This window comes from Micromonospora sp. CNZ295, from assembly GCF_004217535.1.
Genome location: NZ_SHKZ01000001.1, coordinates 2,685,988 through 2,914,134 on the forward strand (window position 1 = coordinate 2,685,988; position 228,147 = coordinate 2,914,134).

A 228,147-nucleotide genomic window follows, 5' to 3' on the forward strand; every position below is an offset into this window, starting at 1 on the left:
TCACCGACGACGTGATCGCCGCGATGGCCGAGACGCCGAACGTCTGCCACTCGCTGCACATGCCGTTGCAGTCCGGTTCGGACGACGTGCTGCGGGCGATGCGCCGCTCGTACCGGTCGGAGAAGTACCTGGGGATCATCGAGAAGGTCCGCGCGGCGATGCCGGACGCCGCGATCACCACGGACATCATCGTCGGCTTCCCCGGCGAGACCGAGGCCGACTTCGAGCGCACCCTGGACGTGGTCCGGGAGGCGCGGTTCGCGTCGGCCTTCACCTTCCAGTACTCGAAGCGGCCCGGCACCCCCGCCGCCACGATGGACGGGCAGCTGCCCAAGCAGGTCGTGCAGGAGCGCTACGACCGGCTGATCGCCTGCGTCGAGGAGATCACCTGGGCGGAGAACCGCAAGCTGGTGGGCGAGACCGTCGAGGTGCTGGTCGCCGTCGGCGAGGGGCGCAAGGACGAGCGCACCGGCCGGATGTCCGGCCGGGCCCGCGACGGCCGCCTGGTTCACTTCGCGACGGGCGCGGCCGGAGCGGACGGCCAGCCGGGCGACGCGGGGAACCTCGCCGGGCAGATCCGCCCCGGGGACATCGTGCACACCGTCGTGACGTACGCCGCCCCGCACCATCTCAACGCCGACGGCGTGCCGCTGGCCCACCGGCGTACCCGGGCCGGGGACGCGGCCGAGGCGGGGCGCGCACCGCGTACCCCCGGGGTGCTGCTCGGCCTGCCCACGGTCGGCGCGCCGGCCGCGGCGCCCGCGCCGGCGACCGGCTGCGCCGCCCACTGACCGGGGCCGGGGCCCGCCGGGTGCGGCGGACCCCGACCGGCGCGGTCAGACCGAGATCCGGCCGGCGCCCGCGCCGCCCGTCACGATCGACTTGACGCTGCTCGCGCTGTCCAGGCTGTACGGGTACGGGATGCCGGCGACGCTGCCGCCGGCCTGCCCGCTGCCGGAGTTCACGAAGTGGTTGTTGCGGGCCACGATGGCGCCCGGCCCGGAGCTGCCCTCGCCGAGGTGGTACGGGTCGTCGACGTTCTCGAAGTAGTTGCCCTCCAGGAGCACGCCGGCGTTCATCGTGGACGCCACGCCGTAGCCGCCGACGTTCGCGTAGAAGTTGTTGTAGACGTGCACCGGGTTGCCGAAGCGGACCCGGGGGTTGCGCTGGTTGCTGCCGTCGAACCAGTTGTGGTGGTAGGTCACCCGCAGGTGGCCGACGTCCTGGCCGGCGTTGTCGTCGCTGTGCCCGAGCAGCATCGTCTTGTCGTGGTTGTGGACGCGGTTCCACGACACGGTGACGAAGTCCGAGCCGCGCTTGATGTCGACCGCGCCGTCGTAGCCGTCGGTGAAGGTGTTGTGGTCGATCCAGATGTTGGTGGCCGACTCCTGCACGTTGATCGCGTCGTCGTCCCAGCCCCGGAAGGTCAGGTTGCGGATGATGACGTTGCGGTCGCCGCTGACGTTGAAGCCGCAGCCGGAGATCGTCGCGCCCGCGTTGCCGAGGATGGTCTTGTTGGACCGGACGCGCAGCATGCCGGAGCAGCTGATGGTGCCGGAGACCCGGATCACCGCCGCGCCGCTGGAGCCGAGCGCGCTGCTCAGCGCCGACGCGCTGGTCACCGTGGTCGTCGCGGCGCTGCCACCGCCGGTGGTGCCGCCGTTCTGGGTGGCCCAGCCGACCAGGCCGCCGGTCGGGGGCGGCGGGGGTGGCGGCGTGGTGCCGCCGCCGTCGACCCGGGCCAGCTGCCACTGCTGGTTGTAACCGTCCAGGTCGGCGTACTGCGAGACCATCCCGCCGTCGGCCGTGGACCACGCCCACAGGTCCAGCGCCTTCTTGCTGTGCCGGTTGAGGAACCGGACGTAGCCGCCGGCGGAGTCCTTCAGGCTGAAGTGCTGCTTGGTGTCGCTGCTCGCGGTGACCTGGGTGACCTGCACGCCGTCGTTCGAGTTGGGCACGGTGACGACCTTGCCCGAGTGCCGGTTGCGGAGCTGGTAGTAGCCGCTGCCCACATCGACGAACTGGAACTGCTGGTTGGTCGCGTTCGTGCGGGTGTACTGCCGGATCTCACCGCCGTCGGTGGTGGACCAGCCCCACAGGTCCATCGCCTTGCCGCTGTGCCGGTTCACGAAGACGTACCAGGCGCCGGTGTCGACGGTCGCCGCCCCGGCCGGGGTGCTGGTCACCGCGACGGCCGCCGCGGGCACCGCGAGGACCGTCACGGCCAGCACCGCCAGCCGCCGTAGGAGTCTTGCGCGCACGGGTTTCTCCCCTCGAATCGTGGACTGGACGGGATGGCGCGGCGGCACGTCGTGGACCGGTTGTCGGCACCGGCCCGGAGTCGTCCGCGACGCGGGCGGCCGCGGCGGTGACTCGTGCTGAGCTGCCGCCGTGCACGCCTGGCTGCGTCATCCGGGTGGCCGGCAGGGTCCGCCTCGGCATCGGAGGCTGCCGTGCCCAGCGGCAGCGGTGCGGTGGCGGTCGCGGGCGTGCGCCCTGCCGTCGAACTGGTCGGCTCCCGAGCGGTCGCCCGAGTGGGGGCAAGCGCTTTCCTCAGCAAAGCACAGATGGTCGTCGATGTAAATGTCGCGGTGGGCCGTCAGCCCCGCGGAAAACGGAAGGCCCCCGGTCCCGCGAGGGGAACCGGGGGCCTCCGCAACGATCGGCTCAGCCGGCCTGTTCGGCGAGCTGGAGGAACTGGCGCTTCGAGGCGAGCGCCTGCTCGGCCTCCTTGATCCGCCGGGCGTCGCCGGCCGCCCGGGCCCGGGCCAGCCGGTCCTCGGCCTCCGCGACCTGCGCCCGCATCTGGGCCAGCAGCGGGTTGTCCTGCGGGCTGGTGCGCCGCCACGCCGAGTCCATCGCCTCGCGGACCTTCTCGTCAACGGCGCGCAGCCGCCGCTCGAGGCCCGCCGCCGCCTCCCGGGGCACCCGCCCGGCCTCGTGCCACTGCGCCTGGATCTCGCGGAGCTTCGTCTGGGCGCCCTTGGGGTCGCCGTCGACGTCCAGCGCCTCGGCCTCGGCCAGCAGCGCCTGCTTGCGCTCCAGGTTGGCGCGCTGCTCGTTGTCCCGCGCCGAGAAGACCTCGCTGCGGCGGGTGAAGAAGGCGTCCTGAGCCGCCCGGAACCTCTCCCAGAGCCGCTGCTCGGCCTCCTTCGAGGCACGCGGCGCGGCGCGCCACTGGTTCATCAGTTCCTTGAGCTGGCTCGCGGTGGCCGCCCACTCGGTGGAGTCCTTGAGCTTCTCGGCCTCGGCGACCAGCTCCTCCTTGACGGCCTGCGCCTGCTTGCGCTGGGCGTCGAGAGAGGCGAAGTGGGCGCCCCGCCGACGGGTGAAGCCGTCCCGGGCCGCCGCGAACCGCTTCCACAGCTCGCCGTCGGTCTTCTTGTCGACCCCGCGGATGGTCTTCCACTCCTCGAGGATCTCCTTGAGCCGGTCCCCGGCCGTCTTCCAGCCGGTCGACTCCGCGGCCAGCTTCTCGGCCTCCTCGACCAGCGCGGTCTTGCGGGCGAGGGCCTCGCTGCGGGCGGCGTCGCGGGCCGCCCGGGCCTCGCCGGCCTTCTCCTCGGCGACGATGGCGAGCCGGTCCAGGCGCGTGGCCAACCCGTCGATGTCGCCGACCACGTGCGCCTCGGCCAGCGAGGCGCGCAGCCGGCGGATCGTGCTGAGCGAGTGGCTCGCGTCCGCCGCGCCCGAGTTGAGCCGAGCCTCGGTCAGGTCCACCTCGGTGACCAGATCGGCGAAGCGACGGGCGAAGTGGGCCAGTCCTTCCTCCGGTGCACCCGCCTGCCAGGAACCGACCACCCGCTCACCCTCGGCGGTCTTCACGTACACGGTGCCGTCCGCGTCCACCCGTCCGAAGGCAGTCCAGTCGCTCATGTGCCCATCCTCGTTCTCCCGGTGTCGCGGGTCAGTCCCCGCGAGCACCGCCACGGCGCAGCCAAGTTTCTCCACGGCATTGTCACAGGTACGCCCCCGCTCCCGTCGAGCGCCTATCGCCGACCGTGACCATACGGTGTCCTAGCGCCCGAGCGCCCCCGTCAGAGGGGGAGTGTCGGAATCCTCCGTACGGCGTACCAACCGGTAGCCGAGTGGCGGCGAGGTGCTCGGCGGCACGTCCGGCCCGGCCGATACCGTGATCTCGTGTCCCTGGTCGCCGCCGCCGTCTGCCCGCACCCGCCGTTGCTCGTCCCCGAGGTGGCCGGTGCCGCCGCGCCGGAACTGGCCGACCTCCGCGCCGCCTGCGACGCCGCCGTCGCCCGGCTCCTCGCCGCCGGGCCGGACTGCGTCGTGGTGCTGGGCTCCGGGCCGACGACGGAGTGGATCAACCCGCCGGCCGTCGGCACCCTCCGCCCGTTCGGCGTCGACCGGGCCGTTCCGCTGGCGCCGGGGCTGCCCGGGGAGGGGGCGGTGCTGCCGTTGAGCCTGACGGTCGGCGCGTGGCTGCTCGGTCGGCACGGTGGTGCGGCAGCCGTGGTCGGCCTCCAGGTGGCCCCGGACGCGCCGGCCGACGACGTCACCCGGCTCGGCCGCGAGGTCGACGGGTACCGGCCCCGGGTCGCGCTGCTCGTGATGGGCGACGGGTCGGCCTGCCGGGGCGAGAAGGCGCCCGGCCACGACGACCCGCGCGCCGAGCCGTACGACCGGGGGGTGGCCCGGGCCCTGGCCACCGCGGACGCCGCCGCCCTCCTCGACCTGGACCCGGCGGTGTCGGCGGAGCTGAGGGTCGCCGGGCGCGCGCCCTGGCAGGTGCTCGCCGGCGCGGTCCGCGCGGCCGGCGGCCAGTGGCGGGGCGAGCTGACCTACGACGCCGCGCCCTACGGCGTGACCTACCTCGTCGCCTCCTGGGAGCCGGCGTGAGCAGCCCGGCCGGGGGAGAGCCGGGCCGACCGGGCGGTGCCGGCCGGCCACCGGTCGGCGCCGTGGTCGCGGTGGTCGGGCCGACCGCGGCCGGCAAGTCGGCGTTGAGCATCGCCCTCGCGCACGCGTTGGACGGTGAGGTGGTCAACGCCGACTCGATGCAGCTCTACCGCGGCATGGACATCGGCACCGCGAAGCTCACCGTCGCCGAACGCGACGGGGTGCCGCACCATCTGCTGGACATCTGGGAGGTGACCGAGCCGGCGAGCGTCGCGGAGTACCAGCGGCTCGCCCGCGCGGCGGTCGACGACATCCTGGCCCGCCGGCGGGTGCCACTGCTGGTCGGCGGGTCCGGGCTCTACGTGCGGGCGGTGCTGGAGCGGTTCGAGTTCCCCGGCACCGACCCGGCCGTCCGGGAGCGGCTCGAGGCGGAACTGGCGCAGGTCGGGCCCGCCCCCCTGTACGCGCGGCTGCGCGCGGCCGACCCGGCGGCGGCGGCGAGCATCCTGCCGAACAACGGCCGGCGGATCGTCCGCGCGCTGGAGGTCATCGAGCTGACCGGCGCCCCGTTCACCGCCGCGCTCCCCGGACCCACCCCGTACTACCCGTCCGTGCAGGTCGGCGTCGACCTGGACACCGCGCCGCTCGACGAGCGGATCGCGCTGCGGGTGGACCGGATGTGGGCCGACGGCCTGGTCGCCGAGACCCGCGAGCTGGTCGGCCGGGGCCTGGCGGAGGGGCGTACGGCCAGCCGGGCGCTCGGCTACCAGCAGGTCCTGCGGTACCTGGCCGGCGAGCTGACCGAGACCGAGGCGTACGAGGAGACCATCCGCGCCACCCGCCGCTTCGTCCGCCGGCAGCGGTCCTGGTTCCGCCGCGACCCCCGGATCCAGTGGCTGGACGCGGCGTCGCCGGGGCTGGTGGCGGATGCGCTGCGGGTGGTCGGGGACGCTGCGCGATGATGAGGGCGTGGAGTTCACCAAGGGGCACGGCACCGGCAACGACTTCGTGATCCTGCCCGACCCGGACGGCGCGCTCGACCTCACGCCCGGGCTGGTCGCGGCGCTCTGCGACCGGCGGCGCGGGATCGGCGGGGACGGTGTGCTCCGGGTCGTCCGCGCCGCCAAGCACCCGGACGGCGCCGCGCTGGCCGGTGAGGCCGAGTGGTTCATGGACTACTGGAACTCCGACGGCTCCTTCGCCGAGATGTGCGGCAACGGCGCCCGCGTGTTCGTCCGCTACCTGCTGGACGCCGGGCTGGCCACGCCGTCCGGCGCGGCCCTGCCGGTGGCGACCCGGGCCGGCCTCGTGCGCGCCCGGGTCGAGGGTGCGGAGGTCGCCGTCGAGATGCGCCGCCCCCGCCTGCACGACACCTCCACCGCGACCGTCTTCCCCGGGCTGACCCTGCCCGGCACGGCCGTCGACGTCGGCAACCCGCACCTGGTCTGCCCGGTGCCGGCCGGCCTGGACCTGGCCGCGCTCGACCTGACCCGGGCGCCGGAGGTCGACGCGGCGGTCTTCCCGACCGGCGTCAACGTCGAGTTCACCGCCCCGGGCGACCCGGTCGACGGCACCGACGGTCACGTCCGGATGCGGGTCTACGAGCGGGGCAGCGCGGAGACCCTCTCCTGCGGCACCGGCGCCTGCGCGGTGGCCGCGGTGGCCCTGCGCGACCTGGGCCGGGACACCGGCGTGGTCGCGGTGGACGTCCCCGGCGGCCGCCTGACGGTCACCGTCACCGAGGAGACCTGCTGGCTGGCCGGCCCCGCCGTCCTGGTCGCGACCGGCGCGCTGACCCCCACCCTGTCCCCGAACCCCTGACCCACCCTTCCCCTCGCCCTTCCCCCCGCCCGCGTCGATCTTGCACTTCCTGCCCCGACATAACGGGCAAGAGCCGCAAACCAAGGGCCGAAACTGCAAGATCGACGCGGGCGGGGGCGCGAGAGGGGGGCGGGCGAGGGGCGTGCGTTACGGGGTGGCGCTGGCGGTGGCGGCGATCTCCGGGAGGTCGGCCGGGCCCGGGTCCGCGGCGGGGGGCAGGGTCACCGACGGGTTCTGGGCGGCGGCCCGGACCGCGGCCGCCACCGCGGGCGCGACGCGGGAGTCGAAGACGCTGGGGACGATGACCGTAGGGTTGATCTTGTCCTCGCCGACGACGTCCGCGATGGCCTGAGCGGCGGCGATCGCCATCTCCTCGGTGAACTCCTCGGCGTGCGCGTCGAGCATGCCCCGGAACACGCCCGGGAAGGCCAGCACGTTGTTGATCTGGTTCGGCTGGTCGGAGCGGCCGGTGGCGACCACGGCGGCGTGCTTGCGCGCCTCCCGCGGGTCGACCTCCGGGTCCGGGTTGGCCAGCGCGAACACGATCGAGTCCTTGGCCATGGTGGCGATGTCGTCACCGGTGAGCAGGTTGGGCGCGCTCACACCGATGAAGACGTCCGCGTCGCGGACCGCCCCGCGCAGGTCCCCGGAGTAGTTCTCCCGGTTCGTGTGCTCGGCCAGCCACTGCCAGGCCGGGTTGAGCCCGGGCATCCCACGGTGCAGGGCGCCATCCCGGTCGTACGCGATGATGTCGCCCACGCCCTGGCGCAGCAGCAGCTTCATGATCGCGGTGCCGGCGGCGCCCGCGCCGGAGACCACGACGCGCACGTCCGCGAGGTCCTTGCCGACGACGCGCAGGGCGTTGGTCAGCGCGGCCAGCACGCAGATCGCCGTGCCGTGCTGGTCGTCGTGGAAGACCGGGATGTCCAGCGCCTCGCGGAGCCGCGCCTCGATCTCGAAGCAGCGCGGCGCGGCGATGTCCTCCAGGTTGATCCCGCCGTACGCGGGCGCGATCGCCTTGACGATCGCCACGATCTCGTCGGCGTCCTGCGTGTCGAGCACCACCGGCCACGCGTCCACCCCGCCGAAGCGCTTGAACAGCGCCGCCTTGCCCTCCATCACCGGCAGCGACGCCGCCGGCCCGAGGTTGCCGAGGCCGAGCACCGCGGAGCCGTCGCTGACCACGGCGACGGTGTTGCGCTTTATGGTCAGCCGGCGCGCGTCCGCCGGGTTCTCCGCGATGGCCTGGCAGACCCGGGCGACCCCCGGGGTGTACGCGCGGGACAGCTCGTCGCGGGTGCGCAGGGCGACCTTCGAGCTGACCTCGATCTTGCCGCCGAGGTGCAGCAGGAACGTGCGGTCGGAGACCTTGCGCACGTCCACGCCGTCCAGCGCGGTGAGCGCGTCGACCACCTGGTCGGCGTGGCTCGCGTCGGCGGTGTCGCAGGTCAGGTCGACGAGCACGTGGGTGGGGTCGGAGTCGACCACGTCGAGCGCGGTGACGATCGCCCCGGCCTCGCCGACCGACGTGGTCAGCCGCCCGATGGAGGAGGCGTCGGCGGGCACCGCGATCCGGATCGTGATCGAGAATCCGGCACTCGGCAGTCGGGTGATGGCCACGTAGATCCCTCCGTCGGCGCTGAACGGCTCGCCCGCATTTCTACTCGCCCGCGCAGGTCGGCGCGCATCCGGCCCCGCTACTCGCCGGTACGCCGACGGGCATATAGCGGGTGCGTACGGCGTTGGCACATGTCAGGATTGCTCGTACGCGCCGGAAACCCGTCGGCCGCGGACAAAACAGACAGGAGACGCAGTTTGCGAGAGCAGGAGACCGTCCTTCCCTACGAGGACGACGAGCTCGACGCCACCACCGGTGAGTTCGAGCTGTCGGAGCGGCAGGCGCTGCGGCGGGTCCCCGGCCTCTCCACCGAGCTGACCGACATCACCGAGGTCGAGTACCGCCAGCTGCGGCTGGAGCGTGTCGTCCTCGTCGGCGTCTGGACCGAGGGCACGCAGCAGGACGCGGAGAACTCCCTCACCGAGCTGGCGGCGCTGGCCGAGACGGCCGGCTCGCAGGTGCTCGAAGGGCTGATCCAGCGCCGCAACCGGCCGGACCCGGCCACCTACGTCGGCCGGGGCAAGGTCGACGACCTCGGCGCGGTCGTGTTGTCCACCGGCGCCGACACGGTGATCTGCGACGGTGAGCTGTCCCCGTCCCAGCTGCGCAACCTCGAGCAGCGCACCAAGGTCAAGGTGGTCGACCGCACCGCCCTGATCCTGGACATCTTCGCCCAGCACGCGAAGAGCAAGGAGGGCAAGGCGCAGGTCGAGCTGGCCCAGCTGGAGTACCTGCTGCCCCGGCTGCGGGGTTGGGGTGAGACCCTCTCCCGCCAGACCGGTGGCTCCGGACGTGGCGGCGGCGCCGGCGGCGGTGTGGGTCTGCGTGGTCCCGGTGAGACCAAGCTGGAGACCGACCGGCGTCGGATCCGGCATCGCATCGCGCGGCTGCGCCGGGAGATCAAGGGCATGCGCACGGTACGCCAGACCAAGCGCGCCCGCCGCTCCCGCAACGCCGTGCCGGCCGTGGCGATCGCCGGCTACACCAACGCCGGCAAGTCCAGCCTGCTCAACCGGCTGACCGGTGCCGGCGTGCTGGTGGAGAACGCGCTTTTCGCCACCCTGGACCCGACGACCCGCAAGGCCACCACCAGCGACGGCCGCCTCTACACCCTCTCCGACACGGTCGGCTTCGTCCGGCACCTGCCGCACCAGATCGTCGAGGCGTTCCGCTCGACGCTGGAGGAGGTGGCGGAGGCCGACCTGGTGGTGCACGTCGTCGACGGCACCCACCCGGACCCGGAGGAGCAGGTCCGCGCGGTCCGCGAGGTGCTCGCCGAGGTGGGCGCCGACCGGCTGCCGGAGCTGCTGGCGGTGAACAAGATCGATGCTGCCGACGAGGAGACGCTGCTGCGGCTCAAGCGGCTGTGGCCGGAGGCGATCTTCGTCTCCGCACACTCCGGCCGGGGCATCGGTGACCTGCGCGCCGCGATCGAGGCCCGGCTGCCGCGGCCGGCCGTCGAGGTCCGCGCGGTCCTGCCGTACGACCGGGGTGACCTGGTGGCCCGGGTGCACCGGCAGGGCGAGGTGCTCAGCACCTCCCACCTGCCCGAGGGCACCCTGGTGCACGTGCGGGTCGGTGCGGCGCTCGCCGCCGAGCTGGAGCCCTTCCGGGCGGCGGAGGCACAGGCCGTCGGGTCGCGTTCCTAGCCGGTCCGGCCGCACGGTGACGGGCCGGGGGCGTGCGACACTATGAGGATGCGCCGCGTTCTCACCTCGGTCACGGGTGCCCTCAGCCTGCTGGCGGCGACCGTGGCAGCCACCGGTGTCGCTCTGGTCACCGTGCCGTCGCCGGCCTCGGCGGCGGGCCAGAAGCGCTGCACCGTGACCGACGAACGGCTCCGTGAGCTGTCCGGGCTGGTCGCCACGAAGACCGGCTACATCGTGATCAACGACGGCACCGACCTCGACAGTCGGAAGCGGGTCTTCTTCCTCGACACCAAGTGCAAGATCGCCAAGGACCCGGTCCGGTACTCCGGCGGCGGTCCCGCCGACACCGAGGACCTGGCGCTCTCGCCGGACGGCCGGACCCTCTGGATCGCCGACACCGGTGACAACGTGACCAGCAAGAACCGCCGGGAGCGGGTGGCGGTGTGGAGCATGCCGGTCGGCGGCGGGAAGCAGCCGGTGCTGCACCGCCTGAAGTATCCGGACGGCAAGCCGCGGGACGCCGAGGCGATGGTCATCGGCGACGACAACGCGCCGCTGATCATCACGAAGGTCACCTCCGGCAAGGCGGAGATCTTCACGGTCGACGGCGAGTTGCCCAGCGGCGACACCGAGCCCGCGCCGATGAAGAAGGTCGGCGAGATCGCCCTGCCGAAGACCGACACCGACAACCGGCTCGGTGCGCTGGGACGGACGGCGATCACCGGCGCCGCGCGGTCCCCGGACGGTTCCCGGGTGGTGCTGCGCACGTACGCGGACGCCTTCGAGTACGACGTCACCGACGGGGACGTGGTGAAGGCGCTCACCACGGGGGAGCCGCGGGTGACCCCGCTCGCCGACCCGTTCGGTGAGGCGATCGCGTACAGCCCGGACGGCAAGGTCTTCCTCACCGTCTCCGACGGCGGCCAGCTCGACGAGGGCGAGCCGATCGACATCCTCGCGTACACACCTTCGACCGAGGGCGCGAAGCCGGTTTCGGAGGCGGCGGCCGGCCCGAAGAAGCAGGCCGAGGCGTCCTGGTTCGACAGCCTGTCACTGCAGGACATCATGTACCTGGTCGGCGCCGTGGGCCTGCTCGGCGTGGTGCTGGTGGGTGCGGGCGTGTTCGGCATCCTGCGGTCCCGGCGCAAGCCGGCCGGTGACCCGGATGACGAGGATCATGCGGGCGGTTTCGCCCCGGACGACCGCCCCCGTGGCTCCGTGTACGGCGGCGCACCCGCCGGCGGGGTCTACGGCGGGCCCCGCGAGCCGGGTCGGCCCGCTGCCGCCCCGGCCGGCAGCGGGGTGTACGGCGGGGGTCGTCCCGCCGGTGGCGGGGTCTACGGCGGCCGGCCCTCAGGCGGGGGTGTCTACGGTGGGGGTGCCCGGCCCGGGGGCGACGGCGGCCCTCCGGTCAACGGCGGCCCTCCGGTAAACGGCGGTCGGTCCGGCCCCGGTGGTCGCGGCGGGGTCTACGGCGGCGGCCCGCCCGGCGGTGGGATGTACGGCGGCGGCCGTGGTGAGCCACCGCGGGGCGGCGAGCCGGATCCGCGAGCGGGTCGGCGCCGGGAGAACGGCCACGGCGAGGGCCGCGGCGGCCAGTACGGGCAGGTGCCCGGGCGCGGCCACTACGGCGACCGGTACTGATCCCGCACGCGGCCCCAGGGCGCCCGTGCTGACCCGCACGGCCGGGCCTCAGGGGCGGCGCGAGGTCAGATGCGGCGCAGCACGGCGACGACTCGACCCATGATCGTGGCGTCGTCACCCGGGATCGGGTCGAAGGCCGGGTTCTGCGGCATCAGCCAGACGTGGCCGTCCCGCCGGCGGTAGGTCTTCACCGTCGCCTCGCCGTCGAGCATGGCGGCCACGATGTCGCCGGAGTCGGCCGTGGGCTGCTGCCGGACGACCACCCAGTCGCCGTCGCAGATCGCCGCGTCGAGCATCGAGTCGCCCTTGACCTGGAGCATGAAGACCTCGCCCTCGCCCACCAGCTCGCGGGGGAGCGGGAAGATGTCCTCGACGGCCTGCTCGGCGAGGATCGGGCCACCGGCGGCGATCCGGCCCAGCATCGGCACGTACGCCGGGGTGGGCCGCTGGGAGCGGGTCAGCTCGTCGTCGATCGCCTCGCTGGGCGCCCGGACGTCGACCGCGCGCGGCCGGTTGGGGTCGCGCCGCAGGAAGCCCTTCTTCTCCAGCTCCTTCAGCTGGTAGGCGACGCTGGACGGGGAGACCAGGCCCACCGCCTCGCCGATCTCGCGCACGCTCGGCGGGTAGCCGTGCCGCTCGACCCAGGTGCGGATGAACTCCAGGATCCGCCGCTGCCGGGCGGTCAGGTCGACCGTCGCCGGGTCGGGAAAGGCGCTCACCACGGGGGTGACCGGGCGCACGGCGGGCGTGCCGGTGCGACCGCGCGCGGCGCCTCGGCGACGCGTGGTCGCCGCGCCCGCCTCGGTGATCTGCTGCGGGCTCTTCGGCCGGCTGGCCCGGTCCTCGGTCACGTCCGTCCTCCCTGGTCGGCGCTGTGGTGCCTCGTCGGCTCGTGGTGCGTGCGGTGGTGCGGTGACGCACCGACGGAGAAGATCCGTCGTGCGCCTGTCGTTCATGACCGTATAGGTGAGATCGGTCATTTTCAAACATCTGTACGACGTTGCTCGGCGTGTCGGGGTGAAAAGCCGTGCGGGTCGTACCCGTGTTCTGGTAAATGGTACGTCGCGTCGAACGGCTGTTCTAATCTGCCGGATCGTGCGGCACGCCGAGCCGCCCGACCGATAACCGGACCGGAGGCGGCGGGGTTGGGTTTCGGGGCGACGGGGAAGAGGGGAGCGGTCCGGACGCGGGTGACGCGCCGGACACGCCGGCCAACTTGACCTCGGATCCTCGGCGGCATACCGTCAACCCCTAGATGTAGTAGTCACACGGGCGTAAGTTGCCTATAGGTTGGGTTCAACTACCGACCGCCACTCCGCACAGCCGGCACGGCGAAGACCGTCGAAGGATGGCTCGCCGTGATGCCGCGTGCCCGGAGTGCGGCCGGTGTGGGCCCGCGGTCGCGGAAAGGAGGTCGGGCTCATGCGGTGTCCGTACTGCCGGCATCCCGACTCCCGGGTCGTCGACTCGCGGGAGGCCGACGACGGCCAGTTGATCCGCCGACGGCGTTCGTGCCCGGAGTGCGGCAAGCGGTTCACCACGGTCGAGGAGGCCGTCCTCGCGGTGGTCAAGCGCAGTGGGGTGACCGAGCCGTTCAGCCGTACGAAGATCATCGGCGGGGTGCGCAAGGCGTGCCAGGGCCGGCCGGTCGACGACGACTCCATCGCGCTGCTGGCGCAGAAGGTGGAGGAGACCGTCCGGGCGAAGGGGGCCGCCGAGATCCCCAGTCACGAGGTCGGGCTGGCCATCCTGGGCCCGCTGCGCGACCTGGACGAGGTGGCCTACCTGAGGTTCGCCAGCGTCTACCGGTCGTTCGAGTCGCTCGCCGACTTCGAGCGGGAGATCGAGACGCTGCGGGCCGCGGCACAGGCCCGCGAGGGGGCCGAGGCGGCTGGGACCGCCGGCCGCACGAGTTGACTTGTGCATTTTCGGAAAAATCGGGACACGCGGTTGGGTGACCGCGCAGACGAGGGGGCGACGGGTGACGACGAGCAGGTCACGGAACAAGGCGGGGGCCGGTCTGAAGGTCGAGCGGGTCTGGACCACCGAGGGGGTCCACCCGTACGACGAGGTGACCTGGGAGCGCCGGGACGTCGTGATGACGAACTGGCGGGACGGCTCGATCAACTTCGAGCAGCGCGGCGTGGAGTTCCCGGAGTCGTGGAGCGTCAACGCGGCCAACATCGTGACCACCAAGTACTTCCGGGGCGCGGTGGGCACCCCGGAGCGGGAGTGGTCGCTCCGGCAGCTGATCGACCGGGTGGTGACCACCTACCGCACCGCCGGTGAGGAGTACGGCTACTTCGCCACCCCGGCCGACGCCGAGGTGTTCGCCCACGAGCTGACCTGGATGCTGCTGCACCAGGTGTTCAGCTTCAACTCGCCGGTCTGGTTCAACGTGGGCACGCCCTCGCCGGCACAGGTCAGTGCCTGCTTCATCCTATCTGTGGATGATTCGATGGATTCCATCCTCAACTGGTACAAAGAGGAGGGGCTGATCTTCAAGGGCGGCTCCGGCTCCGGCGTCAACCTGTCCCGGATCCGCTCCTCCAAGGAGCTGCTCTCCTCCGGCGGCACCGCCTCCGGCCCGGTCAGCTTCATGCGCGGCGCCGACGCCTCCGCCGGCACCATCAAGTCCGGCGGTGCCACCCGGCGCGCCGCCAAGATGGTGATCCTCGACGTCGACCACCCGGACATCGAGGAGTTCGTGGTCACCAAGGCGCGCGAGGAGGACAAGATCCGCGCGCTGCGGGACGCCGGCTTCGACATGGACCTGGGCGGCGCCGACATCGTCAGCGTGCAGTACCAGAACGCCAACAACTCGGTCCGGGTCTCCGACGAGTTCATGACCGCGGTGGAGCAGGGCGGCACGTTCGACCTGCGCGGCCGCCTCGACGGGCAGCCCATCGAGACCATCGACGCCAAGAAGCTGTTCCGCACGATCGCCCAGGCCGCGTGGGAGTGCGCCGACCCGGGCCTGCAGTACGACGACACCATCAATGACTGGCACACCTGCCCGGAGACCGGCCGGATCACCGCAAGTAATCCTTGCAGTGAGTACCTGCATTTGGACAATTCGTCGTGCAACCTGGCCTCGCTCAACCTGATGAAGTTCCTCCGCGCCGACGGTGGCTTCGAGGTGGAGAAGTTCGTCAAGAGCGTCGAGTTCGTCATCACCGCGATGGATATCTCGATCTGCTTCGCCGACTTCCCGACCGAGAAGATCGGCGAGACCACCCGCGCGTACCGGCAGCTCGGCATCGGGTACGCGAACCTCGGGGCGCTGCTGATGGCCTCCGGCCTGCCGTACGACTCGGAGCAGGGCCGCTCCGTCGCTGCGGCGATCACCTCGCTGATGACCGGCACGGCGTACCGCCGCTCGGCCGAGCTGGCCGGCGTCGTCGGTGCGTACGACGGCTACGCCCGCAATGCCGAGCCGCACAAGCGGGTCATGCGCAAGCACGCCGCCGCCAACGACGAGATCAAGCCGGCCGGCACCGTGGCCACCGCCATTCAGCGGGAGGCCACCAAGCAGTGGACCCTCGGCAACAAGATCGGCGACAAGAACGGCTGGCGCAACTCGCAGGCCAGCGTTCTCGCGCCCACCGGCACCATCGGCCTGATGATGGACTGCGACACCACCGGCGTCGAGCCGGACCTGGCGCTGGTCAAGTTCAAGAAGCTGGTCGGCGGCGGCTCGATGCAGATCGTCAACCAGACCGTGCCGCGTGCCCTGCGCAGCCTCGGCTACCCCGAGGAGCAGGTCGAGGCGATCGTCGAGCACATCGCCGACCACGGCCACGTGGTGGACGCCCCCGGCCTCAAGCCGGAGCACTACCCGGTCTTCGACTGCGCCATGGGTGAGCGCTCGATCGCCCCGATGGGTCACGTGCGGATGATGGCGGCCGTCCAGCCGTTCATCTCCGGCGCGATCTCCAAGACGGTCAACATGCCGGAGCAGGCCTCCGTCGAGGACGTCGAGAAGATCTACTTCGAGGGCTGGAAGCTCGGCCTCAAGGCCCTGGCCATCTACCGGGACAACTGCAAGGTCGGCCAGCCGCTGTCGGCGGCGAAGAAGACCGCGGCCGTCGCCGAGGCTCCGGCCGAGGTGGAGAAGGTCGTCGAGTACCGTCCGGTGCGCAAGCGGCTGCCCAAGAAGCGCCCGTCGCAGACCATCTCCTTCTCGGTCGGCGGCGCCGAGGGCTACCTCACCGCGTCCTCCTACCCGGACGACGGCCTCGGCGAGGTCTTCCTCAAGATGTCGAAGCAGGGCTCGACCCTGGCCGGCGTGATGGACGCCTTCTCGGTGGCCATCTCCATCGGTCTCCAGTACGGGGTTCCACTGGAGACGTTCGTCAGCAAGTTCACCAACATGCGCTTCGAGCCGGCCGGCATGACCGACGACCCGGACGTGCGGATGGCGGCGTCGGTGATGGACTACATCTTCCGTCGCCTGGCCCTGGACTTCCTGCCGTACGAGCGTCGCGCGGAGCTGGGCATTTTCACCGCCAAGGAGCGGGCCGCCCAGCTCGCGGCCGAGGCGGAGGCGGAGGCGAACGGTGCGGACCTCACCGCGATGGCCGCCTCCGCCCCGGTCGAGACCCGGCCGGAGGAGCCGAAGGCCGGGCCGATCGCCCAGCCGGCGCAGGAGGTTGCGGACGTCGCCGCCGCCAAGCCGGCGCCGTCGGTCGGCTCCAGCACCGAGCTGCTCGAGGCCGTCATCGGCAAGGCCGCCGATGCGCCGCTCTGCTTCACCTGCGGTACGAAGATGCGCCCCGCCGGCAGCTGCTACGTCTGCGAGGGCTGCGGCAGCACCAGCGGCTGCAGCTGACACAAGCAACGAGCCCCGGGCGCTCCAACGCCCGGGGCTCGTGAGCCGGGAGAGTCCCCGACCAATCTGTTGCAGACGGATAGTCGCTTCTCCCGGCTCGGTCACGCAAGTTGATCGAGTACGGAGAGGAGGTGTTTTTCATCATGGCGAAGAAGGGGACTGGTACGTATCGCAGCGCGGTCACCGGTCGTTACGTGACCGCGAAGTACGGCAAGTCGCACCCGAAGACGACCGTCAAGGAGTCCAAGGGCAAGTGACCGAGGAGGCGGCAGCGCCTGACGTTGGACGCGCCACCTCAAATCCATGAGCCGATCTCGGTTCAACAAGCGAGGCTCTGTCGGCAAGTGCTGGCAGAGCCTCGTCCTTGTTTTGAGAAGTCAGCGGTCGTCGTCGCCGTCGGTTGGGCGCGGTGGGCGGTTGTGCCGGGCCCACTCGTCGACCTCGTCCGCGTCCCAGATTGTCGTCCCGATCAGGCGGGCGACGGGCGCTGGGAAGCCGGGGCGACGGGTGATCTGCAGCACCCGCTGACGTGACACGCCGAAGAGGGCGGCCAGTTCGCCGGGCCCGTACAAGCGCGGTCGCTTCATATTCCAGCGCCTCAAGTGCCCGAGTGCTGCCTACCGCTTCACGTGATTGAGGAAGGCGCACCATGCCCGGCCGTCGAAACGAAGGATCGGACCCGAGGAGTTCTTGCTGTCGCGAACCTCGACTGTGTCATCCGTGTACCGGGCCTCGACGCAGGCACCGTTGCTGCCGCTGCGGGTGCTCTTGCGCCACTGCGAGTCCACGGTTCGCCTCCTACTCTTTACGCCTCGCGTCTCGGATCTCCTCGATCATCGCGGCCGAGTCTGTGGGCGACAAGGCCGCGGCACGCAGGCTGTTGAAGACAACCGTACAGCGCCTCACATCCTCGCCTTCCGCGTAGAGGTCGCCCGTGAGGCCCTCGATGTAGACCACGCCTGGACCCTCAGCGAAGTTCAGGATGTGGAAGCTGGACAGCATGGACGCGTAGGCGCCTTCGCGGAACGGGATTACCTGGACCGATACGTTCCAGCGCTTGCCGGCGTCGAGCAGGGCCGTGAGTTGGTCGGCCATGATCGCCGCTCCGCCGATCTGGCGGTGTAGCACCGCCTCGTCGAGAACCGCCACGAGTCGCAGCTTCCCTGATGCGATCAACTCCTGACGCTGCATGCGGACGGCAACCCGACGCTCAACCGCTTCGGGCGATGGCTCGAATGCATCCTCGCTGGTCATTGCCCGGGCGTAGTCCGCTGTCTGGAGCAAGCCCGGCACGACCAGGGTCTCGAAGTTCTGTACCTCCTCGGCGGCGGACTCCAAGCCGATGTACTGCCGGTACGACGACGGTAGATCGCCGTACTTGGCCCACCAGCCGCGCTGTTTCCCACTCTTCGCCATCGACAGCAGTGTGTCCCGCAGCTCGGCGTCGGTCACACCGTAGCGATCCAACAACGCGTTGAGCGCGGGTCCCTTGATGCCGACCCGCCCCGCCTCGATACGCCGCAGCGTACTCGCCGAGACCTCGATCACCTCGGCGGCCTGCTCGGCCGTCACGTTGGCCTCCTCGCGGACCCGCCGAAGCTGCGCGCCGAGCTGGAAGCGAACGAAGGTCGGACTCTCCATGCCGGCCATTGTGCCGGTTGGCCTGTCCTCCCACACGCTCCGATCGTCTTGGCGTGTTGAGGTTGACCACCAACGAATGCGCGCGCAAAAATAGGTGGGCAGGCCAATGATGGGTTCCGGCTGGAGGGGCGATGCCGCCGCGCGTGTCGTACGACGGGTACCTGCTGGCGGCGGCGCTGACCCTGGCTCGGCGGCACCGGCCGGCCTGGTCGTGGCGGCTGTGCCGGCGGGTCTGCCGATGCGGCATGGAACTGCCCTGCCGCGCCCGCCACCGCATCCCGATCCGTCGTGGCCACTGGCCAGGGGAGGAGCAGGCGTGATCGAGCAGCAGGCCAGCCGAATCCTGGCGGTACACCTGCCCGATGCGGACGGGCTCTGTACCGGTTGCCGACGGTGGTGGACGCGGCTGGCTCCGTACCCCTGCTATCAGGCGGAATGGGCGTGCCGCTGGCATGCTCGCGCGACCACCTGGCGCTTTCTGGGCGGCGGCTCGTGACCACCCACGGGCCGGTCCTTCCGCTGTGGACCTGCGGTGGGTGTAACGGGCCGTGGCCCTGTGCGACCCGGCGCAAGGAGCTGTCGGCTGAGTACGAGGGTGCGCCGGTCTCGCTGGCGCTCTACATGGGGTCCTACCTGGTCTCGGCCGCCGAGGACCTGACCTGGGTGCCGGCGGGGTTGCTGCACCGGCGCTTCCTGGGCTGGATCCGGTGAGCGTGATCCGGTCGGGTGACGAGCGCTTCCACTACAGCGATGGGTCGCACAAGTGGATCCCGCCCGACCCGGACTACGACCAGGAGGTGTGGGACGAGATGGTCCGGCAGCACAAGCAGCAGCACCTCGACGAGATCCGCCGGCGGCGGAGGCCGCACTCATCGGGCGACAAACCGTCGCCCGGGCGATACCCGAAGCCTGACCGGTCCTCGTGATGCTGCGTTCATGATCGGATACGCCCTGGCGGCACCCCGCCCGGCGGGTCGTGCCGCTCCGGCGTATCCGATCATTCCCGTCAATGGTGCCGGCGGGCGTGGTGCCTGCCGTGCCCGGGTTGGGCACGGCAGCCCCACCGTCAACGGCCCTGCTTCTCCTGGCACGGCACGCAGAAGCGGGCGTGCGGCAGGATCTCCAGGCGCTCGCGCGGGATCGGGCCGGAGCACCGCTCGCAGGTGCCGTAGCGCCCGTCGGCGATGCGCTGCAACGCCGCCTTGATCTGGTCGAGGCTCTGCCGGGTGGTGGCGATCAGGGCGCCCTGGGTGTGGGCCTCGCCCGGGTCACCGGTGTCGGCGGTCAACTGCGTCAGGCGCGTCGTCTGCACCTCGAAGTCGTGGGTCAGGGTTGCGCGCAGCTCGTCGAGCCAGTTCCGCTCATCGGGTTGGACGTCTGTCGTCATGGGTGTCCTCCGGAAAAAGAAAAAGGGCCGAAGCGTTGTCGCTTCGCCCTTGGCGGCCGGTATACGAAATTCCGTACCGGTACCGGAGGGCCGCGGCCGCTCGGGCTCGGCAGCGCGGCGGCGGCCGAACCGGCAGGGGACGGCGCGACCGCCGTACGCACCGCCCGGGTCGTGTGCTGGAACGGCCGGTGGGCAGCATCGTGCGCCGTCGTCATCACGACGACGGTGACCCCCTGCTGGCCGGACCGATGCATCCGGCAACCATAGGCCGCCCCGACGAGAAAGCCAACGGCCTTCCCGAACACCACCCGTACGTGATCGACTCCATGCTGCGGCCGTCGGCCGTCGGCCGTCGGCCATCCCGCTGGCCCGGACGCTCGATGCCGGCGCATGGAGTGGATCACGAGGGGTCGGCAGGGAGTGGATCACCCCCGCGGGGCGTTCCTAGACTTGCGCGGGTGAGCGGAGAGCGACGGCCCCTGGCGCCGCGGCCCCTGACGGAGCCGCACCCGTCCCGGCTGGCGCCCCACCACCCCGACCGGGCGCGGATCCTCGCCGCACACGAGGTCGCCCTGGCCGCCGAGGAGGCCGGCTACCCGGACCCGGGTACCGGCCTGTTCGTCCTGACCGCGGGCTTCCTGGCCCGCCGCGGCACCTGCTGCGGCCGCGGCTGCCGCCACTGCCCCTACGTCGACGACTGACACGCCGCGCCACACTCGCGTGCCGATCTTGCACTTCCGGCCCTCGGTATGTGGGCATATGGCCCCATTGTCGGGGCGCAAAGTGCAAGATCGACGCGGAGTGGGGGCGGCGGGGCGGGGGCCGGGGGGCGGGGGCGGGGCGGGGGCGGGGGCGGGGTAGGGCGGGTCAGGCGGTGGCTACGAAGACTCGGGAGGCCACCTCGCGGGGAAGGCGGACCCGGTCGCCGGAGCGGTTGATCGACACTCCGTCGCGCTCCTGGGCCACGGTCACCGTGGCTCCCGGGTCGACCCCGGCGGCGTGCAGCTGGCGCAGCACGTCCGCGTTGGTCTGCACGCTCTCGCAGATCCGGCGGACCACCACCTGGCCGGACAGGCCGGGGAACGCCAGGTTGCGCTCACTCTCCGTCGACTCGATGTCGGACGGGCCGGGGGAGCCCAGCTCCTCCAATCCCGGGATCGGGTTGCCGTACGGGGAGCGGGTCGGGCGGTTCAGCAGGTCGTAGACCCGCTTCTCGACCGCGTCGCTCATCACGTGCTCCCACCGGCAGGCCTCGTCGTGGGCCTCCTCGTAGGGCATCCCGATCACGTTGACCAGCAGCAGCTCGGCCAGCCGGTGCTTGCGCATCACGGAGATCGCCGCGCTGCGGCCGGCGTGGGTGAGCGACAGGTGCCGGTCGCCCTCGACGGTGAGCAGTCCGTCGCGCTCCATCCGGGCGACGGTCTGGCTGACGGTGGGGCCACTCTGCCGGAGCCGCTCGGCGATCCGAGCGCGCAGCGGCGGCACCCCCTCCTCCTCGAGTTCGAGGATCGTACGCAGGTACATCTCGGTCGTGTCGACCAAATCATGCTTCACGTCAGGCCCTCCAATGATCGATGCTACCCCGCGCGACGGAGAACGGCCGCCGCCGAACCGCCTGGTGGCTACCGGCATGGTGTTGACTGGACGCCATGCCCGGTACCGAGGATCTGCTGGTCGAGGCCGACCGGCTCGCCGCCGAACTCGACGGCGGTGACCCGCCCACCCTGCTCGACGTCCGCTGGCGCCTGACCGGCCCGCCCGGCCGCGAGGACTACGCCGCCGGACACCTGCCGGGCGCGGTCTTCGTCGACCTGGACACCGAGCTGTGCGGCCCGCCGGGCGCCGCCGGGCGGCACCCGCTGCCCGACGCCGCCGAGCTCCAGGCCGCGTTGCGGGCCGCCGGCGTCCGCGCCGATCACCCCGTGGTCGTGTACGACGGCGGCGACGGCATGTCCGCGGCCCGCGCCTGGTGGACGTTGCGCTGGGCCGGGCACCGGGAGGTGCGCCTCCTGCACGGCGGCTACCCCGCCTGGGTGGCGGCCGGCCTGCCCACGTCGACCGAGGTGCCGGCGCCGCGCCCCGGCGACGTGGCGGTACGACCCGGCGCGCTGCCGGTGCTGGACGCGGCCGGGGCCGCCCGGCTCGCCGCAGCCGGCGAGGGCGTCCTGGTCGACGTGCGGGCCGAGGCCCGGTACCGGGGCGAGACCGAGCCCATCGACCCGGTCGCCGGGCACGTGCCGGGTGCGGTGAACCTGCCCGCCACCGGGTACGTCGAACAGGGCCGGTTCCCCGGCGCCGAGCTGCTGCGGGAGCGGTTCGCCGCCGCCGGGGTGGCCGACGACCGTGCGGTCGGCGCGTACTGCGGCTCCGGGGTGACCGCCGCCCAGGCGGTGCTCGCCCTGCACCTGGCGGGCCGGACGGACGCCGCGCTGTACGTCGGCTCCTGGAGCAACTGGGTCGCCGACCCGTCCCGGCCGGTCGCGGTGGGGGAGGAGCCGGCCGGTTCCGCGCCGGCGGCGTGACCGTCGCCCCGACACCGGCGGCCTGAGCAGTGCGTGCGACGGGTGGCCGGGGGCGCTCGTGCGACGATGGGCGCATGTCGGAAGACACGGTGGTGGTGTGGGACGAGTCGTTGCTCGCCTACGACCTCGGTGACCATCCGCTCGATCCGGTCCGGGTCGAGCTGACCGTCGCGCTCGCCCGGGAGCTGGGCGTGCTGGAGCGCCCGGGGGTGCGGCTGGTCAAGCCGGAGCCCGCCGACGACGACCTGCTGACCCGGGTGCACGACCCCCGCTACCTGGAGGCCGTCCGCGTCGCCCCGCAGGACCCGCTGTTCGCCGGGTTCGGGCTGGGCACCTCCGACAATCCGGTCTTTCCCGGGATGCACGAGTCCAGCGCCCTGATCGCCGGCGCCTCGGTGGCGGCGGCCGAGGCGGTGTGGCGGGGGGACGCGCGGCGGGCGGTCAACGTGGCGGGCGGGCTGCACCACGCCATGCCCGCCCGGGCCTCCGGCTTCTGTGTCTACAACGACCCGGCGGTGGCCATCGCCCGCCTTCTCGACCTGGGTGCGCGGCGCGTCGCGTACGTCGACGTGGACGTCCACCATGGCGACGGGGTGCAGCAGACCTTCTGGAACGACCCCCGGGTGCTCACCGTCAGCCTGCACGAGACGCCGCTCGCGCTGTTCCCGGGCACCGGGTTCCCCGACGAGACGGGTGGGCCGGAGGCGCAGGGCACGGCGGTCAACCTGCCGCTGCCACCGGGGGTCGGCGACGCCGGCTGGCAGCGCGCGTTCCACGCGGTCGTGCCGTCGGTGCTGCGCGCGTTCCAGCCGCAGATCCTGGTCACCCAGTGCGGCGCGGACGGGCACCGGCTCGACCCGCTCGCCGACCTGCACCTGTCCGTCGACGGGCAGCGCGCCACGTACATCGCCCTGCGGTCGCTCGCCGACGAGCTGTGTGGGGGCCGCTGGGTGGCCACCGGCGGCGGCGGATACGCGCTGGTCGAGGCCGTGCCCCGGGCGTGGACCCATCTGCTCGCGGTGGCCACCGGCGAGCCGCTCGACCCGGCCACGCTCACCCCGCCGGTCTGGCGGGAACTGGCCGCTTCCCGCTGCCCGGGCCGGGAGGTCCCGCTGCGGATGACCGACGACGTCGACCCGTCGTACGAGCCCTGGCAGCCGTCCGGTGAGCCGACCGCCGTGGACCGGGCGATCGCGGCCACCCGCAAGGCGGTCTTCCCGTTGCTCGGGCTGGATCCGCACGACCCGCGCGACTGAGGGCCGGCCGGGGGAGGACCTTCCGTGACCACAGTGGACCAGCCGGTGGACGTCCTGCTCAGCGACGGCACCACCGTGCAGTTGCGGCCGATCCGGCCGTCCGACGCACCGGGCATCGTCGCGATGCACGCGCGCTTCTCGGAGCGCACCCGGTACCTGCGCTACTTCTCGCCGTACCCCCGGATCCCCGAGCGGGACCTGCAGCGCTTCGTCAACGTCGACCACCGGGACCGGGAGGCGTTCGTCGTGCTGGCCGGCGACCAGATCGTCGCGGTCGGCCGGTACGAGCGGCTCGGCCCGGAGTCGCCGGAGGCCGAGGTGGCGTTCGTGGTCGAGGACGCCTACCAGGGCCGGGGCATCGGGTCGGTGCTGCTGGAGCATCTCGCCGACGCGGCCCGGCGGATCGGCATCATGACCTTCGTCGCCGAGGTGCTGCCCGCCAACGGCGCGATGCTGCGGGTCTTCGCCGACTTCGGCTACCAGGTGCAGCGCCAGTTCGCCGACGGCGTCGTGCACCTGAGCTTCCCGATCGCGCCGACCGAGGCGACCCTGGAGGTGCAGCGGGGCCGGGAGCACCGCACCGAGGCCCGGTCCGTGGCCCGGCTGCTCGCGCCGCGTGGGGTGGCCGTCTACGGGGCCAGCGCCACCGGGCAGGGCGTCGGGGCGGCCGTGCTCGGTCATCTGCGGGACTACGGGTTCACCGGCGCGGTGGTGCCGGTGCACCCGTCCGCGCGGACCGTCGCGGGGCTGCCCGCGTACCGGTCGGCGGCCGACGCGGGCCGGCCGGTGGACCTGGCGGTGGTGGCGGTGCCGCCGGAGGCGGCGGAGGCGGTGGTCGACGACGCGGCCGGCGCCGGGGCGCACGCCCTGGTGGTCATCAGCGCGGGCTTCGCCGAGGCGGGCGCCGAGGGGGCGGCCGCGCAGCGCCGGCTGGTCCGCGCGGCCCACGCCGCGGGCATGCGCGTGGTCGGCCCGAACTGCCTGGGGGTGGCGAACACCGCCGGCGAGGTACGCCTGAACGCCACGCTGGCCCCACGGCTGCCGGTGCCCGGCCGGGTCGGTCTGTTCAGTCAGTCCGGCGCGTTCGGGGTGGCGCTGCTCGCCGAGGCGGACCGGCGGGGGTTGGGCCTGTCCAGCTTCGTCTCGGCCGGCAACCGCGCCGACGTCTCCGGCAACGACCTGCTGCAGTACTGGCAGGACGACCCCGGCACCGACGTGATCCTGCTGTACCTGGAGACCTTCGGCAATCCGCGCAAGTTCGCCCGGCTGGCCCGGGGGATCGGGCGGGAGAAGCCGATCGTCGCGCTGGCGTCGCCGGCCCGCCCGCCCGGTCTCGGCGACTCCGCGGGGCCGGACGAGATGGCGGTGAGCGCGCTGTTCGCCCAGTCCGGAGTGATCCGGGTGGACACCGTCGCCGAGCTGCTCGACGTCGGTGTGCTGCTGGCCAACCAACCGCTGCCCGCCGGGGACCGGATCGCCGTGGTCGGGAACTCCTCCGCGCTGACCGGTCTCGCCGCCACCGCCTGCGTGGCGCAGGGGCTCGTCCTGGCCGACGGCTACCCGCGCGACGTCGGGCCGCGCGCCGGTGCCGCCGAGTTCGCCGCCGCGCTCGCCGCCGCGGCGGCCGACGAGGCTGTCGACGCGCTGGTTGCGGTGTTCGCGCCGCCGCTGCCGGGCCAGCTGCCCGACGCCGAGGCGGACTTCACCACGGCGCTGCCCGCGGCGCTCGCCGGTGGCAAGCCCACCGTGGCGACGTTCCTGGCCGGGCGCGCCCCCGCCGGGGTGCCCGCGTACCCGAGCGTGGAGGAGGCGGTGCGCGCGTTGGGCCGGGTGACCGCGTACGCGGGGTGGCTGCGCCGGCCGACGGGCACGCTGCCCGAGCTGTCCGGCGTCGATCCGGGGGCGGCGCAGGCGGCGCTGCGCCCGGAGTCGTTCGATCCGGCGGGGCTGCTGGCCGCGTACGGGATCGAGGTGGTCGATTCGGTGCCGGCGGCGTCCGCCGCGGCGACCGTCGAGGCGGCCGGGCTGCTGGGGTACCCGGTGGCGGTGAAGGCCGCCGCCCCGGGCCTGCGGCACCGGCTGGACCTCGGTGCTGTCCGGCTGGACCTGCCGGACGAGGCGGCCGTGCGGCGCGCGTACGCCGAGATGTCGGCGGAGTTCGGCCCGGACGTCCTGGTCCAGCCGATGGTCCCGCCCGGCGTGGCCTGCGTGGTGGAGCTGGTGGAGGACCCGGCGTTCGGGCCGGTGGTCGGCTTCGGCCTGGGCGGCGTGGCCACCGAGCTGCTCGGCGACCGGGCGTGGCGGGCGGTGCCCCTGACCGACCTCGACGCCGCCGAGCTGGTCGACGAGCCCCGCGCGGCCCCGCTGCTGCGCGGGCACCGCGGCGCCGCGCCGGTGGACCGGGCGGCCCTGGCCGAGCTGCTGCTGCGGGTGGGGCGGCTCGCCGACGAGCAGCCCCGGGTCCGCGCGTTGACGCTGAACCCGGTGCTGGCCCGTCCGGACGGCCTGTCGGTGCTGCACGCGACGGTCCGGATCGGCTCGGCCGTGGCCCGTCCCGACACCGGCCCCCGCCGCCTGTGACGGAGGGGCCCGTCTTGACGGGTCCCCTCCTGACGCCCGTCAGGCGCGGCTGCTGATCTGCTGGACGCCCCAGGAGTTGCCGTCGGGGTCGTCGAAGAACACAAAGCCGACGTTGTCCAGCGGGTCCGGCACCGACTGCGGGTTCTCGCCCAGCACCTGGATTTCGCTGACCTCGACGCCGCGCTCCGCCAGCTGCGCCCGGGCCTTGCGCAGATCCGGGACGACGAGCTGGAGCCCCTTGAGCGAGCCGGGCGGCATTGCCGGCACCGCGCCCTTGCCGATCACGATGGAGCAGCCGGAGCCCGGCGGGGTCAACTGCACGATGCGGACGTCGTCGCCGATCACGGTGTCGTGGTCGACGTTGAAGCCGAGTCGGTCGGCGTAGAACGCCTTGGCCCGGTCGATGTCGGAGACCGGGACGACCACCACTTCCAGGGTCCAGTTCATGGTTTCTCTCCTGTCGTCAGGGCGAGCAACTCGGCGAGGCGGTCGAAGCTCTCGCCGACGCCGCGCGCCATCGGGTAGCGCAGTACGCGGTCGCGGCCCTCGGCGGTCGCGTACCGCAGGGTGGTGGTGACGGTGGTGCGCCCGGCCAGCTCGGTGAACTCGTGGCGGACCAGGGTCTCGCCGGGGTACGACTGGTCGTCGAAGACCTCGGTGCAGACCAGCAGGTGCGGTGGCCGGATCTCGCGGTACACCCCGGCCTGCCCCATCCGCTCGCCGTCCGGGCCCTGCGACACGTACCGCCACCGACCGCCCACCCGCAGGTCCACCGCGCACTCGACCAGTCGCCAGCCCCGGGCGCCGTACCAGCGGCCCAGCAGCTCGGGGCGGGTGAACGCGGCGAACACCCGGTGGGCGGGCGCCTCGAACAGCCGGCTCAGCACGATCTCGCGGTCGCCCGGGGCGCGCACGACGAGCGGGTCGTCGGTGCCGCTCACCGGGGCCCACCGCCGGGCGGGCGGCCCGTGGTCTCGTCCTCGTCGGCGCGCAACTCGTCGAGCAGGGCGTCGAGGCGTTGGTAGCTCTCCGCCCAGTAGTCGCGGTAGTCGGCGAGCCAGGCGGTGGCCTCCCGCAGTGGCCGGGCCTCCAGGCGGCAGGGGCGCCGCTGCCCGTCCCGCCCCCGGCTGACCAGGCCGGCCCGTTCGAGGACACGCAGGTGCTTGGACACGGCGGGCTGGCTCATCGCGAACGGCGCGGCCAGTTCGGTGACGGTCGCCTCGCCGGCCGCCAGCCGGGCGAGGATCGCCCGCCGGGTCGGGTCCGCCAGCGCCGCGAACGTCGCGTCCAGGTCCGCCGCCATTCATAACCTCCCGGTTCAATAACCAAAAGGTTTCTATCCCGTACCCGCGGCGGAGTCAAGCACCACCACGACGACGGCCCCGGCGAACCGCCGGGGCCGTCGTCGGGCCTCGCCCTCAGCAGGCGTACGCCGCCAGGCGCTGCGCCCGCTCCGGGGCCCGCAGCTTCAGCAGCGTCACCTTCTCGATCTGGCGGATCCGCTCGCGGGAGAGGCCGAACTCGCGCCCGACCTCGTCCAGCGTGCGCTGCCGGCCGTCGTCCAGCCCGAACCGGAGCCGGATCACCGCCTGCTCGCGCTGCGACAGGGTGGCGAGCACGATGCTCACCTCCTGCCGGAGCTCACCCTGGGCGGCGGCATCGTCCGGGCCGGCCGCCGGGTCCACCGCGGCGACGAAGTCGCCGAGCGCGCTCTCGCCGTCCTCGCCGACCGCCTGGTCCAGGCTGACCGGCTCGCGGTCGTACGAGATCAGCTCGATCACCTGGAACTCCGGGACGTCCAGCGCCCGGGCCACCTCGGCGACCGTCGGCTCCCGGCCGAGCGAGATCGACAGCTCCCGCCGGGCCCGCACCATGCGGTTGACCTGCTCGACCATGTGCACCGGGATGCGGATGGTGCGGGCCTGGTCGGCCATGGCGCGGGTGATGGCCTGGCGGATCCACCAGGTGGCGTAGGTGGAGAACTTGTAGCCCTTGGCGTAGTCGAACTTCTCGACGGCGCGGATCAGGCCGAGGTTGCCCTCCTGGATCAGGTCGAGGAAGGCCATCCCGCGGCCCGTGTACCGCTTGGCGATGCTCACGACGAGGCGCAGGTTCGCCTCGAGCAGGTGGTCCTTGGCGGCGCGCCCCTCGGCGGCGACGAGCTCCAGGTCGGACCGCAGCTCGGCGGAGACCGGCGTGCAGGTGGCCAGCTTCTCCTCGGCGAAGAGGCCGGCCTCGATCCGACGCGCCAGCTCGACCTCCTGGGCGGCGGTCAGCAGTTTCGTCCTGCCGATGCCGTTGAGGTACGCCCGGACCAGGTCCGTGGAGACACCGCGCTCGTCGGTGGCGTCCAGGTCGGTCAGGGCGTCGGTGCCGTGGTCGGTATCAATCGTGGCGGCCGGGCGCATCCGGTGCTCCATCATCTGCAGGGCCATCATTCGTCTCTCCCCGTGTCCACGTCTGTGCCGCGAGATCCGGCCCAGTGGTGCCGGTTGACAAACAGCTTGGCGGGCGCGGCGTAAAACGGGAGTGAGGCGATCGGGGACCCGACAGGAATCCCGGTGGGCGTGTCGCCGTAGCGGGGCCCTTGCCGCCGGCGGTTACCGTGCCAGCGGTCGGCCGGTGGCGGCTGGCGACCGCCGGCGACCGCCGGCGGACCCCCGGCACAGGTGATGGAGGGCGTCGTGGTCTTCAAGCGGCTCATGCAGGCGATGGGGGTCGGTGGCCCGTCGGTGGAAACCGTCCTGGCGAACCCGAACTGCCGCCCCGGCGGTCAGCTCGAGGGGACCGTCCACGTCGCGGGCGGCGACCACGCGGTCGACGTGTCGTACGTGGCGTTGGGCCTGGTCACCCGGGTCGAGGTGGAGAGCGGCGACAACGACTACCAGACCACCCAGGAGTTCCACCGCCAGCAGGCCACCGGCGCCTTCCGGCTGGAGCCCGGGCAGCGGTACGACGTCCCGTTCCGCTTCGACGTGCCCTGGGAGACCCCGCTCACCGAGCTGTACGGGCAGCACCTGCACGGCATGACGATGGGTCTGCGTACCGAGCTCGAGGTGGCCCGCGCGGTCGACAAGGGCGACCTGGACGCGGTGGCCGTGCACCCGCTGCCGGCGCAGGAACGGATCCTGGCGGCGTTCCTGCGGCTGGGCTTCCGGTTCGCCCGCGCCGACGTCGAGCGCGGCCACATCTACGGCGTGCACCAGACGCTGCCGTTCTACCAGGAGATCGAGTTCTACCCGGCGCCGCAGTACGCCCGCGCGATCAACCAGCTGGAGGTCACCTTCGTGACCGACCCGCACCAGATCCAGGTCGTGCTGGAGCTCGACAAGCGGGGTGGCCTCTTCACCGAGGGGCGGGACGCGTTCGGCCGGTTCGCCGTGGACCACGCCACCGCCGACCGCACCGACTGGACCGCCCAGCTCGACGCCTGGCTGCGCCAGTCGCTCCAGCGCCGGGGCCTGTTCTCCTGACCGTTGGAGACCGGGGCCGACCCGATCGCCGTGCCGCGAGTTCAGCCCCCCGTCGTCGCGCGGTCGGACGACGCCGGGCGCGGCCGTGGCGGAGGGACGTAGGGTCGGCAGGACGCCCGGATGACCAGCTCGGTGGGCAGCCGGATGTGCGTGTCGCGTTCGACGCCGCCGATCAGGTCGACGAGCAGGCGCAGCGCCTCGGCACCCATGCGCTGCAGCGGCTGCATGACCGTCGTCAGCGGCGGGTCGACCAGCGCTGACTCCGGGATGTTGTCGAAGCCGATCACGGACAGGTCGTCGGGCACCGCGAGGCCCATGCCGCGGGCGACGTCCATCGTGGAGATCGCGGACAGGTCGTTGCCCGCGAAGATCGCGGTCGGCCGGTCGGGGAGCGCGAGCAGCTCCGCGGCCGTGCCGGCGGCGCTCTCGGTCCGGAACCCGCCGACGCCCACGAGCTTCTCGTCCACCGTCACGCCGGCGTCGGCCATGGCCTTGCGGAAGCCGGCCTCGCGCAGGCGGGCGGACTCGAGGTCGGGGCGTCCGCTGATGTGCGCGATGCGGCGGTGACCGAGCGACAGCAGGTAGTTGGTCGCGAGTACGGCCCCGGTGAAGTTGTCGGAGTCGACGGTGGGCAGGCCCGACGGGCCGGTGTGCGGGTCGACGGCCACCACGTGGAAGCCCGGCTTGGTCTCGACCACGGTCGGGGTGACGATCACGGCTCCGTCGATGAGCGTCCCGGAGAGGCGGGCGAGGGACCGCCGTTCCCAACCCACGGCCGCGCCGGCGCCGTCCCCGCTGGAGTAGGCCAGCAACTGGTAGCCGGTGCCGGTCACCTCCGAGGACGCGCCCTTGAGCAGTTCGGTGGAGAAGGGCTCGAACTCGGCGACCAGGATGCCCAACACGTTCGTGCGGTGGCTGCGCAGGCTCTGCGCACCGAGGCTGGCCTCGTAGCCGAGCTGGTGGATGACCTGCTGGACGCGCTCCACGGTCGCCTGCGCCACACCGTAACGGCCGTTCACGACCTTGGACACGGTTGCGACGGAGACGCCGGCCGCGCGGGCCACGTCCGACATGTTGACACGCTGCGGAAACGCCACGCCGATGATGATAGAGCGCTCAACGAGGCCCGCCGACGGTGAGTCGAAAACGTTATCGACAACGATTGACTCTGAGTTACACGGCTGTAAAACTCGCCCGCAGGCCGAGCACCGCGACTGACTAGTCGAGGAGATACCCCCATGGCGATAAAGCGCCGCGCCAGCACCGTCCTAGCCCTGTCGATCACCACCGCGCTGCTCGCCGCCGGATGTGGCGGCGGTGGTGAGTCCGACGCTCCCCCCGAGAGCGAGCTGTTCAAGAACCCGGTGACCCTGACCTGGTGGCACAACGCGCCCCAGGACGGTCCCGGCAAGGTCTTCTGGGAGAAGGTCGCCAACGACTTCTCCGCACTGCACCCGACGGTCAAGATCGAGATCGAGGCGATCGAGACCAACCAGCTTCAGCGGACCCGGATCCCCGCCGCGCTGCTCAGCAACGACCCGCCGGACATCTTCATGTCGTGGGGCGGCGGCGAGGTGCGCGAGCAGGTGGAGGCCGACTACCTCAAGGACATCACCGACCAGGTCAAGACCGAGGTTGCCAACATCGGCAGCGCGGCCGAGATCTGGGCGGTGGACGGCAAGCAGTACGGCCTGCCGTTCCGGATGGGCATCGAGGGCATCTGGTACAACAAGGAGATGTTCGCGAAGGCGGGCATCACGGCGCCGCCGACCACGTTCGAGGAGCTCAACGAGGCGGTCACGAAGCTCAAGGCGATCAACGTCATCCCGATCGCCCTGGGCGCCGGTGACAAGTGGCCGGCCGCCCACTGGTGGTACAACTTCGCGCTGCGCGCCTGCTCGGTCGACACCCTGAAGAAGGCGACCACCGACAAGGTCTTCGACGACCCGTGCTTCGTGAAGGCCGGCCAGGACCTGAAGGCGTTCATCGACACCAAGCCGTTCCAGAACAACTTCATCGCCACCCCGGGCCAGAACGACCCGACCAGCGCGAACGGCCTGCTCGCCAACGGCAAGGCCGCGATGGAGCTGATGGGCGACTGGAACCGGGGCACGCTCGACAACGTCGCCACGGACAAGGCCAAGCTCGCCGAGGTCCTCGGCTGGTTCCCGGTGCCGGCGATCGCCGGTTCGGCCGGTGACCCGAAGGCCGCTCTCGGCGGCGGCGACGGGTTCGCCTGCGCCAAGAACGCCCCGCCCGAGTGCGTCGAGTTCCTCAAGTACATCGTGAGCCCCGAGGTGCAGAAGGGCTACGCCGCCATCGGCCAGGGCCTGCCCGTGGCCAAGGGCGCGGAGGATGGCGTGACCGATCCCGCTCTGAAGTCCATCCTGCAGGCCACGTCCGAGGCGAGCTACGTGCAGCTCTGGCTGGACACGGCCTTCGGCAGCACCGTCGGCACCGCGATGAACGACGCGATCGTCGCCATCTTCGCGGGTAACGGGACGCCTGAGAAGGTCGTCTCGGCCATGAAGGCCGCCGCGAGCAAGTGACGTACACCGACCAGACCCGGTTCCCCGCCGGCGGCGTCTCGGCGCCGCCGGCGGGCCGCCGGCCTGCCGGGCGCCCCTCCTCCCGCCGGGCCGAGACCCGCCGCAAGTGGTACGAGATCATCGGGCTCACCACGCCGGCACTCGTCATCTACGCGATGTTCGTGCTGGTGCCGATGGGCTTCGCGGTCTACTACAGCCTGTTCCGGTGGCGGGGCGTCGGGCCCCCCACCGACTTCGTCGGTTTCCGGAACTACACGCTCGCCTTCCAGGATCCGATCTTCCTCGACGCGCTGCGCAACAACGTCATCATCGTCGTGGGGTCGCTGCTGGTCCAGGGCCCGATCGCCCTGGGCATCGCCCTCCTGCTCAACCGCCACTTCCGCGGGCGCGCCGTGTTCCGCCTGCTGGTGTTCGTACCCTACGTGCTCGCCGAGGTCACCGTCGGCATCATGTGGAAGCTGCTGCTGACCGAGAACGGCACGGTCGACGCGGTGATGCGGTCCGTGGGCCTGGGCGGTCTGGTGCAGGCCTGGCTCGCCGATACGGACGTCGTCATCTGGACGCTGCTGTTCGTGCTCACCTGGAAGTACGTCGGCTTCGCCATCATCCTCCTGCTCGCCGGCCTCTCGAACGTGCCGCACGAGCTGACCGAGGCGGCGGCGATCGACGGCGCGAGCTGGTGGCAGGTCCAGCGCCACGTCACGCTCCCGCTGCTCGGCCCGACGATCCGGATCTGGATGTTCCTGTCGATGATCGGTTCGCTGCAGGTCTTCGACGTGATCTGGGTGACCTCGGTTCCCGCGGTGCGGTCGCTCGGCGCGTCGGCCACCATGGCGACGTACATGGTGGACAACGGCTTCTTCGCCCGGCTGTGGGGCTACGGCAACGCGGTGGCCGTGATCCTGTTCGTGATCTCGTTCGTCGCGGCGCTGCTGTTCCAGCGCTTCCTGCTCCGTCGGGACATCGAGGGCGCCATCACCGGAAGGGCGAAGTGACTGTGGCCTCCAACCTCGTTCCTGCCCCGTCCGCCGCCCGCCGGCCGGTGTCGTGGGGCAACCCGCTCACGTACGCGCTGGCGCTCGCGGTCGCGGCCGTGTCGATCGTCCCGATCCTCTACGTGATCGTCGGCGGCTTCCGCACCACCCCGCAGATCGTCGCCGACCCGGCCGGCCTGCCCGACCCATGGGTCTTCGACAACTACGCCCGGGTGCTGACGCAGAGCAACTTCTGGCAGCAGGCGTTCAACAGCGGGGTGATCGCCCTCGGCACCACGCTCGGCGTCGTGATGCTCGGCCTGGCCGCCGCGTTCGTGCTCGCGCGGTACACCTTCCGCGGGCGGGAGGCGCTCTACACCTTCTTCACCCTCGGCCTGCTCTTCCCGGCCGGGGCCGCGATCCTGCCGCTCTACCTCATGCTCCGGGACCTGGGCCTGGTCAACTCCTACTACGCGGTGATCCTCCCGCAGGTCGCCTTCCAGCTGCCGCTGACGATCGTGATCCTGCGGCCCTTCCTGTCCGCCATCCCCCGCGAGCTGGAGGACGCCGCGGCGATCGACGGCGCGGGTCGGCTCGGCTTCCTCTGGCGGATCGCGCTGCCGCTGTCGCGGCCCGCGCTCGTCACCGTCGGTGTCCTCGCGTTCGTGGCCAGCTGGAACGCGTTCCTGCTGCCGCTCCTCGTCCTCGGCGATGTCAGCCTGCACACCCTGCCGCTGGGCGTGCAGAACTTCTCGAGCCAGTTCTCCACCGACACCGCCGGTGTCCTCGCCTTCACCTCGCTGGCGATGCTGCCGGCCCTGGCCTTCTTCACGCTCGCCGAGAAGCAGATCGTCGGTGGCCTGCAGGGTGCGGTCAAGGGCTGAGCGACTGCGGTACCAGCACATCAATGGAAAGGCACAACATGACAGAGGTCCACGCGGTAGTGGACGGGCCGGTACCGGCTCAGACAGGTCCGAACCACCACCGGCCGGACGGGCAGGCCGGCGAGGCACGCGTCCGTGAGCTGCTCGGCCGGATGACGATCGAGGAGAAGGTCGCGCAGCTCGTCGGGTTCTGGGAGAAGGAGGACGGTGAGGCGGTCGCGCCGCTGCAGGGCGAGTTCGGCGACGTCACCACGCTCGAGGACTTCGCCCGGCACGGGCTCGGCCACCTCACCCGCGCCTACGGCACCCGCCCGGTGGACGCCGCGGCCCGCGCGGCGTGGCTGTGGAAGTTCCAGCGGGACCTGGTGACGGGTACCCGGCTCGGCATCCCGGCGCTCGTCCACGAGGAGTGCCTCACCGGGCTCTCGGCGTGGAAGGCGGCCACCTTCCCGACCCCGCTGGCCTGGGGTGCCGCGTTCGATCTCGAACTCGTCACCGAGATGGCCGCGGCGATCGGGGCCTCGATGCGGGCGCTCGGCGTCCACCAGGGTCTCGCCCCGGTGCTCGACGTGATCCGCGACCCCCGCTGGGGCCGGGTCGACGAGTGCATCTCCGAGGACCCTTACCTGGTCGGAACGCTCGGCACGGCGTACGTGCGCGGCCTCCAGTCGCAGGGTGTGCACGCCACCCTGAAGCACTTCGTCGGCTACTCCGCCTCGCGCGCCGGGCGCAACTTCGCCCCGGTGCACGCCGGTCCGCGGGAACTCGCCGACGTCCTGTTCCCCCCGTTCGAGATGGCGATCCTCGACGGCGACGCGCGTTCCATCATGCACTCGTACAACGAGATCGACGGCGTTCCCGTCGCCGCCGATCCGGCGATGCTCACCGGCGTGCTCCGGGAGCGGTGGGGCTTCGACGGCACGGTGGTGGCCGACTACTACGGCGTCGCCTTCCTGAACCTGCTGCACCACGTCGCGGGCGACCACGCGGAGGCGGCCGCGCAGGCGCTGGCCGCGGGTGTCGACGTCGAGCTCCCGACGGGCGACGCCTACCTCACCCTGCGGGAGACGGTGCGGGCCGGCAAGGTCGACGAGGCGCTCGTCGACCGGGCGGTGCTGCGGGTCCTGCGCCAGAAGCTGGAACTCGGGCTGCTCGACGCGACGTTCACCGACGAACCGCCCCGGGAGGTCGACCTCGACTCGCCCGAGCACCGGTCGATCGCCCGCCGCCTCGCGGAGGAGTCGATCGTCCTGGTCGCCAACCGGGACGTCCTGCCGGTGCCCGCGGGCCGACGGGTGGCGGTCATCGGTCCGAACGCGGACCGGCAGGGCGCGCTCTTCGGGTGCTACTCGTTCCTGAACCACGTGCTCGTCCAGCATCCCGACGTGGAGACCGGGATCGAGGTGCCGACGGTCCTCGACGGGCTGCGTGCCGAGTTCGGTGCGGATCTCGTGACCTGGGCGCCGGGCTGCGACGTGGACAGCGACGACCGGTCCGGTTTCGATGAGGCCGTCGACACGGCGTCCGCCGCGGACGTCGCCGTCCTGGTCGTCGGCGACCACGCCGGTCTCTTCGGGCGTGGCACGGTCGGTGAGGGCTGCGACCGGGACAACCTGGAGCTGCCCGGGGTCCAGCGCGAGCTCGTCGAGGCGGTGCTGGCGACGGGCACGCCGGTCGTCCTCGTGCTGGTCACCGGCCGCCCGTACGCGGTCGACTGGGCCCTGGCGCGGTGCGCGGCGGTGGTGCAGGCGTTCTTCCCCGGCGAGGAGGGCGCCGGCGCGATCGCCGGCGTGCTCTCCGGGCGGGTCAACCCGTCCGGCCGGCTGCCGGTCAGCATGCCCGCCTCGGCGGGGGCGCAGCCGTACTCGTACCTGCACCCCACGCTCGGCGAGGGGAACGAGGTGACCAACCTGTCGGCGACGCCTGCGGCGCCGTTCGGCCACGGCCTGTCCTACACGACCTTCGAGTACGCCGGCCTGACCGTGCCCGCCACGGTGCCGACCGACGGGGCGCTGCAGGTGACCGTGTCCGTGACGAACACCGGCGCGGTCGCCGGCGCCGAGGTGGTCCAGCTCTACGGCCGTGACCTGGTGGCCTCGGTGACCCGTCCGGTGGCGCAGCTCCTCGGGTACCGGCGGGTGCACCTGGAGCCGGGCCAGTCGGTCACGGTCGAGCTGACGGTGCCGACCACCCGCCTGGCCTTCTCCGACCGCACGCTCACCCGGGTCGTGGAGCCCGGTGACGTCGAGCTCTGGGTCGGTACGAGTGCGCGTCGGGACGCCCAGGCGCGGACCACGTTGGTCGGTGACACCGTTCCGGTCACCAGCGCGTCCGCCCGCTGGACGACCTCCAGACTCAGCTGACCTCCAGCGGCACGATCATGAGGTTGGCGGCGCCGGTGGAGATCCGGATCGCCGTCAACCTCATGATCAGCGGGGGCTCACAGGTCGAGCAGGATGGTCCGGGGGCCGACGTTGACGCTCTCCACCAGCATGTGCGCCCGGAACCGGCCGGTCTCGACCTTGGCGCCGCGCGCCCGCAGCTCCTCGACGACCGCCGTCACCAGCGGTTCCGCGACGGCGGCGGGGGCCGCCGCCGTCCAGCTGGGACGGCGGCCCTTGCGGGCGTCGCCGTAGAGCGTGAACTGGCTGACCACCAGGATCGGCGCGCCGGTGTCGGCGGCCGACCGCTCGTCGTCGAGGATCCGCAGCTCGTGCACCTTGCGGGCCATCGTCCGGGCGGTCTCGACGGTGTCGGTGTGGGTCACGCCGAGCAGCACCAGCAGGCCCTCGTCGATCGCGCCGACCACCGCGTCGTCAACGGTCACGCTGGCCCGGCCGACCGTCTGCACCACCGCCCGCATCAGTCCACCACCGGCTCGATGAAGCCGCGCTCGACCAGGTGCGCCACGATCGGGACGGCCGCCTCCGCCAGCTCGTCCGGTGTCACGTCGTGCGCGGCGGCCAGCAGGGCGAGCTGGTCGCCCAGCGGCAGTCGCCCGTCCGCCCCGCCGACCAGGGCCAGCACCAGGGGATCGATCTCCTCGGTCCAGCGCAGGCCGTGCGGGATGGCCAGCACCTGGCGGTCGACGGCCCAGCCCTCGTCGCCCATGGTGGCCTCCTGCCGCAGCTGGAGGCCGTCGGCGGCCCGGTAACGCGCCGCGAGCAGCCCATCGGCTCCGCGTACCCGGAGCCAGTCCTGGCGGTCGAACCAGGCGGCCACCCGGTCGCCGAGCGGCGCCTCGACGCGCTGGCGCAGGTCCTCCACCCGCACGATCGGGTCGTCGTGGCCACCGCGGCGCAGGGAGACGATGCCGAAGCCGATCGCCTCGACCTTGTGCGCGTCGAACCAGTCCAGCCACTCGGCCATCCGCCGGGGGTCGGCGGCCTCCCCGACATCGGTGAGCCACAGGTTCACGTACGCCATGGGGTCGGCCACCTCCCGCTGGATCACCCAGGCGTCCAGGCCGGTGCCGGCGAACCACCCGGTGACCCGCTCACCCCAGTCCTCGCCGGCGACGTGCACCCAGTTCGCCAGGTACTGCATGGTGCCACCGTCGGTGAGCAGGCCCGGCGCGGCGGCGGCCAGCTCGGCGCCGATGGCGTCGCCGACCCGGCCCGAGTCGCGGTAGACGTGCGTGGTGGTGCCCGGGCCCACGACGAACGGCGGGTTGCTGACCACCAGGTCGAAGCGGCGGCCGGCGACCGGCGCGACCATGTCGCCGCGGAGCAGCTCCCAGTCCTGGCCGTTGAGCGCGGCGGTGGTGGCGGCGAAGCGCAGTGCCCGCTCGGAGACGTCGGTGGCGGTGACCCGCCGCGCATGCGTGGACAGGTGCAGGGCCTGGACGCCGGAGCCGGTGCCCAGGTCCAGCGCGGTCTCCACCGGCCGGCGGACGGTCGCGCCGATCAGCGTCTGGGTCGCACCACCGATGCCGAGGACGTGCTCGGCGTGCAGGGGCCGGCCGGGTCGGGCGCTGGCCGGCACGTCGGCGAGCACCCACCAGTCGTCCCCGTACGGTTCCAGGTCCAGGCCCATCCGCAGCCCGTCGCCGTGCCGCTCGACCAGGCCGCCGGCGAGCGCCTCCTCGATCGGCAGGGGCGCCAGCGCGGCGGCTACGGCGGCCGCCGGCTCGGTCTGCTCGCAGATGAAGACCCGGATCAGCGTGGCGAGCGGATCGCGGTCCTCGGTGGCGCGCAGCGCGGCGCGGAAGTCGTTGCGGGCGACCCCGCCGGTGGCGTGCGCGCCCAGCCGGGCGGCGATGCCGTTCGACGTGAAGTTCGCCCTGGTGAGCGCGGTCCGCAGGGCCGACACCCCGGCCGGGGAGAGCAGCATGTCGTGTTCGTCCACATCGCCATCCTGCCTCCTGCCGGCGGCCGGGAGGCGACCACCCGTGACATCCGATAGCAATCGATCGACATCTCTGTCATATTTGTCGATGACCCGCTAGCATCTCATCGAGATATATCGATGATGCGGACCGCCCGGCCAGAAGCCGGGCGGCCGCTCTGGCAAGGGAGGCAGACGATGCCATCAGGGTCCACCGCGCGACGGAGCGTCCTCCGGGCGTTCGCCGTCGTCGCCACCGCGGCGGCCATCTCCGCGGCCAGCACCACCCCGGCGCTGGCCGCGCCCACCGGCGAGATCCGGGGCGCCGGCGCGCCGAACGCGATCAGCGGGAGCTACCTCGTCGTGCTCAAGTCCGACACGGTGGGCACCGCCGGCACCTTCGCCGCCCGTTCCTCCGTGCCGACCCGGGCCGGCGCGCTCGCCAAGCGGTACGGCGGCAGCGTCGCCGACGTCTACACCGCCGCGCTGACCGGCTTCGCCGCCAAGATGACCGAGACCCAGGCCCGCCGGCTCGCCGCCGACCCCGCCGTCGCCTACGTCGAGCAGGACCAGGTGATCACGGTCCAGGCGACCCAGACCAACCCGCCGTGGGGCCTGGACCGTATCGACCAGCGGAACCGGCCGCTGAGCGGCACCTTCACCTACCCGAACACCGCCTCCAACGTCCGGGCGTACATCATCGACACCGGCATCCGGACCAGCCACAACCAGTTCGGCGGCCGGGCCACCTGGGGCACCAACACGGTGGACAGCAACAACACCGACTGCAACGGTCACGGCACGCACGTCGCCGGCACCGTCGGCGGCTCCACCTACGGCGTGGCCAAGTCGGTCCGACTGGTGGCCGTGAAGGTGCTCAACTGCTCCGGTAGCGGCAGCACCACCAGCGTCGTCAACGGCGTGAACTGGGTGACCGCGAACGCGGTCAAGCCCGCGGTGGCGAACATGAGCCTCGGCGGCGGGGCCAGCTCCTCCATCGACAACGCCGTGGCCAACTCGATCCGCTCCGGCGTCACGTACGCCGTGGCGGCCGGCAACTCCAGCGCCAACGCCTGCAACTACTCGCCGGCCCGTACCTCGACCGCGCTGACCGTCGGCTCGACGACCAGCAGCGACGCCCGCTCCTCGTTCTCCAACTACGGCTCCTGCGTCGACGTGTTCGCGCCCGGGTCGAGCATCGCGTCGGCCTGGCACACCAGCAACACGGCGACCAACACGATCAGCGGCACCTCGATGGCCTCGCCGCACGTGGCCGGCGCCGCCGCCCTCGTGCTCTCGAGCAACCCGTCGTGGACGCCGGCGCAGGTCAGCAACTACCTGACCAGCAACGCCACCACCGGCGTGGTGACCAGCCCCGGCTCCGGCTCGCCGAACCGCCTGCTCTTCGTCGTCAACTGACCCGCGCCCCATCCCCGCCGCGGCCCGACGGACCTCCCCGGTCCGTCGGGCCGCGGCCCATCGCTCACGCGATCTCGCGCGTTCCGCCCCCCGTCTGCCCCGTCACGCCGATTTCGCCGCGGCAAGGTCGCCGCGGGGTCGGGTGGGGGTCGGGGCGGGGGCGGCGAAGGCTCGGGCGGAGCCCTCGACGCTCACCCCGACCTCGGCGCCGACCGGGGCCGTCGGGGCGCCGTCGAGGATCCGGGCGGTGACCCGGGTGCCGTCGGCGAGCCGGAGGCCGACCAGCGCGTCGTGCCCGTGGAAGTCGTGCCGCAGCACGGTGGCGCTCACCGCGCCCGGGCCGGTGGTCAGGCGTACCTGCTCCGGCCGGACCAGGACGGTCACCGGGCCGGCCGGTGCGGCGCCGGCGAGCGGCACGGTCCCCAGGGCGGTACGCGCCGCGCCGTCCTCGACCACCGCCGGCAGCAGCACCGCGTCGCCGACGAAGCCGGCCACCCACTCGTCGGCCGGTTCCCGGTAGACGTCGGTGGGCGCCCCGGCCTGCACCACCCGGCCCGCCCGCAGCACCGCCACCCGGTCGGCCACCGACAGCGCCTCGCCCTGGTCGTGGGTGACCAGCACAGCGGTCGCCCCGTCGGCGCGCAGCGCCTCCCGGACGTCGTGGCGCAGCCCGGCCCGCAGCCCGGCGTCCAGGGCGCTGAACGGCTCGTCGAGCAGCACCACCGACGGGCGGGGGGCGAGCGCGCGGGCCACCGCGACCCGCTGCTGCTGACCGCCGGAGAGCTGGTGCGGCATCCGGTCGCCATAGCCGGCGAGACCCACCAGGGTCAGCACCTCCTCGACCCGGTCGCCCCGGCGGGCCGCCCGGTCCAGGCCGTACGCGACGTTGTCGGCGACGCTGAGGTGCGGGAAGAGCGCCCCCTCCTGGGGCACCACCGCGATGCGGCGGCGGTGGGCGGGCACGTGCCGGCCGGTCCCGGCGACCGCGACGCCGCCGACCCGGATCTCGCCGCCGTCGAGGCGCTCGAAGCCGGCGAGGCAGCGCAGCAGCGTCGTCTTGCCGCAGCCGGACGGCCCGAGCACGGCGGTGAGCTGCCCGGACGGCACGGTGAGGTCGGCGCCGGCCAGCGCGGTGACGCCCCCGTACCGCTTGACCACCCCGGTCAGCACGACCTCGCTCATGCCGGCGCTCCGCTGCGCTGCGCGCCGTCCTGAGGCACCATTGCGCTGAGCCTGATGATTCGCTCGCTGCGCTCGCTCATGCCGGCGCTCCGCTGCGCTGCGCGCCGTCCTGAGGCACCATTGCGCTGAGCCTGATGATTCGCTCGCTGCGCTCGCTCATGTCCGGTCCTCCTTGTCGAGCAGGCCGCTGCGGGCGACCAGCAGCCAGGTGGGCAGCGCCGAGATCGCCACCAGCAGCGCGGCGTACGGGGCCGCGGCGGCGTACGCCCCGACCGACGTGGCGGTCCACAACTCGGTGGCCAGCGTGTCCGTGCCGGTCGGGCGCAGCAGCAGGGTGGCGGGAAGCTCCTTCATGCCGGTCAGGAAGACCAGCGCCGCGCCCGCCCCGATGCCGGGCAGGGTCAGCGGCAGGGTCACCGTGCGCAGCACGGCCAGCGGCGGCCGGCCGAGCGAGCGGGCCACCTCCTCCAGGCCGGGCGGCGACTGCGCGGCGGCACCGGCCACCGCGCCCACCGCGAGCGGCAGGAAGAGCGTCGCGTACGCCAGCGCCAGCAGCCAGCGGGTCTGGTAGAGCGGGTACGCCACGGCGATCCCGAAGAAGACCAGCGACAGCCCGATCACGACGCCGGGCAGGGCGTGGGCGAGGTACGCCAGCCGGTCGAGCACCGTGGTCAGCACGCCGGGCGCACGGGCGACGAGCAGCCCCAGCGGCAGCGCCAGCAGCATGGTCAGCGCCGCGCCGGCGAGCGAGACGGTCAGCGAGTTGCCGGCGGCGACGGCGACCTCGGCCAGGGCGCCGGGGCGGGACACCCCGCCGGCGAGCCGCCGGGCCAGGCTCAGCGCGGGTACGCCGAGAGCGAGCGCGGCCACGCCGAGCAACGCCGCGAGCGTCGGCCAGCGGGCCGCGCCGAGCCGCAGCCGGAGCGGCGGACGGCGGGCGCCGCCGAGGCGCGCGTACCGGGCGCCACGCCGCCGGGTGGCGGTCTCGGCGGTGAGCAGCAGCACGGTCAGCACCACCAGCACGCTGGCGAGCACCAGCGCGCCGGTGCGGTCGAAGCCCAGGTCGAAGGCGACGAAGATGGCCCGTGTGAACGTGTCGGTGCGCAGGATCGAGACGGCCCCGAAGTCGGAGAGCACGTAGAGGGCGACCAGCAGGGCGCCGGCCGCCGTGGCCGGCCGGATCTGCCGCAGGGTCACCGCGGTGAACGTCTGCCAGCCGCCGCGCCCCAGTGACCGGGAAACCTCCTCCTGCGCCGGGTCCGCGCCGCGCAGCGCGGCGGCGACCGGCAGGAAGACGTACGGGTACGAGCAGAGCGTCAGCACCAGCGCCGCCGGCCAGAAGCCCTCCAGGCCGGGTACCTCGGACACCCAGGCGAACGCCGCGATGTAGGTGGGGACGGCCAGCGGAAGCGCGGCCAGCACCGCGAAGAGCCGCCGGCCGGGCAGGTCGGTGCGGGTGACGAGGAAGGCCGCGCCGACGCCGAGCAGCACGCACGCGGCGGTGACCACCGCCGCGAGGGCGACACTGCGCAGGGCGAGCAGCGCGACCCGCTCGGTCCACAACTCGTCGACGACCCGCTCCCAGCCCGCCTCGGCGGTGCGTACCGCCAGGTAGACCAGGGGGAGCAGGGCCACGGCCACCGCCGCGGTCGAGGCCGCGAGCAGCGCCGGGCGGGGGACCAGCCGCCGCGCCCGTCCGCGTACGCCGGACGGGGCCGGCCCGTGCAGAGCCGGCCCTGCCGTCGTCGTCGAACTGGTCAGGGGACCAACCCCGACTCGGTGATCATGGCCACGGTGGCCTCGAGGGTGTCGAGATCGTTCAGGTCGACGGTCGGGACCTTCAGGTCGGCCAGCGGCGGCACGTACGCCGGGCCGGCCACCCCGCTGACCACCGGGTACTCGAAGGTCTCCGCGGCGAAGTACTTCTGGGCCTCCGGGCCGAGCAGGTAGTCGACGAACGCCTTGGCGTCGGCGTCCTCGGCGGCGCGGCTGAGCACGCCGACGCCGGCCACGTTGACCAGCGCGCCCGTGTCGCCGCCGGGGAAGAAGTGCAGCTTGGCCTTCATCGCGTCGGGTGTGCTGCCCTGCTCCTTGGCGATCTCGCCGAGGTAGTAGTGGTTGACCAGGCCGACCGGGACGACGCCGTTGTTCACGTCCTCGACGATCTTGATGTTGTTGTCCCGGATCTGCGGCTCGTTGGCCTTGAGGCCGGCCAGGAAGTCCTTCGCCCGCTGGTCGCCGTGCTGCACCCGGATCGCGGTGACGAACGCCTGGAAGGAGGCGTTGGTCGGGGCGAGCGCTACCTTGCCCTTCCACTTCGGTTCGGTCAGCTCGAAGACGGACGTCGGCAACTGGTCGGCGGGGACCTGGTCGGCGTTGTAGACCAGCACTCGGGCGCGGGCGCTGACGCCGACCCACTGGCCGTTGCGGGCCCGGTACGTCTCGGGGACCTTGCCGGTGGCGGCCTCCGGCAGGGTGGCGAACATGCCCTTCTTGGCGACCGTGCCGAGCGCACCGGCGTCCTGGGCGAAGAAGACATCGGCCGGCGACTTGTCGCCCTCCTCGACCAGCTGCGCGGCGAGCTGGGCGGTGCTGGCGTACCGCGGCTTGACCTGGATGCCGGTCTGCTGGGTGAACTTCTCCAGCAGCGGCTTGACGAGCTGCTCGTTCCGGCCGCTGTAGACCGTGATCGTCTTGTCGTTCGGCTTGCCGGGGTCGGCGGACTCGTCCTCGCCCGACCCGCAGGCGACCAGGCCGGTGGCGAGCAGCCCGGCGGCGACGAGCGTCGCCGTGGACCGGCGGAGCAGTACGGACACGACGGCAACCCCTTCGGACGGGTCGGCGGACGCCGACGCGATGAAGTTAGCACAGGCTAACCTCACACTGAATCGGAGTGCGGGTCGGATCACGGCCGGTGGGTCGGGGTGCGCGTCGGGCCGCCCGCCGGGCAGGATGGTGCGCATGACGCTCGAGCTGCCGATCGACCCGGAGGCCAACGCGCTGCTGCGGCGCAGCCCGCTGGCGCTGCTCGTCGGCATGGTCCTCGACCAGCAGGTCCCGATGGAGAAGGCGTTCTCGTCGCCGTACGTGCTGGCGCAGCGGCTCGGGCACGAGCCGGACGCCGCCGAGCTGGCCGGCTACGACCCGGACGCCCTGGTCACCATCTTCGCGACCCCGCCGGCCCTGCACCGCTTCCCCAAGGCCATGGCCGCCCGCGTGCAGGAGGTGTGCCGGGTCCTGGTCGACCGGTACGACGGTGACGCGGCGGGCCTCTGGGCCGGCGTCACCGACGGCCGTGAACTGCTGCGGCGGGTGGCCGAGCTGCCCGGGTTCGGCAAGCAGAAGGCCCAGATCTTCGTCGCCCTGCTCGGCAAGCGGTTCGGCGTCGCACCCGAGGGCTGGCGGGAGGCCGCCGGCGGCTACGGCGACCCGGACGCGTACCGGTCGGTCGCCGATGTCACGGACGCCGACTCGCTGCGCCGGGTCCGCGAGTACAAGCAGCAGATGAAGGCGGCGGCGAAGGCGTCCGGCGCCTGACGCAACGGGCTCCGGCGCGGCTCGTTGAAGTCACGATGGCGGCGACGGGAGCGGATCGTGGCGGGGAACTGCTCCGCCCCACCGTCAGCTCGCCCCGGGCCACCTTCCTGGAGCTCTTCTTCGACCTGGTCTTCGTCTTCGCCCTGACCCGGTTGTCGGTGCGGCTGATCGACGAGGTCTCGCACGGTCACATGATCGTCGGAGTCGTCGAGACCCTGGCGCTCTTCCTGGCGTTGTGGCTGGTCTGGACGATCACCACCTGGGTCACCAGCCGGTACGAGCCGGAGCGGACGATCATCCAGGCGGTCGTGGTCGGCACCATGTTCGGCAGCCTGGTGATGGCGGTGGCGATGCCCCGCGCCTTCGAGGAGCGGGCGTTGCCGTTCGTGCTCGCGTACCTGGGGGTGATGATCGGCCGGCCGCTGGTCATCGCCACCGCGCTGCGCGGGCATCCGCGTCGGCAGGTGCCGTTCCGGCTCGCGGCGTGGGCGGCGCTGGGCGGGCTGCCCTGGCTGGCCGGGGCGCTCGGTCCGGACGAGTTGCGCATGCCGTTGTGGCTGCTCGCCCTCGCGATCGACTACCTGGGCCTGACGCTGGGCTGGCCGGTGCCCCGGCTGGGCCCGGCCCGGCCGTCCGGGTGGCGCATCGAGGGCGAGCACCTCGCGGAGCGGTATCAGCAGATCTTCCTCATCGCGCTGGGCGAGTCGATCCTGGTGATCGGCGTCGCGTACAGCGGGCAGAAGTTCTCCGCGGAGCGGGCGGCCGCCTTCGTTCTCGCCTTCGTCACCACCGCGCTGCTCTGGCGGATCTACTTCCACCGCGCCGGGCACCTGCTCGCCGAGGCCCTGCGGGTGGCGCGCGAGCCCGGCCCGCTGGGCACCTCCGCCAGCTTCACCCACCTGTTCATCATCGGCGGGGTGCTGATGGCCGGTGTCGGCTACGAGCTGGTGATCATGCACCCGTACGATCCGCTCGAGCCGGAGTGGCTCTTCTTCGTCGTCGGCGGGCCGGTGGTCTTCCTGCTCGCCCGGGCCCGTTTCGAGTACGAGGTCTTCGGCCGGGTCTCCGTCCCCCGGGTGGTGGCGGTGGTCGCGCTGGTGCTGGTCGCCGTGCCGCTCACCCGGGGGACGTCGACGGTGGCCCAGGCCGCCGTCGCCGCGGTGCTCACCGGTGTGGCGGTCGCCGACGGGCTGCGCAGCCGGGGCCGACCGATCGAGACGTCGGCCTCCCCGCTGGGGCGGCGGAGGTCGAGCGGCGGCAACTTCGAGCCCTGACGCCCGTGGCGAGCGGCGGGCAACCCTCCCAGCCGGACCGGCGCGCCCGGTAGGACCGGTGCCGGGTCGGGCGGGTGCCGGGTCGGGCGGCCCGGCGCGGGGTCGGGCGGTCAGGCGGCGGTCGGACGGGAGAGCGCGGCGAGCGCGCGGCGGACGTCGGCGAGCGAGACGGTCGCCGAGTCATCCAGGTCGGCGAGGCCGGCCTCGATCCACTGCCGCATCAGCGTGGTCACCCCGATGCCCCGCGCGTCGGCGGCGGCGCGCACGCGCTCGTACGTCTCCAGGGGCAGCCGCACCGACCGGCTCACCATCGGGCCGTCGGTGTCCGGAACGGGCAGCTCCGCCGGCTGGCTCTCGTCGATCAGGTCGGCGAGGGCGTCGTCGCCGTGGAACCGCTTGATGGCGTCGTCCCGGTGCATGCTGACCACCTCCTCATCGGCGCTCTCTCCGCACGGCCTCGTCGTAGCGTTTGGCCTCCACGTCGGTCAGCTCGCGGGCGGAGAGGATGTCCCAGTCGTTGTCGGTGCCGTCGGCCTCGGCGAGCAGCACGGCCAGCCGGCGCCCTCGGCGGGCGGAGGCGTAGACGACCATCACGTCGTCGCCCAGGTGGCGGATGACCCGTCGGCTGCTGTGCAGCGCCTCCCAGACTTCCCCCGGCGTGACGTCGTAGACCCGCAGGTTGGCCAGCGCCTCCTCGGTGAAGCTGAACCTGCTGCCCACGCCGTGAGCGTACCACGGACGTAACACGACGCGATTCTCGCTGATCACGGGGTCGAGGTGAAAGGATGAGGCGTAACCCCCTCGAGGAGGTCCGTGGTGAAGCGTCAGGCGTACCAGCCCATATTGATCACCGACGCCTCACGCAGCCAGGACGACCAGCTCAGCAGCCGACAGAAGCGGTACGTGCTGATGATGGGCATCCGGGTCGTGTGCCTGATCGTCGGCGCCGTACTGGTCGGCGCGCAGGCCCCCATGCTCTGGCTCTGGCTGCCCCTGGCCGGCCTGGGCATGATCCTCGTCCCGTGGTTGGCCGTGCTCCTGGCGAACGACCGGCCGCCGAAGGAGCAGCACCGGCTCGCCGGAAAGTTCCAGCCCCGGCAGCGGGACGACACGCCGCCGATGAGCCTCACCGCCGAGGAACGGCCGCACAAGGTCATCGACGCCGACGAGTGACCGGCCGCTGAGCGCGTACCCACGCGGCCGGTCGCCGGTCAGCGTGGCGGCCGCGCCCCGACCCGACTCACCGCCGAGGCGCCGAGGTCGCCGGCGCGGCGCAGCGCCGCCTCGGGCGACGCCCCGCCCAGCCAGGCGGTCAGCAGCCCGGCGGCGAACGCGTCACCGGCCCCGGTGGGGTCGACCACGCTCATCCGCCGCGCCGGCGCCACCGCGATCGTCGCGTCCCGGTCCACCCACACCGCACCCGCCGCGCCCCGCTTGACCACCACCCGCCGCGCCGAGGCGGACAGCACCCGCCCCTGCGCCGCCGGGTCGAGCCCACCGGCCAGCACGGTGGCCTCCTCCGCGTTGACCAGGAGCAGGTCGACGCCGCGTACCCAGGTCAGGAAGGCCGCCGCGCCGACCCGCCGCAGCGGTTCGGCGGAGGCCGCGTCCACGCTGACGGTGAGCCCCCGCTCGCGGGCCGCGGCCAGCGCGCGCAGCCCCGCCGGCCGCGATCCGGCGTCCAGCAGGGTGTAGCCGGACAGGTGCAGGTGGCGGGTGTCCGGCGCGCCGTCCAGCGCGGCGTCGACCGCTCCGGGGGCCAGCCGCAGGTTGGCCCCGCGCTCGGTGACCATCGTGCGCTCCGCTGGTGTGGCCAGCACGATGACGGTCCCGGTCGGTGCGTCGGGCACCCGGGTGACCGCGCAGTCGACGCCGCCGCGCTCCAGCTCCGCGATCCGGTCCCGGCCCGGTCCGTCGTCGCCGACCGCGCCGACCAGCGTCACGGGTACGCCCAGCGCGCCCAACCAGGCCGCCGTGTTCGCCGCCTGGCCGCCGCCGGTGAAGCGGATCTCGGCCGGCGTGTCCGACCCGGTCGCCGGCGGCCCGGCCAGTACCGCCACCACGTCGGTGATCAGGTCGCCGACGACGAGGACGCGGGGTGGTCTCATGCCCGGCGGGCGGCCGACGCGACCGCGATCCGGGCGGCGAGGTCGGCGTTGCGCAGGATGATCCGGACGTTCACCGCGAGGCTGGCCCCCTCGGTGGCGGAATGGAAGTGGGCCAGCAGGAACGGCGTCACCGCCTTGCCGGTGATCCCCTCCCGCTCCAGCAGGGCCAGCCCGTCGGCGAGGGTGCGGTCGTGCAGTGCCGGGTCGAGCTGCTCGTCGGCGGGCAGCGGGTTGGCCACGACCAGCCCGCCGCGGTGCAGGCCGTGCTGGTCCCGGGCGGCGAGCACGTCGGCCACCTGCTCCGGAGAGTCCACCGACCAGTCCAGGTCGAAACCGCCGTCGGTCAGGTAGAAGCCGGGGAAGCGGCGGGTGCGGTAGCCGACCACGCCGACCCCGAGGGTTTCCAGGCGCTCCAGCGTGGCACCGACGTCGAGGATCGACTTCACCCCGGCGCAGACCACGGCGATCGGCGTGCGGGCCAGGGTCACCAGGTCGGCGGATTCGTCGAAGCTCTCGGCGGCCTCCCGGTGCACCCCGCCGAGGCCACCGGTGGCGAAGACACCGATGCCCGCCGCCGCGGCCACCGCGCTGGTCGCGGCCACGGTCGTGGCGCCGTCCGCGCCGGTCGCCGCCGCGACGGCGAGATCGCGTACGGAGAGCTTCGCCACCGGGTCGACGGTGGCGAGACGGGTCAGCTCGGCGTCGTCGAGGCCGACCACGAGCTGGCCGCCGACCATGCCGATGGTGGCCGGCACGGCGCCCGCGTCCCGTACCGCCTGCTCGATCTCGCGGGCCACCCGGAGGTTGTCGGGCCGGGGCAGGCCGTGCGAGACGATCGTGCTCTCCAGGGCCACCACGGGACGCCCGGTGCGCAGGGCGTCCTCGACCTCGGCGCCGCGTCGGATGTGAAAGTTGGTCACGCCGGTCAACGGTACGACCTCGGCCGCGCGGACCTGCAGTGGACCGGGCAACGGGTGACCTGCCAAACTTGGCAGCTGGAGGTGAGCAAGTGAGCACACAGGTTCTCGAGCGTCCCGAGGTGAAGGACGCCGACACCGGTCCCGAGATGTTCCACTACGTGCGCAAGGAGAAGATCGCCGAGAGTGCCGTGATGGGCACCTTCGTCGTGGCGCTCTGCGGCGAGACGTTCCCGGTCACCAAGGCGGCCAAGCCCGGCTCGCCGGTGTGCCCTAAGTGCAAGGAGATCTACGACTCGTTCACCGCGTGAACCGGGGCGGGCGGCGGAGCCGCCCGCGTAGCCTGCGGCGGTGACCACCTCCACCGCCCTACTGTTCGCCGATCTCACCGGGGTCGCGGTCTTCGCCGCCTCCGGGGCCTCGGCGGCCGTCGCCAAGCGGCTGGACCTCTTCGGCGTCGTCTTCGTCGGGTTCGTGGCCGCGCTCGGCGGTGGGATCTTCCGGGACCTGGTCATCGACGAAGCCCCGCCGCTGGCCTTCGCGGACTGGCGCTACGCCGCCACCGCCGCCGTCACCGCTGTCGCCGTCTTCTGGCTGCACCCGCAGTTCGCCCGCCTGCGTACCACCGTCCTGGTGTTGGACGCCGCGGGCCTGGCGCTGTTCACGGTCATCGGCACGGTGAAGGCGCTCGGTGCCGGGGTACCGGCGGTCGGTGCCTGCGTCGTCGGGATGCTCACCGCGATCGGCGGCGGCCTCGGCCGCGACCTGCTCACCGCCGAGATCCCGGTGGTGCTCCGTCGGGAGATCTACGCGCTCGCCGCGCTCGTCGGCGCCGTCCTGGTCGTACTGCTGGAGGCGGCCGGCAACGCGAACGCGCTCTGGCTGACGGCGGCGGCGGTCCTGGTCTTCCTGATCCGCCTGGTCGCCCTGCGCCGCCGCTGGTCCGCTCCGCTCCCCACCTTCCGCCCACCCCACCCCACCTGACCCACGCGGCGCGCCGCGCCCGTGCCGCGCACCCCGCGCCGCGCACCCCGCGCCGCGCGCCTGCACCGCCCGCACCGCGGCCCCTCGCCGCGTTGATCATGCACATTGCGCCCCGGCAAGGCCATGTAACGGGCCGTGCCAACGGCCGAAGTGCAAGATCGGCGGGTGGGGGTGATGTGACGAGCGTTGTGTCGAGTGGGGTGTGGGGCGCTCGCTGGTTATGCTGAGTCGGCCTTCGCGGCACCTCTGCGCGGAGGCGTTTTCATGGGCGGCGGCACCCGTGGCCCGCGGCCCGGGGCCGGTCCCTCAGGCGGTGGAGAGGAGCTTCGCGTGGCACCCCGGACGCCGGCGCTCGAGACGTTCCCGGCACTGCGCGCATGGCAGCGCAAGGCCCTCGTCGAGTACCTGCGCCGCCGCGACCCCGACTTCACGGCGGTCGCCACCCCCGGCGCCGGCAAGACCACGTTCGCGCTCCGGATCGCCGCCGAGCTGCTCGCCGACGGCACCGTCGAGGCCGTCACCGTGGTCGCACCCACCGAGCACCTCAAGACCCAGTGGGCGCAGGCGGCCGCCCGGGTCGGCATCCAGCTCGACGCCGCCTTCCGCAATGCCGACCTGCACTCGTCGGCCGACTTCCACGGTGCCGTCGTCACGTACGCCCAGGTCGGGATGGCGCCACAGGTGCACCGGCGGCGCACGATGACCCGGCGCACCCTGGTCGTCCTCGACGAGATCCACCACGCCGGCGACTCGCGGACCTGGGGCGACGGGGTGAAGGCGGCCTTCGAGGGCGCCGAGCGGCGGCTCATGCTCACCGGCACGCCGTTCCGCTCCGACGACAACCCCATCCCGTTCGTGACCTACGAGCGGGGCACCGACGGCCTCCTGCGCTCCCACGCGGACTCCGTGTACGGCTACGCCGAGGCGCTGCGTGACGGCGTCGTACGCCCGGTGCTCTTCCTCGCGTACTCCGGGGAGACCCGGTGGCGTACGAACGCCGGCGAGGAACTGGCGGCCCGGCTCGGGGAGCCGATGACCCAGGACCTGATCGCGCAGGCCTGGCGGACCGCGCTCGACCCGGCCGGCGACTGGATGCCCCAGGTACTGCGGGCGGCGGACGCCCGCCTGACCGTCCTGCGCAACGCCGGGATGCCGGACGCGGGCGGTCTCGTCATCGCCAGCGACCAGCAGACCGCCCGCTCGTACGCGAAGCTCCTCGAACAGGTGACCGGTGAGCGGGCCGCCGTGGTGCTCTCCGACGACGTGGGCGCCTCGGCCCGGATCGCGACGTTCGCGGCCTCCGAGCAGCGCTGGCTGGTGGCGGTCCGGATGGTCTCCGAGGGCGTCGACATCCCCCGCCTGGCCGTCGGCGTGTACGCGACCAGCGCCAGCACCCCGCTCTACTTCGCGCAGGCCATCGGCCGGTTCGTCCGGGCGCGCCGGCCGGGGGAGACCGCGTCGGTGTTCCTGCCCAGCGTGCCGCACCTGCTCGGACTGGCCAGCGAGATGGAGGCCGAGCGGGACCACGTGCTGGGCAAGCCGAAGGACCGCGAGGGCTTCGACGACGACCTGCTGGACCGCGCGCAGCGCGACGACCAGGCCAGCGGTGAGCTGGAGAAGAACTTCGCCGCGCTCTCCGCGACCGCCGAGCTGGATCAGGTGATCTTCGACGGCGCGTCGTTCGGCACCGCCGCCCAGGCCGGAACCCCCGAGGAGGAGGAGTACCTCGGCCTGCCCGGTCTGCTCACGGCCGACCAGGTGGCCATGCTCCTGTCCAAGCGGCAGGCCGAACAGCTCGCGGCGCAGCGGCGCAGGAACGGCGAACGGACCGCTGAGCCGGCCGCTGCGGCCTCCACGGGGCCGCCGGCACCGATGAGCGCGGCGCAACGCCGCGTGGCGCTGCGGCGGCAGCTGAACGCCCTGGTGGCCGCCCGGCACCACCGCACCGGCCAGCCCCACGGCAAGATCCATGCCGAGCTGCGCCGGCTCTGCGGCGGCCCGCCCAGCGCTCAAGCGACGATCGAGCAGCTCGAGGAGCGTATCGCCACCGTACAGACCCTTTGAGGGTCAACGTTCGGCCTGTCCGTTCCGTCGCTGGCTGGCCCGTGCCGTCGTTTCGGGCGGCGACCCGACCGACCCCCCCAAGATCACGCTCGAACCACGAAGTAGTGGCTCCGATTCGCGATTCGCAAGAGGCCACTACTTCGCGGTTGTAGCACGATCTGGGCGCGGGGCGCGGGGCGCGGGGCGCGGGGCGCGGGGCGCGGGGCGCGGGGCGCGGGGCGCGGGGCGCGGGGCGCGGGGCGCGGGGCGCGGGGCGCGGGGCGCGGGGCGCGGGGCGCGGGGCGCGGGGCGCGGGGCGCGGGGCGCGGGGCGCGGGGCGCGGGGCGCGGGGCGCGGGGCGCGGGTATGAGAAAGCCGGCCGGGCCCCCGAAAGGGGCCCGGCCGGCTTTATGTCGACTTACCTCAGTTCGCCATCAGATCGGCGCCACGCCAGCTGAACTCCGGGTCCGCCGCGTACCGCACGGTGATCTTCACCAGATCCTCCGCGTACTTGTTCGCGTGATGCCCACAGAAAACCAGCTCGCTCCCACCCGCGAGGGTGACCCGGAGCTTGCCGGCAGCATTGCAGCGGTCGCACCGTTCATCGGCGGCCGGGGGGCTCACCGTCTCGGGCGGCGGCGTGAGGGTCGGGGTCATCGCCTTCCTCCTCTGGTCGTCACCGATGAACACACTCTTCGGTCGTTGCTCACCTATCGTGCAACACCCTTGTCGGGCCTCGCCTTCCCTGTGTGCCCGCGGGGGACCGAGGTCACACATGGCTCCGACAGCGTGCCATGCACCAAGGGTGCCACGTCAACGATCACATTCCGGCAACCGAACGATCACCATGCGGCGTTGCACGCCACGTGTTCAAAACGACACGCCCGGTTGGCGGGTCCGGTCAGTCCAGGTAATCCCGCAGGACCTGCGAACGCGACGGGTGGCGCAGCTTGGACATCGTCTTGGATTCGATCTGGCGGATGCGCTCCCGGGTCACGCCGTACACCTGGCCGATCTCGTCCAGCGTGCGCGGCTGGCCGTCGGTCAGGCCGAACCGGAGGCGGACCACGCCGGCCTCGCGCTCGGACAGCGTCTGCAGCACCTGCTGGAGCTGGTCCTGCAGGAGCGAGAACGAGACCGCGTCGACCGCGACCACCGCCTCCGAGTCCTCGATGAAGTCACCGAGCTGGCTGTCGCCCTCGTCGCCGATGGTCTGGTCGAGAGAGATGGGCTCCCGGGCGTACTGCTGGATCTCCAGCACCTTCTCCGGTGTGATGTCCATCTCCTTGGCCAGTTCCTCCGGGGTGGGCTCGCGGCCCAGGTCCTGGAGCAGCTCGCGCTGGATCCGGCCGAGCTTGTTGATGACCTCGACCATGTGCACCGGGATGCGGATGGTGCGGGCCTGGTCGGCCATGGCGCGGGTGATGGCCTGGCGGATCCACCAGGTGGCGTAGGTGGAGAACTTGTAGCCCTTGGTGTAGTCGAACTTCTCGACGGCGCGGATCAGGCCGAGGTTGCCCTCCTGGATCAGGTCGAGGAAGGCCATCCCGCGGCCCGTGTACCGCTTGGCGAGCGACACCACGAGACGCAGGTTCGCCTCGAGCAGGTGGTTCTTCGCCCGCTCGCCGTCCCGCGAGATCCACAGCAGGTCGCGCTGCATCTCGCGGCTGAGCTTCTCCTCGCCCTCGTCGGCCGCGCGCAGCCGCTCGGCGGCGTAGAGCCCGGCCTCGATCCGCTTGGCGAGCTCGACCTCCTGCTCGGCGTTGAGCAGCGGCACCTTGCCGATCTGCTTCAGGTACGCCCGCACGGAGTCGGCGGACGCGGTGAGTTCCGCGTCCCGGCGCGCCTGCTTGAGCGCCTCGGACTCCTCGTCGTCCCACTCGAAGTCGTTGTCACTGGCGGAGTTCGCCGCGTCGGTCTCGGCGGCCTGCGTCAGCTCGGCCGGTTCCTCCACAACCACGTCCTCGATCTCGGCAGCGAGTTCCTCGGGATCGATCTCGCCCTCGCCGCCGGCCTCGCCCTTCCCCTTCGGACCCGCCTTGGTGGCCTTCGCCGGGCCGGTCGCCGTGGCCACCGTCGCCTTGGTGGCCCGGGTGGTCTTCTTCGCCGGGGCGGCGGCCTTGGCGGCCACCTCGGCAGTGGTGCCGGCCGCCTTGCGGGCGGTGGCCTTCCGCGGCGCCGGGGCCGGGGCCTCGTCGGCGGCGGGCGCCTGCTTCGGGGCCGGTGCGGCCGCCTTCTTGGTGGTCTTGGCGGTGGTGGCCCGGGACGCCGGGGTGGCCGAGCGGGCGGCCGCCACCCGGCGGCGCGGGGCGGCGCTGGCCGAGCCGTCGACCACGACCGTCACTCCCGCCTCCGAGAGCGCCCGGAGGATCTTCTTGGCCTGGGCCGGAGTCACCTCGGCGGCCTCGACGGTGCGCGCGAGCTGGGCCGACGTGAGCTGACCGCCGGCGCTCTGCGCGTGCGCGATCAGGGTGTCGGTGAGCGAGCGAACGTCGGCGCCGGTCTGGCGGGGTTCTGTCACGAATGACCTTCCGGAGGCGAAGAGCGAGCAAGGCCGGGTCGTCCGGCGTGCGGCGGAGTGCTTGTGCCGGGCGATGTCGTTGAGACCCGCGTGTCCCGGGCCGACCGGTCGCTGGCGGTCCGTGGCGCGTGGGCAGGGTGAATTGTAACGCCGTCCACGGCGATCATCCGGCGGCGCACGGGGTATCGGCGGTGAGACCGCCGATTCGGCGCAGATGTGGACTTTGTAAGGATGATACCCACGTGCGGTCGGGACCATCCCGGTCGTGCGGGAAGGGGACGAAGATGGGGCCGGCGCCGGAGCCGCGGGAACTGTTGGAGATCGCGGTGGCGGTGGCGCGGGACGCCGCGGCGACCGCGCACCGGATGTGGACCGAGGGCGTCTCGGTGGCCGCGACCAAGAGCACCGTCACCGACGTGGTGACCGCGGCCGACCGGGCGGTCGAGCGGCAGGTGACCGACGCCCTGCGCCGGCTGCGGCCGGGCGACGCCCTGCTGGGCGAGGAGTACGGCGGGGCGGACACCGGCCCCGCCGGGCCGGACGGCGTACGGTGGATCGTCGATCCCATCGACGGCACCGTCAACTATCTCTACGGCATCCCGCACAGCGCGGTGTCGCTCGCCGCCGAGGTGGCCGGGGTGGTGGTCGCCGGGGTGGTGCACAACGTCACGACCGGCGAGGAGTGGACGGCGACCGCCGGCGGCGGTGCCTGGCGCGACGGCCGGCGGCTGCGCGGCTCGACCGAGACGGACCTCGGCCAGACGCTGGTGGCCACCGGTTTCGGCTACGACCCGAAGCGCCGCGCCCACCAGGCCCGGGTGGTGACCGAGCTGATCCCGCACGTCCGCGACATCCGCCGGCTCGGCGCCGCCTCAGTCGACCTTTGCTTCGCCGCCGAGGGACGGGTGGACGCCTACTACGAGAAGGGACTGGCGGCCTGGGATCTCGCCGCCGGTGGACTGGTGGCCACCGAGGCCGGGCTGCGGGTCGGCGGGCTGCGCGGGGCGGCGGCCGGGCCGGACCTGGTCATCGCCGCACCGCCGGCGCTCTTCACACCCCTGCACGACCGCCTGGCCGACCTTGACGCCGCCGGCGGCCCCTGACGCCGGCCGTAGCGCCGCCGGCGGCCCCGGGCGTCGGCCGTAGCGCCGCCGGCGGCCCCGGGCGTCGGCCGTAGCGCCGCCGGCGGCCCCGGGCGTCGGCCGTAGCGCCGCCGGCGGCCCCGGGCGTCGGCCGTAGCGCCGCTGGCGGCCCCTGACGCCGGCCGTAGCGCCGCTGGCGGCCCCGGGCATCGGCCGTGGCGCCGGCGACCCGCGGACGGGCGGCGCGGCGACCGGGGTTCAGTCCTGCGGCATCGGGCAGGAGCCGGGCGGCGCCACGGGGGAGCCGAGGTCGCCGAGGGACTGGTTGACCTCGGTCGTGGTGGCGAGCTGCTGGAAGGCACTGCCGAGCACCACGTCGACGATGTCGTCCTCGCGCTTGGGGTTGTACTCGGTCTCGGCGTTGTCCAGGAAGTACGCCCGCAGCAGGTGCGCCGACCCGACCCCCTTCGGCCCGTACCGCAGGACGGCGATGTCGCCGATCTGGTCCTTCTGGTTGCCGGTCTTCTTCACCTGGAACTTCCGGTTGCGGAAGTCGTCGGCGACCTTGTTGGCGAGGCCGGGCGTCTCGGTGGCGTTCAGGACGTTGATCTTCACTTCCTGCTGCTGGCGCAGCCGCACGTCGGCCAGCGGCCAGCCCTCCGGGCAACCGCCGCCGATTCCCGCCTCGCTCTGGGTGTCGCGCACCAGCGCGACGACGACGAAGACCAGCGCCAGCACCCCCAGCAGACCGACAACGACGAGTGCTCGCACTCGCGCAAAGCTCATCAGGGCGCTCCCGGACAGTGGTGGGTGGCAGCGGCCGGCGGCGGTCGGGCCGCCCCGCCGGCCGTCGAGTACGCCGCTGAGGTTAACCGTTGTCCGGCCGTGGCGTGGAAACAGGCGGACATGCCGGCGCGGCGACCGGGAACCGGGTAGTACTACCCCTATCTTCGTGTCGCCTGAGTCACATTGGGAACAACTTCCCGTGCGGGGGCGTACATCTCTGCCACGAGGGCGGTATACATGCCACGCCCAAAGGGGGGGTAAGGTACCGCGCTCGCCGGGGGAGTTCCTCTGGCGGGCACCAACCCGGCGCGCGTCGGGTCGGGTGACCGACACATGTGGTGGCCGGCCAGCGGAACCGAAACAACGTCGTCCGGCGTTACAACCGGAAGCGACAACATCGACATGGGAGAGTGAAACCGATGGCCACCGACTACGACGCCCCGCGTCGCGACGAGGTCGACCTCGGCGAGGACAGCCTGGAAGAGCTGAAGGCCCGACGCGTCGACTCACAGTCGGGCGCCGTGGACGTCGACGAGGCCGAGGTGGCGGAGAGCTTCGAGCTGCCCGGCGCCGACCTGGCCGACGAGGAGCTCACGGTCAAGGTTCTGCCGATGCAGCAGGACGAGTTCCGGTGCGCGCGCTGCTTCCTGGTGCACCACCGCAGCCAGCTGGCGGTCGAGCGCAACGGCGAACTCATCTGCCGCGAGTGCGTCTGACCGCGTAGCGACATCTGGCGGCGGCTCCTTCCCGGGGCCGCCGCTCGTTCGGTCGCCCTGCGCCGGAACGGTGGAGCTGCTTGACTCGTCATGGACGGCCGTCAGGTCGGCGGCGCGTGCAGCGGGAGGTCCGGCCATGACCGAGCGGAACGAGCGGGACGCGACGCCGGGCGCGGAGGCGGCGCCCGCCGGCGACGCGGCCGAGCTGGGCGCCACCGTCGCGGCGCTGACGGCCGACGACATCGAGCCGGCCCGCCGCCGGCAGCTGCTCGGCCGCCTGGTCGGGCAGGCCCGCGCGCGTGGTCTCGGCGACCTGTTCAAGCCGAAGGCGGCCGTCCGCTGGATGGTCGACACCGTCGCCGAGGTCGCCCCGCACGTCCCGATCCGGGACCGGGCCACGCTGCGCCGGCACTTCCCGGACCTGGACGGGGAGGCCCTGGCCGACCGTCTCATCCGCAACGCGGCCCGGGCCACCGCGGGGGTGGGCGCCGCGGGCGGCGGCGTGGCCGCCATCGAGTGGGTGGCGACGCCGACCCTGCTCTCCGCCCCGGTCCTGGTGGCCGCCGAGACGGTCGCCGTCGTCGCGATCGAACTCAAGCTGACCGGCGAACTGCACGAGGTGTACGGGGTGCCGCTGCCCGCCGGCGGGTCGCAGCGGGCGGTGGCCCTCGTCCAGTCCTGGGCCACCCAGCGGGGGATCAACCCGATGATGCCCGGTGTCGGGGTGAGCGCGGTCCTGGGCACCGCGGCCCGCCGGGAACTGCGGGACACGCTGCTCAAGCGCTTCGGCCGCAACCTCACCACGCTGGGGCCGTTCCTCACCGGCGCGGCGGTGGCGAGCTACCTCAACCGGCGCGCGACGCGGACGATGGCCGACACCCTGCGCGCCGATCTCCGCCGCCGTGGCCGGGACCTGCCCGGCCCGCCACCGGCACTGCCCGCGGCGCCCTGACCGGAGACTCAGGCCCGCGGGTCGCTCCGGTCGGGACGGGTCGGCTCAGGCCGGCCCGGTCGGGCTGGTGCGGGCGGCGTCCCGGGCGGCGAGGATCGCCTCGGCGAACTCGACCGGCCGGCGGGTGCTCACCACCCAGAACGGCGTGGGGTCTGCCGGGTCGTCGAGCACCACCTGGACGGCGCCTGGAATCCACGGTCGCTGCACCACGAACGCCAGCGGGTCCGCGCCGACCCCGAGCACCTCGCGCCGGCCGGCGGCGTCCAGGGGGACGACGTCGGCGACGAACCGGACCGGCAGGCGGGCGTCGTCCACCCGCAGCTCGCCGTCGCGGACCGCCACCCGGATCCGGCCCAGCCACCACAGGCCCACGATCGCCGCCGGGAGCAGCACCGCGAACGGCAGCCACGCCCGGAGGCCGGCCGCGCCCATCCAGATCTCGGTGGCGAGCAGCCCGGCCGCGACGAGCCCGCCCAGCCAGAGCCACCACGGCAGAGCCAGCCGCTCGGCGTACGAGGCGGCCGGTGACGTCGACGGTGACGGAGACACGCTCACGAGGTGAAGGGTACGGCGCACGACGGGCCGACGACCGGGCAGGATGGCAGGGTCACCTTCGGAACCAGACGGAAGAGGGGAACCGTGACCGACGTCGTACCCGTGCCCGTACGGCAGCTCGACCCCGGGCTGCCGCTGCCGGCGTACGCCCATCCCGGCGACGCCGGGGCGGACCTGGTCGCCGCCGCGGACGTCGAGCTGCCACCGGGCGGTCGCGCCCTGGTGCCGACCGGCGTGGCCATCGCCCTGCCGGAGGGCTACGTGGGCCTGGTGCACCCCCGTTCGGGTCTGGCGGCCAGGCTCGGTGTGACCGTGCTCAACGCGCCCGGTACGGTCGACGCCGGCTACCGGGGTGAGATCCTGGTCAACCTGATCAACCACGATCAGCAGGCGCCGGCCCGGATCTCCCGGGGCGACCGCATCGCGCAGCTGGTCGTGCAGCGGGTGGCGCGGGCGGAGTTCCAGCCGGTGGCGGAGCTGCCCACCACCCGGCGGGGGACCGGCGGGCACGGCTCCACCGGCGGGCACGCCGGGCTGGTGCCGGCGCCGGCGGGCACGGACGGCCGACGGCCCGCGCCGGAGCCGTCGTGACGGTGCCCCGGGCCGCAGATTGGTCGGCGTCGGGCGGGCGGCCGGACGGAAGAGGTGGCAGGGTGAGTGCGAACAGCGGAGGGTGTGCGCAGTGATCTTCTCCCGGAAGCGTGCCGAGCGGCACGAGGGGACCGACGTCCGTGAGGCCAACGAACTGGAGGCGCCGGTGACCCCGGGGCCGCCGGCGCGCGGCCCCTACGACGTCAGTGAGGCGCCCGGCGGTGTGCAGCGGCTCGACCTGGGCAGCCTGCAGATCCCCGCGGTCCCCGACGTCGAGGTGCGGGTGCAGGCCGATCAGCAGGGCGTGATCCAGCAGGTCGTGCTCGTGCACGGGCAGAACGCGCTCCAGCTCGGCGTCTTCGCCGCCCCGCGCAGCGAGGGCATCTGGGACGAGGTGCGCGAGGAGATCCGCCAGTCCCTGTTCAACGACGGCGCCGCCGCCCAGGAGGTCAAGGGCGAGTACGGCATCGAGCTGCAGGCCCGGGTCCGTACCCCCGACGGCCTCACCGACCTGCGGTTCGTCGGCATCGACGGGCCGCGCTGGATGGTTCGCGGCGTCTACCAGGGCGAGGCGGCCACCAAACCGGGCGCGGCCGGGCCGCTGGCCGCCTGCCTGGAGGGCCTGGTGGTCGACCGGGGCCAGGAGGCCAAGCCGGTCCGCGAGCCGCTGCCGCTGCGGCTGCCCCGGGAGGTCGCCGAGCAGGCCGGTCCGGACGGGAGCGTTCCCGCCACCTCCGGCGAGGCCTGATCCGCGAAGGTCGCCCGCACCGGGGCCGGCTGTCTCGGCGTACGCTGGCGGAGCGGTCCCGGTGTCCTGGGGTGCCGCTCCACCGCCGGCCGACGGGGCCGGCCGGCCCGGGAAGGTGACGCGGAGGTCATGTCGACCGACGAGCGGCGGGGAACGCTTCGGCGCGTGCTGCGGCGGCTCACCGCGACCGAGGCGGAGATCGAGGCGCAGGAGCTGCGCCGGGAGAGCGCCGAGCACGGCGGGGTGCCGGCCGGGCAGTGCCGCCGTGGTGAGGTGGTCTCCGTTGCCGGCCGGCTGCGCACCGTGGTCTACACCCCGCGGACCAACCTGCCGACGCTGGAGGCGGACCTGTACGACGGCAGCGACGTGGTGACCCTGGTGTGGCTGGGCCGGCGGCACATCGCCGGCATCGAACCCGGGCGGCACCTGACCGCGCGCGGCCGGGTGGCCGTGCGGGACGACCGCAAGGTCATCTACAACCCGTACTACGAGTTGGAGCCGCCGAAGTGACCACCGGACAGCACCGCACCGCCCAGTCGGGCACCGGCCCGGGCGAGGAGGAGCCGCTCCCGACGATCGCCGAGCAGATGGCCGACCAGTTGGGCGGCTGGCGCGGGCTGCTCGAGTCCAGCATCCCGGTGGTCGTCTTCGTGGTCGCCAACATCGTCGGCGACCTGCGCCCGGCGGTGATCGCCTCGGTGGCGGTCGCGGTGGCCATCGCCGTGCTGCGGCTGGCCCAGCGGCGGCCGGTCCGGCACGCGGTCAACGGTCTGTTCGGCATCGCGATCGGCGCGGCGATCGCCTGGCGCACCGGCGACGAGCGGGACTTCTACCTCCCCGGCATCCTCTACGGCATCGGCTACGGCCTGGTGCTGCTGCTGTCAGCGGCGATCCGGCAGCCGCTGGTGGGCTGGATCTGGTCGGTGCTGGTGGCGAAGGGCGCCTCCGAGTGGCGCCAGGACCCGCGCCTGGTGCGCACGTTCACCGGCCTCACCGTGCTGTGGGGGGTGGTCTGGCTGGCCAAGGTCGGCGTGCAGGCCGGGCTCTACCTCGCCCACCAGGACACCGCGCTGGGCGTCGCCCGGCTCGTGCTGGGCTACCCCCCGTACGTGCTGCTGCTGCTGATCACCGTCTGGACGGTGCGGCGGGTGACCCGGGAGCCGCGTCCGGTGCCGGCCGCCTGACGGTCGGCGAAGCCGGGGTCAGCGGGCCTCCCGGGTCCGCTCGACGCTGTCCGGGCCCAGCACCACCGCGCGGACGGCGTCCTCGACCTCCGCGGTGCACACGAAGATCAGCTCGTCGCCCGCCTCGATCGGGTCGTCCGGGCTGGGCACCAGTACCCGCTTGCCACGCAGGATCGCCACCAGCGCCGAGTCGCGCGGCAGCGGCACCGCGCGCAGCGGCTGGCCGACGTACGGGGCGGTCGGCGGCAGCGTGATCTCGACGAGGTTCGCCTCGCCCTGTCGGAAGGTCATCAGCCGGACCAGGTCGCCGACCGTGACGGCCTCCTCGACCAGGGCGGCCATGACCCGCGGCTTGCTGACCGCGACGTCCACTCCCCACTGCTCGGTGAAGAGCCACTCGTTCTCGGCGCGGTTGACGCGGGCGACCACCCGGGGCACCGCGAACTCGGTCTTGGCCAGCAGCGAGACCACCAGGTTGACCTTGTCGTCGCCGGTGGCGGCGACCACCACGTCGCAGCCGGCGAGGTCGGCCTCCTCCAGGCTGGCCAGCTCGCAGGCGTCGGCCAGCACCCAGTCCGCGTCCGGCACCCGGTCGGGCCGGAGCATCTTGGGCTGGCGCTCGATCAGCATCACCTGGTGGCCGTTGTCGATCAGCTCCTGGGCGATGGAGCGGCCCACGTTCCCGGCGCCCGCGATGGCGACCCGCATGGTCACTGCCCCCCTTCCGGCGGCAGCGCCGCCGCCGACGTGACCGCGTCGGCGATGTCGTCGGTGACCAGCATGAAGACCTGGTCGCCCTCCTGCACGACGGTGGAGAGCGTGGGTAGGGTGCCGATCCCGAACCGGATGAGGTACGCCACCCGGGCCCCGGTCACCTTCTCCAGCGCGCGTACCGGCCGGCCGGTCCAGTCCTTGTGGACCGGCACCTCGATGATCGAGACGGTGCTCGTGGCGTCGCGGAAGATCTCCACGTTCCCCTCGGGAACCAGGTGGCGCAGCATCCGGTCGGCGGTCCACCGCACGGTGGCCACGGTCGGGATGCCGAGGCGCTCGTAGACCTGGGCCCGGCGCTGGTCGTAGATGCGGGCGGCGACCCGGGTGACACCGAACGTCTCCCGGGCCAGCCGGGCCGAGATGATGTTGGAGTTGTCGCCGCTGGAGACGGCCGCGAAGGCGTCCGCCCGCTCGATGCCGGCCTGGCGGAGCACCTCGCCGTCGAATCCGGCGCCGGTCACCGTGATGCCGGCGAAGGCCGGACCCAGCCGGCGGAAGGCGTCGGAGTCCTGGTCGATGACCGCGACCGAGTGCCCGCGGGCCTCCAGGCTGTGCGCGAGGGTCGAGCCGACCCGCCCACAGCCCATGATCACCACATGCACCGCGCCCCTCCTCCGCGTCCGCGCCGACCGGTCGTCTGCGAGCCTGCCACGTTCCCCGCGCGAGCGCGGACCGACGGTACTCCGGCGGTACACCCATCCGTGATCGGCCACCCCGGCGAGGGCGCCGCCGCTGGTCGTACGCTTGGCGGTTGTGGCCCGACCCACCTCGCTGCTGAAGCGGCTGCTCCTCGGTCGACCGTTCCGGTCCGACCGCCTCCAGCACACCCTCCTGCCCAAGCGCATCGCCCTGCCCGTCTTCGCCTCCGACGCGCTCTCCAGCGTCGCGTACGCCCCCGACGAGATCCTGCTGATGCTGTCGATGGCCGGCGCCTCGGCGTTCGTGTTCTCGCCGTGGATCGCCCTGGCGGTGGTCGTGGTGATGCTCACCGTGGTGGCGAGCTACCGGCAGAACGTGCACGCCTACCCGTCGGGTGGCGGCGACTACGAGGTGGCCACGGTCAACCTGGGCCCCCGCGCCGGGGTGGGGGTGGCGAGCGCCCTGCTGGTCGACTACGTGCTGACGGTCGCGGTGTCGGTCTCCTCCGGGGTGGCGAACCTGGGCTCGGTCATCCCCTTCGTCGCCACCCACAAGGTGCTCATCGCGGTGGGCGCGGTGGTCCTGCTCACGGCGATCAACCTGCGCGGGCTCAAGGAGTCGGGCACCGCCTTCGCGATCCCCACGTACGGCTTCATCATCGTGATCGTCGGCATGCTCTTCACCGGCCTGGTCCGGGTCGTGCTGCTCGGTCAGGACCTGCGCGCCCCCAGCGCCGACCTGGTCATCGCCGCGGAGTGGAGCGACACCACCGGCTGGGCGATGGCGTTCCTGCTGCTGCGCAGCTTCTCCTCCGGCTGCGCCGCGCTCACCGGCGTCGAGGCGATCTCCAACGGGGTGCCCGCCTTCAAGGCGCCGAAGAGCCGCAACGCCGCCACCACGCTGCTGCTGCTCGGCCTGGTCGCGGTGACCATGCTGCTCGGCATCGTCTGGCTGTCCCGGCTGACCGGCCTGCAGTTCGTGGAGGACCCGGCCCGGCAGATCGTCTCCGGTCCGGACGGCTACGTCCAGAAGACCGTCACCGCGCAGCTCGGCGAGACCATCTTCGGTTCGGGCTCGGTGCTGCTGTTCCTCGTGGTCGGCGTCACCGCCCTGATCCTCTTCCTGGCCGCGAACACGGCGTTCAACGGCTTCCCGGTGCTCGGGTCGATCCTGGCCCAGGACCGCTACCTGCCCCGGCAGCTGCACACCCGCGGCGACCGGCTCGCCTTCTCCAACGGCATCCTCTTCCTGGCCACCTTCGCGATCCTGCTGATCGTCGGCTTCCAGGCCGAGGTGACCAAGCTGATCCAGCTCTACATCGTCGGTGTCTTCGTCTCGTTCACGCTGTCCCAGGCCGGCATGATCCGGCACTGGAACCGGCACCTGACCCACGAGCGGGACGCGCAGGTGCGCCGCCGGATGGCCCGCGCCCGGGCGATCAACGGCTTCGGCATGGCGATGACCGGCACCGTGCTGGTGATCGTGCTGGTGACCAAGTTCCTGCTCGGCGCGTGGATCGCGATCGTGGCGATGGGCGTGCTGTACGTGCTGATGCTGGCCATCCGCCGGCACTACGACCGGGTCGCCGTCGAGCTGGCCCCGGACGAGGGACGCCCGGTGCTGCCCGCCCGCAACCACGCGGTCGTGCTGGTCAGCAAGGTGCACCAGCCGACGCTGCGGGCCATCGCGTACGCGCAGGCCACCCGGCCGGACAGCCTGACCGCGGTGACGGTGAACGTCGACGACAAGGACACCCGGCGGTTGCAGGCCGAGTGGGAGCGGCGGGACGTCCCGGTTCCGCTGACCGTGATCGACTCGCCGTACCGGGAGATCACCCGGCCGATCCTCAACTACGTGGCCGGCGTCCGCCGGGATTCGCCCCGCGACGTGGTCACCGTCTTCATCCCCGAGTACGTGGTCGGCCGCTGGTGGGAGAACCTGCTGCACAACCAGAGCGCGCTCCGGCTCAAGGGGCGGTTGCTCTTCGAGCCCGGCGTGATGGTGACGAGCGTGCCGTGGCAGCTCGCCTCGACCGCGAACAAGGACCTGGACCGGCTGGACGAGACCCTCAGCCGGGGCCCGGCCCGCGGGCCCCGGGTGGCGCCGCGCAGCACGCTGCCGCCGAGCGTCCCGCCGGTGGTCTCCGCGCCGCCGGGGGAGCGCTCCGGCGGTGGCGACCGGCCGGCCGGTGGGGGTGGCCGGTGACCGGGCGGGGCCTGGCGGAGGCTGAGCGGGTCGAGCTGACCGTCGGGGCGGTCGCGCCGGGCGGGCACTGCGTCGCCCGCGTGGACGGCCAGGTGGTCTTCGTCCGGCACGCGCTGCCCGGCGAGCGGGTGGTCGTCGAGGTCACCGAGGTGCACCGCGGGTTCGTCCGGGCCGACGCGGTGACGGTGCTCCAGGCGGCGCCGGAGCGGGTCGAGCCGCCCTGCCCGTACGCGAAGCCGGGCCGCTGCGGCGGCTGCGACCTGCAGCACGTCGCGCCCGAGGCGCAGCTCGACTGGAAGGCGGCCGTGGTCCGGGAGCAGCTCACCCGCCTGGGCGGGCTGACCGACGCGGAGCTGGCCGCGCTGGGCGTCCGGGTCGAGGCGCTGCCCGGCGGGTCGCTGGGCTGGCGTTCCCGGGTGCGGTACGCGGTCGACGGCGCCGGCCGGGCCGGGCTGCTCAAGCACCGCTCGCACGAGGTGGTGCCCATCGACCGGTGCCGGATCGCCCACCCGGCGATCCAGGAACTGCCGGTGCTGACCGCGAGCGGCGCGCGGTGGCCGGACGCGGACGCCGTCGAGACGGTCGCCTCGACCGGTGGGGACGTCACGGTGACCGCCCTCGCCGACGGTGTGGCGCGGCCGGTGAGCGGGCCGCAGCGGGTCCGCGAGGTGGCCGCCGGGCGGCGGTGGACGCTGCCCGCGTCGTCGTTCTGGCAGGTGCACCCGGCGGCGGCGGACACCCTCGTCGAGGCGGTCCTGGCACAGCTCGAGCCGGCGCCCGGCGAGACGGCCTGGGACCTGTACGGCGGGGCCGGTCTGTTCGCCGCCGCGCTGGCCGGCCGGGTCGGCGACACCGGCCGGGTCACCCTGGTGGAGGCCGCCGGGTCGGGCGTCGCCGCCGCCCGGGAGAACCTGCGCGACCTGCCCCGGGTCGGGATCGTCCCGGGCCGGGTGGAGACGGTGCTGGCCCGGCGGCGGGTCACCGGCCCGGTCGACGTGGTGGTGCTCGACCCGCCCCGCTCCGGCGCGGGAGCCCGGGTGGTGCGGGAGCTCGCCGCCGCCGGGCCGCGCGCGGTGTCGTACGTGGCCTGCGACCCGGCCGCCTTCGCCCGGGACGTGCGCACGTTCGCCGGGCTGGGCTGGCGGCTGGCCGCCCTGCGCGGCTTCGACCTGTTCCCGATGACGCAGCACGTGGAGCTGGTCGGGTTGCTGCTGCCGCCCGGCTGAGTGTTAAGAAGGGACCCTTCCACTACCGCGGACGTCGAGAAGGGGCCTTGCTTGCGCATCGTCGGGTTGATGTCGGGGACCTCGTACGACGGGGTGGACGTGGTGGCCGCCGAGTTCACCCTCGCCGGGGAGACGCTCCGGCTGACCCCGCTCGGGCACCGGAGCATCGACTACGACGACGGGTTGCGGGCCGAGATCGGCGCCCTGCTGCCGCCGTCGGCCACCACCATCGAGGCGGTCTGCCGGCTGGACAACCGCCTCGGCGAGATCTTCGCCGCGGCGGCCGCCGTCGGCGTCGAGCTGGCCGGCGGGGCCGTGGACGTGGTCGTCTCGCCCGGCCAGACGGTCTTCCACTGGGTGGAGGGCGGGACGGTCCGCGGCACCCTCCAGCTGGGCGCTCCGGCGCGGGTGGCCGCCCGGGTGGGCGTACCCGTGCTCAGCGACCTGCGCTCGGCGGACGTCGCCGCCGGCGGCCAGGGCGCGCCGCTGGTGCCCGCCTTCGACGCCCTGTTGCTCGACCCGGCGGAGACCGGGGGCGCGCCGCGCGCCGCCCTCAACCTGGGTGGCATCGCCAATCTCACGGTCGTCGCGCCGGACGGGCCCGTCCTCGGGTACGACGTGGGGCCGGCGAACGCGCTGCTCGACGCCGCGGCCCGGCGCCTGCTCGGGCGCCCCTGCGACCTCGACGGGGCCCGCGCGGCGGCCGGCCGGGTCCACCCGGGCCTGCTCGAGCTGCTGCTCGCCGAGGCGTACTACGCCGCGCCGCCGCCCAAGTCGACCGGCAAGGAGCTGTTCCACGCCGGCTACCTCGACGACCGGCTGGCCGCGCTGGGCGAGCCGGTGCCGGCCGACGACGTGCTCGCCACGCTCACCGAGCTGACCGCCCGGGTGGTCGCCGCCGAGTGCGACCGGCACGGCGTGGTCGACGTGGTGGCGGCCGGCGGGGGAGTGCGCAACCCGACCCTGACCACCCGGCTCGCCGCGCTCGGTTCCGGCCGGTGGCGGCTGCGCACCACCGACGAGCTGGGTGTCCCGGCGCAGGCGAAGGAGGCGTACGCCTTCGCGCTGCTGGGCTGGCTCTCCTGGCACGGGCTGCCCGGAGCCCTGCCGTCGGTGACCGGGGCCACCCGGGCCGCCGTGCTGGGCTCCTGGACCCCGTCCGGCCCGGCGGCCGGCGCGGAGCCGACCCGGCCGCCGCGCCGCCTGCGGGTGGGCAGCTGACCGAGCGCTCAGGGGCGGTCACCCGCGGCCCGCGCCGGCCCCGCCCTGAACTGGGATGATCCGGGCCGGGCTGCGGACTGGGCGGTGGCCGATAGACTCTGCGGTCATGAGTGTTGAACAGGACACGGCCCACCACCCCACGGGGCTGCTGCCCGCCGTACGCGGTCCGCAGGACGTCAAGCGGATGTCCATCGAGCAGGTGGGCGTCCTCGCCGCCGAGATCCGTGACTTCCTGGTCGCCAAGGTCTCCCGCACCGGTGGGCACATCGGCCCGAACCTGGGGGTGGTGGAGCTGACCCTCGCGCTGCACCGGGTCTTCGACTCCCCGCGGGACCGGCTCCTGTTCGACACCGGCCACCAGGCGTACGTGCACAAGATCCTCACCGGCCGGCAGGACGGCTTCGACAAGCTGCGCCAGCGCGGCGGGCTCGCCGGCTACCCGAACCAGGCCGAGAGCGAGCACGACCTGATCGAGAACTCGCACGCCTCGACCGCCCTGTCGTACGCGGACGGCCTGGCCAAGGCGTACGCCCTGCGTGGCGAGTCGCGGGCCGTGGTCGCGGTGGTCGGCGACGGAGCGCTGACCGGCGGCATGTGCTGGGAGGCGCTGAACAACATCGCCACCGCCCGGAACCCCCTGGTCATCGTGGTCAACGACAACGGCCGGTCATACTCGCCGACCATCGGCGGTCTCGCCGACCACCTCTCGTCGCTGCGGCTCAACCCCGGCTACGAGAAGGTGCTCGACACCGTCAAGGAGGCCCTCGGCTCGACCCCGCTGGTCGGCAAGCCGATGTACGAGGTGCTGCACGCGGTCAAGAAGGGCATCAAGGACGCGGTCGCCCCGCAGGCGATGTTCGAGGACCTCGGCATCAAGTACGTGGGCCCGGTCGACGGGCACGACGTCGTCGCCGTGGAGGGAGCGCTGCGCGCCGCGAAGAACTTCGGCGGCCCGGTGATCGTGCACGCGGTGACCCGCAAGGGTTACGGCTACCGGCCGGCGGAGGAGGACGAGGCGGACTGCTTCCACAGCCCGGGAGCCTTCGACGTCGCCAACGGCAAGGCGACCGCCGCACCGAGCGTGAAGTGGACCAACGTCTTCGCCGACGAGCTGGTCGCGATCGCCGACGAGCGGCCGGACGTGGTGGGCATCACCGCCGCGATGGCCGAGCCGACCGGCATCGCCAAGCTCGCCCGCAAGCACCCCGAGCGGGTGTACGACGTGGGCATCGCCGAGCAGCACGCCGCCACGTCGGCGGCCGGGCTCGCGATGGGCGGCCTGCACCCGGTGGTGGCGGTCTACGCGACCTTCCTCAACCGGGCGTTCGACCAGGTCCTGCTGGACGTGGCGATGCACAAGCTGCCGGTGACGTTCGTGCTCGACCGCGCCGGGATCACCGGCCCGGACGGGCCGAGCCACTACGGCATGTGGGACATGTCGGTCTTCGGGGTGGTGCCGGGCCTGCGGATCGCCGCTCCCCGCGACGCCGCCACCCTCCGTGAGGAGCTGCGCGAGGCGGTCGCCGTGGACGACGGCCCCACCATCGTCCGCTTCCCGACCGGCGCCGTCGCGGCCGACCTGCCGGCCCTGCGCCGGGTCGGCCCGGTCGACGTGCTGGCCGAGTCGGCCCGCACCGACGTGCTGCTCGTCGCGGTCGGCTCCTTCGGCCAACTCGGCATGGAGGTGGCCGCGCGGGTCGCCGAGCAGGGCTACGGCGTCACCGTGGTCGACCCGCGCTGGGTCCGGCCGGTCCCGGCCGAGCTGGTCGAGCTCGCCGCCGCGCACCGGCTCGTGGTCAGCGTCGAGGACGGCGTCCGGGTCGGCGGCGTCGGGGCCGCCCTCGCCCAGGCGATGCGCGACGCCGACGTCCGGGTGCCGATCAGGGACCTGGGCGTGCCGGCCGAGTGGCACCCGCACGGCAGCCGCGCGCAGATCCTCGCCGACCTGGGCCTGACCGCGCAGGACGTGGCCCGTGACGTCACCGGCTGGATCTCCCGCCTCGACACCGAGCCGATCGAGCCGGTCGTCGCCAGGGACGACGCCGCCCACCGGAACTGACTGACCCGGCCCGGCGGCGGGTGCCCGCTCGGGTGCCCGCCGTCGTGCTTCCCTGCGCCGGCCGTTCGCCGCTCATTCGGGGCCCGGCGCGCGCAAAAGCACGGCGGCTGCCGGGCCGCCGGGGCCGGCCGGGGCCTACCGGGGGGCGGTCAGGGAGCGGTAGTGGGTTCTGGTGGGGGTGGCCAGGCTGACCGTCAGCCGGTCGTCGGTCAGCGGGACGACGGCCAGGCCGGGGCGGTCGACGACGCGGGTGGTGCCCGGGGGCACCGACAGCGACGTCTCCCGGGCCGGACGCCAGGTCAGCACGCCCAGCGCCCGCCCGCCCACCGTGAGGACGTACGCCTGCAACGGCTCGGTCCGGTCGGCGGGTGACGCCACCGGCGTGCTCCCGTCGGCCGGCCGGTACACGAGCGCGGTCATCGTGTCGTCGGCGGTCTCCCAGGTGAGCTGCTGGAGCTCGCCGGGCTCGCCGCCGTCGACCGCCAGCTCACCCACGGTCCGGATGGCGAGCTTCGCCATCGGCCAGGACTCCGGCACCGAGTCCGCCGACTCCCGGTCCCCGACCCGGCGGCGGACGCTGCCGAAGGGGCCCTCCTCGCCGGCCAGCGCGCAGGTGTCCAGCCCGGCGAGGGCCCGTCGCCCCGAGCCGGACTCGTCGCGTACCAGCGGGTAGCGAGGTGCGTCCAGGCCGGTGCCGAGGTCCAGCAGCCGGTCGGCGGCCCGGCCCCGGGGCAGCGACTCGGTGGCGCGCAGCGTGGCGGTCACCGGCACCGCGGAGCAGGCCGGGACCGGGACCGGCGCGGACAGGCCGTCCTGGACCGTCAGGGGCGTTCCGTCCGGGCCCAGCACCCGCTCGACCCGGGCGGAGACCAGGTACCGCCGACCCTCCCCGGTGCGGACCGGGAGGACGTCGGAGTAGACGAGGTAGCCGGGGTCGGTGTACTCGGTGGCGTGGGTGACGGCGTACCGGCCGTCCCGCTCGGTGACCTGGAGCAGCCAGGAGGCGCTCTCGCCGGGCACGTTCGCGGCGACCAGGGCGAGGCGTCCCCCGCCCGCCTCACCGGCCCAGAGGATGCCGGAGGAGGGCACGTGCACCCGGTCGTCGACGGGTGACCGCCACGCCCGGACCGCACCGCTCACGGCCGCCGCCACCGCGGCGTCGCCGGCCAGCGCGCCGCGGGCCGGCCAGACGGTGAGCGAGCCGTCCCGGCTGTCATACCCCACCGGCAGGTCGCGCGGCTCCCGGCCGGCGACCGGCCCGCAGGCGGTCATGGTGGTCACCAGGGCCAGCAGGGCGGTGACCGTTCTGCCGGGCCGGCGGGCTGCAGCCACCTGAAGGCCCCCTCGTTCGCCTCGGCGTCGTCGTGCGGAACGTCATGGTACGAGACGCCGTGATGATCCCTACCACCGCCCACAAGGGATCCTCCGGTGACTTTGGTGTGATTTACCCGCTCGGGTAGACTCCGCCGACTGTGACGCCTGCCGAGACCCGCGCCGAGTCCGCCCCGGAATCCGCAGCTCCGGAGGCGTCCGGTCCGACCGGCGTCGATGCCGGGACCGACGTCGCGACCACCCCTTCCGCGAACGGCCGGCGGGCGGACGGGCGTACGGCCGCGGCCGGCGTCGCGAGCGACCCGGCGGAGCCCGGGCGCCGGGACCGGCGGCTCCGGCTGCCCCGGTGGACGCCCCGGCGGCAGCACCTGACGGTGATCGGCGGGTTCCTGCTCGCCGCGCTGTGGGTGACGAGCCGGATCTGGGTCGACCCGGACGGCCGGGTGGCCTCGCTCTACAGCAGCGACCCGGCGCAGGTGCAGTTCTTCGTCGCCCACTCGGTGCGCGTGGTGCTGCACGGCGAGTTCCCGTTCTTCACCGAGCAGTTCAACTACCCGGACGGGGTCAACCTGATGGCCAACACGGCCATCCTCGCGCTGGGCATCCCGATGGTGCCGGTGACGCTGCTCTTCGGCCCGGCGGTGACCTTCGTGCTGCTGGTGACGCTCGGCCTCGCCGGCACCGCCACCGCCTGGTACGTCGTGCTCGCCCGGCACGTCGTCCACAGTCGGCTGGCGGCGGCGGTCGGCGGTTGGTTCTGCGGGTTCTCCCCGGCGATGCTGTCGCACGCCAACTGGCACCCCAACATCATCAGCCAGTTCCTGCTGCCGTTCATCGTGTGGCGGGTGCTCGTCATCACCCGTTCCCGACGCCCGTACCGCGACGGCCTGCTGCTGGCCCTGCTGGTGACCGTGCAGGCGTTCATCAACGAGGAGATCCTGCTCTTCACCGCGCTGGCCTGCGGCGTGTTCCTGGCGGCCGTGGTCGCCCAGCGTCCGGGGCTGTGGCACGCGGCGTGGCGTCCGCTGGCGAAGGCGCTCGCCACCTGCGCCGTCGTGGCGGGCGCCCTGCTCGCGTACCCGCTGTACGTCCAGTTCGCCGGGCCGATGGCGTACCACGGGCTGAGCGACGCGGTCCGCGACTACGGCAACGACATCGCCGCGTTCGTGGCCCCGGGCTCCCCGACGGTGGGCGGCAACGAGCGGGCCAACGTCAACCTCGCCCCGAACTACTCGGAGGAGAACGCCTTCTTCGGGTGGAGCCTGGCCCTGATCGCCGTGGGCATCGTCCTGTGGCTGCGGCGCGAGGTGATCGTCCGGGCCCTCGCGGTGACCGGGGCCTTCTTCGCGGTGCTCTCCCTCGGCGAGCGGATCTCCTGGTGGGACCGGGAGATCATGGTCGGACCGTGGGAGTGGCTGGTCCGGCTGCCGCTGCTGGACGCGGTCGTACCCACCCGGTTCGGGCTCATCACCACGGTGGTCGTCGGGCTGCTGCTGGCGATCGCGGTCGAGCGGACCCGGACGCTGCCGGTGGAGCGGCGCACGCTGCGTACGCTCACCGCGGCCGGGCTGGTCCTCGCGCTGCTGCCGATCGCGCCCATGCCGCTGCGGGTGACGTCCCGCCCGGCGGTGCCCGACTTCATCACCGCCGACCGGTGGCGCGGCTACGTCGGGGAGGACCAGACGCTCGTACCCATCCCGGTGCCGAGCATGGGCAACACCCACGGCATGCGCTGGGCCGCCGCCACCAACCTCGAGTTCAAGATCCCCGGCGGCTACTTCCTGGCGCCGCGCAACGGCAACACCGGCGACCCGGGCCGCTTCGGTGGCCGCCCCAGCGGGATCGGGAAGCTGCTGGAGGAGGTCGCGACCACCGGGCGTACGCCCCGGCTGGACGACCGCCAGCGCCGGCGCTCGCTGGACGACCTGCGGCACTGGCGGGCCGCGATCCTGGTGCTGCCGGTGGACCAGCAGCACGCCGAGCCGCTGCGGCAGACCGTCGAGCAACTCGTCGGCCCCGGCCGTCGCGAGCTGGACGTCTGGGTCTGGGACGTCCGCGCGTTGACCGATCCGGCGGCCTGATGCCGGTCCGCACCACGGCCGGCACCGCACCGGCCGGACGGGTCCGGCTGCCCGGGTGGGCGCCGGACGCCCTCGTGGCGGCCGGCTACGTCGCTCTCGCGGCGCTGCTCACCGTGGGGCAGTGGGGCCGGCCGGACCGGCTGTTCCACCAGGCCGGCGACCAGATCCTGTTCGAGTGGATGCTCGCCCGCGCGGCCCGGTCCGTGGTCGACGGCGAGAACCCGCTGTACGCGACGGCGCTCAACGCGCCTGACGGCGTCAACCTCATGGCCAACACGTCGGTGCTGGGCCTGGGGGTGCCGCTGACGCCGGTCACCCTGCTCCTCGGGTCGCAGGCGGCGTTCCTGGTGGCGGTGGCCGGGTGCCTCGCCGGCACGGCCACCGCCTGGTACGTCCTGCTGCGCCGCCGGCTGGTCGACTCCCGGGTGGCGGCGGCGCTCGGCGGTCTCCTCTGCGGCTTCGCGCCCGGCATGGTCGCCCAGGCGGGCGCGCACCTGCACATGGCGGCCCAGTTCCTGGTGCCGGCCATCCTGGCGGCGGTGTTCCCCGCCGACGGCCGGCGGATCGTCCGGCCCGGCGTGTGGCTCGGCCTGCTCGCCGTCTACCAGGCCTTCCTCGGCGAGGAGGTGCTGCTCTTCCTCGCCCTCGCCACCGGGGTGTTCGGGCTCGCGTACGCGGTGGCGGACCGGGAAACGGCCCGCCGGGCGGCGCCGGCGCTGCTCGGCCGGCTCGGCGTGGGCATCGCCGTGGCGCTGCCGCTGCTGGCGTATCCGTTGTGGTTCCAGTTCGCCGGACCGGGCCACTACCGGGGGATGCCCTTCCACGCCACGGCGTACCAGCTCGACCTGGCCTCCTTCACGGCCTCGGCCCGGCAGACCGTGTTCGGCGACGACCACCTGCCCCGGCTGCTCGCCCCGAACCCGACCGAGGAGAACTCGTTCTTCGGCCCGGGCCTGCTGGTCCTGGCGGTGGTCATCGTGTTCTGGCTGCGCCGCCGGCCGCTCGTCCGGGCGCTCGCCGCCGGCGGCGCGCTGTTCGCGGTGCTGTCGCTCGGAGCCCAGGTACGCCTCGACGGCCGGCCGACCGGGGTGCCCGGGCCGTACCGGCTGCTCGACGGCGTACCCCTGCTCGACCTGGCGGTGCCGGCGCGACTGGCGCTGGTGTGCGTGCCGGTGCTCGGCGTCCTGGTGGCTCTCGCGACGGACCGGGTGCTGGCGGCCACCGTCGGTGCGGCGGAGCCGTCCGGACCCGCGCCGGAGCCACCCGGAGCCCGCCCGGCGCGGCCCGCGGTGCCGGTGCGGCTGTTCTGGGGCGCCCTGCTGACGGCCGCCCTGCTGCCGCTGGCGCCGACGCCGATCCGGACGGCACCGGTCTGGCCCGTGCCGGCCTTCCTGACCGACGGCGGCTGGCGGTCCTACGTCCCACCCGGCCGGACGGTGGTGCCGGTGCCGCCGGTCACCGGGGCGGCCGCCAGCCCCGGCATGCTCTGGTCGGCCCGCACCGGGCTGGCCTTCGACGCGCCCGGCGGCTTCTTCATCGGCCCTCGCTCGGCGGACGACCCGACGGCGCGCTGGGGTGCCCCGGACCGTCCCACCGCCGCACTGCTGCGCCGGGTCGCCGAGACCGGCGAGGTGCCGGCCGTGACCGACGCGGATCGCCGGCAGGCCGTCGAGGACCTGCGGCACTGGCGGGCCGCGATCGTCGTCCAGGGTGGACTGCACTTCGGCTACCCGGTCAAGGAGACGCTCGACGCGCTGCTCGGCCCGGGCCGCGAGATCGACGGCGCGTGGGTGTGGGACGTCCGCCCGCTGGTCGGCGGTTAGGAAGGGACCTGCTACTACCGCAGGCGTTGAGAAGGGGCCCTTCCCGTCACCCCACCAGGGGGCGGACGTCCCAGAGCCAGACGTCGTCGACGCGCTGCGGCGTGCCGAGCAGCGCGGTCATCAGGTCGCGCAGCACCGCCTCCCGGGGGTGGGCGCCGAGCACCACCACCGACGCCCGCCAGAAGCGCAGGTCCTCGACGGCCTGCCGGCGTTCCACGTCGGTGATGTTCGGCGTCGCGTTCCGGTCCATCGTCTGGTAGATCAGCGTGCTGGTCGGGCGGTTCGGTGCGCCGAAGACGCCCTCGTCCAACTCGTTCGGGCCGATGAAGTACCCGCCCGGGATCGGGAACGCGTGGCCGGTCAGCGCGCTCCACCGCAGCGTGGACAGGCCGTGCACGTTGCTGGGGATCGGCACCGGCACCAGCGTCCGGCCCGCCGGCACGTACGGGCGCCAGCCGCCGGCGGTGATGAAGTGCGGTGGCGGCTCGACGGGCTCCGCGGGCAGCGGCCGGGGGGTCAGCGGCAGCACGGCGAGGACGATGGCCACGTACCCCACCGGGCGCAGCCGGCGCCACGGCGGCCGGGGCCCGTCGTCGCCGGTGCGCTGGGCGGGTACGGGCGGCCGGCCGGCCCCGGACACCGCCTCCCAGGCGAGGGCGAGCAGGACGCCGACGGCGGCCACGACCACCAGGCTCAGCCGGGTCGGCATCATCATCTCGACCAGCGGCAGGTCGTCCGGGATGTACGCCCACGGGCCGTCGGTCTCGGTCTCGACACCGTCGAAGCGGATCTTCGGGCCGAGCGACGCCACGGTGAACACCACCGTCAGCACCGCGAGGACGCGGGCGACCAGGGACCGGCGGACCAGCAGCACGAGGGCCACCACGGCGAGCACCACCAGCGGCCAGCCGAACCAGGTGTTCTGCTCGGTGAGGCCGATCGTCCGCTCCACCGCCTCGTTGCCGGCGATGGTGTCCCGCGGGAAGGTGACGAAGGCCTTCAGGTCCTCGCCCCAGTTGTGGAACACGCCGCCCTGCAGGCCCCGGTAGGACTGCGGGCCGTTGAACTGGAACCAGATCGGGTACGCGGTGAGCAGCAGCGCCAACCCGCCGCCGGTGCCGAGCGCGGCGGCGAACGTGCCGGCCTGCCGCCAGGCCGCCCGGGGCCGCAGCACCGCGTACGTGGCGACGACGACCAGGCAGGCCAGCGCGGTGAGCAGCAGCATCTCCTCGTTGATGAAGACCTGGTAGGCGACCAGCAGGCCGAGCACGACGCCGTTGCGCCGCCAGCGGCCCGGCTCGCCCAGCCGCAGCACCCGCAGCACGATCAGCGGGAGCAGGAAGTTGGAGACGAAGTTGGGCTGGCCGTTGGCGTGGTGCACGATGCCGGGCGCGAACCCGAGGAAGGCGCCGCCGACGAACGCCGCGCCCCGGGAGCGCACCAGGTGCCGGGAGAGCACCCAGTACGACGTGGCGGCGGTGGCGGCGAGCGCGGCGCCGAGGTAGAGCGCGTACACCACCTGGGAACCGAGCAGCATGGTCAGCGGCGCCAGCGGCAGGGTCACCCCGAGCAGCGACGTGTTCGCCATCATGTTCACCCCGTCCGGCGCGTTCTGCCGGGTGGTGAACAGCGGGTTCTCCAGGTGCCGCAACGAGTACGCACCGTGCGAGAAGAGCCACTCGAACCAACTGTGGTCGGTCGGCAGGTGGGAGGAGACCCGGTTCTGCACGTCCACCCAGTAGTTGAGGCAGACCAGCACGCCGAGGGCCAGGTAGCAGCCGACGGCCAGCACGTCCGCGCGGGCGGGGCGCCAGCGGGCCCGTCGCGACGACTGCGCGACGGCCGGCTCGGAGCCGGTCTTCAGCGAGGGATCAACCACGGGCACAGCCACGACGCGCCATCGTACAGGTGGGTTGCGCCGGATTTGCCAACCGCGTGCTCCGGTAGCCGTTTTGTCGGTGGGTGACGCGTACGACCTCCGGGAGCGCCCGGTGTGGCCGGAGGCGTACCGCTTAGGCTGCGCTCGCCCCCGGTCGCCGGGCCGGGGGCGGCGCGGCACGGCGAAGGGCGAGATCCGATGACCCTGATCGACCTGGGGGAGCTCCGCGACGACCACCGTCCGGGCCCACCGGTCCGCCGACGTCGGCCGGGGGCGGGGGCGTGGGGGTTCCCGGCGGCCCTCCTGCTCGCCCTGCTCACGCTCGCCGCCTCGGTTCCGGCTCCCGGGCGGGCGGCGGTCGTCGTCCCGGCCGGGCTCGGCTCCGACCGGATGGTCCTGGGGGACCTGCTCCTGGTCGTCAGCCCGCGGACGCCGCAGGGATCGGGGCGGTCGCTGACCGCCTACCGGCTGCCCGCCGCGGAGCGGGTGTGGCAGGTTCCGGTGCCGGTAGACGGCGAGTTCTGGGGCGGCATCGTGCGGGGCGACGTGGTGTTGATCTCGGGGCACTCGCCGCAGGAGGAGCGCAGCGCCACGGTGGCGCTGGACCTACGCACCGGGGAGTCCCGCTGGCAGCGGTCCGGGGCCGCCGTCGACCTGGCCGACGGGACCGTGCTGCTCGAGGAGTCCAGCGTGGCGGGCGGGTACAGCTTCCGCGCCGTCGATCCCTGCTGCGGCACGCCGCGCTGGGAACTCCGGCTGCCGATCGGGGAGGTCCGCTACCGGTTCACCGAGCAGGGCATGGACCGGCTGGTGACCCGCGATCCCGAGGGCCGCGTCGAGGTGCGCGACACGGGCACCGGTGCCGTCCTGGCCGCCGCCGACCTGAGCCCCACCGGTGCCGACGATTGGTCCATGGACATCGCCGGCGACCTGTTGTTCGTCTCCGCCGCCACGGGGCCCGAGGTGACCGCGTACGGGTTGGAACGGTTGGACCGGCGGTGGCGCGCGAGCGTGCCGGCCAACGTGTTCGCCTCGGACTGCGGGGATGCCGTCTGCTTCCAGAGCCGCTCGGGCGAGGTCCGTGTCGTCGACGCCGCGACGGGGCGCCCACTGTGGAGGCTGGCGGCCCGGAGTGACCTGTGGGCGCTGCCGGGCGGGCTGCTGGCCGTCCGGTTCGACGTCACCGGTGGCAGCCGGCCGGACCTGGCGGTGCTCGATCCGGCCACGGGTGCGGTCCGGGCGGAGCTGGGCCGGTGGGACGTGGCGGGGTCACAGCGTCGCGACGACCCCCTGGTCGGCGTGCGGCCGCACCCGGACGGTGGGCTGTTCGTCGCCGAGCTGGACCCGGCGGCGGGCGTCGTCCGGCCGCTCGATGTGCTGCCCGACGCCGGCGGGGACTGCGAGGTGACCGGCCGGCAGCTGCTGTGCCGGCGGCACGACGCCTCCCTCGGCCTGTGGCCACTGCGGCGGTGACGGCGACCGTTCCCTCGGGGCCGGCTCGTCGCGGCACCGAACCGCACCGGTAGCCGGGCGGACCGGGACCCACGGACGGGGTGGCTGCGCTTAGGCTCTCCGCCGGCGGGCCTGCGCCCGCCACCAGTGAGCCGCGGTGCGATCGCCCGCGGACCGGGGCCGGGTGAGCGGTGCGCGAGTGGAGGGACGGCGCGGTGACGGTGATCGACCTGGGCGAGTTGCCCGCCGCCCATCAGTCGCGGCCGCCGGTGCGCTCGCGCCGGCGGGCCCGCCCGCTGCCGCTGTTCGCCGTGGTGCTGTTGGCCGCTCTGGTCACGCTGGCCGGCTCGACGCCGCTGCCGGTGCGGGACGTTCTCGTCGTGCCGGCTCCTCTCGGGGCCGACCGGATCGTCGGCGGCGAGTTGCTGTTGGTCGTGAGCCCACCCGAGCGGGTCGGCGCGGACCGCTCGGTCACCGCCCACCGGCTGCCGTCCGGAGCGGAGGTGTGGCGGGCGCCGCTGCCGGTGTCGGGCGAGTTCCGGGGTTTCGTCGTCGGCCCGGACACGCTGTTCCTCAGCGGCAACGACCTGCGGTCCCGCGACAGCCTGACGGTGGCGCTGGACCCGGCGACCGGGGCCCGCCGCTGGCGACAGCCGGGTGTCGCCCTCGCCCCCGCCGGTGCCGGCCTGCTCCTGACCGACCACGAGGACGACGGGACCGAGACGCTGCGGGTGGTGGACGCGTGCTGCGGCACGCCGCGCTGGCAGGCGACCGTACCGCAGGGGGCCGCCTACCGTTTCACGGACGCCGGAGTCGATCGGGTCGTGCTCAGCTACTTCGCGGGGGGCGTCACGGTGCTGGACGCGGCGACCGGGGCGGAACTGGTGGCCGCCGACCTCCCCGGCGTCGCGGACCGCCCGGCCGACGGCACACAGGTGGCGGCCGACCTGCTGCTGACCGTCGACGGTGCGCGGGTGACCGCGTACGGGCTGGACCGGCTGGACTGGCGCTGGCAGGCGACCGTTCCCGGTGCCTGGCACGCGGGGGAGTGCGGCGGCGCGGTCTGCGTCCACAGCCGGGCGGGCAGCGTTCGGGCACTGGACGCCGCGACCGGGCGTCCGTTGTGGAACCTCGACGGCCGCAACAGGGTGTGGGAGACGAACGGCCGGCTGCTCGTCGCCCGGATCGGCGTCACCGGCACCGGACGCCCCGACCTTGCGGTGCTCGACCCGGCCACCGGCGCGGTCCGGGTGGAGTTGGGCCGATGGGAGCTGGCCTTCTCGTCGCGCCCCGACGATCCGCTGATCGGCGTGCGGCCACATCCCGGCGGTGGCCTGTTCGTCGCCGAGCTGGACACGGTGGCGGGTGCGGTCCGACCGCTGGACGTGCTGCCCGATGCCGCCGGGGACTGCGAGGTGGTGGGCCAGCACCTGCTGTGCCGGCGGCACGACGGTTCGCTCGGCCGGTGGCCGGTGCGCCGCTGACGCGCCGGCGGCTGAGCCGCTGGGCCGCGCCCGGCGGCTGGCCCGGGCCGGATCCCACGGGCGGGGTACGCCGCTTACGCTTCCCGCTGGTGGCCGGCGGCGGCCACGGTGCGGACCGCCGGGCGACCGAGGCGGGTAAGGCGGTGCGCGATCGGAGGGACGGCGCGGTGACGGTGATCGACCTGGGCGAGCTGCGCGACGCCCACGAGCCGCTGCCGCCGGTGCGTCCACGCCGGCCGGCCCGCCGGCCGCTGCTCGCCGTCGTGCTGCTGGTCGCCCTGGTCACGTTGACCGCCTCGGTCCCGCTGCCGGTCCGGGAGGCCGTCGCCGTGCCGTTCGGTCAGGGGGCCGACGTCGTCGTCGCCGGCGACCTGCTGCTCGTGCTCGACCCGCCGGTCCGCCCGGGTGGGCCACGTACGGCCACGGCGTACCGGCTGCCCGGGGCCGAGCGGGTGTGGCAGTCGACGCTGCCGATGCGGGACCTGTACTGGGGCTCGGTCCCGTTCACCGGCCTGTTGCTGATGTCCGGGTACGATCCGCGGACCGACGATGCCGAGACCGTGGCGGTGGACCCGGGGACCGGGGCGCACCGCTGGCAGCAGCCGGGCCGGGCCCTCGGGACGGCGGGCGGTGGTCTGCTCCTGGAGGCTCTCAACGAGGACCGCAGCGGAACGGTGCGGGCGGTGGACCCGTGCTGCGGAACGGTGCGCTGGGAGGTCCCGGTACCGGCCGGAGGTCCGGTCTACCGGGCCAGCGGCCGGAGGGTCGACCGGCTGGTGCTGCTCGATCCGGCGGGCCGGGTCGAGGTGCGTGACGCCCGCGGCGGCCACGTCCTGGCCACCGCGGACCTACCCGTCCCGCGGGCCGACTTCGGGCCCCCGGCACAGGTTCTCGGCGAACTGCTGGTGACGAATGACGGTGGGCGGCTGACCGCGTACGGACTGGACCGGCTGGACCGGCGCTGGCAGACGACGATGTCGGAGGTGAGCTACGCGATGGACTGCGGCAACGTCATCTGTGGCCACTCCCGGTCCGACGTCCTGACCGCGTTCGACGCCGCCACCGGGCGTGCCCTCTGGACCCGCGCGGGCTGGAGCCCGGTCTGGGTGGAGGAGAGCGGTCTGCTCGTCACCCCGATCGACCGCACCTCCGGGGACCTGCTCGACCTGGTGCTGCTCGACCCGGTGAGCGGGGACGTGCGGGCGGAGCTGGGGCGGTGGAGCCTGGTCGGCCGGTGGGCCGGGGAGGATCCGATGCTCGTCGTGCGACCACGCACGCAGCCGCCGGGTCTCGTGGTCGCCGAGCTCGATCTGGCGGCGGCCACCGCCCGGGTGGTCGACGTGCTGCCCGAGGCGGCCCGGGACTGTGGAAGCGCCGCCGGCCTCCTGTTCTGCCAGCGGCGGGACGGGTCACCGGGCCTGTGGCGGCTGCCCCGCTGACCTCACCAGTTCGCCTGGGCCGGCGGCGTCGGCAGCGGCACCTCCGGCGGGCGGACGACGTACACCACGCCGCCGCTGCCGGCCTGCCAGGCGCGCGCGAAGGCGTCCCGGGCGACGGTGCGCCGGACCCCGTCGTCGTCCGGGGCGTACGGGTCGTTGAGCACCGGCTCGCCGTCGGCGGTGAACCCGACCAGCACCACCAGGTGACCCGCCGTGTCGTAGTCCAGCCCGGGCACCTCGCCGGCCCGGAACGAGGCCGAGACGATCAGCGGGATGCCGGCGGCGACGAACGCCTCCGCCTCGGCCAGCGACCGGAGCCGGGTGACGAACGCGTCCATCCCGTGCAGCCCGGCGTACGCGGTGTTGAACGGCCAGTTCCCGGCCCCCGCGTACGCGTGGTCGTAGCAGTGCCGGACGGCGTGCACGACGACCGGGCGGGGCCCGGGCGGGCTCACCCACGCGTAGCGCTCCGGCACCGGCTCGGCACCCCAGTACGCGAGGACCATCGAGGTGCAGGTGGGGCTGCACCAGGAGTCCCCGCCGCCGGCCCACTGCGGGTGCGTCCCGGCGTGGCGGCGCTGCGAGTAGCGGGGAACGTCCAGCACGGTGCCCCAGGCCGCGCCGGCGTTCCCGTCCGGGCCGCTGCCGGCGGTCCGGTCCGGGCCGGCGGCGACCGTGCCGCCACCGGCGGTCCGGGCCGGGCCGCTGGCGACCGCGCCGACGGTACGCAGCACCGGACCCTCGACGGCGTCCGCCGGCCGGAGCAGGGTCACCCGGACCTGCCAACCGGTCGCCCGGGCCGCCAGCACCAGGGTGTCCGTGTCCACCGTGGCGGCCGCGTCCCGCTGCCCCGGGATCGAGGTGCGTCGCACGGCGTGGTCGTCGCCCGCCCACTCGGCCAGCGCGTACCAGCCGGTGACCGGGGCGTCGTCGTGCCAGCCCCGCAACTCGACCCGCAGCCAGCCGTCGCCGGGCGTGTCGGCCGTCCAGGACGGGACGACCTCGCGGACCTCGAATCCGACCGGCACCGGCGGTGAGGTCCAGCTGCCGGCCGCGTACCGCCGGTGGCTGCCGTCGGGATGGCGGTGCGTGACGGGGCCGGCCCGGTCGGCCAGCACCAGACCCCGGTCGGTGGCCCGCAACCCCTGCTCGCAGCCCGGGCGCAGGTCGGCCGGGAACCGGAAGCCCCGGTAGGCGATGTCCCGCCCCACCCCGTCGGTCATGACCCACCCGCCCCTGGCCTGTCGAATACCGCCGGAAGCATCGCGTACCCCGAAGGTTTTCTGCAACCGTGACCGGCGCGGAGCCGGGTTTGGTGGCCGGCACTAGGTTGTCGGGAGGTCAGGCGCGAGGAGGCCGGGATGCGGGTACTGGTGGTCGAGGATGAGCGCAACCTCGCCGACGCGATCGCGCGGGGGTTGCGCAAGCGGGGCATGGCGGTGGACGTCGCGTACGACGGCGACAGCGGCCACGAGATGGCCTTCGTCACCCGGTACGACGTGGTGGTGCTCGACCGTGACCTCCCGGGCGTGCACGGCGACCAGATCTGTGCCGAGCTGGCCACGTCCGGCGCGCTTACCCGGGTGCTGATGCTGACCGCGAGCGGGACGGTGGCCGACCGGGTCGAGGGGTTGCAGCTGGGCGCCGACGACTACCTGCCCAAGCCGTTCGCCTTCGACGAACTGGTCGCCCGGGTGCAGGCGTTGGGCCGGCGCGCCACCCCCGCCGCGCCCCCGGTGCTGGAGGTGGCCGACCTGGTGCTCGACCCGGCCCGGCGGACGGCCACCCGGGGTGGCGCGCCGGTCGACCTGACCAACAAGGAGTTCGGCGTCCTCTGCGAGCTGGTGAAGGCGCGCGGCGCCGTGATCTCCAGCGAGGAGCTGCTGGAACGCGTCTGGGACGCGAACACCGATCCGTTCACCACCATCGTCCGGGTCACGGTCATGACCCTGCGGAGGAAGCTCGGCGACCCGCCGCTCATCGAAACCGTCGTCGGCGCGGGCTACCGCATCGCCGAGGGGGAGTGATGACCCGGCGCCGCCGGCTGCGGCCCACCCTCCGGCTGCGCCTCACCCTGCTCAACGGCGTGCTGCTGGTGGGTGCCGGGGCGATCCTGGTGCTGCTGGCGTGGCTGCTGGTCCGGGACGCGCTGCGCCCCACCGACGAGTTGCTGCCCGGCACCACCGTGGTGCTGGCCGACGGCCGGACCCTGGACGCCGGGCAGTGGCAGCGGCAACTCGTCGACGCGGCCAGCCGGGAGCTGCTGGCCAAGGGCCTCGCGGCGCTGCTGGCGATCGGCGTCGTCGGGGTGGCCGGCGCGTACGCGGTGGCCGGTCGCGCGCTGCGCCCGCTGCACCAGGTGACCGCCACCGCACGGCGGCTCGGCGAGACCACCCTCGACCAGCGGATCGGCTACTCCGGCGCGGACGACGAGGTGGCCGAGCTGGCGCAGACCTTCGACGCGATGCTGGACCGCATCACCACCGCGTTCGAGGTGCAGAAACGGTTCGTCGCCAACGCCTCGCACGAGCTGCGGACCCCGCTGGCCGTGATGCGCACCGAGATCGACGTGACGCTCAGCGACGACGACGCCGACCTCGCCGAGTACCGCCGGATGGCCACCGTGGTGCGGGACGCCTCCGAACGCGCCAACAACCTGGTGGACGCGCTGCTCGTGCTCGCCCGCAGCGAGGCCCAGGCCGGCCACAGCCTCGCCCGGCGCACCGAGTGCGACCTGGCCTCCGGCGCCGCCAACGCGCTGGCGGCGGTACGCCGGGAGGTCGAGCGGATCGGGCTGCGGGTACAGGCTTCGCTGGAGTCGGCGCCGGTGGTCGGCGACCCCGGCCTGCTCGACCGGCTGGCCGGCAACCTGATCGAGAACGCGGTGCGCTACAACCACCTGCACGGCCGGCTCTGGGTGCGGACCGGGTCGGACGGCCGCCGGTCCTGGCTGGTGGTGGGCAACACCGGCTTCGAGGTGGACCAGGCCGACGTGCCGGGCCTGTTCGAGCCGTTCCGCCGGGGTGGCCGGGAACGGACCGGGGCGCGCGGCTCCGGCCTCGGCCTGTCGATCGTGCGGGCGGTCTGCGACGCGCACGGCGGGACCGTCAGCGCCGTTGCCCAGCCGGGCGGTGGCCTCGAGGTGACGGTGCGACTGCCGGCGGTGGAGCCGGACCCCGACGCCACGCTGTGACCCCGACCCGCAGCGGCGGTCACGGTTCGTGCGCGTAGCGCGATCTCGGGCCGCCGCATGACGGGCGGGGCTGCCTGATCGCGGATCAGGCAGCCCCGCCCGTCATGGCAGTGCCGGGTCAGTAGGCGACCTTGCCCCGGCTCTGCCGGGGGAATTCCAGATAGAACTTGGTGCCGTCGATGACGTTGGTGGCGGCGAGCCCCCATTGGCCGGCGTAGACATTACGGTAATCGTTGCACTTGTAATACCCGAGCGACGAGTAATACAGGCACGCCCGCACCATGATGTCATAATCGGGCTTGACATTGATGTCGTTGCAGTTTGACGTCGCGACCAGAGGCTGGGTGGCCGAGCCCACGTAGTAGAGCGAATTGGTCGTGTAGTTCTTCGCGCTGCCGTAGCAGGAGGCGACCGCGAAATCCGAGCCCTCCGGCGAGAATTCCGAAGCTGTGGCACCGGATTCACCGCTCGTTGCGGCGGACGCACCAGGAGTGACCCCCGGATCCGCCGCAGCCGTCGTGGCGGGTGCGAAAATGCCCAGAATGGCCAGCAGGCCGACGAGCAGACTTAGCTTGCGAAATTGCATGGAGACTCCCCCGTGAAGTGATGCTAACCTGTGCCGAATTCCGATCGATCCGGCCGCCCGGATTCCGTCGATCGTGCGAAGGCAACGCCAGCCAAACATCTAAATGCGTTGTTGTCAAGACGGTCGCCGGAGGGCCGCAGAACACGGGGGGCGCGCCGACGCCATTCCCGCGCGGTCAGCACCCCGCCGCGCCGGGCGGCATTCACCAAGGCTTGCTGTCGTCCCAACGAGACCCACCATCTGCGGGTCGACGCCGCCGACGCCCGGCACGGCCGGGTCAACGAAGGGGACTTGAGTGAGCGTACGTATCCGCAACATCAGCATCGACTGCCGCGACACCTACGAGCTGGCCGGCTTCTGGTCGCAGGTCTTCGACTGCCCCCGGCAGCCGGACGACTTCCCCGGCGACCCGGAGGCCATGCTGCTCCCCGAGGGCGGGCCGATGGTGCTGTTCCTGGCCGTGCCGGAGGGCAAGACGGTGAAGAACCGCCTGCACCTCGATCTCGAACCGACCGACCGCACCCGGGACGAGGAGATCGAGCGCGTGCTGGGCCTCGGCGCGGTGCTGACGGCCGACCTGCGCCGGCCCGACGGCACCGGCTGGGTGGTGCTGGCCGACCCGGAGGGCAACGAGTTCTGCGTGCTGCGCAGCGCCGCCGAACGCGCCGCCCAGCCCTGACCCGACCCCAGCCGCCGCGATCTTGCACTCTCGGCTCCGACTCATGCCGCAGACGGGCCTGACGAGGGCCGCAAGTGCAGCATCGCGGCGGTGGTGGTCAGGACTTCTGCTCGATCTGGCCGCGCATCGCGACCAGTTCCTGCTGCGCGTCGGCGCCGGTCTTGAAGTAGATCAGGATCATTCCGACGCTGCCCTTGTCGCTCCAGATGCAGAAGCCGATCGGCACCTGGTTCGCCTCGGCGTCGCCGCACTTGGCCTCCCCGCCGAGCGGCCCCGGGTCCACCGAGGACATCTCGCCGATCTCGACCTCGCTCTGCCGGGCGCCGGCGACGGTCTCGTCGAGGGTCTTCGCCGGGTCGGAGTTGCGCCCGGAGGCGGCCGCCACCATGACCAGGTCCTGCTTGGCCGGGTTGCCGTAGAAGGCGCCGACCGTGCTGGTCGCGCCCGGCAGCGACTTGTTCAGCTCGGCCTCCAGCGCAACGCTGGCGCTCTGCAGGTTGGGGTCGGTGACCTTCGGCCGGCCGGCGAGCGTCTCCGGCTCGACCACCCGGATCCTGGCCGCGTCGACGGTCTCCTTGACCTCGTCCCCGAGCGCGACGAACGCCACCACGGCGCCGCCGACGCAGAGCACCAGCACCGCCGCCAGCACGATCAGCAGGATCTTGCCGGCCGACCGCTTCTTCGGAGCGGGTGGCACCGCGCCGAACGGCACGCCGGGCCCGCCCGGCGGCGGGAAGCCGCCGGCTGACGGCTGCGGGTACCCACCGGGCTGCTGCGCTCCCGGGTAGTCAACCGGCTGGTGCTGCGGGTACCCGCCCGGCTGCTGCTGTGGGTACCCGCCCGGCTGCTGCTGCGGTGCCGGGTAGCCAGCCGGCGGCGGGTATCCGCCGGGCTGCTGGGGCGGCGGGTAGCCACCCGCCGGCTGCGAGCCGTACGGCCCGCCGCCGGGCTGCGGAGGATACGGGTTGACCGGTGGCTGGGACATGCAGGTCAGCTCCAGAACTCGACGATCGCGACGCGCGATCTTAACGAGGGTGGATACCCACGCGGTGTCCTACATCCGTCGAGGTGAGGAATGTATCCAGCGTCACCGGCGGCCCGCACGCCGGCGTCGGGCCCGCCCGGATCTCCACCACCGCGCCGGGCGCCGCCGCCCACGGAAGGCGATCCGCCGCTCAGGAACGCTTCTCGACCTGCCCCCGGATCGAGGTGAACTCTGCCTTCGCCTTGCTGCCGGAGGAGAAGAACATCACGATCATGCCAACGCTGCCCTGGTCGGCCCAGACGCACAGACCGAGCGGGATCTCCGACGCGCTGCCGTCGCCGCACTTGGCGACACCGCCGAGCGGTCCCGGGGGCACGGTGGCCATCCGCCGGGCGCTCAGCTCCTTGGCGAGCGCCTTGACGGCGTCGTCCAGCTCCCGCTTCGGGTTGAGGACGAAGCCCGACGCGCCGGCGATCATCACCATGTTCTGCTTCTCGGGGCTGCCGTAGAAGGCGCCGACCGCGCTGTTCTCGCTGCGCACCGTCGCCTTCATGTCCCGGACCATCTCGTCGGCCAGGGACTTCAGCTCCGGATCGGTGCTCTTCGCCCGGCCGCCGAGCGTCTTCGGCGCGACGAGTCGGATCCGCGGATCCGGGCTGGGCTCGTTCGAGGGGACCGACTCGGCGGTGTCGGACCCCGGCGACGGGGCGGTGCTGGGTCCGGCCGCCCGGGTCGGGGCGGGGTCGTCGGTGCCGGAGAGGGCGACGTAGGCGAGGCCTCCGCCGCCCAGGCAGAGCACCAGCAGCCCGACGAGGCCGAGCGACAGCACCAGCGGGAGCCGGGACTTCTTGCCGGGCGCCGGGGCGTCCGGGCCGGACGGGAACGCCGCCGGCTGGCCGTACGGAGGGTTGCCCGGCGGCGGACCGTAGCCGGGTGGGCCGGAGGTCGGCGGACCGTAGCCGGGTGGGCCGGACGTCGGCTGGCCGTAGCCGGGCACGCCGGACGTCGGCTGGCCGTAACCCGGTGCGCCCGAGGTCGGCTGGCCGTATCCGGGAGCGCTCGTCGGCGGGTCGGCCGGCGGGATCGGCGGGAAGTTGCCGTACACCTGGGTGGGCTGCTCGTCCGGGGCCGGCCGGGGCTGCGGCGCGGCCCAGGAACCGCCGGACGGTGCCGGTGGGATGCCGTCTCCGCCGCGCGGTCGCCACGGGTCCGCCGGAGGCTGCCGGTTGCCGCCCGGGCCGGCCGCCCCGGGGGCGGCGTACGGCCGGGTCGGCGGATTCTCCGGCGGCGGCTGGCCCGGCCAGGCGGCGGTGGCGGGAGCGGCCGGCCGGGCCGGGTCGGCCCAGGCCGGTGGCGGCGGCGGTGGCCAGGTGGGCCCGCCGCCCGGCCCGGCCGGTGCGCCGGGCGCCGGTGGCACGGTGGGCGTGCCGGGTGCTCGGTGCGGGGCCGGCGGCCAGCCGCCCTGCTGTGGCCGCGGCGCGCCCGGAGGCCGATCCCAGGGCGCCGGCGGCGGGGGAACCGACGGCTGAGAGTCGGGCTGGGCGCCGCGCTCCGGTTGCCCGGACCACGGGTCGACCGGCGGTGAGGACATGAGATCAGCTCCAGGCGAAGTTGCGAACGGGCGATCGTAACGAGCCGGCGCCGCGTCCCGCTGCCCCGGTCCACGCCGTGATACGACGATCGCGGTGGTCGCCCGACGTGGGCGACCACCGCGATCGTAGGGGAGCGGAGAGGTCAGGCCGAGAGGCTGGCCACGCCGCGCGGCAGGAACCGCGACCCGGTGACGCGCTCGGCGGTGCCGGTCCGGTCCAGGTACGGCGTGACGCCGCCCAGGTGGAACGGCCACCCGGCACCGAGGATCATGCACAGGTCGATGTCCGGTGCCTCGGCGACGACGCCCTCGTCCAGCATCAGCCGGATCTCCTGCGCCAGCGCGTCCAGCGCGTTCTGGCGCACCTGCTCGGCGGTCAGCGGCTGGTCGCCGACGACCAGCAGCTTGGCCACCTCGGCGTTCACCTCGTCGTCGACGACGATCGGCTGCCCGGAGTCGGCGATCCGCTTGAGGTTCTCGCTGACGCCGAACCGGTCCGGGAACGCGGCGTGCAGGGTGCCGCCCACGTGGTACGCGACGGCCGGCCCCACCAGCTGGAGCAGTGCCAGCGGACGCATCGGCAGGCCCAGCGGGTCGAGCGCGCTGTTCGCCACGTCCAGCGGGGTGCCGGCGTCGACGGCCGCGAACACGGTGCCCAGGAAGCGGGTCAGCAGACGGTTGACCACGAACGCCGGGGCGTCCTTGACCAGCACGCAGGACTTCTTGAGCTGCTTGCCGACCGCGAACGCGGTGGCCAGCGTGGCGTCGTCGGTCTGCTCGCCACGGACGATCTCCAGCAGCGGGAGCACCGCGACCGGGTTGAAGAAGTGGAAGCCCACCACCCGCTCGGGGTGCGCCAGGTCCGCCGCCATCGCGCTCACCGACAGCGACGACGTGTTGGTGGCGAGGACGGCCTCGGGCTTGACGATCTTCTCCAGCTCGGCCCAGACCTGCTTCTTGACGTTGAGGTCCTCGAAGACGGCCTCGATGACGAAGTCGGCGTCGGCGAAGACGGACTTGTCGACCGAGCCGCTGACCAGGCCGTACAGCTTGGCCGCGGTGCCCTTGTCCATCCGCCCCTTGCTGACCGACTTCTCGATCTGCTGGTGCACGTAGGCCACGCCCTTGTCGACCCGCGCCTGGTCCAGGTCGGTCATCACGACCGGCACCTGGAGGCGGCGGGCGAAGAGCAGGGCGAGCTGGCTGGCCATCAGACCGGCGCCGACGATGCCGACCTTGGTGACCGGCCGGGCCAGGCCCTTGTCCGGCGCGCCGGCCGGCCGCTTGGCCCGCCGCTGCACCAGGTCGAACGCGTACAGGCCGCTGCGCAGCTCCTCGGAGAAGACCAGGTCCGCCAGGGCCTCGTCCTCGGCGGCGGTGCCCGCGGCGAAGTCCGCGTCCTTGGCCAGGCCCAGCAGCTCGAGCGCCTTGTACGCGGCCGGCACCGCGCCGTGCAGGCGGGAGTCGAGCGTCTGCTTGGCGAAGAAGAGGACGCCGTCCCACATGTCCTTGTCGACCTCGGGCCGGGTGACGGTGACGTCGCCCCGGACCACGCCGGCGGCCCACTCCAGGGACCGCTCCAGGAAGTCCGCCGGCTCCAGCAGCACGTCCGCGATGCCCAGCTCGGCGGCCTGCTTCGGCTTGAGCATCTTGTTCTGCATCAGCGGGTTCTGGATGATCACCTGCGTCGCGGCCGGGATGCCGATCAGGTTCGGCAGCAGCTGGGTGCCGCCCCAGCCGGGGACCAGGCCGAGGGAGACCTCGGGCAGCGCGAGGGCCGCCGCGCCCGCCGACAGCGTCCGGTAGTGGCAGTGCAGCGCCAGCTCCAGACCGCCGCCCATCGCCGCGCCGTTGACGAAGGCGAACGTCGGGATCTCGCTGTCCTTCAGCCGGGCGAAGACCCGGTGGCCGAGCCGGCCGATCTCCAGGGCCTGCGCGCGGTCGGCGAGCAGCGGCAGGCCGGTGATGTCCGCGCCCACACAGAAGATGTACGGCTTGCCGGTGACCGCGACGAACGCCGGGTTCGCCGCGAGGGCCGCGCTGATCGCCTCGTCCAGGCTGGTCAGACCACCCGGGCCGAAGGTGTTCGGCTTGGTGTGGTCGAAGCCGTTGTCCAGGGTGATCAGGGCGGCCGGGCGGTCCAGTCCCGGTACGTTCACCTGGCGCAGCAGCGCCTTGGTGACGACCTCGTTCGGTGCCGCGAGCGCGCTCACCGCGCCTCCTTCGTTCGCGACTGCGGGGCTCGCAAGCTCACTCCTCGCGCTCACTTGTCGCCCTCCCAGTGGGGGTTCTCCCAGATCACGGTGCCGCCCATGCCGATGCCGATGCACATGGCGGTGAGGCCGTAGCGGACCTCCGGGTGCTCGGCGAACTGCCGGGCCAGCTGGGTCATCAGCCGTACCCCCGAGGACGCCAGCGGGTGACCGATGGCGATCGCGCCGCCCCACGGGTTGACCCGCGGGTCGTCGTCGGCGATGCCGAAGTGGTCGAGGAAGGCGAGCACCTGCACGGCGAACGCCTCGTTCAGCTCGAACAGGCCGATGTCGTCGATGGTCAGGCCGGCGATGCGCAGCGCCTTCTCCGTCGACGGCACCGGGCCGTAGCCCATCACCTCGGGCTCGACGCCGACGAAGCCGTACGACACCAGCCGCATCGCGACCGGCAGGCCCAGCTCGCGGGCGGTCTCCTCGGCGGCGATCAGGCTCGCGGTGGCGCCGTCGTTCAGGCCGGCCGCGTTGCCCGCGGTGACCCTGCCGTGCGGGCGGAACGGGGTCTTGAGGGTGGCGAGCTTCTCCATCGAGGTGTCCCGCGGAGCCTCGTCCACCGTGGCCAGGCCCCAGCCGGCCTCCGGGTCGCGGGTCGCCACCGGCACCAGGTCGCCCTGGAGCTTGCCGTTGGCGTACGCCTTGGCGGTCTTCTGCTGCGAGGCGAGCGCGAACGCGTCGGTGCGCTCCTTGCTGATCTGCGGGAGCCGGTCGTGCAGGTTCTCCGCGGTGGCGCCCATGACCAGGGCGGACGGGTCGACCAGCTTCTCCGCGACGATCCGCGGGTTGGGGTCGACGCCCTCGCCCATCGGGTGGCGGCCCATGTGCTCGACACCGCCGGCGATGGCGACGTCGTACGCGCCCATGGCGATGCCGCCGGCGACCGTGGTCACGGCGGTCATCGCGCCGGCGCACATCCGGTCGATGGCGAAACCGGGGACGGTCTTGGGGAGGCCGGACAGCAGGGCGGCGGTCCGGCCGATGGTCAGACCCTGGTCGCCGATCTGCGTGGTGGCGGCGATGGCGACCTCCTCGACCCGCTCCGGGGGCAGCTGCGGATTGCGGCGCAGCAGCTCGCGGATGCAGCGGATCACCAGGTCGTCGGCACGGGTGTTGGCGTACATGCCACCCGCCTTGCCGAACGGGGTGCGGACGCCGTCGACGAAGACGACATCCCGAACTTCACGGGGCACTTGAGCCTCCTCTTCGACCACAATTCGGCCTCCGCGCCGTAGGTCGGCGCTCCGATCCGAACGAAGGTCGCCGGCACTTGGCGTTTCCCTCGAATGCTACTCGTCAGTAACCATCGGGGACACCACCCCCCGTGTGGCCCACCCCACACCCGTCCCGAGACCTGTCGATCATGATGTCGGCGGACGTGACCACCCGCCAGCCTCATGATCAACGGGTCAAGCGGTGGGCTCCGGGGCCGGGTCCGTGAGGGCCTTCGTCAGGTCGGGCAGGAGGAGGTCGATCTGCCACTCGCGGGCGCCGAGGCCGCGGAGGGTCTCCCGGACCGTCTCGTCGGTCACGTCCTCCGGCGGGACCCACGCCAGGCGGCGGATCGAGTCGGGGGCGATCAGGTTCTCCGGCGGCAGGGTGTGCGCGCCGGCGACCCGGACCACCACCTCCCGGCACCGGGCCAGCCGGGCCGCGGCGACCGGGTCACGCTCGGCCCAGCGGTGCGGCGGCGGCGGTCCCTCGACGGTCGGCGCGATCGGCAGCGCGTCGTCCGGCAGTTGCCGGGCGTCGTCGAGCGCGGCCAGCCAGGTGCGGGCCAGCCGGCGCACCGAGCGCCCGCCGAAACCGGGCAGCGTCAGCAGGGTCTTCTCGTCCTTCGGGTCCAGCTCGGCGGCCGCCACGATCGCGGAATCGGGCAGGACCCGGCCCGGCGCGGCATCGCGGCGCGCCGCGATCTGGTCCCGCGCGTACCACAGCGACCGGACCCGGGCCTGCGCCCGTGCCCCGCGGACCCGGTGGATGCCGGACGTGCGGCGCCAGGGGTCGGCGCGGACCCGGGGTGGGCGGGCGCCGTTGCGGACCAGCGCGGCGAACTCCTCCGCCGCCCAGCCGGACTTGCCCTGTCGGGCCAGCTCCGCGTCGAGGGCGTCCCGCAGCTCGACCAGCAGCTCCACGTCCAGGGCGGCGTACGTCAGCCAGGACTCCGGCAGCGGCCGGCTCGACCAGTCGGCCGCCGAGTGGTGCTTCTCCAGGCTGAAGCCGAGCAGCTGCTCGGTCAGCGCGGCCAGGCCCACCCGCTCGAAACCGGCGATCCGGGCGGCCAGCTCGGTGTCGAACAGCCGGCGGGGGCGCAGGCCCAACTCGGCCAGGCAGGGCAGATCCTGGCTGGCGGCGTGCAGCACCCACTCCGCCTCGCCGATGGCCTCGTCCAGCGTGGCGAGGTCGGGCAGCGGCAGCGGGTCGATCAGGGCGGTGCCGGCGCCGGCGCGGCGCAGCTGCACCAGGTACGCCCGCTGGCTGTACCGGTAGCCCGAGGCGCGCTCGGCGTCCAGTGCCACCGGGCCGTTGCCCGCGGCGAAGCGGGCCACGACCTCGGCCAGTTCCTTCGAAGTGGCCACCGGCTGGGGTGTGCCCTCGCGGGGCGCGGTCAGCGGCAGGGGGCCGGCGTCGGCGGCGTCGGACGCGGCGCTCGGTGGCCCGCCGGCGGTCGGGTCGTCCCCCGCGCCCTCCGGCTCCGGCGGGTGGTGCGGCGTGTCTCCCGTACGGCTTTCGGCGGCCCGACGGCGCAGGGGTGGTTCGTCGGTCACCTGACAACCCTATTGCGCCGCCGGGCCCGGTTGCGCGCACCCGTCCCGCAGCGTGTCCCAACCCCTGCCCCCATAGCGTCGATCATGGAGTTGTGGTGCCGCCTAACGGGGCCATACCGGCTCTAATCACCCACCACAACTCCATGATCGACCGGGCGGGGGAAGGGCGGGGGGTCAGGGGCGGGGGGGTGGGAGGGGGGTCACGCCGGGTGGGGGGAGGCCCGCCGTGGAGGCCAGGAGGGTGCACCAGGCGGACAGGTGCGGGGCCAGATTGTCGTCCAGGGGCGTCCAGGAGGCGCGGATCTCGATGTCACCCGCGGCGGGCGGACCGGCCAGGTCGCCGAAACGGGTGGACATCGTCTGCGTGACCGTCCCGCCGATCGCCCGGTACCGGGCGCCCTGCACGTCGAGCGCGTCGGTCAGCCAGGTCCAGCCAACGCCGGGCAGCAGCGGGTCGGCCGCCAGGTCGATCTCCATCTCGGCGGTCACGTACGTCACCAGGCGAAGGGTGCCCTGCCACGCCTCGTGCCCGGCCGGGTCGTGCAGCAGGATCAGCCGGCCGGTGGCCACCTCGTCGCCATCGCGCAGCACCGTCGCGGAGAGCGCGAACGCGTACGGCGCGAGCCGCTGTGGCGCCCCCACCTCCTCCAACAGGATCTCCGGCCGCGGCGCCGCGGACCGGAGCCCGGCGACCGCGCGGGCGAAGGTCTCGGGAAGCGCGATCGGGGGGGCCATGGTCGAAGCGTATGCCGCCGCGCGGCCGGCCACCCGGCGGCGCGCCGGGCGTCCGGCCACGCCCGACGATCTCCGAACCGCGGGGCGACCGGTGTCAGGAGGCGCCCCTTCCGCTGCCGGAGGCGTCAAGAAGGGCCCCTTCCTTCCACCCGGGCCGGTGCAGCTCACAAATGGTGACGGTGGCGGCGGGGCGCAACCGGCGTCGTGGCACGATTGCCGCGATGAGCACCGACACCACGGGCACCGCCGCCCGAGACGAGGACCCCCGCCCCGGTGGTCCGGCCGACTCGCCGTTCATCCGGGCGTGCCGGCGCGAACCGGGCCCGCACACCCCGGTCTGGTTCATGCGCCAGGCGGGCCGCTCGCTGCCGGAGTACCGCGAGATCCGGGCGAACGTGGCGATGCTGGAGTCCTGCCGCCGGCCCGACCTGGTCACCGAGATCACCCTGCAGCCGGTCCGCCGGCACGGGGTCGACGCGGCGATCCTGTTCAGCGACATCGTGGTACCGGTCGCCGCCGCCGGGGTGGACCTGGACATCGTCCCCGGGACCGGGCCGGTGGTGGCCGAGCCGGTCGCCACCCGGGAGGACGTGGCGCGGATCCGCCCGATCGCCCGCGACGACGTCTCGTACGTGGACGAGGCGGTCCGGATGCTCGTCAAGGAACTGGGCACGACCCCGCTGATCGGGTTCGCCGGCGCCCCGTTCACCCTGGCCAGCTACCTGGTCGAGGGCGGGCCGTCGCGTACCCACGCGAAGACCAAGGCGCTCATGTACGGCGACCCGGACCTGTGGCACGCGCTGGCCGGCCGGCTCGCCGAGGTGACGTTGGCGTTCCTGCGGGTGCAGATCGAGGCCGGGGTCTCCGCGGTGCAGCTCTTCGACTCCTGGGCCGGTGCGCTGTCCGAGGCCGACTACCGCCGGTTCGTGCTGCCGCACTCGCAGGCCGTCCTCGCCGGCCTCGCCGACGCCGGCCTGCCGCGGATCCACTTCGGCGTGGGCACCGGCGAGCTGCTGGGCGCGATGGCCGAGGCCGGCGCCGACGTGGTCGGCGTCGACTGGCGTACGCCGCTGGACGTGGCCACCCGCCGGATCGGCCCGGAACGGGCGGTGCAGGGCAACCTCGACCCGGCCGTGCTGCTCGCCCCGTGGCCGGTGGTCGAGGCCGAGGTGCGGCGGGTGCTGGAGCAGGGTCGCGCCGCCCCCGGGCACGTGTTCAACCTCGGGCACGGGGTGCTGCCGGAGACCGACCCCGACATGCTGACCCGGGTGGTGGCCCTGGTCCACGAGCTGTCCGCCGCGCCGGACGACCGGGGCTGACCGGCATGGCGGGGCCGTGGCGGGTCGCGGTGGTCGGCGGAGGGATCGCCGGGCTGGCCGCCGCCGTCCGGTTGCGCGACCGTGCTCCCGCCGGCACCGAGATCACGGTGTACGAACAGAGCGGCGCGCTCGGCGGCAAGCTGCGCACCGGCGAGTTGGCCGGCGGGCCGGTGGAGTTCGGGGCGGAGTCCTTCCTCCTGCGCGACCCCGCCGGCGGGGAATCCGCCGCGATGGCCCTGGTCCGCCGGCTCGGGCTGGCCGACCGCGTCGTCCACCCCACCGTCGGGCAGGCCGCGCTGGTCGTCGACGGCGGGCTGCGCCCGGTCCCGGGCGGCACGCTGGTCGGCGTACCCGGGGATCTGGCGAAGGTGACCACGGTCGCCCGGCCGGTCGCGGACGCCGACCGGGACGGCGGCCGCCCGCTGCTCGGCCCGGACGACGACGTCACGGTCGGCGCGCTGGTCCGCGCCCGGTTGGGCGACGAGGTCGTGGACCGTCTGGTCGACCCGATGCTCGGCGGCGTGTACGCGGGCCGCGCCGACGACCTGTCGCTGGTCACCACGATGCCCGCCCTGGCCCGGGCCGCCCGCGTCGAGCACACGCTCGTCGGCGCGGTCCGCGCCGCGCAGGCCGCCGCGCCCCGGACGCCCGGCGTACCGGTCTTCGGCACCCTCGCCGGCGGTTTGAGCGCCCTGGTCGAGGCCGCCGCGACGGCCAGCGGGGCGACCATCCGCCGCGACGCGGCCGTCCGCGAGCTGGCCCCGGCCGGTGCCGGCTGGCGGCTGACCGTCGGCCCGACCCGCGACGCCGAGCACATCGACGTCGACGCCGTGGTGCTGGCCGTGCCGGCCCGTCCGGCGGCGCGGCTGCTCGGCGACGTCGTGCCGGCCGCGGCGAAGGCGGTCGGCGGGCTGGACTACGCCAGCGTCGCGCTGGTCACCCTCGTGCTGCCGGAGCCGGAGCTGCCCGGGCTGTCCGGCTTCCTGGTGCCGGCCACCGAGGGGCTGCTGATCAAGGCATCCACGTTCTTCACCACCAAGTGGGGGCACCTGCGCCGCCCCGACGGGCTCGCCCTGGTCCGGGCCTCGATCGGCCGGTACGGGGACGAGGCCCAGCTCCAGCGTTCCGACGCCGACCTGGCCGCCGCCGTGCACCGGGAGCTGTCGGCGGTACTCGGCACCCGGCTGTCCACTCCGGTCGCCACGCACGTCCAGCGCTGGGGCGGGTCGCTGCCGCAGTACGCGCCGGGCCACCTCGACCGGGTGGCGTCGGCGCGGGCGGCGCTGCGGGCGGAGCACCCGACCGTGGCGCTGGCCGGAGCCGGGTACGACGGCGTCGGCATCCCGGTCTGCGTCCGCTCCGGCGCGGCGGCGGCCGACGAGATCATCACTGCACTGGGAGGTACCGGGAGATGACCGAGCAGACCAACGCGTCCCGGCTGAAGGAGCTCAACGAGACCATCCGGTACACGATGTGGTCGGTGTACCGGGCGAGCAGCCCCCTGCCGTCGCTGCGGGAGAACGTCACCGGTGAGGTCGAGGCGCTCTTCGAGGAGCTGGCCGGCAAGGACGTAACCATCCGGGGCACGTACGACGTCGCGGGTCTGCGCGCCGACGCCGACCTGATGATCTGGTGGCACTCGTCGACCAGCGACGCGCTGCAGGACGCGTACCTGCGGTTCCGCCGGACCACCCTGGGCCGGGCGATGACCCCGGTCTGGTCCCAGATGGCGCTGCACCGGCCGGCCGAGTTCAACAAGAGCCACATCCCGGCGTTCCTCGGCGGCGAGGCGGCCCGGGCGTACCTGTGCGTGTACCCGTTCGTCCGCTCCTACGACTGGTACGTGCTGCCGGACGCGGAGCGGCGGGAGATGCTGGCCGAGCACGGGCGGATGGCCCGCGGCTACCCGGACGTGCGGGCCAACACGGTCGCGTCGTTCGCCCTCGGTGACTACGAGTGGATGCTCGCCTTCGAGGCGGACGAGCTGCACCGGATCGTCGATCTGATGCGCGACCTGCGTGCCTCCCGGGCCCGCCTGCACGTCCGCGAGGAGATCCCCTTCTACACCGGCCGCCGCCGTTCGATCGCCGACATCGTCACCTGCCTGCCCTGACCGGAAGGGCCCCTTACCCGCGGGGCCGGCCGGGGCCGCGGCCCGGAGGGAGATGGGCGCGGCCCCGGCCGGGACTCAGGCGGTCGTGCAGGCGAGGACGGGTGTCGGCGTCGGGCTGCCCGAGCCGATGAAGCCGAACGTCGTGCTTCCGCCGGCCGGGAGACTGCCGTTGTAGTCGACGTTGCGGGCGACGACCGTGTTGCCGTTCCTGGTGACGGTGGCGTTCCAGGCCTGGGTGACCTGTTGGCCGCCCGCGAAGGTCCAGGCCACCGACCAGCCCCGGGTCGCCGAGCCGCCGGCGGTCACGGTCACGTCGGCCTGGAAGCCCCCGGACCACGAGTTGGTCACCCGGTACGTCGCCGTGCAGGCGCCGGCCGGCGGCGGCGTGACGGGCGGCGGCGTGGTCGGCGGAGCGGTGGTGGGCGGCGGCGTGGTCGGCGGGGGAGTCGTCGGCGGCGCGGTCGTCGGCGGCGGGTTGGTCGAGCCGCCGAAGTCGACGTCGCTGCACAGGTAGTACGACTGGTCGAGGTGGCTGGCCTGCCAGATCGTGTAGACGATGTGCCGGCCGGTCCGGCCCGGGGCGTTGGCCGGGATCTGGATCGACACGCCGCCGCTCTCCGGCGTCCACTGCGAGGCCGGTGTGTTGCCGATCTGGCCGACCAGTTCCAGGTCGGACCAGCGCAGCGGCTGGGTGAGCGCGTTGAAGCCCTGCCTCGTCGCGTACACCCGGATGTAGTCGGCGCCGTGGCTGGCCTGGTCGAAGAAGCGGACCCGGAAGCTGTTGGAGATCGGCGTGGTCTTCCAGGCGCCGACCGCGTCGAGGGCGTTGTAGCGTCCGCCCTCGGTGCGGCCGCCGCTGCACAGCTGGCCGTCGGGAATGGCGCCCTGGTGGTTGCCGGCGACGCCCTCGCGGAACAGGCCGTTCCAGTTCCACATGGCGTTCGGGTTGGCCTGCCAGGCCTGCCAGCACATCGGATCCTCGGTGGCCATCCGGGGATTCTGGAAGTCGCTGCCCCAGCGTTGCCAGCAGCCGTAGTTGCGCGATGCCGGGTCGACGACGGAGCCGTGCGCCGCGACGGGGTTGACCAGCGCGGTAGTCAGCACCAGGGTGGCGGCCGCCGCGACGGCGAGCAGCCACAGGACGCGGGATGATCGAAATGATCGGGACAGAGAGGACATGGGGCAGCCCCCGGGGGAGTGGTCGGATCAGCGACGACGCCCGGACGTCCGGGAGTTGCCCCTCCCGGCGTCACCCACGCGGTGGCTCCGCCCGCAGGCTCCCATATCCATCGGATTACGTCAATGCGTCCCGACGCATGGGGATGTGCGGGATCCCGTCCTCGACGTACTCCGGCCCGCTGACCGTGAAGCCGTGCCGTTCGTAGAAGCCCACCAGGTACGACTGCGCCTCAAGCACACACGGACCGTCGCCGACCTCGGCCAGGGCCGCCGCCATCAGCCGGCCCGCGTACCCGTCGCCGCGCGCCTCCTTCGCCACCGCCACCCGGCCGATCCGTGCGACGCCGCCCGGGTCGGCCAGGATCCGCAGGTACGCCAGCGGCGCCCCGGCGCGCTCCAGCCACAGGTGCCGGGTGCCGGGCTCGACGTCCCGGCCGTCCAGTTCCGGGTACGGGCACGCCTGCTCCACCACGAACACGTCGACGCGCAGCTTGAGCAGGTCGTGGAAGGTGCGGGCGGACAGGTCGGCGAACGAGGCGGTGCGCAGTTCGGCGGTGGCCATCCCGCGATGGTAGGTCGCGGCCGGGGACCGCCGCCCGGCGTGGCGGGCCAGGGCCGGCCGCCGCGCCCTCAGGCGACGTCCACCGGCTCGGCCGGGGCGGTCACCGGGCGGCCGGCGGCGCGCTTCCGGCGTACCACCGTGCCGCCGGCCGCCACCGCGAGCAGGGCGCCGGCCACGGCCGCGACCGCCCCCGGACCCAGGCCGTCCACCCAACCGCTGAGCGCGACCTGCACGCGGGCGGCGGCCCCGATCACCGGGTCGAATTTGGCCCGCCCGGAGAAGAGGCGAATCTCGTACCAGCCGTACCAGGCGACGTAGCCGCCGGTGACCGCCAGCAGCAGGCCGGCGAGGCGGCCGAGCAGCGGCGCGGCCCGCCGGGCACGCCGGACCAGGGACTCCCGGGCCAGCGCGACCGCGAGCGCGGTGGCGCCGACCACCAGGCCCATCCCGATCGCGTACGCGACGAAGAGCCCGGCCCCCGCGACCGGGCTGCCGGCCCGGAACCCGGCGACCACCACGGCGAGGAACGGCCCGACCGTGCAGCCGAGCGAGGCGGTCGCGTAGGCGACACCGAACAGGACCATCGGAAGAAAGCCGCGCCGGACCTCGGGGCCGCTGGCCGGCCGGGGCGTGACCGCCGGCAGCGCCCGGCCGGCGAGCAGCCAGCCGCCGGCGACGACCAGGGCCAGCCCGATCGCGACCGACACCCAGGGCAGGCGGCTCGCGACGGCGTCGGCGGCGGGGCCGGCGAGCAGCCCGAACGTCCCGAACACCGCGACGAAGCCGACCGTCATCGCGAGGGTCAGGGCGAGCGCGCGGCCCACCGGGGCGAGCGGTCCGCGGGCGTCCGCCGGCCCGTCGCCCAGGACCAGCATCGACAGGTACGCGGGCAGCAGGGCGAAGCCGCACGGGTTCACGGCGGCGAGCAGGCCGGCGCCGAGCGCGAGGCCGTAGGGGGCGTCGGGCATGACGGGATGCTAGTGCCGCACCGGCCCGGACGATCGCGCTCGGTCGTCGCCCGGTCGCTCCAGGCGTTGATCGGATGATGGCCAGCCGGTCTCCGGTGGGCGTATCGGGCCGGCTGGCCATCATCTGATCATGTGCGCTCAGGCCGGGTGGGCGCCGACGGCGTCGCGGATCTGGGCGCCCTGGTCGCCCGCCACGGCCCGGGCGCAGTGGGCGCAGCAGAAGAAGCGTCCGGAGACCTCGACCCCGTGGCCCACGATCTTGATCTGGCAGTGCTCACAGATCGGGGCCATCTTGTGCACGGCGCACTCGAAGCAGTCGAAGGTGTGCACGTCGCCGCTGACCGTACGCACCTCGAACGACATCCAGTAGTCGTTACCGCAGACCTCGCAGGCCGCCATGACAAACCCCCCGATAGGTGGACACGTAACGCCAGCGTCGAACACCGGACACGGGGCGGCAACCGGAACCGGGGAACCTGGTGCGGTTCCACGGCGAGTCGTGCCCGGCGTGTCGGCCGTTGGTACCGGTGAAGGCCCCGCCGTGCCCCAGGAGGAGACGTGATCAAGCGCAACAGGCTCTTCGGCAACCAGACCCGGGTCACCTTCTGCCTGCCCCGGGACACCCCACCGGGGACGGTCAGCGTGGTCGGCTGCTTCAACGGCTGGGAGCCGGGCCGGCACGAGCTGGTCGCGCGCCGGGACGGCAGCCGGACGATCACCGTCCGGCTGGGCCCGGGCGAGTACCGCTTCCGCTACCTGGCGACGGGCGGCGTCTGGCTCGACGACGAGTCGGCGGACCGGATCGACGAGCACGGGAGCCTGCTGCTGCTCTAGAAGTGGCACCGAATTTATCGACAGGTGTCTTTACTGTTAACAAGGTTTAAATTACTTTGGTGGCACCTCAGCAGCTTCGTTCGCGAAGGAGATGCCGCCATGCGTCGAAGAATCACCCTCCCGCTGGTCGCGGCGGGCGCCGTCGTGTCCTCGCTGGCCGTGGCCGCCCCGGCCCAGGCCCACGGGTACGTCTCCGGCCCGCCCAGCCGGCAGGCGCTCTGCGCGCAGAACCGGGTGCCGGACTGCGGCCAGATCAAGTGGGAGCCGCAGAGCGTCGAGGGCCCCAAGGGCCTGCGCAGCTGTCACGCCGGGATCGCCCACTTCGCCGTCCTCAACGACGACAGTCGAGGGTGGCCGGCCACCAGCGTGGGCAGCACCGTCACGTTCACCTGGACCAACACCGCCCGGCACGCCACCAGCAACTGGGAGTACTTCATCGGCAACACCCGGGTCGCCGTCTTCAGCGGCGGCGGCCAGCAGCCCGGCGCCACCGTGTCCCACACGGTCAACCTGGGCGGCTACTCCGGCCGGCAGAAGGTCCTCGCGGTGTGGAACATCGCCGACACCGCCAACGCCTTCTACTCCTGCGTCGACCTCCAGATCGGCGGCGGGGGCGGCCCCACGCCGACCACGCCGCCGCCGACCAGCCCGAGCCCGACGCCGACCGCGGCGCCGACCACGCCGCCGCCCGCGCCGGGCGGCACCTGGACGGCCGGTCGCAGCTACCAGATCGGTGACCAGGTGACCTACGGCGGCGCGACGTACCGGTGCCGCCAGGCGCACACCGCGCTCGCCGGTTGGGAACCGCCGTACACCCCGGCGCTGTGGGCCCAGGTCTGACCGACCCGGGTGCGGCCCGTACCCAGAGCGAGCCGCACCCGTCGACCGTGCCCGGTGCCCGCGGGCCCCGGCTCGCCGTTGCCCTGCTGGCGATGCTGCTCGCCGCTGGCTGCACCGGCGGCTCCGACGGTGCCGCAGCCCCCGCCGGCGGCTCGGACGCCCCGGCGGCCGCCGCCAGTGCGTCGCCTCCCGCGGTTGCCGCCCCGGCCGGTCTGGTCGGGATCGACGCGCCGTTTCTCACCGCGATGGTCGCGCACGCCGAGCGGACGCTGGAGATCGTCGAACTGGCCGAGGGGCGGGTGCGCGACCCCGAGCTCCGCACGCTGCTCGCCGCGATCGAGGCGACCGAGGCCGACGAGCTGCGGACGATGCGTACCTGGCTGCGGGACGCCGGCCGGCCCACCGCCGGCGGCGGGCACGACCACGCCGGGCACGCCGACGCCGACGACCTGGCCCGCCTGCGCGACGCGGCTCCGGCCGACGTCGACCGGGTCCTCCGGGCGGTGCTGGCCGACCATCAGCGCGCGGCGGCGGACCTCGCCCGGGCGCACCTGTCGGTGGGTGGCAGCACGCCCGTGCGGGAACTCGCGGACCGCATCGCCCGGTCGCGCAACGCCCAGCTGGAGCTGCTGGCAGCGAGCTGAGCCGTCAGGCTCCGCGCGCTGCCAGCGGCCGGTCGTCCGGCCTCGGTGCCGGTGGGCCGCCGACCCTCGCTGCGCTGGCCGGCCGGGCCGTCAGGCCTCGCGCGGCTCCAGGCGGACGGAGACCGAGTTCACGCAGTGCCGGGTGTCCTTCGGGGTGAACCCCTCGCCGTGGAAGACGTGGCCCAGGTGGCTGTCGCAGCGGGCGCAGCGGATCTCCGTGCGGACCATGCCGAGGCTGCGGTCCTCGATCTCCTTGACCCGCCCCGGGATGGCGTCGTCGAAGCTCGGCCACCCGCAGTTCGAGTCGAACTTCGTGTCGCTGGAGAACAGTTCCAGCCCGCAGGCGCGGCAGTGGTAGACGCCGGGTGTCTTCGTGTTCACGTACTCGCCGGTCCACGGGGCTTCGGTGCCGTGCTCCCGCAGGACCCGGAACTCCTCCGGGCTGAGCCGGACTCGCCACTCGTCCTCGGTGCGGGGCAGTTCGCTGTCGTCAAGACTCACCCACCAACGGTACGTCGGATGTCGGGGTCATCGCATATGGTCGCGCAATGGGTGGCACGAAGGCCGCGGCCGAGGAGATCGAGGTCGCCGGGCGCCGCGTCCGGCTGAGCAGTCCCGACCGGGTGATCTTCCCGCAGCGCGGGTTCACCAAGGCCGACGTCTTCCACTACTACGTCGCGGTCGGCGACGGCATCATGCGCGCGCTGCGCGACCGGCCCACCACGTTGCAACGCTTCCCCGAGGGCATCGAGGGGGAGATGTTCTTCCAGAAACGGGTGCCGGCGCGCGGTGTCCCGCCGTGGGTGCAGACCGCCGAGATCAGCTTCCCCAGCGGCCGCAAGGCGGCCGAGCTCTGCCCCACTGACCTGGCGCACGTCGCCTGGGCGGCGCAGATGGGCACCGTGGTGTTCCATCCGTGGCCGGTCCGGGCCGCCGACCCGGACCGGCCCGACGAGCTGCGCATCGACCTCGACCCGCAGCCGGGGACGGATTTCGCCGATGCCGCGACCGCCGCGGCAGAGCTGCGCGGGATCCTCGACGAGCTGGGGGTTCCCGGCTGGCCGAAGACCTCCGGCGGCCGCGGCGTGCACGTCTACCTGCGCATCCAGCCGCGCTGGACGTTCGTCGAGGTGCGCCGGGCGACCATCGCGCTCGCCCGGGAGCTGGAGCGGCGCCGGCCGGAGCTGGTCACCACCGCCTGGTGGAAGGAGGAGCGCGGCACCCGGGTCTTCGTGGACTACAACCAGATGGCCCGCGACCGGACGATCGCCTGCGCGTACTCGCTGCGGGCCAACGCCCGCGCCACCGTCTCCACCCCGCTCACCTGGGACGAGCTGCCCGACGTCGACCCGGACGACTTCGACCTGCGCAGCGTCCCGGCCCGGCTGGCCGAGCGCGGCGACCCGCACGCCGGCATCGACGACGCCGCGTGGGACATCACGCCGCTGCTGGAGTGGGCCGAGCGGGACGCCGCCGCCGGTCAGGGAGACCTGCCGTACCCGCCGGACCACCCGAAGATGCCCGGCGAGCCGAAGCGCGTGCAGCCCTCCAAGGACCGGGACCGCCCCCGCTGACGTCTGCCTGCTCGACCGGTCAACGAGCCGGGCTGGCGGTCTCCACCGCCGTCTTGGCCGACTGAAGGTCGGCGCCAGCGAGCTTCCGGTACGCCGCGATCGCCTTGATCTTGTCGCCCCGGGCGAGGTGCTCCCGGGCCTCCGCGGGCAGCGGGTCGGTGTCCGCGATACCGAGGTGATCCATGACCACCACGCGACGCTCCACCTCGGCCAGCCGGTACGCGGTGCGGGCCGCAGCCGCACGCCAACGGTAAGCAGGGTCAGCCCGGATTCGGCGAAGCGTACCGATTGCGATGACTGCTGCCCGAGTTGTCGAATTTTCCAACCAGTCGGTAACCAGGCAACGACGCAGATGCCATACAGAACGCACAGTTCTCCTGCGAAGCGTTGACGGCCGTCGCCCTCCGTGCACCTCCGGTGACCCATCGGCGAGATCCGATTGATCGGTGTGACGGAGCGTAGTGAAGCGAGTGCAACTTGTGATTGGTCGACTTCTTGTCGGGGTCGGCCCGCGTTGCTAACGTCGCCGTGCCGAATCCCGGCAGGCCAAGCAACTTGGTCGATAGGAATTCGGCATGCGACGGTATGCCCGACAGCTTTGCGTCGACCAATTTCCGTTCACTTTCCTCGAAAAGGCTCCATATGCTGCTCAAGCGACTCGTCGTTGTGGTCATGTCGGCATTGCTGGTGATCACGCTTTCGCCGGCGCCGGCTTCGGCGGCTACTGCCACCGTTTCTGGCAAGCTTACTGCACTCAACAGCACAAATTTCTTCTCCACGCAACGGTATAACTCGTATGCATCGAACTATGTCTACGTGGAGAATGTCAGCTTCAACCCGGGTGGGGGCGCGAAGGTCTTCTATCTGGTAACGCCGGGCACCACCAGCATCTTCGCCAGGAGTGAGAACAGGGGCGGGCGTTCGTACTTCTACCGCACCTCCAACGGCTCGATGGCGATCCCGCGCGGCAACTTCACCCTGGCGGTCAGGTTCGAGGGGTCCTGCGGGGAAGGCTGTGCGCCCAAGAACTTCGACTTCAGTGCCACGCTGGGGTGGAACTTCAAGTACGTGGCGCCGCAGTAAATCTCGGGCTCGCCGCTTCCTCCTTACGTCGGGCAAACCAAATCCCGGACCCTCGCGCAGGTTCCCAACCGCGCGAGGGTCCGGTGCGTCTCGCTAGGCCTACCTCACCTGGGACACCAACAAGGAGTGCGATGAAAAGAACGGCGCTCGTCGTATCGGCCACGCTGATGGCGACCGTGCTTACCCTCACCTCAGCGCCGGCCATTGCTCAGGTCGAAAACGCGCCGACGACGGAAGGTGCGCAGACCGCGGCGTCGACCCCGTCCGCACCACCAACAGGCACCACGCAGGTGCCGGTCGGCGAACGCGATCAGGTTCTGGGCAGCGGCTGGCGCCAGTCGGCTGATCTGGCCTGGACGGTTACCGGTGATGCTGCCGGGCTGCGCCTGCTGGTGTCCCGCGCCGCGCAGGGGTACGCCTGGGACAGTGTCGCCACGCTGAGCGAGCCGGGGTTCACTGCCGACAGTTGGATCGGCAACGCCTGCCTCACCAGCTCCTCGCGTTATGTCGCAGTGACGTACGCGCCTCGTACGTTCACCAACAAGCCCGACCTGAACCAGCGGGGGGCCTTCACCGCCGTGGTCGACCTGACCTCGGGCGCGGTCAAGAAGCTCGGCGTCGGATCCTCGTTGGCCTACTTCAGCCCTTCCTGCGGCGATGCCGACTCGGTCGTCTTCACCCAGGACGGCGCCGAGAAGCTCGGCAAGACCCGACTGCTCGGCGTGGACGCCGCGCGAGGCACGGTCACCTCGCGCGTCACTGTCTCCGGCCAGGTGACGTCGGCCGTCAAGACCCGACATGGGCTGGTCGCGGCGATACCAGGCGCGCTGGTGCGGGTCGAGGCGGACGGAGCACTGACCGCGTTGGCCCCGACGAGCCAGACCGCCTTCAACGTGAGGGTCGTCGGCGACGGCGACGTCGCCTACCTTGACTGGGCCGGGTCCGACGCGTCGCTGCACCGGCTCTCCGCCGCGCAGGTCCGCAGCGGGGTACGCCAGAAGACGGCTCCCCCCGCCTTGGCGCAGGGCGCCCTCACCGAGTCGGGAATGGCCCGAGGCGTGGGGAACGTCGCGGTGACCGGGTCGATGAAGCAGCTGCGTCCGCTCGGCAAGGGTCTGCAGGCGCTCCCGGTTCCGGTCGGCACCGAAGTCTCGACGACCGGAGCGCTGACCTGGGGTGCGCCCATGCCATCCCGTGCGCCCAGCGAGGCCCTGGCCGATCCGACGATCGAGGCCCGCCCCATCGTCATCGACACGGTGGCTCGCGCCACGGCCAAGCCCATCCGTTTCGTGGTGACGCCCGAGTCACGCCGGTCGACCGCGGAGCTCGAGCCCAGCCCGGTGCTGGGCAGCTCCGCTGCGACGAGCGGCAAGCAGGCTCATCCCGGCGCGTCCGTCGCCCCGCTCGGTTCCCCGACCAACCCGGTCGAGAACGAACGCACCTGTTCGGTGGCGCGTAACGACCCCAACAACCAGGCCATGCAGCCCAAACCGCGGCAGGTGGAGTGGGCGGTCAACCAAGCCGTCCGCGATGTGCTGACCGTGCAGCGGCCCGCCAACTGGAAGAACCTGGGCATGCCGGCGTACACCCCGCAAGGGCTGTTCCCGCCGATTCCACTTGTCGGCGGCGGGAAGGTTCCCGCGCAGGTGTATCTGGGAGTGCTGGCCCAGGAGTCGAATCTCTGGATGGCTCCCGGGTCAGTGGTGCCCGGCGTGACGGGTAACCCGCTGATCGGCAACTACTACGGTCTGGAGCTTTACAACAGCGACCCCGACGACAACTGGACCATCGACTGGGCGGATGCCGACTGCGGTTACGGGGTGAGCCAGACCACCGACGGCATGCGACTGGCCGGCAAGGAGCGACCGGGCGACGTTCCGGCGCTGCCTTACCAGACGCAGCGGGCCGTGGCCCTCGACTTCGCCGCCAACGTCGCATCGGGTCTGCGAATCCTGCAGGCCAAATGGAACCAGACCCGTGGTGCGGGTCTGATCATCAACGACGGCGATTCCTCCAAGATCGAAAACTGGTTCTACGCCGTCTGGGCATACAACTCCGGATTCCACCCCCAGTCGGGGGCCGCCGCCAACAACGGGGCATGGGGTGTGGGCTGGTCCAACAACCCGGCGAACCCCAGCTATCCGCCGAACCGTCTGCCGTTCCTCGACAATGGGTACGTTGACGCCACGAACCCGCAGTTCTGGCCATACCCGGAGAAGGTCATGGGGTGGGCGGCCTACCCGGTCGAGGTGCTTGAGTCGCCGGGCACGCCGGTGGCCGGCTACCGGCAGGCCTGGTGGAACGGGGACGGGGCCACCTCCCAGGTGAACCGCAGCAACGTCAAGCCACCGGTCAACCAGTTCTGTGACGTCACGAACAACTGCTATCCGGGAACCTCGAACGTGGGGCCGATCGGCAACGCCGGCCCTTGTGCGCACCGTGACTACGGCGGGCAGTTGGACATGAAGTGCTGGTACAACAAGCCGTCCACCTGGAAACACGACTGTTCGTACAGTTGCGGGAATGAATTCATCCGGTTTGTTCCCGGGTACGCCTACCAGGAGGACGGGACCGCGTATCCGCCGAACTGCACGCTCAGCGGGCTTCCTGCCGGAGCCCTGATCATCGACGACCAGCCCAGCACGTACCAGTCCGTGCGGCCCGGATGCACCCGGCCGCACACCAACCAGGGCAACTTCCAGTTCACCTTCAACAGCGACGCAAACGGCATGTATCCGGGCAAGATCGACCTGTGGCAGCTCGGTGCCGGCTTCAACGGGCACTTCTACTACACGCACACCCGGACGGCCGAACTCCGCGGCAACTCGATGAAGACGGTCGGCACCTGGACGCTCAACCGGCAGCTCAACCAATGGGCGCGGGTGTTCGTGCACATCCCGGATCACGGAGCCCACACCCAGCAGGCCGTCTACACGATCAATCTCGGCAACGGCACCCGTACCCGGGTGATGTTGCAGCGCATCCGTGCCAACCGGTGGGTGTCGCTCGGCGTGTTCCCCTTCTCCGGCACCCCGAAGGTTTCGCTCTCCAGCGTCACCGCCGACGGGGACGACGGCATCCGTCCGGTGGAGAACGAGGACATCGCCTGGGACGCGGTCGCGTTCCAGCCGCTTGCCGCCAAGCCGAAGGCCATCGTGGTGTCGCTCGGCGACTCCTACTCCTCCGGTGAGGGGGCCTCTGCCCCGGGCGGGGTCGACTACTACCCGGAGACCGACAACAACGGCAACAACCCGCTGGCCCGGAACGCCTGCCACCGGTCAGTGCATGCCTGGTCGCGTAAGGCCACCCTCGCCGGTGCAACCACGACGATCGGCCAACGTCACGACACCTGGGATGCCACCCTCGAACACAGCCTGATCGCCTGCTCCGGGGCGCAGACCGAGAACCTGCTTCCGTTCTCGACCACGTTGGCCAACCCCAAACCGACGAACGCCTTCGGAGAGAGCGGTCAAGGCCAGTACGGCGAGGTGTCCCAGCTCGACAAGGGCTTCCTCGACCGGGACACCACGTTGGTGACCCTGTCCATCGGTGGCAACGATGCGAGATTTGGCGACGTGCTCAAGAAGTGCATCATGCTGCTGACCGATGTGTGCCAGAACTCAACCCTCGGAGATGACACAAAGCCCTTGAGCCTGGCAGTGCCAGAGGCCATCAACGGCAAGGTCAAGAGCTCGATCATCACAGTGCTCTACCAGATCCGGCTGAAGGCGCCGAACGCCCAGGTGCTGCTCATGGGATACCCGCGTCTCTTCGAGGGGAGTGGGGGCTGCGTACTGGGGATCGGTAGCGAGGAGGCACCATGGTTGAACTCGATGGCCGACCTCCTCGCCACTGCCATGGCCGAGGCTGTGGCGAGCGCGAACCAGGCCGCAGGCCGTCAGTTCGCATGGTTCTCCGACCCACGAACCGCATTCAGCGGTATGGGGGTGTGCGGGAATCCTGAGAACATCAACGGGATCGTCTTGGGCAGCAGCGGCACACCGGGCGAGCCGTCCAGTGAGCCGGTCTCGCAGCAATCGTTCCATCCCAAGATCGCCGGGACCACCAACTACGCCAATTCGATGAACGCGACCCTGCGGCTGATGGGGTTGTAGGGAAAGTTCCGGCTGCCGGTTCTTTCGGGTGGGCAAGAAGGGTGCGCCCGAGCTGCGAGGATGTGCGTTACACGGCATGTCCCCGCAGGATCGGGCGCACCTTCTGCGCTACGCCGAGTAGGGAGCGCCTCCCTGACGGCGCGCACGAAGGACCGCCACTGCGCGGAGCCGAAGAGCAGGACCGGGCCCGTGATGTCCTTGCTGTCCCGGCCGCCCACGACGCCGGCGAGATCGTCCGATCGGGCAACGGCCCAGGTGACGCTAGAGCGGAAGCTTCATGCCCTCGTGGCTGGCGACGAAGCCGAGGCCGAGGTAGAAGCGGTGCGCGTCCTGGCGGGACTTGTCGGTGGTGAGCTGCACCAGGCCGCAGCCGCGTTGCCGGGCCTGGTCGATCGCCCAGGTCATCATCTGGCGGCCCAGGCCCCGACCGCGCTGGTCGGAGCGGACCCGGACCGACTCGATGAGCAGCCGTTCGGCGCCGTTCCTGCTGAGCCCGGGGATGTACGTCAGCTGCATGCAGCCCAGCAACTCACCGCCGGCCTCGACGACGACGAACTGGTTGCGCGGGTCGGCGGTGATGTCCGCGAACGCCTTCTCGTACCGGGCGTCGACCTGTCCGACATCGCGGGTGCGCCCCAGCACGTCGTCGGCGAGCAGGGCGAGCACGGCGGGCAGGTCGGCCCGGACCGCTTCGCGGAAGATCACGTCACTCACCCCGTGACGATCGCACAGCGGCTGGGACCGATGCGACGCCACCACCGTGCGCACGAGGAACTGCGGTAGCAGCTCCGCCCAGAAGCGGTTAACGGGCCGGGCAGAGCTTCCCCTCGGACGGCAGCTTGAGGTCGATCAGGTACGCGTCCACCGCGTTGGTGATGCACGGCGTCTGCGGGTAGGCGGTGTGCCCTTGGCCGTCCCAGGTCAGCACCCGGCCCACGCCGAGCATCTGGGCCAGCGCCGGGGTCTGCTCGTACGGCGTCGCCGGGTCGCCGGTGGTGCCGACCACCAGGATCGGCGGAGCGCCCTGGGCCCGCCCGGTCGGGTACGGGTCCCGGCCGCCGGGCCACTCGGTGCAGGTGAGCATCCCGACCGCGAGCGCGGGCCCGAACAGCGGGTACGTGGACCGCCACTGCGTCTGGAGCCGCCGGATCTGCTCGCGGCTGGGCTTCTCCTCCTCGTCCGCGCAGTTGACCGCGAGGTTGGCGTCGAACAGGTTCGAGTAGGTGCCGTCGGGCTCGCGGCCGGCGTACGCGTCGGCGAGGCGGAACACCTCGGTGGGGTCGCCGCCTTCCAGCTCCTCGATCGCGGCGGCCAGCTCCTGCCAGGCCGACTCGGTGTAGAGCGAGGAGACCACCGCGTAGAAGATCCACCCGGGGGTGGCCTCCCGGCCGTCGTCGCCCCGGGCGGGAGAGACCCGCGCCTTGTCGATGGCGGAGGTGACGGCCGCCCGGGCGTCGGGGCCGATCGGGCAGCGGCCGGCGTTGGCGGCGCACCAGCGGGTGAAGTTGTCGAAGGCCCGCTCGAACCCCTTGGCCTGGCTCTCCGAGCTGGCGACCAGGCCCATCCGCGGGTCGACCGCCCCGTCGAGGACCAGCGCCCGCACCCGCTGCGGGTAGAGCTGGGCGTACGTGGCACCGAGCAGGGTGCCGTACGAGTAACCGAGGTAGGTCAGCTTCTCGTCGCCGACGGCGGCCCGGATCGCGTCCATGTCGCGGGCCGCCTGCTCGGTGCCGTACAGCGGGAGCTGGTCGCCGTACCGGTCGCCGCAGCCACGCCCGATCTTCCGGCTGAGGGCGACGAAGCCGTCGAACGACTGCTGGCTCTCCGGGTCGGGGTCGTAACCGAAGCTCGCGTCGAGGTCGCGGTCGGAGATGCACTCGACCGGGCTGGACCGGGAGACGCCGCGCGGGTCGAAGCCGACGATGTCGAACCGGTCGGTGACCGAGCCGGGCAGGCCGCCGAGCGCCGCCCCGAAGGACAGGTAGACGGCCGTGTCCACGCCGGAGCCGCCCGGACCGCCCGGGTTGAGGACCAGCGAGCCGATCCGGTCGCGCTGTTTGGTGGAGCGGGCGCGCAGCAGCGCGATCTCGAAGGTCTCCCCGGCACCCGGACCGGAGGTGGCGCCCGTGCCGCCGCCCCAGTTGCGCGGCACCTGGATGCGGGCGCACTCGTAGCGCATGTCTGGCGCGGTGCGCCCGACCAACTCCTCGGCCACCTCCGGGCAGGCCCGCCAGGTCGGCGCGGTGCCGGGCGCCGCCGCCTCGCCGCCGGCCTCGGTGCGGGGCGCGAACGCCGGCAGCGTGCAGCCGGCGACCAGCAGCGTGACGGCCGCCAGGGCGGCCGGGGCGAAGCGGCGGGCGGGAGTGCGAACCACGAGCGGGCCTTTCGTGATCGGTCGGCCGGCTACGCCGGCCCGGATGCGGGACCGACGCTCGCCGGGTCGCCCCGCAGCACCTGGTCCACGTCGAAGCGGACCGGACGGTCGAGCTGGTCGTAGCGGCAGGAGCGGGGATCCCGGTCCGGCCGCCAGCGGACGAAGCGGGCGGTGTGCCGGAACCGGTCGCCCTCCATGGCGTCGTAGCCCACCTCGACGACCAGCTCGGGGCGCAGCGGCTCCCACTCCAGGTTCTTCGTGCCGGTCCACCGGCTGACCCCGCCCGGGATGCGCTGGCCGCGCTCGTGGTCGCCGTGGACCCACGGGTGGTCGGCGCCGGCGTCCCGGTAGGGCTCGAGCTCGTCGAGCAGCTCCTTGCGGCGGGCCATCGTGAACGAGGCGCTCACCCCCACGTGGTGCAGCACGCCCGCGTCGTCGTAGAGGCCGAGCAGGAGCGACCCGACCACCGGGCCGGACTTGTGCCAGCGGAAGCCCGCCACCACCACGTCGGCCGTGCGGGCGTGCTTGACCTTGAACATGAGCCGCTTGCCCGGCTCGTAAGGCAGGTCGGCCGGCTTGGCGATCAGCCCGTCCAGCCCGGCGCCCTCGAACAGGTCGAACCAGCGGTGCGCGGTGGCCGGGTCGGTGGTGATCTGGGTGACGTGCACCGGCGGCCGGACGTCGGCCAGCGCCGCCTCCAGCCGGGCCCGCCGGGCCGGGTAGGGCTGGTCGAGGAACGTCTCGTCGTCGAGGGCGAGCAGGTCGAACGCCACGAAATCGGCGGGGGTGGTCTCGGCCAGCAGCTTCACCCGGGACGCGGCGGGGTGGATGCGCTGGGCGAGCAGCTCGAAGTCGAGCCGTGGCTGCCCGCCCGGGCCGTCCCGCCGGATCACGATCAGCTCGCCGTCGACCGCGCAGCGCTCGGGCAGCTGCCGGCGCGCCTGCTCGACCACCTCGGGGAAGTAGCGCGTCATCATCTTGCCGCCCCGGCTGGCCAGCTCGACGTCGTCGCCGTCGCGGAACACGATGCACCGAAAGCCGTCCCACTTCGGCTCGTACGTCATCCCGTCGGCGGTGGGGACCCGCGGGACGCTCTTGGCGAGCATCGGCTCGACCGGTGGGGTGATCGGCAGCTTCACGGCGACCAGTCAACCAGACGGCACCGACAGCCGTGAGGAGGATCACCGCCGACGGGTGCGTGGCCTGTCCCGCGCCGTCCCGCTTCGGCGCCGCCGGGTGAATCGAGAATCAGCAGGTCAGAGCTACTTTCGCCGGGTGCCGGAGTTGGTCTGCGGATGCTGCGGTAGATGGCGGGTGAGCGTCGAGCTGATCCGGGGCCGCTACCGCTACCGGCTGGTGCACCGCTACCCGGAGCGGTTCGGCGGCGGCAAGAACGTGCTGGGCGAGGTCGGCTCGGTCGAGGAGCTGGCCGAGCTGCTGCGCCGGCGTACCCCGGTCGACCTGGCCGACCTCCGCGAGGCCGCCTGACGGGCGGACACCGACACGAGCCGGACGTGCGGACGCCGGCGCGGGGCCGCCCGGTCAGCAGCGGGACGGCGGGCACTTCTCCAGCAGGGCCACCCGCACCCCGTTCGGATCCCGGTCGTGCCCCACCACCCGGTAGCCGTGCCGCGCGTAGAGCCGCAGGTTCTCCTCGCTGTCCGCACCGGTGAACAGGGCGAAGCGGTTCACCCGGGCGCCCGCCACCGCCTCGACCGCCCGCAGCAGGCGCCCGCCGATGCCGCGGCCCTGCTGGTCCGGAGCGACCGACAGCCGGCCGACGTACGCGGTGTCGCCCTCCACCCGGACCCGGACGGACCCGACGAGACGGCCGCCCAGCCGCGCGGTGAGCACGGTCTGCGGCCCGGCCAGCGCCGCACGCACCTCGTCCAGGGTCTCGGTGAGCGGCGGAAGGAACGGGTCGGCGTACCGCTGCGCCTCGGTCGTGTACGCGGCGCGCTGCACGGTGAGGATCTCGCCGGCGTCGGCCGGGGCCGCCGGGGCGATCAACGGGGGTGGGATCACGGGCCACAGCCAACCACAGCCGGCCGGTCCGGCGATGCCCCGCGTACCCCCGGTGAGGGTGTCGTGGCAGGGTGGACCCGTGCCCGACCTGACCTACCCCGAGGTGGGTGCGACCCGTGCCGGTGCGCTGCCGGCCGGTTACCACCACCTGCGGCACCGGGCCCGCCTGCCGGAGGGCTGCTTCGCCGCTGCCGCCGAGGCCGTCCTGACCTGGCGCCTGCACCGCGCCGCCGGGGTACGGATGCGCACCGGGGCGCCGCGCGCCGCTGCGGGTGTCGCCGTCACCCCCGGCCTGGGGGTGGGTCCGCTCCGGATCTGGGGGCCCTGCGCGGTGGTGTGGGCCGAGGACGGCCCGGGCCGGGTCGGATTCGGGTACGGGACGCTGCCGGGGCACCCGGCGCGCGGCGAGGAGGCGTTCCTGGTGCGCCGGGACGACGCCGGCCGGGTGTGGTTCGAGGTGGTCGCGTTCAGCGTCGCGGACCGGCGGTTGATGCGCGCCGCCGGCCCGCTGGGGCGCAGCGCGCAGCACGCGTACGCCTGGTGGCTGGGCCGGACGCTGCGCCGCCTCTGCGGCGGCTGACCGGTCGCGGCCGGCGCGCCGCCCCGGCGGCCGCGGTCAGAAGCGCGCGAAGGAGCGGATCGGCGCCCGGGGACCGAACTTGGGCGCCTGGATGCCGGCGGCCTCCAGCAGGACGCAGACCCGGCCGCGGTGCCCCCGGAACGGTTCGAGCAGGGCCAGCATCCGGGCGTCGTCACCGCGCGCCTCGCCCGCGAGGGCCCAGGCCACCGTGTTCGGCACGTGGTAGTCGCCCACGCTCACCGCGTCCGGGTCGCCGTAGGCGACGCGGACCACCTCGGCGGCGGTCCACGGGCCGATCCCGGGCACGGCGGTGAGCCGCCGGGTCGCCTCGGTGGAGTCGGCGCAGCGTTCCAGCCGGTCGGCGACCGCGGCCGCCCGGCGCAGCGTGTCGGCGCGGCGCTGCTCCACACCGAAGGGGTGGAAGACCCAGTACGGGGTGGCGGCCACCGCCGCCGGATCCGGTGGCAGCAGCAGCGGCTGGAGCGGGCCCGGCGCCACCTGCCGGAAGTGGCGGACCGTCGCCGCGTACGCCCGGTAGGCCTCCTTGCCGGTGACCTTCTGTTCGAAGATGGCCCGCAGCAGCCGGGGGAAGACCTGGCCGGTGGTGGGCATCCGGAGCCCCCGGTGTCGGGCGGCCAGTTCGGCCACCACCGGGTGCGTGGCGGCCAGTTCGGCGAAGCCGGTCAGGTCGTCGCGGAGGCCGGCGACCGCGTCGGCGCGCTCCACCACCCAGTCGGCGCCGGGACCGTACCCCTCGGCGACCAGGTCACCGGCGTCGGGCCGCAGCGCGAGGGTCGCCGGCCCGGCCGGCGTGCGGGTGGCCCACCAGAACGTCCCGGCGGCGAGCCGTGCGCAGGGGTCGTACGGGCTGAAGGTGAGCGACCGGACCGACGCGGCCAACCGGTACCCCACCGGCGGATGCAGCGTGCGGCGGGCGGAGGGTTCGGTCCCGGTCACCCGGACATGCTGCCACGGGCGGCCGACGGACGACACCGCCGGCCGTGGAGCCGACGGTGTCGTCCTACCCGGGCGGACCGGCCGGGATCCGGCCGTGGGTGCGGGTTGGGGGGACCACGGTGGGCCGCCCGCCGGCGGGCGACCCACCGCCCACGTCCGCGCCGGGGGCAACGGGGCCGGTCGGAGACCGGCAAAGAGCGGCGCCGACCCGGGGGGCGGGCCGGCGCCGCGGCCGGACGACGGGCGTTGCCGGTACGCCGGTCGTCCGGGTCCTGGTGGCGGTGGCCGGCCGGCCCTCCCTTCCTCCGACCGGCCACCGGGTCAGTACGAGTAGTCCGACCCCTCGGACTTCTCGGCGTCCGACGGCGGGGCGACGGGCTTCGGCGTGCCGGTCGGCAGGCAGGTCAGGTTCTTCCTGCCGTTCGGGGAGACCACGAACCAGGTGCCGCCGACGCCCTGGCCCTTCCACTGGCCGGCCTTCTTGTCGCCGATGTAGCGGTACAGCGGCCAGCCGTCCAGGGTGATCTGCCGGGTGCCGTCCTGGCGGGTGATGGTGCCGATCAGGTCGTCGGCGACGCCCTTGAGCCGCGGGTTGCCGTCGGTGAGCGCGGGCGGCCACACCTCGGCGCACTTGTCGACGCAGTTCGACGCGGCCGGGTCGTTGGTGTCCTTGTCGAAGCGGTACAGGATGAACCCGTCCTGGTCGGTGACCACGCTGCCCATCCGGGCCACCTTCTTGCCGACCAGCAGGTTGGTGAGTTCCACGTTGGCGGGAGGCTGCGGGGCGGCGACGTCGTCCGCCGGCGCCTCGGGGGTCGCCGACGCCTCGGGCTCGGCGGTGGCGCTGGGCTCGGCCGCGGCGACGGCGACCGGCTCGGCGGCGCTGGAGTTCGCCCCGTCGTAGCCGGCGGGAGCGCAGGCAGTAAGTGCCATCATCGCGCCCGCGACGATGGCGATCCGCTTCATCTGTGCCACGTGCCCTCCTCATTCTTGGCAGTTCGCCGGTTAATACGACCGATGCGCTGTCAAGGTTGAATGTGGAACAGTGGCCAATTTCACTTGGCGGTGGTTGAACCGATCCGACTTGTCCTGCGTGTGTGGACGCAAGGGGCGAAATTGTAAAGCGGGAACGAGCCATCGGCGCCGGCCAATCTGGCCGGCGCCGACGACAACGGGTGCCGACTACTTCATCGGGATCGTCACCAGGGGACTCGCCACCCCGTTCACGTCCACCGACTGCACCTGGAAGTGCTTGATCTGGTCGGTCGGCGTCGCCGTGGCGGCAGAGAGCTCCAGCAGCGTGGCGTTCGTGCTCGTGCCGTAGCCACCGCCGGGCACCGACCAGGTGGAGATGATCTCGCTGGTGTTGTTCTTCCGGACGACGACCAGGCGGCACAGGCGCGGCCCGGGCAACTTGCCGACGATGAAGCTGACCTTCGTGCCGAAGTCCTTCGAGGCGACGAAGAGGTTCGCCTGGACACCGGTGGACGGGTCGATCTCGTTGAACTTCTCGCCCTCCGGGGCTTCCCCGCCGCCGAAGGGGAAGTCGGCGGGATCGCCGCTGCGGGTGACGACCGGCCCGGTCGGCGCGGTGGTCGGCGCGGCCCCGATGTCCGGCGGGGCGCTGTCCTCCACGATGCTCGCGAAGCCGATCCCGGTCAGGCCGCCGAAGACCACCACGGCGGCGGCCGCGGCGAGCACCTGCCGGAACCGTGCCCTGCGGCGGTGCGCCCGGACCGCGACCAGCGTCCGGTCCAGCAGCGCCGGATCGGTCTGCGTCTGCTCCAGCGCGGTCATCGTCTCGCCGTCGATGCCGGAGAGCAGCCCGACCACCGGCACCATCGTCTCCAGCTCCGCCGCGCAGGCCCAGCAGGTGGCGAGGTGCTCCTCGAACCGCTCGGTGTCGTGCTCGTCCAGTACGCCGAGCGCGTACGCGGCGACGTCCATGTGATCCGCCCGGCTCATTCCGTCACCCCCCGTTCCTGCAGAGCCGTGCGCAGGGCGCGCAGCGCGTAGTAGACCCGTGACTTCGCCGTGCCGAGCGGAAGGCCCAGCTCCTCGGCGGCCTCCGGCACCGTCCGGCCCCGGAAGTACGTCGCGACCAGGATCTCCCGGTGCGACTGGCTCAGCGTACGCAGCGCGTCCGCCACCGTCATCGTCCGTAACACCCGGTCCGTGCTGTCCGCCTCGGCGAACGCGGTCAGGTCCCGGTCATACGTCTCGGCCGGCCGAGCCTCCGCGCTGCGGTGCTCGTCGATCGCGATGCGCCGCGCCACGGTGACCAGCCAGGGACGCAGTGAGCCCTGCCCCTGCGCGCCGAGGCGGTGGGCGTTGCGCCACGCCCGCAGCAACGTCTCCTGGACGATGTCCTCCGCCCGCTGCCGGTCACCGCCGGTCAGACGCATGACGAAGGCGAGCAGCGGGCCGGCGTGTTCGGCGTACAGCAGCCGGACGAGGCGATCCGAGTGACTGGCCTCGGCGGACGGCGCCTGGTGGCGCCCGGGTGCGGGTCGGGGTGACACCGGCCCATTCTGGCGAGGGACCTGTCGTGCGTCGACCCCGCGTGCAGACGCGCTCGGCCGGGACTGGGAACGCGCGGACATCCAGTCCGTACGCACCCCGCCACCGGGCCAGCCGACCGCCACCGCATGCATGCAGAACCTCCGGGAGATGACCCTGGCCGTCCCCCCACGGGCTGGCCGCCCGGTGGTACGCACGGGCGGTCCCGGCGGATCAATGACCGACCGAGAAAATTCCCGGCGGCGGTGGCGTGGAGTCCGTGGCGTCGGCGTCGTGGACGACCCGGACCCCGCCCGCGAAGCGGTCCAGCTCCTCCCCGGACAGCACCCGCCCGGGGAACCAGTCCCCGGCCATCCGCCGGGTCAGCTCCGGCAGCGGCGGGTCGCTGCGGCCGGCGAGCAGCACCAGGTTGCCGTAGCGGCGACCGCGCAGCAGGGCCGCGTCCCCGACCAGCGCCATCCGCGGCAGCACCGAGCGGACCGTGGCGACCTGCCGGCGGGCGTGCCGCAGCGGCGGGCCGTCGGCGACGTTGGCCAGGTACCAGCCGGCCGGCCGCAGGACGCGGGCCACCTCGGCGGCGTACTCCACCGAGGTGAGGTGGGCCGGGGTGCGGGCACCGGCGAACACGTCGGCGACGACCACGTCGACGCTGGCGTCGCGGGTGGCGGTGAGCACCGCCCGGGCGTCGGCGACCCGCACCCGCAGCCGGGGGTCGGACGGCCAGGGCAGCTCGCGGCGCACCAGGTCCACCAGCGCGCCGTCCACCTCGCAGACCCGCTGGGTCGAGCCGGGCCGGGTGGCGGAGACGTATCGGGGCAGCGTCAGCGCCCCGCCGCCCAGGTGCAGCACCCGCAGCGGGGCGCCGGCCGGGGCGAGCAGGTCGATCGCGGCGGCGAGCCGCCGCACGTACTCGAATTCCAGGTGGGTGGGCTCGGTGAGGTCGACGTGCGACTGCGGCGCGCCGTCGAGCAGCAGCGTCCAGGAGCCCGCCCGATCGGGGTCGGGGACCAGCTCGGCCAGGCCGGTGTCCACCCGGGCGACGACCCGGTCGGCGGCCCGCTTCCGGCCCATCAGCCCGCCCCGCCGCCCGGCGGCGGCGGACCGGCGGCGGTTGCCGTGCCGGCCTGGGCGGCGGCCGTGAGCACCCGGTGCAACAGCCGGGCATCGCCCAGCAGCCCGCGCAGGCGACGCTCCAGCCCGGCGATCGGGATCAGGTTCTGCGGTGCGCGCGGGTCCTTGTACGGCGTGGAGGCGAAGCGGGGCAGCGTCACCACGGAGAGGTCCGCCAGCGCCACCGCCTCCGCGACGTCCAGGTCGGCGGAGCACTCCACCCGGACGATGCCGGCCCAGGGCGCACCGCGGGCCACCGGCAACCGCAGATACCACGACCAGCCACCCCAGGCGGTGCCCAACCGGAACACCGGCGACCGCTCGCCGGACGCCAGCCCGGTCACCACCGCCGTCAGCCGCGCGTCCAGGTACTGGCTGTGCTGCGTCTTCACGTAGCCGAGGGTGCGCGGCAGCTGCCGCCGGTTACGCAGCGGCCCGTCCACCACCAGCAGGTCCCGGTCGGTGCGGGCGGCGCCGGAGACCGCCACCTCCAGCGCGGTCAACGGGCCCTGGACGGCGGCGGGCAGCTTGGCCAGCTCGCCGCTGCCACTCACCCGGTGCACCGGGTAGTGGACGCTGCCGGCCCGCACGTCGACCGCCGACGGGCTGGCCGTGAACAGGCCCCGCCCGACCCTCGCGCCGGCGAGCTGCGCCACGCCGCGTTCCAGGTCGCAGCGGACCACGCCGGCGGCGTACGAGGCGGCCAGACCCGGGTAGGAGCCGCCGTCCTCCTCGACCATCCACAGGCTGGCGTCGATGCGGCGTACCCCGTCGACGAGCAGCACCACATCCGGCGCGCGGACCCCCGGCCGTGGCCCGATCGCCCGCCAGTCCACCGCGGGCAGCTCGTGGTCGGCCTCGACCTGGGCGCTGCTGGGCGCGGCCGGACCGCTCCCGGTCGCCTCGAACGACGCCCCGTACGCCGGGTCCCACGCGTCGACGAAGAACCGGCTCACGGGCGACCCCTCCGCCCGCCGCCGGGCGTGCTCACCGGCGGCCCGCCGGCGGCCGCTCTCACCGGCCGGTCCGTTCGACGCGGGCCGACCGGGCGTCCTTGCGGACCTCGAAGCGGACCGGGATGCGTTCGGCCAGGGCCGGCACGTGGGTGACCACGCCGACCATCCGGTCACCCCGGGCGGCCAGGTTCTCCAACGTGGCGGCCACCGTGTCCAGGGTGGCCGCGTCGAGGGTGCCGAAGCCCTCGTCCAGCACGATCGACTCCAGGCTCGCCGCCGTGGTGGACATCCCGGCGAGCTGTTCGGACAGCGCGAGCGCCAGCGCCAGCGAGGCCTGGAAGGTCTCCCCGCCGGACAGGGTGCGCACCCCGCGCCGCAGCCCGGCGTCGTGGTGGTCGACCACGAAGAACTCGCCCTTGTCGTGCACCAGGTCGTACTGGTCGTTGGAGAGTTCCCGCAGGATCCGCGAGGCCCCGTCGACCAGCAGGTCGAGCGCCTCGGCGAGCAGCCACCGCTCGAAGTTGTTGGCCCGCAGGTGCCCGGCGAGCGCGCGGGCCACCTGAGCCTCCCGTTCGTACCCGGCGCGCTGCTCACGCAGCTCGCCCGCCTGCTCCCGGCGCCGGGTCAGCTCCCGCAGCTCCGCCTCGGCCCGTTCGAGGGCGACCGCGGCCGCCCGGACCGGATCGTCGGCGGCCGGCACCCCGGCGGCGGCGAGGAGCCCGGCGACGCGCTCCTCGACGGCGGCCACCTGCGCCTCGGCGTCGGCCACCGCCGTCACCCGGGCGGCCCGCTCACCCCGGCGCCGCTCCGCCTCGGCGCCCGCCCACCCGGTGAGGGCGGCCCAGGCCGCCGCCACGTCCTCCCGGTCGGCGGCGGGCGGGCCGAAGCGGGCCAGCCCGTCGCGGGCCGCGTCGAACGCCCGCCACGCCGTGCGCAGGCGTTCCTCGGCGGCGTCCACCGCCGCCCGGGCCCGCCGGGCGGCGTCCCGGCCGGCGCGAACCGCCGCCGCGGACTCCTCCAGCTCCCGGCGCAGCCGGGCGTGCTCGTCCAACTCCCGGCGCAGGGCCGCCGGCTCGGGAGCGCCGGACAGCTGGGCGTCCAGGTCGCTGAGCCGGGCGTCGAGCTGCTCCTGCCGGGCCCGGGCGGCGACGAGGACCCGCTCCAGCTCCCGGGCCGCGCCGTCGCGTTCGCGTACCGCCGCCTTCGCCGTCTCGCTGGCCGCCCGCGCCGCCTTTCCGGCCGCCACCGCCGCGGCCACCGCCGACCCCGCCGGCATCGCCGGCACCCGGGCCACCGCCTGCTCGCAGACCGGGCAGGCGTGGCCCGCGCGCAGCTGCGCCCGTAGCGCCACCGCCTGGTCGGTCGCCTTGGCCTCCTCGTGCGCGCGGAAGGCCGCCTCCAGTTCGGCCTCGGCGCGCTCGGCCGCCGCCCGGGCCTCCGCCAGCGCGGCCGCGGCCGCCTCGTGCTCGGCGTGCGCCGCGCGCACCGCCGCCCGGACCGCCTCCGCCTCGCCGGCCAGCTTCTCCCGGTCGGCGTAGGCCTTGAGCCGCAGGCGCAGCGCGCTCTCGTCACCGGCCGCCGCCAGCTCGCCGCGGAGCTTCTCCTCGCGCTCCTCGGCCAGGGCCACCACCGCGGCCGCCTCGTCGGCGCCGGACCGCGCGGCGGCCACCGCCCGGGCCACCTCGGCGACCCCGGTCGGGGCGCGCACGGAGTCGAGCACGGCGAGGTCGGCGTCGAGGGCGGCCAGCGCCGCGCCGGCCTCCCGCGCCGCGGTGCGCGCCGCCTCCCGCTCGGGTACGGCGTCGGTCACCGCGCCGGTCAGCTCCCGCATCCGGTCCACCCGCGCGGACGCCTCGGCGAGCCTGGCGTCGTCGATGTCCGCGAGCCCGGCGAGCGCCTGGTCGACCGCCTCGAACTTCGCCTCGGCCTGGGCGGCCCGGGCCGTCGCCCGCTCCCGTACCTGCTCGTAGACGCCCAGGCCGAGCAGGTTGACCAGGATCTGCTGCCGGGTGGCCGGCTTCGCGTGCAGGAAGTCGGCGAACTGCCCCTGCGGCAGCACCACGCAGCTGGTGAACTGCTCGTACGGCAGCCCGACCGCGGCCAGCACCGCCTCGTCCATCTCGGCGGCGGTGCCGGCCAGCACCTCGCCGAGGTCGTCCGGGGTGAGCCCGGTGTCGAGCTTGGCCGGGTCGAAACCGGACGGCATGAGCTGAAGGCCGGCGCCCGCCGTCTTGACGTTGCCCCGGCTGTCCCGCCGGACCACGCGGGTCGCGACGTAGCGGTCGCCGGCCGACTCGAAGACCAGGCGCACCCGGGCCTCGGTCGCCGACGGGGCGAGGGCGTTCGCCAGACCCCGCGTGCCGCCCCAGCGGGGCACCGTGCCGTAGAGCGCGAAGCAGATCGCGTCCAGCACCGTGGACTTGCCCGAACCGGTCGGACCGACCAGGGCGAAGAAGTCGGCGTCGGTGAAGTCGATCGTCGTCTCGTCCCGGAAGACGGTGAACCCGGCCAGGTCCAGTCGCATCGGCCGCATCAGTGCTCCACCTGCTCGAACAACTCGTCGAAGAGGCTCCGGACGTCCTCGTCGTCGTGGCCGCGGCTGTCCAGGTAGTCGGCGAACAGCTCCCGCGGGGACCGGCCGGCCCGCTGGGCGACCCGGGTGCCGCTGCCGGGCGCGGGCACCAGCTCCGGGTCGATCCGGATCTCCAGGGCGCGGGGAAGCAGCTCCTGCACCTCCTCGCGCAGGCCGGCGCGGGGCTGCTCCCGTACGTACACCCGGAGCCAGGCGTCCGGCGCCTCGACCTCGGCGAGCTGAGCGAGCGTGCCGCGGACCGTGCGCAGGGCCGCCGCGGCGGGGATCGGCACCTCCCGGACCTGGGCCGCCGTCGTGGCGGTCACCTCGACCACGGTGACGGACGGCACGTTCTCCTGCTCGCCGAAGTCCACGGCGAGCGGGCTGCCGCTGTAGCGGATCGGGCAGGCGCCCTGGACCCGCTGGGAGCGGTGCAGGTGGCCGAGGGCCACGTAGTGCGCGGTGCCGGGGAAGACGGTCGCCGGCACCGCGTAGCCCAGCACCGTGTGCGCGTCCCGCTCGCCGCCGCCGGCCGCCGCCCCGACCACGGTCAGGTGGGCGGTGACCAGGTGCACCCGGTCCGGCTCGGTGAAGCTCTCGGTCAGCCGGGCGAGGATCCGGCCGAGGTGGTCGGCGTACGTCTGGGTGGCCTCGGCGGCGGTCAGCTCGTACATCTCCACGGCGCGGACCGCGTACCGCTGGGAGAGGAACGGAAGGGCGGCCACCCGCCAGCGTTCGCCCCCCGCGGTGGTGCCGTCGACGACGTGTTCGTCCGGATCCTCCCGGACGCTGCCGCGCAGGGTGATCCCGGCGGCCTCGGCCCATGGGCGCAGCGCGTCCAGCGCCGCGCCGTTGTCGTGGTTGCCGCCGATCGCGACGACGTCGGCGCCGGTGCGGCGCAGCGCGGTCAGCGCGCGGGTGACCAGCCGGGTCGCCTCCGGGGTGGGCGCGGCCGTGTCGTACAGGTCACCGGCCACGATGACCAGGTCCGGCCGCTCCCGCCGCGCCACGTCGATCACTCCGGCGAGGACGGCCTTGTGCTCCTCGGCGCGGGACCTACCCTTGAGGACCTTGCCGACGTGCCAGTCGGAGGTGTGCAGGATCTTCACCGGTGGACCACCTCAGAACGGGATGTCGTCGTCGCCGGCGCCGCCGGACCCGACGACCGCGAACGGGTCGGCCGACTGGGTGATCGACCGGAGGGTCTGCGAGGGGGCCCGGCCCGCCTCGGAGACCCGCGTCGCCCAGGCGGGGAACGGGAACTCCAGGCAGAGCGGCACGGGGATGTCGGGCTGGTTGACGAACATGGTGCCCGGCTTGGCGAGCAGCGCCCGCTGCCGTTGGGCGGGCGGGAGGAAGCCGTACTCGGGGCGGGACGCCTCGGCCGGGTCGAGCCGGCCGACCACCCGGATGGCCGAGTTCGTGACGATGCGCCGCTCCACCTCGCTGGCCGTCTGCTGCGCGCCCACCAGGATCACGCCGAGGGACCGGCCCCGCTCGGCGATGTCCAGCAGCACCTCCTTGATGGGGGAGGAGCCCTCGCGGGGGGCGTACTTGTTGAGCTCGTCGAGGACGACGAACAGCAGGGGCTTGGCCGTGCCGGCCTTCTCCTTGCGCTCGAACTCGCTCTTGAGCGTCACGCCGACCACGAAGCGCTGCGCCCGGTCGGGGAGGTTGTGCAGGTCGACCACGGTGACCTGGGCGCTCTCCGACGTGTTGATGCTGTGCGGACGCCGGGTCGCCAGGTCGCCGCGGATCAGCCGGGACAGGTCCTTCTTGCTGCCGATCAGCCGGCGGGCGAACGCGTTGACCGTGCCGAGCCCGACCGCGCTGCCGGCCCAGTCGGCCCGGGTCTCGTCGTCGTTGAGCTGCTCGACGATGTGGTCGACCAGGTCGGCGTACGTGCCGAGGCGCACCCCGTCGATGCTGACGCCGCCGTCGGCGGGCTGCGCGTACCGGGCCAGGTGGGCGGCGACCGAGTGCACCACCATCGTGTACTGCTGGCGTTCGTCGTCGGCGTCGGCGAACACGTAGGGCAGGAGCCGGTCGGCGCAGAACTCGGTCAGCGTCCAGTAGAAGCTGTCCACCCCGCTGAGCCGGCTGCTCACGTCCGGCGTGCCCGAGGAGTCGCCGACCCGGGGCGGCGCGTAGACGCGGACGTCGGGGAAGGCGCCGGCGCTCAGACCGAGCTGCGCGTACGCCGCCCGGGTGGGATCGTCGAGCCGCGCGTTGGGGTGGTCGAGGAAGAGCAGGTCCTCACCCTTGACGTTGAAGATGAGCGCCTTGGCGTTGACCGCGTCGCCGCCGAGCACCCCGGAGCGGAAGACCGAGTAGAGCAGGAAGGTGGCGAAGCTCGTCTTGGTGGCGACCCCGGAGATGCCGGAGATGGAGACGTGCGCGCCGCGCGTGCCGTCCAGGAAGTCGGCGTTGAGGTAGACCGGGACGCCGTCGCGGCCCATGCCCATCGGGACGCGGCGTTCCATCCGGTCGAAGTGCAGCGCCCGGGCCCGCGCGTCACCCTCGGCGCGGTGCACGACGGCACCCGGGGACGGCGGCACGTACAGCTCCGGGTCGACCCGGGTGGTGGTGATCTCGGCAGCCTCCTGCACCTGCGCGGGCAGTGTGCCGTCGGCGATCGCGAAGACGTCGGAGTCGAACTGGGCGCCCTCGTGCCGGGCGCGCACCTGGGTGACGACGCCGGCGATCGTCACCGGCTCCCGGTCGGGCAGCTCGCGCCGGGTCACCACGACGTCGTCGAGCTGCAGGTAGCTGCCGGGGGAGACGGCCGTCCAGAAGGTGAGCGGGGTGGCGTCGGCGGTGCCGAGCACCCGCCCGACCTCCTGACCCCGGCCGGCGAAACCGTCGTCGGTCATCGGGCAACTCCGCGGGGCTGGTGGTCGAGGTGGGCGCGCACGCCCTGCATCCTGCCCGAGACCTACGACAGGCCGCCACGCGACGCGGCGGAGACCACGCGGCTCACCCGCACCCGCACCGCCGCGCCGCAGCCAGACTACCGAAAGTCGCCGAGTCGGAACCGAAGGTGACTCGAGATCCACTCGCGCCGTCGGCTTTGGCCAGCGGTGATCGATCGTTCTATTTACAAGTCGCGATGCGACCTGTCTCATGTTGGGATGACACGGGGGATTCACCTGGGCGCAGTGCGCCCCGCGTACGCTCATCGACGTCGTTCGGCGGCCAGCCGCAGCGGCCTGCAGCGCCAATGGCGGCGACTGCCTCTCTTCCTCGCCACCGCACTCGTCGTCACGCTCGGCCTCGCGGTGGCGCCGACGTCCCCGGCGATCGCCGGGCTGCCGGCCGGCGGCATGTCGGCGTCAGCGCTCAACGACATGTACCGGGCCTACGGCGACACCAGTGGCCGGTGGAACGGTGGCGACAGCACCGCGTCGGTCCTGTTGCCGGACGGCCGCCTGGTCTGGCTGTTCTCGGACACCTTCCTCGGCGCGATCAACGCGGACGGCAGCCGGCCCCGGGACGCCGCGCTGGTGCACAACTCGATGGTGGTGCAGGACGGCACGCAGCTCGTCGAGACGAAGCACGGCGGCTCCACGGCATTCCCCACCTCGCTCGTCGGCGGCGACCGCGACGGGGAGCAGGGCAACGCCGGTTACTGGACGGCGGACGGCACGGTGGAGGGAAACAGCCTCCGCGTGCTGTACAACCACTACGACAAGACCGGCACGGACAGCCTGGACGTCTCCCTGACCGGCACCTGGCTGGCGACCTTCGCCCTGCCGTCGTTGACCCTGCAGTCGCTGACCGACCTGCAGAAGGGCGCGGAGATCGCCTGGGGCGCCGAGATCCTCGAGGACGGCTCCTGGACATACGTCTACGGGACCGAGTTCGCCCCCCACAACATGCGCTTCACCCACCTCGCCAGGGTGCCGGCGGGCGGACTCGGCGGGACCTGGCAGTACTGGACGGGCTCGACGTGGTCGGCCACGATGAGTGACTCCGCGCGGATTCTCAGCGGTGCCGGAACCTCGTTCGGCGTGCGGAAGACGGGCAGCCAGTACGTGCTGGTGACGGTGGACGTCAACCTGGTCTTCAACCCGACGGTCGTGGCGTACACGGCGACCTCGCCGACTGGCCCGTGGACCGGGCCCACGGTCCTCTACACCGCCCCCGAGGTGCAGGCCGGCAACGGCAACATCGTGTACGACGCCCGGGTCCACGTGCCCTTGACGCGCTCCGGCAAGCTGCTCCTGTCGTACAACGTGAACAGCTTGACGCCGGACGGCAACTACACCGACGCGCGCATCTACCGGCCGCGTTTCGTCGAGCTGGACTGGCCGCTGCCCACCCCCGACCCGGCGGCCCTGCCGCCGGCGCCGGGGAACCTGGTCGCCACCCCGAACGGCGAGGGACTGGTCAGCCTCACCTGGTCCGCATCCGCCGGCGCGACCGGCTACTGGCTCTACCAGCGGGACGTGACGGCCGGCCAAACGCACCCGGCCCGGACGCCGTCCCCGCTGACCGGGACGTCGGCGGAACTGGCCACGCTCCGCGGCGGCCACACCTACGAATTCTCCGTCTCCGCCCGGAACGACGCGGGGGAGGGCGCCCGCTCCTCGACGGTGACGGTGCTGCCCACCGTGCCCAGGCCCCCGGCGCCAACCGGGGTGACCGCGTCGACCAACACCACCGGCAAGGTGACGGTCGCCTGGTCGGCGGTACCCAATGTGTGGGGCTACCAGATCTTCAAGCGAGACGTGACGCTCGGGCAGACGACCTTCGAGGAGGCCGCCAAGCTGGACTGGTCCCGGACCAGCCAGGACCTGGAGTGGCTGGCGCACGGCCACGAGTACGAGTTCTACGTGATCGCCGAGAACGGCGGCGGGCAGTCGGCGGCATCGGCGAAGGTTCGGGTCACAGTGCGCTACGACCTGCCGCCCACCCCCACCGGCCTGATCGCGACTCCGAACTCCGACGGCACGATCACGCTCAACTGGACGGCGCCGTACCCGGGCCTGTGGTACCAGGTCTATCAGCGGGACGTGACCGCGGGCGAGACGGAGCTGGTCCAGTTGCCGTTGCCGGTCTCGTCGGGTTCCACGACCAAGGCGGCGTTCCTGCAACACGGGCACCGCTACGAGTTCGCCGTGGCATCCCTGAACGGCGCGGGTGAGTCGGCGCGATCGGCGGTGGTGTCCGCCACCGCGACGTTCCCGGTGCCACCGGCGGTGTCCGGCCTGAGCGCGGTCGCGGGAGACGGCATGGCGGAGCTGTCCTGGACCTCGACCGGGCCAGACCATTGGTACCAGGTGTACCAGCGGGACGTGACAGCCGGTGAGACCAGCTTCACCCGGCTGCCACTGCCGGTCAGCGAGGGGACGTCGATGACGGCCGCCTACCTGACCAACAACCACACCTACGAGTACAAGGTGGCGGCCCTGGGTGAGGGCGGTGTCGAGGGACCGCTGAGTGCCGCGGTTCAGGTGACACCGAATGTGCCCAAGCCGCAGAAGCCGACCGGGCTCACCGCCACGCCGAAGTCGGATGGCACCATCGCGTTGAGCTGGACCAACCCCACGCCGGACGTCTATACGTGGGTGTACCAGCGGGATGTGACCGCTGGTGGGGCTTGGCAGCGGATGACGTACCCGGTGGAGGGCTCGACGTTCGTCGCCGCCTATCTGGCCCACGGTCACACGTACGAGTTCCGGGTGTTGGCGAACAACTCGGCCGGTGACGGCCCCTTCAGTGACGTCGTTTCGGCGCTGTGCACCTACAGCAAGCCGCCGGCTCCGAGCGGCCTGCGGGGCAACACCGACGGCGACGGCGCGATCGACCTGAACTGGGACGCGCCCTCCCCGAACCTCTACTACTGGGTCTACTACCGCGATGTCACCGCCGGAGAGTCGTTCCAGAAGACCGCCTACCCGACTGAGGAGACCTCGGCAACGCTGAACCACCTTCAGCACGGTCACGTGTACGAGTTCAAGGTGACGGCTGCGAACGAGGCCGGGGAGGGCCCGGCATCGGCGACGATCCGGGTCACCTCGTACGGCGGACTGCCGGCGGCGCCGACCAACGTCACGGCGACGGCCGGGGACGGCAAGGTCACGGTCCGCTGGACCGCCAGCGCCACGCCCAACGTGTACTACTGGTTGGAGTACCGGACGGCGGGCGGGACGTGGAAGCGGCAGCAGTACCCGATCTCGACGTGCTGCAGCGCGGAGGCGGGTTATCTCAGCAACGGCACCACGTACGAGTTCCGGGTCCGCGCCACGAACGCATCCGGCGACAGCGTGGCGAGCAACGTCGCGTCCGCGAAGCCGATGCCACCCCTCCCGGTGGCACCGACGGGACTGTCGGCCACGCCCGGCGACGGGAAGGTGAACCTGTCGTGGACCGCCAGTGCGACGCCGAACGTGTACTACTGGGTCGAGTACCGCGCCAACGGCGGAAGCTGGCAGCGCCAGAAGTATCCGGACTCGACGTGCTGCACCGCGACAGCGGGCTACCTGACCAACGGCGTGACTTACGACTTCCGGGTACGCGCGACGAACCTGTCCGGTGACAGCGCAGCCAGCAACGTCGTGTCGGCCCGGCCGATGCCACCGTTCCCGCAGGCACCGAGCGGGCTGGCGGTCACCCCGAAGCTCGGTGAGGCGACGCTCAAGTGGACGGCCAGCCCGACGGCGAACGTCTACTACTGGGTGGAGTACCGCCCGGCGGGCGGCACCTGGCAGCGCACGAAGTACCCGGTGACGAGGTGCTGCACCGCGACCGCCGGTTACCTGACTGCGGCAAAGTACGAGTTCCGGGTCCGCGCGACCAACCTTGCCGGAGACAGTGCTCCGACCGCCACGGTCACGGTGACGATGCCGCTGCCGCCGGCACCGACGGGACTGACCGCGGACCCGGCGGGGCCCTACGAGGCGAAGCTGAAGTGGAACCCGGTCGCGGGCGCGGACGGCTACATCGTCTACCACGGCTTCTCGAAGTCGACCATGCACATCCCCGACCTGAAGCCGCTCAAGTATCCGGTGGTGGGTGGGAACACGAGTTCGTTCACAGCCGGATACCTGCTGGAGCCCGGGCTCCACTGGTGGGCGGTGGCCGCGGTCAAGTACGGGCGGGTCGGCCCGAAGTCCGGCATGGACACCATGTCGCCGATGATGGAGAACTGGTACCACTACGAGGCGCGCTGGCGCTACTTCGACGCCGGTGCGCCGAGCAAGGGGTCGAAGGCGGTCACCTCGGCCAAGAAGTCCAGCGTGGATGGCGGCATCATCGTCGCTCGGGCCTGGATCGCTGCGAACGGCGCGTACATCCCCATCAGTGACGGCTTCTACCGCCACTTCAGCGAGGACCCGAATGCCAGTGCTCGTATCCATGTCGCCTGGGACACCAACCGCGGGCAGTTGGGAGCGATCGCGCAGGCGAGCTGCACCCTCGAGAAATGCACGAGTGCCCTCCCGGTGTCCTTCTCGTACTCGAGCGCGGACGACAACACGACGGTTGGCTACAACTACGTCTGGACCGGGGCCAGCACCGGTGACAATCTTGTCTTCCACTGGAAGGCGACCAACTCCACCACCGGCGGCGTTCCGGGGCTGGCGGCCCATATCGACACCGAAGTGCGGTTGAATCGCTCCAGCGGGTCGAACTACTCCGCCCAGCTGTATACGGACCATTTCCCGTCGTACGAGGTCTACCAGTACCCGCGCTACACGATGAACGGCTTCCCGACGGGCAGGAAGCTGACGACGTGCGGGCAGTACAACATCAACGGTCTCTACGACAGTCCGAGCGAGCGCCGCTGGTGCTGACAGGATTGAGTGCATTGCCAGATTCGATCGGATCTGGCAATGCACTCGACCAGTTCCGAGTTATCCATTTCACGGGGAGGTCGAATGCGTATTCGAATGTTGGTGGTGGCCACCATCGCCAGCGTCGCCACACTGATTGGTGCCGGCGCGGCTCACGCTGCGCCAGCCGTCCAACCGTTCGCACACCAGGCTGATGCGGCAGGGCTGACCGCTTCCGAGGTCGCCGCGGTCCAGGCCAAGGTGGACAGCTACCTGAAAGAGGTCGGCGGCCGGCAGGTCGCGTTGAACAAGATCGCCTTCGCGGGTGGTGAACTGCTCGTCGCTCTTCCCGGCGAGCTTCGCGCCAGAGATCTCGCCGCCGGCACCGAAGCCCGGATCGGGGCGGCCGACTCCCCGTGCTACTTCGCCGACAAGAACGGTTGGTTCTGTGCCTTCCGTGGTACGAACTTCACCGGCGACCAGCTGAACTGGTACCACTGCGGCACCTACACCATGCCGTGGGCGTACAACGGATCGTGGGCGAACAACCAGACCACGGGCACTCGGGCACGCTTCTACAACAGCAGTGGCGAGCTGCACTACACGACCCCGGTCCCCTTCTCGACGAGCTCGAGTTACAGCTGGCTTCCGGTCTACAAGGTGAAGCCCTGCTAGGTCGTCGCTGACCTGCGGAGGGCGCCCCTGGCGACAGGGGAACGGGGCCTGGGTGCGTCCCGCTCACGAGTGGGGCACACCCGGGCCCCGTCCTGCTGCCTGGCGGCCCGACCGGTCCCGACTGGGCCGTGCAGGTGTGCCCGGTGGGGAGGGGTCACCCGCGGGAGTACCGGAGCATCAGCGTGCCGTCGGTGGCGGCGAGCACGTGCCGCAGCGGCAGGTGCCGTACCGGGCTGGGATCGCCAGCGGTGATCCGGCCCGGGCCCGGGCCGGCGAGCAGGGGCGCGACCGTCAGACAGACCTCGTCCACCAGGTCGGCGGCGGTGAGCGCGCCGAAGAGGTACGGCCCGCCCTCGCAGAGCAGTTGGTCGAGCCCGCGGCGGCGCAGCTCGGCCAGGCCGGTGGCGAGGTCGACCCGATCGGCACCGCACGCGACCACGTCGGCCACGTCGGCCAGCCCGGCCGGGACGGTGGCGTCGGCGCGGGTGAGCACGACCGGGCGCACCGGCGCGTCGGCGAAGGCGGCCTGGGCCGGGTCGAGGTCGAGCGAGCCGGAGACGACGACGAGCGTCGGGTACTCGGCCAGGCCGTGCGCGCGGCGCCACCCCCGGCGCCGCTCGTCGAGCCGGACCGCCCCGTAACCCTCGTGGCGCAGCGTGCCGGCGGCCACCACGAGCCCGTCGCAGAGCATCCGCAGCAGGCCGAAGACCCGCTTGTCCGGCTCGCCGGAGAGCCCGGCCGAGTAGCCGTCGACGGCGACCGCGCCGTCGATGCTCGACACGAAGTTCATCCGCAGGTGGGGCCGGTCGCGCCGGCCGTAGAGCGCGGTCAGCGCGGCATCGTCGAGCGGACCGGCGGCGGGCTCCGGCCAGAGCGCGGCAATCGGCATTCCGACGCTCACTCGCTCGCCGGACCCGTGACCGGAGGGGTCGGTCGGGGGGTACGGTGCTGGCAGTCGCACCAGTTCCGACCCCGACAGTCGTCGTGCCGCTTCGCCCGGCACGCTCGGCAGATCATGCCCGCAGCCTATGCCGAGGGAGGATGGGACAGCATGCCGCGACAGATCTTCCAGCTGAGGATTTCCCTGACCGGGGTCCGGCCGCCGGTCTGGCGTCGGGTGCTCGTCCCGGGCGGCTACACCCTCGATCGCGTGCACCGGGTGGTGCAGCACGCGATGGGGTGGCGGGACTGTCACCTGCACTCGTTCGAGATCGACGGCCGGCAGTACGGGGAGCCCGACCCCGACGGGGAGCTGTCCCTGCACGACGAGCTGGACGTGCGGCTCGACGCGGTGGTCGGCAAGGGCAGCCGCTTCCACTACACGTACGACTTCGGCGACTGGTGGGAGCACGACCTGCTGGTCGAGGACGCCTTCACCGCCGACCCGGACGAGCGCTACCCGGCCTGCCTGGACGGCGAACGGGCGGGCCCGCCGGAGGACGTCGGCGGCCCGGCCGGCTACCAGGCGCTGCTCGCCGCGCTGGCCGACCCGACGCACGGCGAACATTTCGTGCTGCGGGACTGGGTCGGGCCCAGCTTCGATCCGGAGGCCTTCGACGCCGGCCGGGTCGGCACGCTCCTGCGCCGGTTCTGCTGAACCGTTTCGCCTCCCCGGGTCACCGCGTCCCCGGAGGTGGCGCCGGGACCTGCGGCACCGCGTACTGAAGCGTTTCGATGCAGGTCGTCGATCCCGGCAGGATGAAACCTCTTCACCGGTAACGATCTGGGAACGCTCCCATAGGTCTATTGACACCTCCGATGCGTGGCGGCAATCTGCATGGGAGCGTTCCCAGGGGCGTGACGGGGATCACCCGCACGTCCCCGGGAGGCCGTCGCCGGACCGCTGGCGCCGGTCAGCGCAGCTGCGACACCCCCCACCACACCCGACACAGCCTCACCACCGAGAAGAGGGGTCAGGATGAGCCTCACCACGCGGCGTTCCCGCCTGGCGGCCGTCGCCGTTGCCGCGATCACCGCCGTCGGCGGCCTCGCGGCCTGCGGGAACGATGACGACACACCGGCCGAGGGCGGCAAGCCCGCCAAGCTGGTCGTCGACACCTTCGGCGAGATGGGCTACGACGAGCTCGTCAAGCAGTACGAGAAGGACACCGGCATCAAGATCGAGCTGCGAAAGACCGCACAGCTGCGGGAGTACCGGCCCAAGCTGGTCCGTTACCTCGCCACCGGCACGGGCGCGGCCGACGTGACCGCCCTGGAGGAGGGCATCCTCAACGAGTTCAAGGCGAACCCGCGCAACTGGGCCGACCTGACCCCGTTGATCGACGACCACTCCAAGGAGTACCTACCCTGGAAGTGGGAGCTGGGCAAGGCCCCGGACGGGCGGCTGATGGGCCTGCCGACCGACGTCGGCAGCCTCGCCGTCTGCTACCGCAAGGACCTGTTCCAGGCGGCCGGCCTGCCCACCGAGCGGGACCAGGTGTCGGCGCTCTGGCCGGACTGGGCCGGCTTCCACGAGACCGGCCGCAAGTACCAGCAGGCCAGCGGCAAGGGGTTCATCGACTCGATCACCGCCGTCTCCAACGCGGTGCTCTTCCAGCAGGGCGCCGATCTGTTCTACGACAAGGAGAACAACATCATCGCGGGCACCAGCCCCGCGGTGCGGACCGCGTGGGACACCGCCACCTCGATGGCGGACATCTCCGCCAAGGCGCAGACCTGGTCGCCGGAGTGGAACGGCGGCTTCAAGCAGGGCACCTTCGCCGCCACCTTCTGCCCGTCCTGGATGCTCGGCATCGTCTCAGAGAACTCCGGTGCGGCCAACAAGGGCAAGTGGGACGTGGCGGCCGTGCCGGGTGGCGGCGGCAACTGGGGCGGCTCGTGGCTGGCCGTGCCGGAGCAGAGCAAGTACAAGAAGGAGGCCGCGAAGCTCGCCGAGTTCCTGACCAACGCGACCAGCCAGGTGGAGGCCTTCAAGGCCAAGGGCCCGCTGCCCACCAACCTGGAGGCGCTGAAGAACGAGGCCTTCCTCAACTACACCAACGAGTACTTCAGCAACGCCCCGACCGGCAAGATCTTCGGGGAGAGCGTCAGCAAGATCGAGCCGATCCACCTGGGCCCGAAGCACCAGGCGGTGAAGGAGAACGCGTTCGAGCCGGCGCTGCGGTCGTTCGAGAACGGGCGGGCCAGCAAGGAGAAGGCCTGGGAGCAGTTCACGAAGGACGCCGAGACGCAGGGCGCCTTCTGATTCCAGCACGTCGCGACGGTGGCGTCCGGGTCCAGCCGCCCGGGCGCCACCAGCGGCTTCCGTACCTCGTATCACCGCCGGCGCGCCGGCCCGCGCTCGCGTCGCCGCCGGGAAAGGACCTCCTGCGATGAGCCTCTCGGCCATGACGGCGCCGCCGTCGCCACCAGCACCGCCACCCCGCGCAACACACCGCCGCCGCCGGGGTCACCGCCTCAACCGCCTGGATCTCACGTTCTCGCCGTACCTCTACATAGCGCCGTTCTTCCTGATCTTCGGCGTCTTCGGGCTGTACCCGATGCTGCGCACCGCCTGGATGTCACTGCACGACTGGGACATGATCGGCGACCACTCGTTCATCGGGATCGACAACTACACCCGGCTCTTCTCCGACGAGTACTTCTGGAACGCGCTGGTCAACACGTTCGGGATCTTCCTCCTGTCGACCATCCCGCAACTGCTGTTGGCGCTCTTCCTGGCGAACCTGCTCAACCGCGCCTTCCTGCGGGCGAAGACCTTCTTCCGGATGGCCATCTTCGTCCCGAACGTCGTGTCGGTGGCGGCGGTCGCCATCGTCTTCGGCATGCTGTACCAGCGGGAGTTCGGCCTGTTCAACTGGTTGCTCAGCTTCGTCGGCATCGACCAGATCGACTGGGACGGAAGCCGGTGGAGTTCGTGGACGGCGCTCGCCACCATGGTCAACTGGCGCTGGACCGGGTACAACACCCTGATCCTGCTCGCCGGCATGCAGGCCATCCCCAAGGACCTGTACGAGGCGGCCGCGATCGACGGCGCCGGTCAGTGGCGGCAGTTCTGGCAGATCACCCTGCCCATGCTCAAGCCCACCTTCATCTTCGTGGTCATCCTCTCCACGATCGGCGGGATGCAGCTGTTCACCGAGCCGCTGCTGTTCGCCAACGGCAACATCATCGGCGGTGACCAGCGACAGTTCCAGACGCTGGCCATGTACATGTACGAGATGGGCATCGTGAACCTCAACAGCGCCGGTTACGGAGCCGCGGTCGCCTGGGCGATCTTCATGATCATCGTGCTGATGTCGCTGGTGAACTTCGTCCTCGTCCGCCGCTCGGCCAAGTGAGGAGAGACCGGTGATCTCAGCTTCCCAGCGACTGTGGCGCACCAGCCCGCTGACCTACCTGGCGCTCGTCCTGGCCGCCCTGATGTCGATCTACCCCTTCTACTACATGGTGGTGATCGGCACCCGCAGCCTGGACTCGATCAACGACGTGCCGCCCCCGCTGACCCCCGGCGAGGCGTTCGGCGACAACTTCGGCCGGGTGCTCGACAACGACGCCGCCAACTTCCTGACCGGCATGATGAACTCGATCATCGTCTCGTCGGTGGTCACCGTCTCGGTGGTGCTCACCGGCTCGCTGGCCGGGTTCGCCTTCGCGAAGCTGCGCTTCAAGGGCCAGAACGTCCTGCTGCTGTCGATCATCGTGACGATGATGATCCCGACCCAGATGGGGCTCATCCCGCTCTGGGGGATGATGCAGTCGCTGGACTGGTACGACACGCTCTACGCGGTCACCGTGCCGTTTCTGGTCACCGCCTTCGGCGTGTTCATGATGCGGCAGTACGCCAGCCAGGCCATCTCTGACGAGCTGATCGAGGCCGGCCGGGTCGACGGGGCCAGCACCTTCCGGATCTACTGGAACATCGTGCTCCCCGCGCTGCGTCCGGCCGCGGCCGTGCTCGGCCTGCTCACCTTCATGGAGACCTGGAACTCGTTCCTCTGGCCGTACGCGGTGCTCACCCCGGAGAACCCGACCCTGCAGGTCTCGCTCTCCTTCCTCTCGTACGCCTACTACACCGACTACTCGCAGGTCTTCGCGGCCACCGCGATCGGCACTCTGCCGCTGGTGATCGTGTTCATCCTGTTCGGCCGCCAGATCATAGGCGGGATCATGGAAGGTGCCGTCAAGTCGTGAGCAACCCCGCGAGTCCACCCGCCGTCGGCGTCCTCGCCGAGCGTCCGCCGCTCGTCTTCCCGCCCGGCTTCCTCTGGGGCGCCGCGACCGCGGCATACCAGATCGAGGGCGCGGCGACCGAGGGCGGCCGGACGCCGTCGATCTGGGACACCTTCAGCCACACCCCGGGGCGGGTGGTGGCCGGGCACACCGGCGACGTGGCCTGCGACCACTACCACCGGCTCGACCCGGACGTCGCCCTGATGGCCGAGCTGGGACTGAAGTCGTACCGCTTCTCGGTCTCCTGGCCCCGCGTGCAGCCCGGCGGCACCGGCCCGGCGAACCAGGAGGGCCTGGACTTCTACCGGCGGCTGGTGGACAAGCTGCAGGCGCACGGCATCGAGCCGTGGCTGACCCTCTACCACTGGGACCTGCCACAGTCGCTGGAGGATGCGGGCGGCTGGCCGGCCCGCGACACCGCCGCCCGGTTCGCCGAGTACACCGCCCTGGTCGCCGACGCGCTCGGGGACCGGGTGCGGTACTGGACCACGCTCAACGAGCCGTGGTGCTCGGCGTTCCTCGGTTACGGGTCGGGCGTGCACGCACCCGGCCGTTCCGACCCCGCCGACGCCGTGCGGGCCGGGCACCATCTGATGCTCGGTCACGGGCTCGCCGTGCAGGCGCTGCGGGCGGCCCGCCCGGACGTCGAGGTCGGGGTGACAGTCAACCTCTACCCGGTCACCCCGGCCACCGACTCGCCCGGCGACGCCGAGGCCGCGCGGCGCATCGACGCGCTGGCCAACCGGTTCTTCCTCGACCCGCTGCTGCGCGGGTCGTACCCGGCGGACCTGATGGCCGACCTCGCGGCGGTCACCGACTTCGGGCACGTCCGCGACGGGGACCTGGCCACCATCGCGGCTCCGCTGGACCTGGTCGGCGTCAACTACTACAGCCGGCACGTGGTGGCCGCGCCGGTCCCCGGCGAGCAGCCGGAGGCGTACTGGCGGGCGCCGTCCAGCTGGCCGGGCAGCGAGGACGTCCGCTTCGTCACCCGCGGTGTCCCGGTGACCGACATGGACTGGGAGATCGACGCTCCCGGCCTGGTGGAGACGCTGCGGCGGGTGCACGAGGAGTACACCGACCTGCCGCTGTACGTCACCGAGAACGGCTCGGCCTTCGTCGACGCGGTCGTCAACGGTCAGGTGGACGACCCGGACCGGCTCGCGTACTTCGACGCGCACCTGCGCGCCGCCCACGAGGCGATCAGCGCGGGCGTACCGCTGCGGGGCTACTTCGCCTGGTCACTGTTGGATAATTTCGAGTGGGCCTGGGGCTACACCAAGCGGTTCGGGATGGTCTACGTCGACTACGACAGCCAGGCCCGCATCCCCAAGTCCAGCGCCAGGTGGTACGCCGAGGTGATCCGACGCAACGGTCTGGCCGCACAATAGGCTCGGGCCAGCCAACCGGGCGGTCCCGGTGCCACCTCGGGTGGCGGCACCGGGACCACCCGACGTCGGAGGAGCAGAGATGACAACGCAGCGCACCCGGTCGCTCGGGCGCCCGACCCTTGACGCGGTCGCCGCGCGCGCCGGCGTCGGTCGCGGCACGGTATCCCGCGTCGTCAACGGCTCGCCGCAGGTCAGTCCGGAGGCCCGGGCCGCGGTGCAGCAGGCGATCGCCGAGCTCGGGTACGTGCCGAACCGGGCCGCCCGCGCCCTGGTCACCCAGCGGACCGACTCGGTGGCCCTGGTCGTGTCCGAGTCCGGCGACCGGGTGTTCACCGAGCCGTTCTTCGCCGGCATCGTCCGGGGCGTCAGCTCCGGACTGCTGGAGACCCCGCTGCAACTGTGGTTGGCCATGGTCCAGTCGCCGATCGAGCGGGAGCGGGTCGAGCACCACCTGACCAACCAGCACGTCGACGGCGTCCTGCTGCTGTCCCTGCACGACGCCGACCCGCTGCCCACGCTGCTCGAGGAGCGCGGCCTGCCCACGGTGCTCGGCGGTCGGCCGGCGCGGATGCTGCAGCCCGGCGCGCAGCCCGCCTGCTTCGTCGACGTGGACAACGTCGGCGGCGCCCGGCACGCGGTCGAGCACCTGGTCGGGCGGGGGCGGCGGCGGATCGCCACCATCGCCGGCCCGCAGGACATGGGCGCTGGCCTGGCCCGGTTGACCGGCTACAAGGAGGCGGTCGCCGCCGCGCTGGGCGGGGTCAACCCGGACCTGATCGGGTACGGGGACTTCAGCGAGGGCAGCGGTGCCGCCGCGATGCGCCGGCTGCTGGAGGTCTGCCCCGACCTGGACGCCGTCTTCGTCGCGTCCGACCTGATGGCGTTCGGCGCCCTGCGTACGCTCCGGGAGGCCGGCCGGCGGGTGCCCGAGGACGTCGCGGTGATCGGCTTCGACGACGCTCCGGTCGCCCGGCAGGCGGACCCGCCGCTGACCACGGTCTTCCAGCCGGTCGAGGAGATGGGCCGGCAGATGGCCCGGTTGCTGGTGTCGCGCATCCGCGGCGAGGACCCCGGCACGCCCCACCTCCTCCTGGACACCCAACTGGTCGAACGCGCCAGCACCTGACCCCGCCGGCGTATCCGCCCAGCTCCCGGTGCCTGGGCCGCCGCCTTTGCTCTGCTTCACCCCACGCAACGGTTTCGGGGGCAATCCAGTGCGCCGGTTGAAGCAGAGCAAAGGGGCCGAGGCGACACCTTCGCCCGGACGGCGGTCAGCGAGGCGCGACGGGGCAGGGCGCGACGGGGCAGGGCGCGACGGGGCAGGGCGCGACGGGGCAGGGCGCGACGAGTGGGGCGGGACGCGGTGGGATGCGGAAGTGGGCCGGCCGTCAGGCGGGCGCGGCCCACCGGCGAAGTTCGCGCTTGGCCAGGGACGACCGGTGGACCTCGTCCGGGCCGTCGGCGAGGCGCAGCGTGCGGGCCTGGGACCAGAGGGCCGCGAGCGGGGTGTCCTGGCTGACGCCCGCGCCGCCGTACGCCTGGATCGCCTTGTCGATCACCCACTCGGCCATCGCCGGCGTCGCGATCTTGATGGCCTGGATCTCGGTGTGTGCGCCCTTGTTGCCGACCGTGTCCATCAGCCAGGCGGTCTTGAGCACCAGCAGCCGGGCCTGCTCGATGCGGACCCGGGACTCGGCGATCCACTCCCGCACCACGCCCTGCTCGGCGAGTGGCCGGCCGAACGCCACCCGGGCGGCGGCGCGGCGGCACAGCAGCTCCAGCGCCCGCTCGGCCATGCCGATCAGCCGCATGCAGTGGTGGATCCGGCCGGGGCCGAGCCGCGCCTGCGCGATGGCGAAGCCGGCGCCCTCGGTGCCGACCAGGTTCTCCGCCGGCACCCGGACGTCCGTGAAGTCGATCTCGGCGTGCCCGCCGTGCGCGCCGTCGCTGTAGCCGAAGACGTGCATGCCCCGGCGTACCGTCACGCCGGGTGTGTCCCGGGGGACCAGGATCATGCTCTGCTGCCGGTGGCGGTCGGCCGACGGGTCGGTCTTGCCCATCACGATGAAGATCTCGCAGGCGGGATCCATCGCCCCGGACGACCACCACTTGCGGCCGTTGATGACGTACTCGTCACCGTCCCGGGTGATCCGGGTGGCGATGTTGGTCGCGTCGGAGGAGGCGACGTCCGGCTCGGTCATGCAGAACGCGGACCGGATCTCGCCCTCCAGCAGCGGGCGCAGCCACCGCTCCCGCTGCGCCTCGGAACCGAACTCGGCGAGCAGCTCCATGTTGCCGGTGTCCGGCGCGGCGCAGTTCAGGGCCTCCGGCGCCAGGTGCGGGCTGCGCCCGGTCAACTCGGCGAGCGGGGCGTACTGCAGGTTGGTCAGCCCGGCCCCGTAGCGGGCGTCGGGGAGGAAGAGGTTCCACAGGCCACGCTTGCGGGCCTCCGCCTTCAGCTCCGCCATCACCGGCGGGCGGGCCCACGGATCGCCCGCCGCGACCTGCTCGGCGTGCACCGGCTCGGCCGGGTAGACGTGCTGCTCCAGGAAGTCGGTGAGCTCGGCCCGCAGCTGCTCGGTGCGCTCGTCGTACGCGAAATCCATCTACTTAACCTCCACCGCGGTGAGCCCGTGCGCCACGAGCGGCGCCACCATGTCGCCGATCCGGTCGAAACCCTCGCCGAGGGTCTGCCCCTGCGTGTGCCGGTAGTGGATGCCCTCGCAGATCACCGCGAGCTTGAAGCACCCGAGTGCCACGTGCCAGTGCAGCGGACCGACGTCGACGTCGCTGCGGCCGGCGTACCGCTCGATCAGCTCCGCACCGGTGGGGAAGCCGGCGCGCGGGCCCAGCCCGTCGGCGACCGGATTGCCCTCGGCGGCGTCGCTGCCGCCCAGCACGTCCCAGTAGGTGAGCAGGAGGCCCAGGTCGGCCAGGGGGTCGCCGAGGGTGGCCATCTCCCAGTCGAGCACCGCGCGGACGGCGACCGGGTCGACGGTGGCGAGCAGGTTGTCCAGCCGGTAGTCGCCGTGCACGATCCGGCCGGCGTTGGCGCCCTCCGGGACGGTGGTGGCGAGCCGGTCGCGCAGCTCGTCGATGCCGGGCAGCGGCCGGCTGCGGGAGCGGTCGAGCTGCCCGGCCCAGCGGCGGACCTGGCGGGCGAGGTAACCCTCCGGGCGGCCGAAGTCCGCCAGCCCGACCGCCGCCGGGTCGACGGTGTGCAGGGCGGCGAGGGTGTCCATCATCGCCATCGCCAGCCCCCGCCGCTGCCCGGCGGTGAGCGGATCGGTCTGCCCCCGGGTGCGGAACACCTCGCCGCGGACGCGTTCCATCAGGTAGAACGGCGCGCCGATCACGTCCGGGTCCGGGCAGTGCAGCAGCGCCTCCGGCACCGGCACGTCGGTGGGGGCGAGCGCCGAGATGACCCGGAACTCGCGGCCCATGTCGTGCGCCGTGGCCAGCACGTGGCCGAGCGGTGGCCGGCGCAGCACCACCTCGCGCTCCCCGACGCGCAGCAGGTAGGTCAGGTTGGACTTGCCGCCGGCGATCAGGCGGGCGCGCAGCTCGCCGCCGGCGAGATCGGGGCGGTGGGTGGCCAGGTAGGCGGCGAGCCGGCCCAGGTCGAGCCCTCGCGGCGAGTCGGTCGGGGCGGGGACGTCGACGGCCGGCTCGGTCATCCGACTAGTTGATGGCAGCTCAGCTTTGTTGTCAAGGTCGGAGTTAGCCCCCGGGATATCCAGCCGCAACAGGGGCGAAACGGTCGTGGGTCAGGCTGACAACAGCCTGCCGGCGCACCGCGCCGGCCCCGCGGAGCGGAGGTTTGCGATGCTGTTGCGACTTCGGGTCACCCTGCCGGACCGTCCGGGCACCCTCGGCCAGGTCGCGCGCACGCTGGGCGTCTCCGGGGCGGACATCGTGCAGGTCGTGGTGCTGGAGCGGCTCGGCGGCCGGGCGGTCGACGACTTCACCGTCGTCTGGCCGGGGGCGGCCCGGGTCGAGCGGCTGATGGCCGGCCTGGCGGCCATCCCGGGGGTCCGGGTCGACGGCGTGTGGCGGGCGATCGGCGCGCCCACCACGACCGGCCAGGACGCGGAGCTGCTGGCCCAGGTCGCGGGGAACCCGGCCGAGGGGCTGGCCACCCTCGTCGACGCGGTGCCCGGGCTGCTCGCCGCGGACTGGGCGGTCGCGGCCGTGGTGCCGGTCGACTGGGCCGCCCGGACCGGCGCCGGCAGCGAGGCGACGGTCGGGCACGCGAGCTGGCGCACGCCCGTCCCCCCGCGGTTGCCGGACGTGACGCCGCTGCGCGCCCGGGCGATGAGCGCGCCCGACGGCGGCCACTTCGCGGTCGCGCCGTTCGGCCGGGCCGGCCTGGTGCTGGTCGTCGCCCGGGAGGACACCGCGCCGCTGTCCGCGGCGGCGTTCCACACCACCGAGGTGGACCGGCTCGCGCAGCTGGTCCGGGCCAGCGCCGTGATCCTCGGCGACCGGCTCGACCTGGTCGGCGCGCCGCCGGCGGCCGGTTGACGGCGACTGTGGCGCAGACCGCAGCGGCGAATCCCGACCCGTCACCCCGGGGCAACCGGCCCGCAACAGCGGGCGGCGAGGGTCGTACCGGGGAAGGGAGCGAACCATGACGCTGTGGCGGATCCGGGCCACCGTGGACGACCGGCCGGGTTACCTGTCGGTGCTCACGGCGAGCCTGGCCCTACGTGGGGTCAATATCCTCACCGTGCAGGTGCACACCACGGAGCGGGGCGCGGTCGACGACTTCCTCGTCGACGCCCCGGACACCATCGACGAGGCCGACCTCGTCGCCGCCGTCGAGCGGGGGCGGGGCCGCGACTGCTGGGTGGCGCGCAGCGAGGCGCGGGGACTGGCCGACCAGCCCACCCGCGTGCTCGGTCTCGCCGGCCGTCTGGTCCGGGATCCGGACCTGACCGGGGAGGCGCTGCGCACCCTGCTCGGCGCGGACTCGGTCACCTGGCGGCCGACGCCGGCCGGCCCCCGCGCCGGGATCACGGCGACCAGCATGGTGCTGGCCGACCCGGGCGGCGGGTCGTACGACCTGCGGCGGGCCGCCCCCGGGTTCACCCCGGCCGAGTACGCCCGGGCCCAGGCCCTGGTCGAGCTCGGGGCCGCCGCCGCGCGCCGGGCCGCCGAGCAGGTCACCCTGGTCCTGCCCGACGGCTCCGAGCTGGGCGTACGCCCGGCGACCGGCGCCGACCTGCCGGGCGTGGTCGAGCTGCACGAACGGTGCTCGACGCGGACCCGGTACCGCCGGTACCTGGGCGGGGCGGCGGTGCCCCCGCCCGGGCGGCTGCGCCGGCTGCTCGAACCGGCCCGGGGCGTCACCCTGCTCGCCGCGACCACCGGGTCCGCCGGGTCCGCCGAGCCGGTGGTGGCGATGGCCAACCTGCTCGCCGAGGGGGAGCAGGCCGAGGCGGCGCTGCTGGTGCGCGACGACTGGCAGCGGCGGGGGCTCGGGTCGGCGCTGCTGCGTCGGCTGGTCCGGCACGCCGAGCGGGCCGGGTATGCCGCGCTGGTCCTGCACACGCAGGCGGAGAACGCGCCGATGCTGCGTACCGCCCGCCGGTTGAGCCGGCCGTCGGCGGTGGACCGGGACGGCGCGCTGGTCACGGTGACGGTGCCGCTGACCGGCGAGCGCGCGCGGGTGTAGTGGCTGTTGAGAGGGCCCCTTCCGATACCTGGGGTGGCAAGAAGGGGCCCTTCCGTTCTCAGGTGGTGGGGTAGCTGCTGTAGTCCGGGAAGTTGCCGTAGAGGCGATCGTCGCCGCCGACGGTGACCGCGTGCACCAGCAGGTCGCCGCCGACGAAGGCGCCCTTCCAGGAGGCGCCCCGGCCGCCGAACGGCTCCTCCCGGTCGCCCCGCGAGCGCGGCTTGTTGATGCCGACCTTGAAGGCCTGCAGGTCGACGGCCAGCTTGCCGGCGAGTTCCTCGTCGTCGCAGGCGAGCGAGGCGACCAGGGCGCCGTTGGAGGCGTTCATGGCGGCGAGCAGCTCGTCGGTGGTGTCGACCACCACGATGGTGTCGACCGGGCCGAACGGCTCGGCGTGCATCAACCGGGACCGTCCGGGCGGGGCGAGCAGCACCGACGGCGCCACGTACGCCGACGTGTCCTGTCCGTCGAGGAACGGCGCGCCGTCGAGCCGGCCCCGGTACAGCGGAACGGCGCCGCCGCGGACCGCCTCGTCCACCTTGCGGCGCAGCTCGTCGGCCTTGGCGGCGCTGATCAGGGGACCGAAGTCCAGTTCGGGCAGCGGGTCGCCGGCCGAGTGGTCGGCGCCGACCGCGAGCGGGTGCCCGAACCGGACGGACCGCACCACCGGCAGGTACATGTCGAGGAACGCGTCCACCAGGTCCCGCTGCACGACGAAGCGCGGGTACGCGGTGCAGCGCTGCTTGCCGTACTCGAAGCCCTTCTTCAGGTGCCCGGCGAGCAGGTCCCACTGGGAGAAGTCCCAGATGCCCCACGCGTTGAGGCCCTCCTGCTCGATGAAGTGCCGCTTGTCGGTGTCCAGCAGGGCGGCGGCGACCTTGCCGCCGTTGGAGCGGCCGCCGACGAACGCCACCGCGCCGATCTCCGGAGCGCGGACCAGCACCTCGGACAGTTCCGCACCGCTGCCGGAGAGCAGCGTGGCGGGCAGGCCGGCGCGGCGCATCAGGGCGTGCGCGACGGTCAGGCAGACCGCGCCGCCCTGCGACGGGGTCTTGGCGATCACCGCGTTGCCGGCGAGCAGCTGGACGAGTTCGGCGTGGACGAGGACGCTCATCGGGTAGTTCCACGACGCGATGTTGCTGACCGGCCCGGGCAGCGGGTCGCGGCCGTCGGCGAGCATCCGGTCGATCTCGCCGACGTACCACCGGACGCCGTCCAGCGCCCGGTCGACGTCGGCGCAGGCCAGCCGCCACGGCTTGCCGATCTCCCAGACCAGCAGGAGGGCGAGCAGGTCGCGGTGCGCGGTGAGGGCGTCCAGGGCGTCGGTGACCCGGGCCTTCCGGTCGGCGAGCGGGGTCTCGGCCCAGTCCCGGTGCGCGGCGGCGGCGTACGCGACCGCGGCACGGGCGCTCGCCGCGTCGAGCCGGGGCAGGTTGGCCAGGACGGTGTTGTCGACCGGCGTGCGTACCGGGGCGGGCGAGCCGACCGCGTGCCAGTCACCCTCGATCAGGTTGTGCAGCGTCGGAGCGCCGTCGACCTCGGCGCCGAAGGCCTCGGGGGTGGCGGCCAGCGCGCGGGCGAGGACGTCGGACCAGGCGGTTCCGTCGGCGAGTCGTAGAGCCATCGCGTTCTCCTCAGGGGTCGTCCGGGGAGCGGCGGCGTCGACGGCACCGCTGGTGTCGCGTACTGTCGCCCGGCGAAAACCGGGGCGGCAACAGTACGTTCGTATGTCAGGACGCCAGGCCCGCTCCGGGCCGGCTTGTCGGTGCCGCACCTGCCACCGCCCATCGTCCTGAGCTGGGCGTACGCCGCCAGAACATCGACAGCTATCGATTATGTGATGAATCTCCGGGCGTCGTCGGCCGGGTTACCGGTCAGTACGACCGGGCCCGCCGGCCGGATCGACGTCCGGGTGTGATCTTCGCCTCCGGTCCTCGACGACAGCTCGAGAAACGACGACCGGCCGCCGGGAATCCGGCGGCCGGTCGGGTGGTGCCGCGGGTCAGCTGGTGAAGGTGACGTTGTCGCGGCGCCGGCGCAGCACGGTGAGCGCCACGCCGCCGCCGATCAGCGCGAGGCCGGTCAGCACGATGGACGTTCCGGCGACGCCGGTCAGCGGCAGGCTGCCGTCGTCCTCCCCGCCGCCACCACCGCCGGTGGACGGGCCGACCGACTCGCCCGGCGTGGACGGGGACTCGCCCGGCGTGGACGGGGTCTCGCCCGGCGTCGTCGGGGTCGGCGTCTCGCCCGAGGTGGTGGGGGTCGGCGTCTCCTCCGGCGTCGTCGGCGTCGGGGTCGGCGTGCCCGGGGTGTCGTCGCCGGCGCAGGTGTGGCTCAGGTTGAACCTGTCGGCCGTGCCGGTGATGGTGGCGGTGCCGTCCACCAGCGTCCATCCGGCCGGGGTGAACACGTAGGCGTGGATGAGGCGGCCGCCGGCCGAGTGGAGCGCGTCGGGGTAGGCGTCGGTCCCGTCCGGCACCGCGATGGTGACGTCCTCGTCGCCGTCGTCGAAGGTGAGGGTCAGCGTCTCGAAGCTGCCCGACGCGTTGCCGCCCGGCAGGACGAAGTGCCAGCCGTCGTAGCCGGCCGGCAGGTTGTCGAACCGCTCGTCGTCGCACTCCTGCTGGAAGCCGGCGGCGGTCGAGCCCTCGTGGGCGGGGTGCAGCGGGACGGTGCTCGACGCCCAGGCGGGCGCTGCGAGGGTGAGGCAGGCCGCGGCGGCGGCACCGGAAACGGCCGCGCGCGCCACGCGCCGACGCTGTTGCATGAGGATTCCTCCGGGAACGGGTCGAGGGTCAAGGCATGATCGCGGAACGGTCACTGTGGGCGACATCAGGCGATCGGCTCGACCTCGGCTGACCTGCTGGTTCGATCCGGCACGGCGGGCAAGCTCGTCACGCTCCGCAGGCGTGTCGATGTAACGAGATCTGCTCGTGCGACGCTGCGGCACGGCCGGCGCGCCGTGCTCTTCACAATCGGGCGACGCGGAGATTACATTGTCGAACATCCATGGGAGCGCTCCCGGCCCGTGGTCTCCACCCACCACCAGCGTCGGCGGCCGGGACCGCCGACGGTCGGGGTTCCCGGTCGCCGGCTCGCCACCCGACAGGAGTAGCTCATGCCGTACCCCAGCCGCCGCTGCCGGGGCGACCAGCCCTGGCCACGGCGCCTGCTCGCCGCGGCCGCGGCCCTCGCCACCGGCCTCACCCTCGGGGTCGGCGCGCCGGCCGCGCATCCCCAGGCCGCCGACGCCGCACCCGCGTTCAACTACGCCGAGGCGCTGCAGAAGTCACTCTTCTTCTACGAGGCGCAGGTCTCCGGCCGGAAGCCGGCCTGGAACCGCGTCTCCTGGCGCGGCGACTCGGCGCTCACCGACGGCGCCGACGTCGGGCTCGACCTCACCGGCGGCTGGTACGACGCCGGCGACCACGTCAAGTTCGGCTTCCCGATGGCGTTCACCACCACGATGTTGGCGTGGGGCGCGGTCGAGTACCGGGACGGATACGTCGCCTCCGGCCAGCTGCCGCACCTGCTCAACAACCTGCGCTGGGTCAACGACTGGTTCGTCAAGGCGCACCCGGCGCCCAACGTCCTCTACGGACAGGTCGGCAAGGGCGACGACGACCACCGGTGGTGGGGGCCGGCCGAGGTGCTGCCGATGGCGCGGCCCGCGTACCGGATCGACGCGAGCTGTGGCGGCGCGGACCTGGCGGGGGAGACCGCCGCCGCGATGGCCGCGTCGTCGATGGTCTTCCGGCCGACCGACGCGGCGTACGCGGACAAGCTGCTGACCCACGCGCGGCAGCTCTACACGTTCGCCGACACGGTGCGGAAGGCCTACCACGAGTGCATCACCGACGCGACGAGCTTCTACCGCTCGTGGAGCGGCTGGCAGGACGAGCTGGTCTGGGGCGCGATCTGGCTCTACCGGGCCACCGGTGACGCGGCCTACCTGGCCAAGGCCGAGAGCGAGTACGACCGGCTCGGCACCGAGAACCAGTCCACCACGCGGTCCTACAAGTGGACGATCGCGTGGGACAACAAGCAGTTCGGCGCGTACGTGCTGCTGGCCCGGCTGACCGGGAAGCAGAAGTACGTCGAGGACGCCAACCGGTGGCTCGACTACTGGACGGTCGGCGTCGACGGGCAGCGGGTGCCGTACTCGCCGGGCGGGATGGCCGTCCTCGACTCGTGGGGCGCGCTGCGCTACGCCGCCAACACCAGCTTCGCCGCGTTGCTCTACGCCGACCACGTCACCGACGCCACCCGCAAGGCCCGCTACCACGACTTCGCGGTGCGCCAGATCAACTACGCGCTCGGCGACAACCCGCGCAACTCCAGCTACGTGATCGGGTTCGGCGCCAACCCGCCGAAGAACCCGCACCACCGCACGGCGCACGGCTCCTGGTGGGACAGCCAGCAGGTGCCGGAGGAGACCCGGCACGTGCTCTACGGCGCACTGGTCGGCGGGCCGTCGTCGCCCAACGACGCGTACACCGACAGCCGGGCCGACTACGTGATGAACGAGGTGGCCACCGACTACAACGCCGGCTTCACCTCGGCCCTGGCCGCCCTCGTCGCCAAGTACGGCGGCACGCCGCTGGCCGGCTTCCCACGGGCGGAGACCCCGGACCGGGACGAGCTGACCGTGGAGACCACGGTGATGCAGGCCGAGCCGCGGGCCACCGGCCTGAGGGTGATGGTCTACAACCGGTCGGCCTTCCCGGCCCGGGCCCTGACCGACGGGCGCTTCCGGTACTACTTCCGCACCGACGGCCCCGGCCCGGTGCAGGTCACCCCCGGCTACACGCAGGGCTGCCCGGCACCGTCCACGGCCCGCCAGGTCTCCGGCGACCTCTGGTACGTCGAGGTCGACTGCACCGGACACACCATCGCCCCGGCCGGGCAGTCGCAGCACCGGATGGAGGTGCAGTTCAAGGTCGGCGTGCCGGAGGGCGGCACCTGGGACCCGACCGACGACCCCTCGTACAGCACCGTCGCCGGACCCAACCCGAACGTGCCGCTCTACGCCGGCGGGCAGCGGGTCTGGGGCAGCGAGCCGGCCCCGCCCACGCCGGACACGGTGCCGCCGACCGCACCCGGCACACCGGCCGCCTCGGCGGTCACCGCGACCGGGGTGACGCTGAGCTGGGCGGCGTCGACCGACAACGTCGGCGTCACCGGGTACGACGTCTACCGGGAGGCCGGGGCCACCGACGTCCTCGTCGGCTCGTCCGCCACGACCAGCCTCGCGGTGACCGGCCTGACCCCGGCCACGTCGTACGCCTTCTACGTGGTGGCGAAGGACGCGGCCGGCAACCGGTCCGCGGCGTCGGCGCCGGTCACCGTCAGCACCGCCGCCCCGTCGGTCCCCGACACCACCCCACCGACCGCGCCGGGCACCCCGGCCGCCTCGGCGGTCACCGCCACGGGGCTGACGCTGAGCTGGGCGGCGTCGACCGACAACACCGGCGTCACCGGCTACCGGGTCTACCGGGAGAACGGGGCCAGTGACCTGCTCGTCGGCTCGCCCACCGCGACCACGCTCGCGGTGACCGGGCTGACCGCCGCCACGTCGTACACCTTCTACGTCGTCGCGGTGGACGCGGCCGGCAACACGTCGGCGGCGTCGGCGCCGGTCACCGTCACCACCGCCGACCCGCCGGTCGCCGGCGCCTGCCGGATCGGGTACGCGACCAACGACTGGAGCACCGGCTTCACCGCCGCCATCACGATCACCAACACCGGTACGGCCACCGTCAACGGCTGGACGCTGGCGTTCGCCTTCCCGCTGACCGGCCAACAGGTCGGGCAGGGCTGGTCGGCGACGTTCCGCCAGACCGGGACGGCGGTGACCGCCACCAACCTCTCCTACAACGGGGTGCTGGCGCCGGGGGCGTCGACGAGCATCGGCTTCAACGGCACCCACACCGGCCAGAACCCGAAGCCCACGACGTTCACCCTGAACGGCGTGGCCTGCACGGTGTCCTGACCGCCGCCGGGTCCGCGCAACTTCGGGGGAACCCGCAACTTCGGGGAAACTGCTGCCTCGACGCGAGCCGAGGCAGCAACATCCCCGAAGTTGTGCGGATCTTGGCAGCTGGCGAAAGGATGCGGGGGTGGAGCGGGCGTTGGTGACGGTGGGGCACGGGCCGGCGGACCGGGAGCGGCTCGGCGAGTCGCTCACCGGGGCGCGGATCGACCTGGTCGTGGATGTGCGCCGGTTCCCCGGCAGCCGCACCAATCCGGACGTCCGCCGCGAGGAGCTGGAACGCTGGCTGCCGGCGGCGGGCATCGACTACCGCTGGGAGCAGCGGCTCGGCGGGCGGCGGCAGACCCCGGCCGGCACACCCGAACCGGACACCTGGTGGACCGTCGCGGCGTTCCGCGCGTACGCGGCGTACACCCGTACCCCGGAGTTCCGGGCCGCCCTGGCCGGGGTGCTCGCCGAGGCGGCGACCCGCACCACGGCGGTGATGTGCAGCGAGAGCGTGTGGTGGCGGTGCCACCGGCGGCTGATCGCCGACGTCGCGGCACTCGGCCACGGCCGGCCGGTGACCCACCTGATGCCCGACGGCCGGCTCAGCCCGCACCGGCCGTCGGCCGGCGCCCGGCGGCTCGACGACGGCGACCTGGTGTGGGACGGCTGACCGGTCGGACGGATCAGTCGGCGAGTTCGTCGGCGAGCAGGTCCATCAGGAGACCGTCGTGCCAGCGGCCGTCCTCGCCGCGCTCGTACCGGCGCAGCACGCCGACCGGCCGGAAACCCACCTTCGCGTACGCGCGGATCGCGGCCGTGTTCGCCGCCGCCGGATCGATCGTGAAGCGGTGGTGGCCGTGGACGTCGATCAGGTGCCGGACCAGCGTGCGGATGGCGTCCCCGCCGAGCCCGGCGCCGCGTACCTGCGGGTCGAGGAAGATGTCGATGCTCGCGTGGCGGTAGTCCGGGTCCTCCTCGGCGTACCACTGGATCGCGCCGACGACCCGACCGGAGTGCTCGACCGCGTAGAGCGTCAGGTCGTCGTCGGCGAGGTCGGCGCGCACCGCGGCGGCGAGGTCGGCCCCGCCGCGCCACCAGCGCCGCACCTCCGGGTGCTCCCGGATCTCGGCGAGGGCGGCCACGTCCGCGGCCGTGGCCGGCCGCAGGGTCACCACCCGCCCGCGCAGCACCAGGTCAGCCTCGTGTCTCGCCGTGCTCGACGCAGACCGCCGACCAGCCGACCGGCAGCACCTGCACCTTCATCCGCCGCCGGCAGTGCGGGCAGTACCGGGGCGGCTCCAACTCCCGGGCCGCCCGGCAGGCCGGGTGGTCGGCCGGGCCGGCGGGCTCGCCGCAGCGGTCGCACCAGGTGCCCGGCCCCGCGTCGGTCGTCGTCACCGGCGTGCTCACAGCGTCGCGGACAGCGCCTTGACCGGCATCTTCAGGTCGTCGAGCAGCTCCAGGTCGGCGGTGGCCGGCCGGCCCAGCGTCGTCAGGTAGTTGCCGACGATCACCGCGTTGACACCGCCGAGCAGGCCGTCGCGCGTGCCCAGGTCGCCCAGGGTGATCTCGCGGCCGCCCGCGTACCGGAGGATGGTGCGCGGCATGGCGAGCCGGAACGCGGCGATGGCGCGCAGCGCGTCCTTGCCCTCGACCACCGGACGGTCGCCGAGCGGGGTGCCGGGACGGGGGTTGAGGAAGTTCAGCGGGACCTCGTGCGGATCCAGCTCGGCGAGCTGCGCGGCGAACTCGGCCCGCTGCTCGACGCTCTCGCCGAGGCCCAGGATGCCGCCGCAGCAGACCTCCATGCCGGACTCGCGGACCATCCGCAGCGTCTCCCAGCGCTCCTCCCAGGTGTGGGTGGTGACGACGTTCGGGAAGTATGAGCGGCAGGTCTCCAGGTTGTGGTTGTAGCGGTGCACGCCCAGGTCGACCAGCTCGTCGACCTGCTCCTGGGTGAGCATGCCGAGCGAGGCCGCCACCTGGATGTCGACCTCGGCCTTGATCGCGGCGACGCCCTCGCGCATCTGCTTCATCAGCCGGGCGTCCGGGCCGCGCACGGCGGCGACGATGCAGAACTCGGTCGCCCCGGTCTTCGCGGTCTGCTTCGCGGCCTCGACCAGGGACGGGATGTCGAGCCACACCGAGCGCACCGGCGAGGTGAACAGGCCCGACTGCGAGCAGAAGTGGCAGTCCTCCGGGCACCCGCCGGTCTTCAGGGACACGATCCCCTCGACCTCGACCTCGGGGCCGCACCAGCGCATCCGCACGTCGTGCGCGAGCTGGAGGGCGGCGGGCAGGTGCTCGTCGGGCAGGTTCAGCACGGCGAGGACGCCGGCCTCGTCGAGGCCGACGCCGTTCTCCAGCACCTGGGTCCGGGCCTGGTCGAGGATCTCTGGCATGGCCCGTACCCTACAAGGCCGCTCCGGCGGCCGGAAACGGCCGCGCGGCGGGCGCGAGCGGAGCACCAGCGGGAGTCGAGACGCACGCCGCACGGGCCCCGCGCCACGCCGGAGCCGCCGGGGCCGGGTGGTACGTTCGCCCCGGCGGAGGCGCCCGGCGGGCGGGCGCCACGGAGGGGAGCGGCGGTGGCGGACTGGCTGGCGGCCCTGGACCGCCGTGCCGAGCTGCGCGCCAAGGCGGGCCTGACCCGCACCCTCCGTCCCCGGGCCGCCGGTGATGCCATGGTCGACCTGGCCGGAAACGACTACCTCGGCCTGTCGGCACACCCCGAGGTCACGGCCGCCGCGGCGGCGGCCCTCCAGGCGTACGGGCTGGGAGCCACCGGGTCGCGGCTGGTGCGCGGCTCCACCGACGCCCACCACGCCCTCGAGGACGACCTGGCCGGCTGGCTCGGCACCGACCGGGCCCTGCTCTTCTCCTCCGGCTACCTGGCCAACGTCGGTGCCGTCCGGGCGCTCGTGCGGCCGCGGACGCTGCTCGTCTCCGACGCGCACAACCACGCCTCGCTGATCGACGGTTGCCGCATCTCCGGCGCGGAGGTCGTGGTGACCCCGCACGCCGACGTGGCCGCGGTCCGCGCCGCGCTGACCGCCGCGCCCGGCCGCCCGGCGGTGGTGGTCACCGAGTCGGTGTTCTCCGTCGACGGGGATCTCGCCCCGCTGGCCGAGCTGCACGCGGTCGCCCGGGCCCACGGCGCGCTGCTCCTGGTCGACGACGCCCACGGGCTCGGGGTGACCGGGCCGGGCGGCGCCGGCGCGGTGGCCGCGGCCGGCCTGACCGGCGAGCCGGACGTGATCGTGACGGCCACCCTGTCCAAGGCGCTGGGCGGGGCCGGTGGCGTGGTCGCCGGTCCGGCCGAGCTCATCCGGCACCTGGTCGAGACCGGCCGGACGTTCATCTTCGACACGGCGCCGCCGCCCGCGGTGGTCGCCGGGGTGCGCGCCGCCGTCGCGCTCGCCCGATCCGGCGACGACCTGCGTGCGGAGCTGGCCGAGCGGGTCACCCTCGCGGTCGGCCGGCTGCGTGCCGCCGGGCTGACCGTGTCGGCGCCCGACGGCGCCGTCGTGTCGGTCACCGCGCCCGGCCCGGAGGCGGCCACCGAGTGGGCCGCCGACTGCCGGGACCGGGGCGTCGCGGTCGGCTGCTTCCGCCCGCCCTCCACGCCGGACAGCCGCTCCCGCCTCCGGTTGACCGTCAACGCCGGGGTGCCCCGGGCGGCCTTCGAGCGGGCCCTGGAGATCATCGTGGAGTGCCGCCCGTGAGCGCGAGGAGTGAGCCGGGGCTGCGAGCCCCGCAGTCGCGAACGAAGGTGGCCCCGTGAGCGTGCGGAGCGAGCCGTGGCGCGGGCCGGTGCTGGTGACCGGCACCGACACCGAGGTCGGCAAGACGGTGGTGACCGCGGCGATCACCGCGGCCGCGCAGGCCGCCGGGCTGCGGGTCGCGGTGGTCAAGCCGGGTCAGACGGGTACGGCCACCGGCGACCCGGCGGACGTCGACACGGTCGCCCGGCTCGCCGCCCCGCTCACCGGCCGGACGCTGGCCAGCTTCCCGGAGCCGCTTGCCCCGTTGGCGGCGGCGCGGGTGGCCGACCTGCCTCCGCTGGAGCTGTACACGGCGGTCGACGCCGTACGCGAGGAGACCGACAAGCACGACCTGGTGCTCGTCGAGGGCGCCGGCGGGCTGCTCGTACCCATGGGGTTGCGGCCCTCGGGCGAGCCGTGGACGGTGGCCGACCTCGCGGTCTCCCTGGGTTGCCCGGCGGTGGTGGTGGCGCGGGCGGGGCTGGGCACGCTCAACCACACCGCGCTGACACTGGAGGCGCTGGAGCGCCGGGCGGTCCCGGCCGGCGTGGTGATCGGCGCCTGGCCGGCCGAGCCGGAGCTGGTCCACTGGGCGAACCTCACCGACCTGGTGCCGCACCTGCTCGGGGCGCTGCCGGCCGGCGCCGGGGCGATGGATCCCGGCGTCTTCCGGCGATCGGCCCCCGGTTGGCTCACCCCGGCGCTCTACGGGGTGCTGGACGACTGGCGCGCCTGGGCCGAGGAGATCAGCTGAGCACTGACTTTCGTCGGTGTCGGGCCAGGTCGGGCGTGGGTAGCGTGGCCGCCGTGGGTGGCTGGCGACGGATGCGGGACCGACTGGCGGAGGCCCGGTGGCGGCGCCGGTGCGTCGACGGGCTGCTCTGGTTGGTGGCGGCGGGGCCGCTGCTCGCCGCCGGGCTCTCGCCCCCGTACGACGCGCGGTCCCTGCTGTCGCTGGCCGGCGGCCTCGCGGTGCTGACCGCGGCGGTCGCCGGGTGCCGCCGGTTCCCGGTGGCGGCGCTGGTCCTCGTGGTGCTCGGCTCGCTGCTCGACGGCAACTTCCTCTTCGTCATCCCGTTCTTCAGCTACCTGGCGGGACGGCGGGCGGCCAGCGCGGCCCCGGCCGGCGTGGCGTTCGCGGTGATCGCCGCCGGGGGCACCGTGCTGAACCTGGTGCTGCTCGGCACCGACGCCGCCACCTGGTTCATGCTCGCCTCGGTGCTGCTCTTCGCCGGGGTGCTGCCCTGGCTGGTGGGCCGGCACCGGCGCCAGCAGGAGGCGCTCGGCGAGGCGGAGCGCCGCCACCGGGAGGACCGGGAACGGGAGCGGCGGGGCCTGGCCGAGCGCGTGCGGCTGCGGGAGCGGACCCGGATCGCGCAGGAGATGCACGACTCCCTCGGCCACGACCTCAGCCTGATCGCCCTGCGCGCCGCCGCGCTGGAACTCGCCGGCGACCTGCCCGCACAGCACCGCGCCGCCGCCGGGGAGCTGCGCGCGAGCGTGGCCGCCGCCACCGAACGGCTGCACGCGGTCATCGGCGTGCTCCGCGAGGAGAGCGGTCCGGACACCGCCGGCCCGGGGAGCGTCACCGACCTGGTCGAGGGCGCCCGGGAGGCCGGCATGGCGGTCCGGCTGGAGCCCCCGGACGGCCTGCCCGACCTGCCGCCGGCGATCGCGTACGCGGTGTGCCGGGTGGTGCGGGAGGCCCTGACCAACGCGGCCCGCTACGCGCCGGGCGCGGCGGTGACCGTGTCGCTGCGCGCCGAGGGGGAGTGGATCGGCCTGAGCGTGGTCAACGCCCGGCCGCCGGCCGGGCCGCTGCCCGCCCCGCCGTCCACCGGCTCCGGCCTGCTCGCGCTCACCGAGCGGGTACGCCTCACCGGCGGCGTCCTCACGGCCGGGCCGCGGGCCGACGGCGGGTTCGCTATCGAGGCCCGGCTGCCCGGGGACGACGGCCCGTACCGCGAGGAGCCCGGGCCGGAACGGTCGGGGCCGGCCGGTCCGGGCCGCCACGACGGGATGGGCGAGGCCGATCGGCGGCTGCGGGACGCGCGGCGGCGGGTGCGACGCAGCCTGCTGGCCGCGGTGGCGGCGCCGGCGGCGATCGCCGCGGTGCTGACCCTGGTCTACTACCCGGTCGCGACGGCGGGCACCGTGCTCGACGAGGCGACCTTCACCCGGCTGCCGGTGGGTGCCGCCCGGGCCGACCTGGACGGGCTGCCGCGCCGCCCGGTGGACCCGCCGGCCGGGGGCGGCCGGGCCGGCTGCGAGCACTACACCGACGGGAACTTCCCCCTGGCGCAGCCGACCTGGCGGCTGTGCTTCGCCGACGGCCGACTGGTCAGCAAGGAGCGGATCGACGGATGAACACCGAGCAGGCCGTGCGGGTCGTCCTCGCCGACGACGAGGCCATGATCCGCGCCGGGGTACGCGCGATCCTGGCCACCGACCCGGGCATCGAGGTGGTGGGCGAGGCGGGCGACGGCCGGGCGGCCGTGGAACTGGTGCGGGCGCACCGGCCCCGGGTGGCGCTGCTGGACATCCGCATGCCGAAGCTGGACGGGCTGTCCGCCGCCGCCGAGATCCACCGGCTGGTGCCGGAGACCGCCACGGTCATGCTGACCACCTTCGGCGAGGACGACCACGTGGCCCGGGCGCTTGGGCACGGCGCCAGCGGGTTCCTGCTGAAGGCGGGGGACCCGCGGGAGCTGGTCGCCGGGGTGCACGCGGTGGCGGACGGCGGCGCGTACCTGTCACCGCGGGTGGCCCGGCGGGTGATCGAGCTGGGCGGCGGGCGGATGGCGCGCCGCCCGGCGGCCCGGGACCGGCTGGTCGGGTTGACCGAGCGGGAACGGGAGGTGCTCGCGCTGGTGGGGGCGGGCCTGTCGAACGCGGAGATCGCGCGCCGGTTGCACCTGGTGGAGGGCACCGTGAAGAGCTACCTGACCAGCATCTTCACCCGGCTCGACGTGCGCAACCGGGTGCAGGCGGCGATCCTCGCGTACGAGGCGGGGCTCGTCGAGCCAACCGGCTGACGAGCCCCGCCCCGGCCTCACGCGTCCCGGCGGCGCAGCGCGGCGCGGCCCAGGGCGAGCGCGGCGGCGGCCCAGCCGGCGAGCAGCAGCAACCCGACGAACGGCGGGTACGGGCCCCCGTCCCCGGCCAGGAAGTGGCCGCCGGCCACGCCGGGGAACGCGTCGGCCACGTGGTCGAGCACGGCGATGCCCGGTTCCTGCAGGGACAGCGGGACGATCATCAGCGTGGCGAGCAGCACGATCAGGGTGAGCACCGCGCTGCGCAGCGCCGCGCCGAGCCCGAGGGCCAGCACGCCGACCAGCGCCAGGTAGGTCGCGACCGCCAGCACGTCGCGCACGGTGTCGCCGGCCGGCGCGGTGCCCCAGCGGCCGAGTGCCGGGCGGGCCACCAGAGCGCCGACCGTGCCGAGCAGCAGCCCGAGCGCGAAGGTCCCCGCCGCGGTCACCACGGCCTTCGCCAGCAGTACGCGGCCCCGCGACGGCGTGCACTGCAGGGTGGTCCGGATCGTGCCGCTGGTGAACTCGCTGGTGACCAGGAGCAGGCCGAGCGCCAGTACGGCGTACTGGGTGAGCTCGACCGAGTCGATCAGGACGCTGCCCACGCTGACGACTCCGGGGTCGTCGGCCGGGTCGTCGTTGGTGTTGTCGTTGCTCACGTAGATGGCGAGCTGGAGGGCGGTGGCGGCCATCACCAGCACCCCGGCCAGGACCGTCCACCAGGTGGACCGGACCGACCAGAGTTTGGTCCACTCGGCGGCGACCGCGCCGGCGAGCGTGCCCGTCCGACGGTCGGGCCCGGGTCCGGGACGGTGGGTGGGCGTGGCGGTCGTGGTCATCGGGCACCACCGCCGGCGTACTCGACGCTGTCCGCGGTGAGGGCCATGAACGCCCGTTCCAGCGACGCCGCCTGCGGGCTGAGTTCGTGCAGCCGGATCCGCAGCTCGTACGCGAGGTCGCCGACGCGCTCGGCGTCGACGCCGGTGACGGTCAGCGCGTCCGGGCCGTCCGGCTCGGCGCCGCCGCCGGCCGCGACGAGCCGCTCGGCGAGCGCGTCGCGGTCCGGCGCGGACGGCACCCGGACCCGCACCGCGCCGCCGGCTCGGGCGATCAGCGCCTCGACCGGGGCGTCGGCGAGCAGCCGGCCGCGCCCGATGACCACCAGCCGGTCGGCGGTCTGCTGCATCTCGCTCATCAGGTGGCTGGACACCAGCACGGTGCGGCCCTCGGCGGCGAGTGACCGGACGAGCTGCCGGATCCAGCGCACGCCGTCCGGGTCGAGCCCGTTGACCGGCTCGTCGAACATCAGGACCGGCGGGTCGCCGAGCAGCGCTCCGGCGATGCCGAGCCGCTGTCCCATCCCGAGCGACAGGGCGCGGCCCGGCTTCGCGGCGGCGCGGTCGTCCAGCCCCACGGTGGCCAGCACCTCGTCCACCCGGCGGGCGGGGATGCCGTTGCTGCGCGCCATTGCCAGCAGGTGCGCCCGGCCGGACCGGGCCGGGTGGATGGCCCGCGCGTCGAGCAGCGCGCCGACCTGGTGGAGCGGGTGCCGCAGCTCCCGGTACGGCCGGCCGCCGACCAGCGCCCGCCCGGCGGTGGGGCGGTCCAGACCGAGCACCATCCGCATGGTGGTGGACTTGCCGGCGCCGTTCGGGCCGAGGAAACCGGTGACGCGGCCCGGCGCGATGTCGACGGTCAGGTCGTCGACGGCGGTCGTGTCGCCGAACCGCTTGGTCAACCCACGAAATGTGATCATGCGAGGACGGTAGGCGCGCGGCGGCTGCCGGCACCGTGCCCGAACGGCACCCACCGACCCTCACTTTGGTCAGGTGGGCCGCTGCCGGCGCCGCGGGGTCAGCTCCGACGGACGACGAAGGCGTCGGGCATCCGGAAGGTGAGGTTGTCCGGGCACCACGGTGGACGCACCACGGTCACGCCGTCCAGCAGCGGGGTGACCTGTTCGACCACCACCGCCGCCTCCGTCCGGGCCAGTTGGTCGCCGACGCAGCGGTGGGCGCCCGCCCCGAAGGCGAGGTGTCGGCGCGACCCCCGCTGCCCGGGCCGGAACTCGCCGGGCGCCTCGACCACCGCCGGGTCGCGGCCGGCGCGGGCCAGCCACAGCACGACACCGGTGCCCGCCGCCACCGCCGTCCCGCCCAGCGTGGTGTCCACGGCGGCCACCCGCCGCCAGGTCACGATCGGCGGCTCCAGCCGCAGTCCCTCCTCGACCACGTCGGCGACCGCCACGGTGCCGGCGAGCAGGCCGGCGCGTACGGCCGGCTCGCCGGCCAGCCGGTGCAGCAGCAGGGTGAGGAACTGCGAGGTCGTCTCCTGGCCGGCGACCAGGAGGAAGAACAGCGCGCCGACGACCACGTCGGGCGGGTGCCCGGCGGCCCGCAACGCCCCGGCGAGGCCGCCCCCGTCGGCCGCGAACTCCCGCAGTACCCGGTGGAACCGGCCCACCTCGTCGGCGAGGGCGAGCTGGCGGTCGGCGTCCAGCGGGGCCCAGAACAGCTCCAGTGCGGCGCGGGCGAACTCCTTCACCGCGCCGACCGGGGCGTCCGGCAGCTCGGTCAGCCGGGCCAGCACCAGCAGCGGCAGGTCGGCGGCGAGGTCGGCGTAGAGGTCGGCGGGGGCGCCGGCGTCGAGGGTGGCGCGGATCGCGCTCACCCGTTCCCGGACCAGCGCGGCCAGCCAGGGCCGCTGGGCGGCCACCTTCGCCGGGTGCAGGGCCTCGGCCACGACCGCCCGCACGCCCGGGTGGCTGGCGCCGCCGTTGTTGGCGAGCGTCGGGGGGAGGCGGAAGCGGTGCCCGGCGAGCACCCGCAGGGCGGCCACCGGCATCGGTGTGACGGCGTCGAGGGCGTTGTCCGGGCGGTACGTCGCCGGGTCGGTGAGCACCTGCCGGACCAGCGCGTGGCGGGTCACCACCAGGTGCTCGACGCCCGCGTGGTCGGCGACGCGGGCCACGTCCGGCCAACGGGCGTCGGCAGGCTCCGCCCAGCTCCGGAACAACACGGCGAAACGCTAGCGGGCCGTCCCCGGCAGCCGGGCGCGCAGCCGCCACACCGTGGTGCGCTTCACCCGTACGCTCTCCAGCGTCTCGGGCACCGGCACGTCGTAGGTGACCAGCTCGTCGAAGCGGTCGCGGGGCAGGAACGCCCGGCCCGGGTCGCCCACCAGCACCGTGGCGCCGGACCGGGCGGCCTTCAGCAGGAAGCGGAGCACCCGCTTCGCCATCGCCTCGCGGTAGAAGACGTCCCCGGCGAGCACGACCTCGGCGTCGCCCGCGTCGCCGTCGAGGATGTCGCCCAGCTCGGCGTCGAGGCGTACGCCGTTGGCCTCGGCGTTGAGTGCGACGGCCGCGACGGCCAGCGGGTCCACCTCGACCGCGCGGACCGTGGCCGCCCCGGCGCGGGCCGCGGCGATGGCGACCAGGCCGGAGCCGGCGGCGAGATCGAGCACCCGCCGCCCGGTGACCAGGTCGGGGCGGTCGGTGACGTACCGGGCGAGCGCCTGCCCGCCGGCCCACGCGAACGCCCAGAACGGGGGCGGCTGGGCGCTGCGGAACTCGCCCTCGGTCAGCTCCCAGAGCCCGACCGCGTCGTCGGCCTGGTGGAGCCGCACCTCGGGGACGAAGGCGACCGGCGCGAGGCGCGCGTGCAGCCGGACGAAGGCGGTGGTGAGCTCGGACACCGGCAGATTCTCCCGTAGTCGCCCGCGCGGCGTGTCGCGGGGGGAGCGTGATCGGTTCACCACGCTCCGTGAAATCGCCCTCCGCGTTCGCCGGTCCGTGCGAACACGCCCGTCTACCGGGTGCCCGCGGGCGCTCCTAGCGTCTGTCGTGGAGGCGACCGACGGGAGGCGGAGAAGGTGACGCTGTGGCGGTACGCGTTGCGGGCCGGGGTGGTGCTGGCCTGCCTGACCGGGGTGGGCCTGGCCGCGCCGGCGCCCGCGTCGGCGGCCAACCGCACGGAGCTGAGCGGGCTGCCCGACCAGTTCCGGGCCGGTGGGCAGGTGGCGACGATCGCCGCCGTGGTCCGGCGGGACCGGGGCGGCTGTGACAAGGTCCGCTGGTCGATGGTGCTGCGGGTGTCCGGGCTCCGGCTCGACCAGGTGCGGGTGGACCGGGTCGAGGAGACCGGTTCGTTCCCGCTGGAGGTGAGCACCGACGGCGACGTGGCGCGGCTGACCGACCGCCAGCTCGACCCCGGCACACTCTGCCCGGACCGGACGGTCACCGCCCGCTACCGGGTGGCGTTCGCCGAGGACGTCACCCGCGGGCGGGTCACGCTGGCGGCGGAGGCGTACGACGCGAACCTGCGTCTGCTGGCGCGCCAGTCGGCCACCCGGACCGTGGTCGGGCGGGGCGGGGACGCGCGGCCGAGCCGGTCGCCGGAGGTCTCCAAGCCCCCGGCCGAACCGAGCGAGCCGGCGGAGCCGGAGGCAGCGGAGGAGGTCCCCGTCGACGAGGGCGTCGCGGAGGTGCCGCCGGCGGCCGCCGGCGCGGGCCGCCCGGTCGCCCGGTCCGGTGGCTTCGGAGCGGTGCAGGCCGCCTTCCTCCTGGGCGGGCTGCTGCTCTCGCTCGGCCTCGGCCTGCTGCTGCGCCTGCGGCACCTGACGAAGGCGGCGCGGGCCGCCGACGCGGAGGCCCACCGCGCCTGGAACCGCTGGTAAGGGCCCCTTCGTAACACCTCAGGGCGCCCAGTCCGGGTCCCGGCCGAACGCGGCGATGAGCTGGTCCTGCGCGCTGGCGTCGGCCGGCACGCCGACACCGCCCCGGACGAGCCGTCCGCGCTGGTATTCGCCGATCCGCCCGCTGAACCACCGGGCGCACTCGGCCACCGCGCCGGCGTCCAGGCGCGGGTCTGCGCCGATGGCCACCGCCAGGTCCCACCCGTGTACGAGGTGCTCGGCCAGGAGTTGGTGCAGGTACTCGTCGGCCGGCGTCGGCCCGGACGACAGTTCGACCGTCCGCTCCAGGACCGCGGGGCGGCTGAAGGCCAGCTCCGCCTGGGCGGCGGCGTCCCGGGCGGCCTCCGCCGGGTCGCCGTCGAGCTGGTCCCCCGCGTAGCGGTCGTCCACCTCCGCGATCGTGCGGCCGGCCATCAGCGCCACGCTCCACCGGTCCTCGCCGACGACGTGGTTGACCAGAGTCCGGACGTCCCAACTCGGGCAGGGGGTCGGCGCGGTCCACTGGCCGGGGCCCACCTGCGCCACCCAGCTGGTGAAGTCGGACAGGCTACGGCGGTACGTGTCCAGCAGCTGCATGCCCGGATTGTCCCGTGCGGCGCCCCGGTCCGAGCCGGTTTCGCCGGGCCCTCGGTCCAGCTTGGCCGGCCCTCAGTCCAGCTTCGCCGGGTCGAGGCCCAGCTCCCGGGCGGTCACCAGGCGCACCCACTCGGTGAACTGCCGTCGGGAGATGACCCGATCGTGCACCGCGAGCTGGACGGCGAGACCGTCCATGACCGCGCTGATCCGCCACGCGGCGCCGGCCGGGTCGGCGCACTCGAAGGTGCCGTCGGCCACCCCGTCGGCGATCACCGACGCCAGGTCCTGCCGCCAGCGCAGGTCCAGCCGGCGGGAGACCTTCTCCAGCTCGGGCGTGCGCAGCGACTCGGCCCAGCCGTCGATCCACAGGGCCCAGGAGATGGGCCGGCCCGCGGGTGTGTAGAGCTTGACGATCCGCCGGAGCTTGGTCAGCGGCGGGGCGCTGGAGCGCATCACCGCGTCCAGCCGGGCGAGATCCTGCTCGACGGCGTACGCGAACGCCTCGGCGAGCAGCCGGTCCTTGGTGGCGAAGTGGTAGAAGACCAGGGCCTGGCTCACCCCGGCGGCCTGGGCCACGTCCGCGGTGCGGGTGTTGGCCAGGCCGCGCTCCACGATCACGTCACAGGCCGTGCGCAGCAGGGCATCCAGGCGGATCTCGGCCGCACGTCTCGTCACGACGGTTACCGTAATACATCGGAACGGACACGAGCCGTTACCGTCCGGCGTGGAGCCGGGTCGCGACAGTCGGAAGCCGGACAGTTGGCATCAGGGCTCTCAGCAGGCATTATTCCGGGCGCGACCGGTGCCGGCCGGGGATGGCGGCAGTGCGGACGCGCCGGGCGGACCCCGAGTTGGCAACCGCTCGGCGACTCGGCTAAAGTTCTCATCCGTCACCGGGAAAGCCGGGGGCGTGCGGACGTAGCGCAGCTGGTAGCGCATCACCTTGCCAAGGTGAGGGTCGCGGGTTCGAATCCCGTCGTCCGCTCGGAGATGCCGCCACGCATGACGGGGGCAACCTCGGTGGGGTGGCCGAGAGGCGAGGCAACGGCCTGCAAAGCCGTGTACGCGGGTTCAAATCCCGTCCCCACCTCGGCACGATCGAGGGCGATTGGCGCAGTGGGAGCGCGCTTCCTTGACACGGAAGAGGTCACTGGTTCAAACCCAGTATCGCCCACCGGACGATGACGAGCCCGGCACCACTGGTGCCGGGCTCGTTCCGTCTCCCCGACGAAGAGACGGAGACCTCGGCGGGCGCCGCCGAGCCCGCCGCCGCCTCGGTCAGCGGACGGGGGAGCGCGGCTCCGCGACGACGGCGGCGTCCTTGTCGCCGTCCCCGGCCCGCACCGCCTCGCTGAACCGGTCGGCCGCGCCGGCCGTCACCGGCAGCCCGACGCCCCGGGCCTCCGCCTCGTCGACGGCCAGTCGCAGGTCCTTCGCCATCAGGTGCACCCGGAACTGCGGGGGCTCGTAGCTGCGGTTGCGCACCATGTCGGCGCGGAACGCCAGGGTGGGCGAGCTGAACCCGCTGGCGGTGAGGGCGGTGAGGAACCGTCCCCGGTCCAGGCCGCTGCTCTCCACGAACGCCACCGCCTCGGCCAGCGCGGCGACCTGGTTGCCGAGGATCAGGTTGAACGCCAGCTTCAGCGTGCTCGCGGCGCCGACCGGGCCGACGTACCGGATGTCCTGGCCGACCGCGGCGAGGACGTCGTGGGCTTCCTCGACCCCGGAGCGGTCCCCGGCGGTGAAGATCCGCAACTTGCCCGCCCGGGCCATCGGCGGGTTGCCGAGGACGCAGGCCTCGATCCGGCGTACGCCGACCCGCGCCAGGCGCTCGCTGGCCTCGGCGGAGTACCCGGGCGACAGGGTGGAGGTGTCCACCACCAGCGTGCCCGGCCGCAGGTAACCGAGCAACTCCCCGAACAGCACCTGCTCGACGGCGTGCTGGTCGCTGAGGCTCAGGACGACGATCCGCGCGTTCTCCACGGCCTCGCCGCTGGTGGCGGCGACCCGCGCGCCGGCCTCGGCCAGCGGAGCGGCCTTCGCCGCCGTCCGGTTGTGCACCACGAGGGGGTGCCCGGCGGCGCGCAGGCACAACGCCATGCCGGCGCCCATGCCGCCCAGCCCGACGAAGGCGAGTTCTCGGTCGTGACTCATCCGCGGTCCTTTCAGAAGGTGGTTACGGCGAGGCTGTTCGCCGCGAAGGCGACGATCGCCAGGGCGGTACGCAGCAGGTGCCAGCGCCGCCAGACCGGACGCGGGTCGATCCAGTCGACCGGGATGGCCGCCGGGTCGGTCCGGTGCACCCGCCGGTTGATCGGCACGTTGCGGAAGTGCGAGACCACCGACACGCCGAGCAGGCACCCGGCGGCCACGACGATCAGCGCCCGCGCCCCCGGCACGGTGACGCGGAAGGCCAGCCAGAGGTCCAGCAGGGTGGTGCCGAGGACGATCAGCGGCATGGTCGGGTCCCAGTTGCGGCCGAGCAGGGTGTGCGCCTGCACGTACCGGTCGGGAGGCATCGCGGCCAGCGCCGGGACGGTGCTCAGCGCCACGGCGAAGAGCACACCGGCCACCGTGCCGCTGCCGAGCAGCACCAGGACCTGCAGCGCCGGCGTCACGCCGCTCACCCCAGGACGGCGTCGGCGATCAGGTCCGCCTGCGCCGGTTCCGGTACGCACGGGAAGAGGATCAGCTCGTCGCAGCCCACCGCGCGGTAGTCGGCGACGAACGTCCGCAGCTGCCGGGCGTCGGTGAGGACGCTCTTCACCGCGATGTCCGCCTTCCAGCCGAGGAAGCCGTAGTAGTCACGCAGGTAGGCGGCGGAGCGGTCGGCCGCGCCGGGGCCGAGGGCCACGTAGGCGATGGCGACCAGCCGGGGCCGGTCGATCCGCCCCGCCGCCCGCCACGCCGCCCGGGCGCGGCCGGCCAGCTCGTCGTAGCCGCTGGCGGAGCTGCCGCCGGCGATCCACCCGTCGCCGTACGCGGCGGCCCGCCGCATCGCCGCCGCCGAGTGGCCGCCGACCAGCAGGGGCGGTCCGCCGTCCGGGCAGCGGGGGCCGGGCACCAGCGCCTCGGGCCCGCCGGCCCAGGAGCGGCGCAGCCCGCTCAGCAGCTCGTCGAGGCGGCGGCCCCGCCGCTCGTACGGGGTGCCGCAGGCCTCGAAGTCGTCCGGCCGGCCACCGGCCGCCGCACCGACCACCAGCCGCCCGCCGGACAGGCGGTGCAGGCTGGCCAGCTGCTTGGCCAGCAGCGCCCGGTCGCCCCGGTACGCGGCGATGAGGATCGTGGTAGTCAACCGGATCCGGCTGGTCGCGCCGGCCGCCGCGGCCAGCGTCATGAGCGGCTCGTAGCCGTCGTACATCAGCCGGTCCAGCACCCCGAGGGAGGCGAAGCCGTGCTCCTCGGCACGGCGGGCCCAGGTGAGCAGATCCGCGCCGGCGATCCCCGGGATCATCGTCGGCAGCCCGATGCCTAGCTCCATGTCACCCTCTCGCGTCCGGCGGCAGGCGGGTCAGGGGCACCCAACACCAGCCCGCTGGTCGCTCGCTGGCGGCGGGCCGGGCCGGAGCGGTGACCGGGCCGTACTGCTCGAGCCCGGCTCGACCGGCGTGCCGCACCGGGCGGCGCGGGTCGAGCGGGCGTGGAGGGCACGCCCAGTCGGCGGTGCTGCCATGGGTCGATGCGGATCCTCTTCACCTCGTGGGCGTGGCCCACCCACCTGTACGCGATGGTCCCGCTGGCCTGGTCCTGCCGGAACTCCGGACATGAGGTGCTGGTGGCCAGCCAGCCCGCCCTGGCCGACGTGGCGCTGCGTACCGGCCTGCCGTTCGCCCCGGTCGGCCGAGACGTCGACGCCGAGGCGGCGTTCCGCGAGATCGTCGCCACGCCGCCGGGCGCCAACGGTGGCGGGCCGCGGGTCCTGAAGCTCTTCGCCGAGCTGGCCGACGCGATGCTGGACGACCTGGTCGAGCTGGCCCGGCGCTGGCGGGCCGACCTGCTGGTGTTCGAGCCGAGCGCGTTCGCCGGGCCGGTCGCCGCCGCCGCGGTGGGCGTGCCGGCGGTGCGGCACCTGTTCGGCACCGACCTGCTCGGCGGCCGGGCCGCGCAGTTCCTGCCGCCGGTGCTCGCCCCGCTGGCCGAACGGTACGGGCTGACCGAAGTGGACCCGTTCGGCGTGGCCACGGTGGACCCGTACCCGGCGGGCCTCCAGCTCCCACAGGTCGGCTCGCGGCGGCTGCCGGTCGGCCGGCCGCCGTTCAACGGTCCGGGCCTGGCGCCGCCGCCGCTGCCGGAGCCCGGCGCGCGCCCCCGGGTCTGCGTCACCTGGGGCACGACGATGGGCCGCCTCGGCCCGGAGTACTTCCTCGCCGGGGCGGTGGTGCGAGCGCTCGCCGATCTCGACCTGGAGGTCGTGGTGGCGGTGAGCCCCGAGCAGCATCCCCTGCTCGGGTCGGTGCCGGACGGGGTGCACGTGGTCGTCGGCGCGCCGCTGCACCTGGTGCTGCCGGGCTGCGCGGCCGTGGTCGCCCATGGCGGCGCCGCGTCCCTGCTCACCGCCGTGTCGTACGGGCTGCCCCAGGTTCTGGTGCCCCGGCTGCCCGACCACACGCGGCACGCCGCCCGGCTCGCCGAGACCGGAGCCGGGCTCGTGGTGCCGGCGCGGGACGCCGACCCGGCCGCGGTGGTGAGCGCGTTGCGGCGGGTGCTCGACGAGCCCGGGTTCCGGGCGGCGACCGACCGGCTGCGCCGGGAACTGGCCGCCCAACCGTCGCCCGAGCAGGTGGTGGCGGAGCTGGAGCGGTTGGTGGTGGCCGCGCCCCGCTGACCGCGGACGGTCGACCACGGTGCGAGCGGTGGTGGATCCCGCCCGGTGACTCTCGGCGGGGCGTCCGGGCCGGGACACGCGACGACGAGTACGAGACGTACGGGAGTGACCGAATGAATTCCACGCCACAGTTCGAACACGAGTCCTTCGCCCGTCGGCACCGGGGCGGCATGCTGCTGGAACGGCACGGCATCGACCTCTACCCGCACCCGTTCCTCGGGTTCACGCTCGCCCCCGGGCTGCGGTCGGACATGCTGAACACCGACGACGCGGGGTTCCGGCTCTCCGACTCGCCGTACGGCACGGTGGACTCGGCGAGCTGGCTCGCCGCCGGCGGCGGCGGGATCCTGCTCGGCAACTCGGTGGCCCTCGCGCTCGCCGCGTCCTCGGACTCCACCACCGTGGCGTCGCACCTGGCCGGGCTGACCGGGGTGCGCCAGCTCAACCTGGGCCTCTGCGCGGCGGTGTCGCTCCAGGAACTGGTGGCAGCGGTGCCCTTCCTGGAGCAGGCGTCCACCGTGGTCATCATCGGCGGGGGGCCGGACTTCGTGAACCTGGTCGGTTCGCTGACCCCGGACAACCACTACGGCACGGTGTCGTACGAGCGCACGTTCGACGACCTCACCCAGGTCCCGCTGTTCGACCTGGCGGTGCTCGCCGCCGGGAAGTCGGTGCCGGACCTGGACGCCGTCCGCCGTCCCCGCACCACCACGCCGGCCTGGGATCTCGCCCAGGTCCGCGACCGGATGGAGGTGGCGGCGGCACGCCGGCTGCGGGACCTGCGGGTGCTCGCCCGGGCGGTGCCCGACGACACCCGGGTGCTGTTCTGCCTCCAGCCGCTGGCCTCCACCCGCACCCGTGACATCACGCCCGAGGAGCGGGCCCGGTACGACTTCGACGCCCCCGTCTTCGGCATCCTGCACAGTGCGATCGAGGAGAACTGGAAGGCGTACGCGGGCCGGCTCGCCGCCGGCTGCGCCGAGTTGGGGGTGTCCTTCCTGGACCTGGCGGCGGACCGGTTCGTCGGCGACTCGTTCGCCGACACCGTGCACCTCACCGACGCCGGCAACCGGCAGGCGGCGGAGCTGATCCAGGCGGCGCTGGGCGGTGGGAACGGGAGCGTCGCCGTGCCGTCGCCGCGGGTCGCGGCCGAACCGGTGCCCGCGGTCACGGCCGCCCCGGCGGCGGAGACCGCGCCGTCCGGGGCGGTCGGCGACCGTACGGCCCAACTCGCGGCCGTCGTGACCGAGATCCTCGAACTGGAGCCCGGGCAGCTCACGGCCGACGGCGACTTCATCAACGACTACGGCGCCGACTCCATGCTGGTGATCGACATCCTGGCCCGGATCGAGGTGGACATGAGGGTCCGCATCCCCGATGCCGACATTCCCAAGATGACCAGCCTGGCGGCGGTGGTGGCGCTGGTCGAGGAGAACGCCGATGCGACGGAAGCGGTCGCCTGAGCCGGTGCGGCCCACCGGCGGCGGCGTACGGAACGGCCCGCCCGCGGCGTCCCGGGGGCCCGGTCGCGTGGTCCTCGCCGGGGAGTGGCCCCCGGCGCGGGCCGCGGAACTCCGCTCGCTGTTGACCGTCGTCGACGACGCTCCGGTCGACTGGCTGCTCGTCGCCGTCGGCACCGGGTCGCCCCCGCCCGGCCTGCTGCCGGGGCCGGCGCAGCGGTACCGGCCACGGGTGGCGGTCGTCGACCCGGACGGCCGGTGGCCGGAGGGCGCGGACAGCGACGTCTACCTCGCCGGTGCCGTCGAACCGGGGGAGTTGGTCGCCGCGCTGCGGCTGGCCGGGACCGGGTTCACCGTCCGCCGGACGGCGACGCCGGCACGGCCGGCGCACCGGGCCGGCGCCACCGACGCGGCGACGGATCCGATCGCACGAGGGCTCCCGGCCGGGCTGACCGGCCGGGAGGTCGAGCTGCTCCGGGCGCTCTGCGCCGGCCTGGGCAACGACCAGATCGCCCGGCGGCTGCACATCTCCCGCAGCACGGTGGAGTTCCACCTGACCCGCATCTTCCGCAAACTTGAGGTCTACAGCCGCGCGGAAGCCATCGTCCGGGCCCTCCGGTACGACCCCACCCTGGCCGCGGCGCAAGGAAGGGCCCCTTCTTGACGTCTCCGGTAGAACAAGGGTCCCTTGTCAACACCGCACGCCCCGTCCGGCGCCCCGCCCGGACGGGGCTCCGGGCGGGTCAGCCCACCGGGGCGGGCACCCGGGAGCCGGCAGCCAGGACGGCGCAGGCGACCTGGCCGTCGGGGTCGATGGACGTGACCAGGGTGACGCCGGCCGGCGGCTCCGCGTCGGCCGCCACGATCGCCGCGGCGACGGCGAACGCCGCCGAGGCGCCGTAGGTGTCGCCGATCCGGGCGCCCGGGTCCAGCACGGGTACGCCGGGCGCGACGTCGGCGAGGACCGCCGTCTCGTCGTCGGCGTACCGCCCGGGGCTGGCGGCGCCCCGGACGACGGTGCCGACCTCCCCGGCGGTGACCCGGGCCCGCCGCAGCGCCCGGGTCACCACGCCGCGCAACGCCGCCCGCCCGTCGTCCGGTTCGGGGAAGAAGCCGGCGGTCAGCGCCAGCGGGGTGGCCAGCACCCGCCGGCCGGACCGCTCGGCGCACTCCGCGGTCTCCACCAGGAACACGCAGCAGCCCTCGCCGGCGAGCGCCGGCGCCCGGTCGGCGGCCGCCTCCAGCCGCAGCCGGCGCGGGCTGAGCGCCTCGAACGCGCCGGCCAGCACGGCGTCCGCGCGGCCGGCCGCGACCAGCCGGCGGGCGCAGCCGAGTGCGGTGAGCCCGGTCGCCCGGCCGGCGGTGACGGTGACGTTCGGGCCGCGCAGGTCGAAGCGGATCGCGGCCTGGCTGCTGGTGTAGTTCATGATGCCCGGCGGCATCAGGTTGTGGTCGATGAAGTGCGGCTTCGCCCCGGCCAGCGAGCCGCCGGAGACCGCCAGGTACGAGTCGAGGCTGGCCAGCGCGCTGCCGAGGACCACGCCGCGCCGCGCGGCGGGCACGCCGTCCAGGTCGTACGCGGCGAGCAGGGCGCCGACCGTGCCGACCGCCAGGGCGGACGAGCGCTCCTTGAGCCGGACCCGGCGGTTCGGGGTGAAGTCGTCGCCGGTGAGCTCGGGCAGCCGGGCGACCGGTGGGTCCCCGGCGGGCGTCGCGGCGGGCCGCGCCGCGCGCCACCCGGCCGCGAACGGCCCGGTCCCGAGACCGAACGGCGAGACGACGGCCAGGCCGGAGATGACCACGTTCATGCGTCGGCTCCTTCCGGGAAGTGCGGTCCGGGACCGCGCAGGACCACTGTCGCGTTGTTGCCGCCGAAGCCGAGCGAGTTGACCAGCGCGGTGCGCACGGCGGCCGGCCGGGCCACGTTGGGTACGCAGTCGACCTGGCAGTCCGGGTCGGGCTCGCGGAAATTCACCGTGGGCGGCAGGAACCGGTGCCGCATCGCGAGCAGCGCGGCGATGGCCGTGTGCGCGCCGACGGCGCCCATCGTGTGGCCGATCATCGACTTGACCCCGACCACCGGCGGCGGGGGCCGGTCGCCGAAGACGTCCCGGATGGCGCCGACCTCCATCGGGTCGCTGGCGCGCGTGCCGGTGGCGTGGGCGAAGATGACGTCCAGCTCGGCGGCGTCCACCCCGGCGTCGGCCAGGGCGCCCGCCATGCACTCGGCGACCCGTTCCCGCACGGGCGCGGTGGGGTGCTCCGCGTCGCAGTTGAGGTGCAGGCCGAGCACCTCGGCGAGGATCGGGGCGCCGCGCCGCCGGGCGTGGTCGAGGCTCTCCAGCACCAGCATGGCCGCCCCCTCGCCCCACATCGTGCCGTCGCGCTCCCGGTCGAACGGCCGGCACCGCTCATGGGCCATCGCGCCCATCCGGACGAACCCGGCGAACGCCATCCGGTTCACCGAGTCGGCGCCGCCGCAGAGCGCGTACTCGGCGTCGCCGGAGCGGATCGCGTCCACTCCGTAGCTGATCGCGTAGTTGCCGGCCGCGCAGGCGGTGGGGATGGTCAGGGTCTCCACGTCGCGCAGGTCGAGTTCGGCCGCGGCGGCGGTGGCGAGGCGTCCGGGCTGGAGCACCCGGGCGAGGTCACCGGGGGGCAGGGCGTCCGGCGTCCGCAGCTCGACCTCGGCGAGCGCGTCCAGGTCCAGCGACTGCCCGCAGGTGGTGCCGACGGCGATGAGGCCGGCCTCGGCGCGGACGGCGGCGGGGTCGAGACCCGCGTCGCGGACGGCCATCCGGGACGCCGCGGCGGCGAGGGCCGCCACCTGGCCGCTGCTCTTCGGGTCGAGGCGTTCCAGCACCGACGCCGGGTCGAAATCGGTGACCTCGCAGGCGTGGTCGTGCGGGAAACCGGTGGCGTCCCATTTGCTGATCGGTTTCGCGCCGCACCGGCCCTGTTGCAGGCCGGCGAGAAATTCCGTCCGTCCGGAACCGATGCTGGAGATGACTCCGAAACCGGTGACGACGACCCGGCCCGCCGGATCGTCGCGCCAATTCTTCCCGTTCGCGTGGAGAACTCGGGGACTCGTCAACGCGGCCTCCGGAATGGGGGTGTGGACACCGGCCCCATTGTCGGCGCCGGGGGCCCGGGCAACCACTGGGTGAATCCCTAGTGGCGGCGGCGCGTACCGGCCCTCACCAGGCACGTCAGGCACCGCCTGCGGCGCGCCGTCGAGCGGCTGTCGAGGCCGGCGCGGGTGCCCGTACGGCCGCCGGCGGCCCCGCCGGGGCGTCGAGCGCGGTTCGACCGGCCCTGCCGGCGGGTGCCGCATCATCGGCGGCAACGAGTGAGAGGTGATTGGTGTGCATCGAACGCTGATCGTTGCCCGGATGGCCCCTGAGAAAGCGGACGACGTGGCCAAGATATTCGCCGGCTCGGATTCCACCGATCTGCCGCGGATGATCGGCGTCACGCGCCGTACGCTCTTCCGTTTCCACGACCTCTACTTCCACCTGGTGGAGGCCGACGAGGACATCTCGCCCCGGTTGTACCAGGCCCGGAGCCACCCGCTCTACGGGCAGATCAACGAGCAGCTGTCCCACCACATCCGGCCGTACGACCCGAACTGGCGCGAGCCGAAGGACGCCATGGCCGAACCGTTCTACGTCTGGGAGGCCCCCGGTGAGTGAACTCGCGCAGACCCCGACCCGCCCGCTGCGGGTCTCCGCCAACGACGTGCCGGCGAACCGGCGGCGGGGCGGGGACATCCGGGTCGTGCTCAGCCCGAAGACGGTCGGGTCCACCTCCGGCTTCATGGGCACGCTGACCCTCGCGCCGGGCGAGTACGTGACCGAGCACTACCACCCGTACTCGGAGGAGTTCCTGCTGGTCGTGAGCGGTCGGCTGACCGCGCGGGTGGAGGACGCCGGCGAGGTCGACCTGGTCCCCGGCGAGGGCCTGCTGGTGCCGACCGGCAAGCGGCACCGGGTGTGGAACGCCGGCGCCGAGGAGGTGCGGGCGGTGTTCCATCTGAGCCCGCTGGCCCCCCGGCCCGAGCTCGGGCACGTCGACACCGAGGAACTGCCCGCCGCCGCCGGCGGCGCGCCGGTCCCGGACGTGGGGGGCCCGCGCCGATGACCGGACACCGTCGGGTGGTGGTGACGGGCATCGGCGTGGTGGCGCCGGGGGGCATCGGGACCAAGGCGTACTGGGACCTGCTCACCGCCGGGCGTACCGCCACCCGTCCCATCACCCTCTTCGACGCCTCGCACTTCCGGTCGCGGATCGCCGCCGAGTGCGACTTCGACCCGGCCGCCCAGGGGCTGAGCCCGCAGGAGAGCCGCCGGATGGACCGGGCGGCGCAGTTCGCCGTGGTCGCCGCCCGCGAGGCGTGGGCCGACAGCGGGCTGGAGGACGCCGACCTGCCGCCGGAGCGGACCGGGGTGAGCATCGGCAGCGCGGTCGGCTGCACCACCGGGCTCGAGGAGGAGTACCGGGTGCTCAGCGACGGGGGCCGGCGCTGGCTGGTCGACCCGGCGTACGTGGTGCCGCAGCTGTACGGGTACATGGTGCCGAGCACGATGGCCACCGAGGTGGCCTGGACGGTCGGCGCCGAGGGACCGGTGTCGCTGATCTCCACCGGCTGCACCGCCGGTCTGGACGCGGTGGGCAACGGCGCCAGTCTCATCTGGTCCGGTCGGGCCGACGTCGTCGTCGCGGGCGCGACGGACGCGCCGCTGTCGCCGATCACCGCCGCCTGCTTCGATGCGATCAAGGCCACGTCGCCGGACAACGACGACGCCGCCCACGCGTCCCGCCCGTTCGACGCGAAGCGACGCGGGTTCGTCCTCGGCGAGGGGGCGGCGGTGCTGATCCTGGAGGAGCGCGAGGCCGCGCGTCGCCGGGGCGCCCACGTGTACGCCGAGATCGCCGGGTACGCCAGCCGCAGCAACGCGTACCACATGACCGGCCTGAAGCCGGACGGCCGGGAGATGGCCGAGGCGATCCGGCAGGCCCTGGCGGCGGCGCGGCTCGACCCGGCGGACATCGACTACGTCAACGCGCACGGCTCGGGCACCCGGCAGAACGACCGGCACGAGACCGCCGCCTTCAAGCGGGCGTTGGGTGACCGGGCGTACCGCGTGCCGGTCAGCTCGATCAAGTCGATGGTCGGCCACTCGCTCGGCGCGATCGGCTCGATCGAGGTGGCGGCGTGCGCGCTGGCGCTGGAGCAGCAGGTGGTGCCGCCGACCGCCAACCTGCACAACCGGGACCCGGAGTGCGACCTGGACTACGTGCCGATCACCGCGCGGGAGCACCGCATGCGGGGCGTGCTCAGCGTCGGCAGCGGCTTCGGCGGCTTCCAGACCGCGATGGTCATCACCAAGGACCGCGGGGAGGAGCCGCGATGAGCCGGACCGCCGTGGTGACCGGGATCGGCGTCACCGCCCCGAACGGGCTGGGCACCGAGGCGTACTGGGCGGCGACGCTGGCCGGTCGCAGCGGCATCGACCGGATCAGCCGCTTCGACCCGTCCGGTTACCCGGTGCGGCTGGCCGGTGAGGTACGCGACTTCGACGCCGCCGCGCACGTGCCGAGCCGGCTGGTCCCACAGACCGACAACTGGACCCACCTCGGCCTCACCGCCGCGGCGTGGGCCCTCGACGACGCCGGGGCCGACCCGGCGGCGTTCCCCGAGTACGAGATGGCCGTCGTCACCGCCAGCTCCTCCGGGGGCACGGAGTTCGGGCAGCGGGAGATCGAGCGGCTCTGGACGAAGGGGCCGTCCTGGGTCGGCGCGTACCAGTCGATCGCCTGGTTCTACGCGGCCACCACGGGCCAGATCTCGATCCGGCACGGGATGCGCGGGCCGTGCGGCGTGGTCTGCACCGAGCAGGCCGGGGCGCTGGACGCCGCCGGGCAGGCCCGGGCGCTGGTCCAGCAGGGGACCCGGCTGGTGGTGACCGGCGGCACCGACGCGTCGCTGTGCCCGTACGGGCTGACCGCGCAGCTCAGCAAGGGGACGCTGAGCGGCGGCGACGACCGGCGGCGGGCGTACCTGCCGTTCGACGCCGACGCCGGCGGCCACGTGCCGGGCGAGGGCGGCGCCATGCTGATCGTCGAGGACGCCGCGGACGCGCGGGCCCGCCGGGCCCCCCGGCGGTACGGCGTGATCGCCGGGCAGGCGGCCACCTTCGACCCGCGGCCCGGCTCCGGCCGGGAACCCACCCTGCGCCGCGCGATCGAACTCGCGCTGGCCGACGCGGGTGTCGCACCGGGCGACGTGGACGTGGTCTTCGCCGACGCGGCGGGAGTGCCGGACGCCGACCGGGCGGAGGCGGCGGCGCTCGCCGCCGTGTTCGGTCCGGGCGGGGTGCCGGTCACCGCACCGAAGACGATGACCGGCCGGCTCTACGCCGGCGGCGCCGCGCTGGACCTGGCGTGCGCCCTGCTCGCCCTCCGGGACCAGGTGATCCCCCGACCGTCGGGGTGGAGCGGCTGGCGCCGGGGTGCGATCTGGACCTGGTGCGGGAGGTGCCCCGGGAGGCGCGGCTGCGTACCGCGCTGGTCGTCGCGCGCGGGTACGGCGGCTTCAACGCGGCCGCGGTCGTCACCGCGGCGGACTGACCGCAGCGGCCGGCCCGGTGGCCGGTTGTCGAGTGAGGAGAGACAACACCATGGCAGGACACACGGACAACGCGATCGTCATCGACGCGCCGATGGACGTGGTGTGGGACATGACCAACGACGTGGCGTCGTGGCCGCAGCTGTTCAGCGAGTACGCCGCCGCGGAGATCCTCGACCGGGACGGTGACAGCGTCACCTTCCGGCTCACCATGCACCCCGACGAGGACGGCACGGTGTGGAGCTGGGTGTCGAGGCGCACCGTCGACCGGGCCCGCCGCGAGGTCCGGGCGCACCGGATCGAGACCGGCCCGTTCGAGTACATGAACATCCACTGGACGTACACCGAGGTCGACGGCGGGGTGCGGATGCGCTGGGTGCAGGACTTCCACATGAAGCCGCAGGCGCCGGTCGACGACGACGCGATGACCGCGCACCTCAACCGCAACACGGTGATCCAGATGAACCGGATCAAGGGGCTGGTCGAGGCCGCGGCGGCCGCGCGTGGCCCGGTGGCCCGGGCGAGCTGAGCCGACGAGCCCAGGAGGAGCAGATGTACGACGAAGAGGTCCCGGTCCTGATCGTGGGCGCCGGGCCGGTGGGCCTGTCCACGGCGGTCTTCCTCGGCCGGCACGGTGTGCCCACCCTGGTGGTGGAGAAGCGGCCCAACACCTCCCGGTTGCCCCGTGCCCCGGGCCTGCAGGCGCGCACCATGGAGCTGTTCCGGGCCGCCGGCATCGGCCCGGACATCCGGGCCCTGGAGATCGGTGACTCGCACCGCTACTTCGAGGGCGGGATCCTGCGGGTCAACACGTACTCCGACATCGCGAACGCCCAGGTGCTGGAGGCGCCGTCGCTGGACGGCCCGGAGATCAGCCCGGAGCGGGTGATGGGCTGCGGCCAGGACCGCTACGAGGTGGTGCTGGCGGCCAAGGCGACGGAGTTCGGCGCGCGGATCCGGTTCGGCGCCCGGCTGACCGCGATCGAGCAGGACGCCGACGGGGTGACCGCGACGGTGACCGACGAGAGCGGCGTCGAGCGGACGGTCCGGGCCCGCTACCTGGTCGGCGCGGACGGAGCCGGCAGCTCGGTCCGCGGCCTGCTGGGCGTCGGCCGCTCCGGGCGTGGCTCGGTGTTCCACGCGCTGAGCATCTACTTCCGCGCTCCGGAGCTGGAGCGGATCCTCGCCGACCGGCCGTTCATCCTCTGCTACGCCACGGTGGGCGGGACGATGACCGGGCTGTCCCGGCTGCACGGCTGCGACCCCTGGTTGGCGGCGCCGGTCTACCACCCGGATCGGGGCGAGTCCCCGGCGGACTTCACCGACGAGCGCTGCGTGGCGATCGTCCGGGAGGCCGCCGGCAAGCCCGACATGGCGGTCGAGGTGGTGGCGAAGGTGCCCTGGGAGGGCTCGCAGCTGGTCGCGGACACGTTCCGGGTCGGCCGGGTCTTCCTGGCCGGGGACGCCGCGCACGTGCACCCGCCGGCCGGCGGGTTCGGCGCCAACACCGGCATCCACGACGCGCACAACCTGGCCTGGAAGCTGGCCGCAGCGCTGCACGGCTGGGGCAGCTCCGCGCTGCTGGACACCTACCACCAGGAGCGGCACGCGGTCGGCTCGGCGATGGCCGAGCAGGCCATGGTCCGCAACCGCATCCGGCACGGGCAGAGCGACGGCCGGCCGGAGAAGGAGATGGTCGACGACATCATCATCACGCTCGGCTACCGGTACCGGTCCGCCGCGGTGCTCGCCGACGACGACCGGCCGGTGCTGACCGCGCCGCTGACCCTGGCCGGCGAGCCGGGCACCCGTGCCCCGCACCTCTGGCTGCGCGAGGGCGCTCGGGACCTGTCCACCATCGACCTGTTCTGGGATTCGTTCGTGCTGCTCAGCGGCGCGGAGGACGACGGCTGGCACGCGGCGGCGACCCGGCTGGCCGCGCGGACCCCGGTGCCGCTGCGGTCGGTGCGGGTCGGCCCGGGTGGCGACGTCGCCACGACCGGGGCCGACTGGGCGGCCGCGTTCGGGGTGTCCCCGCGCGGGGCGGTGCTGGTGCGGCCGGACGCGTTCGTGGCCTGGCGCAGCGTCGAGGGCTCGGGCGAGCCGGAGAAGGTGCTCACCGACGTGCTCGCCGAGGTGTCCGGTGCCGACCGGTTGACCCCGGCGGCGACGTGACGGCCGGGCCGGCGGCCCGGGCCCGGCCCCGGGACGAGTTGGCGGCGCTGGCGGCGCCGCTGGTGGAGCGGGTCACCGCCCACCCGTTCTGGGCCGGGCTGCGCGACGGAACGCTCCCGCCGGAGGCGCTGTGGTGGTTCGCCGAGCAGGACGCCCGGTACGTCGTGCCGGCGTACGCGCGGGCGCTCGCCCGGTGCGCGGCCAACGCCGACCGGCTGGAGCACGCCGGCCTGCTGGCCGGTGCGGCGCAGGCCACCGCGGGCTCGCTGCCCCGGCTGGACCGGGAGCTGGGCCGGCTGGCGGAGGCGCTGGGCCGGCCACCCGGCGCGGGCCCGGCCGGCCCGGCCCCGGCGGTGCACGGGTACACGTCGGTGCTGCTCGCGGCGCCGGTGGCGTCGTTCGCGGCGGGTGTCGGCGCGCTGCTGCCGATGAGCTGGTTCCACCTGCTCGTCTCCGACGACCTGCGGCGGCGCGCCGACCGCACGTCCCGGTACGGGCCGTGGATCGAGCAGTACCTGGCGTACGACGGGTTCGCCGACTACGTCGCCGCCTGGCTGGCGATGGTCGACGAGGTCGTCGAGGCGGGCGGTGACGGTAATCGGACTCCGCTCGTCGAGTGGTTCTTGACTGGTGCTCGCTGTGAGTTGGAGTTCGCGGACGCAGCGTGGCGACGACAGGGGTGGCCGGTGTAGCGGCGGGTCGAGGGAATCCCACCGTCGAGCCCAGATCGAGACGGGAACTCCACCATGGACCGGCTACCGCCCGTCCGCACCGGCCGGACCGTCCCCGCAGCTCAGGGGCGGGAGGGCCGGGGCACAGCCAATGGAGTTCCGTCATGACAGATACCCCTGGTCGTTCCCGAACACGTCTGGCCCGCGCACGTCGGATCGGAGGTCGGATACTCATGGTCGCCCTGAGCGCGAGCCTGGCGGCGGCGGTCACGCCCGGCTCGCCGGCGAACGCCACCGGGAAGTCCCGGACGTACCACGTCGACTGTGTCGCGGGGAACGACTCGAAGGACGGCACCAAGCCGACCACCGCCTGGCGCTCGCTGGCGCGGGTCAACCAGGCCACCTTCGGTCCCGGCGACAAGATCGTCTTCAAGCGCGGCACCACCTGCCAGGGGGTGCTGGAGCCCAAGGGGTCGGGCACCCCCACCGCGCCGATCACCATCGGGGCGTACGGCACCGGAGCCCGGCCGAAGATCGTCGCGCCGGGCACCCGGGCGGCCGTCTTCCTGCGCAACGTGCAGGGCTACGAGATCCGCGACCTGGAGGTGACCAACCCGGGCCCGGCCGACGGGACCGCCCGGGTCGGCATCTACGTGCTGCTGGAGGACTTCGGCACCGGCCGGCACTACGTGGTGGAGAACGTCCACGTCCACGACGTGCCGGGCTGCGACTGCCTGAACCCGGACCTGGAGAACAGCGGCGGCATCCTCTTCGAGGCCGCCGGCGACACGGTGCCCACCGGCTTCGACCGGATCCGGGTGACCGACAGCACGGTGAGCGGCGTCGACAACGTCGGCATCGGGACGCTCTCCAGCTGGTCCAAGCGCGACCTGTTCCCCAGCGGGCGCAACCACTTCGTGCCCATGACGAACATGCGGTTCCTCCGCAACACCCTGTCCAACCTGGGCGGTGACGGCATCCTGGTGATGAACGGCATCGACTCGCGGACCGCGCGCAACAAGATCGACGGCTTCGGCCTGCGGGCCGCCCAGTCGCACGCGGCGATCCTCGCCTACAACTCCGACCGCGCCGTGATGGAGCACAACGAGATCACCGGTGGCGCCGCCTTCCCGCCGTCGTTCGCGCTCACCGTCGACGCCGGCACCAAGGACCTGCTCTACCAGTACAACTACAGCCACGACAACAACGGGCCGTTCATCCTGTTCTGCGCGTCCGAGGGGACGCACGCCGACGGGGCGGTCATCCGCTACAACATCAGCGACAACGACAAGGACGTCGACCTCAGCGGCTTCGTCATCCCGGTGGTCGCGGCGGGCTGCGACAACGCGATCACCAACTCGAAGTTCTACAACAACACGATCTACGCGCCGAACGCCGAGAACCTGGCCGGCGCCTTCCCGCACACGTCGATCGCCTTCACCAACAACATCTTCTCCGGCAAGGCGACCGGGGCGCGGATCGACGACCCGGTGGGCGTCTACAGCCACAACCTGTACCACAACGTCACGGCCGTCGCGGAGAACACCACCAACGCGGTGAGCGGCGACCCGCGGTTCCGCAACCCGACCAACGACCGACCGGCCGGCCTCCGGCTCCGCTGCGGCTCACCGGCGATCGACGCGGGTGTGGCCGTGCCGGACAACGGCGGTCGCGACTTCTACGGCAACACGGTCACCGGCGCCACGCCGAACATCGGCGCCTACGAGGGCCCCTGCCTGTAAGCGACTCGCTTCGCGGACAGCCCTACCGCGCCCGGCGCGCGGTAGGGCTGTCCCTTTTCGGCGCGGTGCCCGGTGACCGGGACAGCAACGGGAGGACGACATGACCCTGGCCACCGCGCCGCTCGGGATGATCTCGGCGGCGGACCTCGAACGGTTCCTCTTCCAGGTGGGGCTGCTGCTGCTGGCCGCGCTGCTGCTCGGCCGGCTCGCCCAGCGGCTCGGGCTCTCCGCCGTCGCCGGTGAGCTCTGCGCCGGCGTCCTGCTCGGACCCAGCCTGATCGGTCACCTGCCCGGCGTCGGCGACTGGCTGCTGCCCCAGTCGGCGGCCCAGATCAACCTGCTCGACTCGGTCGGCCAGGTCGGCGTCCTGCTGCTGGTCGGGCTCACCGGCATCCATCTCGACCTGGACCTGGTCCGCCGCCGCGGCATGACCGCCGCCCGGATCAGCGTCGCCGGCGTGCTGCTGCCGGTCGCCCTCGGCGTGCTCACCGGGCTCGCCCTGCCCGAGTCGCTGATCCCCGACGGGGTGGACGAGATCACCTTCGCCCTTTTCCTCGCCGTGGCGATGGGGGTCAGCGCCATCCCGGTCATCGCCAAGACCCTGACCGAGCTGCGGCTGGTGCACCGCAACGTCGGACAGTTGATCCTCTGCGCGGTCACCGTCGACGACATCCTCGGCTGGATGCTGCTCTCCGTCGTCTCCGCCATGGCCACGACCGGTGTCCGCGCCGGTGGCATCGCCTTCACCGTGGTGGCCCTGGCCGCCGTCCTCCTGCTGGCCGTGCTGGCCCGTCCGCTGGTCCGCCGGGCGTTGCGCACGGCGGCGCGCGCCGACGGAGACGAGGGGGAGGGGGTGACCGTGACGACGGTGGTCGTCCTGGTGGTCCTCGCCGCCGCCGCCACCCACCTGCTGCACCTGGAGGCCGTGTTCGGCGCGCTGGTGTGCGGCCTCGTGATCGGCAGCTCCGGCACGCTCGACCGGAAGCGGCTGCGGCCCCTGCGGACCGTCGTCATGGGCGTGCTCGCCCCGCTCTTCTTCGCCATCGCCGGCCTGCGGATGGATCTCTCCGTGCTGTCCCGGCCGTCGGTGCTGCTCTCCGCGCTGGTCATCCTGGTCGTCGCGGTCACCGGCAAGTTCGTCGGCGCCTACCTCGGCGCCCGGCTGAGCCGACTCGGGCACTGGGAGTCCCTGGCGCTGGGCGCCGGCATGAACGCGCGCGGCGTCATCGAGATCATCATCGCCATGGTGGGGCTGCGCCTCGGTGTACTCGGTGTCGAGACGTACACGATCCTGGTGCTGGTGGCGGTGACCACCTCGATGATGGCGCCGCCGGTGCTGCGGCTCAGCATGCGGCGGGTCGAGCAGACCGCGGAGGAGCGCCTGCGCGCGCAGGAGCACGACCTCCCGCTGCGCGGCCCCGACGTGGCGGCGTGAGCCGTGGCGCCTCGACCCGCGATCGACCGGTCACCCATCGCCGATCATCATGCTCTCGGTATGCGTGAATCAACCCAGATTCTTGTCATCGGTGGCGGCCCGGCGGGCTCCACCACGGCCGGCCTGCTGGCCCGGGAGGGCTTCCAGGTCACTCTGCTGGAGCGGGACCGCTTCCCCCGGTACCACATCGGGGAGTCGATCCTGCCGTCCTGTCGCCCGATCTTCGAGAAGCTGGGCGTCTGGGACAAGATCGAGGCGCACGGGTTCCAGCCGAAGGGCGGGGCGTACTTCGTCTGGGGCCCGGAGGAGTGGGAGGTGCGCTTCACCGACCAGGGCTCCGACAACACCAACGCGTTCCAGGTGATCCGCAGCGAGTTCGACAAGATCCTGCTCGACCACGCCCGCGAGTCCGGAGTGGAGGTCATCGAGGGGATCACCGTCCGGGACGTCGAGTTCGACGGCGACCGGGCGGTCGCGGCCCGCTGGCAGGAGACGAAGACCCCGGCCACCGGCGGTCGGATCGCCTTCGACCAACTGGTCGACGCCTCCGGCCGGGGCGGCGTGCTGGCCACCCGGCACTTCCAGAGCCGCCGCTTCCACGACGTGTTCCGCAACGTCGCCGCCTGGTCGTACTGGCGGGGCGCGAAGCCGCTGCGCAAGGGACCGGAGGGGGCGATCGCCGTCTGCTCGGTGCCGAACGGCTGGTTCTGGGCGATCCCGCTGCACAACGGGACGCTCAGCGTCGGGCTGGTGACCGGCCGGGACCTGTTCAACGACAGCCGCCAGCGGCTCGGGAGCATCCAGGCCGTCTACGACGAGGCGATGGCGCAGTGCCCGACCGTCCTGGAGATGCTCGACGGGGCCGAGCAGGTCACCGACATGAAGGTCGAGCAGGACTACTCGTACGTGTCGGAGCGGTTCTCCGGCCCGGGCTACCTGCTCTCCGGCGACGCGGCCTGCTTCCTGGACCCGCTGCTCTCCACCGGCGTGCACCTGGCCACCTACAGTGGCATGCTCGCCGCGGCGAGCATCTCCAGCCGGCTACGCGGCGACGTCACCGAGGACGAGGCGGCGACGTTCTACCAGACCGTCTACCGGCACGCGTACGAGCGGATGCTGGTGCTCGTGTCGGTCTTCTACGACAGCTACCGCGGCAAGGACTACCACTTCTACAACGCGCAGCGGCTCACCCACGACGAGCGGGACCGGCTGAACCTGCAGGCGGCGTTCGACCGGATCATCACCGGCATCGCCGACCTCAACGACGCCGAGCACGCGTACCAGGTGGTCCAGGCGCACCTGCAGGGCGACACCAGCGGCGACCCCAACCCGCTGAACAACCTCAACCGGGTGCACGAGATGAAGCAGGCGCCGTTCCACCCCGACAACGCGGTCGAGGGCCTATACCTGGCGCTCGAACCGCGGCTCGGCCTGCGCCGCCGGTAGCCGGACGCGACGTCGCCCCACCTCCCGGAGGAGATGGGGCGACGTCCGTGCGCGGGGTGGTGCCCCGGCTCAGGTGTCGGCGGCCTGGCGGAGGCGGCGCAGCAGCCCCTCCGGGTCGGCCAGCGGCGGCAGCGCCGCCAGTACGCCGGAGACCCCGACCTCGGCCAGCCGGCGCAGGTGCTCGCCCACCTCGGGGACGGTGCCGGTCACCCCGGTCAACTCCAGCGCCAGGTCGACCAGGCCCAGCTCCTCCAGCAGCCGCGCGTTCTTGCCACCGACCGTGTGGTCCCACACGTCGTAGCGCCGCTCCATCTCCTCCACCGCGGGCAGCAGCTCGGGCGGGACGGTCGAGCGCATGTGCGGCGACTTCAACCGCAGCGCCACGTCGGAGGCGAGCGCCGCGCCGATCTCGGCGTTCGCCTCGGCCCGGCTGTCCCGCACCGAGATGAAGCTGAAGCCCCACACCTGGACCGCGTCCGGATCCCGGCCGACGGCCTCGGCGGCCGCCCGGATCCGGGCCACCTTGCCGGCCACCCGCTCGGTGGACATGCCGACCGTGGTCACCACCCCGTCAGCCAGCTCGCCGGCGAGCCGCAGGCTCTTCGGGTAGTCCGCGGCGACCAGCACCGGCACGTCGCGCACCCGCTCCAGCGGTTCGGTGTCGAAGCCGTCGACCCGGGCCGAGTCGCCGCGCAGCACGGCCCGTACGGCGGTCACGTAGTCGCGCAGCTCGTGCGGGGTGGCGACCGGCGACCGCCCGACGACCCGCCGGACGCTGCCGCCGTTGCCGATCGCGAGCATCGTCCGGCCGCCGGTCACCTCGTGCAGCGCCGAGATCGCGGTGGCGGTCGCCGCCGGATGACGGAAGAACGGGGTCGTCACCATCGGCGTGAGCGTCGCTCGTCGCGTCTCGTACGCCGCGACGGTGAGCGACACGTACATCTCGTAGGCGCGGGCCGGCGTGTCGCCGACCCCGATGACGTCGTATCCGAGGTCATCGGCCAGTCGGACGACGCTCCGGAACTCCGCGAGGTCGTCCGCCCATTCAATGATCGCTCCGAGTTTCAGGGGGCATCCCTCCGCCGGTACGGCTGGCACGGCCGGTGCGCAGCTCACGGACATTCGGCGCTGGCGCGCGACCTCCATCGGACAGGACCGGCCTCGAGAGGGTGTCGAGCGACGTCGTACGCCGGTCGCCGGCCACCGCCCGGCGGGCCCGGCCGCACCGGCCCCCACCTCCGGTCGACCACGACTCGACCGCCGCTCCGGCGCGGCCGACCACAGTGGCTGCCACCACCGCTGACGAGTCGGTGGTGCGGCCGGGCGCCCGAACGCTCGGCAGGAAACCCGACCGGTGAATCCCAGGGAGTCCGCAATGGATATCGGAGTCTGCCTGCCGACGACCATCCCCGGCGCGCAGGGACGGCAGCTGATCGAGTTCGCCCGCCGGGCCGAGCGGCTCGGCTTCCACAGCCTGACCGTCGCCGACCGCGTCGTGTACGACAACTACGACGGCATCGTCTCGCTCGCCGCCGCCGCGGCCGTGACCGAGCGGATCAAGCTGGTCACCGGCATCCTGCTGGCCGCGTCCCGGCCCAGCGTGGTGGAGCTGGCCAAGCAGCTCGCCAGCCTCGACCGGCTCTCCGGGGGCCGGTTGATCCTCGGCGTGTCCGCCGGGATGCGGGCGGACGACTACGCCGCCACGGGCACCGACTACCACACCCGGGGCCGGCGGCTGGACGCGATGCTCGAGGAGCTGCGCCAGGTGTGGCAGGGCGCCGGGCCGACGCCGGGTGTCGGGCCGCGCCCGACCAACGGCGACATCCCGATCTGGGTCGGCGGGCACTCGCCGGCCGGCCTGCGGCGGGCGGCCCGCTACGGCATCGGGTGGATCTCCCCGGGTGGGCCGCCGCACAAGTACCCGGAGCTGGTCACGAAGGTGAAGGAGCTGTGGGCCGAGGAGAAGCGGGAGGGCGAGCCCCGGATGGGCGCCAACCTCTACGTGTCGCTCGGGCCGGACGGGCAGCGGCTCGCCCTGGAGCACATGCACAGCTACTACGCGTATCTGGGGCAGATGGTCGAGCACCTCGCGAAGGGCGCCATCACCGACGAGGGCAAGCTCCGCGACGTGGTCGACGGGTACGCCGCCAACGGCTGTGACGAACTGCTGATCCTGTCCTGCACCGCCGATCCGGACCACCTCGACCGGATCGCCGCCGTGGTCCTGGGCTGACGGCGCGATGGGAAACCAGAACCGCCGGCGGATGCGGGTGCTCGTCGTCGGCGGTGGCATCGGAGGGCTCTGCCTCGCCCAGGGGCTCCGCCGGGCGGGCGACGTCGACGTGACCGTCTACGAGCGGGACGCCTCCGCCGAGGGCCGCATGCAGGGCTACCGGCTGCGGATCAGCCCCGAGGGCGAGACGGCCCTGCGGGAGTGCCTGCCCAAGCGGGCGCAGGACCTGCTCGCCGCCACCGCCAACGACCGGCACCAACTCGGCCTGGTCGCCTTCGACGAGCGGCTCAACCCGCTGCCGGCGCCGACCTTCGACGACCCGCGCGGCGACGCCCCGGACAAGATCGACGCGGTCGACCGGGGGACGCTGCGCCGCGTGCTGCTCGCCGGCATCGAGGACGCGGTGCGCTTCGGCAGGCGGTTCGTCCGCCACGAGCAGGTCGACGGCGAGGTGGTGGCCCACTTCGCCGACGGCGGCCACGCGGTCGGGGACGTCCTGGTGGCGGCCGACGGGGCGCACTCCGCCGTCCGCGCCCAGCTGCGGCCCGACGACACCACGCGGGATCTCGGCGTGCGGGCGATCCTGTCCCGTACCCCCCGGGCGGCGGCGGTCGACGCGGGCCTGCCGGAGTCCCTGTGCGACCGGTTCGTCAACGTCACCGCCGCCGACGGGCTACGGCTGGCCCTGATGCCGATGGTGTTCCGGACGCCGCCGGCGCGGGCGGCCGAGAAGCTCTGGCCGGGACTGGACCTGGGTGGGTCCGAGGACTACTACATGTCCGTCTTCAGCATCCACAAGGATCTGCTCGGACTGGCCGACGAGGCGTTCTTCGCGCTCAGCGGCGAGCAGCTGTGCCGGCTGGTGCTGGACCGTACCGTCGACTGGCACCCGGACCTGCGCGGCGTCTTCGCCCACGCGCAGGCCGCCGAGACCTACCCCCTGGCCCTGCGGGCCGCGGTGCCGGTGCGGGCGTGGGCGCCCGGCCCGGTGATCCCCCTCGGCGACGCGGTGCACCTGATGCCGCCGACCGGCGGAGTGGGCGCGAACACCGCTCTGCGCGACGCGAGCGCGTTGTGCCGGGCGTTGACGGCCGTCGCCCGGGGTGAGCGGCCCCTGGCCGAGGCGGTGGCCGGTTACCAGGCCGAGATGGTGCGGTACGCCACCGAGGCGATCGACATGTCCCTCAAGATCGCCCGGTGGTCCATGAAGAAGATCGACGTCGGCGTTCGAGCGTAAAGGCGGGCGGTTCAGTGACCACGACAGCGACAGACACCAGCCGGCCGGCCGGCATCCTGCGGCTGGCCAACTCCTTCTGCGATGCCAAGGCGCTGCTGACGGCGGTGGAACTCGGCCTCTTCAGCACGCTGCGGGAGGGCCCGGCCGCCGCGGAGGAGATCCGGGACCGGCTCGGCCTGCACGGGCGCGGCCTGGCCGACTGGCTCGACCTGCTGGTCGAGCTGCGCCTGCTGGAGCAGGCGGACGGCCGCTACCGCAACGGTCCGGGGGCGGACCGCTTCCTGGTCCGCGGCGAGCCCTCCTACATCGGCGGCTTCATCGAGCGGTCCAACCGCAACCTGTACCCGGCGTGGGGTCGGCTCGGCGAGGCGCTGCGCACCGGCAAGCCGCAGTCGGGCAGCAGCTTCGAGGCGGTGGTGGAGAACCCGCAGATCCTGAAGCAGTTCATCCACTCGATGGACGCCCTGACCCGGGTCCTCGGCCCGCAGCTCATCGAGGCGTTCGGCGAGTGGTCCGACCACTCCTCGGTGCTCGACGTCGGCGGCTGCCGGGGCAGCCTGGCCGCGCAGATCGTCACCGCGCACCCGAACCTCACCGGGCACGTCTTCGACCTGCCCCAGATGGAGCCGTTCTTCACCGAGCAGGCCGCCGAGCGGGGCCTCACCGACCGGCTGACGTTCCACGGCGGCAGCTTCTTCGAGCACCCGCTGCCGGCAGCCGACATCGTGGTGCTCGGGCACGTGCTGCACGACTGGGACCGCGACCAGCGGAAGTTCCTGGTGGCAAAGGCGTACCAGGCGGTCAACCCGGGCGGCGTCCTGCTCGTGTACGACCGGATGCTCGACCGGCCGTCCAGCCGCGTCGAGAACCTGGTGATCAGCCTCGACATGCTGCTGGTCACCGACGGCGGCTCCGAGTACACGGTGGGCGAGCTGCGCGAGCACGCCGAGGCCGCCGGCTTCGTCAAGGTCGAGGACCGCCCCCTGGGCGACGACGACACCCTGGTGGTGGCCCGCAAACCCGCCTGACCCGTCCGCGAGGGCCGGGGCACGCCACTGGCGTACCCCGGCCCTCACCCGTTCCCCGCCCTTTCCCCCGCGATCTTGCGCTTTCTGCCCCGACGAAAGCCGCTCAAGGCGCAAAAGAAGGGCCGAAACTGCAAGATCGCGGGGGTGGTGGTTAGGGGGTGCGGTGGCAGATGACGAGGGTCTCGTTGTCGTCCAGGGGTCGCTGGTGCACCGACGCGAAGCCGGCGGCCTTCGCGTAGCCCGCCAGTTCGGCGACCGGATACTCGGAGCCCTCCTCGGTGACCAGCGCCATGATGAGGCTGGCGACCAGGTTGTCGATGCGGGGCGCCGCGTCGTCGAGCATCCGGTCGTGCACGAGCAGCACACCACCCGGGCGGACCGCCTGGTACGCGGCCCAGACCAGCTCCTCGCGCTGCCAGGGCCGCCAGTTGTGCAGGATGTGGCCGAACACGACCACGTCGGCGGGGGGCAGCGCGTCGGCGAAGAAGTTGCCGGCGTGGAACCGCACCCGGTCGGCGGTGCCCAGCTCGGCCATGTGCTCGGCGAAGACCGGGCGGAGCTGCGGCAGGTCGAACACGTGCCCGGACAGGTGCGGGTGGGCCAGGACGAGCTGTCCGACCAGGCCGCCCCGGCAGCCGCCGACGTCGAGCACCGACCCGTGCGCCGTCCAGTCGATCGCGGTCAGCAGGCGTGGGATCAGCGGGCGCAGCACGCCGTCCATCATGTGCGCGTACCGCCGGAGCGCGGCCGGGTCGGCGAGCATGCCCGCGAAGTCCTCCGCCGGCGTACGCGGCCGCCCGGTCCGCAGCGTCTCGGTCAGCCCGTTCCACACCGGGTACAGGTTGGCCTTGGCGCCGCGCAGGAAACCGGTCACGTCCTCCGGCCCGCGTCCGGTGAGGAACCGGTCGACGTCGTCGGCGTTGCGGTAGCGCCCGTCCTCGTGGTGCAGCAGGTCGAGCGCCACCAGCAGGTTGAGGAGGTCCGGCAGCCCACGCCCGTGCAGCCCCAGCCGGTCGCGGAGCTCCCCGGCGGTGGCGGGGCCGTCCCGCAGCGTACGGAACAGGTCCAGCTCGACGGCCGTCAGCAGCGCCTGTGACTCGCAGAAGGCGGTGCCGAGGCGGAGCAGGCGCGCGGGCGACGCGGTGACCGTACCCGTCATCGGGCGGCTCCCTTCGGGGCGCGGACGGAGGACGCCCCGATGGTGCCGGCCCGCCTTGGAACGCCGCTCGACGCGCGGCTGTACCGGCCCTCGAGCGCCCTGCCCGACGATCGGGCGCGCGGCGGGCTCCGCCGGCCGCGCCGCGACGGACCCGACCCGGCGATCGGTGGGCATCATGCGTGTGTATGCGACCAAGGAGACCTGCGCGGTGGCCAGCCTCTGCGTCTACCAGGTGCCGGAGGTCTTCGACCAGGACGAGGAGGGCCAGGTCGAGGTGCTCGACCCCGAACCGCCCGCCGAGCTGCACGAGGACGTGCGGATCGCGGCGCGCGGGTGCCCCACCCGATCGATTCGCATCGAGTAATCTGATCCGCACGTAGCGTACGGGCCGCGGCGCGTCCCGGCCGGCGGTGAGCCGGTGGGGTGCGCCGCGGTCCGCGCCGTCCGGCCCTGTCCCCGGCCCCTCGGCCGCCTCACGATGGAGACACCGTTGCTGGCGAGTTCCCCGCAGGACACCCCCGCCCAGGCGATCCCACCGGCCGCGAGCGCCGGCCGCCGGTCCACCCGCCGCCGCGTCCTGAAGGCGGGCCTGATCGGCGTGCCGGCCGTCCTGGCCGTGGGCGGTGCCGGCGCCGGCATCTGGTACGCGGTCACCGACGTCGACACCGTCGGCGAGGTCGACTTCACCAACCGGCTCGCCATCCCGCCGCTGCTCAGCGGCCGGCAGGAGGGCGGGCGGCGGGTGTTCGACCTGGCTGCCGGCGTCGGCGAACGGCAGTGGCGGTCCGGCCGGGCGACCACCACGTGGGGCTTCGACAACGGGCATCTCGGCCCGACGCTGCGGGCGGCGAGGGGCGAGACGGTGCTCGTCAACGTCCGCAACGACCTGCCCGAGACCACCACCGTCCACTGGCACGGCATGCACCTGCCGGCGGCGATGGACGGCGGGCCGCACCAGCCGGTCCGGGCCGGCACCACCTGGTCACCCACCTGGCGGATCGACCAGCCGGCCGCCACGCTCTGGTATCACCCGCACCCGCACGGGCGCACCGCCCACCACGTCTACCGGGGCATGGCCGGGCTGTTCATCGTGGACGAACCGGCGGCGTCGGCCGCCCGGCTGCCCAACCGGTACGGCGTCGACGACGTCCCGGTGATCGTGCAGGACGTCAACCTCGACGGCGACAACCAGCTCGACGAGGGCTACTCGCGCATCGCCGACGTCGGGATCCTCGGCGACACCCTGGTGGTCAACGGCACCGTCGGGCCCTACCACGAGGTGACCACCGAGCGGGTGCGGCTGCGGCTGGTCAACGCCTCTCCGGCCCGGTCGTACAATTTCGGGCTGTCCGACGACCGGGCGTTCGCGCTGGTCGGCACCGACGGCGGCCTGCTGCCCGCGCCGCACACCACCGAGCGGGTCCAGCTGTCCCCGGGCGAGCGCGCCGAGATCGTGGTGACCGTGCGTCCGGGGGAGCGGCCGGTGCTGCGCAGCTACCCGCCGGCGCTCGGCCTCGACCCGATCAACAGCCGGATCACCGGCGGTGACGACCGGTTCGACGTCCTCGAGCTGCGGGCGGCCGACCGGCTCACCCCGTCGCCCGAGCCGGCCGCCACCCTGGCCGATCCACCCCGCCTCGGCGTGGACGCGGCGGCGCCGGTCGCCCGCCGCTTCGAGCTGGCCGGCACCAGCCAGATCAACGGCCGGACGATGGACATGAGCCGCATCGACTTCGGCGTCACCAGGGGCACGACCGAGGTGTGGGAGGTGATCAGCCCGTTCCCGAAGCCGCACAACTTCCACGTGCACGGCACCCAGTTCCAGGTGCTCTCGGTCGACGGCGCCGCACCGCCCCCGGAGCTGGCCGGCTGGAAGGACACCGTCTACGCCACGCCCGAGGTGCCGCTCCGGCTGGCGGTGCGGTTCGGTGCGTACGCCGACCGCAACGTCCCCTTCATGTACCACTGCCACCTGCTGCTGCACGAGGACAAGGGCATGATGGGCCAGTTCGTGGTCATCGAGCCGGGCCAGACCCCGGGCACCCCGCCGCACACCGACCACGACTGAGCCGCGAACCACGGCCGGGCGGTGCTCGGCGGCCGTGGCCAGCGGTTCCGGCCGGCCGACCGGCGGGATCAGGGATTGCCGGCGATCCGGCCTTCGAGGTGCAGCCCGAGCGCGATGGCCTGTTCGACGTGCAGCGGTGCGTCCGGCTGGGCCGGCGCGCTCCCGGCTGCTCCGCCCTCGTTCGAGACCGCGAGGTGCAGCCGCCGGTCGTCGGGGAGGGCGATGTCCACCAGGTGGCGGACGCTGCCCTGCCGGACGTGGGTGACGACCTTCATCTTCGCGCCGCTGGGTGCCTCGGCCTGGTCACACATCCACTGGCCCTTCGGGGTGTCGAGGCAGGACCAGTCGAAACCGCCCCGCCGCGGGTCGGCGTACCGGCCGTCCGCGGCGATGACCATCGCCTCCAGGTGGCCCCTGCGGCTGTCGTTGAGCAGCCCCGACCAGGCCCGGACGAAGACCGTACCGTCCCGGCCGAGGTCGAAGTCGTAGCGCGGATGTCGGCCGTCCTGGGCGCCGTCGCCGGAGAGCCACCTCGCTCCCGGGGCCTCCTTCCGGAGCGCCTCGTGCAGCTCCTCGCTCAGCCGCCGCGCGGCGACCTCAGCTGACTCCGCGCTGTCGAAGGCGAGCCCGAACCGGGTGTCGGCGGCCGGCGGTGGGCCGGCGACCGGCGGTGGCGGCGACGAGCCCGTGACGCCCCGACCGAGCAGGGTCACCCCGCCGGCCACCGCCAGCACCAGCACCGCCCCGGCCACCACCCGGAGCCACCGGCTCGCCGCACCGTTCCCCGCCCACCCGGGTGAAACCTCGCCGCCAGAACCCGTCACGTCTCTCCCATCCCTGCCCCCACACCCCGATGACGGCCCAGGGGGGTGGGACGGTTGCACCCCGAAGCCGATCGTGTCGTACGCCGGCCTGCCCGTCCGGCGATTCGCGGCCGCGCCCTCCCGTCGAGTCGCCGTCGAGGTCGCCTGGAACGGCGCCCGGCAGGCTCACGCGTAGTCGGACGCGAGGCGAGGGGTGATGCGCATGTGCGGCATCGTCGGCTGGGTGGACTTCGGGCGTGACCTGACCGGGGAGCGCTCGACCGTGCGGGCGATGACGGACACCCTGACCAACCGCGGGGTGGACGACTCCGGGGTCTGGATCCGCGAACACGCCGGCCTCGGGCACACCCGCACCGCCATCATCGACGTGGCCGGCGGCGCGCAGCCGCTCTCCGTCGAGCAGGACGGCCGGCTGGTCGCCACCATCGTCTACAACGGCGAGGTCTACAACTTCAAGCAGCTCCGCACGGAGCTGCGGTCCCGGGGGCACGAGTTCCGCACCCGCAGCGACACCGAGGTGATCCTGCGGGCGTACCTGGAGTGGGGCGTGGAGTGCGCCGCCCGGCTGGAGGGCATCTTCGCGTTCGCGATCTGGGACCTGCGCCGCCAGGAGCTGGTGCTGGTGCGCGACCGGCTCGGCGTCAAGCCGCTCTTCTACGCCCGCCGGCCGGAGGGCGTCCTGTTCGGCTCGGAGCCGAAGGCGTTGCTGGCCAACCCCCTCGTCCGGCCGGTGGTGGGCCTGGACAACCTCCAGGAGCTGTTCGCCACCGCCAAGCGGCCCGGCATGTCGGTCTTCCGGGACCTGCGCGCGGTGCTGCCCGGCACCACGCTGACGATCAGCCGCGCCGGGATGGCCCAGCGGCGGTACTGGGCCCTGGCGGCCCGCCCGCACACCGACGACCTGGACGGCACGGTCGGCCACGTCCGGGAGCTGCTGCACGACATCGTGCTGCGCGAGCTGGAGTCCGAGGTGCCGCTCTGCACGGCGCTCTCCGGCGGGGTCGACTCCAGCTTGGTGTCGGCGATCGCCGCGTACTGGCGCTGGAAGCTCGACGGCGAGCGCATCCGCACCTTCGTCACCACGTTCGACGACTACGCGGCGCGGTTCCAGCCCGACGACGTCCGCTTCGCCCCCGACGAGGTGTTCGCCGACGAGGTCGCCCGGCACCTGAAGGCCGACCACGTCCGGATCCAGCTCAACACCCGGGACCTGATGGACCGGGCGGCCCGCGACGCCGTCCTGTACGCGCAGGACATGCCCACCACCCTCGGCGACATGGACACGTCGAACTACCTGACCGCGCGCCGGATCAAGGAGCACTCGACGGTCGCGCTGAGCGGCGAGGTCGCCGACGAGATCTTCGGCGGCTACAGCTGGATGTACGACCGGCAGCTCCTCGCCGCCGACATGTTCCCCTGGGTGGCCAAGGAGTACCTGATGCCCGGGTCGCCGCGCGGCCAGGGCCGGGGCCTGTTCGACCCGGGCTTCATGGCGAAGCTGGACCTGGGCACCTACTACCGGGACCAGTACCGCACGGCCCTCGCCGCCGCCCCGTACACCGGGGAGGAGGACGAGACCGAGCGGCTGATGCGCGGCGTCACCCACGTCACGCTCACCTGGTGGCTGCCGATGCTGCTGGACCGCGACGACCGGCTCGCCATGGCCAACGCGCTCGAACTGCGGGTGCCCTACGGCGACCACCGCCTGGTCGAGTACCTCTACAGCACTCCGTGGCGGCTCAAGACCTTCGACGGCCGGGAGAAGAGCCTGCTGCGCGCGGCCGCCCGCGACCTGGTGCCCCGGTCGGTGCTCGACCGCGCCAAGAGCCCGTGGCCGGTCACCCAGGATCCGGCGTACGCCGCGATGCTCCGCGGCGAGCTGGCGGCCCTGGTGAACGACCCGTCCTCGCCGTCGCTGCCGCTGCTCGACCTCCCCGCGGTCCGGGCCACCGTGGACCGGCCCTCGGAGATCGCCCACCAGTGGGTGAGCCGGATGAACATCGAGATGGTGCTGCAGTTCGACGCGTGGCTGCGGCGGTACGACGTGCAGCTCGCGATCTGACCCGAGGGGGTTTCCATGGACTTCTCCGACGTGCTGCGGCGACGCCAGATGGTGCGCAGCTACACCGACCAGCCGGTCTCCGCCGAGGCCCTCGACCGGATCGTGGGCGCGGCGCGGCGGGCCCCGAGCGCCGGCTTCAGCCAGGGGTACCGGCTGGTCGTCGTGACCGACCCGGGGCTGCGGCAGAAGGCCGCCGACATCGCCGAGGCCCGCTACGTGGAGTTGGGCTTCCCCCGCTGGATCGCGTCCGCGCCGGTGCACATCTACGTGGCTACCCGGGAGGCGTCCTACCACGAGCGGTACGGCGGCGAGGAGGTCCGGCCGGGCTGGTCGGAGATCCCGTGGCCGGTGCCGTTCTGGTGGTTCGACTGCGGGGCGCTGTTCATGCTGCTCCAACTCGCGGCCATCAACGAGGGCCTCGGCACCGGGTTCGTCAGCTCGGTCTACACCGACGAGCTGAGCGCCCTCGCCGACGTGGTCGACCTGCCGGGCGACGTGGCCCTCACCGGCATCGTCACCGTCGGGCACGAGGACCGCGGCAGGCGGATGCCGGTGCCGCCGAACGCGGCGCGCCGCAAGCCGCTCAGCGACGTCGTGCAGTGGCGCCGGTGACCGCGCGTACGGGAAGGCGGGCGGACCGATGAGCCAGCGCGTCCTCGTCCTCGGTGGCGGCATCGCCGGCACGGCCGCGGCGATCGCGCTCGCCCGGCGCGGGCACCCGGTGACCGTCGTGGAGCGCGACCCGCCGCCGGCCGACCCCGCGGCGGATCCGTTCCTGCACTGGCCGCGCCGTGGCGTGCCGCAGTTCCGGCTGCCGCACGGTTTCTCCGCCCGGGCCCGCAACCTGCTGCTGCGGCACGCCCCGGACGTCCTGGCCCGGCTGCGGGCGAACGGCGTCGAGGAGATGAACCTGTTCAAGCGGCTCATCCCGGCGGAGCGGTGGGTGCCCGCCGACGACACGTTCACCAACGTGTGGGCCCGGCGGGCGGTCTTCGAGCTGGCGCTGCGGCTCACCGCCGAGGAGGAGCCGGGCGTCGAGTTCCGCTGTCCGGCGGTGGCGAACGGGCTGCGCTTCGACTGGACGAGCGCCGGACCCCGGGTGGCCGCGGTGCGGCTCGCCGACGGCGACCTGCTCACCGCGGACGTCGTGCTGGACTGTCTCGGCCAGCGGTCGCCGGTGTCGCGCTGGCTGGCAGCTGAGGGCGTCCGGGTGCCGACCGAGGTGCAGGACTGCGAGACCGTCTACTACAGCCGCTACTTCCGCTTCACCGAGGCGTGCGAACTGCCCCGGACGTCGGTGGCCACGCTGCGCGGCGAGTTCGCCGACGGCTGGTTCATCGGCTTCCCGGGCGACCACGACACGTACGCCTTCTCCTTCGAGTGCCACCCGGACAACCGCACCGCCCGCGCGTTGCGGCACACCTCGATCTGGGAGGCCGTGGCCCGCGGCATCCCGGCGCTGGCGCCGTGGGTGGACCCGGCCAACGGCACCCCGCTGGAAGGCGTCCAGGTCATGGCGGGCAACCGCAGCCTGCGCCGGCGGTACGTGGTCGACGGCCGGCCGGTCGTCCTCGGCCTGCTGTCGGCCGGCGACTCGCTCTGCGCGAGCAATCCCGCGTACGGGTGGGGTTCGGCGATGGCGCTGACCTACGCGTTCGCCGCCGCCGGTGCGGTGTCCGCCGGCGGCGGCGACCCGGTGGCGACGGCCCTGGCGTACGACGCGGCGACCGGCCGGGAGGCCGACGCGGTGTACCGGGAGTCCGCGGCGATGGACCGGGCCCGGATCTACCGGATCACCGGTCAACCCGTGCCGGACGAGGACAAGGCGGAGATGGCCCGCCAGGACCTCATCTCGGCGGCCCTCTCGAACGGGGTGCTGCACGACCTCGAACTGGGCCGGGCGTTCAACCGGCGGGTCAACCTGGTCGGCCCGGCCGACGCCGTCCTCGACGGCACCGACCTCCTGAACCACGCCACCCGTCTCCACACCCCCGCCTGACCACCCCACCCCACCCCCACCCCGCCGATCATGGACTTGTGGTGCCTGACGAAGGGCGCGGATCGGGGTGAACCGCCCACCACAACTCCATGATCGACGAGCGGCCCCCGGGCGCCGGGGAGGCGGCGTCGGGGGCCTTCGTGGGGGGTGGGTCAGTTGGGGCGCTGGTAGCGGGACGGGGGGGCCATGCCGGCGTCGATCGGCAGGTCGACCCCGGTGACGCTGCGGATCCGGCCGGAGGCGAACAGCACGACCAGCGCGGCGATCTCCTCCGGCTCGATCATCTCGCCGGTGGCCAGGCCGGCCATCCTCGGGACCATCGCCAGGAACTCGTCCGGCGTCATCCCGGCCTTCTCGGCGATGTGCGGGTTGGTCCACAGCCGGGTCTTCACCGGCCCGGGGGAGATGGTGTTGACCCGTACGCCCTGCGGGGCGAACTCGGCCGACAGCGCCTTGCCGAGGTTGGCGACGGCGGCCTTGGCGGCCGAGTAGTGCGCGAGCCGCGGGTCGGCCATCGTGCCGTTCATCGAGCCGATGTTGACGATCGTGCCCTTGCGCTCGACGAGGCTCGGCAGCGCGGCCCGGGTGGCCCGGATCGTCGTCATGACGTTCAGCTCGAACGTCTGCCGCCACACGTCGTCGGTGATGTCCAGGAAGCCGGGGGCGAGCATGACGCCGCCGCCGACGTTGTTGACCAGGATGTCGACGCCGCCGAACTCGGTGAGCGCCCGCTCCACCAGCAGCCGCGGTCCCTCCTCGGCGACCAGGTCCACGGTCAGGGTGTGCGGGGTGGCCTCCTTCAGTTCGGGGCTGACGGTCCGCGCGCCGCCGTACACCTCGGCGCCCGCGGCGGCGAGCGCCCGCACCACGGCGAGCCCGATGCCGGCGCCGGCCCCGGTGACCACCGCCTTCTTGCCGGACAGGTCGATCTGCATGCTCGGTCTCCTGTTGGTCGGCGGGCCCCGCTCGGTCGAGGCCCGGCTCGGTTGGGAACCTGGTTCGGTCGGGGGCCCGCTCGGTCCCGGGTGCGGCTCGGTCGCGGGCCATCTGGTGACCGGCGGTCCGTCGTCAGAGCGGGTCGCGTCGCTCGGTGAGGAACTGCCCGGTCGGCCCGCCGGCGGGCAGGGTGGCGACGTCCGCGATGAACCGGCCCGGCACCTCCGGCGGCGTCGTCATGTGCGGCATCATCCGGGTCCGGACCCGGCCGGGGTTGACCGCGTTGACCAGCACTCCGGTGCCGGCGGTCTGGCCGGCGACCAGGGTGGTGAGCCCGTTCAGGGCGCTCTTGGACAGCGAGTAGCCCGGCGCGCCGGGGAAGAGGGCGCCGCCGAACTCCGCGGTGGTGCCGCTGGAGACGACCACCACCCGGCCCCAGCCCCGTTCGACCATGCCGGGTACGAACGCCTGCAGCACCCGCCACGTACCCAGCAGGTTGACCCGCAGTGTCTCCTCGGCCCGGTCGAGCGGGGCGGTGAGCGGCCCGGTGCCGCCGTCGAGCAGCACGCCGGCGTTGCAGACCAGGATGTCGACCGGCCCGACCTCGGCGGCGGCCTTGCCGACGCTGTCGGCATCGGTCACGTCGAGCTGCTGTCCGCGTACGCCGGAGCCCAGCTCGGCCGCCGTGCCGGCGGCGGCCGCGGCGTCGCGGGCGGTCACCGTGACCGCCACCCCCCGGGCGTGCAGTTCGGCGGCGACGGCCCGGCCGATTCCCCGGTTGGCGCCGGTGACCAGCGCGTGGCGGTTCACCAGGTCACCGGGACCTCGCTGAAGCCCTCCATGAAGCCGCCGAGGGCGCGGGGCAGCCGGGCGGCGGGCACGGCCAGCCGGATCTCCGGGAACCGGCGCAGCAGCGTCTCCGTGGCGACCTGGAGCTCCATCCGGGCCAGCGCGGCGCCCACGCAGTAGTGGATGCCCGCGCCGAAGGTCATGTGGTGGTTCTCCGGGCGGCGGATGTCCAGCGTGAACGGGTCGGTGAAGACCGTCTCGTCCATGTTGGCCGACTCCTCGGAGAGCAGCACGCTGGAGCCCTTCTTGAGGATCGTGCCGTCGGACAGCTCGATGTCCTCCAGCGCGTACCGCAGCGTGCCGATCGACGAGCCCATGATCTGCGTACGCAGCAGCTCCTCCACCGCCGACGGCACCAGTGACCAGTCCGCCCGGATCTCCTTGACCAGATCCTGGCGGTGCAGCAGCACGGCGGTGCCGGTGCCGATCTGGCTGGCGGTGGTCACGTAGCCGGCGATCAGCAGACTGCGCGTCCAGTGGTGCAGCTCGTACTCGGACAGCCGGTTGTCGTCCTCGTCGCGGACCTTGATGAGGCTGGTGATGAGGTCGTCCTCGCCGGGGTTGGCCCGCTTGTACTCGATCAGCTCGACCAGGTACTGCCACAGCTCGCTGCGGCACCGCTCCACCTCGTCCGGCGGCAGTTTGGTGACCGACAGGAAACCGTCGACCAGCGACCGGAACCGGTTGCGGTCCTCCGGCGGGATGCCGAGCAGCTTGCAGATCACCAGGATCGGCAGCGGGAAGGCGAGCGCCTCGTTGAGGTCGGTGGGCTTCGGGCCGGCGGCCAGCGCGTCCAGCAACTCGTCGGTGACCTGCTGGGCGTACGGGCGGAGCAGCTCGATCCGGCGGGCGGTGAACGCCCGGGTGACCAGCCCGCGCATCCGGGTGTGGTGGGGCGGGTCGCCGTCGATCTTCGGGTCGACGAACAGCTCGTTGTCGGCGGCGATGCGGGCCACGTCGGGTCGGGCGACGTTCTTGCTCAGCCGGGGGTCGGCGAAGAGGCTGCGTACGTCCGCGTAGCGGGTCACCATCACGGCGGTGTCCCCGCTGGGCAGGCGGACCTCGACGAGGGCCTGCTCGCGCAGACCGCGCAGCGCCTCCGGGACCTCCATCGGCGGGGTCCACGGGAAGGGGTAGGGAACCGGGGTCTGGGCAGTCATCTCGTGCCCTCTCTGGTTGACTCCTGGAACGGCGACCGCCGATCCCCACCGTCCGAAAGGGACGCTGTGCAGGACTCGGCGAATGCCCATTCGTAACGGATGCTGATGGAGAACTGCTCGACGAGCGTGGCGCGCTCCCCGGCCGTACCGTTCTTGCCGACGTCGTCGGCCATGTCCAGGAAGGCCCGCACCGCGTACCGGTAGGACTCCCCGGGGTGGTACGCCTCCACCCAGGGCCGGTAGCGCGTGCCGGGCGCGGTGTCGCGCAGCAGCCGGTCGGAGACCTCGGCGTTGAACCACACCATCGGCAGCAGGGCGCCCACCCCGGCGGGGAAGGACGCCGCGGTGGCGGCGGTGAGGAACGCGGTGTGGGCCTGCGTCACCGGGTCCATCGGCGGGTCGCCGAGGGTCTCCGGCAGGCCGGTCGTCCCGGCCAGGGCCGCGCTGTTGGCGCGCAGCCGGTCGCGTGCCTCCAGGGTGCCGGCGACCGACTGGCCGAGCAGCAGGGTGTGTGCGTCGTCGCTGGCCGCCGCCGCGCAGCGGGCCAGCGCCCGGGCGTACGTCGGGAGCAGGAACCCGGTGTCCTGGGCGAGGAAGTGGGCCAGCGCCGCCGGTGGCAGCGAACCGTCCCGGATCCCCGACCAGAAGGGGTGGTCCTGCACCGCGCGCAGCACCGGGTCCCGGATCTCCCGCAGTTCCTCGTGCAGCATCGGCCGTCCTCCGTCCAGGCCCGGGCTCGTCGCGGCGGACGCTATCGGGGGCTGCTTGACCCCGACTGGAGCACGCGCGTGCCCCGACGGACGGGTCGGCGAGCCGGCGTCGAGCCCGGCGGCGGAGATTGGCCCCCCGGCACGGCCGTGCCGGTCAGCGACGTCGTGAGGGGTACGCCATGGATCTCGGCCTGACGGACAAGCGGGTGCTGGTGACCGGGGCGACCCGGGGTATCGGCCGGGCCACCGCACGGGCCTTCGCCGACGAGGGCGCCCGGGTCGCCGTGACCTACCACACCTCAGAGGCGGCTGCCGAGCAGGTGGTCAAGGAGCTGGGCGGGGAGGAGCGGGCACTCGCGGTGCCCTACGACCTGGCCGATCCCGCCTCGGTACGGGCGGCGGTGCGCCGGGTGGAGGAGCGCTGGGGCGGGGTCGACGTCCTGGTGGCCAACGCCCAGACCTGGGTGTGGATCAATCCGGAGGACCTGCCGGCGTACCAGGACCTGCCGCTGGAGGAGTGGCTGGGCCGGTTCCGGGAGAACGTGGAGGGCCACCTCTGGACGGTGCGGGAGGTGCTCGGCGGGATGCGCCGGCGCGGGTGGGGCCGGGTGGTCCTGCTCTCCTCGGTCACCGCCCTGCACGGCAATCCGGGGTCGGAGGTCTACGGGGCCGCCAAGGCGGCGCTGCACGGCTTCGTCCGGGGGTTGATGTGGACCCGCGACGGCGTGCTGGCCAACGTGGTCGCGCCGGGCGGGACGCTGACCGAGAGCCTGGACAACGTCGACCGGGAGCTGGTGGCGCAGGCGGCCCGGGACACCCCGAGCGGCCGCCTCAGCACGGCGGAGGACGTGGCCCGGCTGGTGGTGTTCCTCGGCTCGGCGGCCAACGGCAACGTCAACGGCGAGGTCGTCCGGACCGCCGGCGGGCGCTGACCGCCGCCGGCGGGACGGCTTCGGCGGGACGGTCAGCGCGCGGGCCGGTCAGCGCGCGGGACGGGGCACGGCGACGGCCGGCGGGATGGCCGGGCGGTGGGACGGGACGGGCGGGTGGCCGGGGCCGGACCGGCGGGACGGCCGGTCGGTGGTGGAGGCGCTGACTCCGGCACCCGTCGGCGAGCTCAGACGTTCGAGCCGAGCCGTGGCTCGATGAACTCGTGGTTGAGGCGTTCCCGCGCGTACAGGCGGATCAGCCGGTGCAGCCGGTAGCGGACCACGCCCTCGTCCGCCCGGGCGTCCAGTAGGTTGCAGGCGACCAGGCGGCTGAGCTGCGTCTCCACCGCGTCGGCGGCGCTACCGAGCAGGCTGGCCGCGGTGGCGGCCGTGAAGTGTGGCGGCGGGAGCAGGCTGAGCAGGCGCAGGGCGCTGCGGTCGTGCGGCTCCAACCGGTAGTAGGTCTCGTCGTAGTTGGTGCGGACGTCGAACTCGGCGAACCGGAGCTGGTCCAGCGCCGCCGGCCCCGACTCGATCATCGTGGCCATCTTCCGCAGCGACCAGGTCGGCGCCGCGGCCAGCCGGGCGCCGACGCAGCGCAGCGCCAGCGGCAGGTGCCCGCAGCGGTCGGCGATCCGCTCGGCCTCCCCGGGCTCGGCGTCCACCCGCGACGCGCCGATCATCGCGCGCAGCAGCGCCACCGCCTCGCCGGTGGTCATGACGTCGAGCTTGGTGACCTGGACGCCGGGCAGGACCTGCAGGCCCCACCGGCTGGTCACCAGGACCGCGCTCTCCGGCGTCGCCGGCACGAGCGGCGCGATCTGGGACGCGGTGGCCGCGTCGTCGAGGACGACCAGGAGCCGCCGGCCGTTGGTCCAGGTCCGGTAGAGGCTGCTGCGCTCCTCGACGGTCGGCGGGATCTGCTGCTCCGGTACGCCCAGCGCCCGCAGGAATCCGGCGAGGACGTCGAGCTGCGAGGTCGGGTTGCGGGACGAGCCGCGCAGGTCGGCGAAGAGCTGGCCGTTCGGGTAGCGGGCCCGCTCCAGGTGCCCGACGTGCAGCGCCAGGGTCGTCTTGCCGACCCCGGTCATGCCGCAGATCGAGATCGCGGCCGGGGCGGTGCCGTGCTCCTGGCCGGCGGTGAGGACGGCTCTGACCCGCCGCACCACCTCCTCCCGGCCGGTGAAATCGGGTACGTCGGGCGGCAGTTGAGCGGGCGGTGCCGTGCGGGCCGGGATCCGCTCGGCGGGCGCCGCCGGCCTGGGCGCCGGCCGGTTCTCCGCCGGCTCGGCGTTGAGCAGGGACCGGTGCAGCCGCTGGACGGCCGGGGACGGTTCCAGCCCGAGTTCGTCGATGAGCAGTTCCCGCAGCCGCCGGTAGACCTCGAACGCCTCGTACCGCCGGCCCGACCGGTCGAGCGCGGTCATCAGGTTGGCGTGGAACCGTTCGTGCAGCGGATAGCTGCGGACCAGTTCCTTCAGTTCACTGATCAGCTCCTCGTACCGGCCGAGTTGCATGTCCGCCTCGATTCGCATGCCGAGCACCCGGAGCTTGTTCTCCTCCAGTCGGGTCATGTGGGCGGAGAGGATCTCGCCGGCGTTGACGCCGAGCAGGGCGGGTGCGCGCCAGAGCGCCAACGCCTCGGTGAGCAGCTCGCTGGCGCGCTGGGCGTCACCGCGCTCCCGTTCGAGGCGGCCCTGCTGAGCCAGCCGTTCGAAGTGGCATACGTCGATGTCGTCGTCGTTGACGTCGAGCAGGTAGCCACAGGACTGGGTGTGCAGGCGCGCCAGGCCGGTTGGGTCGAGCACGTCCTTGCGTAGCTTGTAGATGTAGGTCTGCAGGGTCGTCATCGCGCTGTCCGGCGGATTGTCCCCCCATAATTCGTCGACGAATTCACTGACCTGCACGACCTGGTTGCGGCGCACCAGAAGAAAAGCCAAGACTTGGCGAACCTTCGGTGCGGTCGGTGTGATTTCCCGGTCTTCGTGCGTGACGGACAATGGGCCAAGAATGCGGAACACCATTAGCTCCCCCAGGAAATGGTGCGGAGTTGACGCTGTCCGAACGGCGGGACATCGACGGGTAATTGCGGTGGTGGATCAACCCCTCCGACACCTCATCCAGCCGTTCGGCGGCATGATCGACATGCTCCGTGGCGCAACTGCTACAGACTGTAAGTTGCGGTCCCAGGGCGGTCAAGGTTTCGTGGGTCAACTGTCTGACGTTTCCTGCCGGTAGGTTTCGTGCTAATCGCGCGCGGTCCCGAACGCGCGACAAAGGGGCTACCTCGGGGTCTGTGGAATCGCATGTGTAGCCACGCAAGCTATTGCGACCCGGCACTCTGGACAAAAACCTGCGTCGATGCCGTCCCTTTTGCGCACCTGATGAATATCGCGCCGACCCCCACCAATTTCCGCCGCCCCGGCGGGCGTCCGGCGGAGTTCGAGTACGCCTCGAGGCGACGGCGGCCGGAGCGGTCGGGGCCGAGTCCGGATTCAGCCGCACCCCAGCGGGGCAGGGTGTGCTGTGCCGGCGGTCCGTCCGGGGCCGCCGCCACGCGGTGGTGCGCGAGGGAGGGGTGGCCCGCATGTCCGACCAGCTGACACGGTCCGGGTCCGGCGGGGCCGGACCGGGGGGCGCCGCACCGGCCGGAACACACCGGGTCCGGGTGCTGGTCTACGCCGCCGCGCCCGCCGGCGAGCCGGACGCGGTGGCGGCCGCGTACCACCGCATCAGCCGTGACCTGGCCGGGACCCCGGGTCTGCTGCGCAACGAGCTGCTCCGCGCGGCCGATGACGACGGCGCGTTCGTCGTGATGAGCGAGTGGATCAGCCTCGCCGCGTTCCGCGCCTGGGAAGCCGGGGCGGCGCACCGGGACACCACCGCGCCGCTGCGCGACTACCAGCGGCTCCCCGAGCCGCGCCCGTTCGGCGTCTACGAGGTCGCCGCCACGTACTGATCCGGTGAGTGTCGAGGCCGCTCACCGGATCGAAGCGCCGCGCGCGGTCCACACCGGACCGCGCGCGGCGACGTCAGCCGGTCCGGCCCAGCACCGTACGCAGCGCCTCGCGCAGCGCGGCGGCCGGGTCGACCGGGTCCTGCGAACACCACGCCACGTACCCGTCCGGACGCAGCAGGGTCGCTCCGGCGGCGTCGTACCGGGCCGCGAAGACGCCCTCGACGTCGACCAGGTCCGCGCCGGCCGCCGCCGGCCCGATCCGGTACGCCCGCAGCGGCACCGACAGCTCCCGCGCCACCAGCGACCCGACCCCGTCCCAGCGGACCGCGCCGTCGCCGGTCAGCAGCACGAACGCGTCGTGGCAGAGGTCGTGCACCGAGATGCGCCGCCCGTCCCGGTCGAGCCACAGGTGCGGGGCCCGCAGACCCGGCCCGGCGCGGGTGGCCAGCTCCCGCCCGTACACCGTGTCGTGCGTCGCGCCGACGGTCGCCGCCGACCGGTACCGCTGGCCCAGCGTGCAGAGCACGTCGTCGACGTCCTCGCCCCCCGGGTCCTCGCCGAACCGGGCCCGCTGCCGGGCGACCGTGATCTCGGCCAGGGCGAGCGCCGCCGGCCGGCGCTCCGCCTCGTACGTGTCCAGCAGGTCCTCGCCCGCCCATCCACCGAGCACCGCGGCCAGCTTCCAGGCCAGGTTGTGGGCGTCCTGCACCGCCGCGTTGGCGCCCATCGCCCCGGCCGGAGGCCAGACGTGGGCGGTGTCGCCGACCAGGAACACCCGTCCGGCGCGGAACCGGTCGGCCACCCCGACCGCCTCCTCCCACGCGGCGACGTCGAGCACCTCCACCGCCCGGTCGGTGCCGAGGAACGACCGGGCCAGCTCCCGGCAGCGCTCCGCGGTGAACGACGACGCCGGCGTGTGCGCCGGGTCGTAGCCCACGCTCATCGCCCACTGGTCGGGGACCGAGGTGGTCAGGAAGGAGCCCAGCCCCAGTTCGTCGTTCACCACGATCCAGAACATCGCCCGCTGCCGGACGATCCCGGTGAGGTCCGCCCGCACCAGGAACGTCACCCAGTGCTGCGTGACGCCCGGCCCGGCGCGGTCGATCCCGACGGCCTCCCGGGTGCGGCCCCGGAAGCCGTCGGCGGCGACCAGGTAGCGGCACCGGACGGTACGGCGTGCGCCGGTCCCGACGTCCTCCACGACCGCGGTCACGCCCTCGTCGTCGGCCGTCACCGACCGGCACCGGGTGCCGAACCGGATGTCCGCCCCGCGGGCGCGGGCCGCCTCCGCCAGGATCGGCTCGACGCTGCGCTGGTCGGCCATCACGAACTCGGCCGGCGTCAGCTCCGGCAGCGGTTTGCGGGTGTCGTCGGCCAGCAGCCACGTCCACTCCCCGCTGAGCGTCTCGCAGCGGACCACCCCCGCCTCGTCGTCGAACGGCCGGCCGGCCCGCCGGATCGGGTCCTCGACACCGAGCGGCCGGTAGAGCTCCATCGTGCGCTGGTTGATCCCCCGCGCCCGGCCCTGCACCGAGCTGGCCGGGTGCCGGTCCACCAGCACCGACGCCACCCCGTGGTGGGCGAGGAACAGCGACGACGCCAGGCCGGCGTAACCACCTCCGACCACCAGGACGGGGGTCGTCTCGTCGTACGTGTCGGCGGCGGGCTCCCGCCGCGCCGCCCGGTCGCTCGGCATCCGCGTCCTTCCTTCCCGGCGGCCGCCGGCCGCCCGTACGCCGGACCAGCCCGGACCGGCCGCGTCCGGACAGCAGGATCACGGCCGGGCCTCGAGAGCCGGTGGACGTCCCGCCCCCGGCGGCCGGGCCGGGGTTCAGTCCGCTTCCAACATGCGTTGAGGCCGCGCCGGCACGCTGCCGGAGTGACCGTCTCGACCCTGCCCCCACCCGCGCCGGAGTGGGTCAGCTGCGGCTCCTGCCGGGGTCTGACCTATGGCCCGCGCTTCGACCGGGACCTGCGGGTGTGCCCCGGCTGTGGCCAGCACAGCCGGCTCACCGCCGGTCAACGCATCGAGCAGCTGCTGGACCCGGGATCCGTCCAGCCGCTGGACCCACCCGAGGTGGGCGAGGACCCGCTGGGCTTCGTGGACTCCCGCCCGTACCCGGACCGGCTCCGGGCCGCACGCGACAGCACCGGCCTGGCCGAGGCGGTGACCTGCGTGACCGGCACGCTGCTGGGGCATCCGCTGGTCGCCGCGGTGATGGACTTCCGGTTCCTCGGCGGTAGCCTCGGCGTCGGGGTCGGCGCGGCCATCACCGCCGCCGCCGAGACCGCCCGTGCCACCCGCCGTCCCCTGCTGCTGGTCACCGCGTCCGGCGGGGCCCGCATGCAGGAGGGCGCGCTCGCTCTCATGCAGATGGCGAAGACCAGTCAGGCGATGGCCGAGCTGGACGAGGCGGGCATCCTCACCGTCTGCCTGGTCACCGACCCGACGTACGGCGGCGTCGCGGCGTCCTTCGCGACGCTCGGCGACGTCGTCATCGCCGAGCCCGGCGCCCGGATCGGCTTCGCCGGCCGGCGGGTGATCGAGCAGACGATCGGCCACGACCTGCCGGAGGGCTTCCAGACCGCCGAGTTCCTGCTGGCCCGTGGCCTGCTCGACGCGGTGGTCGCCCGCTCGGCGCTGCGCCCCACCATCGCCCGGCTGCTGGCCGCCGCCGCGCCGGGCGCCCCGGCGGCCGCGGCGACGGACCGGGTACGCCTCGTCCGGGACCCCGCCGAGCTCCCCGTCCGCGAGGCCGCCGACGTGGTCGCGGCGGCGCGGCACCCGCGGCGTCCCACCACGCTGGACTACATCGCCCAGGCCTTCGACGACTTCCTGGAACTGCGGGGCGACCGCGGCTCGGGCGACTGCCCCGCGACGGTCGGCGGGATCGGGCGGCTCGACGGCCGGCCGGTAATCGTGATCGGCAGCCAGAAGGGCCGGGACACGGCCGAGCGGATCCAGCGCAACTTCGGCATGGCCCTGCCGGAGGGCTACCGCAAGGCGGCCCGGCTCATGCGCCTCGCGGCCAAGCTGGGCCTGCCGGTCGTGACCCTGGTGGACACCCCGGGAGCCCATCCCGGCATGGACGCCGAGGAGCGCGGTCAGGCGTGGGCGATCGCCGAGACGATCCGGCTGATGTCCGGGCTGCCGGTGCCGATCGTCACCGTGGTCACCGGCGAGGGCGGCAGCGGGGGCGCGCTGGCGCTGGCCGTCGCCGACCGCGTCCTCGCCTGCGCGGGCGCCATGTACTCGGTGATCAGCCCGGAGGGGTGCGCCGCGATCCTCTGGAAGGACCCGGCCGCCGCGCCCCGGGCCGCGGCGGCGTTGCAGATCGGCTCCCGGGACCTGCTGCGCCACGGCATCGTCGACGCGGTGGTGCCGGAGCCGCCCGGCGGCGCGCACGAGGACCCCGTCGCCGCGGCCGACCTGCTCCGGGCCGCGCTGATCGAGTCCCTTCAAGAGATCGCTGCCGTCGCGGCGACCGATCTGGTGGCCCGCCGCCGGCGACGGTTCCGGCGGTTCGGCACCGAGGATTCGAGGTTTGCATGACCAACGAGGCGACCGACCCGACCCCGCACGGCATCGACGAGCTGTGCCGGCAGGCGACCCAGCTCGCCCGGACCGCACCGGCACCGCTGCGCAGCGTCCGCGTGCAGGCCGGTGAGCTGCTGGTGGCGCTGGAGTGGCCGGAAACCCCGGCGCCCCCGCCGGCCGGCCCCGGTACGGCGGTGCCCGTCGCGCCGCCGGCGGAGGTGCCACCGGCGGACGGCACGTTCGCCGTCACGGCGCCGCTGGTCGGCACCTTCTACCGGTCCCCGTCGCCCGGCGCGCCCCCGTTCGTGGAGGTGGGCCAGGAGGTGGCGGCGGGCCAGCAGGTGGCGATCGTCGAGGCCATGAAGCTGATGAACCCGGTGGAGGCCGACCGCCCGGGCCGGGTGGTCGAGGTGTGCGTGACCGACGGCACCGCGGTCGAGTACGGCGAGGTGCTCCTCGTGCTGGCGCCGCCGGAGGCGGCCGCGTCGTGACCCGGACCAGGAGGTAAGACACGTGTTCTCCACCGTGCTGATCGCGAACCGGGGTGAGATCGCCCTGCGGGTCGCGCGGACCTGCCGGGAGCTGGGCATCCGCACCATTGCGGTCTGCTCCGACAGCGACCGCGACTCGGCCGTGGCCCGGTACGCGGACAAGTGCGTCCGCATCGGACCGGCCGCGGCCCGGCTCAGCTACCTGAACCCCGCCGCGATCGTCACCGCGGCCCTGCAGAACGGTGCCGAGGCGGTGCACCCCGGCTACGGGTTCCTCTCCGAGGATCCGGACTTCGCGGAGATCTGCGAGGCCAACGGGCTCACCTTCGTCGGTCCACCGGCCGCGCTGCTGCGCCGCCTCGGCGACAAGGCGCAGGCGCGGGAAATCGCCCGCGCGGCCGGCCTGCCGGTGCTTCCCGGCAGCTCCCGCTCGCCCGCCTCGCTGGAGGAGGCGCGGGAGGTGGCCGCGCTCATCGGCTACCCGGTCATCATCAAGGCGACGGCGGGCGGCGGCGGCCGGGGGATGACCGTCGTCCGGGATCCGCGCGAGTTCGGCCGCTCCTGGGCCCGGCTGCGCGCGGTCGCCCAGGCCACTTTCAACGATCCCCGTCTCTATCTGGAGAAGTTCCTGGAGAACGCCCGGCACGTCGAGGTGCAGGTCCTCGGCGACGGCAACGGCGACGTCATCCACCTGGGGGAGCGTGACTGCTCGGTGCAGCGGCGCCGGCAGAAGCTGGTCGAGGAGACGCCCGCGCCGGGCCTGCCCGGCGAACTGGCCGAGCGGATCCGCGCCGCGGCGGTGTACGCGGCAAGGGAGGTGAACTACGCCGGCGCCGGCACGTACGAGTTCCTCGTCGGCGACGACGGCGACTTCGTCTTCATGGAGGTCAACTGCCGGATCCAGGTCGAGCACCCGGTCACCGAGCAGGTGACCGGCATCGACCTGGTGCGCGAGCAGCTGCGCGTCGCGGCGGGGTACGGGCTGTCGGTCAGCCAGGAGGACGTGCGGCCCCGGGGGGTGGCCATCGAGGTCCGGGTCAACGCCGAGGACCCGGAGCGGGGCTTCCTGCCGACGCCGGGGGTGCTCGACGAGTTCCTGCCGCCGAGCGGGCCGTTCGTGCGGGTGGACACGCACGGCTTCCCGGGTTTCCGGGTGACCGCCGACTACGACCCGCTGCTCGCCAAGGTCACGGTCTGGGCGCCGGACCGGCGTCAGGCCATCGAGCGGGTGGACCGGGCCCTGGCCGAGTTCCGGGTGGCCGGCCGGGGTGTGCACACCACCCGCGACTTCCTCCGCCGGGTGGTGGCGCACCCCGTCTTCCGGGCCGCCAAGCACACCACCGGACTGGTCGACGAGATGACCGTGGAGGACGCCGAGCGGCTGCGCCGCGCGGGCTGACGACGAGTACGAGGGCCCCGTCCGGCGCGGACGGGGCCCTCGTCGTACGTCCGGAGGCGGCGGACCGGTCCCGGCCCGCCGCCTCCGGCGTGGTCAGTTGGGTTGCGGGGACACGTAGTCCTCGCGGGACAGCTGCGAGATGCACCGCATCGTGGCGTTGCGGAAGTACGTCTGGAAGCCCTCGACCGTCTTCGTGTCCCGCCGCTCGGCGAGGTACGGCGCGAGCTTGCTCTCCAGCGTGTGCACGCCCTGCTGCTTGGCCATGTGCCGGGCGATGGCGGAGAAGTCCCCGCGGTAGTGGATGACCCGGACCATGAACTCGCCCTGGATGAACACCGCGGTGCCGAGCAGTTCGCCGGCCTCGCTGCCGTCCTCGTTCCGCAGCACCGGCGAGTCCACCCGCCGGAAGTTCGCGAAGATCTCGGCGATCTCCTCCTCGTGCCCCGGCTTGACCTGGTAGGTGATGGCGGCGTACGGCATCAGATTCCTCCGTCCACGTGCAGGATGCTCCCGCTCACATAGCGGGACTCGTCGCCGACGAGGAAGAGCACCGGCCCTGCCACCTCGTCGGGCTCGCCAAGCCGGCGCAGCGCGGTCATCCCCTTGATGATCTCCGCGACCGGCGGTGGGGGACCGCCCCCCGGTTCGGTGACGATGACCCCCGGCGCCACCGTGTTGATCCGGATCCCGCGGTCACCGACCTCGCGGGCCAGCGAGCGGGTGAGCCCGACCAGCGCCGACTTCGACGCCGCGTAGTGCGCGCTGTGCGGCCGGCCGCGCAGGGCGGCCGAGGCCCCGACCAGGACGACCGAGCCCCCGTCGGCGAGCAGCGGCAGCGCCGACCGGGTCACCAGGAACGCGGCGGTCAGGTTGATGTCGACGACCCGCGTCCACTCCTCCGGCGTCAGCTCCTCCAGCGCGGCGCGGCCGTCGACGCCGGCGTTGTTCACCACGGCGTCCAGGCCGCCGAGCGCCTCCCGGCAGACCTCGACCAGGCGGGCCACGTCCCGCTCGTCGGTGACGTCGGCCTGGACGACCCGGTGGCCCGCGCCCTCCTTCTCCAGTTCCCGGGCGAACTGCTCGGCGTGCTCCCGGTCGTGGCCGTGGCACACCACCAGGCGGGCGCCGGCCCGGGCGGCGGCCAGCGCGGTGATGCGGCCGATGCCGCGCGTACCGCCGGTGATCAGGATCCGTTTCGCGGCGAGCGAACCCACGTCGGTGCCTCCCTTCGTCGGGCGCGGCGGGGGGCCGGGACCCGGGTCACCGGGCCGCCGCCGCGCCGGTCATCCCGTACACGACGCGCATGGTCGTCATCGACCCGCCGGAGCGGTACGGGTGCAGCTTGGTGCGGTGCTCCACGTGCGCCTCGCTGTGCTCGAACTCGCGGAAGCGGGGTTCGTCGACCCAGTCGCTGACCACGTAGTAGACCGACTCCTCCTCGGCGCTGCGGGACAGCCAGTGGCCGAGGTTCGCCGGGTGCTGGACGATGGTGCTGCCGACCCGGTGCCAGGTCTGCTCGAACTCCCGCTCCATGCCGGGGTGGATGTTCATCCGCAGCATGACGCGGAAGACCTCGGACCGTTCCCCGTCGGCGGCCATCAGATCCCCCCGTCGACGTTGACGGTCTCGCCGTTGACGAAGCTCGCGCTGTCGCTGGCGAGGAACCGGACGACCGAGGCGATCTCGTCGGCCCGGCCGAGGCGGCCCAGCGGGATCAGGTTCCGGTAGCGCTCCAGCACCGCCGGCGGCGTCTCGGCCTCGGTCTGGACGGGGCCCGGCGCCACCACGTTGACGCGGATGCCCTGCGGGCCCAGCTCCTTGGCGAGCGAGCGGGTGAGCCCGATCAGGCCGGACTTGGCGGCGGTGTAGTGGGCGCGCAGCGGGATGCCGACGGTGGCCACCCGGGAGCCGACGTTGACCACGGACGCCCCCGCGCCGAGCAGCGGAAGCGCCGCCTGGATGACCCGCGCGGCGGCGGTCAGGTTGCTGTCGACGACCGACTTGAACTCGTCGAGCGAGAGCTTGGCGAACGGGACGTGACTGATCACGCCGGCGTTGTTGACCACCGCGTCGAGGCGCCCGAACCGTACCCGGGCCTCCTCGACGAGCGCGGTGACGTCCTCGGCCCGGGTGACGTCGGCCCGCACCACGTGGTGGGTGCCAGCGGTGGCCTTGAGTTCCTCGACGAGGCTGCCGACCGCCTCGCTCTCCGTGCGGTAGCAGGTCACGACGTCGGCTCCGGCGCGGGCGAAGGACAGTACGATCGCCCGCCCGATGCCCCGGCTGCCGCCGGTCACCAACACTTTCTTCCCGGCAACGTCCACGTTGTCTCCTTCCCAGGGTTCAGGGGCCCGCGGTCGCGCCGAGCAGCAGCGCCACGGTCCCCACGTTCACGGCGAACGCCAGCACGGCGAGCGCCGTGCGCAGCAGGTTCCAGTTCCGCCAGCGGACCCGCGGGTCCGCCCGCACCCAGTCGGCGGGCGGGTGCTCCGGGTCCAGCGACATCACGTACCGGTTGATCGGCACGTTCTTCACCACCGAGATCGCCATCACGACCAGCAGCAGGACGGCGGCGGCGGCGAACAGCGCCCGGGCGGCGGCGTCGTCGACGACGGCGACGAGGACCAGGTCCAGGACGCAGGCCGTCGCGTTGAGCGCCGGCATCAGCGGGTCGTACCGCTTCCAGAGGAACTGCACGGTCCCGACGTACGTCTGGTACGGGACCGCCAGGCTCATCGGCGCCAGCCCGATCACCGTGGAGACCATGACCCCGACGGCCACCCCGTTGGCCAGCAGGGCGACCGCCACCAGCAGCGGTGTCACGTCGACCCGCCCGGGTCGACCGGTCGACCGGTCACGGCACCACCACGTGCCGGTTGACGTAGTCGATGAGGCGGGCCGGGGTGGTCAGCTCCGTCACGTCGTCCTCGCGGACCTTCACCCCGTACTCCTGCTCGATACGGGCGGTCAGCTCCAGCACCGCGAGCGAGTCGTACCCCAGGTCGTGGAACTCCAGGTCGCCGACGTCGCCGTCGAGGTCGACCGACTCGTCCACACCGGCGCTCTCGCGCAGCAGTCGCCGTACGTCATCAAGGTTGATCCTGGTCATTACCGACCCCTTCCCTGCCCGGCCGGCCCGGTCCGGGCCGGCTCCAAGGTTTTCGGCTGGCCGTCGAGATTCCGTGGAGGGCCGCTGGACGGTCCGGTCGCCGCCGGCCCGTCGGGCGGACGGCGCGTCACCGCCGGCCCGCCGGGCGCGCGGCGCGGGTGTCGGGGGCCGGCGTGGCCGGGCGCGGCGCGCCGCCGACGAACGGCGCGCCCAGGCGGCGACGGAACGCCACGAACAGGGCGCCGACACCGAGCGACACCACGGCGAGCGAGAGGTAGTACACCGGCCCGGAGAGCACGTCGATCAGCGCCGCCACCTGGCTGCTCAGGCCGCCGCCCAGCGCGGCGAACAGCCAGTAGACCCCGATCGCCTGGCCCAGGAAGGCACGCGGGACGAGGTCGGCGATGGCACTGATGCTCACCGCGGCCACCACGATCTCCCCGAGGGCGTGCAGCAGGTAGACCGAGAGCAGCCAGAGCGGTGAGACCCGGTCGCCGTCGGCGGCGAGCGCCGCCGCCCCGGTCATGATCAGGAAGCTGACGCCGGCCAGTAGGAGACCGAAGGCGAACTTGTCGGGTACGGCGACCCGCGCGCCGAGCCGGGTGAGCTGCCAGGCGATCAGCGGCGCGAGCAGCAGCATGAACAGCGGGGTGGCACCCTGCAGCCAGCTCGCCGGGAACGTGAAGCCGAAGACGGTGCGGTCGGTGGAGTCCTTGGCGAACAGCGTCAGCACCGAGCCGTCCTGGCCGGCCAGCAGCCAGAAGATGGTGGCGGCCAGCATCAGGCGCAGCATCACCGACAGCCGCCAGCGGTCGTCGCCGGTCAGCTCCGGCGTGCGGCGCAGCCGCCGGTACGCGCCCCAGGGCGCGGCGATGAGCAGCAGTCCGACGATGCCGAGCGCGGCCTGCGGCGGGACCACCCCGGCGCTGAGGCCGACGACCAGCAGCAGGACGAGCGCGCCGACGACCGGGAGCAGGCGGCGCAGCAGGGTGCGGCGTTCGGCCGGGGAGAGCGGGCGGGCCCGGTGTGCGCCGGCCGTGCCGAGCGCGCGGCGCCCGGCGGCCGTGGTCAGTACGCCGACCGCGACGACGGCGCCGATCGTGGCGAAGGCGAGCCGGAAGCTCACCCGCTCCCCGATCGCACCGATCACCAGGGGGGCCAGCAGGCCGATCGCCTGGATGCCGACGAAGAACGCGGCCAGCGTGGCCTCGCGCCGCCCCGGTGTGCCGGCGAGCATGTTGACCAGCGCCTGGTGGTTGGGCTTGAACAGACCGAAGCCGGCGGAGATGAACAGCAGGCCGACGAGGGTCAGCGGGGACGGCGGCAGCGCGAGGGTGAAGCAGCCGAGGGAGATCAGGGCCAGCCCGGCGACCATCGCGCGTTGCTGGCCCAGGACCCGGTCGGCGAGCCAGCCGCCGGGCAGCGCGAACATGAAGGTGATGCCGATGAACGCGCCGAACAGGGCGGCGCCGCTGCCCGCGCTCAGGCCGAGCCCGCCCTGGTCGCCGGGCGCGACCGCGTACAGCACCAGGACGGCCTGCATCCCGTAGAAGCCGAACCGCTCCCACAGCTCCGCCACGAACAGGCTGCGGAACCAGCCGCTGGTGAACAGGCGGTCGGTCGGGTCGGTGCGGGGCGGCGCCGGGGCCGCCGCGGCGGGGGACCGGGTCGTGTCCACCATGGAAGGTCACCTCCGGCTCGAGGGCGAACGGGCCCCAGCGTCGGGCAGTGCCGTCGCGCCGGGATCGAGCGGCACTGGACCCGGACTCGCGGGTAGGGCGGGACGCTCCGCACGCGGGTCGAGCCGCCGTCGGGCGGCTGGATCCACACTGTCGATCACTGTCCGCATGCCGACGATCGCGATTGGTTGACATCGAATGGTCGATCCTGGATAGTCGATATCGACCTTTAGGAGTGCCCAGTGGAGCGACGTCGTCGCGTGCCGAACCCGTTGGCGCTGGCCGTTCTCGCCTGGCTGCTCCTGGAGCCGATGCACCCGTACGAGCTGGGGCGCCGGCTCCAGCAGAGCGGCAAGGACCGGCACATCAAGTACACGCGAAGCTCGCTCTACATGGTCGTCGAGCAGCTCACGAGGGCGGGCTTCATCGTCGAGCGGGAGACGGTGCGCGCGGGCCAGCGGCCGGAACGCACGGTCTACGAGATCACCGACGAGGGGCGTCACGAGTTCCACGACTGGCTGCGCGCACTGCTGGCACAGCCGCGCGAGGAGTACCCGCAGTTCGCCGTCGCGCTGTCGCTGCTGAGTCTGCTCCCACCCGACGACGTCGTCGAGGTGCTGCGGAAACGGCTGGCGGCACTGGCCGCCAGGATCGACGAGAGCCGCACCGCCGCGGACGAGGCGCTGGCCCGGGGCGTCGAGTGGTACTTCCTCGTGGAGGAGCGGTACGCGCTCGCGCTGATGGAGGCGGAGCGGGCGTTCGTCACCGACCTGATCCGGTCGCTCGCCGCGCCGGGCTATGTCAGGTCCTGGCAGGAGGCCATGGGGAACCGCGCTTGACGTCTGCTAGACGTCAAGATGGCCTTGACTGACGTCAGAATTGATGTCAACGTGAAGTCACGCATCGATCCAGTCATTCACCGGGCCGGCTGAGGTCCGGGCAGGAGACCCATGGGGAGTCACACATGACAGCCGCAAAGAGGGCGCTGGTCATCGGGGGCGGCGTCGCCGGCCCGGTGGCCGCGATGGCGCTGCGCAAGGCCGGCATCGACGCAACGGTCTACGAGGCGTACCCCTCGTCGGCCGACGGCATCGGCGTCACGCTGACCCTCGCCCCGAACGGCGTGGCGGCGATGGGCCTGGTCGGCGCTGCCGACGCCGTCCAGTCGATCGGCCTGCCGATGCCCCGCATGGTGGTGACCGACGGCTACGGTGTGCGAATCGGCGAGTTCCCGCCGCTCTCGGTCCAGCCGACCATGCTCGGGCTCTGGCGGGACGAGCTGTCCCGGGTGCTGCACGAGCGGGCGGAGGCGCAGGGCGTGCGCATCGAGTACGGCAAGCGCCTGGTGGACGCCGAGGAGACCGCGGACGGCGTGGTCGCCCGCTTCGAGGACGGCAGCTCCGCAACCGGTGACGTCCTGATCGGGTGCGACGGCGTGCGCTCGCGGGTGCGCACGTTGATCGACCCGAACGCGCCGAAGCCCGAGGTGATGCCGCTGCTCAACTTCGGCGCCGCCGCCGACTACGTGGTGCCGGACGCCGATCCGGACGCCATGTACTTCATCTTCGGCAAGAAGGCCTTCTTCGGGTACTGGGTGCAGCCCGACGGCCGCACGGCGTGGTTCGCCAACGTCCCGGACAGCCGGCACATGACGTACGCCAAGGCCAACGAGATCCCGGCGGCCCAGTGGATGCGAGAACTGCGGGCCACCTTCGCCGACGACGTCCCGGCCCGTCAGGTCGTCGAGCACACCAACCCCGACACGCTGGTCGCGATCGGGTCGATCGAGAGCATGCCGCCGGTGCCGCGCTGGTACCGCGGCCGGATGGTGCTGGTCGGGGACGCCGTCCACGCGCCTTCGCCCAGCTCCGGCCAGGGCGCCTCGATGGCCACCGAGAGCGCCGTCCAGGTGGCCCGCTGCCTGCGGGACTTCGACGATCTGCCGAGTGCCTTCGCGGCCTACGAGAAGCTCCGCCGGGAGCGGGTGGAGAAGGTGATCCTGCGCGGGAAGCGCACCACCAACAGCAAGACGGTGGGTCCGTTCGCCAAGACGATGATGCGGATCATGATGCCGCTCGCGCTGAAGACGTTCCTCAACCAGGAGCGGACGCTCGGCCCCGAGCAGCGCTACCGCATCGACTGGGACGCCCCGGTGACGTCGGAGGTGCAGGTGCCCGTCCGGGCCTGAGGCGTACCCGGACACGGGGCGGCCGGGCTGGCGGGGCCGGCCGCCCCGGCGCGTACGCGGGTGACGTCAACATGGCGTCATAGATTCTTGACTGACGTCACTCATGACGTCATCATGGAGTCATGAACCTCGCACCGTACCTCGCCGACCTGGACGCCGCACTCTCCCGCGCGGCGGCGGCCGGGAGCGACGAGACCCGCCGCATCGCCGAACTGCTGGCCGCCGCACTCGAACCCGCAGCCCGGCTGGCGCTGCTCACCGCCCTGTCCGACCTCGCCGCCGAGGTCACCGAACGGCTGGCGGGGCCGGTCGTGGAGGTCCGGCTCGACGGCCGCGACGTCGCGGTCGTCGTCAGCGACCTTCCCGAGGCCGAGGAGCCCGGCCCGGAGCCGCCGGCGCCGGAGTCGTCGGGGGAGACAAGCCGGGTCACCCTCCGGCTGCCCGAGGAGCTGAAGGTCCGGGCGGAGGAGGCGGCCGCAGCCCAGGGGGCCTCGCTCAACACCTGGCTCGTGCGGTCCGTGCAGGAGTCGCTGGAGCGGCCTGCCCGGCCGTCGCGCGGCCTCGTGCGCAGCCGGGTCAGCGGCTGGGTCGTCGGCTGACCCCGCGCGTCCACCGTCTCACCGACCATGCGGTGCACCGGCGCCGCCCGACAGCGAAGGAAGGTCCGCCATGGCCGACATCGACTCCACCGTCCGCATCGAATCGTTCAACTGCCCCGGACCGGCCGACATCCAGGTCCACCTCGGCACCGGGGAGGCCCTGGTCGAACTGATGGAGTCCGACGCGGTCACCGTCGCGGTCTCCCCGGTGTCCGGCGACACCCCGGCGGACGTGATCGCCGACGTGCTGCGCGGCACGACCGTCCACTTCACCCGTGGCCGGCTGGTCGTCCAGCCGCCCCGTCGGCGGCTGCGGCCGGTGCCGGTGCGGGTCGTCGTCCGGGCCCGCCCCGGCTCGAAGATCCAGCTGACCGGCGGCGAAGCCCAGTTCACGGTGAGCGGCCGGGCCGGCTCGCTCGAGCTCCAGTCGAGCGCCGGCGGCCTGACCGCCGAGCGGGTCGACGGCAAGTGCAAGATCCGCAACGGGGACGGGTCGGTGCGGCTCGCCGAGAGCGCCGGCCAGCTCGACGCCCGCGTCGGGCAGGGGCATGTCGAGATCGGTCGCGTGGCCGGCGGCGGTGCGCGGCTGACCACCGGCAGCGGCACGGTGAGCATCGGCACCGTCGAGGGCGACCTGGCGCTCACCACCGGGGCGAACCGGATCACCATCGCCGAGGCGGTCACCGGCCGGATCCAGGTCCGCACCGGGCCGGGTTCCATCCGGGTCGGCGTCCGCCGGGGCGTCACCGCCCGCGTCGAGCTGTCCAGCCGCAGCGGTACGGCCCGCAGTGACCTGCCGGTCAGCCAGACCGCCAGCGGCAGCTCGGCGCTGCGGATCGAGGCGGCCAGCACCAGCGGCGACGTCCTCGTGACCACCGCGTCCTGACGGATTCTCCGATCGTCCCGCGCAACCGGGGCGTGCCGGCCAGCGGTTCAACGGCGGCCGGCACGCCCCGGCGGGCGAATGCGGGTCAGAGCGGCGGCGTCACGTCGCGACGCTCCTCGACCCGCCGGTACTCGACCGGCTCCTCGGCCGTCGTGACCACCGAGCGCCGGCGGCCCCACACGAGCGTCGTCATGATCAGGCCGAGCACGCCGGCGGCCATCAGGATCCAGCCGACCACGTCGAGGTCGACGCCGGCGAGCGTGGCGTCCAGGGCGAAGGTGAGGATCGCGCCGAGCGCGAGCAGGAAGATGCTGGTGCCGATACCCACGACAGCCTCCTTTGCAGGGGATGTGTGTGCTGTCGTCGACCGTCTGTACCCCGCCGGCGACCTGCGCAACCACGCCCCGGCCGGGTGGCCCGCCGGGCGATCTTGACCATCGGGTACAGTGATGGGGTCGCCGGAGCCCTCCGGTGGCACGCGGACGTAGCGCAGCTGGTAGCGCATCACCTTGCCAAGGTGAGGGTCGCGGGTTCGAATCCCGTCGTCCGCTCGCGATCCGCCCGCCCGGCGAGCCGGGTCCGGGTGGCCGCCCAGGGCGATTGGCGCAGTGGGAGCGCGCTTCCTTGACACGGAAGAGGTCACTGGTTCAAACCCAGTATCGCCCACCAGGGACGAGAGGTCCGGCGCCGTCGCCGCGGTGCCGGACCTCTTCGCGTCGGTGGACCGGCCGGTCGGGGTGGCCGCGCCACCCCGACCGTTGTCTCGCGGCTCAGCGCATCGTCGAGCGCAGGTGCGCCGCCCAGCCGGCCTCGAAGTCCGCGTACGACACCCCGAGCACGTCCCGGGCCACCTGGTCGACCGTGGCGCCCCGATAGTGCTCGACGACGAACCGGTAGACCTTCTCCTCGCCATACCGCTCGGCCAGGTAGCTCATCGCCGAGTGACCGAGCCAGTAGTGGTAGCTCAACCGCCCCTCCACCGTCCAGGAGGCGTTGCCCGGCAGCTCCGCCCGGTAGTCGTAGGAGCGGAGGATCTTCCGCGCCTCACCGGTGCGGTCGCTGGTGGTGAACGGCTCGCGGCCGTGGGCGAGGTACTCGGCGAACCCCTCGACGACCCAGTTCTCCGGGCCGTCCAGCCTGGTCGCCCCCGGGCCACGCTTCAGGAGCACGCTGACGATGGCGTGGGCCAGCTCGTGCCGGAAGATCTCCAGCTTCCGGTCGCCCTTGGTGAAGTGGTACTCGTCGGCCACGTCGATGACCACCCGACTGGTGGCCACCTCCTGGGCGGCCGTGCCGTCGATCGCACCGGCCGGTGGTACGGGGATCGCCACACCGGACTCGACGGGGGTCTCCCTGGTCGTCCGGTACAGCGAGCCCAGCTCCTTCTTCCCCGTCACCAACGAGACGACGAAACCCTGCGGAACCTCCGCCGGCACCCCGCCGGCGCGCCAGGCGGCCAGGTCCTCCGTCGCGGCACGCTCGGCCAGCGGCGCGTACCGCTGCGCCTCGGCCTTGAGCGACTCGTCCGCGATGACCACCGTGTGCGGGGTCTTCTCGACGTGGATGGGACGCCCCCGGTCCCACGGGGCGGGGTAGTAGGTGGTCATGTCACGACCCTCGGTGCCGGGCAGCCCGCCGCCGACCTCGGTGACCTTCAGCGGGGCGTCGCCGCCGGCGCGGGTCACCGTCCACTGGTACAGCTCCTCGACCGGGGCCGGGTCGGCGCCCTCGAACCGGTGCACGAACGACACCCGGACGTCGAAGGTGCCCTCCGTCGGCGGGGTGGCGCCGAACTCCTCGTACCGGGCCTCGGCCAGGGGCAGCTTCGTCAGGTTGTGGAAGAGGGTCGTCTGGCGCGTGACCAGCTCCTTGTCGGCCGGGTCGAACGGCGCGAGGTACGCGGTGAGGTCCTGCTCCGCGAGGGCCCGGGTGTGCTCCGCCAACATGGTCCCGATGTCGTCCGAACCGGCGTCGCCGTCGGACCGGCCGAGGAAGGCCGACACGGCGACCACCGAGCCGACCAACAGGACCAGCAGAACCACGCCGACCGCGCCCAACGCGATCCACAGACCACGCCCCGACCGGCGGGGTGGTGGCGGCGGAACGGGCGCGTGCGCCCACGGCGGGGTGGGTGGACTCGGGACGGAGGGGTGCCCCTCGGTCATGGCAGATCCTCGCTCGGGTCGACGTCGGACCGGAGGACGGTCCACGAGCGACCGTTCCCCCGACGGGCTCGCGTCATTATTCCTGCCGGTGCCGTCACCGTCCGTCCCGGCCCGGCAACGCCGCCCGGCCGCCGGCCGCGGGTTCTGCCATCGGCAGATCCGCTGACGGTGAACGGCGGTCCCCGGCCGACCCGCCGGCCGGCACAGTGGAGCGCATGAGACTGCTGGTTTTGGGTGGTACCGGATTCGTGGGCGGAGCGACGGTCGGCGAGGCACTGCGCCGGGGCTGGTCGGTGACGGTGTTCAACCGGGGCCGCCACGGGACGGCGCCGGCGGGGGTACGGCGGCTGCGGGGCGACCGGACGGCCCCGGACGGGCTGGCCGCCGCCCTCACCGGCGGCGAGTGGGACCTCGTCGTCGACACCTGGGACGGCGCGCCCCGGGTCGCGCGGGACTCGGCTCGGGCGCTCGCCGGGCAGGTCGGCCGGTACGTCTACGTCTCCAGCGGTTCGGTCTACGCGGAACCGGTGACGCCGGGATCGGCCGAGGACGCGCCGGTGGTCGACGCCGCGCCCGACGCCGACGACGCCGACTACGCGGCCAACAAGGCCGGCGCCGAGCGCGCCGTCCGGGAGGTGTACGGGGAGAGCGCGCTGATCGCCCGCGCCGGCCTGATCCTCGGCCCCGGCGAGGACATCGGCCGCCTGCCGTGGTGGTTGCAGCGGATCGCCCGGGGCGGGGACGTGCTCGCGCCCGGTCCGGCCGACCTGCCGGTGCAGTACGTCGACGCCCGCGACCTGGCTGCCTTCCTGCTCGATCCGGCGGTGCCCGGTGCGACGTACAACGTGGTCAGCCGCACCGGGCACGCGACGATGGGTGAACTGCTGGCCGCCTGCGTCGCCGTCACCGGGGCGGACGCCCGCCTGCGCTGGACCGACCCGGAGCCGATCCTGGCGGCGGGCGTGGTGCCCTGGAACGACCTGCCGATCTGGATCCCGACCGGGCACCCGTACCGCTGGTTGCAGGAGCGCGACGTCAGTCGCGCGTACGCGGCCGGCCTGGCCTGCCGCCCGGTGGCCGACACCGTCGCCGACACCTGGACCTGGCTGCGGTCGGTCGGCACGGTGCCGCCGCGCGCCGGCCGCCCGCAGCGTGCCCCGGTCGGCCTGGACCCGGCGCGCGAAGCGGCGCTGCTGGCGGCGTCCCGCTGACCCCGCCTCCGGCCGTCCTCAGCCCTGCGTGACCGGCAGGTCGAGCACCTCGTCGACCTCGCGGCGGGGCGTCGGCCAGCCGGGCTGGCCGTAGCCGATCCGCATCACCATCTGCGGGGTCCCGAAGCGCCCCAGCGACAGCCGCAGCTGCTCGCGGGCGCTCGGCACCTCGATCGGCTGGGACAGCATCGACACCGCGAGCCCCGCGTCGGTGGCGGTGAGCAGTACCCGCTGCAACGCCTGCCCGGCCACCACCTGGTCGACGGCGGTGTTGCCGGGGGAGCCGAGCACCGCGACGAGGGGCTCCGGCTCGAAGTCCCGTCCGGGGGCCCGGTTCCGGCCGCCGAAGGAACGCGACGGGAGCAGGTCCTGCGGTTCGCTCTGCGGGCCGCCGGCCGCCGCCGGCACCCCGTCGGGCGCCGGCTCGGCGCGGATCCACTCCTCCCGCTCGGCCCGGTACGACGGGTCGCGCTCCAGCACCTTGTGCGCCCCGCGGGCGATCTCGGCGAAGGCGTTCACCGCGCTCATCCCGATCAGCAGCTCCAGCCAGGCGCCCTCGGCCCGGGCCGCCTCGGCGAGCCGCCACCGCGCGTCGGCCGGCACCGGGTCGGGCCAGAACGGGGCACGGTTGCTGAACCGGCGGGGGATGGCCCCGTACAGGGCCTGCTCGGCCGGGGTGGGACGGCGTGGCACGTCCGGGACCAGCCGGGCCACCACGTCGGGCTCGGCCGGGTACGGGCGCAGCCGCACGGTCGCCGGCACGCCGGCCACGGCCAGGGCCAGCCGCAGGTTGAACAGGGCCGCCCCGCAGGCGATGCGGACACCCCACCCGCTCGGGTCGGTGGCCGGCAGCCGCCGGGACGGATCGACCAGCACCTCGATCCCGCCGTCGCGCAGCCGGAACCGCCAGGGCTGGGTGTTGTGCAGCGAGGGCGCCCGCACGGCGTCGGTGGCGGCGGACCGCAGCTGTTCGACGGTGTAGCCGGCGTCCATGGTGTGCTCCTTCCCCGTCGGCGGTCTCCCAACCGCCCCCGGTGCTCCACCTCCACATTCCGTCACGGGCAGCCACCCACCCAGGGCCGGACGTCCCGTCCTGACCAGGACCCCAGCCCGTCCACCCCTCCGCGATCTGGCCTTTCCGCCCTTCGGCCGTCCGGATCCGTCCCTTTCGTGGGGGGCGGAAGGCGCACGATCGCGGGGGCGAAGAGGGGGTGGGGCCGAGGGGGGAGGGGGGTTGGGACCTTCGGCCCGTGCGGGGGGCGGCGGGGCGAGGTACAAACGAGGGATGATCCGCGTGTTTCTGCTCGACGACCACGAGGTCGTCCGTCGTGGCTTGGCCGACCTGCTCACCGCCAGCGGTGACATCGAGGTGGTCGGCGAGTCCGGTCTGGCCCAGGAGGCGGCCCGCCGCATCCCGGCACTCCGCCCCGACGTGGCGATTCTCGACGCGCGGCTGCCAGACGGCAACGGCATCGACGTGTGCCGCGACATCCGCGCCGTGGACTCGTCGATCAAGGGCCTGATCCTCACCTCGTACGAGGACGACGAGGCGCTCTTCGCGGCGATCATGGCCGGCGCGGCCGGGTACGTGCTCAAGCAGATCCGCGGCACCGACCTGGTCGACGCGGTCCGGCGGGTGGCGGCCGGTCAGTCCCTGCTCGACCCGGCTATCACCACCCGGGTGCTGGAGCGCATCCGCAGCGGCGTCGAACAGCCCCGGGAGCTCAAGTCGCTGACCGAGCAGGAGCGGCGGATCCTGGAGTACGTGGCCGAGGGCCTCACGAACCGCGAGATCGCCGGCAAGATGTTCCTCGCCGAGAAGACGGTCAAGAACTACGTCTCCAGCGTGCTCGCGAAGCTCGGCCTGGAGCGCCGTACGCAGGCCGCGGTGCTCGCCACCCGCCTGCTCGGCAAGACCCACTGACGACCCGCCCGACCCGCCCGACCCGGCCGACCGGGACGAATCCGCAAGATCAGGCTCGATCCACGAAGTAGTGGCCTCCCGCACGCCGGCACGCCCCGAGGCCACTACTTCGGCGTTGCAGCATGATCATGGCGGGGTGGACGCCGGGCGCGCCGGCCCAGCGGAGCGGCGGACGGCGGGCGTATCAGCCAAGCGGGACGGACCAGTGCAGGCGGGTGCCGTGCGGGCTCACCGGCTGGACCTCGAAGGTGCCGCCGTGGCGCTCGGCACGCTCGCGCAGGTTGACCAGCCCGCCCCGGGCGGCGGCCGGGTCGCAGCCGACCCCGTCGTCGGTCACCGTGACCGCGACCTGACCGGCCTCCACCCGGACGGCGACGCCGACGTGGTGGGCCTGGGCGTGGCGTACGGCGTTGGACAGCGCCTCCCGCAGCACGGCCGTGAGGTCCGGGCGGACGTCGTCCGGGACGGCGCTGTCGATCGGGCCCACCAGCTCGAGGGTGGGCCGGAAGCCCAGCGGCTCGGCGGCGATCTCGAGTGCCTCCCGGATCTCCGTACGCAGCGCCGCGCTCATCGGCGTACGCAGCTCGAAGATGGTGCGGCGGATGTCCTTGATCGTGGCGTCCAGGTCGTCGACGGCGGCGTTGATCCGCTTGGCCAGCTCGGGACGCGCACTCATCGGCACCGCGCTCTGCAGCTGCAGGCCGGTGGCGAACAACCGCTGGATCACCACGTCGTGCAGGTCCCGGGCGATGCGTTCGCGGTCCTCCAGGACGACCAGCAGCTCGCGCTCCTCCTGGCCCCGGGCCCGCTCCATGGCCAGCGCGGCCTGCCCGGCGAAGCTGCCCAGCAGCGCCACGTCGTCCTCGCTGGTGCCGTCGTGGTCGGGACTGTGCGCCACCACCAGCACGCCGTGCAGGACGTCGGCGGTGGCCAGCGGGGACAGCATGGCCGGCCCGGTGTGCAGCAGCGCCGGCCAGGGCGCGGCGTGGGCCAGGTCGGCCACCTCGTCGTGGCGGCCGTCGGTGACGGCGGCGGCGAAGCTCGTCTCGGCGGCGGGCAGGACGGCGCCGACCAGCGCGCCGGCCTGGTCGCCGGCGCCGTCGACGACCTCGACGGTGAAGTGGTCGGCCTCGGGGTCGTACAGCAGCACCAGCGCCAGCGCGGCCTCGGCCACCTCCCGGGCCCGGCGCGCGACGAGGGACAGCGCGTCGGTGCGGCGGACCTCGCCGAGCAGCACCGCCGTGATCTCGGCGGTGGCGGCGAGCCAACGCTCCCGCCGGTGCGCGAGCTCGTAGAGGCGGGCGTTCTCGATCGCGACGCCGGCCGCGGCGGCGAGCGCGACCACGATCTCCTCGTCGTCCTCGGTGAACTCGCCGGCGCCCTGCTTCTCGGCGAGGTAGAGGTTGCCGAAGACCTGGTCCCGGATGCGGACGGGCACGCCGAGGAAGCTGTGCATCGGCGGGTGGTGCGGCGGGAAGCCGTACGACTTGGGGTGCTGGGTGATGTCCGGCATCCGCAGCGGGCGCGGATCGTCGATGAGGAGGCCGAGCACGCCCCGGCCGTGCGGCAGGTCGCCGATCTTGGCGTGCACCTCCGGGTCGATGCCGTAGGTGATGAAGTCGTGCAGCATCCGGTCCCGGCCGATGACGCCCAGCGCGCCGTAGCGCGCCCCGGCCAGCCCGCACGCCGACTCGACGATGCGCTGCAGCGTGCTGCGCAGATCGAGGTCGCTGCCGATGCCGACCACCGCGTCGAGCAGGGCCCGCAGCCGCTCGCGGCTGGTGACCACCTCGCCGACCCGGTCCAGCATCTCCTGCAGCAGCTCGTCGAGGCGGACCCGGGACAGCGGGGTCAGCCCGAGCGACGGGGTCGCGTTCGGTTCGGGTCTGGGGTTCGGTGCCGCGCCTGCCATCGCCCGATGCTATCGCCCGGGTGGCGGCGTGGGCACAACCCGTCAGCCGCCGCGTACCGCCGAGGTGTCGACCACCTGCTCGACGGCGAGCCGCGGCGTGTGCGGCGGGCCCGCGTGCGCCGGGTCCGCGATACCGAGGCGCAGCACGAGGTACGGGTGACCCATGCCGGCCAGCAGCCCGCGCAGCGTCTGGCGGGTGCCGGGCACCTCCACCACCCCGCTCAGCGGCACCACCGAGACACCGAGCCGGGTCGCGGTCAGCCAACCGGCGGACAGCGCCTCGCCGGCGCGCAGCCAGTCGACCGGCTCGTCCTCGTCGCCGTAGAGCAGCGCGTACTCGGCCGCCCGGTCGTGGCCGGGCCCGACCGGCAGGGTGCCGGGGCGGCCGAAGTCGCGGGCCGGCACGGTGGTCTGTGGCGCGGTCGCCGGCAGGACCTCCGGTGGCAGACCGGTGTCGCCGGCCCGGCTGGTCCAGTACGCCAGCTCCTCGCGCAGTTGCGGATCCTCCGACTCGACGGCGGCGGCGTGCGACGCGGCCGCCGCCAGCTCCAGCACCTGGTCCCGGTCGAGAAGCTGCAGTTGGATCCCCTCGGCGGTGACGGCCTTGGTGATCTCGCCGAGCGCCTCGGTCGGAACCGGCTCGTTGCTGACCGGCCGTCGGTCGGTGCGGCGGACCCGCATGCACTGCACCAGGCGCATCGCCTCCGGGTCCGCTCCGGCATGGGTCAGGCTGGTGAGGCGCGCCACCAGGTCCGGGTCGCCGGGGTCGGGCATCCGCGCGACGGCGGCCCGCCAGCCCTCGGCGGTCAGCGCCACCCGGGCGTGGTGCAGGGCGGTGCCGCAGCTGATGGCGAGCAGCCGGCCCTCGGGGTCGGTCGCCGCGAGCTGCCGGTCGCGGACGACCCGCAGCTCCAGGGCGTCCGGCAGCACCCGCCACCGCCACGGCTGCGTGTTGTGCACGCTGGGGGCGTGGCCGGCGGTCGCGGCGGCCTCCGCGAGCGCCGTCGGCAGGGGGCGGTCCGTCTCCTGGCTCATCCTCACGACCTCTCCGTCTCGAGCCCATCGTGCCGCACCCGGGCGGCGCCCCGGGCGGGGTTGCGGCTCCATCCTGCGCCATCCGTCGGCCGGTCGCACGGAGCGAAGGTCCCGCCCCGGCCGGGCCCTTCGACTCGCCGGTTTGCCCGGTGCGGCGCGCGTTCGGTCTGGGACGATCCGCAGGATGACGGAGCCACCGGAGTGCGTACCGGAGCAGCCGGCGCGGCCCGAGCGGGGTCGGCGGTTGCTGCTGTGGGCGCCGCTGGCCGGGCTGACGGCGCTGGTGGTGGCCGGCGCGGCGGCCCGGATCGCCGGTCGGCCCGGGGTCGGCGACCTGCTGTGGGTGGCGGCCACCGTGGCGGCCCTGGTGCCGGCGGTCGTCTCGATGCTGCGCGACCTGCGGCACCGCCGGTACGGCGTGGACGTGATCGCCGTCCTCGCGCTGGCCGGGTCACTGGGCGTCCGGGAGTACCTGGCCGGTGCGGTGATCGCGGTGATGGTGGCGACCGGCCGGGCGCTGGAGGCGTACGCCCAGGGCCGCGCGACCCGCGACCTGCGCGCGCTGCTTGCCCGCGCCCCGCGTACCGCTCGCCGGCGGGCGCCGGACGGCTCCATCGAGGTGGTGCCGATGGACCGGGTGGCCGTCGGCGACGAGCTGCTCGTCGGCCCGGGCGACGTGGTGCCGGTCGACGGACGGCTCGACGAGGCGGCCACGCTCGACGAGTCGGTGGTCACCGGCGAGTCGCGGCTGGTGCAGCGCCCGGCGGGGGAGCCCGTCGCGAGCGGCGTGGTCAACGCGGGCGCCGGGTTCGGGATGCGCGCGACGAGGGACGCGGCCGCCAGCACGTACGCCGGGATCGTCCGGCTGGCCCGTGAGGCCACCGCGCGGAAGGCCCCGACGGTGCGGCTGGCCGACCGGTACGCCGTCGCCTTCGTCCCGTTCACGCTGGTCCTCGCCGGGCTGGGCTGGCTGGTCTCCGGCGACATCGTCCGGGCGGTGGCGGTGCTGGTGGTGGCCACGCCCTGCCCGCTGCTGCTGGCCACCCCCATCGCGATCGTGTCCGGGCTGTCCCGCTCGGCCCGGCACGGCGTCCTGGTCCGCGACGGGGGCTCCCTCGAACTGCTCGGCCGCGCCCGCACCCTGCTGGTGGACAAGACCGGGACCCTCACCGCCGGCCGGCCGCGGGCGGCCGAGACGGTGACCGCGCCGGGAGTCGACGGGGACGAGGTGCTGCGGCTCGCCGCCTCGGTGGAGCAGCTCTCCCCACACGTGCTGGCCCGCGCCCTGGTCGAGCAGGCCCGGGAACGGGGGCTGGCCCTCGCCGAGCCGGCCGACGTCACCGAGGAGCCGGGCCGCGGCGTCCGCGGGCGGGTGGCCGGTCGGGAGGTCCGGGTGGGCCAGCTCGACGGCCCGCTGCCGCAGTGGGCGGAGGCGGCCCGCGTCCGCGCCGAGCAGGCCGGCCGGTCGGTGGTGTGGGTCGGCGGCGAGGCCGGGCCGTTCGGCGCGATCCTGCTGGAGGATCCGGTACGTCCCGACGCGCCGCCCACCGTGGAACGGCTGCGGTCGGCCGGGCTGCGGCGGATCGTCATGGTCACCGGCGACCGGCCGGAGACCGCCGAGCGGGTGGCGCACGCCGTCGGGGTGGACGACGTCATCGCCCGGTGCACGCCCGCCGAGAAGGTGGAGCGGGTCCGCGCCGAGGCGGACCGGGCGGTGACGGTGATGGTCGGCGACGGCGTGAACGACGCGCCGGCCCTGGCGACCGCGCACGTCGGCGTGGCGATGGGCGCCACCGGCGCGACCGCCTCGGCGGACGTCGCCGACGCGGTGCTCACCGTGGACGAGCTCGAGCGGCTGGCCGATGCCGTGGAGATCGCCCGGTACGCGCGCCGGATCGCGGTGCAGAGCGCCACGGTCGGCATGGGGTTGGCCGTGCTGGCCATGTTCGTGGCCGCGGTCGGACGGCTGCCCCCGGTCGGCGGCGCCTTCCTTCAGGAGGGCATCGACGTGCTGGTGATCCTCAACGCGCTGCGCGCCCTCCTCGGCCCACCCGCGCACCGCGGGTGACCGCAGCTGCGCCGATCATGGAGTTCTGGTGGGCGCTGCATCCTGGTTCGCGCCCTTCGGATGGCACCACAAGTCCATGATCGGCGCTGGCGGGGCGGGGGTCAGCGTTCGCGGATGACGGCTACCGGGCAGTGCGAGTGGTGCAGGAGCTGCTGGCTCACCGAGCCGAGCAGCATGCCCGCCAGCCCGCCCCGGCCCCGGGTGCCGACCACGACGAGCTGGGCGTCGCGGCTCGCGGCCACCAGCAGCCCGGCCGGGCTGCCCTCGGCGACCTCGACCGTCACGTCGACGTCCGGGAACGCCTGCTCCCACCGGGACAGCGGCTCGTCGAGGTCGGCGCGGTCGGCCCGGGTCGCCGCCCGGGTGTCCGGGCCGGACGACGGGCGCTGGCCGGGGGGCAGGTGCCAGGCGCGGAGCACGTGCAACGGCACCTTCCGCGCGGCGGCCTGCTCGAACGCGAAGCCCAGGGCCAGCAGCGACGTCTCCGAGCCGTCCACCCCGACCGCGATGTGCCGGGTGTGCGCGCGGCCGTCGGTCGCACCGCGTACCACCACGACCGGGCAGTGCGCGTGGGCGGTCACCGACACGGCGGTCGAGCCGGCCAGCAGGCCACCGAAGCCACCGTGCCCGCGCGTGCCGAGGACCAGCAGGCCGGCGCGCGCCGACCGCTCCTGCAGAACCACGGCGGGCGGCCCGTCGTACACCTCGCCGGTGACGGTGAGACCCGGGCGGGCGGCATCGGCAGCCGCCCGCCGGACCAGTTCCTCCACCTGCTGCCGGGCCGCCTCGTCGGGCCAGACGCCGGGCGCCACGCCGGGACCGACCCAACCGGCCACGGTCAGCCACTCGAAGACGTACGCGAGCCGCACCGGCCGCCCGCTGCGCTCCGCCTCGTCCAGGGCCCAGTCCCGGGCCCGCAGGGCGTCCGGCGACCCGTCATAGCCGACCAGAATCTCCTCGCCGCTCATCGTGCCCACCTTTCGCTCGTGGCCGCGGGGCTCACTGCTGACCGCGGACCTGGGGGTCGTTCGCCCGGATCCACCGCCACTCGGCGACGCGCGGGTCGTCCTCGCCGTGCTCGCGGGTGTAGTCGCGGCACGACTGGCGCACGTCGACCATGTCCTGCCGCAGGTGCGCCGCTCGGGCGGCCAGCCCGGGCACCCGGTCGATCACGTCGATGACCAGGTGGAACCGGTCGAGGTCGTTGAGCATCACCATGTCGAACGGTGTGGTGGTGGTGCCCTCCTCCTTGTAGCCGCGTACGTGCAGGTTGTCGTGGTTGGTGCGGCGGTAGGTCAGGCGGTGGATCAGCCACGGGTAGCCGTGGTAGGCGAAGATGATCGGCTTGTTCGCCGTGAAGATCGTGTCGAACTCCTTGTCCGCCAGCCCGTGCGGGTGCTCGGTGGGCGGCTGGAGGCGCATCAGGTCGACCACGTTGACCACCCGCACCTTCAGTTCGGGCAGGTGGCGGTGCAGCAGGTCGGCCGCCGCGAGGGTCTCCAGGGTCGGCACGTCGCCCGCGCAGGCGAGCACCACGTCCGGCTCCTCGCCGCCGTCGCTGCTGGCCCAGTCCCAGATGCCGATACCGCGGCGGCAGTGCATGATCGCCTCGTCCATCGACAGCCAGTTCGGGGCCGGCTGCTTTCCGGCGACGACCACGTTGATGTAGTGCCGGCTGCGCAGGCAGTGGTCCATCGTGGACAGCAGGGTGTTCGCGTCCGGCGGCAGGTAGACCCGCACCACCTCGGCCTTCTTGTTCATGACGTGGTCGATGAACCCCGGGTCCTGGTGCGAGAAGCCATTGTGGTCCTGCCGCCACACGTGGCTGGAGAGCAGGTAGTTCAGCGACGCGACCGGCTGGCGCCACGGGATGCCCCGGGTCACCTTCAGCCACTTGGCGTGCTGGTTGACCATCGAGTCGACGATGTGGATGAACGCTTCGTAGCTGGTGAAGATGCCGTGCCGGCCGGTCAGCAGGTAGCCCTCCAGCCAGCCCTGGCACAGGTGCTCGGAGAGCACCTCCATGACCCGACCGTCGGGGGAGAGATGGTCGTCGCCCGGCACGGTCCCCGCCACCCAGGCCCGGTCGGTGGCCTCGAAGGCGGCGCCGAGCCGGTTGGAGGCGACCTCGTCCGGGCCGAACAGCCGGAACGTCTCCGGGTTCGCGGCGATCACGTCACGTACCCACTTGCCCAGCGCGCCGGTCGCGCCGGTGACCGTGGCGCCGGGCCGGGCCACGTCGACCGCGTAGTCCCGGAAGTCGGGCAGCGTCAGGTCGCGCAGCACCAGCCCGCCGTTGGTGACCGGGTTGGCGCTCATCCGGCGGTCACCCTTCGGCGGCAGGTTCAGCAGCTCGGCGACCGGCGCTCCGGTGGCGTCGAACAGCTCCTCCGGCCGGTAGCTGCGCAGCCAGTGCTCCAGCTCGGCCAGGTGCTGCGGGTTGGTGCGTACCTCCGACAGGGGGACCTGGTGCGACCGGTACGTCCCCTCCACCTGCTTGCCGTCGACCTCCCGTGGCCCGGTCCAGCCCTTCGGCGTCCGGAGGGCGATCATCGGCCAGCGCGGACGCTCCACCGGGCCACCCGAGCGGGCCTGCCGCTGGATCGCGGCGATCTCGTCCAGCGCCCGGTCCAGCGTCGCGGCCAGGGCCTGGTGGACGGTGGCGGGGTCGTCGCCGGCGACCACATACGGCCGGTAGCCGTACCCGCGCATCATCTCCAGCAGGTCGGACTCCGGGATCCGGTCCAGCACCGTCGGGTTGGCGATCTTGTAGCCGTTGAGGTGCAGGATGGGCAGCACCGCGCCGTCGCGGGCCGGGTTGAGGAACACGTTGGACAGCCAGCTGCCGGCCAGCGGGCCGGTCTCCGCCTCGCCGTCGCCGATCACGCACGCGACCAGCAGGTCCGGGTTGTCGAACGCGGCACCGTACGCGTGGCTCAGGGCGTACCCCAGCTCACCGCCCTCGTGGATCGAGCCCGGCACCTCCGCCGCCACGTGGCTGGGGATGCCGCCGGGGAAGGAGAACTGGCGGAACAGCCGGGCCATGCCCGCCTCGTCGCGGCCGATGCCGTGGTAACGCTCGCTCCACGTGCCCTCCAGCCAGGTGTTCGCCACGATCGCCGGCCCGCCGTGGCCGGGGCCGGTGATGAAGATGGCGTTCAGGTCACGGGCGACGATGACCCGGTTGAGGTGCGCGTACAGCAGGGTCAGGCCGGGACTGGTGCCCCAGTGCCCGAGCAGCCGGGGCTTCACGTGCTCCGGAGCCAGCGGCTCGCGGAGCAGCGGGTTGTCCAGCAGAT

Annotated in this window: 208 protein-coding genes, 5 tRNA genes and 2 pseudogenes (2 of these 215 cut by a window edge); 114 read left to right on the forward strand and 101 right to left on the reverse strand. The window is 73.4% G+C overall.

Features of this window, described 5'->3' with window-relative positions:
- Positions 1-791, forward strand: the 3' portion of a protein-coding gene (miaB, locus tag EV376_RS12745; RefSeq protein ID WP_130322960.1) for a tRNA (N6-isopentenyl adenosine(37)-C2)-methylthiotransferase MiaB. It extends 745 nt beyond the left edge of the window; only the last 791 of its 1,536 coding nucleotides appear in the window; the start codon falls outside the window, past its left edge; the stop codon is at positions 789-791.
- A 45-nt stretch (positions 792-836) separates the two neighbouring features.
- On the opposite strand, the gene EV376_RS12750 is transcribed toward miaB, so the two are convergent.
- A complete protein-coding gene (locus EV376_RS12750; protein WP_130322962.1) occupies positions 837-2,261 on the reverse strand; it encodes a pectate lyase family protein in 1,425 nt (474 codons plus the stop codon).
- 406 nt (positions 2,262-2,667) lie between these two features.
- A complete protein-coding gene (locus tag EV376_RS12755; protein WP_130322964.1) occupies positions 2,668-3,876 on the reverse strand; it encodes a DUF349 domain-containing protein in 1,209 nt (402 codons plus the stop codon).
- A gap of 264 nt (positions 3,877-4,140) precedes the next feature.
- On the opposite strand from EV376_RS12755, the gene EV376_RS12760 reads away from it, so the two are divergent.
- Genes EV376_RS12760 through dapF form a run of 3 tightly spaced genes read left to right on the forward strand, consistent with a single transcriptional unit; the run spans position 4,141 to position 6,678 of the window.
- The gene (locus EV376_RS12760) at positions 4,141-4,857 is read left to right on the forward strand and encodes a class III extradiol dioxygenase subunit B-like domain-containing protein (protein WP_130322966.1); all 717 of its coding nucleotides are present in this window, start codon (positions 4,141-4,143) and stop codon (positions 4,855-4,857) included.
- Positions 4,854-5,819 carry a tRNA (adenosine(37)-N6)-dimethylallyltransferase MiaA gene (miaA, locus tag EV376_RS12765; protein WP_486482608.1) on the forward strand — a complete coding sequence of 322 codons (966 nt, stop codon included), beginning with the start codon at positions 4,854-4,856 and terminating at the stop codon, positions 5,817-5,819. The genes EV376_RS12760 and miaA overlap by 4 nt, the downstream gene beginning before the upstream one ends.
- 7 nt (positions 5,820-5,826) lie before the next feature.
- Complete coding sequence (dapF, locus tag EV376_RS12770; protein WP_130322968.1) at positions 5,827-6,678, forward strand: diaminopimelate epimerase; 852 nt, start codon at positions 5,827-5,829, stop codon at positions 6,676-6,678.
- A gap of 147 nt (positions 6,679-6,825) precedes the next feature.
- On the opposite strand, the gene EV376_RS12775 is transcribed toward dapF, so the two are convergent.
- The gene (locus EV376_RS12775) at positions 6,826-8,298 is read right to left on the reverse strand and encodes an NAD-dependent malic enzyme (protein WP_130322970.1); all 1,473 of its coding nucleotides are present in this window, start codon (positions 8,296-8,298) and stop codon (positions 6,826-6,828) included.
- A gap of 195 nt (positions 8,299-8,493) precedes the next feature.
- On the opposite strand from EV376_RS12775, the gene hflX reads away from it, so the two are divergent.
- Together hflX and EV376_RS12785 are read left to right on the forward strand one after the other, a co-directional pair.
- Positions 8,494-9,945, forward strand: coding sequence for a GTPase HflX (gene hflX, locus EV376_RS12780; protein ID WP_130322972.1), 1,452 nt, complete (start codon positions 8,494-8,496; stop codon positions 9,943-9,945).
- 48 nt (positions 9,946-9,993) lie between these two features.
- The gene (locus EV376_RS12785) at positions 9,994-11,589 is read left to right on the forward strand and encodes a hypothetical protein (RefSeq protein ID WP_130322974.1); all 1,596 of its coding nucleotides are present in this window, start codon (positions 9,994-9,996) and stop codon (positions 11,587-11,589) included.
- Between the two features lie 65 nt (positions 11,590-11,654).
- Here EV376_RS12785 and lexA read toward each other — a convergent pair whose 3' ends face one another.
- A complete protein-coding gene (lexA, locus tag EV376_RS12790) occupies positions 11,655-12,440 on the reverse strand; it encodes a transcriptional repressor LexA (protein ID WP_130322976.1) in 786 nt (261 codons plus the stop codon).
- A 571-nt stretch (positions 12,441-13,011) separates the two neighbouring features.
- On the opposite strand from lexA, the gene nrdR reads away from it, so the two are divergent.
- From nrdR to EV376_RS30860, 3 genes are all read left to right on the forward strand, one after another.
- Complete coding sequence (gene nrdR / locus EV376_RS12795) at positions 13,012-13,506, forward strand: transcriptional regulator NrdR (RefSeq protein WP_130322978.1); 495 nt, start codon at positions 13,012-13,014, stop codon at positions 13,504-13,506.
- Positions 13,507-13,543: 37 nt separating this feature from the next.
- Positions 13,544-16,420, forward strand: a complete 2,877-nt coding sequence (locus EV376_RS12800; RefSeq protein ID WP_486482609.1) for a vitamin B12-dependent ribonucleotide reductase — start codon at positions 13,544-13,546, stop codon at positions 16,418-16,420.
- A gap of 131 nt (positions 16,421-16,551) precedes the next feature.
- Positions 16,552-16,677 (forward strand): hypothetical protein, encoded by a 126-nt coding sequence (locus EV376_RS30860; protein ID WP_486482610.1) that lies wholly within the window; start codon positions 16,552-16,554, stop codon positions 16,675-16,677.
- 120 nt (positions 16,678-16,797) lie between these two features.
- On the opposite strand, the gene EV376_RS12805 is transcribed toward EV376_RS30860, so the two are convergent.
- From EV376_RS12805 to EV376_RS12815, 3 genes are read right to left on the reverse strand one after another with little or no spacing between them, the layout of a single operon-like run.
- Complete coding sequence (locus EV376_RS12805) at positions 16,798-17,007, reverse strand: MerR family transcriptional regulator (protein ID WP_130322982.1); 210 nt, start codon at positions 17,005-17,007, stop codon at positions 16,798-16,800.
- 30 nt (positions 17,008-17,037) lie between these two features.
- The gene (locus EV376_RS12810) at positions 17,038-17,208 is read right to left on the reverse strand and encodes a DUF397 domain-containing protein (protein ID WP_130322984.1); all 171 of its coding nucleotides are present in this window, start codon (positions 17,206-17,208) and stop codon (positions 17,038-17,040) included.
- A 10-nt stretch (positions 17,209-17,218) separates the two neighbouring features.
- The gene (locus EV376_RS12815; protein ID WP_165437994.1) at positions 17,219-18,061 is read right to left on the reverse strand and encodes a Scr1 family TA system antitoxin-like transcriptional regulator; all 843 of its coding nucleotides are present in this window, start codon (positions 18,059-18,061) and stop codon (positions 17,219-17,221) included.
- A gap of 131 nt (positions 18,062-18,192) precedes the next feature.
- Between EV376_RS12815 and EV376_RS12820 the strand changes: the two genes are divergently transcribed.
- Genes EV376_RS12820 through EV376_RS12835 form a run of 4 tightly spaced genes read left to right on the forward strand, consistent with a single transcriptional unit; the run spans position 18,193 to position 18,987 of the window.
- Positions 18,193-18,381, forward strand: coding sequence for a hypothetical protein (locus EV376_RS12820; RefSeq protein ID WP_130322988.1), 189 nt, complete (start codon positions 18,193-18,195; stop codon positions 18,379-18,381).
- Positions 18,378-18,557: a hypothetical protein gene (locus EV376_RS12825; RefSeq protein ID WP_130322990.1), complete on the forward strand. Its 180-nt coding sequence runs from the start codon at positions 18,378-18,380 to the stop codon at positions 18,555-18,557. Before EV376_RS12820 ends, EV376_RS12825 begins: the two co-directional genes overlap by 4 nt.
- Complete coding sequence (locus EV376_RS12830) at positions 18,554-18,772, forward strand: hypothetical protein (protein WP_130322992.1); 219 nt, start codon at positions 18,554-18,556, stop codon at positions 18,770-18,772. Before EV376_RS12825 ends, EV376_RS12830 begins: the two co-directional genes overlap by 4 nt.
- On the forward strand, positions 18,769-18,987 hold the full coding sequence (locus tag EV376_RS12835) for a hypothetical protein (protein WP_130322994.1): 219 nt from the start codon (positions 18,769-18,771) through the stop codon (positions 18,985-18,987). The genes EV376_RS12830 and EV376_RS12835 overlap by 4 nt, the downstream gene beginning before the upstream one ends.
- Before the next feature lie 140 nt (positions 18,988-19,127).
- Here EV376_RS12835 and EV376_RS12840 read toward each other — a convergent pair whose 3' ends face one another.
- Positions 19,128-19,448, reverse strand: coding sequence for a TraR/DksA C4-type zinc finger protein (locus EV376_RS12840; RefSeq protein ID WP_130322996.1), 321 nt, complete (start codon positions 19,446-19,448; stop codon positions 19,128-19,130).
- Positions 19,449-19,906: 458 nt separating this feature from the next.
- On the opposite strand from EV376_RS12840, the gene EV376_RS12845 reads away from it, so the two are divergent.
- Positions 19,907-20,149: a C1orf53 family protein gene (locus tag EV376_RS12845; protein WP_130322998.1), complete on the forward strand. Its 243-nt coding sequence runs from the start codon at positions 19,907-19,909 to the stop codon at positions 20,147-20,149.
- 166 nt (positions 20,150-20,315) lie between these two features.
- Here EV376_RS12845 and EV376_RS12855 read toward each other — a convergent pair whose 3' ends face one another.
- Positions 20,316-21,002 carry an iron-dependent transcriptional repressor DtxR gene (locus tag EV376_RS12855; RefSeq protein ID WP_130323000.1) on the reverse strand — a complete coding sequence of 229 codons (687 nt, stop codon included), beginning with the start codon at positions 21,000-21,002 and terminating at the stop codon, positions 20,316-20,318.
- 95 nt (positions 21,003-21,097) lie between these two features.
- Here EV376_RS12855 and EV376_RS12860 point away from each other — a divergent pair, with 95 nt between their 5' ends.
- The 3 genes from EV376_RS12860 (at position 21,098) to EV376_RS12870 (ending at position 25,806) form a co-directional block, all read left to right on the forward strand.
- Positions 21,098-21,970, forward strand: coding sequence for a sulfurtransferase (locus EV376_RS12860; RefSeq protein WP_130323002.1), 873 nt, complete (start codon positions 21,098-21,100; stop codon positions 21,968-21,970).
- Positions 21,971-22,044: 74 nt separating this feature from the next.
- The gene (locus EV376_RS12865; protein WP_130323004.1) at positions 22,045-23,226 is read left to right on the forward strand and encodes an acetoin utilization protein AcuC; all 1,182 of its coding nucleotides are present in this window, start codon (positions 22,045-22,047) and stop codon (positions 23,224-23,226) included.
- A gap of 24 nt (positions 23,227-23,250) precedes the next feature.
- Positions 23,251-25,806, forward strand: a complete 2,556-nt coding sequence (locus EV376_RS12870; RefSeq protein WP_130323006.1) for a bifunctional GNAT family N-acetyltransferase/acetate--CoA ligase family protein — start codon at positions 23,251-23,253, stop codon at positions 25,804-25,806.
- Positions 25,807-25,845: 39 nt separating this feature from the next.
- Here EV376_RS12870 and EV376_RS12875 read toward each other — a convergent pair whose 3' ends face one another.
- The 4 genes from EV376_RS12875 to sigB form a co-directional block, all read right to left on the reverse strand.
- The gene (locus tag EV376_RS12875; protein ID WP_130323008.1) at positions 25,846-26,253 is read right to left on the reverse strand and encodes a VOC family protein; all 408 of its coding nucleotides are present in this window, start codon (positions 26,251-26,253) and stop codon (positions 25,846-25,848) included.
- Positions 26,250-26,747: an SRPBCC family protein gene (locus EV376_RS12880; RefSeq protein WP_486482611.1), complete on the reverse strand. Its 498-nt coding sequence runs from the start codon at positions 26,745-26,747 to the stop codon at positions 26,250-26,252. The genes EV376_RS12875 and EV376_RS12880 overlap by 4 nt, the downstream gene beginning before the upstream one ends.
- Positions 26,744-27,109: a metalloregulator ArsR/SmtB family transcription factor gene (locus EV376_RS12885; protein ID WP_130323010.1), complete on the reverse strand. Its 366-nt coding sequence runs from the start codon at positions 27,107-27,109 to the stop codon at positions 26,744-26,746. Before EV376_RS12885 ends, EV376_RS12880 begins: the two co-directional genes overlap by 4 nt.
- Positions 27,110-27,224: 115 nt before the next feature.
- Positions 27,225-28,241 carry an RNA polymerase sigma factor SigB gene (gene sigB / locus EV376_RS12890; protein ID WP_486482891.1) on the reverse strand — a complete coding sequence of 339 codons (1,017 nt, stop codon included), beginning with the start codon at positions 28,239-28,241 and terminating at the stop codon, positions 27,225-27,227.
- Positions 28,242-28,490: 249 nt separating this feature from the next.
- Here sigB and EV376_RS12895 point away from each other — a divergent pair, with 249 nt between their 5' ends.
- Positions 28,491-29,279: a sporulation protein gene (locus EV376_RS12895; protein ID WP_130323012.1), complete on the forward strand. Its 789-nt coding sequence runs from the start codon at positions 28,491-28,493 to the stop codon at positions 29,277-29,279.
- A gap of 41 nt (positions 29,280-29,320) precedes the next feature.
- Here EV376_RS12895 and EV376_RS12900 read toward each other — a convergent pair whose 3' ends face one another.
- On the reverse strand, positions 29,321-30,352 hold the full coding sequence (locus EV376_RS12900) for a LacI family DNA-binding transcriptional regulator (protein WP_486482892.1): 1,032 nt from the start codon (positions 30,350-30,352) through the stop codon (positions 29,321-29,323).
- A gap of 165 nt (positions 30,353-30,517) precedes the next feature.
- Here EV376_RS12900 and EV376_RS12905 point away from each other — a divergent pair, with 165 nt between their 5' ends.
- The 4 genes from EV376_RS12905 to EV376_RS12920 are packed head-to-tail and all read left to right on the forward strand — an operon-like array spanning position 30,518 to position 36,049.
- Positions 30,518-31,828 (forward strand): extracellular solute-binding protein, encoded by a 1,311-nt coding sequence (locus EV376_RS12905; RefSeq protein ID WP_130323016.1) that lies wholly within the window; start codon positions 30,518-30,520, stop codon positions 31,826-31,828.
- Complete coding sequence (locus tag EV376_RS12910; RefSeq protein WP_130323018.1) at positions 31,825-32,823, forward strand: carbohydrate ABC transporter permease; 999 nt, start codon at positions 31,825-31,827, stop codon at positions 32,821-32,823. Before EV376_RS12905 ends, EV376_RS12910 begins: the two co-directional genes overlap by 4 nt.
- Positions 32,820-33,686, forward strand: a complete 867-nt coding sequence (locus EV376_RS12915; protein WP_130323020.1) for a carbohydrate ABC transporter permease — start codon at positions 32,820-32,822, stop codon at positions 33,684-33,686. The genes EV376_RS12910 and EV376_RS12915 overlap by 4 nt, the downstream gene beginning before the upstream one ends.
- Positions 33,687-33,724: 38 nt before the next feature.
- Positions 33,725-36,049 (forward strand): beta-xylosidase/alpha-l-arabinosidase, encoded by a 2,325-nt coding sequence (locus EV376_RS12920; protein ID WP_130323022.1) that lies wholly within the window; start codon positions 33,725-33,727, stop codon positions 36,047-36,049.
- A 77-nt stretch (positions 36,050-36,126) separates the two neighbouring features.
- On the opposite strand, the gene dtd is transcribed toward EV376_RS12920, so the two are convergent.
- Positions 36,127-36,549 (reverse strand): D-aminoacyl-tRNA deacylase, encoded by a 423-nt coding sequence (gene dtd, locus EV376_RS12925; RefSeq protein WP_130323024.1) that lies wholly within the window; start codon positions 36,547-36,549, stop codon positions 36,127-36,129.
- Entirely contained in the window at positions 36,549-38,033 is a 1,485-nt protein-coding gene (locus tag EV376_RS12930) for a DUF7782 domain-containing protein (protein ID WP_130323026.1), read from the reverse strand. Before EV376_RS12930 ends, dtd begins: the two co-directional genes overlap by 1 nt.
- Positions 38,034-38,210: 177 nt before the next feature.
- On the opposite strand from EV376_RS12930, the gene EV376_RS12935 reads away from it, so the two are divergent.
- Entirely contained in the window at positions 38,211-39,431 is a 1,221-nt protein-coding gene (locus EV376_RS12935) for a S8 family peptidase (protein ID WP_130323028.1), read from the forward strand.
- 102 nt (positions 39,432-39,533) lie between these two features.
- Here the strand turns inward: EV376_RS12935 and EV376_RS12940 are convergent, their stop codons facing one another.
- From EV376_RS12940 to EV376_RS12950, 3 genes are all read right to left on the reverse strand, one after another.
- Complete coding sequence (locus tag EV376_RS12940; protein WP_130323030.1) at positions 39,534-40,613, reverse strand: ABC transporter ATP-binding protein; 1,080 nt, start codon at positions 40,611-40,613, stop codon at positions 39,534-39,536.
- 156 nt (positions 40,614-40,769) lie between these two features.
- Positions 40,770-42,296: an ABC transporter permease gene (locus EV376_RS12945; RefSeq protein ID WP_130328639.1), complete on the reverse strand. Its 1,527-nt coding sequence runs from the start codon at positions 42,294-42,296 to the stop codon at positions 40,770-40,772.
- Positions 42,297-42,370: 74 nt separating this feature from the next.
- Positions 42,371-43,429: an iron ABC transporter substrate-binding protein gene (locus EV376_RS12950; protein ID WP_130323032.1), complete on the reverse strand. Its 1,059-nt coding sequence runs from the start codon at positions 43,427-43,429 to the stop codon at positions 42,371-42,373.
- 136 nt (positions 43,430-43,565) lie between these two features.
- On the opposite strand from EV376_RS12950, the gene EV376_RS12955 reads away from it, so the two are divergent.
- The gene (locus EV376_RS12955; RefSeq protein WP_130323034.1) at positions 43,566-44,150 is read left to right on the forward strand and encodes an HhH-GPD-type base excision DNA repair protein; all 585 of its coding nucleotides are present in this window, start codon (positions 43,566-43,568) and stop codon (positions 44,148-44,150) included.
- A 35-nt stretch (positions 44,151-44,185) separates the two neighbouring features.
- A complete protein-coding gene (locus tag EV376_RS12960; protein ID WP_130323036.1) occupies positions 44,186-45,424 on the forward strand; it encodes a low temperature requirement protein A in 1,239 nt (412 codons plus the stop codon).
- Positions 45,425-45,534: 110 nt separating this feature from the next.
- On the opposite strand, the gene EV376_RS12965 is transcribed toward EV376_RS12960, so the two are convergent.
- Together EV376_RS12965 and EV376_RS12970 are read right to left on the reverse strand one after the other, a co-directional pair.
- Positions 45,535-45,843 (reverse strand): hypothetical protein, encoded by a 309-nt coding sequence (locus tag EV376_RS12965; protein ID WP_130323038.1) that lies wholly within the window; start codon positions 45,841-45,843, stop codon positions 45,535-45,537.
- 13 nt (positions 45,844-45,856) lie between these two features.
- Positions 45,857-46,144: a hypothetical protein gene (locus EV376_RS12970; RefSeq protein ID WP_486482612.1), complete on the reverse strand. Its 288-nt coding sequence runs from the start codon at positions 46,142-46,144 to the stop codon at positions 45,857-45,859.
- Positions 46,145-46,240: 96 nt separating this feature from the next.
- Here EV376_RS12970 and EV376_RS12975 point away from each other — a divergent pair, with 96 nt between their 5' ends.
- Entirely contained in the window at positions 46,241-46,597 is a 357-nt protein-coding gene (locus EV376_RS12975; protein ID WP_130323042.1) for a DUF3099 domain-containing protein, read from the forward strand.
- A gap of 38 nt (positions 46,598-46,635) precedes the next feature.
- Here EV376_RS12975 and EV376_RS12980 read toward each other — a convergent pair whose 3' ends face one another.
- Together EV376_RS12980 and EV376_RS12985 are read right to left on the reverse strand one after the other, a co-directional pair.
- Entirely contained in the window at positions 46,636-47,532 is an 897-nt protein-coding gene (locus tag EV376_RS12980) for a sugar kinase (RefSeq protein WP_130323044.1), read from the reverse strand.
- Positions 47,529-48,452 carry a pseudouridine-5'-phosphate glycosidase gene (locus EV376_RS12985; RefSeq protein WP_130323046.1) on the reverse strand — a complete coding sequence of 308 codons (924 nt, stop codon included), beginning with the start codon at positions 48,450-48,452 and terminating at the stop codon, positions 47,529-47,531. The genes EV376_RS12980 and EV376_RS12985 overlap by 4 nt, the downstream gene beginning before the upstream one ends.
- An 89-nt stretch (positions 48,453-48,541) precedes the next feature.
- Between EV376_RS12985 and EV376_RS12990 the strand changes: the two genes are divergently transcribed.
- From EV376_RS12990 to EV376_RS13000, 3 genes are all read left to right on the forward strand, one after another.
- Positions 48,542-48,760, forward strand: coding sequence for a DUF3039 domain-containing protein (locus EV376_RS12990; protein ID WP_130323048.1), 219 nt, complete (start codon positions 48,542-48,544; stop codon positions 48,758-48,760).
- Between the two features lie 40 nt (positions 48,761-48,800).
- Positions 48,801-49,433, forward strand: a complete 633-nt coding sequence (locus EV376_RS12995; RefSeq protein WP_130323050.1) for a TRIC cation channel family protein — start codon at positions 48,801-48,803, stop codon at positions 49,431-49,433.
- 330 nt (positions 49,434-49,763) lie between these two features.
- The gene (locus EV376_RS13000; RefSeq protein ID WP_130323052.1) at positions 49,764-51,497 is read left to right on the forward strand and encodes a DEAD/DEAH box helicase; all 1,734 of its coding nucleotides are present in this window, start codon (positions 49,764-49,766) and stop codon (positions 51,495-51,497) included.
- 402 nt (positions 51,498-51,899) lie between these two features.
- Here EV376_RS13000 and EV376_RS13010 read toward each other — a convergent pair whose 3' ends face one another.
- Both EV376_RS13010 and EV376_RS13015 read right to left on the reverse strand, forming a co-directional pair.
- On the reverse strand, positions 51,900-52,133 hold the full coding sequence (locus EV376_RS13010; RefSeq protein ID WP_076471365.1) for a DUF7455 domain-containing protein: 234 nt from the start codon (positions 52,131-52,133) through the stop codon (positions 51,900-51,902).
- Positions 52,134-52,377: 244 nt separating this feature from the next.
- Positions 52,378-53,997 carry an RNA polymerase sigma factor gene (locus EV376_RS13015; RefSeq protein ID WP_130323054.1) on the reverse strand — a complete coding sequence of 540 codons (1,620 nt, stop codon included), beginning with the start codon at positions 53,995-53,997 and terminating at the stop codon, positions 52,378-52,380.
- 284 nt (positions 53,998-54,281) lie between these two features.
- Here EV376_RS13015 and EV376_RS13020 point away from each other — a divergent pair, with 284 nt between their 5' ends.
- Positions 54,282-55,100, forward strand: a complete 819-nt coding sequence (locus tag EV376_RS13020; RefSeq protein WP_130323056.1) for an inositol monophosphatase family protein — start codon at positions 54,282-54,284, stop codon at positions 55,098-55,100.
- A 237-nt stretch (positions 55,101-55,337) separates the two neighbouring features.
- On the opposite strand, the gene EV376_RS13025 is transcribed toward EV376_RS13020, so the two are convergent.
- Positions 55,338-55,850 (reverse strand): LytR C-terminal domain-containing protein, encoded by a 513-nt coding sequence (locus tag EV376_RS13025; protein WP_207228543.1) that lies wholly within the window; start codon positions 55,848-55,850, stop codon positions 55,338-55,340.
- Positions 55,851-56,284: 434 nt separating this feature from the next.
- On the opposite strand from EV376_RS13025, the gene EV376_RS13030 reads away from it, so the two are divergent.
- Complete coding sequence (locus tag EV376_RS13030; RefSeq protein WP_007075406.1) at positions 56,285-56,581, forward strand: DUF4193 domain-containing protein; 297 nt, start codon at positions 56,285-56,287, stop codon at positions 56,579-56,581.
- A gap of 136 nt (positions 56,582-56,717) precedes the next feature.
- Positions 56,718-57,533 (forward strand): hypothetical protein, encoded by an 816-nt coding sequence (locus tag EV376_RS13035; protein WP_130323060.1) that lies wholly within the window; start codon positions 56,718-56,720, stop codon positions 57,531-57,533.
- 45 nt (positions 57,534-57,578) lie between these two features.
- On the opposite strand, the gene EV376_RS13040 is transcribed toward EV376_RS13035, so the two are convergent.
- Positions 57,579-58,082 (reverse strand): DUF3093 domain-containing protein, encoded by a 504-nt coding sequence (locus EV376_RS13040; protein WP_486482893.1) that lies wholly within the window; start codon positions 58,080-58,082, stop codon positions 57,579-57,581.
- A gap of 90 nt (positions 58,083-58,172) precedes the next feature.
- Here EV376_RS13040 and dut point away from each other — a divergent pair, with 90 nt between their 5' ends.
- The 4 genes from dut (at position 58,173) to EV376_RS13060 (ending at position 60,611) form a co-directional block, all read left to right on the forward strand.
- Positions 58,173-58,679, forward strand: a complete 507-nt coding sequence (gene dut, locus EV376_RS13045; protein ID WP_130323064.1) for a dUTP diphosphatase — start codon at positions 58,173-58,175, stop codon at positions 58,677-58,679.
- A 91-nt stretch (positions 58,680-58,770) separates the two neighbouring features.
- Entirely contained in the window at positions 58,771-59,427 is a 657-nt protein-coding gene (locus EV376_RS13050; protein ID WP_130323066.1) for a DUF3710 domain-containing protein, read from the forward strand.
- A 129-nt stretch (positions 59,428-59,556) separates the two neighbouring features.
- Positions 59,557-59,937, forward strand: coding sequence for an OB-fold nucleic acid binding domain-containing protein (locus EV376_RS13055; RefSeq protein WP_130323068.1), 381 nt, complete (start codon positions 59,557-59,559; stop codon positions 59,935-59,937).
- A complete protein-coding gene (locus EV376_RS13060; RefSeq protein WP_130323070.1) occupies positions 59,934-60,611 on the forward strand; it encodes a DUF3159 domain-containing protein in 678 nt (225 codons plus the stop codon). The genes EV376_RS13055 and EV376_RS13060 overlap by 4 nt, the downstream gene beginning before the upstream one ends.
- 18 nt (positions 60,612-60,629) lie before the next feature.
- On the opposite strand, the gene EV376_RS13065 is transcribed toward EV376_RS13060, so the two are convergent.
- Together EV376_RS13065 and EV376_RS13070 are read right to left on the reverse strand one after the other, a co-directional pair.
- Positions 60,630-61,319: a potassium channel family protein gene (locus EV376_RS13065; protein ID WP_130323072.1), complete on the reverse strand. Its 690-nt coding sequence runs from the start codon at positions 61,317-61,319 to the stop codon at positions 60,630-60,632.
- 2 nt (positions 61,320-61,321) lie between these two features.
- Positions 61,322-61,987, reverse strand: a complete 666-nt coding sequence (locus tag EV376_RS13070) for a potassium channel family protein (protein WP_130323074.1) — start codon at positions 61,985-61,987, stop codon at positions 61,322-61,324.
- Positions 61,988-62,138: 151 nt separating this feature from the next.
- On the opposite strand from EV376_RS13070, the gene EV376_RS13075 reads away from it, so the two are divergent.
- The 4 genes from EV376_RS13075 to dxs all read left to right on the forward strand — a co-directional run bounded on the left by EV376_RS13075 (position 62,139) and on the right by dxs (position 68,735).
- Entirely contained in the window at positions 62,139-64,229 is a 2,091-nt protein-coding gene (locus tag EV376_RS13075; RefSeq protein WP_130323076.1) for an APC family permease, read from the forward strand.
- Complete coding sequence (locus EV376_RS13080) at positions 64,226-65,455, forward strand: TRAM domain-containing protein (RefSeq protein WP_130323078.1); 1,230 nt, start codon at positions 64,226-64,228, stop codon at positions 65,453-65,455. Before EV376_RS13075 ends, EV376_RS13080 begins: the two co-directional genes overlap by 4 nt.
- Positions 65,456-66,676, forward strand: a complete 1,221-nt coding sequence (locus EV376_RS13085) for an anhydro-N-acetylmuramic acid kinase (protein ID WP_486482613.1) — start codon at positions 65,456-65,458, stop codon at positions 66,674-66,676.
- A gap of 106 nt (positions 66,677-66,782) precedes the next feature.
- Positions 66,783-68,735, forward strand: a complete 1,953-nt coding sequence (dxs, locus tag EV376_RS13090) for a 1-deoxy-D-xylulose-5-phosphate synthase (RefSeq protein WP_207228144.1) — start codon at positions 66,783-66,785, stop codon at positions 68,733-68,735.
- A gap of 135 nt (positions 68,736-68,870) precedes the next feature.
- Here the strand turns inward: dxs and EV376_RS13095 are convergent, their stop codons facing one another.
- Positions 68,871-70,067: a hypothetical protein gene (locus EV376_RS13095; RefSeq protein ID WP_130323084.1), complete on the reverse strand. Its 1,197-nt coding sequence runs from the start codon at positions 70,065-70,067 to the stop codon at positions 68,871-68,873.
- Between the two features lie 140 nt (positions 70,068-70,207).
- On the opposite strand from EV376_RS13095, the gene EV376_RS13100 reads away from it, so the two are divergent.
- Entirely contained in the window at positions 70,208-72,148 is a 1,941-nt protein-coding gene (locus EV376_RS13100) for a DUF6311 domain-containing protein (protein WP_130323085.1), read from the forward strand.
- Positions 72,148-73,971, forward strand: a complete 1,824-nt coding sequence (locus tag EV376_RS13105; RefSeq protein WP_130323087.1) for a DUF6311 domain-containing protein — start codon at positions 72,148-72,150, stop codon at positions 73,969-73,971. Before EV376_RS13100 ends, EV376_RS13105 begins: the two co-directional genes overlap by 1 nt.
- A 46-nt stretch (positions 73,972-74,017) precedes the next feature.
- Here the strand turns inward: EV376_RS13105 and EV376_RS13110 are convergent, their stop codons facing one another.
- Complete coding sequence (locus EV376_RS13110) at positions 74,018-75,856, reverse strand: DUF6311 domain-containing protein (protein WP_130328640.1); 1,839 nt, start codon at positions 75,854-75,856, stop codon at positions 74,018-74,020.
- A gap of 192 nt (positions 75,857-76,048) precedes the next feature.
- Between EV376_RS13110 and EV376_RS13115 the strand changes: the two genes are divergently transcribed.
- The 3 genes from EV376_RS13115 to EV376_RS13125 all read left to right on the forward strand — a co-directional run bounded on the left by EV376_RS13115 (position 76,049) and on the right by EV376_RS13125 (position 80,225).
- Positions 76,049-77,323, forward strand: a complete 1,275-nt coding sequence (locus EV376_RS13115) for an outer membrane protein assembly factor BamB family protein (protein WP_130323089.1) — start codon at positions 76,049-76,051, stop codon at positions 77,321-77,323.
- Between the two features lie 194 nt (positions 77,324-77,517).
- Positions 77,518-78,786 carry an outer membrane protein assembly factor BamB family protein gene (locus tag EV376_RS13120; RefSeq protein WP_130323091.1) on the forward strand — a complete coding sequence of 423 codons (1,269 nt, stop codon included), beginning with the start codon at positions 77,518-77,520 and terminating at the stop codon, positions 78,784-78,786.
- Positions 78,787-78,953: 167 nt separating this feature from the next.
- Entirely contained in the window at positions 78,954-80,225 is a 1,272-nt protein-coding gene (locus EV376_RS13125; RefSeq protein ID WP_165437996.1) for an outer membrane protein assembly factor BamB family protein, read from the forward strand.
- Positions 80,226-80,227: 2 nt separating this feature from the next.
- On the opposite strand, the gene EV376_RS13130 is transcribed toward EV376_RS13125, so the two are convergent.
- Positions 80,228-81,448 carry a peptidase C39 family protein gene (locus EV376_RS13130; RefSeq protein ID WP_130323095.1) on the reverse strand — a complete coding sequence of 407 codons (1,221 nt, stop codon included), beginning with the start codon at positions 81,446-81,448 and terminating at the stop codon, positions 80,228-80,230.
- A gap of 138 nt (positions 81,449-81,586) precedes the next feature.
- Here EV376_RS13130 and EV376_RS13135 point away from each other — a divergent pair, with 138 nt between their 5' ends.
- Together EV376_RS13135 and EV376_RS13140 are read left to right on the forward strand one after the other, a co-directional pair.
- A complete protein-coding gene (locus EV376_RS13135; RefSeq protein WP_130323097.1) occupies positions 81,587-82,252 on the forward strand; it encodes a response regulator transcription factor in 666 nt (221 codons plus the stop codon).
- On the forward strand, positions 82,252-83,418 hold the full coding sequence (locus EV376_RS13140) for a sensor histidine kinase (protein WP_130323099.1): 1,167 nt from the start codon (positions 82,252-82,254) through the stop codon (positions 83,416-83,418). Before EV376_RS13135 ends, EV376_RS13140 begins: the two co-directional genes overlap by 1 nt.
- Before the next feature lie 118 nt (positions 83,419-83,536).
- On the opposite strand, the gene EV376_RS13145 is transcribed toward EV376_RS13140, so the two are convergent.
- On the reverse strand, positions 83,537-84,004 hold the full coding sequence (locus EV376_RS13145) for a hypothetical protein (protein WP_130323101.1): 468 nt from the start codon (positions 84,002-84,004) through the stop codon (positions 83,537-83,539).
- 295 nt (positions 84,005-84,299) lie between these two features.
- Between EV376_RS13145 and EV376_RS13150 the strand changes: the two genes are divergently transcribed.
- Positions 84,300-84,683 carry a VOC family protein gene (locus tag EV376_RS13150; RefSeq protein ID WP_130323103.1) on the forward strand — a complete coding sequence of 128 codons (384 nt, stop codon included), beginning with the start codon at positions 84,300-84,302 and terminating at the stop codon, positions 84,681-84,683.
- Positions 84,684-84,780: 97 nt separating this feature from the next.
- Here the strand turns inward: EV376_RS13150 and EV376_RS13155 are convergent, their stop codons facing one another.
- The 6 genes from EV376_RS13155 to EV376_RS13180 all read right to left on the reverse strand — a co-directional run bounded on the left by EV376_RS13155 (position 84,781) and on the right by EV376_RS13180 (position 93,026).
- On the reverse strand, positions 84,781-85,668 hold the full coding sequence (locus EV376_RS13155; RefSeq protein ID WP_130323105.1) for a flagellar basal body-associated FliL family protein: 888 nt from the start codon (positions 85,666-85,668) through the stop codon (positions 84,781-84,783).
- A 190-nt stretch (positions 85,669-85,858) separates the two neighbouring features.
- Positions 85,859-86,848 (reverse strand): hypothetical protein, encoded by a 990-nt coding sequence (locus EV376_RS30480; protein WP_486482894.1) that lies wholly within the window; start codon positions 86,846-86,848, stop codon positions 85,859-85,861.
- A gap of 554 nt (positions 86,849-87,402) precedes the next feature.
- Positions 87,403-89,472 (reverse strand): 3-hydroxyacyl-CoA dehydrogenase NAD-binding domain-containing protein, encoded by a 2,070-nt coding sequence (locus tag EV376_RS13165; RefSeq protein WP_130323107.1) that lies wholly within the window; start codon positions 89,470-89,472, stop codon positions 87,403-87,405.
- Positions 89,473-89,522: 50 nt separating this feature from the next.
- The gene (locus EV376_RS13170; RefSeq protein ID WP_130323109.1) at positions 89,523-90,716 is read right to left on the reverse strand and encodes a thiolase family protein; all 1,194 of its coding nucleotides are present in this window, start codon (positions 90,714-90,716) and stop codon (positions 89,523-89,525) included.
- A 216-nt stretch (positions 90,717-90,932) separates the two neighbouring features.
- Positions 90,933-92,291, reverse strand: a complete 1,359-nt coding sequence (locus tag EV376_RS13175) for a ribonuclease D (RefSeq protein WP_130323111.1) — start codon at positions 92,289-92,291, stop codon at positions 90,933-90,935.
- Positions 92,292-92,465: 174 nt separating this feature from the next.
- The gene (locus EV376_RS13180; RefSeq protein WP_130323113.1) at positions 92,466-93,026 is read right to left on the reverse strand and encodes a DUF3000 domain-containing protein; all 561 of its coding nucleotides are present in this window, start codon (positions 93,024-93,026) and stop codon (positions 92,466-92,468) included.
- A 221-nt stretch (positions 93,027-93,247) separates the two neighbouring features.
- Here EV376_RS13180 and hemE point away from each other — a divergent pair, with 221 nt between their 5' ends.
- The 3 genes from hemE to hemQ are packed head-to-tail and all read left to right on the forward strand — an operon-like array spanning position 93,248 to position 96,458.
- Entirely contained in the window at positions 93,248-94,345 is a 1,098-nt protein-coding gene (hemE, locus tag EV376_RS13185) for a uroporphyrinogen decarboxylase (protein WP_207228148.1), read from the forward strand.
- A 5-nt stretch (positions 94,346-94,350) separates the two neighbouring features.
- Positions 94,351-95,760, forward strand: coding sequence for a protoporphyrinogen oxidase (gene hemG / locus EV376_RS13190; RefSeq protein WP_130323117.1), 1,410 nt, complete (start codon positions 94,351-94,353; stop codon positions 95,758-95,760).
- Positions 95,757-96,458 (forward strand): hydrogen peroxide-dependent heme synthase, encoded by a 702-nt coding sequence (hemQ, locus tag EV376_RS13195; protein WP_130323119.1) that lies wholly within the window; start codon positions 95,757-95,759, stop codon positions 96,456-96,458. Before hemG ends, hemQ begins: the two co-directional genes overlap by 4 nt.
- Before the next feature lie 75 nt (positions 96,459-96,533).
- On the opposite strand, the gene EV376_RS13200 is transcribed toward hemQ, so the two are convergent.
- From EV376_RS13200 to EV376_RS13215, 4 genes are all read right to left on the reverse strand, one after another.
- Positions 96,534-97,637: a lytic polysaccharide monooxygenase gene (locus tag EV376_RS13200; protein ID WP_130323121.1), complete on the reverse strand. Its 1,104-nt coding sequence runs from the start codon at positions 97,635-97,637 to the stop codon at positions 96,534-96,536.
- 115 nt (positions 97,638-97,752) lie between these two features.
- Entirely contained in the window at positions 97,753-98,199 is a 447-nt protein-coding gene (locus EV376_RS13205; RefSeq protein ID WP_130323123.1) for a GNAT family N-acetyltransferase, read from the reverse strand.
- Positions 98,200-98,267: 68 nt separating this feature from the next.
- Positions 98,268-99,167, reverse strand: coding sequence for a sulfite exporter TauE/SafE family protein (locus EV376_RS13210; RefSeq protein WP_130323125.1), 900 nt, complete (start codon positions 99,165-99,167; stop codon positions 98,268-98,270).
- Between the two features lie 138 nt (positions 99,168-99,305).
- Positions 99,306-99,566: a Prokaryotic metallothionein gene (locus tag EV376_RS13215; protein WP_130323127.1), complete on the reverse strand. Its 261-nt coding sequence runs from the start codon at positions 99,564-99,566 to the stop codon at positions 99,306-99,308.
- Between the two features lie 159 nt (positions 99,567-99,725).
- On the opposite strand from EV376_RS13215, the gene EV376_RS13220 reads away from it, so the two are divergent.
- The 3 genes from EV376_RS13220 (at position 99,726) to EV376_RS13230 (ending at position 101,485) form a co-directional block, all read left to right on the forward strand.
- Positions 99,726-100,001, forward strand: coding sequence for an isoamylase early set domain-containing protein (locus EV376_RS13220; protein WP_130323129.1), 276 nt, complete (start codon positions 99,726-99,728; stop codon positions 99,999-100,001).
- Positions 100,002-100,100: 99 nt separating this feature from the next.
- Positions 100,101-100,841: a lytic polysaccharide monooxygenase gene (locus tag EV376_RS13225; RefSeq protein WP_130323131.1), complete on the forward strand. Its 741-nt coding sequence runs from the start codon at positions 100,101-100,103 to the stop codon at positions 100,839-100,841.
- Entirely contained in the window at positions 100,826-101,485 is a 660-nt protein-coding gene (locus EV376_RS13230) for a DUF305 domain-containing protein (protein WP_130323133.1), read from the forward strand. The genes EV376_RS13225 and EV376_RS13230 overlap by 16 nt, the downstream gene beginning before the upstream one ends.
- A gap of 90 nt (positions 101,486-101,575) precedes the next feature.
- Here the strand turns inward: EV376_RS13230 and msrB are convergent, their stop codons facing one another.
- Positions 101,576-101,986, reverse strand: coding sequence for a peptide-methionine (R)-S-oxide reductase MsrB (gene msrB / locus EV376_RS13235; RefSeq protein WP_130323135.1), 411 nt, complete (start codon positions 101,984-101,986; stop codon positions 101,576-101,578).
- 47 nt (positions 101,987-102,033) lie between these two features.
- Here msrB and ligD point away from each other — a divergent pair, with 47 nt between their 5' ends.
- On the forward strand, positions 102,034-103,059 hold the full coding sequence (ligD, locus tag EV376_RS13240; protein ID WP_130323137.1) for a non-homologous end-joining DNA ligase: 1,026 nt from the start codon (positions 102,034-102,036) through the stop codon (positions 103,057-103,059).
- 19 nt (positions 103,060-103,078) lie between these two features.
- Here ligD and EV376_RS30180 read toward each other — a convergent pair whose 3' ends face one another.
- Positions 103,079-103,243, reverse strand: a complete 165-nt coding sequence (locus EV376_RS30180) for a DUF6793 family protein (RefSeq protein ID WP_165437997.1) — start codon at positions 103,241-103,243, stop codon at positions 103,079-103,081.
- A gap of 458 nt (positions 103,244-103,701) precedes the next feature.
- Between EV376_RS30180 and EV376_RS13245 the strand changes: the two genes are divergently transcribed.
- Together EV376_RS13245 and EV376_RS13250 are read left to right on the forward strand one after the other, a co-directional pair.
- On the forward strand, positions 103,702-104,142 hold the full coding sequence (locus tag EV376_RS13245) for a hypothetical protein (RefSeq protein WP_130323139.1): 441 nt from the start codon (positions 103,702-103,704) through the stop codon (positions 104,140-104,142).
- A 131-nt stretch (positions 104,143-104,273) separates the two neighbouring features.
- On the forward strand, positions 104,274-108,257 hold the full coding sequence (locus EV376_RS13250; RefSeq protein WP_130323141.1) for a golvesin C-terminal-like domain-containing protein: 3,984 nt from the start codon (positions 104,274-104,276) through the stop codon (positions 108,255-108,257).
- Here EV376_RS13250 and EV376_RS13255 read toward each other — a convergent pair.
- From EV376_RS13255 to EV376_RS13270, 4 genes and pseudogenes are all read right to left on the reverse strand, one after another.
- Positions 108,212-108,493, reverse strand: a pseudogene (locus tag EV376_RS13255) (DUF397 domain-containing protein); the annotation flags it as partial. The gene EV376_RS13250 and the pseudogene EV376_RS13255 sit on opposite strands and share 46 nt — an antisense overlap.
- Positions 108,494-108,518: 25 nt before the next feature.
- The gene (locus EV376_RS13260; RefSeq protein WP_130323145.1) at positions 108,519-108,971 is read right to left on the reverse strand and encodes a GNAT family N-acetyltransferase; all 453 of its coding nucleotides are present in this window, start codon (positions 108,969-108,971) and stop codon (positions 108,519-108,521) included.
- A gap of 88 nt (positions 108,972-109,059) precedes the next feature.
- A complete protein-coding gene (locus tag EV376_RS13265; RefSeq protein WP_130323147.1) occupies positions 109,060-110,631 on the reverse strand; it encodes an alpha/beta hydrolase in 1,572 nt (523 codons plus the stop codon).
- A gap of 29 nt (positions 110,632-110,660) precedes the next feature.
- The gene (locus EV376_RS13270) at positions 110,661-111,770 is read right to left on the reverse strand and encodes an ATP-dependent DNA ligase (protein WP_130323149.1); all 1,110 of its coding nucleotides are present in this window, start codon (positions 111,768-111,770) and stop codon (positions 110,661-110,663) included.
- 136 nt (positions 111,771-111,906) lie between these two features.
- Between EV376_RS13270 and EV376_RS13275 the strand changes: the two genes are divergently transcribed.
- A complete protein-coding gene (locus tag EV376_RS13275; RefSeq protein WP_130323151.1) occupies positions 111,907-112,119 on the forward strand; it encodes a hypothetical protein in 213 nt (70 codons plus the stop codon).
- A gap of 54 nt (positions 112,120-112,173) precedes the next feature.
- Here the strand turns inward: EV376_RS13275 and EV376_RS13280 are convergent, their stop codons facing one another.
- Entirely contained in the window at positions 112,174-112,656 is a 483-nt protein-coding gene (locus tag EV376_RS13280) for a GNAT family N-acetyltransferase (protein ID WP_130323153.1), read from the reverse strand.
- A 79-nt stretch (positions 112,657-112,735) separates the two neighbouring features.
- On the opposite strand from EV376_RS13280, the gene EV376_RS13285 reads away from it, so the two are divergent.
- Entirely contained in the window at positions 112,736-113,236 is a 501-nt protein-coding gene (locus EV376_RS13285) for a DUF1990 domain-containing protein (protein WP_486482614.1), read from the forward strand.
- A gap of 36 nt (positions 113,237-113,272) precedes the next feature.
- On the opposite strand, the gene EV376_RS13290 is transcribed toward EV376_RS13285, so the two are convergent.
- The 9 genes from EV376_RS13290 to EV376_RS13330 all read right to left on the reverse strand — a co-directional run bounded on the left by EV376_RS13290 (position 113,273) and on the right by EV376_RS13330 (position 124,224).
- Entirely contained in the window at positions 113,273-114,193 is a 921-nt protein-coding gene (locus tag EV376_RS13290) for a DNA glycosylase family protein (RefSeq protein ID WP_130323157.1), read from the reverse strand.
- Positions 114,194-114,514: 321 nt separating this feature from the next.
- Positions 114,515-115,168 (reverse strand): COG4315 family predicted lipoprotein, encoded by a 654-nt coding sequence (locus tag EV376_RS13295; protein WP_486482615.1) that lies wholly within the window; start codon positions 115,166-115,168, stop codon positions 114,515-114,517.
- A 207-nt stretch (positions 115,169-115,375) separates the two neighbouring features.
- Positions 115,376-116,158, reverse strand: a complete 783-nt coding sequence (locus EV376_RS13300; RefSeq protein WP_130323159.1) for a zf-HC2 domain-containing protein — start codon at positions 116,156-116,158, stop codon at positions 115,376-115,378.
- Positions 116,155-116,847 carry a sigma-70 family RNA polymerase sigma factor gene (locus EV376_RS13305; protein WP_130323161.1) on the reverse strand — a complete coding sequence of 231 codons (693 nt, stop codon included), beginning with the start codon at positions 116,845-116,847 and terminating at the stop codon, positions 116,155-116,157. The genes EV376_RS13300 and EV376_RS13305 overlap by 4 nt, the downstream gene beginning before the upstream one ends.
- Positions 116,848-116,926: 79 nt before the next feature.
- Positions 116,927-117,784, reverse strand: coding sequence for a fused MFS/spermidine synthase (locus EV376_RS13310; RefSeq protein ID WP_130323163.1), 858 nt, complete (start codon positions 117,782-117,784; stop codon positions 116,927-116,929).
- Positions 117,784-118,779: a hypothetical protein gene (locus EV376_RS13315; protein ID WP_130323165.1), complete on the reverse strand. Its 996-nt coding sequence runs from the start codon at positions 118,777-118,779 to the stop codon at positions 117,784-117,786. Before EV376_RS13315 ends, EV376_RS13310 begins: the two co-directional genes overlap by 1 nt.
- 58 nt (positions 118,780-118,837) lie before the next feature.
- Entirely contained in the window at positions 118,838-121,312 is a 2,475-nt protein-coding gene (locus EV376_RS13320; RefSeq protein ID WP_130323167.1) for an AAA family ATPase, read from the reverse strand.
- Complete coding sequence (locus EV376_RS13325; protein WP_130323169.1) at positions 121,312-122,460, reverse strand: exonuclease SbcCD subunit D; 1,149 nt, start codon at positions 122,458-122,460, stop codon at positions 121,312-121,314. The genes EV376_RS13320 and EV376_RS13325 overlap by 1 nt, the downstream gene beginning before the upstream one ends.
- Positions 122,461-122,472: 12 nt before the next feature.
- Positions 122,473-124,224: an ATP-binding protein gene (locus tag EV376_RS13330; protein ID WP_130323171.1), complete on the reverse strand. Its 1,752-nt coding sequence runs from the start codon at positions 124,222-124,224 to the stop codon at positions 122,473-122,475.
- Between the two features lie 258 nt (positions 124,225-124,482).
- On the opposite strand from EV376_RS13330, the gene EV376_RS13335 reads away from it, so the two are divergent.
- Together EV376_RS13335 and EV376_RS13340 are read left to right on the forward strand one after the other, a co-directional pair.
- A complete protein-coding gene (locus EV376_RS13335; RefSeq protein WP_130323173.1) occupies positions 124,483-129,147 on the forward strand; it encodes a fibronectin type III domain-containing protein in 4,665 nt (1,554 codons plus the stop codon).
- Positions 129,148-129,252: 105 nt separating this feature from the next.
- A complete protein-coding gene (locus EV376_RS13340; RefSeq protein ID WP_130323175.1) occupies positions 129,253-129,801 on the forward strand; it encodes a hypothetical protein in 549 nt (182 codons plus the stop codon).
- Positions 129,802-129,955: 154 nt separating this feature from the next.
- Here the strand turns inward: EV376_RS13340 and EV376_RS13345 are convergent, their stop codons facing one another.
- On the reverse strand, positions 129,956-130,702 hold the full coding sequence (locus EV376_RS13345; protein ID WP_130323177.1) for a pyrimidine reductase family protein: 747 nt from the start codon (positions 130,700-130,702) through the stop codon (positions 129,956-129,958).
- A gap of 150 nt (positions 130,703-130,852) precedes the next feature.
- On the opposite strand from EV376_RS13345, the gene EV376_RS13350 reads away from it, so the two are divergent.
- The 6 genes from EV376_RS13350 (at position 130,853) to EV376_RS13375 (ending at position 137,511) form a co-directional block, all read left to right on the forward strand.
- Positions 130,853-131,398 (forward strand): plasmid pRiA4b ORF-3 family protein, encoded by a 546-nt coding sequence (locus tag EV376_RS13350; protein WP_130323179.1) that lies wholly within the window; start codon positions 130,853-130,855, stop codon positions 131,396-131,398.
- 321 nt (positions 131,399-131,719) lie between these two features.
- Positions 131,720-133,006 carry an extracellular solute-binding protein gene (locus EV376_RS13355; RefSeq protein WP_130323181.1) on the forward strand — a complete coding sequence of 429 codons (1,287 nt, stop codon included), beginning with the start codon at positions 131,720-131,722 and terminating at the stop codon, positions 133,004-133,006.
- 127 nt (positions 133,007-133,133) lie between these two features.
- Positions 133,134-134,102, forward strand: coding sequence for a carbohydrate ABC transporter permease (locus EV376_RS13360; protein WP_130323183.1), 969 nt, complete (start codon positions 133,134-133,136; stop codon positions 134,100-134,102).
- A 10-nt stretch (positions 134,103-134,112) separates the two neighbouring features.
- Entirely contained in the window at positions 134,113-134,955 is an 843-nt protein-coding gene (locus EV376_RS13365; RefSeq protein WP_130323185.1) for a carbohydrate ABC transporter permease, read from the forward strand.
- A complete protein-coding gene (locus tag EV376_RS13370; protein WP_130323187.1) occupies positions 134,952-136,385 on the forward strand; it encodes a GH1 family beta-glucosidase in 1,434 nt (477 codons plus the stop codon). Before EV376_RS13365 ends, EV376_RS13370 begins: the two co-directional genes overlap by 4 nt.
- A 79-nt stretch (positions 136,386-136,464) precedes the next feature.
- Positions 136,465-137,511 (forward strand): LacI family DNA-binding transcriptional regulator, encoded by a 1,047-nt coding sequence (locus tag EV376_RS13375; protein WP_130323189.1) that lies wholly within the window; start codon positions 136,465-136,467, stop codon positions 137,509-137,511.
- Positions 137,512-137,773: 262 nt separating this feature from the next.
- Here EV376_RS13375 and EV376_RS13385 read toward each other — a convergent pair whose 3' ends face one another.
- Together EV376_RS13385 and EV376_RS13390 are read right to left on the reverse strand one after the other, a co-directional pair.
- Positions 137,774-138,991, reverse strand: coding sequence for an acyl-CoA dehydrogenase family protein (locus tag EV376_RS13385; protein ID WP_130323191.1), 1,218 nt, complete (start codon positions 138,989-138,991; stop codon positions 137,774-137,776).
- Complete coding sequence (locus tag EV376_RS13390) at positions 138,992-140,062, reverse strand: phosphotransferase family protein (RefSeq protein WP_130323193.1); 1,071 nt, start codon at positions 140,060-140,062, stop codon at positions 138,992-138,994.
- 148 nt (positions 140,063-140,210) lie between these two features.
- On the opposite strand from EV376_RS13390, the gene EV376_RS13395 reads away from it, so the two are divergent.
- Complete coding sequence (locus EV376_RS13395) at positions 140,211-140,909, forward strand: ACT domain-containing protein (protein ID WP_130323195.1); 699 nt, start codon at positions 140,211-140,213, stop codon at positions 140,907-140,909.
- Between the two features lie 106 nt (positions 140,910-141,015).
- Positions 141,016-142,062: a GNAT family N-acetyltransferase gene (locus EV376_RS13400; protein ID WP_130323197.1), complete on the forward strand. Its 1,047-nt coding sequence runs from the start codon at positions 141,016-141,018 to the stop codon at positions 142,060-142,062.
- A gap of 58 nt (positions 142,063-142,120) precedes the next feature.
- Here EV376_RS13400 and EV376_RS13405 read toward each other — a convergent pair whose 3' ends face one another.
- Both EV376_RS13405 and EV376_RS13410 read right to left on the reverse strand, forming a co-directional pair.
- Entirely contained in the window at positions 142,121-143,686 is a 1,566-nt protein-coding gene (locus tag EV376_RS13405; protein ID WP_130323199.1) for an aldehyde dehydrogenase family protein, read from the reverse strand.
- 378 nt (positions 143,687-144,064) lie between these two features.
- Entirely contained in the window at positions 144,065-144,829 is a 765-nt protein-coding gene (locus EV376_RS13410; protein ID WP_130323201.1) for an LPXTG cell wall anchor domain-containing protein, read from the reverse strand.
- A 351-nt stretch (positions 144,830-145,180) separates the two neighbouring features.
- Here EV376_RS13410 and EV376_RS13415 point away from each other — a divergent pair, with 351 nt between their 5' ends.
- Complete coding sequence (locus EV376_RS13415; protein ID WP_130323203.1) at positions 145,181-148,054, forward strand: glycoside hydrolase family 9 protein; 2,874 nt, start codon at positions 145,181-145,183, stop codon at positions 148,052-148,054.
- A 127-nt stretch (positions 148,055-148,181) separates the two neighbouring features.
- Entirely contained in the window at positions 148,182-148,712 is a 531-nt protein-coding gene (locus EV376_RS13420; RefSeq protein ID WP_130323205.1) for a DUF488 domain-containing protein, read from the forward strand.
- Between the two features lie 13 nt (positions 148,713-148,725).
- Here the strand turns inward: EV376_RS13420 and EV376_RS13425 are convergent, their stop codons facing one another.
- Genes EV376_RS13425 through bioB form a run of 3 tightly spaced genes read right to left on the reverse strand, consistent with a single transcriptional unit; the run spans position 148,726 to position 150,444 of the window.
- On the reverse strand, positions 148,726-149,235 hold the full coding sequence (locus EV376_RS13425) for a GNAT family N-acetyltransferase (RefSeq protein ID WP_486482895.1): 510 nt from the start codon (positions 149,233-149,235) through the stop codon (positions 148,726-148,728).
- Between the two features lies 1 nt (position 149,236).
- Complete coding sequence (gene bsaP, locus EV376_RS13430) at positions 149,237-149,452, reverse strand: biotin synthase auxiliary protein BsaP (RefSeq protein ID WP_130323209.1); 216 nt, start codon at positions 149,450-149,452, stop codon at positions 149,237-149,239.
- On the reverse strand, positions 149,449-150,444 hold the full coding sequence (gene bioB / locus EV376_RS13435; protein ID WP_130323211.1) for a biotin synthase BioB: 996 nt from the start codon (positions 150,442-150,444) through the stop codon (positions 149,449-149,451). Before bioB ends, bsaP begins: the two co-directional genes overlap by 4 nt.
- Before the next feature lie 186 nt (positions 150,445-150,630).
- Between bioB and EV376_RS13440 the strand changes: the two genes are divergently transcribed.
- The 4 genes from EV376_RS13440 to EV376_RS13455 all read left to right on the forward strand — a co-directional run bounded on the left by EV376_RS13440 (position 150,631) and on the right by EV376_RS13455 (position 154,841).
- A complete protein-coding gene (locus tag EV376_RS13440; RefSeq protein WP_130323213.1) occupies positions 150,631-151,767 on the forward strand; it encodes an 8-amino-7-oxononanoate synthase in 1,137 nt (378 codons plus the stop codon).
- Positions 151,768-151,855: 88 nt separating this feature from the next.
- A complete protein-coding gene (bioD, locus tag EV376_RS13445; protein WP_130328642.1) occupies positions 151,856-152,560 on the forward strand; it encodes a dethiobiotin synthase in 705 nt (234 codons plus the stop codon).
- A gap of 53 nt (positions 152,561-152,613) precedes the next feature.
- A complete protein-coding gene (locus EV376_RS13450) occupies positions 152,614-154,173 on the forward strand; it encodes a sensor histidine kinase (protein ID WP_486482616.1) in 1,560 nt (519 codons plus the stop codon).
- The gene (locus EV376_RS13455; RefSeq protein WP_130323217.1) at positions 154,170-154,841 is read left to right on the forward strand and encodes a response regulator transcription factor; all 672 of its coding nucleotides are present in this window, start codon (positions 154,170-154,172) and stop codon (positions 154,839-154,841) included. The genes EV376_RS13450 and EV376_RS13455 overlap by 4 nt, the downstream gene beginning before the upstream one ends.
- A gap of 17 nt (positions 154,842-154,858) precedes the next feature.
- Here the strand turns inward: EV376_RS13455 and EV376_RS13460 are convergent, their stop codons facing one another.
- The 4 genes from EV376_RS13460 to EV376_RS13475 all read right to left on the reverse strand — a co-directional run bounded on the left by EV376_RS13460 (position 154,859) and on the right by EV376_RS13475 (position 158,534).
- Positions 154,859-155,677: an ABC transporter permease gene (locus EV376_RS13460; protein ID WP_486482617.1), complete on the reverse strand. Its 819-nt coding sequence runs from the start codon at positions 155,675-155,677 to the stop codon at positions 154,859-154,861.
- Entirely contained in the window at positions 155,674-156,594 is a 921-nt protein-coding gene (locus tag EV376_RS13465; RefSeq protein WP_130323219.1) for an ATP-binding cassette domain-containing protein, read from the reverse strand. Before EV376_RS13465 ends, EV376_RS13460 begins: the two co-directional genes overlap by 4 nt.
- Before the next feature lie 98 nt (positions 156,595-156,692).
- Entirely contained in the window at positions 156,693-157,856 is a 1,164-nt protein-coding gene (locus EV376_RS13470; protein WP_130323221.1) for a cytochrome P450, read from the reverse strand.
- Positions 157,857-157,865: 9 nt separating this feature from the next.
- Entirely contained in the window at positions 157,866-158,534 is a 669-nt protein-coding gene (locus EV376_RS13475; RefSeq protein ID WP_130323223.1) for a 50S ribosomal protein L11 methyltransferase, read from the reverse strand.
- 177 nt (positions 158,535-158,711) lie between these two features.
- Here EV376_RS13475 and EV376_RS13480 point away from each other — a divergent pair, with 177 nt between their 5' ends.
- Positions 158,712-159,515, forward strand: coding sequence for a hypothetical protein (locus tag EV376_RS13480; protein ID WP_130323225.1), 804 nt, complete (start codon positions 158,712-158,714; stop codon positions 159,513-159,515).
- An 18-nt stretch (positions 159,516-159,533) separates the two neighbouring features.
- Here the strand turns inward: EV376_RS13480 and EV376_RS13485 are convergent, their stop codons facing one another.
- Positions 159,534-160,109, reverse strand: coding sequence for a TIGR03086 family metal-binding protein (locus EV376_RS13485; protein WP_130323227.1), 576 nt, complete (start codon positions 160,107-160,109; stop codon positions 159,534-159,536).
- A gap of 72 nt (positions 160,110-160,181) precedes the next feature.
- Complete coding sequence (locus EV376_RS13490; RefSeq protein ID WP_130323229.1) at positions 160,182-160,784, reverse strand: TetR/AcrR family transcriptional regulator; 603 nt, start codon at positions 160,782-160,784, stop codon at positions 160,182-160,184.
- Positions 160,785-161,021: 237 nt separating this feature from the next.
- On the opposite strand from EV376_RS13490, the gene EV376_RS13495 reads away from it, so the two are divergent.
- From EV376_RS13495 to EV376_RS13505, 3 genes are all read left to right on the forward strand, one after another.
- Positions 161,022-161,094: transfer RNA gene (locus EV376_RS13495), tRNA-Gly, on the forward strand.
- A 34-nt stretch (positions 161,095-161,128) separates the two neighbouring features.
- Positions 161,129-161,199, forward strand: a tRNA-Cys gene (locus EV376_RS13500).
- A gap of 12 nt (positions 161,200-161,211) precedes the next feature.
- Positions 161,212-161,283, forward strand: a tRNA-Val gene (locus EV376_RS13505).
- A 104-nt stretch (positions 161,284-161,387) separates the two neighbouring features.
- Here EV376_RS13505 and EV376_RS13510 read toward each other — a convergent pair.
- The 3 genes from EV376_RS13510 to EV376_RS13520 are packed head-to-tail and all read right to left on the reverse strand — an operon-like array spanning position 161,388 to position 163,590.
- Complete coding sequence (locus EV376_RS13510; protein ID WP_130323231.1) at positions 161,388-162,263, reverse strand: NAD(P)-dependent oxidoreductase; 876 nt, start codon at positions 162,261-162,263, stop codon at positions 161,388-161,390.
- Positions 162,264-162,274: 11 nt separating this feature from the next.
- A complete protein-coding gene (locus EV376_RS13515; RefSeq protein ID WP_130323233.1) occupies positions 162,275-162,727 on the reverse strand; it encodes an anthrone oxygenase family protein in 453 nt (150 codons plus the stop codon).
- Positions 162,728-162,732: 5 nt separating this feature from the next.
- Complete coding sequence (locus EV376_RS13520; protein WP_130323235.1) at positions 162,733-163,590, reverse strand: LLM class flavin-dependent oxidoreductase; 858 nt, start codon at positions 163,588-163,590, stop codon at positions 162,733-162,735.
- A gap of 198 nt (positions 163,591-163,788) precedes the next feature.
- On the opposite strand from EV376_RS13520, the gene EV376_RS13525 reads away from it, so the two are divergent.
- The 3 genes from EV376_RS13525 to EV376_RS13535 all read left to right on the forward strand — a co-directional run bounded on the left by EV376_RS13525 (position 163,789) and on the right by EV376_RS13535 (position 167,058).
- On the forward strand, positions 163,789-164,934 hold the full coding sequence (locus EV376_RS13525) for a nucleotide disphospho-sugar-binding domain-containing protein (RefSeq protein WP_130323237.1): 1,146 nt from the start codon (positions 163,789-163,791) through the stop codon (positions 164,932-164,934).
- 113 nt (positions 164,935-165,047) lie between these two features.
- Entirely contained in the window at positions 165,048-166,397 is a 1,350-nt protein-coding gene (locus EV376_RS13530; RefSeq protein WP_130323239.1) for an acyl carrier protein, read from the forward strand.
- Positions 166,375-167,058, forward strand: a complete 684-nt coding sequence (locus EV376_RS13535; RefSeq protein ID WP_130323241.1) for a response regulator transcription factor — start codon at positions 166,375-166,377, stop codon at positions 167,056-167,058. The genes EV376_RS13530 and EV376_RS13535 overlap by 23 nt, the downstream gene beginning before the upstream one ends.
- A 79-nt stretch (positions 167,059-167,137) precedes the next feature.
- Here the strand turns inward: EV376_RS13535 and EV376_RS13540 are convergent, their stop codons facing one another.
- Both EV376_RS13540 and EV376_RS13545 read right to left on the reverse strand, forming a co-directional pair.
- The gene (locus tag EV376_RS13540; protein WP_130323243.1) at positions 167,138-168,202 is read right to left on the reverse strand and encodes a beta-ketoacyl synthase N-terminal-like domain-containing protein; all 1,065 of its coding nucleotides are present in this window, start codon (positions 168,200-168,202) and stop codon (positions 167,138-167,140) included.
- A complete protein-coding gene (locus tag EV376_RS13545; RefSeq protein WP_486482618.1) occupies positions 168,199-169,488 on the reverse strand; it encodes a beta-ketoacyl-[acyl-carrier-protein] synthase family protein in 1,290 nt (429 codons plus the stop codon). Before EV376_RS13545 ends, EV376_RS13540 begins: the two co-directional genes overlap by 4 nt.
- Before the next feature lie 271 nt (positions 169,489-169,759).
- Between EV376_RS13545 and EV376_RS13550 the strand changes: the two genes are divergently transcribed.
- From EV376_RS13550 to EV376_RS13595, 10 genes and pseudogenes are all read left to right on the forward strand, one after another.
- Positions 169,760-170,086, forward strand: a complete 327-nt coding sequence (locus EV376_RS13550; protein ID WP_130323245.1) for a TcmI family type II polyketide cyclase — start codon at positions 169,760-169,762, stop codon at positions 170,084-170,086.
- Positions 170,079-170,534 carry a cupin domain-containing protein gene (locus tag EV376_RS13555; protein ID WP_130323247.1) on the forward strand — a complete coding sequence of 152 codons (456 nt, stop codon included), beginning with the start codon at positions 170,079-170,081 and terminating at the stop codon, positions 170,532-170,534. Before EV376_RS13550 ends, EV376_RS13555 begins: the two co-directional genes overlap by 8 nt.
- Positions 170,531-171,808: a beta-ketoacyl-[acyl-carrier-protein] synthase family protein gene (locus EV376_RS13560; RefSeq protein WP_130323249.1), complete on the forward strand. Its 1,278-nt coding sequence runs from the start codon at positions 170,531-170,533 to the stop codon at positions 171,806-171,808. Before EV376_RS13555 ends, EV376_RS13560 begins: the two co-directional genes overlap by 4 nt.
- Positions 171,805-173,024, forward strand: a pseudogene (locus EV376_RS13565) (ketosynthase chain-length factor). Before EV376_RS13560 ends, EV376_RS13565 begins: the two are co-directional and overlap by 4 nt.
- A 110-nt stretch (positions 173,025-173,134) precedes the next feature.
- Positions 173,135-173,551 (forward strand): SRPBCC family protein, encoded by a 417-nt coding sequence (locus EV376_RS13570; RefSeq protein WP_486482896.1) that lies wholly within the window; start codon positions 173,135-173,137, stop codon positions 173,549-173,551.
- A 23-nt stretch (positions 173,552-173,574) separates the two neighbouring features.
- A complete protein-coding gene (locus EV376_RS13575) occupies positions 173,575-175,197 on the forward strand; it encodes an FAD-dependent monooxygenase (RefSeq protein WP_130323253.1) in 1,623 nt (540 codons plus the stop codon).
- The gene (locus EV376_RS13580; protein ID WP_165437999.1) at positions 175,194-175,889 is read left to right on the forward strand and encodes a thiaminase II/PqqC family protein; all 696 of its coding nucleotides are present in this window, start codon (positions 175,194-175,196) and stop codon (positions 175,887-175,889) included. The genes EV376_RS13575 and EV376_RS13580 overlap by 4 nt, the downstream gene beginning before the upstream one ends.
- 212 nt (positions 175,890-176,101) lie before the next feature.
- Complete coding sequence (locus EV376_RS13585; RefSeq protein WP_130323258.1) at positions 176,102-177,610, forward strand: right-handed parallel beta-helix repeat-containing protein; 1,509 nt, start codon at positions 176,102-176,104, stop codon at positions 177,608-177,610.
- 100 nt (positions 177,611-177,710) lie between these two features.
- Entirely contained in the window at positions 177,711-179,045 is a 1,335-nt protein-coding gene (locus EV376_RS13590) for a cation:proton antiporter domain-containing protein (RefSeq protein WP_130323260.1), read from the forward strand.
- Positions 179,046-179,105: 60 nt separating this feature from the next.
- Positions 179,106-180,491, forward strand: coding sequence for a tryptophan 7-halogenase (locus EV376_RS13595; protein WP_130323262.1), 1,386 nt, complete (start codon positions 179,106-179,108; stop codon positions 180,489-180,491).
- A 69-nt stretch (positions 180,492-180,560) separates the two neighbouring features.
- Here the strand turns inward: EV376_RS13595 and EV376_RS13600 are convergent, their stop codons facing one another.
- Positions 180,561-181,589 carry an LLM class flavin-dependent oxidoreductase gene (locus EV376_RS13600; protein WP_165438000.1) on the reverse strand — a complete coding sequence of 343 codons (1,029 nt, stop codon included), beginning with the start codon at positions 181,587-181,589 and terminating at the stop codon, positions 180,561-180,563.
- Between the two features lie 277 nt (positions 181,590-181,866).
- On the opposite strand from EV376_RS13600, the gene EV376_RS13605 reads away from it, so the two are divergent.
- From EV376_RS13605 to EV376_RS13615, 3 genes are read left to right on the forward strand one after another with little or no spacing between them, the layout of a single operon-like run.
- Positions 181,867-182,724 carry an LLM class flavin-dependent oxidoreductase gene (locus EV376_RS13605; RefSeq protein ID WP_130323266.1) on the forward strand — a complete coding sequence of 286 codons (858 nt, stop codon included), beginning with the start codon at positions 181,867-181,869 and terminating at the stop codon, positions 182,722-182,724.
- Between the two features lie 7 nt (positions 182,725-182,731).
- Positions 182,732-183,961 (forward strand): FAD-dependent oxidoreductase, encoded by a 1,230-nt coding sequence (locus EV376_RS13610; protein WP_130323268.1) that lies wholly within the window; start codon positions 182,732-182,734, stop codon positions 183,959-183,961.
- 14 nt (positions 183,962-183,975) lie between these two features.
- Positions 183,976-184,989, forward strand: a complete 1,014-nt coding sequence (locus tag EV376_RS13615) for a methyltransferase (RefSeq protein ID WP_130323270.1) — start codon at positions 183,976-183,978, stop codon at positions 184,987-184,989.
- Between the two features lie 151 nt (positions 184,990-185,140).
- Here EV376_RS13615 and EV376_RS13620 read toward each other — a convergent pair whose 3' ends face one another.
- Complete coding sequence (locus EV376_RS13620; protein ID WP_130323272.1) at positions 185,141-186,148, reverse strand: methyltransferase; 1,008 nt, start codon at positions 186,146-186,148, stop codon at positions 185,141-185,143.
- 175 nt (positions 186,149-186,323) lie between these two features.
- Here EV376_RS13620 and EV376_RS13625 point away from each other — a divergent pair, with 175 nt between their 5' ends.
- Entirely contained in the window at positions 186,324-186,512 is a 189-nt protein-coding gene (locus tag EV376_RS13625) for a ferredoxin (protein ID WP_130323274.1), read from the forward strand.
- Positions 186,513-186,638: 126 nt separating this feature from the next.
- Complete coding sequence (locus EV376_RS13630) at positions 186,639-188,216, forward strand: multicopper oxidase family protein (RefSeq protein ID WP_486482619.1); 1,578 nt, start codon at positions 186,639-186,641, stop codon at positions 188,214-188,216.
- Positions 188,217-188,284: 68 nt separating this feature from the next.
- Here the strand turns inward: EV376_RS13630 and EV376_RS13635 are convergent, their stop codons facing one another.
- Positions 188,285-189,040: a hypothetical protein gene (locus EV376_RS13635; RefSeq protein WP_130323278.1), complete on the reverse strand. Its 756-nt coding sequence runs from the start codon at positions 189,038-189,040 to the stop codon at positions 188,285-188,287.
- Between the two features lie 202 nt (positions 189,041-189,242).
- Here EV376_RS13635 and asnB point away from each other — a divergent pair, with 202 nt between their 5' ends.
- Genes asnB through EV376_RS13650 form a run of 3 tightly spaced genes read left to right on the forward strand, consistent with a single transcriptional unit; the run spans position 189,243 to position 193,101 of the window.
- Positions 189,243-191,102 (forward strand): asparagine synthase (glutamine-hydrolyzing), encoded by a 1,860-nt coding sequence (gene asnB, locus EV376_RS13640; RefSeq protein WP_130323280.1) that lies wholly within the window; start codon positions 189,243-189,245, stop codon positions 191,100-191,102.
- A 15-nt stretch (positions 191,103-191,117) separates the two neighbouring features.
- The gene (locus EV376_RS13645) at positions 191,118-191,714 is read left to right on the forward strand and encodes a nitroreductase family protein (RefSeq protein ID WP_130323282.1); all 597 of its coding nucleotides are present in this window, start codon (positions 191,118-191,120) and stop codon (positions 191,712-191,714) included.
- A 28-nt stretch (positions 191,715-191,742) separates the two neighbouring features.
- Positions 191,743-193,101: an FAD-dependent oxidoreductase gene (locus tag EV376_RS13650; protein WP_130323284.1), complete on the forward strand. Its 1,359-nt coding sequence runs from the start codon at positions 191,743-191,745 to the stop codon at positions 193,099-193,101.
- Positions 193,102-193,253: 152 nt separating this feature from the next.
- Here the strand turns inward: EV376_RS13650 and EV376_RS13655 are convergent, their stop codons facing one another.
- The 4 genes from EV376_RS13655 to EV376_RS13670 all read right to left on the reverse strand — a co-directional run bounded on the left by EV376_RS13655 (position 193,254) and on the right by EV376_RS13670 (position 196,756).
- Positions 193,254-194,036 (reverse strand): SDR family oxidoreductase, encoded by a 783-nt coding sequence (locus EV376_RS13655; protein WP_130323286.1) that lies wholly within the window; start codon positions 194,034-194,036, stop codon positions 193,254-193,256.
- Positions 194,037-194,169: 133 nt separating this feature from the next.
- On the reverse strand, positions 194,170-194,847 hold the full coding sequence (locus EV376_RS13660) for an SDR family oxidoreductase (RefSeq protein ID WP_130323288.1): 678 nt from the start codon (positions 194,845-194,847) through the stop codon (positions 194,170-194,172).
- A complete protein-coding gene (locus EV376_RS30865; protein WP_130323290.1) occupies positions 194,844-196,046 on the reverse strand; it encodes a cytochrome P450 in 1,203 nt (400 codons plus the stop codon). The genes EV376_RS13660 and EV376_RS30865 overlap by 4 nt, the downstream gene beginning before the upstream one ends.
- Positions 196,043-196,756 (reverse strand): thiaminase II/PqqC family protein, encoded by a 714-nt coding sequence (locus EV376_RS13670; RefSeq protein WP_130323292.1) that lies wholly within the window; start codon positions 196,754-196,756, stop codon positions 196,043-196,045. The genes EV376_RS30865 and EV376_RS13670 overlap by 4 nt, the downstream gene beginning before the upstream one ends.
- Before the next feature lie 179 nt (positions 196,757-196,935).
- On the opposite strand from EV376_RS13670, the gene EV376_RS13675 reads away from it, so the two are divergent.
- Positions 196,936-197,688 (forward strand): SDR family oxidoreductase, encoded by a 753-nt coding sequence (locus EV376_RS13675; protein WP_130323294.1) that lies wholly within the window; start codon positions 196,936-196,938, stop codon positions 197,686-197,688.
- 185 nt (positions 197,689-197,873) lie between these two features.
- On the opposite strand, the gene EV376_RS13680 is transcribed toward EV376_RS13675, so the two are convergent.
- Positions 197,874-199,709: an AfsR/SARP family transcriptional regulator gene (locus EV376_RS13680; protein WP_130323296.1), complete on the reverse strand. Its 1,836-nt coding sequence runs from the start codon at positions 199,707-199,709 to the stop codon at positions 197,874-197,876.
- Between the two features lie 563 nt (positions 199,710-200,272).
- Here EV376_RS13680 and EV376_RS13685 point away from each other — a divergent pair.
- Positions 200,273-200,644 (forward strand): antibiotic biosynthesis monooxygenase family protein, encoded by a 372-nt coding sequence (locus EV376_RS13685; protein ID WP_130323298.1) that lies wholly within the window; start codon positions 200,273-200,275, stop codon positions 200,642-200,644.
- A 73-nt stretch (positions 200,645-200,717) separates the two neighbouring features.
- Here the strand turns inward: EV376_RS13685 and EV376_RS13690 are convergent, their stop codons facing one another.
- The gene (locus tag EV376_RS13690) at positions 200,718-202,340 is read right to left on the reverse strand and encodes an FAD-dependent monooxygenase (RefSeq protein WP_130323300.1); all 1,623 of its coding nucleotides are present in this window, start codon (positions 202,338-202,340) and stop codon (positions 200,718-200,720) included.
- Between the two features lie 198 nt (positions 202,341-202,538).
- Here EV376_RS13690 and EV376_RS13695 point away from each other — a divergent pair, with 198 nt between their 5' ends.
- From EV376_RS13695 to EV376_RS13705, 3 genes are read left to right on the forward strand one after another with little or no spacing between them, the layout of a single operon-like run.
- The gene (locus tag EV376_RS13695) at positions 202,539-204,197 is read left to right on the forward strand and encodes an acetyl-CoA carboxylase carboxyltransferase subunit alpha (protein WP_130328644.1); all 1,659 of its coding nucleotides are present in this window, start codon (positions 202,539-202,541) and stop codon (positions 204,195-204,197) included.
- The gene (gene accB, locus EV376_RS13700; RefSeq protein WP_130323302.1) at positions 204,194-204,673 is read left to right on the forward strand and encodes an acetyl-CoA carboxylase biotin carboxyl carrier protein; all 480 of its coding nucleotides are present in this window, start codon (positions 204,194-204,196) and stop codon (positions 204,671-204,673) included. Before EV376_RS13695 ends, accB begins: the two co-directional genes overlap by 4 nt.
- A 22-nt stretch (positions 204,674-204,695) precedes the next feature.
- The gene (locus EV376_RS13705) at positions 204,696-206,072 is read left to right on the forward strand and encodes an ATP-binding protein (protein WP_130323304.1); all 1,377 of its coding nucleotides are present in this window, start codon (positions 204,696-204,698) and stop codon (positions 206,070-206,072) included.
- Between the two features lie 93 nt (positions 206,073-206,165).
- On the opposite strand, the gene EV376_RS13710 is transcribed toward EV376_RS13705, so the two are convergent.
- The 7 genes from EV376_RS13710 to EV376_RS13740 form a co-directional block, all read right to left on the reverse strand.
- Positions 206,166-206,552 carry a SchA/CurD-like domain-containing protein gene (locus EV376_RS13710; protein ID WP_130323306.1) on the reverse strand — a complete coding sequence of 129 codons (387 nt, stop codon included), beginning with the start codon at positions 206,550-206,552 and terminating at the stop codon, positions 206,166-206,168.
- Positions 206,552-207,286: a 3-oxoacyl-ACP reductase FabG gene (locus tag EV376_RS13715; protein ID WP_207228150.1), complete on the reverse strand. Its 735-nt coding sequence runs from the start codon at positions 207,284-207,286 to the stop codon at positions 206,552-206,554. Before EV376_RS13715 ends, EV376_RS13710 begins: the two co-directional genes overlap by 1 nt.
- 46 nt (positions 207,287-207,332) lie before the next feature.
- Positions 207,333-207,671 carry an antibiotic biosynthesis monooxygenase family protein gene (locus EV376_RS13720; protein WP_130323308.1) on the reverse strand — a complete coding sequence of 113 codons (339 nt, stop codon included), beginning with the start codon at positions 207,669-207,671 and terminating at the stop codon, positions 207,333-207,335.
- On the reverse strand, positions 207,671-208,396 hold the full coding sequence (locus EV376_RS13725; RefSeq protein ID WP_130323310.1) for a 3-oxoacyl-ACP reductase family protein: 726 nt from the start codon (positions 208,394-208,396) through the stop codon (positions 207,671-207,673). The genes EV376_RS13720 and EV376_RS13725 overlap by 1 nt, the downstream gene beginning before the upstream one ends.
- A gap of 19 nt (positions 208,397-208,415) precedes the next feature.
- Entirely contained in the window at positions 208,416-208,895 is a 480-nt protein-coding gene (locus tag EV376_RS13730; RefSeq protein ID WP_207228152.1) for an anthrone oxygenase family protein, read from the reverse strand.
- 31 nt (positions 208,896-208,926) lie between these two features.
- Positions 208,927-209,181: an acyl carrier protein gene (locus EV376_RS13735; protein WP_130323312.1), complete on the reverse strand. Its 255-nt coding sequence runs from the start codon at positions 209,179-209,181 to the stop codon at positions 208,927-208,929.
- Positions 209,182-209,308: 127 nt separating this feature from the next.
- Positions 209,309-210,862 (reverse strand): peptide MFS transporter, encoded by a 1,554-nt coding sequence (locus EV376_RS13740; RefSeq protein ID WP_130323314.1) that lies wholly within the window; start codon positions 210,860-210,862, stop codon positions 209,309-209,311.
- 240 nt (positions 210,863-211,102) lie between these two features.
- On the opposite strand from EV376_RS13740, the gene EV376_RS13745 reads away from it, so the two are divergent.
- From EV376_RS13745 to EV376_RS13760, 4 genes are all read left to right on the forward strand, one after another.
- A complete protein-coding gene (locus tag EV376_RS13745; protein ID WP_130323316.1) occupies positions 211,103-211,699 on the forward strand; it encodes a PadR family transcriptional regulator in 597 nt (198 codons plus the stop codon).
- Between the two features lie 125 nt (positions 211,700-211,824).
- Positions 211,825-213,048 carry an FAD-dependent monooxygenase gene (locus EV376_RS13750; RefSeq protein ID WP_130323318.1) on the forward strand — a complete coding sequence of 408 codons (1,224 nt, stop codon included), beginning with the start codon at positions 211,825-211,827 and terminating at the stop codon, positions 213,046-213,048.
- 122 nt (positions 213,049-213,170) lie between these two features.
- The gene (locus EV376_RS13755; protein ID WP_130323320.1) at positions 213,171-213,647 is read left to right on the forward strand and encodes a toxin-antitoxin system HicB family antitoxin; all 477 of its coding nucleotides are present in this window, start codon (positions 213,171-213,173) and stop codon (positions 213,645-213,647) included.
- Between the two features lie 70 nt (positions 213,648-213,717).
- Complete coding sequence (locus EV376_RS13760; RefSeq protein ID WP_130323322.1) at positions 213,718-214,533, forward strand: DUF4097 family beta strand repeat-containing protein; 816 nt, start codon at positions 213,718-213,720, stop codon at positions 214,531-214,533.
- A gap of 85 nt (positions 214,534-214,618) precedes the next feature.
- On the opposite strand, the gene EV376_RS13765 is transcribed toward EV376_RS13760, so the two are convergent.
- On the reverse strand, positions 214,619-214,861 hold the full coding sequence (locus EV376_RS13765; protein WP_130323324.1) for a DUF6458 family protein: 243 nt from the start codon (positions 214,859-214,861) through the stop codon (positions 214,619-214,621).
- Between the two features lie 150 nt (positions 214,862-215,011).
- Here EV376_RS13765 and EV376_RS13770 point away from each other — a divergent pair.
- Positions 215,012-215,084 (forward strand) — tRNA-Gly (locus EV376_RS13770).
- A 43-nt stretch (positions 215,085-215,127) separates the two neighbouring features.
- A tRNA-Val gene (locus EV376_RS13775) sits at positions 215,128-215,202 on the forward strand.
- A 101-nt stretch (positions 215,203-215,303) separates the two neighbouring features.
- Here the strand turns inward: EV376_RS13775 and EV376_RS13780 are convergent.
- Entirely contained in the window at positions 215,304-216,698 is a 1,395-nt protein-coding gene (locus tag EV376_RS13780; RefSeq protein WP_130323326.1) for a hypothetical protein, read from the reverse strand.
- 215 nt (positions 216,699-216,913) lie between these two features.
- On the opposite strand from EV376_RS13780, the gene EV376_RS13785 reads away from it, so the two are divergent.
- Positions 216,914-217,909 carry an NAD-dependent epimerase/dehydratase family protein gene (locus EV376_RS13785; RefSeq protein ID WP_130323328.1) on the forward strand — a complete coding sequence of 332 codons (996 nt, stop codon included), beginning with the start codon at positions 216,914-216,916 and terminating at the stop codon, positions 217,907-217,909.
- 18 nt (positions 217,910-217,927) lie between these two features.
- Here the strand turns inward: EV376_RS13785 and EV376_RS13790 are convergent, their stop codons facing one another.
- Positions 217,928-218,902 (reverse strand): Acg family FMN-binding oxidoreductase, encoded by a 975-nt coding sequence (locus EV376_RS13790; protein WP_130323330.1) that lies wholly within the window; start codon positions 218,900-218,902, stop codon positions 217,928-217,930.
- Between the two features lie 292 nt (positions 218,903-219,194).
- On the opposite strand from EV376_RS13790, the gene EV376_RS13795 reads away from it, so the two are divergent.
- Positions 219,195-219,833 carry a response regulator transcription factor gene (locus tag EV376_RS13795; RefSeq protein ID WP_130323332.1) on the forward strand — a complete coding sequence of 213 codons (639 nt, stop codon included), beginning with the start codon at positions 219,195-219,197 and terminating at the stop codon, positions 219,831-219,833.
- A gap of 184 nt (positions 219,834-220,017) precedes the next feature.
- Here the strand turns inward: EV376_RS13795 and EV376_RS13800 are convergent, their stop codons facing one another.
- Entirely contained in the window at positions 220,018-221,745 is a 1,728-nt protein-coding gene (locus EV376_RS13800) for a sensor histidine kinase (RefSeq protein ID WP_130323334.1), read from the reverse strand.
- A gap of 42 nt (positions 221,746-221,787) precedes the next feature.
- Complete coding sequence (locus tag EV376_RS13805; RefSeq protein WP_130323336.1) at positions 221,788-222,780, reverse strand: Acg family FMN-binding oxidoreductase; 993 nt, start codon at positions 222,778-222,780, stop codon at positions 221,788-221,790.
- 184 nt (positions 222,781-222,964) lie between these two features.
- Here EV376_RS13805 and EV376_RS13810 point away from each other — a divergent pair, with 184 nt between their 5' ends.
- Positions 222,965-224,848 (forward strand): heavy metal translocating P-type ATPase, encoded by a 1,884-nt coding sequence (locus tag EV376_RS13810; RefSeq protein ID WP_130323338.1) that lies wholly within the window; start codon positions 222,965-222,967, stop codon positions 224,846-224,848.
- A 101-nt stretch (positions 224,849-224,949) separates the two neighbouring features.
- On the opposite strand, the gene EV376_RS13815 is transcribed toward EV376_RS13810, so the two are convergent.
- A complete protein-coding gene (locus tag EV376_RS13815; protein ID WP_130323340.1) occupies positions 224,950-225,816 on the reverse strand; it encodes a universal stress protein in 867 nt (288 codons plus the stop codon).
- A gap of 31 nt (positions 225,817-225,847) precedes the next feature.
- Positions 225,848-228,147: the 3' portion of a phosphoketolase family protein gene (locus EV376_RS13820; RefSeq protein WP_130323342.1), read on the reverse strand. Its footprint extends 103 nt past the window's final position; only the last 2,300 of its 2,403 coding nucleotides appear in the window; its start codon lies beyond the right edge, outside the window; the stop codon is at positions 225,848-225,850.

Bases quoted from the DNA above. Each gene is read 5' to 3' on its own strand.
- EV376_RS12920 (WP_130323022.1), top strand. From the start codon at position 33,725: ATGACAGAGGTCCACGCGGTAGTGGACGGGCCGGTACCGGCTCAGACA.
- EV376_RS13760 (WP_130323322.1), top strand. From the start codon at position 213,718: ATGGCCGACATCGACTCCACCGTCCGCATCGAATCGTTCAACTGCCCC.
- EV376_RS12940 (WP_130323030.1), bottom strand. From the start codon at position 40,613: ATGAGCGAGGTCGTGCTGACCGGGGTGGTCAAGCGGTACGGGGGCGTC.
- EV376_RS13795 (WP_130323332.1), top strand. From the start codon at position 219,195: ATGATCCGCGTGTTTCTGCTCGACGACCACGAGGTCGTCCGTCGTGGC.
- bioB (WP_130323211.1), bottom strand. From the start codon at position 150,444: ATGCCAGAGATCCTCGACCAGGCCCGGACCCAGGTGCTGGAGAACGGC.
- EV376_RS13525 (WP_130323237.1), top strand. From the start codon at position 163,789: ATGCGGATCCTCTTCACCTCGTGGGCGTGGCCCACCCACCTGTACGCG.
- EV376_RS13510 (WP_130323231.1), bottom strand. From the start codon at position 162,263: ATGAGTCACGACCGAGAACTCGCCTTCGTCGGGCTGGGCGGCATGGGC.
- dxs (WP_207228144.1), top strand. From the start codon at position 66,783: ATGAGTGTTGAACAGGACACGGCCCACCACCCCACGGGGCTGCTGCCC.
- EV376_RS13055 (WP_130323068.1), top strand. From the start codon at position 59,557: ATGTCGACCGACGAGCGGCGGGGAACGCTTCGGCGCGTGCTGCGGCGG.
- EV376_RS13680 (WP_130323296.1), bottom strand. From the start codon at position 199,709: ATGGTGTTCCGCATTCTTGGCCCATTGTCCGTCACGCACGAAGACCGG.
- EV376_RS13400 (WP_130323197.1), top strand. From the start codon at position 141,016: ATGACGCTGTGGCGGATCCGGGCCACCGTGGACGACCGGCCGGGTTAC.
- EV376_RS13135 (WP_130323097.1), top strand. From the start codon at position 81,587: ATGCGGGTACTGGTGGTCGAGGATGAGCGCAACCTCGCCGACGCGATC.
- EV376_RS13720 (WP_130323308.1), bottom strand. From the start codon at position 207,671: ATGGCCGCCGACGGGGAACGGTCCGAGGTCTTCCGCGTCATGCTGCGG.
- EV376_RS13410 (WP_130323201.1), bottom strand. From the start codon at position 144,829: ATGCAACAGCGTCGGCGCGTGGCGCGCGCGGCCGTTTCCGGTGCCGCC.
- EV376_RS13395 (WP_130323195.1), top strand. From the start codon at position 140,211: ATGCTGTTGCGACTTCGGGTCACCCTGCCGGACCGTCCGGGCACCCTC.
- EV376_RS13200 (WP_130323121.1), bottom strand. From the start codon at position 97,637: ATGTCCTCTCTGTCCCGATCATTTCGATCATCCCGCGTCCTGTGGCTG.
- asnB (WP_130323280.1), top strand. From the start codon at position 189,243: ATGTGCGGCATCGTCGGCTGGGTGGACTTCGGGCGTGACCTGACCGGG.
- EV376_RS12900 (WP_486482892.1), bottom strand. From the start codon at position 30,352: ATGTCGGACGTGGCCCGCGCGGCCGGCGTCTCCGTCGCAACCGTGTCC.
- EV376_RS12885 (WP_130323010.1), bottom strand. From the start codon at position 27,109: ATGGCGGCGGACCTGGACGCGACGTTCGCGGCGCTGGCGGACCCGACC.
- EV376_RS13375 (WP_130323189.1), top strand. From the start codon at position 136,465: ATGACAACGCAGCGCACCCGGTCGCTCGGGCGCCCGACCCTTGACGCG.
- EV376_RS12805 (WP_130322982.1), bottom strand. From the start codon at position 17,007: ATGAAGCGACCGCGCTTGTACGGGCCCGGCGAACTGGCCGCCCTCTTC.
- EV376_RS13575 (WP_130323253.1), top strand. From the start codon at position 173,575: ATGTACGACGAAGAGGTCCCGGTCCTGATCGTGGGCGCCGGGCCGGTG.
- EV376_RS12815 (WP_165437994.1), bottom strand. From the start codon at position 18,061: ATGGAGAGTCCGACCTTCGTTCGCTTCCAGCTCGGCGCGCAGCTTCGG.
- EV376_RS13815 (WP_130323340.1), bottom strand. From the start codon at position 225,816: ATGAGCGGCGAGGAGATTCTGGTCGGCTATGACGGGTCGCCGGACGCC.
- EV376_RS13585 (WP_130323258.1), top strand. From the start codon at position 176,102: ATGGTCGCCCTGAGCGCGAGCCTGGCGGCGGCGGTCACGCCCGGCTCG.
- EV376_RS13785 (WP_130323328.1), top strand. From the start codon at position 216,914: ATGAGACTGCTGGTTTTGGGTGGTACCGGATTCGTGGGCGGAGCGACG.
- EV376_RS12865 (WP_130323004.1), top strand. From the start codon at position 22,045: ATGTCGGAAGACACGGTGGTGGTGTGGGACGAGTCGTTGCTCGCCTAC.
- EV376_RS13215 (WP_130323127.1), bottom strand. From the start codon at position 99,566: ATGGCGGCCTGCGAGGTCTGCGGTAACGACTACTGGATGTCGTTCGAG.
- EV376_RS30865 (WP_130323290.1), bottom strand. From the start codon at position 196,046: ATGACTGCCCAGACCCCGGTTCCCTACCCCTTCCCGTGGACCCCGCCG.
- EV376_RS13415 (WP_130323203.1), top strand. From the start codon at position 145,181: ATGCCGTACCCCAGCCGCCGCTGCCGGGGCGACCAGCCCTGGCCACGG.
- EV376_RS13030 (WP_007075406.1), top strand. From the start codon at position 56,285: ATGGCCACCGACTACGACGCCCCGCGTCGCGACGAGGTCGACCTCGGC.
- EV376_RS13595 (WP_130323262.1), top strand. From the start codon at position 179,106: ATGCGTGAATCAACCCAGATTCTTGTCATCGGTGGCGGCCCGGCGGGC.
- EV376_RS13020 (WP_130323056.1), top strand. From the start codon at position 54,282: ATGGGGCCGGCGCCGGAGCCGCGGGAACTGTTGGAGATCGCGGTGGCG.
- EV376_RS13520 (WP_130323235.1), bottom strand. From the start codon at position 163,590: ATGGAGCTAGGCATCGGGCTGCCGACGATGATCCCGGGGATCGCCGGC.
- EV376_RS13650 (WP_130323284.1), top strand. From the start codon at position 191,743: ATGAGCCAGCGCGTCCTCGTCCTCGGTGGCGGCATCGCCGGCACGGCC.
- EV376_RS13735 (WP_130323312.1), bottom strand. From the start codon at position 209,181: ATGACCAGGATCAACCTTGATGACGTACGGCGACTGCTGCGCGAGAGC.
- EV376_RS13405 (WP_130323199.1), bottom strand. From the start codon at position 143,686: ATGGCTCTACGACTCGCCGACGGAACCGCCTGGTCCGACGTCCTCGCC.
- hemE (WP_207228148.1), top strand. From the start codon at position 93,248: ATGAGCACCGACACCACGGGCACCGCCGCCCGAGACGAGGACCCCCGC.
- EV376_RS13130 (WP_130323095.1), bottom strand. From the start codon at position 81,448: ATGACCGACGGGGTGGGGCGGGACATCGCCTACCGGGGCTTCCGGTTC.
- EV376_RS13140 (WP_130323099.1), top strand. From the start codon at position 82,252: ATGACCCGGCGCCGCCGGCTGCGGCCCACCCTCCGGCTGCGCCTCACC.
- EV376_RS13755 (WP_130323320.1), top strand. From the start codon at position 213,171: ATGAACCTCGCACCGTACCTCGCCGACCTGGACGCCGCACTCTCCCGC.
- EV376_RS12860 (WP_130323002.1), top strand. From the start codon at position 21,098: ATGCCCGGTACCGAGGATCTGCTGGTCGAGGCCGACCGGCTCGCCGCC.
- EV376_RS13675 (WP_130323294.1), top strand. From the start codon at position 196,936: ATGGATCTCGGCCTGACGGACAAGCGGGTGCTGGTGACCGGGGCGACC.
- EV376_RS12960 (WP_130323036.1), top strand. From the start codon at position 44,186: ATGGCGGCGACGGGAGCGGATCGTGGCGGGGAACTGCTCCGCCCCACC.
- EV376_RS13335 (WP_130323173.1), top strand. From the start codon at position 124,483: ATGACACGGGGGATTCACCTGGGCGCAGTGCGCCCCGCGTACGCTCAT.
- EV376_RS13800 (WP_130323334.1), bottom strand. From the start codon at position 221,745: ATGGCAGGCGCGGCACCGAACCCCAGACCCGAACCGAACGCGACCCCG.
- EV376_RS12955 (WP_130323034.1), top strand. From the start codon at position 43,566: ATGGTGCGCATGACGCTCGAGCTGCCGATCGACCCGGAGGCCAACGCG.
- EV376_RS13210 (WP_130323125.1), bottom strand. From the start codon at position 99,167: ATGCCCGACGCCCCCTACGGCCTCGCGCTCGGCGCCGGCCTGCTCGCC.
- EV376_RS13355 (WP_130323181.1), top strand. From the start codon at position 131,720: ATGAGCCTCACCACGCGGCGTTCCCGCCTGGCGGCCGTCGCCGTTGCC.
- EV376_RS13690 (WP_130323300.1), bottom strand. From the start codon at position 202,340: ATGCCGAGCGACCGGGCGGCGCGGCGGGAGCCCGCCGCCGACACGTAC.
- EV376_RS13645 (WP_130323282.1), top strand. From the start codon at position 191,118: ATGGACTTCTCCGACGTGCTGCGGCGACGCCAGATGGTGCGCAGCTAC.
- nrdR (WP_130322978.1), top strand. From the start codon at position 13,012: ATGCGGTGTCCGTACTGCCGGCATCCCGACTCCCGGGTCGTCGACTCG.
- EV376_RS13540 (WP_130323243.1), bottom strand. From the start codon at position 168,202: ATGAACGTGGTCATCTCCGGCCTGGCCGTCGTCTCGCCGTTCGGTCTC.
- EV376_RS13035 (WP_130323060.1), top strand. From the start codon at position 56,718: ATGACCGAGCGGAACGAGCGGGACGCGACGCCGGGCGCGGAGGCGGCG.
- EV376_RS12980 (WP_130323044.1), bottom strand. From the start codon at position 47,532: ATGAGACCACCCCGCGTCCTCGTCGTCGGCGACCTGATCACCGACGTG.
- EV376_RS13535 (WP_130323241.1), top strand. From the start codon at position 166,375: ATGCGACGGAAGCGGTCGCCTGAGCCGGTGCGGCCCACCGGCGGCGGC.
- EV376_RS13790 (WP_130323330.1), bottom strand. From the start codon at position 218,902: ATGGACGCCGGCTACACCGTCGAACAGCTGCGGTCCGCCGCCACCGAC.
- EV376_RS13330 (WP_130323171.1), bottom strand. From the start codon at position 124,224: ATGACCGACGACGGTTTCGCCGGCCGGGGTCAGGAGGTCGGGCGGGTG.
- EV376_RS12875 (WP_130323008.1), bottom strand. From the start codon at position 26,253: ATGAACTGGACCCTGGAAGTGGTGGTCGTCCCGGTCTCCGACATCGAC.
- EV376_RS13205 (WP_130323123.1), bottom strand. From the start codon at position 98,199: ATGGCCACCGCCGAACTGCGCACCGCCTCGTTCGCCGACCTGTCCGCC.
- EV376_RS13750 (WP_130323318.1), top strand. From the start codon at position 211,825: ATGACAGCCGCAAAGAGGGCGCTGGTCATCGGGGGCGGCGTCGCCGGC.
- EV376_RS13670 (WP_130323292.1), bottom strand. From the start codon at position 196,756: ATGCTGCACGAGGAACTGCGGGAGATCCGGGACCCGGTGCTGCGCGCG.
- EV376_RS13300 (WP_130323159.1), bottom strand. From the start codon at position 116,158: ATGAGCCGGGCGGATCACATGGACGTCGCCGCGTACGCGCTCGGCGTA.
- accB (WP_130323302.1), top strand. From the start codon at position 204,194: ATGACCAACGAGGCGACCGACCCGACCCCGCACGGCATCGACGAGCTG.
- EV376_RS13225 (WP_130323131.1), top strand. From the start codon at position 100,101: ATGCGTCGAAGAATCACCCTCCCGCTGGTCGCGGCGGGCGCCGTCGTG.
- EV376_RS13105 (WP_130323087.1), top strand. From the start codon at position 72,148: ATGCCGGTCCGCACCACGGCCGGCACCGCACCGGCCGGACGGGTCCGG.
- EV376_RS12755 (WP_130322964.1), bottom strand. From the start codon at position 3,876: ATGAGCGACTGGACTGCCTTCGGACGGGTGGACGCGGACGGCACCGTG.
- EV376_RS12935 (WP_130323028.1), top strand. From the start codon at position 38,211: ATGCCATCAGGGTCCACCGCGCGACGGAGCGTCCTCCGGGCGTTCGCC.
- EV376_RS13605 (WP_130323266.1), top strand. From the start codon at position 181,867: ATGGATATCGGAGTCTGCCTGCCGACGACCATCCCCGGCGCGCAGGGA.
- EV376_RS13250 (WP_130323141.1), top strand. From the start codon at position 104,274: ATGAAAAGAACGGCGCTCGTCGTATCGGCCACGCTGATGGCGACCGTG.
- EV376_RS13320 (WP_130323167.1), bottom strand. From the start codon at position 121,312: ATGCGGCCGATGCGACTGGACCTGGCCGGGTTCACCGTCTTCCGGGAC.
- EV376_RS13390 (WP_130323193.1), bottom strand. From the start codon at position 140,062: ATGACCGAGCCGGCCGTCGACGTCCCCGCCCCGACCGACTCGCCGCGA.
- EV376_RS13180 (WP_130323113.1), bottom strand. From the start codon at position 93,026: ATGGCCCCCCCGATCGCGCTTCCCGAGACCTTCGCCCGCGCGGTCGCC.
- EV376_RS13460 (WP_486482617.1), bottom strand. From the start codon at position 155,677: ATGACCACGACCGCCACGCCCACCCACCGTCCCGGACCCGGGCCCGAC.
- EV376_RS13655 (WP_130323286.1), bottom strand. From the start codon at position 194,036: ATGCAGATCGACCTGTCCGGCAAGAAGGCGGTGGTCACCGGGGCCGGC.
- EV376_RS13065 (WP_130323072.1), bottom strand. From the start codon at position 61,319: ATGCGGGTCGCCATCGCGGGCGCCGGGAACGTGGGCCGCTCCATCGCC.
- EV376_RS13685 (WP_130323298.1), top strand. From the start codon at position 200,273: ATGTCCGACCAGCTGACACGGTCCGGGTCCGGCGGGGCCGGACCGGGG.
- EV376_RS13590 (WP_130323260.1), top strand. From the start codon at position 177,711: ATGACCCTGGCCACCGCGCCGCTCGGGATGATCTCGGCGGCGGACCTC.
- hemQ (WP_130323119.1), top strand. From the start codon at position 95,757: ATGACCGAGCAGACCAACGCGTCCCGGCTGAAGGAGCTCAACGAGACC.
- EV376_RS13610 (WP_130323268.1), top strand. From the start codon at position 182,732: ATGGGAAACCAGAACCGCCGGCGGATGCGGGTGCTCGTCGTCGGCGGT.
- EV376_RS13465 (WP_130323219.1), bottom strand. From the start codon at position 156,594: ATGATCACATTTCGTGGGTTGACCAAGCGGTTCGGCGACACGACCGCC.
- EV376_RS13485 (WP_130323227.1), bottom strand. From the start codon at position 160,109: ATGCAGCTGCTGGACACGTACCGCCGTAGCCTGTCCGACTTCACCAGC.
- EV376_RS12965 (WP_130323038.1), bottom strand. From the start codon at position 45,843: ATGCACCGGGACGACGCCATCAAGCGGTTCCACGGCGACGACGCCCTC.
- EV376_RS13350 (WP_130323179.1), top strand. From the start codon at position 130,853: ATGCCGCGACAGATCTTCCAGCTGAGGATTTCCCTGACCGGGGTCCGG.
- EV376_RS13245 (WP_130323139.1), top strand. From the start codon at position 103,702: ATGCTGCTCAAGCGACTCGTCGTTGTGGTCATGTCGGCATTGCTGGTG.
- EV376_RS13305 (WP_130323161.1), bottom strand. From the start codon at position 116,847: ATGCATGCGGTGGCGGTCGGCTGGCCCGGTGGCGGGGTGCGTACGGAC.
- EV376_RS13155 (WP_130323105.1), bottom strand. From the start codon at position 85,668: ATGTCCCAGCCACCGGTCAACCCGTATCCTCCGCAGCCCGGCGGCGGG.
- EV376_RS12785 (WP_130322974.1), top strand. From the start codon at position 9,994: ATGCGCCGCGTTCTCACCTCGGTCACGGGTGCCCTCAGCCTGCTGGCG.
- EV376_RS13115 (WP_130323089.1), top strand. From the start codon at position 76,049: ATGACCCTGATCGACCTGGGGGAGCTCCGCGACGACCACCGTCCGGGC.
- EV376_RS30180 (WP_165437997.1), bottom strand. From the start codon at position 103,243: ATGGATCACCTCGGTATCGCGGACACCGACCCGCTGCCCGCGGAGGCC.
- EV376_RS12840 (WP_130322996.1), bottom strand. From the start codon at position 19,448: ATGACGACAGACGTCCAACCCGATGAGCGGAACTGGCTCGACGAGCTG.
- EV376_RS13570 (WP_486482896.1), top strand. From the start codon at position 173,135: ATGACCAACGACGTGGCGTCGTGGCCGCAGCTGTTCAGCGAGTACGCC.
- EV376_RS13360 (WP_130323183.1), top strand. From the start codon at position 133,134: ATGAGCCTCTCGGCCATGACGGCGCCGCCGTCGCCACCAGCACCGCCA.
- EV376_RS13780 (WP_130323326.1), bottom strand. From the start codon at position 216,698: ATGACCGAGGGGCACCCCTCCGTCCCGAGTCCACCCACCCCGCCGTGG.
- EV376_RS13385 (WP_130323191.1), bottom strand. From the start codon at position 138,991: ATGGATTTCGCGTACGACGAGCGCACCGAGCAGCTGCGGGCCGAGCTC.
- EV376_RS13810 (WP_130323338.1), top strand. From the start codon at position 222,965: ATGACGGAGCCACCGGAGTGCGTACCGGAGCAGCCGGCGCGGCCCGAG.
- EV376_RS12820 (WP_130322988.1), top strand. From the start codon at position 18,193: ATGCCGCCGCGCGTGTCGTACGACGGGTACCTGCTGGCGGCGGCGCTG.
- EV376_RS13560 (WP_130323249.1), top strand. From the start codon at position 170,531: ATGACCGGACACCGTCGGGTGGTGGTGACGGGCATCGGCGTGGTGGCG.
- dtd (WP_130323024.1), bottom strand. From the start codon at position 36,549: ATGCGGGCGGTGGTGCAGACGGTCGGCCGGGCCAGCGTGACCGTTGAC.
- sigB (WP_486482891.1), bottom strand. From the start codon at position 28,241: ATGGCCCTGCAGATGATGGAGCACCGGATGCGCCCGGCCGCCACGATT.
- EV376_RS13625 (WP_130323274.1), top strand. From the start codon at position 186,324: ATGCGTGTGTATGCGACCAAGGAGACCTGCGCGGTGGCCAGCCTCTGC.
- ligD (WP_130323137.1), top strand. From the start codon at position 102,034: ATGGGTGGCACGAAGGCCGCGGCCGAGGAGATCGAGGTCGCCGGGCGC.
- EV376_RS13740 (WP_130323314.1), bottom strand. From the start codon at position 210,862: ATGGTGGACACGACCCGGTCCCCCGCCGCGGCGGCCCCGGCGCCGCCC.
- EV376_RS13145 (WP_130323101.1), bottom strand. From the start codon at position 84,004: ATGCAATTTCGCAAGCTAAGTCTGCTCGTCGGCCTGCTGGCCATTCTG.
- EV376_RS13805 (WP_130323336.1), bottom strand. From the start codon at position 222,780: ATGAGCCAGGAGACGGACCGCCCCCTGCCGACGGCGCTCGCGGAGGCC.
- EV376_RS13310 (WP_130323163.1), bottom strand. From the start codon at position 117,784: ATGGGCCGGAAGCGGGCCGCCGACCGGGTCGTCGCCCGGGTGGACACC.
- EV376_RS13010 (WP_076471365.1), bottom strand. From the start codon at position 52,133: ATGACCCCGACCCTCACGCCGCCGCCCGAGACGGTGAGCCCCCCGGCC.
- EV376_RS13620 (WP_130323272.1), bottom strand. From the start codon at position 186,148: ATGACGGGTACGGTCACCGCGTCGCCCGCGCGCCTGCTCCGCCTCGGC.
- hemG (WP_130323117.1), top strand. From the start codon at position 94,351: ATGGCGGGGCCGTGGCGGGTCGCGGTGGTCGGCGGAGGGATCGCCGGG.
- EV376_RS13710 (WP_130323306.1), bottom strand. From the start codon at position 206,552: ATGCCGTACGCCGCCATCACCTACCAGGTCAAGCCGGGGCACGAGGAG.
- EV376_RS12905 (WP_130323016.1), top strand. From the start codon at position 30,518: ATGGCGATAAAGCGCCGCGCCAGCACCGTCCTAGCCCTGTCGATCACC.
- EV376_RS13530 (WP_130323239.1), top strand. From the start codon at position 165,048: ATGAATTCCACGCCACAGTTCGAACACGAGTCCTTCGCCCGTCGGCAC.
- EV376_RS13455 (WP_130323217.1), top strand. From the start codon at position 154,170: ATGAACACCGAGCAGGCCGTGCGGGTCGTCCTCGCCGACGACGAGGCC.